The sequence below is a fragment of the Rhizobium sp. BK591 genome (assembly GCF_014195045.1).
GTDB classification, from domain to species: Bacteria; Pseudomonadota; Alphaproteobacteria; order Rhizobiales; family Rhizobiaceae; genus Rhizobium; species Rhizobium anhuiense.
In genome coordinates, this window is record NZ_JACIAZ010000004.1 from 1 (window position 1) to 223,212 (window position 223,212).

The window sequence follows — 223,212 nt, forward strand, 5'->3', positions numbered from 1 at the left end:
GCGGCCCTCGGCCGGCGCCGGATCGAGCCGCAGGAAGGGATTGGAGGTCAGAAGAATGAACAGCGTGAAGGCGACCGAGATCCAGGCCTGCACGGAAAGCACATTGGCCTTCAGCGTCTCCGGCAGATTGCGCCCGAAGACGGCGACCAGCGCGCTGAACAGCGTCAGGATCAGCAGCCAGAGCATCATCGATCCCTCGTGATTGCCCCAGACGCCGGAATATTTATAGATCAGCGGCACCAGCGAATGCGAATTCTCCCAGACGTTCTCGACCGAGAAATCCGAGACGACATGGGCATAGGTCAGCACGCCGAAGGCGAAGGCCACCAGCGAGAACATCGCCAGCGAGCCGATCGTCGCCACATCCATCATCGCCCGGTCGTGACGACGGGCGCCGATCACCGGCACGATGGAGAGGATGAGCGCCGTGGCCAGCGCCAGCACCAGCGCGTAATGGCCGATCTCGATGATCATGGCGTCGCCTTCACTTCCTGGCCCTGAGCTTGCTTGCCCGGAACGTCCTCGCCTTGCCCTTCCTTCCACAGCCCCTGGGATTTGAGCCGGTCGGCCACATCCTTCGGCATATAGGTCTCGTCATGCTTGGCCAGCACGGTATCGGCGACGAAGACATTCGTTCCCGGCGTAAACATGCCTTCGGTGACGACGCCCTGGCCCTCGCGGAAGAGATCGGGAAGGATGCCGGTATATCTCACCTTCACGGCATTGGCGCTGGCGTCGGTGACGGCAAATTCCACCGTCGAGCCGGTGCCGCGCACGACGCTGCCCTCGCCGACCAGGCCGCCGAGCCGGATGCGGGTTTGCGGCGCCACCGGCGTCTTCGCCAGATCGGCCGGCATGTAGAAATAGGCGACCGACTGGCTGAAGGCGAACATCACCAGCAGCACGGCGGCGGCAATGAAGCCCATGCCGCCGGCGATCACCCCCAGGCGCTTCTGCTTGCGCGTCATTGCGCCATTCCTTCTGTTGCTATGCCGAGTTCCCGGGCAAGCGCCAGCAATTGCCGGCCCTGCTCGCCGGCCGGCGGAAAGGCCGCAAGCCCGCGCTTCAGCGCGCCGGCAGCACGATCCCTATCGTTCAATACGGCGTAAGAGCGGACGAGCCTGAGCCAGCCATTCAAGTCGTCCGGGCTTTCGGAAAGCTTTGCGTCCAGGCCCGTCACCATGGCTTCGATCGCCTGACGTCGATCCGCAGTCCCGGTGGCGATCAGCGGAACTCCGCCATTGGCGGCGATGTGCTGATTGACGAGAGGCAGCCACGGCGCGTCCGCTGGCGACAGCCTGGCAAGTGCCGCAAAGGCCATCAGCGCCTCATCGGGACGGCCCGCCTGCTCCATGCCGAGAGCGATGTAGAACAGGGCGCGCGGGTTTTCAGGTTCGAGCTGAACGATCTGTCGCAGGACGTCGACCGTCTCCTTGTCCACCGAACCCTGCGCCTCGGCTATCAGGGCTTCGGCAAGGCCACCCAGGCGATGAATGCCTGGGCCCAGCAGACGCAGGGCATTGCGGTAAGCCGACCGTGCGTCGGCGATCCGGCCGGCCCTGAGGTAGATTGGAGCGATCACATCCCATCCGCGGCCATCATCCGGCTGGCTCGCGAGGTGGCGCTCGGTTCTCGCGACCAGTATTGCAATGTCCTGGCCAGGATCCTCCAATCGCGCTTGCAACGGCAGCGACGGCATGTCGGGCGAACCCGCAAGACCATAGAGGCCAATGCTCGCCAAAGGCAGAAACGCGGCGATCGCCAACCTCAGCCACCTGTGCGGATGCGGCAACCTGCGGCATTCTTCTTGCTTCTGCTCGCTTGCCTTAAAAAGGCGCCGCGCTGTTTCAGCCCGCGCGTATTCATACTCGTTGCAGCCGATTTCGTTCGCCAGCAATTCCCTGTCGAGTTCGAGAAGTTGATCCCGATAGACCCGGCCGGCTGCGGCCGCACCATCGTTGAACCGGACACGGCCTGACGCAAGTGGATGAAGAAGAGAGGCGATGATGGCAGTCGTGATGACCGCGAAAACAATCCAAATAACCATAACGTCCAGACGCCCTTTTGCGCTTGAACATACCGAGGCCGGGGGTCGGCACATTGATTCCGGTCAACGACGACGAGCTCTTCCATCCCAATTTTTCGGGTTCAGCACGCTTCGCGAAGCAGGTCGACGCTATCGACCAGGACGACCTTGCCTCTGACTTCGACGCCCGATGCCGCGAGCGTCGCAAACGCTCGCGACAGGGCTTCCGGCGCCAGACCCAATTTGCCGGCCAGGATTCTCTTCCGGTAAGGGAGGCGGAACGAGACCCGCGAGGTGGACGCCGAGGCGGGGCAGCGGCTCATCAGGTAGTTTGCCACACGTTGCGCCGCCGTGAGCAGCCGGTCACCGGCAATACAATCCATCGCGCCGAGCAGATGCCTGACCATGATGCGCATGACGTTCCGGTGAATGACCGGATGTTGGTCAGCAAATGCCTGCAACTCCGCAAGCTCGAACAGCGCGACCTCGGCCCCGTCGGCCGACCACGCGCTATAGGCATAGGAGCCGCCGCCTGAGAGAAGATATTCGCCAAACGTGTCGCCCGGCTCGCACACGCAGATATCAGCCTCGCGCCCGGCGGATTCCGATTTTGAAAGTCGGACAAACCCGTTCGTGACGCAGTAGACGAATGATGCCTGCTGGCCCTCGCTTATGATCTTCTCGTCAGCAGCGAAGGTGCGAACCTCAGCCGTTGCGGTGAATTGCTCCACGGTCGCCGGATCCAAACCAGCGAACAGGTCGGACTGCAGAAGGACTGAATTTTTCGCAAGCATCCATCTTCCTTTCGTGTTTGGACCCGGTTGCGGTTAGGGTTTTCTTCGATCGGTTTCGTCCTCGGCGAGAATTCGCCAGGCGGCCCCTTGAAGATCGTCATACTGGCCGCTCTTCAGCGACCAAAGAAATGCCAGCAGTCCCATTCCTCCCATCAGCAGTGCGATGGGTATGAGATAGATCAACATGTTCATGCGGCCTTGACCTCCGCACTCCGGCCGACCCGCCCCCGAATCTGCATAGCCGGACGCTTGCCGAACGCGTTGAGGCGCAGTGCGTTCATCACGACGATGATCGAAGATGTCGACATTGCCACCGCCGCTATGAGCGGCGTCGCCAATCCGGCGATGGCAATCGGCACCGCCAGGACGTTGTAACCGATGGCGAGAGCGAAGTTCTGCCGGATGAGGCTGGCGGAGCTTCGCGCAACGGCGATCGCTTCCGGCACAGCGTCGAGGCGATCGTTAAAGAAAACGAGGTCGGCGGCCTGTCTGCCGATATCGGAGGCCGTGGCCGGCGCCATCGAGACATGGGCCGCAGCAAGGGCAGGAGCGTCGTTGATCCCGTCGCCAACCATGAGCACGCGACGCCCTTCGCCGTTCAGCCTCTGGCATTCATCGACCTTCCGTTTCGGCGTCAGAGAGCCCAAAGCCCTGCCGATGCCCAGAGCATGCGCCGTATTGTCGACGACGATCTGACGGTCGCCGGACACGATCAGCGTTTCAAGGCCGGCTGCGTCGAGCTGGCCGATGGCCTCGCGAGCGCCCGGGCGAAGCGTGTCATCGAAGAAGAAGCGGGCAAGATCGACGCCGTTCTGCGACAAGACCACTTCCGAGAACGGACTATCGGCGGTGCGGGGCACGAAGCTTGTTCCGCAGGCAAACGCCGTGTTGCCCAGCCGATAGACATCCGCGCCCTTCCTGGCTTCCAGTCCCCCGCCGGGGATTTCCGTGACGCTGTCGAAGGACATGGGGGCGGTTTCGGCGCCCCGCACCAGAGCCTGAGAAAGAGGATGCCGTGAATGCACGGCCAATCGGCGGGCGATTGCTGTGGTCTCTTCCATGGCGTCCACCTCGACAAGGCGCGGCCTGCCCATCGTCAAGGTGCCCGTTTTGTCAAAGGCCACAGTGTCGGTCTCGGCCAGTCTTTCGAGTGCCGAACCGTCCTTCACCATGATGCCCTTGCGGAAAAGCTCCCCCGCGGCGACGACCTGGACCACGGGCACGGCAAGGCCCAATGCGCATGGGCAGGTAATGATCAGGACCGCAACCGCGACCAGCATTGCCTGTTTCCAGTCTCCGCCGAGGAGGCCCCAGGCAAGAAAGGAGACCAGCGCCAACAGATGCACGGCCGGCGAATAGAGCGCCGCAGCGCGATCGGCGATCCTGCGATAGCGAGCTCTTCCACCCTCGGCGGCTTCCATCAGGCCGATGATCTCCGAAAGAAGCGAATTCTTGGCAATGCGCGTCGCGCGCAGGACGAGCGAGCCGGTCAGGTTCATCGCGCCCGAACTCACCTCGCTGTTACCGGCGACGGCGACGGGGCTGCTCTCGCCGGTGACGATGGAGAGATCCACGTCGCTTTCTCCGCTGACGACTACGCCATCGACGGGAACCCTTTCGCCTGCCGCTATCGAGATTTCATCTCCCACCGCGATCTCTTCTACCGCAATGTAACGTCGGGACCCGTCCGGATTGATCAGCAAGGCTCCGCGCGGCGCCAGCCTTGCAAGTCCGTTGATCGCCGCCCGAGCCTTTTCCCGCATGATATGATCGAGGGTCCTGCCGATCAGCAGGAAGAAGAGCAGCGAAACCGACGCGTCGAACCATGCATGTTCACCGTGATGGATGGTCTCCCACAGTGAAACGGCATAGGAGAGCGTCACGGCGAGAGAGATCGGAACGTCCATGTTGGTGCGCCCGTGGCGGAGCGCATTCCAGGCCGATTTGAAGAAGAAACGCCCGGCATAAACCAGCGCGGGCGCTGCTATCATCGCCGAGATCCAATGAAACATGTCGCGTGTTGCGGCATCTGCGCCAGACCAGACCGATACCGAGAGCAACATGATGTTGGCGGCCGCAAAGCCGGAAACGCCGATCGCCAGGAGAAGCTGATTTCTGGTTCTGTCGTTTTCGGCGGCCGAGGGGGTAAACAGATGCGCGCGATATCCGGCCGAGTTGATCGCTGCGAGGATCTCGGACGGATCGGCGGCATGTGTCTCCATCTCCTCCTGGTAGACGCAGGTTACCCTTCGAGCCGTAAGATTGACGCGCGCCGTCTTGACGAAAGGAAGTGTCAGTAACGCCCTTTCTATGGTCGAAATGCAGCCACCGCAGTGAATGTCGGGAACGCTCAAGTCCAACTGGCGCAGTCCGCCGCCGAGCGGCTGGCTGGCAAGGCGGACCTCTTCGGCACTGGATGACGTCGTGCTGAGAGCAAGCACGCTTTCCGCGTCCATGGTGCAGCAGGTCATCGGTCCAACTCCGTGGTATCGATGCGTTTGGCCTCATGCATGACGACCAAGCCGTCGTTTCGCGAGATGGCCTCGACGATCCAGTCACCCTCGGCCAGGTTGTGATCTGCTTCGAACCGTCCCTCGGCTGTTTTTCTGAGCGTGAGATGGAAGTCTTCGTGATCTCCGACGGGTCGCTTGAAATTCAGCACGACGTCGTCGACGGCCGCAGGCGCGCCGCTCTTGTCGTGAATGTCGTAGCGGATCTGATGCCCTCTTATGGAGAGATCGCCCGCGACGCCGGAAGCGGCCATTGCCTTCATCGCCGCCGCTTTGCGGTTGAACTCCTGACTGGCGACATAGGTATTTTCCACGACCAGACCGCTCCAGCTGGAGGAAGCATAGAAGGCCATGGTGACATTCACCGCGATCACAACAGCGAAGAAAGTCGAGGTCGCAACCAGCATGTGCAGGCCTGTAAAACCTTGGGCAGAGGTCTTCATTTGGTGTCTCCCGGTGCATTGAACGCCGCGCGGTAGGTTGCCCGGTCGGCGCGATCCGTATCTTCGATTACGAACAGAAATTCATTGATCGCGGCTCCGGTGGGCTTGCGTGTAACGAAGACCTTGAGCGTCGTGGCTGCGTCCGGTTCGGCATGGACGGTAAAGCGGCGAGCGTCTTCCTTGCCGAATTCGGGAATGCGCATCGTCGCCCCCTCCAGCCCGACCAGGCCTATGTTCACATCCCGCGGCGTCGGCACCATGTTCAGGATACGAAGCGTGTAGCCATTCCGCAGTGAGCCGTCGCTTTCCAGAACATATTGGGGGTTTCGGTCGTGAACGACGTTGAGTTCAAGGCGCTCGCGAAAGGCGAGGTGGACGAGCATGGCCACACCGACCGATGCCCAGGCGACCGCGTAAAAGACGATTCTCGGACGAAAGACGATGCGCCAGTTGAAGTGCCGGATCGCCGGGACGAAGCTTCCATCCTCGTTTCGAACCCTGGACGGCTGGACGGCCGTTCGCCCTTCGTCGGTCGCCAGTGACATGTTGCTCGCGTATTCGCTCAGCGTGGCATAGGCAATCAGGCCGCGAGGCTTTCCGAGCTTGTCCATGACACCGTCGCAGGCGTCGATGCAGAGCGCGCATGTGATGCACTCCATCTGCTGTCCGTCGCGAATGTCGATACCCATCGGACACACCGCCACGCAGGCATTGCAATCGACGCAATCGCCCACCGGCAAGCCTTTGGCTTGCGCCTTTTTCGCGTGACGCGACCGCTGCTCGCCCCGCCAGTCATGATAGGTGACGACGAGAGAATTCTCGTCGAGCATCGCACCCTGGATGCGTGGCCACGGGCACATATAGGTGCAAACCTGCTCGCGCATGAGGCCGCCGAGCACATAGGTCGTCGCAGTAAGGACGGCGACCGTGGCGTAGGCGGCTGCTGGAGCGCGGCCAGTGAATAGCGAAACAAGCAGGCTCGGCGCGTCGGCAAAATAAAAAATCCACGCTCCGCCCGTGGCGACGCCGATCAGCAGCCAGATCGAATGTTTGACGACACGCTTCCTCAGCTTGGCAAAGCTCATGGGAGCGGCGTCAAGCTTCATTCGCGCGTTTCGATCGCCTTCGATCGCGCGTTCGACGACGAGAAAGAGATCGACCCAGACGGTCTGCGGACAGGCGTAGCCGCACCAGGCGCGGCCGACCGCGGAAGTGACGAGAAACAGGCCGAACCCCGCCATGACGAGGAGACCAGCCACATAATAAAATTCCTGAGGCCAGATTTCGATGAAGAAAAAGAAGAAGCGTCGTGAGGAAAGGTCGATGAGGATTGCCTGGTCAGGCGCGTAAGGACCGCGATCCCAGCGAATCCATGGCGCGAGATAGTAGATGCCGAGCGTGACCAGCATGACGATCCATTTGAATCGACGGAATCGCCCCTCTGCACGCTTGGGAAAAACCTTCTTCCGAGGTGCATAGAGAGGCTGCCGATTGCGACGGGCGTTGACCGGCTCGACGCTGAGCCGTTCGATGCTGTCGGGATCTGGTGCAGTGTAGAGGTTCATGGGACCTATCCGATTTCACCCGACCTTGTCCCATCCGCCGCGCATCCTTTCCTTGATACAGATCAAGACGAAGGTCTTCCCGCCAATGGAAAAGGCCACGCCCTGGAGAGAGGGCGTGGCCTGGAGGAACCGCGGGGAACGAACACCGCTGGGACGTCCTCGACAAGTCTGCAGCTAGCGGCTTGTCTGCTCGTGGTCTTTGAGGCAGGTCAAACTGATGATCGAACTGCCGATCTTTGCCGGATCATCCTGATCGGACGGTGGCGGCAGGGCCTTGGCGCGCGCCGACACACGTGATCGTATCGCTGCGCGCGGCGTGCCGTAGAGATCGAGGATCGGATTGTGGCCGTGAGCCGCCATAGCTCTGCTCCTTACGTTCCGCCGCCAAGCGAATGCACGAAGATCGTCAGTTCCTTGACCGTCGTATCGCCGAGGCGCCCTGCCCAGGCGGGCATGACGCCATGCTTGGGAGAAGCGACCTGGCGGATGATCGCATCCTCGCCGCGGGCCTTCAGCCAGATCGCATCAGCGAGATCCGGCGCGCCCATTTCGGCTTTTCCTTTGGCATCCTCGCCGTGACATGCGGCACAGTTGTCGACGAAGACCTGTTTTCCCGCCTCTGCGAGACCGGGGTCCGACGGTGTATTGGTCAGCCCCCAGACGTAAGCCGCGACCTGCCTTGTCTGGATGGGATCCAGAACATCGACAAAGGGCGGCATCTCGGAAGCATGAGTGTCCGTATCCCCGTCGAAGCGAATCCCATGCGCGATCGTCGTCTGGATGGCATCCAGGTCTCCGCCCCACAGCCAATCGTCGTCGTTGAGGTTCGGAAATCCAGGACCGCCGCTTGCTCCCGAGCCGTGGCATGGCGCACAATTCACCTTGAATGCTGACGCGCCGCCGGCGATTGCGAATTCGCGAAGGGCAGAATCGGAATCGATTTCCTGTACCGTCTTGGCGGCGATCAGATCATGAAATTGCATTTGCGATGCCTTGGCCTGGTCCAGGTTCTGCTGCAGTTCGGCGCGGCTGGAAAAACCGAGCATGCCCTTCGTAGCGTCGGTAATCATCGGGATCGCGGGATATGCGATCGCATAGCCCAACGCCCAGACAATGGTGGCGTAGAAGGTCCACACCCACCAGCGGGGCATCGGATTGTTGAGTTCGCGGATGCCGTCCCATTCATGTCCGGTCGTTTCGACGCCGCTAAATTCATCGATATGTTTTTCCGACATCTCAATCATCCTTCAAGGGAATATCGGCGGCCTCTTTCGCCGTCTGCTTGCTGCCTGGGCGAAGGGTGAACACAACCACGCCGACGAAGAATGCCGCCATTGCCAAAAGGCCCCAGCTGTCGGCGAAGTGTCTCATTGCAGTGTAGGTTTCCATGGATCACCTCACCGGTAGCCGGTCGCATCGTCGTAGGTCGAGAAATCGACCAACGTTCCGAGCATCTGCAGGTAGGCCACTAAGGCATCCATTTCGGTCAGCGCAGCGGGATCGCCGTCGAAATCGCCGGTCTTCGTCTTCGGATAGCGGGCAAGCAGGGCCGTCGTATCTGCGTTCGGATCGGCTTGGGCCTTCATGTCGGCTTCCGCATTCGCCAGCATGTCGTCGTTATAAGGTACGCCCACGTCCTCGTTGGCCTTCAGGTCCATTCCCACGTCCTTGACCGTGACCCGTTGCTCTTTGAGGAAGGCGTAACTCGGCATGATCGACTCCGGCACCACTGCCCGGGGATCGGCGAGATGCTGGACATGCCATTCGTTGGAATAGCGTCCGCCGACGCGGGCCAGATCCGGCCCGGTTCGTTTGGATCCCCATTGGAAAGGATGATCGTACATGGACTCGGCCGCGAGCGAGTAATGGCCGTAGCGTTCCACCTCGTCGCGGAACGGTCTGATCATCTGGCTGTGGCAGAGGTAGCAGCCTTCGCGGATGTAGATGTTTCGTCCGGCCAGCTCGAGCGGCGTATACGGCCGCATGCCTTCCACCTTTTCAATCGTGTTCTGCAGGTAGAACAGCGGTGCGATTTCGACGATGCCGCCGATGCTCACGACGAGCAGCGAGCCGACGAGAAGAAGCGTCGCGTTCTTCTCGAGAATCTTATGTTTATCAAGTATCGATGCCATGTCTCACCTCACTCGGCAGGCTGTGCTTGGGGCACGAAAGTGGTTGGGATCGCAGCTTCGTCACGCACGCGGCCGCGGATCGTCATGAACACGTTCCAGGCCATGACGAGACCACCCGCCAGGTAAAGCGTTCCGCCCACCGCGCGCAGCACGTAGTAGGGGAACATGGCCGCGACCGTCTCCGCGAAGGAATAGACGAGGAAGCCCTGGGAATTGTACTCGCGCCACATCAGCCCCTGCTGGATGCCGGCAACCCAAAGCACGGCGGCGTAGATGACGATTCCGAGGGTTGCGAGCCAGAAGTGCCAGTTGACCATCCGCGGGCTGTAGAGGCGCTCGCGTCCCCATAGCTTCGGCGTCAGATAATAGATCGCGCCGAAGGTGATCATTCCCACCCAGCCGAGCGCGCCGGAATGCACATGACCGATCGTCCATTCTGTATAATGGCTGAGCGAATTGACTGTCTTCACCGACATCATCGGACCTTCGAAGGTCGACATCCCGTAAAAGGCGATGGCGACGATCATCATGCGAATGATCGGATCGGTGCGGATTTTGTCCCAGGCGCCCGAAAGGGTCATGAGACCGTTGATCATGCCGCCCCAGGAGGGCATCCAGAGCATCACCGAGAAAACCATGCCGAGTGTCTGGGCCCAGTCGGGCAGTGCCGTGTAATGCAGATGATGGGGCCCGGCCCAGATGTACATGAAGATCAGTGCCCAGAAGTGGATGATCGAAAGCCGGTATGAATAGACGGGTCGGTTGGCCTGCTTCGGCACGAAGTAGTACATCATGCCCAGGAAGCCGGCGGTGAGGAAGAAGCCGACGGCGTTGTGGCCGTACCACCATTGGGTCAGCGCGTCCTGTACGCCCGAGAAGGCGGAATAGCTTTTGGAGCCGAGAAACGACGCCGGAACCGCCAGGTTGTTGACCACATGCAGCATCGCGATGGTGACGATGAAGCCGAGATAGAACCAGTTTGCCACGTAGATGTGCGGCTCTTTGCGCTTGAGGATCGTCCCAAGATACACGGCGAGATAGGCGACCCAAACGATGGTCAGCCAGAGGTCGACGTACCATTCGGGTTCGGCATATTCGCGGGCTTGGGTGATTCCGAGGACATATCCGGTCGCAGCCATCACGATAAAAAGCTGGTAACCCCAGAATACGAACCAGGCGAGGTTCCCGCCGAAAAGACGTGCGCGGCAGGTGCGCTGCACGACATAAAACGACGTCATGATGAGGGCGTTGCCACCGAAGGCGAAGATAACCGCCGACGTGTGAACCGGCCGCAGCCTTCCGAAATTGAGATAAGGCGCAATGTTGAGGTCGGGAAAGGCCAGTTGCAGCGCGACGATCACGCCCACCAGGAAGCCGACCACGCCCCAGAACACCGTGGCGATCAAGCCATAACGCACCACTTCGTCGAAATAGCCGGATATGTCGACTTTGCGTTGCTGGCCTGCCGGTGAAAAGTCAACGTTCCTGACCAGCAGCAAAGCGCCGATGACGAGGCAGAGGCAAAGTATGCCCATATGGATCGCAAAGAGATGATCATGGGCGAATGCGGCTCCTAGCAACGCTAGAAACGCCGCGACCGTGATCACCATCGTTTCCGTTGTGTAATTCATGATGTCGTCCCCAGTGCACAGACGACCGCGTCGCGGCCGGCTTTCTCGGCAGGACTGTCACGAAGCTGCGAATTACTCCTTGATCTACATCAACGAGCGGACAGTAAGACCGGCGCGGACCGCCGCAGTTACAAACTGTTACAAACTTTCACCCGTTGGCACCGTCCGCTCATTCCGGTGTGACGCAGGGGCGTTCTAGTACATGTCCTGACAATGGGGGACACGACGATGCTGATGCAGAAAAACCAAGCGTTCGAACATGCCGAAATGACGAACGAAACGATCTATGCCGGTCGATCTTTGTCCGCGCTCTTCCTCTCCTCCGCAATGGAGTCCATTTCCGCCGGGAGAGCCATCTGCTGGGAGGGCGACGAGGCGAAACATCTCTTCCAGGTCGTGGAGGGGGTTGTTCGTCTCTATCGCATCGTCGGGGAGGGCCGCCGTGTGATAACCGCGTTTTGCTTCGCCGGCGACCTGATCGGTGCATCGCTGCAACGCGATTTCCTCTTCACCGCGGAAGCCGTGACCGAATGCCGGATTCGCCGCGTATCCCGGAAAAGCTTCCACGACGAAGTCGCCCGGTCGGATGCCCTTCACACCGCATACATTTCCCTGCTCTGCCAGGAGACGGCTGCCGCACACGAACAGATGGTACTGCTCTCGAAGAAGAATGCGGAAGAGCGCCTGTGCAGTTTCATCGCGAAGCTTGTATCCCGCCGCAATCCCCAGGCGCGGCAGAGCCTGCTGCGCGTCCCCATGAACCGGCAGGACATTGCAGACCATCTCGGTTTGACCATTGAAACCGTGTCTCGCACCCTCACCAAACTTGCATCGCGAAACGTCGTCGTTCCAGAGGGCAGGCATGACTTGCGAATCGTCAATCGCGCCCTTCTTAAGCAGTTGTCCGGCGACGCTGATGATTTTTCGGAGAAATCCTGTCATAGGGTCAGCTTGCACTGACGTAACGAAGCCGCAGGATCGACGTTCATGCCTCACCGCCTCATATCACCGCGAACCGTATCGTCCCAGGAACTGGATGCCATGGTGCACGTGCTGGACGGAGCCGACATCCTGATCCATCGTTTTGAGGGAACTGTCACGCATTGGTCCATTGGCTGCGAGAACATGTATGGCTGGGCAAGAGAGGAAGCGGTCGGGGAGGAGGTGCACGAATTGCTGGCGACGCAGTTCCCCGAACCGGTGGAAAACATCCGCAACCAACTGAAGTCGCGCGGCTTCTGGCAGGGTGAAATCATTCATCGTCACAAGAGCGGGCACGAGATTCATGTTGCCTCCCGTTGCGTGCTGGTCAATTTGCCGGATGGCGATCTTGCCGTCATCCAGACAAACAGCGACGTCAGCGCGTTGAAGCGAGCGCAAGAGGTAGTCAAATCCCGCGAAGCGCATCTGAGCTCGATCCTGGACACCGTGCCGGATGCCATGGTGGTGATCGATGACAAGGGAATGGTGCTTTCGTTCAGCAAGGCTGCCGAGAAGCTGTTTGGAATGTCTTCCGATCAAATTTGCGGCCGCAACGTGAGCAACCTGATGCCGAACCCCTATCGCGATGCCCACGACGGCTACATCGACCACTATATCGATACGGGCGAGAAACGTATCATCGGCTACGGCCGTGTCGTCACCGGTCAGCGGGCCGACGGTTCGCAATTTCCGATGGAACTCCACGTCGGCGAAGCGACGGCAAACGGAGAGCGGATATTCACCGGTTTTATCCGCGATCTCACCAGCCGTTACAAAATCGAGGAAGATCTTCGCCAGTCACAGAAGATGGAAGCTGTCGGGCAGTTGACCGGAGGCATCGCGCACGACTTCAACAACCTCCTCACCGTCATCAGCGGCAATCTCGAAATGATCGAGGACAAACTGCCGCCCGGCAACCTTCGTGAAATGCTGGGAGAGGCTCAGGCCGCGGCGGAGGACGGAGCTGTTCTCACGGCTCAACTGCTCGCTTTCGGTCGCCGACAGCCGTTGAATCCGAAGCACGCCGATCTTGGTCAAGTTGTGAGCGGCTTCTCGGATCTGCTCCGTCGAACGCTCGGCGAAAATATCAGGTTGTCGACCGTCATCGATGGATCTGGCCTGAACGTCCTTGTGGACAGCTCGCAGCTCCAGAATGCCATTCTGAACATCGCTTTGAACGCAAGGGACGCCATGCCCAGGGGCGGCAGTCTGACGACGACGATCTCGCGCGTCTATCTCGATGCCGACTATGCGAAAATGTATCCGGAGCTACGCAGCGGCAATTTCGTGCTGGTCACGATGACGGATACCGGTTCCGGCATGACGGAGGAGGTCAGGAAGCATGCGATTGAGCCATTTTTCACGACAAAGGAAGTCGGCTCGGGCACAGGTCTCGGACTGAGCATGGTCTACGGCTTCGTCAAGCAATCGGGTGGGCATCTGCAGATTTACAGTGAGGTGGGGCGCGGCACGACAGTCCGGATATATCTCCCCGCAACCAATGGCGGGAAGCCTCAAGAGGCGGCACCGGACCATGGCGCGGGTGAGAGCCAACTGCCGCAAGGGGACGAAGTCGTGCTCGTCGTCGAAGATGACGCCCGTGTTCGCCGCGTAGCCGTCGCCAGGCTCGCCTCGATGGGCTATACGGTGCGCGAAGCCGAAAACGGTCACCGCGCGCTCGATCTCCTCAAGGAAAACACTGACGTCGCGCTGCTTTTTACCGACATCGTGATGCCGGGCGGGATGACGGGTGACGAGCTCGCAAGAGAGGTGCGTATTTTACGGCCGGACATTGCCGTGCTCTTCACGTCGGGATATTCCGAACCGGGTCTCGCGGGCAATGATACGGTTCCGGGCGCCCGGTGGCTGCGCAAACCCTATACCGCCAAGGAGCTGGCGTTGAGGATCCGCGAACTTCTCGACGCAAGGTGACATCTGTCGGCGGTGCAAGCTCACCCGCTCTTGCGCCTTCGCCCGCGCGGTGCGTGTGGTTTCTCCCGCGTTTGACCCGCATCAAAGAACCGGCGTCCTGCATGTCTTAAAAAACGTCCGCGAGGCCGAACCGGACTCGGAGAACAGGAGATATGCAAATGCGTTTGAAATTCGGTCTGATCGCTGCAACGGCAGCCTTGATCGCTTCGGCTGCACCGTTGATGGCTGCTGACCACCAGGTTCAGATGCTGAACAAGGGCGCGGACGGCGCGATGGTGTTTGAGCCCGGCTTCCTGAAGATCGCTCCGGGCGATACTGTCACGTTCATTCCCACGGACAAGAGCCACAACGTCGAGACGTTCAAGGGTCTCATTCCCGATGGCGTTCCCGAGTTCAAATCCAGGCCGAGCGAGCAGTATCAGGCGAAGTTCGATATTCCGGGCGCATATGTCCTGAAGTGCACGCCGCATGTGGGCATGGGCATGGTTGCATTGATCCAGGTCGGCGACAACCCGGCCAACCTTGACGCGATCAAGATCGCCAAGGTGCCGAACATGGCGCGCAAGAGGCTGGATGCCGACCTCGCGCAGATCACCCCGGCTCAGATCACCCAGTGATTGACCGACAGGTGCGGACGGCACGCTTGCGCGCCGTCCCGCACCGTCGCGTTCAGCGCGTGCTGCTTCGCGATTATCGGCACGGCAGCTCGCGGCCGTGTCGCATTGCTCAGGCCGCCTCCGTTTGCGCAGCTGCATCGGGACGCGACGGCGGTTCGTCCTTCATTGCCCGTTGAAGCAACCTGATGATCTCCCGCTCCGACTTGATATGCCGGCGCATCGAACAGCAGAACGAACGCAGCTGATATCCTACGGCTTCCCAGGAGAGCCGGCAGCGCCCCTCGCTCAGGGTTTCCAGCGTGAAGACGAGGTGTTGAGCCGCATCATGATCGAATAGGCGACCGGCTTGCCGGTGTTCCCTCGCATCGGACAGCTCCTCGACCTCCATGATCAGTCCGAGCGCAGACGAGACCAAGTGCTCTTCGAGCTGGTGAGTCGTCAGCAATAGCGGGATCAGACCGCGTGAAAGACGGCGGCAGAGGCCTTCATCGATATGGCAAGGCAGAAAGTCGGCAATTGCCTGCAGCACGTCGCACCACGACATAAGCTGCTCATAGCAGCTCTCGAGTTCTCCGAAACTGTCCGGGATTGGGTTCTTCATCCTATTACCTCTGCAGCAACAAGCTGGCGGGCCATGGCAGCGCGCCGAGCAAGGGCTGGTTTCTCGCTCAAGCGGCCTTGCTGTGCGTGCGTCCGTGCGAACCGAAATAGGCGTCGAATGCCGCGGCAACGGCGCGGACCATGAACCGTGCGTCTTGAGACACGACAATCCGATCTCCGCAAATCGCCGCGACGCCATCGGCGACAAGCTCACTGAGCCGATCGTTTCGGTCGATGAGGAATTCGATGTCAAAACCCGACTCTTTGCTCAATCCTGCGAGATCGACTTCGAAATCACACATAAGCCGTTCGATTATTTTGGCCCGGAGCTTATCCTCCTCGGTGAGAAGATATCCCTTGGCTGTCGGCAGGATGCCGGAAGCAACCCGCTCCTGATATAGCCCCAATGGCACATGGTTCTGGACATAGCCGATCGGCAGCCGCCCGATCGCCGAAGCACCGAGGCCGATCAGCGTATCGCAGTCATCCGTCGTGTAACCTTGGAAATTCCTTCTCATCGTGCCGTTGCGCGCAGCGATCGCGAGTTGATCGTCCGGCAGCGCAAAATGATCGAGCCCGATGCGCGCATATCCGGCCTTCGCAAGCTCTTCCGCGATGGCTTCGGCCTGCTCGTTTCGCTGTTTTGCATCCGGAAGCGACGCTTCATCTATGAGGCGCTGGTGCTTCTTGAAGGTCGGTATGTGCGCATAACCGAAAACGGCGAAACGCTCCGGACGCAGCTGCGCGGCCAGTCTGACGGTGTCGATGCAGGATTGCACGGTCTGTTTCGGAAGGCCGTAGATCAAATCGAAGTTGATACTGGAGATGCCCACGGAGCGTAGCCCGCTGACCGCAATCTCCGTCTGTTCGAAGGATTGTGTTCGGTTGATCGCGGCTTGCACGATCGGGTCGAAGCTCTGAACGCCGAGGCTTGCGCGATCGACATCGCTTTCACCGAGCGCCTCGATCATTGGAGCAGCCAATGTGCGTGGATCGATTTCTACCGCGATGCTCGTATCTGCCTCAAACCGGAAGGCGCTCCGCAGCTTGGCCATGATTGCGGCAAACTCCTGCGGCTTCATGATCGTGGGGGTGCCGCCACCGAAATGAACGTTCTTAACGGGGACGTCGTTTCCGGCCGCGAAGGATACAAGCTCGATCTCCTGGCTCATGACATCCAGGTATTCGCGAACCGGACCATCCTGCCGGGTGATGCTCGTGTGACAACCGCAGTACCAGCACATCGAGCGGCAGAACGGGACGTGGAGATAGACGGAGACGGGTCCGGCTTTTGCGATGTTGGCGAGTCCCCTCGCATATTCATCCGGCCCCACCGTGGCTGAAAAGGCTGGCGCCGTTGGATAGCTCGTGTAGCGCGGGAACCGCGCGTCGCCATACTTGGCGACCAGACAGTCGGACATTGTCGCATCCTTTGACAAAACAGAATGGTTTATGACGTCGAAGCGCGCGATCTTCCTTGTTCTAGGTCAATGTTGGCGTCCACCGGGGAAATCGTCGTCCATCTCAGCTCGGCGTCAAAGTCGGCCCGCTGATCCATCCGCTCGCGGGCAACGCGTTCCGACACACGCCGTCATGCCCCCAAGTTCCATGAGTTGCCGCACGGCAAATGATGTGGAGTTGACCGAGGTCAAAGTGTCTTTGTGCTGATCTCGTACCTTGAGAGGGAGCAGCACTGGCCGGCAGCAGTTCATGCAACGCAGGCTCCTGCTCAACGGAGATGCCGGCTCAAAGGAGATGAAAGTGCCGCACGATGTCGTCACAGCAAGCCTGAATGCGCGAGATAAGTCTGGGCGCATCGATGTGCGTTTCGGCGCAGACATGAAAACCGTCATTGTCTCCAGGCGCGCGCTGCTCTCCGTAGCCTCGCCACCTCGCGCAACCGAAGTCCGTTTCCTTCAATATGTCGACGCGTTCTGCGAAATCGCGGCGAGCGGCCTCGGTTCAAAGGAGGCCGGCGGTGACGTGGTCATGATCACTGCAAATGATGTCCGCAGATGGCGTCGCGCGTGGCAATCGTCCGAAATGGCGGGGATACGAACCGCACATCGCTCGATGCCGCCGGACGCAGCGTCGTCAAAGCGCGTCGCATAAATTTGCGCCGCGCCGCTCGGCATTCCGGAAGTTTCATTCCGGCACTTTCGTCATTTCAGGATCATTGGCGTTGCCTTCCAGCGTAGGCGAGCAAGCCGCGTTCGTCGCCATCATATTCGTCATCGTCGCCGGAGAGTTGCACCAGCATTCCATATTTCACGATGCGAACGCAATGACGGCCGGCCGATACCAGGATCCCCTTGTTCGCCAGCTTCGTCATCATTCGCGATACGGTTTCGATCGTCAGGCCGAGATAGTCGGCAATGTCGAGCCGGGTCATCGGCAGCTCGACAATGGCATTGGACCGGCTATGGCCCGGGTCACGATGAAGCTGCTTCAGCAGGAAGCTGCAGACCCGCTCCTCGGCGTTCTTGCAGGACAGCAGCACCATCTGGTTCTGGGCGGCGGCCATCTCGTCGCGAAGGCGGGCAAAGACCTCTGGCCGCAGCGCCGGCGAGTTGCCGACTTCGGCCTCGAAAGCCTTGCGCGAGAGGCGGCGGACCCTGGTGTCGGTGATGGCTTCGGCGCTGTAGAGATAGTGGTTCTTCAAAGACACGCCGACGATGTCGCCAGCTTGCAGAAAGCCGGTGATGACCCGGCGGCCATCGGAGATGATCCTGAAGATGCGCAGGTTTCCTTCCACCACTTCGAAGAGGTGTTTGGCGGCGTCGCCCTCGAAGAACAGCGATTCCCCGGCTGCCAGACGTTCGACCGGCTGCTTGTTGAAAAGCGCCTGCAGGCAGCTCTGTTCGGAGCCGAGAAGCACCGCATTGGCGATTTCCAGCGCGTGATGAAAATTGGTTGTCTGCAGCATGACCGTTCCCTCTGTGCTGTCGATGAGGACAACTAACCCGACGCTGGTGACACGCTGATGCCACGCGTGTTAAAGACGGTGCCATTGGGTAACAGTCTGTAACAAGCAGCGGCTTGACGGATGGGCGATGGCAACACTTCAGCATGACGCGCATCTTCTCGTCGTTGACGACGATCCGCGCATTCGTCAGATGCTGACGCGCTATTTCGAGGGCGAGGGTTACACCGTCTCTTCCGCTTCTGACGGCATCGAGATGCGGGTACGCCTGCGTCAGCAGAGTTTCGATGCCATCCTGCTTGACCTTGTCCTTCCCGGCGGCACGGACGGGCTTGATCTTGCCCGCGAAATTCGCGCCCAATCCGATGTTCCGATCATGATGCTGACGGGCCGCGACGACGTCGTCGACCGGATCGTCGGTCTGGAAGTCGGCGCCGACGATTACATCGCCAAACCCTTCCATCTCAGAGAAGTCCACGCACGGTTGAAGTCGATCCTGCGCCGCCGGCAATCTTCGGCACGCAATGCCGAGCCGGTCAGCGAGGAGATCATCGGTTTCGAGGATTGGAAGCTCAATCTCAGCCGCCGGCAGCTTCTCGATCCCGACGGCGCGGAGATCGAGTTGACGACCGGCGAATTCGACATGCTGGCAACCTTCGTGCGGCATGCCGGCCGGGTGCTAACCCGTGACGTGCTGATGGATCTGACCCGGGGCCGAAACCTCGAAGCCTTCGACCGGACGATCGATGCCCAGATCGTCCGGCTGCGCCGCAAGATCGAAACAGATCCGAAGAGACCGCAATTCATCAAGGCCGTACGCGGCGTCGGTTACGTCTTTACTGCCAGGCTGGATTGACGAGTTCAGGACATGGTGACGCTTGCGGCGGCCACTTCCGTCGTCGTCCGCCGATGGTTTCGTGAAGCAGTTGCATCGTCAGATGTTTTTGCGCACGGGATAGGATGACTCCGGCCCGCACTCCTCGACATATCGCAAGAGACGAGATCAGGCCGGCGTGCGTAATGTGCCATGAACGTCGTCAAGAACCGCTTTGCGATGAATCAATGCGCCGCCGGGCGCCGCCTTCATCATCCCCGCCGAACAAACATCGCGAAGGGATGAGATCATGACGAACAAACTGATGAAGGCCGCAGTGGTGCGCGAATTCGGCAAACCGCTCGCAATCGAATGCGTGCCGGTGCCTGTGCCCGGGCCGGGCGAAATTCTGGTGAAGGTCGTCGCATGCGGCGTCTGCCATACCGATCTGCACGCAGCCGAAGGTGACTGGCCTGTCAAGCCGACGCCGTCCTTCGTTCCAGGCCATGAGGCAGCGGGCATCGTGACCGCCCTCGGTCCCGGTGTCACTGATTTCAAGGAAGGCGATGCGGTCGGCGTCGCCTGGTTGCACGATGCCTGCCTTCGCTGCGAATATTGCGAAACCGGCTGGGAAACGCTCTGCGAACACCAACACAATACCGGCTACAGCTGCAACGGCGGCTTTGCCGAATATGTCATCGCCTCCGCCGCCTTCGCCGCCCGCCTTCCCAAAAATGTCGACTTCGCCGAGATTGCGCCGATCCTCTGCGCCGGCGTCACGACGTATAAGGGCTTGAAGGAAACCGAGGCGCGCCCAGGTGAGTGGGTGGCGATATCGGGGATCGGCGGGCTGGGCCACGTCGCGATCCAATATGCCAAGGCGATGGGCCTCAAGGTGGTTGCGCTCGACGTCGCCGCCGCCAAGCTCGACCTTGCCCGCCAGGTAGGCGCCGATCTCGCACTCGATGCGCTTTCCGAAGACACGATCGAAAAAGTGCTGAAGGTGACGAGCGGCGGAGCGCATGGCGTGCTTGTCACCGCCGTCTCGCCGCCCGCCTTCTCGCAGGCCCTCAGTATGGTACGCCGCAAAGGCACCATTAGTCTTGTCGGCCTGCCGCCGGGCAATTTCCCGACACCGATCTTCGACGTGGTGCTGAAGCGCATCACCGTGCGTGGTTCGATCGTCGGGACACGCCGCGACCTCGATGAAGCGCTCGCCTTCGCCGCAGAAGGTCGCGTCCGAGCCGAGATCGCCACCGCGCCGCTCGATGACATCAACGACATCTTTGACGGGCTGAAGGCGGGAACGATCGAGGGGCGCATGGTGCTCGACATCGCCGGACAGGCGAGCGCAGTCGCAACTCCGGGGCAGTCCGCGGCATAGCCGGCCGCTGCGCAGCGTTCCCGCCGGCCGAAGCGGCGGGGACACAGGCGGCGCGTCGCCCAATACCCTGTTCATCTGCCCGCACCGTTTTCCTTGCCTTTTTGATTTTGACGCTGATCAAAGCATTTCGCTTTCATCGCAGTTACCTTCGTTCCACTGGTTTCGTCGGCAAATGCCGACGCGTTCGAAAGCTTCAGAGCGCCACCAGCATGATCCCAAACCTGTCTTTGTCAGGAGTTGAAAATGCTCGTTCAAGCCATCATGACCTCACCGCCGATCACCGTAACGGCATCCTGTTCCGTTGCCGACGCCGCGAAGTTAATGCTCGACAACAGGATCAGCGGCCTGCCGGTCGTTGATGCGAACGGAGCGCTCGTCGGCATCGTCAGCGAAGGCGATTTCCTGCGCCGCAGTGAACTGAACACGGAGCGCAAGCGTTCCTGGCTGCTCGAATGGCTGACCAGCCCCGGCAAGATCGCCGACGAATATGTCCGCGCGCACGGGCGACGGGTCGAGGAAGTGATGACCGCCCCGGTCAGCGCGATCGCGCCAACCGCCTCGATTTCCGACGCCGTCAGGCTGATGGAGCGCCAGGATATCAAGCGTCTGCCCGTCGTCGCCAATGGCAGGCTCGTCGGCATCGTTGCCCGCTCCGACCTGCTGCGCGCACTCTCGCAGGCCCTGCCGGCCGCCGCCGTTTCCGCAAACGATGCGCAGATCCAGGCGGCGATCGACGCCGAGCTTGGCCGGCAGAGCTGGAGCCGCAATGGCTTCATCCATTGCCGGGTGACGAACGGCGTTGCCGAGTTGAACGGCACCATCTTCGACGAACGCGAACGTCTCGCCGCGAAAGTCGCGGTCGAGAATGTTCCGGGCGTGACGTCGATCAAGGACCAACTCGTCTGGATCGATCCCTATTACGGCGTCGCAATCCCGCCGCCGGAGAGCGAAGCCAGACAGGCCTGAATTCGAGGGAAGATCATGGAACACCCGGCTCCCAACGTTCGCATGGCGCAGCTGCTGGCCACCTCGATGCTTGCAACGTCGGCACCGTTCGTACTTCTCGTTCCCGACATGGAAAAACTCGTCGTCGCATCGGAAGGGTGAGGGGTCAGGACGTCAAATGCCGAAAAACCTGTTCGGTTTCGTGCTCCTCATGGGTCGCCATCATCAGATCGCGATCGCCGCCCTTTCGATCCTCCTCTTCCTCGCCGGTACGGCGCCGCTTGAGGTGCAAAGGCGCATCATCAACGCGGCCACTGGGGGCGCTTCCTACCAGGCCATCCTGATTCTTGTTTTCGCTTACCTCGGCCTCGCCCTGCTGGAAGGTCTGACAAAGCTGGCGCTGAACCTCTATCGCGGATGGATCGGCGAGGTCGCGATCCGCTGGCTTCGCATGGGCGTGCTCGCCGCATCCGAGTGCTCTCGCGAATCTCCCGTCGATGCGCTCGCCGAAGGTGTCCAGCTTTCGATCGTCCTGGCCGAGGCGGAACCCGTCGGCGGCTTCGTCGGCACCAGCGTTTCGGAGCCCCTCCTGCAGGCCGGCATCCTGATTGCGGTTGGCGGTTACATGATCTACCTGCAGCCGCTGATGGCGCTTGCCGTCGCCGTCGTCTTCTTGCCGCAGATCGGCTTCGTGCCGCTGATGCAAATGGCGATCAACCGCCGGGTCGAGACCAAGATCACGGTGATGCGACACGTCAGCGAGGGCATGGTTCGGCACGTCGTCACCAGCGATGCTCTCGATGCCCAGAGCGGCCGGGTGCAGCGGCTCTTCTCGACCAATATGAGCATCTACCGGATCAAGTTCACCATGAATTTTCTGATGAATCTGATGACGCAGGTCGGCTATGTCGGCATCTTCGCGCTCGGGGGCTATTATGTCGTCACCGGCAAGACCGAGATAGGAACCGTCGTCGCCTTCATCTCCGGTCTGTCCAAGATCACTGATCCCTGGGGAGAACTGGTTGACTGGTATCGCGATCTCAAAGTCACTCAGGTCAAATACGCCCTGATCCGCGATGCGAGCGATGCCGCCACCACTTTGCGGGGCGAAGGCGTCTCCAGGGACGAAGTGCCGGCGCTGACGCGCTAAAGGCTTGAATCGCGGACAAGGTTGCCTGTTCGGGTGTCCTCCGCCTTCCCGATCTCGTTTCTACGAGTGTCACGGAATTTCTGAGGATGCCTTACGGCCACCTACGACAACATCCGTCCCGTTCGGCGCAGGTTATCGTGCCATCCCAAGGCTTCTTCGATCAGATGCGGCGTATGCCCGCCGCGCAGCAGCGCCCGCCGATGATAATCCGCGAGTAGCTCGCGGTAGCTTGGGTGCACACAATTGGCAATAATGACTTTGGCGCGTTCCCGCGGCGCCAGTCCGCGAAGATCGGCAAGACCGATTTCGGTAACGAGGATGTCGACATCATGCTCGGTATGATCGACATGGCTGACCATCGGCACGACGCGTGAGATCGCCCCGTCCTTGGCAAGCGATTTTGTCACGAAGATCGACATATAGGCGTTACGGGCGAAATCGCCGGAGCCGCCTATACCGTTCATCATGTGTGTGCCGCCGATATGGGTCGAGTTGACGTTGCCGTAGATGTCCAATTCCAATGCCGTGTTGATCGCGATGATACCGAGCCGGCGGATGACTTCGGGATGGTTGCTGATCTCCTGCGGCCGCAGCACCAGCCGCTGCTTGTAATGCCCGATCTCGGAAAGCACGCTGCGATGCCTTTGCGCCGAGAGCGTCATGGAAGATCCGGAAGCAAAGGCGAGCTTGCCGGCATCGATCAGATCGAAGGTCGAATCCTGCAGCACCTCGGAATAGAGGGTGAGATCGTGAAAGGGCGTCGCGGTGAAGCCATAAAGCACCGCATTGGCGATCGTTCCGATGCCTGCCTGCAGCGGCTGCAGCCTTTCCGTCAACCGGCCACGCCGCACCTCGTGCGACAGGAATTCTGTCAGATGGCCAGCGATCGCGTTGGTCTGCGCATCCGGCGGCGCCACCGTAGAGGCACTGTCGCTGCTTTGCGTGACGACGATTGCCGCAATCTTTTCCGCAGGGATAGGAATGAACGGTACGCCGATGCGGCAGTCGGGCGCCACGATCGGGATTGCCTCGCGGCTCGGCCGCTTGGTCGGAATGTAGACGTCGTGGAGTCCCTCGAGAGCTTCCGGCTGAGAGAGGTTGATCTCGACGATCACTTTCGGGGCGAGAATCGCGAAACTCGCCGAATTTCCGACGGAGGTGGTCGGCACGATGCCGCCATCTTCTGTAATCGCGGTTGCTTCGACGACGGCGACGTCGACTGGCGGGACTTGTCCGCTGCGCAGGGACTCGACGGTCTCGGAAAGATGCTGGTCGATGAACATCACCTCGCCGGCATTGATCGCCTCGCGCATGACCGGGTCCGATTGGAAAGGCAGGCGCCGCGCGACGGCATGCGCCTCGACGAGGGTTCGATCGAGATTGTGGCCAAGCGAGGCGCCAGTCATCAGCGTAATCCTCAGCGGATCGCGCCTTGCCCTTTCCGCCAGCGCCAGCGGCACGGCCTTGGCCTCGCCGGCCTGCGTAAAGCCGCTCATGCCGACGGTCATCCCATTGGTAATCAGGAGCGCCGCTTCCTCGGCGCCGACAATACGATCCCAGAGCTTCGCGCTGCGGAGACGGTTTCTGAACATAGCGAGCGATCCTCAATGCGACATTGGAACGGGGAGGTTGATGTCCCTGACGGCGTCTCGGCCGTCATGTCATTCTGGCGGCGTAGCGGCCTTGCACATTGACACGGCTCAAAAACCTGACGGGGATCGTGCGGGGGACATGGCGATACCTTCGCCGGCGTCACAAAACTCTTGGAATTCGCTTTATTGACCCGGATCAACGACGTCCCGGCTATTGCGGCCTATCGCTGTTCATGTCGATGAAACCAAGTGGAGAGAAGGCTATGAACAACATTGCGTTGAGACAGGCCATTCTGGACGAACTCGAATTCGAGCCAAGTGTCGATGCGGCCAATATTGGCGTGGCCGTTGATAATGGCATCGTTTCCCTCACCGGACATGTCCGCACGTATTCGGAGAAGGAGGCGGTCGAGCACGTGGTCAAACGCGTGAAGGGGGTTCGCGGCATCGCCCAGGAAATCGAGGTTCGTATCTTTGGCGCTCGCATCACCGACGACGACGATATCGCGCAGCGGGCGGTAAAGATGATCGACTGGAATGTCTGCATCCCGAAGGAAGCGGTGCAGGTGCGGGTCCTCAAGGGTTGGGTAACCTTAACCGGCGCGGTCGAGTGGCAATATCAGAAGGACGCTGCGTCAGATGCCGTCAAAGACCTGGCCGGCATTGTCGGCCTCTCGAATCTGGTCGAGGTTAGACCCAAGGCCAGCGCGGCCAACGTCAGGAAACGCATCGAGGATGCTTTCGAGCGCGATGCGGAGTTGCAGGCCGAGGCAATCCGAGTCGATGTTTCCGGCGGCAAAGTGACGCTGAAAGGCAAGGTCAGGACCTGGGCAGAACGACGCGCTGCCGAGCGAGCCGCTTGGTCGGCGCCCGGGATCACCACACTCGATGATCAGCTCTCGGTCGGTTGATCGACGTCTGACATCGATGGCGGCCCCCTGGCCGCCATCGGAGCGCTGAAACAGGTTATATTTGTCATGGACACGATACCCACCCGGACGGGAGAAGCACTGCTTGCGGCGGCGGGCAGCCCTCCGCCCTATCATTCCGACCGTGATTTCCGGCTTGAGCGAAGCACGGATGATGAATGGCGAATCGTCATTCTGTCGGCCCGCGCCCGAGCGTGGGTCCACGAACAGTTCTGTGGTCCGCTATGCCAATGTCTGGGTGACAGCATCGCCCTCGACATGCTGAGCGCCGATCGTTTTCTCAAGCAAGCGCACGATCAGGGCCTTCGAACGGAGTTCGTTGGGCGAAGCGGCAAAGATCTGTACTGATCAATGAAGAAGATCACTGTCTGATGCGGAAGAAAAGCTGTCGCTGTCGTCTGAACCGTTGACGGCAAAGCCGAAACCGGCGCCCGCGAAGGTTCTCAACACTTGCTCGCGAGAGAGCGTTTTCGCAAATTTCCTTGCCCAGAGGCACCGTCCTGCGCACCGGCGCCGTGCGATGTTGGCTCGTCCCGATCCACCTGCCTCAAAGCCTCGTGTTGCACCTATGCATGGGCGATTTTGCTCTGCCGTCTCACGGAGATTGCCCGGGCATCGCGGCGAAACACACATTGACGGCGATCAATGCCGCGTTGCCCGTTATCGGCTTTGATCGGTCCGTTGCCGAACGCGAAGTTCGGTTATTGCGGCGATCGTCTGCCGACCCCGCCGCGAAACGGTCCCACACGTTACGACAGAGGAGCAAGAACATGGCCAACACAGCCACCAAACTGCCGATCAAGACCGATGAGAAGAACAAGACTCCGCAGAGGGGCCTTTCCACCTTCGAGAGCCTGCGCTCGGAGATCGATCGGCTCTTCGACGATTTCACGCCGAGCTTCTGGCATCGCCCCTTTTCGAGACTGTCCTTCGACAAGGCGCTCTCGACGATCGTCTCTCCGGCCGTCGATCTCGTCGAGAGAGACAATGGTTATGAAATCACGGCTGAACTGCCGGGTATCGACGCCAGCAATGTCGACGTGAAAGTCACAAACGGCATTCTCGCCATCACGGCCGAAAAGCAGGAGACCAAAGAGGAGAAGGACAAGGAGTATCATCTTTCCGAACGCCGTTACGGCGCCTTCCACCGCGCATTCCAGCTTCCGCCGAGCGTCGACAGCGCCAAGATCGATGCGTCTTTTGCCAACGGTGTGCTGACGGTAAAGCTGCCGAAAAGCAACGACGCCCTGAAGAGCGAACGCAAGATCCCGATCAAGGCGGGCTGACTCTTCCGATGCGGGCGCGCCGTAACGGCGCGCCCTCTCTTGGGACGATTTCCTTGATGAAGATCAAGGCGAGGCTGCCGGACATCCCGTCCTATGAGGGCATGAACCACGCCGCTCAAATCCGCTGCGATGAGACAGGGCTTTCGCAAGCCGAAGCCGAAGCGCTGCTGCGTCGCTTCGGCCGCAACGAGTTGCCGAAATCAATTGCTCCCGGCTTCCTGCTCGTCTTCGCGCACCAGTTCCTGAGCCCGCTGATCTACATCCTGATCTGCGCCGCGGCGGTTTCCGCCATTGTCAGCGACCTAAAGGACGCGGCCTTCATTGCGGTAGTCCTCATTCTCAACGGCGCGATTGGCGCTTTCCAGGAATACTCGGCCGGCAAGGCTGCCGCTGCCCTGCGTAATCTCGAACAGCCCAGCACGCTGGTGATCCGCGATGGAATGCAGCAGACCATTGCCGCAACCGACCTTGTTCCGGGAGATCTTCTCGTGCTGGAATCCGGTAGGCGCGCGCCGGCCGATCTCACGCTCTTCGCCTGCGACGACCTTCAATGCGACGAATCCCTGCTGACGGGAGAATCCGTGCCGGTGCGCAAGTTCGCAAACGGCAGCGGCTCCTCCCAGGTCTTCGCCGGAACCATGATCGTCAGAGGGCGCGGTCGCGGCCGCGTTTCGGCGACAGGGTCGGCCACCGAACTCGGCAGGATTGCAACCAGTATCGGCGAAAGATCACGTTCGCAGCCACCGTTGCTGATCCGGCTTGAGTATTTCTCGCGCAACATTGCCTACTCGGTCGCCGTTGCCACGGCCTTGCTTCTTGCTGCCGGCCTGGCGCGGGGCCTTTCACTTCACGATCTTTTCCTGATGAGCGTCGGTCTTGCCGTCAGCGCGATTCCCGAAGGTTTGCCCGTCGCCATCACCGTTGCGCTGGCGATCAGTATGCGCCGCATGTCGAAGGCCAATGTCATTGTCCGCAACATGACGGCCGTTGAAGCGCTCGGCTCGTGCACGATGATTGCCACCGACAAAACCGGCACCCTGACCATGAACGAGTTGACGGTGACGGAAATGATCCTGCCGGAAGGAACCCGCCTCTTCTTCGACGCCGGCCATGACCTCGATCGCTGCGAGTTGCACGCACCCGGCGTCACCCGCGAAGTTGCTGCCGAAAGAGCCTTTTCGCTGCTGAAGGCTGCCGCCCTGCCGAATGAGGCGACCCTTCAGCAGCAAGCTGATGGCTGGAGCGGCACCGGCGACACCGTCGACATCGCACTGCTGGCGGCGGCCCGAAAGGCCGGCATCGATCACAGGCATCTGCGCGCCGATTTTCCCGCCCTCAGCGCCATTCCCTATGAGCCGGACCTGCGTTATGCCGCCTCCTTCCACGACGCGGAAGACAGCGTCCATGTCTTCGTCAAGGGCTCGCCCGAGACGGTGCTCGCCATGGCCGATCGAATGGACACAGGCAAGGGTTTCGTCGCTCTCGACAAGGCAGCGCTGATCAAACAGAAGGAAGAACTTGCCGGCCGCGGTCTGCGCGTGCTCGCCTTCGCCTATGGCGAGATGGCAGCGGCTTCCGACGACATCTATGGCCGCCATCATCTCGTCAACCTCGTCTTTCTGGGCTTCGTCGGTATGAAGGATCCGATCCGGCCCGAAGTACCCGATGCCATTCGTCGCTGCCGCACCGCGGGCATCGCGGTCGCCATGATAACCGGCGACGATCCCCGCACGGCGACCGCCATCGCCGCCGAAGCCGGCCTGGATTTCGACGACGACCAGATCGCAACCGGCGCCGAAATCGCCAAAGCGGAGCAGGAGGGGGCGGCGATCCTCGATGCTTTGACCGCCCGCACGCGGCTCTATGCGCGCGCGCAGCCGGCACAGAAGCTTTCGATCCTGCTGTCGCTGGCGCGGCAGGGCCATTTCGTCGCCATGACCGGCGACGGCGTCAACGATGCGCCGGCGCTGAAACACGCCCATGTCGGCGTTGCCATGGGTCACAAAGGCACGGATGTCGCCAAGGACAGCGCCGACATCATCATCACCGACGACAATTTCTCCTCCGTCGTCGCCGGTATCGGCGAGGGCCGGGTCGCCTATGCCAATATTCGCAAGGTGATCTTCATGCTCATCTCGACCGGCGCGGCTGAAGTGCTGCTCTTCATGCTGGCAATTCCGCTCGGCCTGCCGATGCCGCTGCTGCCGGTGCAATTGCTGTGGTTGAACCTGGTCACCAACGGCATCCAAGATGTCACGCTCGGTGCCGAAAAGGCCGAAGGCGACGAATTCTGCCGTCCGCCACGCAAGCCCTCGGAACCGATCCTCGACCGGCTGATGTTGCGCCGTGTGCTGCTTTCCACCCTCGTCATGGGTCTTGGTGGTTTTGCCATCTTTTACTGGCTGCTGCAGAACGGCTATTCGGAAGGGGCGGCTCGCAACATGCTGCTCCTGCTCTTCGTCCTCTTCGAGAACGTCCAGACCTGCAACAGCCGCTCGGAATATCAGTCTCTCTTCAGGCAAGGTTTTGGCGGTAACCTGCTGCTGCTTGCCGCTGTGCTCGTCGCCCAGGCGGTCCACATGCTCGCTATGCACCTCCCCTTCCTCAGCGACATACTCTCCCTGCAACCGGTATCTCCTAGCGAATGGGCAACGCTTCTGGCGCTCGCCTGTGCTCTGCTTGCGGTCTCCGAGGTGGACAAATGGTGCCGCAGGCAGCACCGCGACAACTGACGACAAGACGCGGCGGCCCGCCATAGCGATAAATGGCGTGCGTCCGTGAAATCCCATCATGCAGTGGCCAGCGATGACCCATCGGCTCAGGGCTTCAAGACAGCCGCCCCGCTCAATCGGCCGGCACGCAGGTCGTCAAGCGCCGTATTGGCTTCGGCAAGCGGATAGACGGTCGTGTGGGTCCTGACGCCTGCCTGTCGGGCAATGGGGAAGAATTCCTCCGCATCTTCACGCGTCAGATTTGCGACCGAAACAACGCTTCGCTCCCCCCAGATCAGCGCATAAGGCATGGCCGGAAGCTCACTCATGTGGATACCTCCGCAGACGACCCTTCCGCCCTTCCGCACCGCCTTCAGTGCAGCCGGTACGAGTTCGCCGACAGGTGCGAAGATGATTGCGGCGTCGAGCATGACAGGCGGAGCCTCATCCGAACCCCCTGCCCAGGCAGCGCCAAGGCCGAGCGCAAAACCTTGCGCTGCAGCGTCGCCGCTGCGTGAGAAAGCGTAGACCTGACGACCCTGCCAGCGGCATATTTGCGCGATGATATGGGCGGCTGCGCCAAAGCCGTAAAGCCCGATCCGGGCGCCGTCTCCAGCCTTCTTCAGCGAGCGCCAGCCGATCAGTCCCGCGCATAGCAGCGGCGCAAGAGCGACCGGATCGGCCTCGCTGTCGAGCGCAAATGCGTAAGCTGCATCGGCAACGACATGGGTGGTAAAACCTCCGTCGCGCGTATAGCCGGTAAATTGCGGCTGGTCGCAGAGATTTTCCTCTCCGCTGCGGCAGAACGAGCAGCGGCCACATGTGTGGCCGAGCCAGGGTACGCCGACCCTTTGCCCTATGCGTGACGCCGCGACACCTTCTCCGACCGCCTCGACGACGCCGACGATCTCATGGCCGGGAACGAGGGGAAGCTTCGGGTTCGGAAGATCGCCGTCACAGACGTGAAGATCCGTCCTGCAGACGGCGCAGGCTTCGACCTTCAACATCAACTGGCCTTTGCCCGGCGCGGGATCGGCGCGCTCCACCAGACGTAAAGGGGTCCCGATCGCCTCCAAAATCATCGCCTGCATCAGCGTCTCCTCATTTCGCAAACCGTTACGGTCTTGAAAACGCGACGATCGGCATGGACGAGCGTCAAGCCTACGTCCTGCCCATTCTCGTTCGCCGTTTTCGTCATGTGACGGTGGGGTAGATTGATCCTTCTCAATGCAACGGCAGCCCGATGTCACATGGTATATAATTGAAATGAAATATTGGGCGCGGAGGCCACTTATGAATGACCCTGTGAACGAGGCATGGATGCCGAGCATTTCCCCGGAGACCGTCCGCTATCTCATCCTCAAGGCTAAGGAGTTCGACGTCAAGGATGTCATCACCGAGCCGGATCCGGGCTCGAACCCGAGCGACGACAACATGATCGGAGTGCTGGAAGATCATGACGACGATCCCGTCGAGACCGAACTCAGGAGTGCAATCTGGGCTCTCAACGAAGACGAACAGATCGATCTGGTCGCCTTGGCGTGGCTCGGTCGAGGCGATGGGAATGTCAATGATTGGGATGAGCTTCGCAGCCGAGCAGCGGATGCGCACAATAGACGCACAGCGGCCTATCTTCTCGGCACGCCTCTCCTGCCGGATTATCTCGAGGAGGCGCTCGACCAGTTCGGTGAGACGTCCACAGACGATGCGCTGGGCCGGCTCTGACATTGCCGGCGCATGATTCGAAATGAACGGCAACGACATAGACGGCACAGGTACCTTCCGCGATGGATGGACCGGCACGTCTGGACCATCAGATGATGACATCATTGGTAACGACAGAAGCATTCCAGCGCCTCAGCCTCGCGCTTGCGATCGGCATCCTGGTCGGTATCGAGCGCGGCTGGCAGGATCGTGAGGCCGCGCCAGGCAAAAGGGTGGCGGGAATCCGCACCTATGGCCTGTCAAGTTTCCTGGGCGGCTTCTGCGGTTTCCTGCAGCCCGTCACGGGGCCAATTCTGCCGACGGCTATCTTTGTTTCCTTTTGCGTCACAATCCTCGTTTTCAGCCGCATGCAGGCAACACATGACGAAGACTACAGTGCAACCGGCACGATTGCCGCAATAACGGTCTTCGCACTGGGTTTCGGCGCGGTCGTTGCAGATATGACGGCAACGGCAGCAAGCGCGGTTGCAATAACGGCCCTTCTCGCCGCGCGGGAACCCTTGCATGGATTTCTTCGGCGCCTGACCTGGCTCGAGCTGAGGGCCGCCCTGATCCTGCTGACGATGACGGTCGTCATCCTCCCGATCCTGCCCAATGAGCCGGTCGATCCCTGGCAGGCGATCAATGTCTTCGAGCTTTGGATGATGACGATCCTGGTGGGAGCCGTTTCCTTTGTTGGTTATATCCTGATCAAGATTGGCGGCGCCCGTGCCGGAATCCTGTTGACCGGCGCCAGCGGCGGTATCGTCTCGTCGACAGCCCTGACGCTTTCCTTTGCCCGCCAGTCGATACAGATGCCCGCCCTCTCACCGCTCCTTTCAGCCGGAGCGATGCTGGCGGGAGCCGTTTCTCTCGCCCGGGTGCTTTTGATTTGCGGCCTCATTGCACCGGCTGTACTCAAGGAGCTGGCTCCATCGCTCGCTCCCGCTGCCATGATCTTCGCCATCGGAGGCGGCCTTGCCGCATCGTTGCGGCGCCCGGACGAGAGCACTGATTTTTTGCCGCGAAACCCGCTTGAGGTCATGGTCGTGCTGCGTTTCGCGCTTGTTCTCGCCGTCGTGACCGTCCTGACACGCTTGACCCTGATCGCCTTCGGAACCCAGTCATTGGTCGCCCTTGCGTTCATCACGGGACTGGGCGATCTCGATGCGATAACACTTGCCGTGGCGAAACTGTCATCCATCCAGGTGCCTGCAGATGCAGCCGCTCGCGCCATAGCGGTCGCGGCGTTCGCCAATATGCTTGCGAAGGCCGTTCTTGCGGCAAGTGTTGGGAGCATCGCCTATGCAATTCGTTTCGCGATCGCAGGCTGTGTCGCGACTTTTGCCGGGATTGCCGGCTTGGTTCTGGCATGAGTGCTTCTTCGCGTATCAATTACCGCCCCCCAATAACCTTCGCGGTTATTCACCGCATTTGGCCTCTTTCGCTCGCGGCTATCGCAATCACAGGCCTCATCGTCGGCGGTCTGTTGCGGTGGTGGCATGGCGATCTGCTTTTCTGGTCCACCACCGCTCTGGTCAGCGCGACGATCACTGTCATCGTCGCGCTTTCTGTTGATGTCGCACTCAGTTTGAGACGGGGCGACGTCGGCCTGGATCTCATCGCTGCCCTGTCCATGAGTGCTGCGCTCTGGTTTGGCGAATATTTTGCCGGCGCCATCGTTGCTGTCATGTATGCAGGTGGGCAGTTTCTGGAAAGCTTTGCTCAAAGGCGCGCAGAGAGCGGTATGAGCGAACTTCTGTCTCGCGCCCCCCGTAGCGCTGTTCGTGTCACCGCATCCGGCCTGTCCGAGGTTCCCATCGCGGCACTTGTCCCGGGAGACAAGCTGCTCGTCCGAAAGGGCGACGTGGTCCCTGCCGATGGCAAGGTTGTAGCCGGTCACGCGCTCTTGAACGAGGCGGCTCTCACCGGCGAGCCGTTGCCGGCGCGGCGGGAAAGCGGTGAATTGATCATGAGCGGGTCTTCCAATCTCGGCGATGCTTTTGAAATGATCGCCTCCGGCTCAGCAAGCGAAAGTACATATGCCGGAATAATCCGCATGGTGAGCCAGGCCCGAAGCTCGAAAGCGCCAATATCGAGATTGGCCGACCGCTTCTCCCTCGCCTTCCTGGCGATGACCCTGGTGATCGCCGGCCTGGCCGCGTGGTTGTCGGGCGATCCCACACGGATTGTTGCGGTTCTGGTCGTCGCGACACCTTGCCCGCTGATTCTCGCCGTTCCCGTCGCACTCGTGGCGGGAATGTCGAAAGCTGCCCGTGCAGGCGTCCTGGTCAAAGGAGCTCATGTCCTCGAGGTCCTCGCGACCATCTCGGTCGTCGTCTTCGACAAGACAGGCACGCTGACGACTGGAGAGCCTGCTGTTGTCAGAATCGAGACCGATCGGGATGCCGAGGAGATTTTGCGTCTCGCTGCATCCGTGGATCAAGCCTCTGGCCACGTGATTGGTCAAACGATTGTCGAAGAAGCGAAGCGACGTGGCCTGAGGCTTGCCAAACCCGCCCAACTCGCAGAAGTGCCAGGAGAAGGCATCGAGGGATATGTGGGCGGACACAAGGTAGCCGTTGGCGGATGGGATTTCATTGCCGGCAAGACAAGGCCCGCCACTCGCCCTGGCCCGAAGGACAACAGCACGGTCACAGCCTATGTCGCGATCGATGACGCTCTCGCCGGTACGATCGTCATGGCCGACCCGGTTCGCAAGGATGCTGTCCCGGCGATCGCGGATCTTCGACGTTTGGGCGTCAAGCGGCTTAGCCTTGCGACCGGTGACAGGGCCGAAGTCGCGGACGCCGTCGGCCTTGCTCTTCGTCTTGATCAGATCAGTGCCGAGCTTGAGCCGGCCGAGAAAGTTCAGAGGGTGACGGCGGAAAGATCCTACGGGCGCGTCATGATGATCGGTGATGGCGTCAACGATGCACCTGCACTTGCTGCTGCCGACGTCGGTGTTGCCGTTGGCCGGCGCAATCTTGCCGCCGCCGCTGAAGCGGCGGATGTCGTGTTGCTGCGGGATGACCTGGGGCAGATTGGAACTCTGCTGCAAACCGCGCGGCGGTCCCGTGCGATCGCTCTTCAGAGTGTCGCTTGCGGTGTCGGTCTATCGGTGATCGCGATGGTTTGTGCGAGCCTGGGATACCTCACGCCTGTCCAGGGCGCCCTTCTCCAGGAGGTGATCGATGTTGCCGTGATCGGCAACGCACTTCGTGCTCTCTAGTTAGTGGCAAAAGAGAGCGGGCATTTCAAGGCGCGTCAACAGTGACCGTGTGACCCCACCCAGAACGAATTCGCGCAGCCGCGAATGACCGAACGCGCCGGCGACCAGCAAATCAGCTTTGCGTTCCAGCGCCGCAGCTTGGATGACGCCGGCTGACGGTTCTCCGTTCGCCTGGACGGCCGTGACATCGACGGCAAGGCCGGCCTTTCGAAGTGCAGCCGCAAGGTGGTCTCGCCTGCGCTCGTCAATCTGCTTGTCGTCCGTCACGGAAATCAGGACGACACGCGAAGCCTGTTCCAGCAGGAATCTGGCACCTGTCAGTGCCCGCGCGACGGTGGCTCCCCCATCCCAGGCGACGGCGACAGCATCGATCCGCCCGCAGAAATTGTCCGTGGGAAAAAGCAGGAGCGGTCTACCGCTTTCAAACAGCACGCTCTCGATCAGCGGCCTCATTATTTCGGATGCTTCCAGAATCGAAAGATCATATGCGCGCGACAGCTCGGCAAGAGCTTGGGCGACAAACGGTTGCCTCGCGTCGAATGGCTGGATCTCAACCTCGATCTCGGCTTGCTTCGCATAGTCACGCAGCGTCTGCTCGAGAACGGCGCCATTGTCTCTGCTGACGTGCTCGGCATCCGCACGCATTTTTTCCACGTCAAGAAATGACGGAAGTCGCGGTTGCACGGGTTCAATTCTGACCAACGGTATACTTGCCGTTAAATCAGCCTTTTGGTGAAGGGAAACAGCGACAGCATTCTGAAGGAGCGAAAAGGAGCTTGCGTCGGGATAGGTGACGAGGGGTAAATGAAATTGCGCTTTCATGGGTGATGTCCTCCCGATGATTGGAGCTAGCATCGCCTGTTCGTGCGGCCCGCGCTTTGACGAAAATCAAGGTGATAAATCGCAGAAGCGCGAGCATGATTTGAATGTCCTCACGAAGGAGGGAGCCAGCGATGACTTTCAAATCCATCCTTACGCATTTCGATATCGATGCCCAGCCCGATCATCGCTTCACCTTTGCGATAAACCTCGCTGAGCGTTGCAATGCCGAACTCGCCTGCATATCCGCGGCCCAGCCGCTATTCGTGATCGAGCCAAGCATCGGACCGACATCCGGAACCAAAATCATGCGTGAAGAGATGGAGGCGGTCGAGACGCGACAACGCGACCTGCACGAGCGGATCATGCGACATGCGCCGTTCAGGAACCACGTCTCCTGGCAGACAAAGGCTGCCGACCCGGCAACCTTTGTCGTTGAAAATGCACGAGCGGCCGACCTTATTATCCTCTTTGATGTCGAGAAGGGTCAGGCACGCGATTACCGACGCACGGTTAACATACCGGACGTTTTGCTGTCGGCGGGCAGACCGGTGCTGCTACCTTCGGCCTCCCGGGCTCCTCTGGAAGCTCAGACGATTGTGATTGCCTGGAAGGACACGAAGGAATCGCGGCGGGCAATTGTCGACGCGATGCCTCTGTTGATCTTGGCGCAAGACGTGGTCGTCCTTTCGATCGAGGAGAGCCACCCGATCGATGAGCAAGCGCTGAATGATGTTGTTCGGTTTCTCTCCCGCCATTCGGTTCCAGCCCGGAGCATCATCGAGCCGCGACAGACAGGCGATGCAGGGATGACGATCATCGAAGCTGCAGATAGGTTGGCGGCAGATCTGATTGTCGCAGGCGCATATAGCCACAATCGATTTCGCGAACGTGTCTTCGGAGGGATCACCCGCACGCTGCTCCATAACAACGCCATCAACCGGCTTTTGTCGAATTAACCGGTACTCCAAGGCGGGGAGAGTCTCGCCTCTGTGGGAGTTTCAGTCATTGCGCTCCATCAACGACAGGGTGTGATCAGGTGGTAATATATGAACTTGTCGCGGCAAGGAGAGTTACCGATGAGCTACATCCTGAAAGACTTGACGCAAGCAGAATGCTTCGCCGTTCTTGAGCATTCCCGGTTTGGCCACCTGGCCTGTTGCAAGGATGACAAGCCCTACTTGGTGCCGATCTACTTCGCTTATGCAAAGGGTGTGATCTACAGTTTTTCCATGCCCGGCCGGAAGGTCGACTGGATGCGCGCGAACGAAAACGTCTGTTTGCAAATCGACCAGCATGGAACGGGCAAGGGCTGGACGAGCGTCGTCGTCGATGGGCGCTTCGAAGAGTTTCCGGATACAGACCTTTGGCGCAATGAAAGGCTGCAAGCCTGGTCGTTGCTGCAAAAACACTTCGATTGGTGGGAAATCGGTGCCTTGAAGCCGCAGCCGCAGGCAACGGCCTCGGAGTCCGAGCACATATTTTACGGCATATTTGTCCGTGAGGTTACCGGTCGAACGGCGCTTTCCGTTGATTGAAAGCCGGGCCATTGATTGAAAGCCGGGCCGTTGATTGAAAACCGGGGGAGGACGCCCGGGATGAACCCGGGCGTCTTGCTCAATGGGCGAGGAACAGGGGAATTTTTGTTTCCTCCAGCATCGATCGCGTTACACCGCCAAAAAGACGCTGCTGAAGCCGGGGATGATTATATGCGCCCATGACGATCATGTCGGCAGCGACATCGGCGGCATGCTGCCGCAGCACCTCATCGACGCGGCGGCCGCCGCTTGCGACGCAATCCACATCAACTTTCACCCCGTGGCGTGCCAGAAAGGTGGCAACGTCAGCGCCTGGTTCTTCACCATTCGCCGATGATGATGCCAGCGGATCGACGAGCGTGATATGCACCGATTCAGCAGCCTGCAGGAACTCGATCGACTGACGTGCCGCGCGCGAAGCCTCGTCGCTGGAGTCCCAGGCCAGCAGGATCGCTTTTGGAGCAAGCCCGACATTGGACTTTCTCGGGTTGATCAGCATCGGTGTCGGCGACCGGAACAGGGCACCATCGATAACCCTGCGCCGCAGTTCCTGGTCACGGGCGGCCTGAGGGCCGACCAGGACGAGATCGGCATAGAGTGCCCGCTCTGCAATATCTTCGTCCGCCCAGGCGAATTCGGTGTAGATCTCCTGCACCTCGAAAGAGACCTCGCTCCTTGCGAGGACTGCTTTGATCTCGGAACTCTTATCGGCCAGGCGATCGATTTCGCGCTGACGTTCTTCGACCCAGACCGTCGAGACAACCTCGTAGGAACCGATAGGGGGCGCTGCGCCCATCGAAATCGCCATTGCGGTGAGATGGGCGCCGTGGGTTTCGCAAAAGTCGATGGCGCCCTTCAAGTCTTCGTCGAAGTGATTGACGCCGAGGACGCTCAAAACAGTTTTGATGGTCATGACCAGTTGCCTCTCTTGTTGGAATTGACCAACCCTAATCTCCCTTGCTCCCCCATTCATTGATCTGCCGCAAAGCGGTCGGTGTTCCCGCCGGCTAGGATGTGTAAACAATTGGGGGCAGGCCATGTCAGATCCAGTTTTATATTTTCACGGTGCAGCCGGATCGGTGACCGGCTCCTGCTTTCTTTTGGACCATCGTGGTGTTCGGATCGTGATCGATTGCGGCATGTTCCAAGGATCGAAAACGGAGAAGGAGCTGAACTATCGTCCTTTCCCTTTCGAGCCGGCCGCCGTTGACGCTGTCATTTTGACCCACGCACATATCGATCATTCGGGCCTAGTCCCCAAGCTGCTGAAGGCAGGGTTTGCCGGACATATTTACTGTACCGCTGCCACCTTGGACCTGTGCGGGATCATGCTCCAGGACTCCGGCCATATCCAGGAATCGGAGGTCGAGCAGCTCAATCGCCGCAATCGCTGGAGATCACGCGACGCCATAGAACCAATTTACAACGCGGATGACGCACGAGTCGCGATGACGCAATTTCAAGCCGTCGCTCATAAGGAATGGCACGAGCTTTCTGGCCACCTCCGCTTCCGGTTCTGGGACGCCGGCCATCTTCTCGGCTCCGCATCGGTCGAAATCGAGCTTTCGGGAACGGATGAACCGACCCGAATGCTGTTTTCGGGCGATATCGGGCCTCAGCATAAATTGCTGGAGGCTGCACCCGAAGCGCCCCAGGGGTTCGACTATGTCATCTGCGAAAGCACCTATGGCGATCGCGAGCGGGACGAAGTTTCGGATGAAGCACGGCGCGGGCTGCTCCTTGAAATTGTGCTGAAGGCCCATCATCCAAGCGGCGCTTTGCTGATCCCGTCCTTTGCGGTCGAACGAACCCAGGAGCTTCTGGCTGATCTCAACATCCTGATGGACGAAGGCAGTCTGCCGCGCTGTCCGATCGTGATCGACTCGCCGCTCGCGTCGCGCGCCACTGCGATATTCAAGCGTTACGCGCGCGCCATGGCGAACGGAAATTTGCTGGTCAAAGCATTGAATTCGAAGAACGTGCGCTTCACGGAAACCGCCGAGCAATCGAAGGCGCTCGACCTTATCCGTGGCTTCCACATTATCATCGCGGCAAGCGGAATGTGCGAGGCGGGCCGGATTCGCCATCGGCTCAAGAACTGGCTTTGGCGCGATGAGGGCAGTGTTCTCATCGTCGGTTTTCAGGCGGAGGGAACGCTCGGACGTCTACTCCAAGACGGAGCGCGCACGGTCAGGATCCAAGGCGATGAAATCGTCGTGCGTGCAACCATTCACTCTCTGGAGGCGTATAGTGGTCATGCCGATGCGACCGAATTGATGCAGTGGGTGGCAGCGCGCAAACCGGTTCGAACAGGATTGTTCCTGGTTCATGGCGAAGATGCAGCGCGCGACCAGTTGAAATCCCGTTTGGCATTGGAGCAGCCGGATATCACGATCCTTATCCCCTCGCTCGATGCTTGTTACCGCCTGACGCGGCAAGGCGCGGAACTCTTGGGCCCTGCTTCCCCGCGCCCGCGTCTTGCACCACAAGAGGTTGGCCATCCTGATTGGCACAATGAGTACCAGTCGATCGTTATCGACTTGGAAGAGCGCTTGCGCCGTCGACCTGATCGGAAGGGACGAGCGGTGATCCTGCGTCGGGTGAAAAGAGCGCTCGATGATGAAATGGGAGAACAATGATGTTGGTTACAGATCGTGACTGCCAGAGCGGAGGAGCGCGATTTGCCGTGCCGACGCTCGGCGAAATCGAAGGAAAACTTCTGGTTTCGGAAGTGGTCGCTACCAGCTGCCTGCGGCACCTTTTCGCTCACACGAACGATGCCGTTGTGCCTGCCATCAAACGCCGGATCAGACGATCGCTCGAAACCCGCTGCCAGGCGGAAAAGCTCTGCCACGATGATACGGAAGCGGCCGTGGAATATGCTTTTCAACTGGTGGAGGCGGCGGCCGAAGCGGCCGGCAGGAAGCGGACGGTTTCATCGAAACCTGGCGGCTGCGAGACGATTCGTCGGCTGAGGGAGATGCATGGTCCTTCCGGTCGTTAGGTTGGAAGGGAGAATAACCGGCGTGCATATGTTCCATGCCTTCGACTGTTCTGGCGATACGAGTTCGGAGCCGTTTGCTCCGAATTCGATCGTTGAAGATGGCGTGCCAGTGCTCAATGCGACAGCAGGATAGGCAAGCTGATATTGGTCAGCACGGCTTGAGTAGCGCCGCCGAGCACGAATTCGCGCAGACGCGAATGGCCGAACCCGCCCATGACGAGAAGGTCTGCCCGCAATTCGAAGGCTTTGGTCTGCAGCACCTCTCCGACTGGTTCGCCGCGCGCACGCACGCGCGTCGCCTCCGCGACGACACCGCTCTTCAGCAGATTCTCCACCAGATAATCGCCGGTCTCGAATTCCACCGGCTTCTCGTCGATGACGGAAAGCAGGCAGACCTTGGAAGCCCGTTCCAGGAAAAACGAGGCATCATGTGCCGCCCGTGCGGCAGCGCGGCTGCCATCCCAGGCGATGGCGACGTGATCCATCCGGCCGCCGAAAGGTGCGGACGGATATAGGATGAGCGGCCGACCTGACGCAAACAGCACCGCCTCGACGATCGGACGGGAGATCCCGGCCGATTCCAGAAGCACGAGATCGTAGGCGCGCGATGCTTCCGAAAGGACCTCGACGACGAAAGGCTCCGCAGTCTTGATCTCGCGCGTGCGCACATCCACGGAAGCGCCTTTTGCCGCATCGACCGCCATCCGGGTCAGCGCCGAGGCACGCTTGCGGCTGAGCGCCCCGGCATCCCGCGCCATCTTCGCCGCATCGATGATCAGCGACGACAGGGCATTGGACACGTCGGGAACGGTAATCTCCACCGCACAGACGGTCAGCGTCGCCTGCATGTGGTGCGCAAGTGCGACGGCGTTGGCGATCATGAATTCCGAGGTTGCATCCGGATAGGTGAGGAGCGGAAGAAAGAGGTGTTGCTTCATGCTGATCTCCAAACGGAAAGAGGCGAGAGCTGATATTCGCCACACTCTCGCACCGCCCTGGAATTATGAATTGACGTACGTCAAAGAGGGCGCCCTTCTGCGTGACGACGGTGTTGATCGATAGGCTTGCCGGCGCAAGCTATGGACCGATCAAGCTATGCTTGCCGGCTTGCTTTTGACATGCGCACTCTGCCGCCATGCAAGCAGATCGTCCGCGCCAATTCGGATGCGCCCATCCGGTTCGACGTCGCCGCAATCATATTTCGCGGAGGCAATCCGGCTGAACAAATCGATATTTTCCTGAAGCCGGCTTTCGTCGCAGCGTCGTGGTTCTGCGACCTCCTGAAGAGCTCCCCTGTCAATGACGACCATCTAATTTGCGCCGCCCGCATCCATCGCAAGCAACGCTTCCTCGCCGGACGACTTCATCATTCCACTGATCAGTTTTAATGGCATCACCCTATCTCCCGACCGATTGATCTCTTTGGAAAACCTGCCGCAGGAATGTTGTTGGACTGCCTGGGCAAGTTGCCGGACCTTATCCCTGCTCGAAAAGCATGCCTTGATACACATCAAAGGAGACGGCTTGCTGAACGAATGGCAAGGTCCTGCAGGGTGGGAGCTACGCGTGGGCGGCGGAACGCTTCCGGCAGGCCGCTTGCGCAGCCCGCCGGCGCCTCGCGCTCCTCACGCCTCAACGATCACAGCCGTCAGCCGCTTGACCACCGGCAGCACCAGTAGCAGGACAGGAAAGGCGATCGCCTAGGAGAGCAGCCATGCCGAGGGCCACATAGCAAGGGCAGGCGCGGTCAGGCCTTGGGCTCTCACGATACTGATCGCCGAGACGACTGACGTCATCAGCAGCGAGAGGATGAACGGCATGATGATCGTATTGTAACGTTTAGGGAGTTTGCCTTTGAGCATTTCGATCTCCGTAAGGTGCCGATCAGACAATTGCGCAGCGCCGAACGGCGGGTTGCGCGTTGATTGACGTAAACGCTTACGGAGCTTCGATCTGAAGCAACGCCGTCTCTATGGCCGAAAATGTCTTGCCGTTCAAGTCCGCCTCACCTCCTTCCGATCGTCTTTGCCAATTCCTCAACGAAAGGAATTATCCTTGTTGCCGCAATCAGCGATTCGGCTCCAGGACCTTCAGCCAATGACCAGAGCAAGACGCCGCCGCATCATCCGGACCAGACGAACCCTGACCGGGCTCGCCCTCGTCGGCTCGATTTCGTTTCTCGCCGGTATGACTGATGCAACCGGTCTTCTGCTCACCGGCGATTTCGTTTCCTTCATGACCGGCAATACGACGCGGGCCGCACTCGCCTTGAGTGAGGGCAATCTTTATCACGCGGCAGTCCTGGTCTCTGCCATCATCGTCTTCGTGCTCGGCAATGCGGCAGGCATCGTCATCTCTCATCTTTCGCAACGCCGCATCTTCGTGGTGCTTGGCTGCGTCGGCCTCGTCCTGGCGCTCGCCTCGATGATGACGGTGCAAAACATGCTCTTCGCCCGGTTCTACCTGATCGTTTTTTCCATGGGCATGGTGAACGCCGCCGTCGAGCACATCGAAGGCCTGCCGATCGGCCTGACCTATGTAACCGGTGCCCTGTCGCGCTTCGGCCGCGGGATCGGCCGCTGGATCATCGGTGATCGTCGTGTCGAATGGACGATCCAGATCGTACCCTGGGGCGGCATGGTGCTTGGTGCAATCGTCGGCGCCGTCCTGACGCGGCTGACCGGAGCGCATGCGCTGTGGCTGGTCTCCCTCTTTGCCATGGCGCTGGCGCTTGTCGCCATGCTCATCCCGCGGCCGCTCCAGCGCCGCTTCAATCAGAAGATCCCGCCGCACGGATCGGTCGTGCGGCGCGCGAAATAGACCGTCGCATTCCTGTTACCGTCGAATCGGATAGAAGGGACCGCCGCCAATCCTCAAGGAGTGGGTCTTGTTCCTGATTTCGAAGCTTGTCTGGATTTTTGCTCAGCCGCTGTCGCTGGCATTCTTCCTCGTCTTCTTGGCCCTCATTGCCGGCCTTCTGCGCTGGCGTATCTTAAGTATCCTCGGCGCAGCTGGTTCGGCCCTCATCCTTTTCGTTACGCTCTACACCACGGCTGGCAACCTCCTGATGCAGGGTCTCGAGCAGCGCTTCGCAAAGCCGACCGCCGATCCCGACAACCTGCAATGCATGATCGTGCTCGGCGGCGCCTTCGAAAACGAGGTGAACACGGCGCGCCACGGCATAGAATTCAATGGCGGAGCCGACCGCTTCGTCGAAGCTCTGCGGCTCGCGCAAAAATTTCCGCAGTCGCGCATTCTGGTATCGGGCGGCGACGGCTCGATCTCGGGCATCTACGAAGGCGATGCGGCGGCATCCGAGCGGTTCTTCCCGCTCTTCGGCGTCGGCAAGGATCGCCTGATCGAGGAGAGACAATCGCGCACGACCTTCGAGAACGCCGTCAACACCAAGGAATTCCTGGCAAGCCAGGGGCTTTCCCATTGCCTGCTGATCACCTCGGGTTTTCATATGCCGCGATCCGTCGGCATCTTCCGCAAGCTCGGCATCGATATCGTGCCCTGGCCGACCGATTATCGCACCGACGGCCAGGTGAGACTTGGATTGGATTTCACCCAGCCGAACCTCAATGCCCAGAACTTGGCAACCGCCATCCGCGAATGGTACGGCCTGGTCGGCTATTATCTCGCCGGCCGCACGTCGGAACTTTATCCGCAATAGAGCGCCGCGCGTCCAACAGGACGCGCCAAGGACGCTCGATCGCTTTGACTTTGCGCATGACCCGAATATCGATTCCGATTTCGGGTCATATGCTGAGCTATTTCTTCGAGATGGTGACGAATTTCGTGCCGCGGACGCGGGCCGTCACGATGCAGGGATCGCCCTCCGTGCGGTCGCAGAAACGCGGATGCATCTTCATCGCCAGCACCATGTTGCCGAAGCGCTGGACGAAGTCGTAACCATAGATCTGCGCCGTCGCGATCATGAAATAACCGCCTTCGGCAACCTGCAGGTAGAAATTATAGGTGCAGCCGTCGTCATTGCATTGCGGCCCCTTCTGCCCGTCGCAGGTCAGCTGACCCTCATTGACCACCGCGTCGATCAGACCGTCATTGTTGATGTCCTGCCGGGTGACGAAGCCGTCGGCAAATTCGGCCGTCTTGCACTGCTCCTGGAAATGTTTCTTCTCGTAGATCTCAGGATCGGAAATCAGCGATTGCTGGCCGAAGGCGACAGCCGGCATGACAAGCAGCAGGACGATATTCAGAACGGCGAGCACCAGCGTTTTCACGGCTTTCCTCTTTGGATAAAGGCTCTGTGGCCCAATGCATGTCGCCAAAACTGTGCAGCGGTTCTAGGACAACGACATGCATCACGTAAAGACTCTAGCTTTATGGCGCCCCCGCCTTGCGCCGCCCTTGCCGCCGTGGTTCTGTTCTCGAGAACAGAATGATTTTAGGCCTAATTGGCCTAAAATCTGAATCCTGTTGTCAATTCAAGAGTTAGAGCATGATGTCATGAGAAAACCGCTCACACTTTTCGGCATCATGCTCTGAACGTCTGCCGGTTCGGGGTTCGCATGTCCTTGCTCGTCTATCTCGATTATGCCGGCATTGCGCTGTTTGCCGCGACAGGCGCGCTCGCCGCGTCACGCAAGCAATTGGACCTCATCGGTTTTTTGTTTTTCGCCATGGTGACGGGAACGGGCGGGGGTACGGTACGTGATATCGTGCTCGGCCGCGTTCCGGTCTTCTGGGTGCTGAACCCAGGCTATATCCTCGTCTGCTGCATCATGGGCGTCATCGTCTTTTTCACCGCCCACCTGCTGGAATCGCGCTATCGTCTGCTGATCTGGCTGGATGCGATCGGCCTTGCCGCCTATTGCGTGATCGGCGCCGCCAAGGGCCTTGCCGCCACCGGCTCCCCGACCATCGCGATCGTCACCGGCACGCTGACGGCGACCTTCGGCGGCATCCTGCGTGATCTGATGGCAAACGAGCCTTCGGTGCTGTTGAGGCCGGAAATCTACGTGACCGCGGCCCTCATCGGCGCCGGTGTGTTCACGGCGGCCAATGCGCTCGGAATGCAGCTCTATCTGGCGTCTGCCTGCGGCGTCGTGGCGGCCTTTGCGGTGCGCGGCGGAGCCCTGTGGTTCGGCTGGACCTTCCCGACCTACAAGCACAAGCCCGGCCGGCATCCCGACGATGTCATGTGAAGCGGCGGTGTCGTCAGCCCTGCTTTGCCCGCAGCCGGATCACCACGTCGACATGAGCGATCTCCATGCCCTCTGGCGGTTCCGGCAGATTGCCGATCGTCAGGTTGCTGACGGGAATGTCGAGCACCTCGTTCTCGCCTTCGATGAAGAAATGGTGATGGTCGGACACATTGGTGTCGAAATAGGTCTTGGCGCTTTCGACGGCGAGGACGCGGATCAGACCGGCTTCCGTGAACTGGTGCAGCGTGTTGTAGACGGTTGCCAGCGAAACCGGCACACCGGCGGCAACCGCCTCCTCATGCAGTTCCTCGACGGTCAAATGCCGGTCGCCCTTGGCAAACAGGAGGTCGCCGAGCGCCACACGCTGGCGGGTAGGGCGCAGTCCTGCACCGCGCAGCCTTACCTCTATTGCGATCGGGAGCGTACCCGTCATCAAGACCAACTCCGGTTATTCTGGCATAAAGCAATCATGTTTCTTCAAGCGGTATAACTTTTGCACCGGAGCCTTTCAATAGTTCAATGAGGGCAAGAGCCTGATAAACGCGGCAAAAACCGGCTTTTGACGCAAATAGGTCTGGTCGCGGCCCTGGCCTTCCTGTATGCGACCACCAAATAATGGCGCAAGCCTGGTCCGGGGCGATGAATGAAGCTGCCTTGCTCGTGCTTCATTTTCTGAAGAACTTGGACTACACGTTCACATCCATCGGCTTCACGCGGGGGGAAAAAGAAACTTTATGACGACCAGACAGTCCAGCTTCTCGTACGACGAACTCATCGCTTGCGCACATGGCGAGCTGTTCGGCCCCGGCAATGCGCAGCTGCCCCTGCCGCCCATGCTGATGGTTCATCGTATCACCGACATTTCCGAAACCGGCGGAGCCTTCGACAAGGGCTACCTCAGGGCCGAATATGACGTGCGCCCCGACGACTGGTATTTTCCCTGCCATTTCGAAGGCAATCCGATCATGCCGGGCTGCCTTGGTCTCGACGGCATGTGGCAGCTGACCGGTTTCTTCCTGGGCTGGCTCGGCGAGGAAGGCCGCGGCATGGCGCTTTCGACAGGTGAAGTGAAATTCAAGGGCATGGTCCGGCCGCATACGAAGCTGATCGAATATGGCATCGACTTCAAGCGCGTCATGCGCGGCCGTCTGGTCCTCGGCACGGCCGACGGCTGGCTGAAGGCGGACGGCGAAACCATTTATCAGGCGGCCGACCTTCGCGTCGGTCTATCGAAAGACAAGACGGCCTGAAACCGCATTTCGAGCGACGGACGAAAACAACAAAGGTTTGATCAGATGAGACGGGTAGTTGTCACGGGTCTGGGTGTCGTGTCCTCGATCGGAAACGACGCGGCCGAAGTCACCGAATCCTTGCGGCAGGCAAAGTCGGGTATCTCCTTTTCGAGCGATTTCGCCGAACATGGGTTCAAATGCCAGGTATGGGGCAGTCCAAAGCTCGGTTCGGCGGAACTTGCCGAACTGGTCGACCGCCGCGCCATGCGTTTCCTGTCGCAGGGCGGCGCCTGGAACCATGTCGCCATGAAGCAGGCGATCGCCGATTCCGGTCTCGAGGACAAGGACATCGGCAACAACGAGCGCACCGGCATCATCATGGGTTCCGGCGGTCCGTCTACCCGCACCCTGATCGAGGCTGCCGAGATCACCGTGAAGAACAACAGCCCGAAGCGCATCGGCCCCTTCGCCGTGCCGAAGGCGATGTCCTCGACCGCATCGGCGACGCTTGCCACCTGGTTCAAGATCCACGGCGTCAATTATTCGATCTCGTCGGCCTGCTCGACCTCGGCGCATTGCATCGGCAATGCCGCCGAAATGATCCAGTGGGGCAAGCAGGACGTGATGTTTGCCGGCGGCCACGAAGATCTCGACTGGACGATGTCCAACCTCTTCGACGCCATGGGCGCCATGTCCTCCAAATATAACGACACGCCGGACAGCGCCTCGCGCGCCTATGACGTCAACCGCGACGGTTTCGTCATCGCTGGCGGCGCCGGTGTGCTGGTGCTCGAGGAACTGGAGCGCGCCAAGGCCCGCGGTGCAAAGATCTATGCCGAAATCGTCGGTTACGGAGCAACTTCGGACGGCTACGACATGGTTGCCCCCTCGGGCGAGGGGGCTATCCGCTGCATGCGCCAGGCGCTCGCCACCGTCAAAGGCGACGTCGACTACATCAATACCCACGGCACCTCGACGCCGGTCGGCGACAGCAAGGAAATTGGCGCCATCCGCGAGGTATTCGGCTCCAGGATTCCGCATATTCAGTCGACCAAGTCATTGACCGGCCATTCGCTGGGTGCTGCCGGCGTGCAGGAATCGATCTATTCCCTGCTGATGATGCAGCAAGGCTTCATCGGCGAAAGCGCCCATATCGCCGAGCTCGATCCGGAATTCGAAGGCGTGCCGATCGTGCGCAAACGGATCGACGACGCGAAGATCGACATTGCCCTCTCCAACTCCTTCGGCTTCGGCGGCACCAACGCCACGCTGGTCTTCCAGCGTTATAACGGATAACAACATGTCGGGAATCATGCAGGGTAAGCGCGGGCTTATCATGGGCGTCGCAAACAACCACTCGATCGCCTGGGGGATTTCGAAAGCTCTCGCCGCACAGGGTGCGGAACTCGCCTTCACCTATCAGGGCGATGCGCTCGGCAAGCGCGTCAAGCCGCTGGCTGCCGAGGTCAATTCGGATTTCGTGCTGCCCTGCGACGTCGAGGACATCGCCTCGGTCGATGCCGTGGTCGACGCGCTCGGTGAGCGCTGGGGCAAGCTCGATTTCATCGTCCACGCCATCGGTTTCTCCGACAAGAACGAGCTGAAGGGTCTCTACGCCGATACGACGCGGGAGAATTTCAGCCGCACCATGGTCATTTCCTGTTTCTCGTTCACCGAGATCGCCAAGCGCTGCGCTCCGTTGATGGAAGATGGCGGTGCGATGCTGACGCTGACCTATAATGGTTCGACGCGCGTCATCCCGAACTACAACGTCATGGGTGTTGCCAAGGCCGCGCTCGAGGCCTCGGTGCGTTATCTCGCCGCCGATTACGGTCCGCGCGGCATCCGCGTCAACGCCATTTCCGCCGGCCCGATCCGCACGCTTGCCGGCGCCGGCATCTCTGATGCGCGCGCGATCCTCTCCTGGAACCAGCGCAATGCGCCGCTGCGCAAGACCGTGACCATCGATCAGGTCGGTAATTCGGCGCTCTACCTGCTCTCCGACCTGTCCGCCGGCGTCACCGGCGAGATCCACTTTGTCGACGCAGGGTTTAACGTCACCTCCATGCCGACGCTGGAAACGCTGCGCAAGGCGGATGTCGAATAAACAACGACCCGATTGAAACTCAAAGGCCGTGCGCAGATGATGCGCACGGCCTTTTTGTTGTATCGGTTGGGATGATCGGTATCGAAGCCGCTTGAGCCCTATTTCTTCGCCCACAGCACCTTGAAGCGGGCGTTGCGGCAGGTTTCACCGCTTTCCCTGAAATTCGCTGCCAGAACCGGCTCGTAAGGCAGGCCGCGATTGGCGACGAGCATCAGGCGGCCGCCGCCGCGCAGGGCGGATGCGGCGGTCTTGATCATGGCCTGGCCGAGCGAAGGTTCGGCGGCGTGACCTTCGTGGAAGGGCGGGTTCATGATGACGAGATCGTATTTGTCCTTGACCGGTTCGCCCGCCAGATCGTGCCAGAAGAAGCGCGCAGGCGCGTTCGGGCAGTTCTCCGCCAGATTGTCCCTGGCCGCCTCCAGAGCCGCGTGATCGGCCTCGTAGAGGTCGAGGCGGGTCAGTCCACGCGATCTCCGCGCCAGTTCCACGGAGAGATAGCCCCATCCGGCGCCGAAATCCGCAACGTCGCCGGTGAAATCCTCAGGCAGGCGCGAAGCGAGCAGTTCCGATCCGGCATCGATCCGGTCATGCGAGAACATGCCGGCGGTCGCATGGAAACGGCCGTCGACGCGCACCGGCGCCTTTGCCAGCTTCGAGATGATCTCGCCGGCATCGGCAGGGCGGCCGAACCAGAAGGCGACACCGTGATATTTCGGCATATGGTCGACGGCGAGATTGAAACCTTCCAACCGCTTGCGCAGCGGCTGGATGCCGTCTTCCTTCGCACCGGCGACGACGATCAGGGCGCCGACCCTTGTGCGCGCGATCGCCGCGGCGAGGTTGGCTTCGTTCTCGCCCTTGTGCTTCGTGCAGAGCACCAGAGCCGCATCGTAGTCGTCGCCGTCGATCTCCGGCTTCGCTTCGATCCGCTGCGCCAGCAGCTGCCGATAGAGCGGCCGGAAGCCCTGGACGGCGCTGAGCGAGGCGGCAAAGCCGTCCGGCAGCGCAAAGCCTGCCTCGGCGCCGAGGAAGAGCACGCGCTCGCCCTCGCCGGGCGCCTCGACAGTGCCGCTGGCAAAGGGATGGAACAGGGTCTTCAGCGTCTCGCGGCTCATGGATCTCGTCTCGACTTCGGATACAAAAAGGGCGCGGAAGATTCCCGCGCCCGGAATCAAATCTGGGAGATGCGGCTTATTCGGCCGCTTCTTCCTTCTTCTTGTCGTTCGCAATTTCCTGGCCGGTGGCCTGGTCGACGACCTTCATCGACAGGCGAACCTTGCCGCGTTCGTCGAAACCGAGCAGCTTGACCCAGACCTTATCGCCTTCCTTGACAACGTCCTGCGTCTTGGCGACGCGTTCGGAAGCAAGCTGCGAGATGTGGACGAGGCCGTCACGGGCACCGAAGAAGTTGACGAAGGCGCCGAAGTCGGCGGTCTTGACAACAGTGCCTTCGTAGATCTGGCCGATCTCAGGTTCGGCAACGATCGAGTGGATCCACTTGCGGGCCGCTTCGATTTCCTTGCCGGAGGAGGAGGCGATCTTGACGGTGCCGTCGTCCTCGATGTTGATCTTCGCACCGGTCTTTTCGACGATTTCGCGAATGACCTTGCCGCCGGAGCCGATGACTTCACGGATCTTGTCGACCGGGATGTTCATGACTTCGATGCGCGGAGCGAATTCGCCGAGCTGGCCGCGGCTTTCGGTGATGGCCTTGGCCATTTCGCCGAGAATGTGGGCGCGACCGCCCTGGGCCTGGCCGAGGGCAACCTTCATGATCTCTTCGGTGATGCCGGCGATCTTGATGTCCATCTGCAGCGAGGTGATGCCGTCGGCGGTACCGGCGACCTTGAAGTCCATGTCGCCGAGGTGGTCTTCGTCACCGAGAATGTCGGAGAGAACCGCGAAGCGATCGCCTTCCAGGATCAGACCCATGGCGATACCGGCAACCGGCTTGGCCAGCGGAACGCCTGCGTCCATCAGAGCCAGCGAGGTGCCGCAGACGGTCGCCATCGAGGACGAGCCATTCGACTCGGTGATCTCGGAGACGACGCGCAGCGTGTAGGGGAACTGCTCAGCCGTCGGCAGCATCGGACGGATCGCGCGCCATGCGAGCTTGCCGTGGCCGATTTCGCGGCGACCCGGGGAGCCCATGCGGCCGGTCTCGCCAACAGAGTAGGGAGGGAAGTTGTAATGGAGCAGGAAGCGCTCCTTGTACATGCCCGTCAGGCTGTCGACATACTGCTCGTCTTCGCCGGTGCCGAGGGTGGCAACCACGATCGCCTGCGTTTCACCACGGGTAAACAGCGCCGAACCATGCGTACGCGGCAGAAGGCCGACTTCCGAAACGATCGGACGCACGGTTTCGAGGTCGCGGCCGTCGATGCGGCTCTTGGTGTCGAGGATGTTCCAGCGGACGATTTTCGCCTGCAGATGCTTGAAGATTGCGCCGACTTCCTCGGCCGTGTACCTGGCTTCGCCTTCCTCGGGGAGGAAGTGTGCCTTCACCTTCGCCTTGACGGCATCGACGGCGGCGTAGCGGTCGGCCTTCTGGGTGATCTTGTACGCTTCGCGAAGTTCACCTTCGGCAAGGCCGAGCATTTCGGTTTCGAGAGCGGAGTAATCTTCCGGCTGGAAGTCGCGCGGCTCCTTGGCAGCAACTTCGGCGAGCTTGATGATCGCGTCGAGAACCGGCTGGAAGCCCCTGTGGCCGAACATGACGGCGCCGAGCATGACGTCTTCGTTGAGTTCCTTGGCTTCGGATTCCACCATCAGCACGGCGTCATAGGTGCCGGCGACGACGAGATCGAGGCTCGATTCGTCCATCTCGTCGAGATGCGGGTTGAGAACGTATTCGCCGTTGATGTAGCCGACGCGTGCACCACCGACCGGGCCCATGAAGGGAACGCCGGACAGCGTCAGCGCGGCCGAAGTGGCGACCATCGACAGGATGTCCGGATTGTTTTCAAGGTCGTGCTGGATGACGGTGACGACGACCTGCGTGTCGTTCTTGTAGCCTTCCGGGAAGAGCGGGCGGATCGGGCGGTCGATCAGGCGGGAAACGAGGGTCTCGTTCTCGCCCGGACGGCCTTCGCGCTTGAAATAGCCGCCGGGGATCTTGCCGGCCGCATAGGTCTTTTCCTGGTAGTTGACGGTGAGCGGAAAGAAGTCCTGGCCGGGCTTCGGCGCCTTGGCCGAGACGACGGTGGCAAGAACGACGGTTTCGCCGTAGGTGGCGAGAACCGCGCCGTCGGCCTGACGGGCAATCTTGCCGGTTTCAAGCTTCAGCGGGCGGCCGGCCCACTCGATTTCCACGGTGTGTGTATCAAACATGTCTTGTCCTTCAATGCGGGAGCACGCGCCATCGCCGATATCAAGGCGCAGCGCACAGTCGACCGCAATCAATGTGACGTATCACGGGCAAGACAACGGGAGGCTTTTCATTCCTCGGGCTCTCGGGAAATCCGAGGATTTCCAGCAACCCGAAGGTTCCCTGGGGAACCGGGCCAGCACTCACTGATGAGCCTTGGCCGAAAGCATCCGGCAATCCTGCCCCATGACAGGTCAACGGTTGGTTTGGCAGATCCGGCCCATCCGGGTCTGCCGGTCGTTCCACCGCTTAGATAGGGCGCGGCTGGAACATTTCATCGGGAGCCTTGTCCCGAAACAGATCCGGCGGACGCTCGGAAGCGCCCGCCGGACAATCTTAGCGGCGGATACCCAGGCTGGCGATCAGCTTGGAATAGCGGCCTTCATCCTTCTTCTTGAGATAATCAAGAAGCGAGCGGCGGCTCGAAACCATCGTCAACAGGCCACGGCGGGAATGGTTATCCTTCTTGTGGTCCTTGAAGTGTTCGGTCAGGTTGTTGATGCGTTCGGTCAGGATCGCAACCTGGACTTCCGGAGAACCGGTATCGCCTTCAACGGTCGCATATTCCTTGATCAGCGCAGCCTTGCGCTCAGCAGTGATCGACATCGGGTGATCCTTTCTAAGAGAGGAGATAAAGGTCGCCAAAAGCCGGGATGTCGTCCAGCTTTGGCCGCGAATGCAATCGGGCGTACCCGATGCTGGCGCTGCCTATAAACCATTCAGGCAGCAAAGGGAAGAGGCGTAAAACTGTGCCTCTCTAAAGCGCGTCGCGTCAATCCGGATTCATGCGACGCGCTTTAGGCCTTTGATTTATGCATGTCGTTATCCCCAAAACCGCTGCGCACTTTTGGGCGACATGCATTGGGATAGCCGATCAGCCGAAGACGCGCTTCGGGCGAAACTCGCCCTGGCCGATTTCGCCGATTGCGATCAGCTTGCCGCGGGCCGTCGCATAAGCTTCGCTTTCGGCAACCGGCGCATCGCGGCCACGCACCAGGATCGGGTTACCCATCTTCAGCCGGTGTGCCTGGTCGTCATTGATGACGAGATGGGGCAGGGCCGAGAGCGCTTCGCAGGTGTCGATCAGCAGTGCGTCGAGGGCCGCAAGCCGCTCGTCCATATCCTCGATCGCCTCCAGTGCCACGAGATCGGCAAGCGGCACCATGGCCTCTTCCGCAAAGGGCGCGACGAAGGTGCGCCGCAGCCCCGACACATGGCCGAAGCAGCCGAGCTCGCGGCCGAAATCGCGCGCGAGCGCTCTGACATAGGTGCCCTTGCCGCATTCCACTTCGAAATGCGCGTGATCGGCATCCGGGCAGGCGAGCAATGTCAGTCGGAAGATATCGACCTCGCGCGACGGGATTTCGACGGCTTCGCCTTCGCGCGCCAGATCATAGGCGCGTTCGCCCGCTATCTTGATAGCGGAAAACTGCGGCGGCACCTGATTGATGGTGCCGATATATCCAGGCAGGATATCGCGGATCTGCTGTTCGGTCGGGCGCTTGTCCGAGCTTTCGGTCACCTCGCCCTCGAGATCGTCCGTCGCGCGCTCTTCGCCCCAGCTCACTGTGAATTCGTAGATCTTGCGGCCGTCCATCACATAGGGAACGGTCTTCGTCGCATCGCCGAGCGCGATCGGCAGCATGCCGGAGGCGAGCGGATCGAGCGTTCCGGCATGGCCGGCCTTCTGTGCCTTGTAGAGCCACTTGATCTTGGAAACGGCTTCCGTCGAGCCGAAATCCACCGGCTTGTCGAGGATCAGCCAGCCGGAAATCGGCCGGCCCTTGGGTTTGCGTGGTTTGGACATGCGTCTCTTCTGTTTATTGTTCGTCATTATCGCCGTCGAGGTCGCGTTGGACCTCGGGCGAACGCAGCAGCTCGTCGATCTTCTTGTAATTGTCGAAGCTGGTATCGTCGCGGAAGCGCACCTCCGGCATGTATTTCATCTGCCGAAGCTGCGGCCCGAGCCGGCCGCGGATGAACTTCGCATGACGGTTCAACGCCTCGATGACCACGCTATGATCGGAAACGCCGAGCGGCGTCACATAGGCGGTGGCGATCTTGAGATCCGGCGACATGCGCACTTCCGAGATCGAGATCACGGTCGCCTCGATGACGTCGTCGCGCACTTCGCCGCGTTGAAGCACCTGGGTGATAGCGGCGCGAACCTGTTCGCCAACGCGCAGCATGCGCTGCGAAGGCGCGGAGGAAGTTGGTCTGGTCATTGTTATCTCTATTTGCCGATGCGGCTGGGAATCGAACCCGTCAAAGGAGAGCGTCCATGACTCTTTTGTTCCAAAAGGTCAAGTCGGCAGATGCCCGAACGCCATCCGCCGGCTGGCGAATGGCGTTCGGGCTGATATATCGTGCGCAGCGGTTTAGAGCGTGCGCGTGATGTGTTCCACGCGGAAGCACTCGATGACGTCGCCGGCGCGCATGTCTTCGTAATTTTCGAAGGCCATGCCGCATTCCTGACCCATCGGCACTTCGGAGACTTCGTCCTTGAAGCGCTTGAGGGTCTTGAGCTTGCCTTCGTGAACGACGACGTCGTTGCGGATGAGGCGGACGCCCGCACCGCGTTCGACCTTGCCTTCGACGACACGGCAGCCTGCGACCTTGCCGACCTTGGTGATGTTGAACACCTCGAGGATCTCGGCGTTGCCGATGAAGGTTTCGCGGCGTTCCGGAGACAGCAGGCCCGACATCGCTGCCTTCACGTCATCCACGAGGTCGTAGATGATGTTGTAGTAGCGGATTTCGATGCCTTCGCGTTCGGCGAACTGGCGTGCCTGCGTATTTGCACGAACGTTGAAGCCGATGATGGCCGCGTTCGAGGCTTCGGCGAGCGAGATGTCCGACTCGGTGATGCCGCCGGCGCCAGAATGGACGATGCGGGCGCGGACCTCGTCGGTGCCGAGCTTCTCCAGCGCGCCGGCAATCGCTTCGATCGAGCCCTGCACGTCACCCTTGATGACAAGCGGGAACTCCTTGATGCCGGCGCTCTGGCGCTGCATCATCATCTGTTCCAGCGAACCGCGCTGTCCCGACTGGCGGGCAGCCGCCTTGTCGCGGGCCAGACGCTGACGGTATTCCGAGATCTCGCGGGCGCGGCTTTCGCTTTCGACGACGGCGAACTTGTCGCCCGCCTGCGGCGTGCCGGACAGGCCGAGCACTTCGACCGGCATTGCCGGACCGGCTTCCTTCACATGGTCGCCCTTGTCGGTGACGAGCGCGCGCACGCGGCCCCAGACGTCGCCGGCGACGATGATCTGGCCGGGACGCAGCGTACCCTTCTGGACGAGCACGGTCGCGACCGCACCGCGGCCGCGGTCGAGCTGGGCTTCGATGACAGTGCCTTCCGCCGTCCGGTTCGGATTGGCCTTGAGGTCGAGAATTTCCGCCTGCAGCAGGATCGCCTCGAGCAGCTTGTCGAGGTTCTTGCCGGTCTTGGCCGAAACTTCGACGTCGAGCACTTCACCGCCCATGGATTCCACGAAGACTTCGTGCTGCAGCAGCTGGTTGCGGACCTTCTGCGGATCCGCTTCGTGCTTGTCGACCTTGTTGATCGCAACGATGATCGGAACACCGGCCGCCTTGGCGTGGTTGATCGATTCGATCGTCTGCGGCATTACGCTGTCGTCGGCTGCGACGACCAGGATCGCGATGTCGGTCGCCTGGGCGCCGCGGGCACGCATAGCCGTGAAGGCGGCGTGGCCGGGGGTGTCGATGAAGGTGATCTTCTGGCCGTTCTGCTCCACCTGATAGGCGCCGATATGCTGCGTGATGCCACCGGCTTCACCAGCAACCACGTTGGCATGGCGGATGGCGTCGAGCAGCGAGGTCTTGCCGTGGTCGACGTGACCCATGATGGTAACGACGGGTGGGCGCGAAACCAGTTCGCCATCTTCGTCGGACACGTTGAAGATGCCGAGTTCGACGTCGGATTCCGATACGCGCCTGACCGTATGGCCGAATTCGCCGGCGATGAGTTCGGCAAGATCGGCGTCGATGACGTCGCCCGGCTTCATCATCTGGCCTTCCTTCATCAGGTACTTGATGACGTCGACGGCGCGTTCGGACATGCGCTGCGACAGCTCCTGAATGGTGATGGTCTCAGGCAGAACGACTTCGCGGGAGATCTTCTCGCGGGTTTCCTGCATCTGGCTGCGGCGGAACTTCTCCTGCCGGCGGCGCATCGCCGAAAGCGAACGGCCACGAGCATTGTCGTCGCCATCTGCATCAGCGGTGGTGATCGTCAGCTTGCCGCGGCGGCGCTCTTCTTCCGTCTTCGGACGCGTCGTGACCGGCTTTGCCGGTTCCGGGCGAACGACACGGCCACGGGCCGGACCGCCGCGCGCAGCGCCGCGATCGTCATCCTCGGTGTCGTTGCGACGGCCACGGACACCGGCCGGTGCGGCGGCGCCCGGCGCCGGACGGGCGTCAGCGGGTGTTGCGGCATCGGGCCGGCGCGCAGCAGGCGCCGATGATGCCGGCCGCGGAGCGTTGGAGCGAGCTTCGGCCACAGCAGGAGCCGGTGCGGCCGCGGCGGCTGCCGGTTCGGCAGCAGCGGGCGCTTCCGCCTGTCGGACAGCCTCTTCGGCGGCCCTGCGGGCTGCTTCTTCCGCTTCGGCCGCCTTGCGGACAACCTCTTCGGCCGCACGGCGCTTTTCTTCCTCGGCGCGGCGAATGGCGTCCTGGGCGTCGCGCGCCTGGGATTCGGCCAATGCGCGGCGGCGGGCGTCCATCTCTTCCGGAGACAGATGGTTCAGCACCACCGGACGCGGACGATCGTTCGAGCGCGGCTGCTGATAGGGCTGCTGCGGACGCTGATTGGTCTGGCTGTTGTTGCCCTGCTGAACCCGCGGTGCCGGCGTCGGCTGCTGCGGGCGTGCCTGCACGGGTGCAGGCGCCGGTTCGGCTGCGCGGACGGGCGCGGGAGCGACAGGTGTGATCGGCTTTTCGTCTTCCGGGCGCATCGGGCGCCGCTTACGGGTCTCGACGACGACCGCTTTGGTGCGACCTCGACCCATATCCTGGCGAACGGTGCCCTGGCTCATCCCCGATGGTTTCAGGGTAAGCGTCTTTTTGCCCGTCACGCTGATTGTCTTGTCGTCGTTACTATCGGTCATTCGTTCCCGTTCCTTCGGACAGGGAGCGATGACTAGATCAGACCCTGTCGTTCAATACTGTCGATCAATGAGAATGGGACCGGCCGATGCCGGTGACCACGTCATTGTTTTTGCCGGCCAGCGCCGCCCGCTGCCCGGGACTGACCGCCAATACGGTACTGTTCGAGCATCTTTGCGCGCTTCACTACACCCTCACCCGCCTGCCCTGCAAGCACTGCGGCATGGATAAAAGCATTCTGGCCCATCAGGCCTTCCATTTCGCTCTCCGAGAAGAGACGGAAGGAAGGTATCTCCTCCTCGGTCTCCATTCCGAGGTGCCAGGCCTTGCGGGCCTGGTCGATTTTCCGGACGCCGTCGTCCGCTGCTTCAGTCGAGTGGAACACCGCAAGCGCTGCTCCGCTTCTGACCGCGGCATCCACTTTCGCGGACCCGCTGACGAACTGGCCGGCTTTCCGCGCCATGTTCATCATCTGCATCAATTGCGCCGCAAGCAGCCGATCGACGCTCGCGCCGAGATCGTCCGCCGCCTTCACATCCATTTTCAGTGCGCGGGCGAAGAGCTTCTTCGCCACCGCCCGGTCGACCAGCGACCGGTCGATTTTCACCCAGCATCCGCGTCCCGGAAGCTCGCGCTTCAGGTCGGCGACAATAGTTCCATCGGGAGCGGCAACGAAGCGGATCAACTCTTCCGGCGATCCGCTTTCGCGCGTCACGATGCACATGCGTCCGTTCACGTCATAACCTGCAAGATCGTCGTCCTCATCAGGGAGAGCGTCCGGCTCATGCACGGTCATCATGCTTCTTGTTCGGCTTCGGTGACCTCTTCTTCGGTCCCCTTCGCCAGGTCCTCTTCGGTAATCCAGCCGGCCGAGAGGCGGGCCTGGACGATCATCTGTTCCGCCTCGACGCGCGAGACGTCGAATTTCGAGAACAGACCCTCGAACTTCTTCGTTTCGCCGTTCTTGCGCTCCGTCCAGCCGACGAGATCGTCGGCCGCACAACCGGCAAAGTCCTCGATCGTCTTGATGCCGTCTTCGCCGAGCGCCACCATCATCTGGGCGGTCATGCCGTCGATTTCACGCAGTTCGTCCTGGACGCCGAGCGCCTTGCGCTTCTCGTCCATCTCGGCTTCGAGACGCTCGAGGAATTCGCGGGCGCGCTGCTGGATTTCCTGCGCCGTCTCCTCGTCGAAACCGTCGATCGAGGAGATTTCGTCGAGATCGACATAGGCCAGTTCTTCAACCGCGGCAAAACCTTCGGAGGCCAGAACCTGGCCGACCATCTCGTCGACGTCGAGCGAATCCATGAACAGGTTGGTGCGCTCGTTGAATTCCTTCTGGCGGCGTTCCGATTCCTCGGCCTCCGTCATGATGTCGATGTCCCAGCCGGTCAGCTGCGAGGCCAGCCGGACGTTCTGGCCGCGGCGGCCGATCGCAAGCGACAGCTGCTCGTCGGGAACGACGACTTCGATGCGCTCGGCATCCTCGTCGAGAACGACCTTGGCGACTTCGGCCGGCTGCAGGGCGTTGACGACGAAGGTCGCCGGGTCCTGGCTCCACGGAATGATATCGATCTTCTCGCCCTGGAGCTCGCCGACGACGGCCTGGACGCGCGAACCGCGCATACCGACGCAGGCGCCGACCGGATCGATCGAGCTGTCGTTCGAGATCACCGCGATCTTGGCGCGCGAACCCGGATCGCGGGCGACCGACTTCACCTGGATGATACCGTCGTAGATTTCTGGCACTTCCATGGTGAACAGCTTCACCATGAACTGCGGATGCGTGCGCGACAGGAAGATCTGCGGGCCGCGCTGCTCGCGACGGACATCATAGACATAGGCACGGACGCGATCGCCATAGCGCACGTTTTCGCGCGGGATCATTTCGTCGCGGCGGATGATACCTTCGCCGCGGCCGAGATCGACGATGACGTTGCCATATTCGACGCGCTTGACGGTACCGTTTACGATTTCGCCGACGCGATCCTTGAATTCGTCGAACTGGCGGTCGCGCTCGGCTTCACGCACCTTCTGCACGATCACCTGCTTGGCGGACTGGGCGGCAATGCGGCCGAAATCCATCGGCGGCAGCGGGTCGGCGATGAAGTCGCCGAGTGCGGCGTCCGGATTGCGGTCGCGGGCCAGCTCCAGCGGGATCTGCGTCGAATAATCCTCGGCCTTGTCGACGACTTCGAGCAGGCGCTGCAGGCGGATTTCGCCGGTCTTCGGATTGATGTCGGCCCGGATGTTGGACTCGGTGCCGTAACGGGAGCGTGCCGCCTTCTGGATAGCGTCGGCCATTGCGGCCAGCACGATCTCGCGGTCGATGACCTTTTCGCGCGCCACTGCATCTGCGATCTGCAGAAGTTCGAGCCGGTTCGCACTGACTGCCATTGTCTTGTTTCTCCGTCTTTACTCCAGGGTTCCCGTCCCTGGAGCGGTCTGTTGATCGGTTATTCTTGGTCGTCCGCTTCGTTCTGGTTGGCGGCCTGTGCTTTTGCCAGCTTGTCGGCGCGCAACGCATCGCGGATCAGGTCGTCGGTCAGAATGAGCTTCGCATCGCTGAGCGCCGTAAAGGGAATGGTGACCTTCTGCTCTTCCCCATAGGCGACCTGGTCACGCTCGAGCGTGAAACCATCTGCGCCTGCTTCGACGATCTTGCCGCGGAAGCGCTTGCGATTGTCGATCAAGATCGACGTCTCGCATTTCACAAGGTGGCCCTGCCAGCGGACGAAGTCGGATTTCCGCACCATCGGACGATCGATGCCGGGCGAAGACACCTCGAGATGATACTCTTTATCGATCGGATCTTCCACATCGAGGACGGGAGAAATCGCCATCGAGATTTCTTCGCAGTCCTGAACCGTCATCGTGCCGTCGTTGCGTTCGGCCATGACCTGCATCGTCGCGCCGTTCTGGTTCAGCATGCGGACGCGGATAAGCCGGAAGCCCAGGCCGACGAGGACGGGTTCGATGATATCGGCAAGACGCTGGTCGAGCCCGGTTTCGGTAATCAGCCGCGGCTCAAGTTCGTTGTCTGCGTTTGTCATGTCCGACAAGCGGTGCGCTCCTCGCAATTTCAAGCTGTTCGGGCGATCGCGCTAATAAAAAAGAGCGGGTCCTTGCGGCCCACTCTTCATCAAGCGATCAAGAATTTGAGAGGCATATAGTCGGGTTTTTCCGAAATTGCAAGGTCCGCGACCGATTCCGCCAATTCGCTTGCCGCGCGTGAACAGGCCTATGGCCAGCGCCGGTCTTGCGCATATATTGCCGCTGGGGCGCAATAACAAAAGCGGGAGAAATCGTGGCCTACACTTCCTCGACATTGGCGCCTTTGCGGCACGATACCTACCGCACCATCTGGTTCGCGAGCCTTTCCTCGAATTTCGGCGGCCTGATCCAGGCGGTGGGCGCTGCCTGGATGATGACGACCATTACCGCCTCGGAGGACATGGTCGCGCTGGTGCAGACCTCGACGGCGCTGCCGATCATGCTGTTTTCGCTGATATCGGGCGCGCTGGCCGATAATTATGACCGTCGCCGGGTCATGCTGACGGCGCAATGCATGATGCTCACGGTTTCGGCGCTGCTGACGGCCTCGGCCCTTCTCGGCTGGATCACACCCTGGTTGCTGCTCTTCTTCACCTTCCTGATCGGCTGCGGCACGGCGCTCAACAATCCCTCCTGGCAGGCCTCGGTCGGCGACATGGTGCCGCGCGCCGATCTGCCGGGCGCCGTCACCCTGAACAGCATGGGCTTCAACATCACCCGCAGCGTCGGCCCGGCGATCGGCGGCGTCATCGTCGCCGCTGCCGGCGCGGCCGCGGCCTTTGCGGTGAACACGGTGAGTTACTTCGCCTTGATCTATGCCCTGCTGCGCTGGCGGCCGGCCACGCCGGTCTCGACCCTGCCGCGGGAGGCGCTCGGCAGCGCCATCTTTTCCGGCCTGCGCTATATCTCGATGTCGCCCAATCTCGAAAAGGTCCTCGTCAGGGGCCTGCTCTTCGGCATCGGCGCCAGCTCGATCCTGGCGCTGCTGCCGGTCGTTGCCCTCGATCTCGTTGCCGGCGGGCCGCTGACCTATGGTTTCATGCTCGGCGCCTTCGGCATCGGCGCGATCGGCGGCGCGGTGATGAATGCGAGGCTTCGCCAGGTGCTTTCCAGCGAGACGATCATCCGCATGGCCTTTGCCGGCTTCGCGCTGAGCGCCGTCATCGCCGCCGTGAGCCCGAGTGCCGTCCTCACCTCCGCCGGGCTGCTCGTCTCCGGCGCCTGCTGGGTCTCCGCACTTTCGCTGTTCAACACCATCGTCCAGCTTTCGACGCCGCGCTGGGTGGTCGGCCGGGCGCTGTCGCTCTACCAGACCGTCACCTTTGGCGGCATTGCCGGCGGCAGCTGGCTGTGGGGCGTTGCCGCCGATCGTTATGGCGTTGCCGATGCGCTGCTGATGTCATCGGTCGTCATGCTGCTCGGCATCGCGATCGGCCTGCGTTTTTCCATGCCGGCCTTCGCTTCGCTCAACCTCGATCCGCTGAACCGCTTCATCGAGCCGGCCCTGAGCCTCGACATCACGCCGCGCAGTGGCCCGATCGTCATCCTTGTCGACTACGAGATCGCCGATACCGACCTTGCCGAATTCATGACGCTGATGGGTGAGCGCCGCCGCATCCGCATCCGCGACGGCGCCCGCAATTGGGCGCTGATGCGCGATCTCGAAAATCCCGGGCTCTGGACGGAGACCTACCATACGTCGACCTGGGTCGAATATATAAGACACAACCAGCGGCGCACGCAGGCCGATGCCGAAAACATCGACAGGCTTCGCGCGCTTCACCGCGGCGAAGGTTTGCCGCATGTTCACCGCATGATCGAACGCCAGGCTATTCCGCCTGATAACGACGTCTTCCACAAGGCGCCGATCGATCTGCATCATTGAGAACGGCCATGTACAGGTTCAGGCTCGCCCGCCAATCCGATCTTGCCGCCATCGTCCGGCTTCTGGCCGATGACGATCTCGGCGGCGCCAGGGAGATCGTTACCGATCCCGTCGACGCACGGTATCTCTCGGCCTTCGCGGCGATCGAGGCGGACGCCAATCAGCTGCTGGCCGTCGCAACCGACGCGGCCGATCGTGTCGTCGGCTGCCTGCAGCTGAGCTTTCTTCCCGGCCTTTCGAGAACAGGCATGTGGCGCGGTCAGATCGAAAGCGTGCGTGTTGCCAGCGACCTTCGCGGCTCGGGCCTCGGCTCTGAATTCATCGCATGGGCGATCGCCCAATGCGTCGAGCGTGGCTGCGGCCTCGTGCAGCTGACATCGGACAAGACGCGGGCGGATTCAATCCGCTTCTACGAGAAGCTCGGTTTTCTGGCCAGCCATGAAGGGCTGAAGCGCAGTCTCTGAAGCCGGTTACTTCAGCTTGCCCTTCATCGTCGCTTCGGGAAAACATGTCGGCTTCATGCCGTTCTTGGCCTGCCACTGGCCGATCGAACGCCGCGTCTTGTAGCCTGGCAGACCATCGGAACCGCCGACATCATAGCCCTGCCGTTCCAGCGCCTTCTGCATGGCGGCGACATCCGAGCGCAACATCTTGCCGACATCGCCCCATCTGCCCTCAAAGGCGCCGCCATTATAGGCGATCCGATCGGCGAGATTGCCGATATAGAGCGCGTAGAGATCGGAATTATTATATTCCTTGATGATGTAGAAATTCGGCGTGACGATGAATTCCGGCCCGTCGCGGCCGGCCGGCACCAGCATCATGCCTTCAGCCTTCATCTCGCTGGAGGGAAACCCCTTGCCGGAGATGCGGTCGATGCCGAGCGAGGCCCAGTGCGACAGCGGCTTTGCCAGATCGGGCCCCTCCTGCGCGCAGGAAACCGCCTCCGGGATCGACACCTCGAAGCCCCAGTCGCGGTCGCGCTGCCAGCCCTTCTTGACCAGGAAATTGGCGATCGAGGCGAGCGTATCGGGCACCGAGGTCCAGATGTTGCGATGGCCGTCGCCATCGAAATCCACGGCATATTTCAGATAGCTGGTCGGCATGAATTGCGGCTGGCCGAGTGCGCCCGCCCACGACCCCTTGAAATCGGCCGGTGCGACATCACCGCCATCGAGAATATGGAGTGCGGCCACCAGCTCGGTACGGAACATCTCCTTGCGCGTCGACATGAAGGCCTTGGTCGCCAACACCTCGATTGCCGAGTTCGGGATCTTCGCCGCACCGAAGCCTGTCTCCCGGCCCCAGATGGCCAGCACGATCGAGCCGGGCACGCCATAGGTCTTCTCGATGCGTTTCAGCGTTGAACCGTATTGCGCCGCAAAGCCGCGCCCCGTTGCGGCAAGCTTCTTCAGCCGGTCCTCGTTGAAATAGGGACCGGGCGAGGAAAATTCGGCCTGCGTCTGCTTCTGCTCCTTCGGCGGCGGGAAGCCGGGCGGGGCAAGATCGGGCAGGTTCCAGTTCAGCGTGATGCCGGAAAAGGCAGCCTGGAAGGTCTTCTCGGAAATCCCGCCCGCCTTCGCTTCCGGCCAGAGGTCTTTCCGTACCCATGTCTCGAACTGCGCTTCGACATCGGCTTTCGAAGGGGCTGCGAGGGCGGAGAGGGGGAGGAGGGCGGTCGCTAGGGCGAGTGCGAATAGCCGCCGTGGAACATCTTTCGGCATAGGCAAACCCCTCATATCACTGTCCGCGCCCGAAGGGCCGCCGCGAGCGTTCCCTCGTCGAGGTAGTCGAGCTCGCCGCCAACAGGCACACCATGCGCCAGCCGGGTGATCTTCACGTCCAGCCCCTGCAACTGGTCGGTGATATAATGCGCCGTCGTCTGCCCCTCGACGGTGGCGTTGACGGCGATGATCAGCTCGCGGATACCGCCTTCGCCGACCCGGTCGATCAGCCCGCGAATGTTGAGATCGTCGGGCCCGACCCCGTCGAGCGGTGACAGCGTGCCGCCGAGGACGTGATAGGCGGCGTTCATCGCGCCCGCGCGCTCCAGTGCCCAGAGATCCGATACGTCCTCGACGACGATGATGACGGATTGATCGCGCTGCGTGTCGGTGCAGACGGTGCAGGGATCGACCGTATCGACGTTGCCGCAGCGCGAGCAAATCTTCACCTTGTCATAGGCCTCGCCCATCGCATTCGACAGCGGGCCGAGCAACTGGTCCTTCTTCTTGATCAGATGCAGTGCCGCCCGGCGCGCCGAGCGCGGCCCGAGGCCCGGCACCTTCGCCAGAAGCTGGATGAGTTTTTCGATTTCGGGGCCGGTGACTCGTTTTGCCATGCGCCGTTCTTAACTGATATGGAACGGAAACGGAATCGCGGAAGGATTGGCCATCCCATGAAAATCCTGGCGCTGTGCACCGGCAATCCGGAAAGACTGCCGGGCAAGAGCTACAAGACCGGCATCTTCAAACATGCCGTCAACGGTGCGGTGATGATCGATGCCGAAGGTCTGGTCGGCGATGCCATCTGCAACCGCAAACACCATGGCGGTGTCGATCAGGCTGTTTATGTCGAGGGATCGCTGACGCTCGACTGGTGGAGCACCGAGCTCGGTCGGCCATACGAGCCCGGCACTTTCGGCGAAAACATGGTGATCTCGGATCTCGACAATCGCGATGTCGCCGTCGGTGACCGCTTCGTGATCGGCGCTCTCGTCCTCGAAGTCACCGCGTGCCGCATCCCCTGCGCCACGTTTGCCGCCAGGATGGCCGATCCGAAATTCGTCAAACGTTATACCGCCGCCGCCCGTCCCGGCATCTATTGCCGTGTCATCCGGAGCGGCGTGGCCAAGGCCGGAATGTCGGTGGAATGCACGCCCTTTCACGGAGCCAAGATCACCATGCCGGAGCTGATGGAGACTTTCGGTCGACGGCTTCGGGCGGCAGATCGGGCGCGATATCTCGCCGCCCCAATTCACTACAAACTGCGGGCTATGTTGGAATCCGGAGCGACGAAGCGCGCTAGATCGGACTTTGGGCCTTGAATAGGTGCGCCCGTCTCAGAACGGCAGCTTGAAGCCCGGCGGGATCGGAAGGCCGGCGGTCAGAGCCTTGGTCTTTTCGGCGGCGAGCGCCTCGGCCTTGTCCTTGGCGTCCTTGTGAGCGGCGACGATCAGGTCCTCGAGGATCTCGACATCGTCTTCCTTGAACAGCGACGGGTCGATCTTCAGGCTCTTCAGCTCGCCCTTGCCTGACATGACGACGGCGACGAGGCCGCCGCCCGCCTTGCCTTCGGCCGTGAGCTCGGCGATCTCCGCCTGCATCTGCTCCATCTTGGCCTGCATTTCCTTGACTTTGCCCATCATGCCCATGATGTCGCGCATCGTCTCGCTCCTTGTTGAACTTTTAGAATTCTATGTCGTCGCCGGGCAGGATGTCACCTTCAAGGGATTCGGCGGCAGCCGGCGGCGTCGCCTCGCCTTCCTCGTCCGGTTCGGGCGCCCGCACGCGCACGTCGATGATCTTGGCGCCCGGAAAATGCGCCAGGATCGCCGCGACATCGGGATCTTGACGCGCATCGCTGACGCGCTGTTCCTGTGCCTTGGCTTCCGCCTCCACCATCGTCGGCCCGCCCTCTTCGCGGCTGGTGCTGACGATCCAGTGGATTCCGGTCCATTCCTTGAGCTTGACGGCGAGTTCGTTAAGCAGCGTGTTCGGGGCGCCCTCGGTGAGGTTCACGTCCAGCCGGCCCGGCTCGAGCCGCACCGGCCGCACGAAGTTGCGCACCAGTGCTTTCAATTTGACATCGCGCTTCTCGCCCGCGAGGTCGACGATGTCGCCGATCGAATTGACACGCACGAGCGGCTTCGGAGCCTCTGCAGGCTTTGCCTCGGTACGGCCGATATTCTGCGGTTCGGGATTGGGCACGGCGCGCAGCATCGCCGTCGGCCCTGAGGGTAGTGGCCGTGGTGTCGGCTCGGGTGCGCGCGCCGCGACACTGCTCTGATAGGGGACCCGCGTTCCGCTGCCGCCGCCGTTGCCGGAAGGCGAAGGGGAGGGCCGCGGACCGGCATTGTCGCCGGAAAATTCGGCAAGCCGCCGCGCCGCATCCTCGGGCGCTGGCAGGTGTGCGGCATGTGCAAGTCGGATCAGCACCATCTCGGCTGCTCCTGCCGTCCGCGACGAGCCTTCCGTTTCCGGAATGCCCTTCAGCAGCATCTGCCAGATGCGCGACAGCGTCGTCACCGCAACACCCTTGGCGAATTCCGCCGCCTTGGTGCGTTCGATCTCGCTGAGCGACGGGTCGTTTGCCGCATCCGGCACATATTTCAGCCGCGTCACCAGATGGGTGAAATCGGCAAGGTCGGTCAGCACCACCACCGGATTGGCGCCGGCCTCGTACTGGCTCTGGAACTCGCCGAGTGCGGCGGCCACGTCGCCTTTGATGACGTGCTGGAAGAGATCGACGATCCGGGCACGGTCGGCAAGTCCGAGCATGCCGCGCACGGCTTCCGCCTGCACGGCGCCGGCGCCATGGGCGATCGCCTGGTCAAGCAGCGACAGGCCGTCGCGCGCTGAGCCTTCGGCAGCACGCGCAATCATCGCCAGCGCATCCGCTTCCGCCTCGATGCCTTCCTTGGCGGCGATAGTTGAAAACAGCCCGACAAGATCGGAGGCGCTGATGCGGCGCAGGTCGAAGCGCTGGCAGCGCGACAGCACGGTGATCGGCACCTTGCGGATCTCGGTGGTGGCGAAGATGAATTTCACATGCTCCGGCGGCTCTTCGAGCGTCTTCAACAGGCCGTTGAAGGCCTGCGTCGACAGCATGTGCACTTCGTCGATGATATAGACCTTGTAGCGCGCCGAAACCGGTCGGTAGCGCACCTGCTCGATGATCTCTCTTATATCGTCGATACCGGTATGGGAGGCGGCATCCATCTCGATCACGTCGACATGCCGGCCTTCCATGATTGCCTGGCAGTGTTCGCCGGGCACGCGCAGATCGATCGTCGGCTTGTCGATGTCGGCTGTCTTGTAGTTCAGCGCCCGCGCCAGGATGCGCGCCGTCGTCGTCTTGCCGACGCCGCGCACGCCGGTCAGCATGTAAGCCTGGGCGATGCGGCCGGTTTCGAAGGCATTGGTGAGGGTGCGGACCATCGGCTCCTGGCCGACCATCAGGTCCGTGAAATCCTTGGGGCGGTATTTGCGAGCCAGCACCCGGTACCCGGTGCCCGTCGAGGCGGCATCTTTTGATTGTCGCTCGGTGTCGCTCATCGCCCTGCTTGTCGCCCGGATCGTCGGGCACTTCGTGGAGAGAAGGTGGGAGGCTGGCACGATGACCCGTGCCGGGCTCGTTAGGGCTGCTTCCTTCCGGACCTGACCCGGTTGGCGAGTGGCTCGTCCACCACCAACCTCCCGGATGCACATATCGGCAATATCGTCATCAAAAGCAAGCCAACATGCAAAAAAACTGCTAGTCGTTGGAAAACATGAGGAGAATGCCCTTTGAACGGTTTCGTGCTCGACCCCCGGCTGGAAAACGATAGCGTCAGCATCATGGTTACCGGTCTCTGCGATCTGAGATTGTCGAGGGATGCCCGCTGGCCCTGGCTCATTCTTGTGCCGCGCCGGGCCGATATCACCGAAATCTTCGAACTGACGCCGCTCGACCAGGTGCTGCTCGCCTTCGAGACGGAACTGGTCTCCAAAGCCCTGAAGGAGATCACCGGCGCGACAAAAATCAATGTCGGGGCTCTTGGCAATATCGTCCGCCAGCTTCATGTTCATGTCATTGCCCGCTTCGAAGGCGATGCCAACTGGCCGGGTCCCGTCTGGGGCTTCGGGAGCGCGGAACCCTACGAAGACGGAAAGAGAGATGAATTCACAGTGAAGCTGCGGGAAGCCCTTTCATCATGAGTCATTCGCTTTTCGATTCGGATGTGCCGCATCCGGAACCCAGCAATCTCACGGCCTTTGCCGCCAATGACCTCAATCGCGATTCCGAGCATCGCGACGAACAGTCCGTCGAAAAGGCGCTGGCCAAGGACGGCACCCATATCTTCGCCTTCGCCGGGGATAAGCTGGTGCTGAAGCATGACGGCCAGGTGCTTGATCCGCTCTTTGCCCGCTATGAGCTCCAGGAATTGCAGCCGGATTGGGATGAGACGGTGCTTCTCGGTTATCGTAAATCAGGCGAGCCGCGCCTTGCCGTTCCCGTCGGCATCGGCGTCGACGACCTCACCAGCCAATACAAGCCCGCCGATGGTCGCACGCTGTTTCGCGAAATGCTGATCGACGAGGTGTTGCTCGGCGAATTCGCCCAGGCCGCCAGCCTCATCCGCTGGAATGGCGACAACCGCTTCTGCGGCCGCTGCGGCTCGGCGATGGAGATCCACATCGGCGGCTACAAGCGTGTCTGCGCCGCCTGCCAACACATGATCTTTCCCCGCACCGATCCCGTCGTCATCATGCTGACGATCGACGAGAAACGCGACCTCTGCCTGCTCGGCCGCAGCCCGCATTTCGCGCCCGGCATGTATTCCTGCCTTGCCGGCTTCGTCGAACCCGGCGAGACCATCGAGAATGCCGTGCGTCGCGAAACGCTGGAAGAATCCGGCATCCGCACCGGCCGCATCCGCTACCACGCCTCGCAGCCCTGGCCGATGCCGCATTCCCTGATGATCGGCTGTTACGCCGAGGCGAAATCCACCGAAATCAACCGCGACGAGACGGAACTCGAGGATTGCCGCTGGTTCACCCGCGAGGAAACGATCGAGATGCTGGAACGCCCGAGCGCGACAGGCAAGGCCTCGCCGCCGAAAGGGGCGATCGCCCACCGCCTGATGCGCGACTGGGTGGAGTGGAAGCGCTAGCGTCATGCCGGTCGCCCGCTCGGAACGGCTGCTGACGCTGCTGCAGACGCTCCGGCGTTACCGCCGGCCGGTGACCGGCACGGTGCTGGCTGAGGAGACCGGCGTCAGCCTGCGCACGCTGTATCGCGATATTGCCAGCCTGCAGGCGCAGGGCGCGATGATCGAAGGCGAAGCCGGCATCGGTTATGTGCTGAAGCCGGGGTTCATGCTGCCGCCGATGATGTTTTCAGAAGAAGAGCTGGAGGCATTGGTGCTTGGCTCGCGCTGGGTGGCTCGCGCCGCCGAGCCGCGCCTTGCCGGCGCCGGCGCCGACGCGCTGGCCAAGATTGCCGCCGTGCTGCCGGCCGATATGCGGGAGATGATCGATTCGGCAGCCCTTTTCGTCGGCCCCAAACGCCGGGACGAGGACAAGGCCGATGTTTCGGCCATCCGCAAGGCGATCCGTCTGGAGCGCATCCTCGAACTGCATTATGGCGACGAGCAGGGCCGAATCTCGCGCCGTCGCGTCTGGCCTTTTGCGCTCGGTTATTTCGAGCATGTCCGTGTCCTCATGGCCTGGTGCGAACTGCGCCAGGATTTCCGCCATTTCCGCACCGACCGCATTATCGACATGGCGTTGCATGAGGTGCGTTATCCGCGCCGCCGCACGGTACTGCTCAAGGAGTGGCGTGAGACGCAGGACGTTCCGGTCGAGAACTAACGCTGCTGCCAGAAACTGTCAGTAGGCAGGGTTATTATGAGTACCATTCCACCAGGAAGGAGTACTGATCATGGTAACGCCTCCAGCCATTCATTTGACCAACGACCGCTTTACGGGCGACACCTTTGCCGATGTCATTTCGGCCGAAACTTTTGCCGATGTCCGCCAGTCGGCGCGCTCCGGCCTGCTGCATCTGGTCATCAATATTTTCAGGTTTCCCAAGGGGAACCGCACCAGCCTCGACCTTGAAGCAACGCCGGATTACCTAAAGCGCGACCTCGGCTTCATCGACGGACGCGGCCCGCACTGCGAGGACCGTTTCCCGCTTTAGGTCGCCTATCCCTTCCAACAATCTGCCTGACGAGAACGGGGCGTTGCGATCGCTACGCCCCGTCGCACCCTGCTGCCATGAATTGGCAGCAGGCGATCCCTCGCGGATTTATTTCACAACAACGGGAGAACCGAAATGACCAGCCCCAATCTCATAATCCTTTACGTCAAGGACCCGGCCGAAAGCGCCAGTTTCTACCGGAACCTCTTGAACCGCGAACCGGCCGTGGAAGCGCCGAATTTCGTCGCTTTTCCGCTCGAGGGCGGCTTCACGCTCGGCCTCTGGCGGCGCAGCAAGGTCGAGCCGCAGCCCTCCGCCATCGGCAACCGCGGCGAAGTGGCTTTCATGGTCGAGGGAGAAAATGCCGTCGCCAGGCACTATGAGGACTGGCGTCAACGCGGCCTGCCGATCGCCCAGGAACTGACCGAGCTGGATTTTGGCCCGACCTTCGTCGTGCTCGATCCTGACGGTCATCGCCTGCGCGTCTGTGAGCCGGATAAATAATCGCCGAATGACGAGGTCTGTTTAAGAACGGGGCCTGTTTAAAGCAGGCCTCGCATCGCGTGCCCCTTGTAGACGCCGAGAATCCTCACTTTCTCGGAGAAGAAGCGCAGTTCCTCCAATGCCCGGCGCACGTTCGGATCGTTCGGATGGCCTTCGATATCGGCGTAGAACTGCGTCGCCACGAATTTTCCGCCGAGCTGGTAGCTTTCCAACTTGGTCATATTGATATTGTTGGTGGCAAAACCGCCAAGCGCCTTATAGAGCGCGGCCGGAATGTTGCGGACGTTGAAGACGAAGGTGGTGACGACCTTTTCTTCCGCCGAATTCCGTTGTGCCCATTCTTCGTCACGGGACAGGATAACGAAACGGGTGACGTTGTTTTCAGTATCCTCGACATTCTCGGCGATGATCTCCAGACCGTAGAGATCGGCGGCAAGGCGCGGTGCCAAGGCGGCCATCGAGCGGTCGCCGGTTTCCTTCACGAGCTTTGCCGCCCCGGCCGTATCGCCGGCGATCACCGGCTTCCAGCCATTGGCGCGAACGATCTTGCGGCACTGGCCGAGCGCGTGGATATGGCTGTGCACCGTGCGGATCTCGTCCTTGGTCACCCCGGGCAGCACCATCAGCTGGAAACGGATCGGCATGAAATATTCGCCGATGATGTGCAGCCGCGATTCCGGCAGCAGATGGTGGATATCGGCGACGCGCCCGGCAATCGTGTTCTCGATCGGGATCATCCCGATGTCGGCGTCGCCGTTGTCGACCGCCGTGAACGCATCCTCGAAGGTCTGGCAGGGCAGCGGCTCCATGGTCGGAAACATGTCGCGGCTGGCCATGTCGGAATTGGCGCCGAACTCGCCCTGGAAGGCGATCCTGTTGGTCTTGATATTCATGATGGTTCCGTCAATTCGACTTTGCGGAGAGGATGCGCCGCGCTTTTTCGAGGTCGGCGGGAGTATCGACACCAAGCGGAACCGTGTCAACGATCTCGGCATCGATGCGCATGCCGGCCTCCAGTGCCCGCAATTGCTCCAGCGATTCGCGCTTTTCGAGCGTCGACGGACCGAGCGAGACGAATCGTTCAAGCGCTGCCCGCCGATAGGCATAAAGGCCGATATGGTGGTAGAGAGGCCCCTGACCGTAAGGCGCGGTTGCCCGGGTGAAATAGAGCGCATGCAGACGGGCGTCGGAAAGCGGCGAGCCGACGATCTTGACGATGTGCGGCGCGGTCTTGTCCTCCTCATTGTCGATTATGGTCGTCAGCGTCCCGATATCGACCGCCTCGTTTTCGAGAGGGCGCAAGGCTGCGCGCACCGTTTCCGGATCGATCGTCGGCAGATCGCCCTGGACGTTGACGATGATTTTCGCCTTTCCGTCCGGATCGACTTTCGTCAGCGCCTCGAAGATCCGATCGGAACCCGACTGATGATCCGTGCTGGTCATGACGACCTCGAAGCCGGCCGCGGCCACGGCATCGAACACTTGATCATCGTCGACGGCGACGACGACCCGGCCGATGGCCGCTTCCCTGGCGCGCAGCGCCACCTGAACGATCATCGGCAGGCCGCAAATATCGGCAAGCGGCTTGCCCGGAAGCCGAGTGGAGGCCATGCGCGCCGGGATCAATACGAGCACGCCGTCTAAATTTGAATCACTCATTGTTCGGGCCTTCTATTCCGGGCTGAAAAGTGTCAAAAAGTCTCACGCACAAGACCATTTAGACAGTTGCAACGATCCACCAAAAGACATAGGTTCCGCGCGATTTCAAGATGGTCCGGTTTATGGTCTGCCGGCTGCAAGGGGAGCATTGCAGATGAATTCATACGTCAATACGGCCGTGGGGGCGCTGCTCGGGACGATTTTCGTTCTGATGTCTGTCTCCATCGCGTCCGAAGGGATCTTCCATTCCGAAGCGCCGGAAAAGGAAGGTTTCGCGATCGTTGCCGAAGAGGCGCCTGCCGCTGGTGGTGAGGCTGCGCCTGCCGTTGCCGTTCCGATCGCGCAATTGCTCGCTTCTGCAGATGCCAAGGCCGGTGAAACGGTCTTCAAGAAGTGTCAGGCCTGTCATGACGGCACCAAAGGGGGACCGAACAAGGTCGGTCCCAACCTCTTTGGTGTCGTAGATCGCCCGATCGCCTCGCATGAAGGCTTCGCCTATTCCGCTCCCATGAAGGATTTCTCCAAGGGCGGCAGCGAGAAGTGGACTTTCGAATATCTCAACAAGTTCCTGCTGGCGCCGAAGAAGGACGTTCCCGGCACTGCGATGGGCTTCGCCGGTCTGGCGAAGGATCAGGATCGCGCCAACGTCATCCTCTACCTGCACACGCTGGCCGATTCGCCGGTGCCGCTGCCGGATCCGAAAACCGCGACGCAGTGACGCAGCAGGACAATCGCATGGTATGGAAGCCCGGCCCGCAAGCCGGGCTTTCGTTTTGCGGAGATCCGCCAAGCAATTCCAGGCAAAGCGCGAAGTGGTTTTGCCGGGAATCGCGTAAAAAAGCTGAACCGCTCTAGGCGCCGAGGAAATAGGCCCAGAGCGAGACCGTGATGGCGCCGAGCGCCGTCGTCACCGTGATAGTCGAGGCGGCAAGGCTGTGACCGACGCCGAAGCGGTTGGCGATCAGCCAGGCGTTGACGCCCGTCGGTACGGAGGAAGTCAGCACGATCGCTGCCGTCCATTCGGGGCTGAGGCCGAGGAGATGGCTCGCCGCCCACACGCAACCGGGCAGCAGTAGCAGCTTGCATGTCGAGGTGACGCTGGCGATGCCGACATTGCCGGAGACGCCGTATTTCTCCAGCGCCATGCCGAGCGATATCAGCGCCGCCGGACCGGCGATGCCGGCGATCTGCCCGACGACCGATGCCACCGCCGTCGGCATGGTGAGACCGGAAAGATGCACGGCCATGCCGGCCGCAAGCCCGATCACCAGCGGGTTGCGCACGAGATTGATGGCGATCTGGCGTAGCACGAACATCATGCTGCGGTCGCTTTTGCCGTCGATCTTGCGCTCGGCATGCTCCATCAGCACCGTGCCCGCGACCATCATGACAGGCAGATGCACGGCAAGCAGGATCGACAGCGCCACCAGCCCCTCGTCGCCGACGGTACGCTCGACCAGCGGCAGTCCGATAAAGACATTGTTGGCGAAGGCCGAGGAAACGCCGGCCAAGACACCGATGCGTTCGTCGCGGCCGAAGAGCCGCGTGGCGGCGAGATGGCCGGCCGTCCAGGTGATGGCGACGCCGGAAAAATAGACGATCCAGAGCCGGAAGGGCGAGGCGCCATGAAAATCCGCCTCGGCGATGGTGCGAAAGAGCAGCAGCGGCACGGCGATCTTGAAGACGAATTCGCCGAGCGCATCGCCGACATTCGATGCCATCAGGCCGCTGCGGACGATCACCCAGCCGATGAGAATCAGGAGGAAGATGGGAAGGACGTCGAGAATGATGGCTGACATGAGGGAGGTTGCTCTGCGCGGGGAGTATCCGACATCTACAGCGTCGCGCGCTTTTCAGATGCGCAAAGGACACTGCAGCACTTTGAATTCCTGCATAATTCCGTAAAGCGGAATCGATTTACGGAATTATTGAGTACCAGCAAACTGTTTGGATTGAAAAGGCCATCACCGCCCGATCCGGCAGCCGGGGCACCCAAAGGCAAAAAAAGCGGGCTCAGCCCGCTTTTCCGCTCCGGCCCTGCCGGATATCCGGATCACAAAGCTGCCAGTTCATCCGTGGTCAGCATCGCGCCGGTAAGATCGAAGGGTCATCCCTCGTGCGCCCGGCTGCAACTGAAAGCTGCTCATGCCGGTCTTCCTGCGAGTATTTCTAGATTTTGAAAATGACAGCGACATGACGAATAGGCGGCACTTTTGCGAAGAAATAGAAGCGTCGTCCCATTTATCCTTCCAAACCGCGGAAATTTCGCTAAGACCAAACCCCGGCTATCACAAATCCGGGGACTTCCCTTTTCATGACAAGATTCGATGTTCTGACAGTCGGCAACGCAATCGTGGATATCATTGCCCGTTGCGACGACCAGTTCCTCATTGACAACCAGATCACCAAAGCGGCGATGAACCTCATCGATGCCGAACGCGCCGAACTTCTATATTCGCGCATGGGACCGGCGCTCGAAGCCTCCGGCGGCAGCGCCGGCAATACCGCGGCGGGCGTGGCTAACCTCGGCGGCAAGGCTGCCTATTTCGGCAATGTCGCCGCCGATCAGCTCGGTGACATCTTCACCCACGACATCCGCGCCCAGGGCGTCCACTATCAGACCCGGCCCAAGGGCACTTTCCCGCCGACGGCGCGCTCGATGATCTTCGTCACCGAGGACGGCGAGCGTTCGATGAACACCTATCTCGGCGCCTGCGTCGAGCTCGGCCCCGAAGACGTCGAGCCCGACGTCGTCGCCGACGCCAAGGTCACCTATTTCGAAGGTTATCTCTGGGATCCGCCACGCGCCAAGGAAGCGATTCTCGACTGTGCCCGCATCGCCCACGAAAACGGCCGCGAAATGTCGATGACGCTGTCCGACAGTTTCTGCGTCGGCCGCTACCGCGGCGAATTCCTCGATCTGATGCGCTCCGGCAAGGTCGATATCGTCTTCGCCAATCGCCAGGAAGCGCTGTCGCTCTACGAGACCGATGATTTCGAGGAGGCGCTGAACAGGATCGCCGCCGATTGCAAGATCGCTGCCGTGACGATGAGCGAGCATGGCGCCGTCATCCTGAAGGGCAACGAGCGTTTTTACGTCGATGCGATCCGGATCAGGGAAGTTGTCGATACGACGGGCGCCGGCGACCTCTTCGCCTCCGGTTTCCTCTATGGCTACACCCAGGGGCGCTCTCTGGAGGATTGCGGCAAGCTCGGCTGCCTGGCCGCCGGCATTGTCATTCAGCAGATCGGCCCGCGCCCGATGACCTCGCTTGCCGAGGCCGCCAAACAGGCAGGGCTTATTTAAAGGCTTCGCCGGGATAGGCGCCCCAGATCTCCGACTGCGCCACCCAGCCGGAGGCACCTTCGGTTTCGGCCCGGCACCAGTCGCCGTTGCATTCGCCGATCGTGATCATCACGCCGGGTTCCAGCTTGGCGACGATCGAGGCGGAGGGCAGCGCCTCGCGGCGCAGATTGACATAGACGCCCTTGCCTTTCGTCTTCATCCAGGGGGCGGCGATCGCCGCGCGCTGACCCGATAGCAGCGACTGGTTGACCCAGCCTTCGGTCCCGTCGGCATCGCGGATGCGGCGCCAGTTGTCGTATTCCTGGATGATTTCCACCGGCAGGCCGGATTTCAGGTACATCCACGAGACGGCGTAATCCGTTCCCGGGCCGATGCGCAGATTGACGCGCTTGGATTTCAGGGTGACGAAACGCGGCAATGGCAATCCGCTTGGACCTTTGGCCGCCTGCGCATGGGCGAATTCGACGGTTCCCATGGATGTAGCCAGAGCGATGGCAAGGGCGAGGCAGGACTTCAGAACTTTGCTGCGCATGGAGGTTTCCGTTTGCTCGAATTCGCGGGCAGGCCCGGCCTGCTCGCGGTCCGGGCTCTGACATTCCCCGGCTGCACCGCGAGTTTTGTTTGTCTTCGCGTGCGGGTCTGGTAGAAAATGCCCGGAATGGGAAAATTATCACCCCTCTTGGTTAAAGACCTCTGAACAAGGCACCACAGCCAGCCATGACAGCGAAGAAAAAACCGAAGGTCTACATCACCCGCAAGCTGCCCGATGCCGTCGAAACCCGCATGCGCGAGCTCTTCGACGCCGAGCTGAACATCGACGATGCGCCGCGTTCCGTTCCCGAGCTTGTCGCCGCGGTCAAGACCGCCGACGTGCTGGTGCCGACCGTCACCGACCGCATCGACGCGGCGCTGATCGAACAGGCGGGGCCACAGATGAAGCTGATTGCGAGCTTCTCCAACGGCACCGATCACATCGACGTCGAGGCGGCGGCGCGCAAGGGCATCACCGTCACCAACACGCCGAACGTCCTGACCGAGGACACCGCCGACATGACCATGGCGCTGATTCTCGCTGTTCCGAGAAGGCTTGGTGAGGGGGCGCGTGTGCTGACCGACAAGCCGGGCGAATGGGCCGGCTGGTCTCCCACCTGGATGCTCGGCCGGCGCATTCACGGCAAGCGCATCGGCATCGTCGGCATGGGCCGCATCGGTACGGCGGTGGCCCGCCGCGCCAAGGCGTTCGGCCTGTCGATCCACTATCACAACCGCAAACGCGTCAATCCAGCCGTCGAGGACGAGTTGGAGGCGACCTATTGGGAAAGCCTCGACCAGATGCTCGCCCGCGTCGACATCGTTTCGATCAATTGTCCGTCGACGCCGGCGACCTTCCACCTGATTTCGGCGCGCCGTCTGGCGCTGCTGCAGCCGACGGCCTATCTCGTCAACACCGCGCGCGGCGACGTGGTCGATGAGGCTGCGCTGATCAAATGCCTCAGGGAGGGCCGGATTGCCGGCGCCGGCCTCGACGTCTTCGAAAACGAGCCTGCCGTCAACCCGAAGCTCGTCAAACTCGCCAATGAGGGCAAGGTCGTGCTGCTGCCGCATATGAGTTCGGCGACGATCGAAGGCCGCGTCGATATGGGCGACAAGGTCATCATCAATATCCGCACCTTCATCGACGGTCACAGGCCGCCCAATCGGGTGCTGCCGGGGCGTTGAAGCCGTGCATTTGATTTAGACGGGGCGAATCGTCGGCGCAATGGCCTTGCGCATCTCGATGAACGTCGTCCGGGCAAAGCCGGGATGCGCTTTCTCGGCGGTTCTGGAAAATCCCCAGGCGGCAAAGACGGTATGATTTTCCGTGAGCTCGATCCGCGTTTCCAGCCGCAAGGCGGGAAGGTCGAGCGATGCGGCCGTTTCCTCGGCAATCGTCAGCAGCCGCTTGCCAATGCCCTTTCCCTGCGCTTCGGGCAGAACGGCGAGTTTGCCGACATAGAGACAATCGGCCTCCGGCCGCAGGAAGAGGCAGCCGATCAGCTTTTCGCCGTCGATGGCGACATGGCCGATCTCGGCCCTGGCCTTTTCGGCTAGTGACTCGGTCGTGAGCTTGAGCGCCGAGGATGGCGGGTCGATCCTGCCGTTCATGGAAGCGAAGGCGGCGAGGATGAGCGCGAGCAGTTCGTCCCAGCGCGTGAAGCTCTGGTCGAGAGGGACGATTGTCATCCGGTCTGCCTCTCCCGCGTGCGGCGTCTTCTGTAGCGGACCGTGTCGAAGCGGGCCGAGAGCGCGTCGTAGAGCAGCAGCCGTCCGACCAGTGGTTCGCCGGTGCCCGTGATGAGCTTGATCGCTTCCATCGCCATCATCGTGCCGATGACGCCGGTCAGCGCGCCGATGATGCCGGCCTCGGCGCAGGCAGGAATGAGCCCCGCCGGCGGCGCTTCCGGAAAGAGGTCACGATAACAAGGGTAGAGTGTTCCGTCCTCGGTACTCTCATAGGGCTTGAGAACCGTCAGCGAACCGTCGAAACGGCCGACGGCGCCGGTGACGAGCGGAATGCGCGCTTCCTCGGCCGCATCGGCGGCGGCATAACGCGTGTCGAAATTGTCGGAGCCGTCGATCAGCAGATCGAAGCCGGAGAGCTGACGGCGGGCGGCCTCCGGGGAAAAGCGTTCCTCGAAGCGGATCAGCCGGACATGCGGATTGAGCCGGGCGATGGCGAAGGCAGCACTCTCCGTCTTCAACTCGCCGATCGTTCCGGAATCATGGATCACCTGGCGCTGCAGGTTGGAGAGCGACACCCGGTCGTCGTCGACGATACCGAGCGTGCCGACGCCGGCTGCGGCCAGATATTGCAGGATCGGCGCGCCGAGGCCGCCGGCGCCGATCACCAGCACGCGGGCGGCTTTCAGCTTCTGCTGGCCGGCGCCCCCGATCTCGGGGAGCAGGATGTGGCGGTGATAACGGGCGATTTCGTCCGAGCTGAGCGGTTCCATGGCACCGATGTTATCATGACGGCCGACGTCGGGAAAAGCTGCCTCGGTCATTCGAACACCCGTCCCTCCGCCACCGTGAAAAACTGCGCCCTGTCGCCCAGCGCCGAAAACATCGAGCGATCCGTTCCGGTCATGAAGGCCTGGCCGCCGAGCCCGTCGATGAGATCGAACAGCGCGGCGCGTCTATTCTCGTCGAGATGCGCTGCGATTTCGTCCAGCAGCAGGATCGGCGCATGGCCGGTGAGATTGCCGACGAGGCGCGCATGCGCAAGCACCAGGCCGACAAGCAATGCTTTCTGCTCGCCGGTGGAACAACGCTCCGCCTCCATCGCCTTTTCGCGGTGATGCACGATGAGATCGGCCCGGTGCGGCCCCTCGAGCGTGCGCCCTGCGCCGGCATCGCGATAGCGGCTCTCTGCCAGCATCGCCGCGTAATCGTCCTCGAGGTCGACCGAGGGGCGCGAAAATTGTCCGTCCATGAAGCCCGAGAGCTGCAGCGATGCCGAAGGGAAGGGCGAAGTCTCCCGCGTTTCTTCGATCAGCCGGGTCAGCAGGCCGAGCATCTCCTGGCGGGCGAGCGCCATGGCGATGCCGAGGCTTGCCATTTGCTCCTCGATGCCGGCGAGCCAGGAGGGATCGAAGCGGCCCTCGTCCAGCAATTTGTTGCGGCTGCGCATGGCGCGCTCGAAATCGCTGGCGCGGCGGCCATGGGCGGGATCGAGCGACAGCACCAGCCGGTCGAGAAAACGGCGCCGGTCGGAAGAGGCGCCGGTAAAGAGGCCGTCCATCGCCGGCGTCAACCAGAGAAGGCGCAGGTGGTCGGTCAACTCGTCGGCAGTCTTTGCCGGGGTGCCGTTGATGCGCAGCCTGCGGGTGGTGGTCTCCTCGCCTGTTTCGATGCCGGTGCCGATCTCGACGTCGCCCTCCATGCCGTCGAGTGCGGCGAAGATCGAAAAGCCGCCAGCCGCGCCGACCCGGGTTATATCGCCATAGGCGGCGCGGCGCAGACCGCGGCCGGGCGAAAGCAGCGAGACGGCCTCCATGAGATTGGTCTTGCCGGCGCCGTTGTCTCCCGTGAGCACGGCGTGTCGACCGTCAAGGGTAAGGGCCGCCGCCGCATAATTGCGGAAGTCGGTCAGCTTCAGACGGGAAAGAGAAACCTTGTGCGGCATCGAATGTCCGGAATCGTGAAGCGTGACAGCTAAGCCTAAGCGGCGTTGATGGCAAGGCTGACAGCTTGACGGCCGTGGATCGCGTGCCCTGGTGGTGTCGCACCGAGGCTTGGGGGCCACATGGGGATAAGTTCAGGGCGCGAAATACCGCGGGGGCATATTTTCCGGCAGATCCCGTGACCGAGGTCCTGGCGTCCGGCACCCTTCCGATGTAACGGTCAGCATGCCGCCCTCTAATCAGCTAAAAATACAACCTGAGAGAGGATGATCCGATATCGCTGGACCGATACCGTCGACGGTCACGCTCAATGTCGTCAAGCGCCAGATATTCGGGCTTTTGCCGCATTCCCTTGAGGCCACTGACGTAACGTAAGGTCCAAAAAAAGTCGGTTGAAATTTGCAACTGTAGGGTTGAGTTATCCCGTGAAAACGATATGGTAAACGAACCGTTTACGTATCAGAGAGTGATGAAGTGCCAGATCCGGTTGATATTATCGTTGGTCGCAACGTAAGACAGTTTCGCGCTCTTCGCCGTGTTTCCCAGCTCGAGCTTGGCGAAGCACTCGGACTGACTTTCCAGCAGATCCAGAAATACGAAAAGGGGACGAACCGCGTTTCCGCCAGCAAGCTGCATCAGATCGCGGTTTTTCTCGATGTCGATATCTCTGCTCTTTTCGAGGGAGCCGGCATATCGCAATTCGGCAGCCGTATCGAACTCAGCCCCGACGCCTATGCGCTTGCGCTGAGCTACGACAAGCTGAGCTCACCGGCAGGCAAGGAAGCGGTCAAGACCATTGTCACCCTCATGACAGGCGAAGCGGCAGAAACCGCCGTCTGATCCCCGCTGCCGGCTCACCGAAAAGCACGATCTGTTCCGGGCCTGAATTATGTCCGGATAGATATGGCTATGCAGCGGTTGGGGAACGGCGTGCATCAGGACAAAGACTGGACGCAGGTCACCTGAATGAGGTTCGATATCGCGTTTTAGTGAATCTCGCATTCGTGCAGCGCCATCAGCAGGTCGTCCTGCGTCTGGTGGCCGGCATGATAGAGGTCGATCGCGATGCTGGCGATCGAAAGGCCCTGCTGGCTGCGAAGCTTGATATTGCGCTCGGCGCACCATGTGTAGATGGCGCCGGCGAGAACGTCGACGTCTTCGGACTGAGAGGAAAAGGCTGGCGCCATGGTCGATACCCTTGGTTTGGTTGTTCCCACTAGAGCATTTCCGTTTTTCTCCGATTCACGGAAATGCTCTATCTTTTTGTTTATTCCCGGCAAAAGCGTTTCACGCTTTGCCTGGCAAAACCGCTGCGCACTTTTGCTGCAATTGCTCTAAAGCACGTCGCGTCGAGCAAAGGATGCTCTATCGCTTCGAACCTGGGCATCGTCCCTTCCGAATATCGCTTCCGGTTTTCGGTGTTGTGCGCTGACGGCAGAGACTGAATTCATTTGGAAAACTTGCAAGCGGCATCATCTGGCTGCGTTAATGCAAGTCGTCTTCCCTCGCGCCGCCGTGTCGTTCTGGAACAGATTTCCCGGCACGAACGGCGAATGTCGCAAATTGGGACTCGCGCAACAAAAAGCCGGAGACGTTTCCGTCCCCGGCTTTAGAGATAGGCGTGTCGATCGCCGCTCAGCCTTCGAAGAATTCCTTCATCCGGGCAAAGAAGCCCGTCGATTCAGGATTGTTCTCCTTGGAGGAAAGCTGCTCGAATTCCTGAAGCAGTTCGCGCTGGCGCTTGGTGAGCTTCTGCGGTGTCTCGATCTGGATCTGGATGTAGAGGTCGCCCGTCTGTGCCGAACGCAGCACCGGCATGCCCTTGCCCTTGAGGCGGAACTGTTTGCCGGCCTGCGTGCCCTCGGGCACGCTCACGCGCGACTTGGTGCCGTCGAGCGTCGCCACGTCGAAGGTGCCGCCGAGCGCGGCCGTCGTCATCGAGATCGGAACGGCGCAATAGAGATCGGCTCCGTCGCGCTGGTAGAATTCATGCGGTTTGACGGACAGGAAGATATAGAGGTCACCGGCCGGTCCGCCGCGGGCGCCGGCTTCGCCTTCGCCCTGCAGGCGGATGCGCGTACCGTCCTCGATGCCGGCGGGAATGTTGACCGAGAGCGAACGCTCTTCCGTCACCCGGCCCTGGCCATGGCACTTCGGGCAGGGGTCGGGAATGATCTGGCCGCGGCCGTGGCAGGTCGGGCAGGTCCGCTCGATCGAGAAGAAGCCCTGGGCCGCGCGCACGCGTCCCGATCCCTGGCAGGTGCCGCAGTTCTTCGGCTGTGTGCCGGGCTTGGCGCCAGAGCCCGAACAGACGTCGCAGGTGATCGACGTGGGAACGCGGATCTGCGCCGTCTTGCCGGAGAAAGATTCTTCCAGCGTTATTTCCATGTTGTAGCGAAGATCGGCGCCGCGCTCGCGGCCGCCCGACGAGCGCTGGCGCGCGCGCCCTCCACCCATCATCTCGCCGAAGATATCCTCGAAAATGTCGGAGAAGCCGCCGCCGGCAAATCCGCCGCCACCGCCGCCCATGCCGCCCTGCTCGAAGGCCGCATGGCCATAACGGTCATAGGCCGCCCGCTTCTGCGGGTCCTTGAGCATCTCGTAGGCTTCGTTGATTTCCTTGAACTTGCGTTCGGCGTCCTTGTCATCCGGGTTCTTGTCCGGATGGAATTTCATCGCCAGTTTGCGGAAGGCGCTCTTCAGCTCTTTCTCGTCCGCCGTCTTGGCTACACCCAGAGTTTCGTAATAGTCCGCTTTTGCCATTAAGGATTAAACCCCGGAAATGGATTTCCGGCTGCCATGGTGAGCAGCCGGATCAGGTGTTGAAGCATAACCACGCCGTCGCGGATTACGCGGACTTCTTGCGGTCGTCGTCCTTGATTTCCTCGTAGTCGGCATCGACGACATTGTCGCCGCCTTCCGCGGAGGCATCGCCGGCAGCGCCGCCTTCGGCCTGCTGTGCTTCATAGATCGCCTGGCCGAGCTTCATCGACACTTCCATCAGCGTCTGGGTCTTGGCCTTGATGTCGTCGGCATCCGGCTCGGAGGCTTCCGAAGCCGTCTTCAGCGCGGCGATCGCATCCGAGATCGCGGTGCGGTCGGCCTCGGAAACCTTGTCGCCGTAATCCTTCAGCGACTTTTCTGTCGAATGGATCAGGCTTTCGGCCTGGTTCCGGGCTTCGACGGCCTCGCGGCGCTTCTTGTCCTCGGTGGCATGGGCTTCAGCATCCTTGACCATCTTCTCGATGTCGGCGTCGGAAAGGCCGCCGGAAGCCTGGATGCGGATCTGCTGTTCCTTGCCGGTGCCCTTGTCCTTGGCCGAAACCTGCACGATGCCGTTGGCGTCGATGTCGAAGGTGACTTCGATCTGCGGCATGCCGCGCGGCGACGGCGGCAGACCGACGAGGTCGAACTGGCCGAGCAGCTTGTTGTCGGCGGCCATTTCGCGCTCGCCCTGCGAAACGCGGATGGTGACGGCCTGCTGGTTGTCTTCGGCGGTCGAGAAGGTCTGGCTCTTCTTCGTCGGGATCGTCGTGTTGCGTTCGATCAGACGGGTGAAGACACCGCCGAGCGTTTCGATGCCGAGCGACAGCGGCGTCACGTCGAGGAGCAGCACGTCCTTGACGTCGCCCTGCAGAACGCCGGCCTGGATGGCGGCGCCAAGCGCCACGACTTCATCCGGGTTGACGCCCTTGTGCGGCTCCTTGCCGAACAGCTGCTTGACGACTTCCTGGACCTTCGGCATGCGGCTCATACCGCCGACGAGAACCACTTCGTCGATTTCGGCGGCGGTAACGCCGGCATCCTTGAGGGCTGCCTTGCACGGCGCGATGGTGCGCTGGACGAGATCGTCGACCAGGCTTTCGAGCTTGGCGCGGGTCAGCTTCAGCGTCAGATGCTTCGGACCGGAGGCGTCGGCGGTGATGAACGGCAGGTTGATTTCGGTCTGCTGCGAGGACGACAGCTCGATCTTAGCCTTTTCGGCAGCTTCCTTGAGGCGCTGCAGGGCAAGCTTGTCGTTCTTCAGGTCGATGCCGTTGTCCTTCTTGAACTCGGCGACGAGATATTCGACGAGACGCATGTCGAAGTCTTCACCGCCGAGGAAGGTATCGCCGTTGGTGGACTTCACTTCGAAGACGCCGTCGCCGATCTCAAGGATCGAAATATCGAAGGTGCCGCCGCCAAGGTCGTAGACAGCGATGGTCTTGCCGTCCTTCTTGTCGAGGCCGTAGGCGAGGGCTGCAGCGGTCGGCTCGTTGATGATGCGCAGGACTTCAAGACCGGCGATGCGGCCGGCATCCTTGGTTGCCTGGCGCTGCGCGTCGTTGAAGTAGGCGGGAACGGTGATGACGGCCTTTTCGACCTTTTCGCCGAGATAGGATTCGGCGGTTTCCTTCATCTTCTGAAGGATCATCGCGGAAATCTGTGCGGGCGAATAGCCCTTGCCATTGGCTTCGACCCAGGCATCGCCATTGTCGCCCTTGACGATGGTGAAGGGAACGAGGTGCTTGTCCTTCTCGACGGTCGGATCTTCGTAGCGGCGGCCGATCAGGCGCTTGACCGCAAAGAGCGTGTTCGTCGGGTTGGTGACTGCCTGGCGCTTGGCCGGCTGGCCGACGAGGCGTTCGCCATCATCGGAAAATGCCACCATGGAAGGGGTCGTGCGTGCACCTTCCGCATTCTCGATAACCTTGGCGTCCTTGCCGTCCATGACTGCGACGCAGGAATTTGTCGTTCCAAGGTCGATACCAATTACTTTTGCCATGTCATTCTCTCCTTGAAGCAAGCTGTCGGAACCCCGAGAAGGCATTTCCCTGACAGCCCCTTACGGGATGGGTCTACTTAAGATTACGCAATCGTGATTGCGGTGATGCGGCGTATATAAGGAGCGGTTTTCTGGACTGCAAGGCGAGAAATGGCCCGGAATCCGGCAAAACGAATGTGTTGCATTCAATTTTGACAGTCGCCGGGAAAGAGCTTGCCTCATGTCCGCAAAGCGGTCGATATCTAGAGCATCGGCCTTGCGCCGGGCATGCAGCAAAGGATCTCACTGGCCCATGATCAGATCGAGCAGCGTCGTGCGCCGCGGTTGCACGGAAGAGGTCGTCTGCGGCCCGCCGACATCGCCCGGCGGCACCATGCCCTCATAGCCGGAACCGCCGCCTTCGGCAATGTCCGCAGGCGGAACCGGGCCGTTGCCGGAGGGCGCCGCCGGCTGCCGGGCAGGCGCTTGCGGATAGCGGTTTGCATTGTCGTTGCCGCCGAAGACGCCGGAAATGATGCCGCCGATCGTCGACGGCGGCGCCTCCGCCGTCATCGGTTGCCCGCCGCCCGACTGTGCACTACCCCCTTGTCCATCACCGGGGGCCGTCTGTGCCATCGGCTGACCACTGTTCGGATCGGCAGTCAACTGGCCGTTGCCGAAGAGCGGCGCCGGCGAAAGACCTTTGTGGGCGGCGATCATGAATTCCTTCCAGGCCTTTGCGGGCAAGCCGCCGCCGGTCACCTTCTTCATCGGCTTGCCGTCGTCATTGCCGAACCAGACGCCGGTGGTGAGGTTGCTGGTGAAGCCGACGAAGAGCGCGTCGCGCGAATTCTGCGTCGTGCCGGTCTTTCCGGCGGCCTGCCAGCCGGGGATCTTGGCGCTCTTGCCGGTGCCGTTGTCTATGACGCCCATCATCATTGCATCCATCTCGGCGACGATCTGCTCGGAGAGCACGCGCGGCGGGCTGTCATAGGTATTTTCGTACAGAACCTTGCCCTCGGCGGTCGTCACCCGGCGGATGACGTGCGGCGTCGCCTTGTAGCCGCCGTTCATGAAGGCGGCATAGGAGGCAGTGAGTTCCATCAGCGACACTTCGGACGTGCCGAGCGCGATCGAGGCGTTCGGCTGCAGTTCGCTTTCGATGCCGAGCCGGTGGGCAAGCTTGATCACCTGATCCGGCCCGTCATACATCACCAGCTGGGCGGCCACCGTGTTCAGCGACTTGGCAAGCGCGGTCGCCAGCGTCACTTCGCCATTGTATTTCTTCTCGTAATTTTCCGGTGTCCAGTCGCCGATCCGGATCGGCGCGTCATTGAACACCGAGTAGGGCGTCAGCCCTTTCTCGAGTGCGGCGGCATAGACGAAGGGCTTGAACGAGGAACCCGGCTGGCGCTTCGCCTTGACGGCGCGGTTGAACTGGCTCGTCGCATAGTCCCTGCCGCCGACCAGCGCCCGGATCGCGCCGGTGCCGTCGATCGAGACGAGGGCCGCCTGCGAGGCGTCGAGCTTGCCGCCCTCCTTGTCGAGCACGTCGACCAGCGATTGCTCGGCCTTCTTTTCCAGCGATTTGTCGATCGTCGTATCGACGATGACGTCTTCCTTGACGTCGCCTATCAGGCCCGGCAGCTCGTCCATCACCATGTCGGCGACATAGTGCCCGGCGCCCGACCAGTAACTCTTGGCCGAAGCCGGGGTCTGCGACATCGCGGTCTTGACTTCGGAATCGGTGATGAAGCCCTGTTCGCGCATTGCCGCGAGCACAAGCTGTGCGCGTGCATTCGCCGCTTCCGCATCGCGGGCCGGCGAAAGCCGCGACGGCGCCTTGAGCAGGCCGGCCAGCACCGCGGCCTCGCCGAGGTTCACGTCACGCGCCGATTTGTTGAAATAGCGGCGCGAGGCCGCCTCCACGCCATAGGCGTTCGATCCGAAGAACACCCGGTTGAGATACATCGCAAGGATCTGGTCCTTGGTGTATTTCTGCTCCAGCCAGAGCGAGAGCAGCACCTCCTGCACCTTGCGTTCCAGCGTCCTCTCAGGGGAGAGGAAGAGGTTCTTGGCAAGCTGTTGTGTCAGTGTCGAGCCACCCTGCACCATGTGGCCGGCCGTGAAGTTGGTCACTACAGCCCGGCCGAGGCCGAGCGGATCGACGCCGAAATGCGAATAGAAACGCCGATCCTCGATGGCGATGACGGCTTCCGGAATATAGGGCGACATGTTTTCGAGCGACAGCGCCTCGCCGCCGGTGGCGCCGCGATTGGCGATGACGCTGCCGTCGACGGCGGTGATCTTGACGTTCGGCGGCCGTTCCGGGATCGCCCATGTGCTGGCGCTCGGCATGCGCGAGCCATAATAAACCACCAGCCCGGCAACGCCGATGCCGGCCCAGATGAAAAGCACGACGCACCAGTAGATCACGCGGCGCATGAAACCGAAAAGGTCGCCGCCGTCACGCTCCCGCGGCTCGCGCCGCCGCCGGGGGGCGGCACGCTGCGGCGGCGGTTTTGAACCGCCGCGGCGCTGGGATCGGCTGCCGGCGATGCGATCGTCGGCATCGAGCGAAAATTCGTCATCGTCGCGTGCCGGGCGGCCGCTGAAGGACGGTTCTATTCTGTCGCCTGATCTGCCTCTGCCTGCCATCGCGGACCGGTCATACCCCATGTTCGATCGCGAAGCTTGGCTTCGCACAACGGTGCACTTGCGGGCGCCGTGATCATCCGACTGAACTGTAAATGCGGCGATTTAACGGGGTGTTAATAATGGAAATCAAAGCAGATCGCGCAGGTAAAGCGCGTCGCGTCAAACCGCATTGATACGGCGCGCCGTAAGTCCCAAACCGCCACAGATTTCTCTGCGACATGCATTGGCCTTCAAAACTGCCGGGCCTCGTAATCGTCGAGCGTTTCCGGGTCCTGCTTATATTCCCACTCGCCCAGATGAAAGCGGCGCCAGATCTGGCCGGAAGGATTGAGCTTCGCCCCATCGGTAAGGCGGACAGGCAGGAGTGGGTTGTGTTTATGCCAAACGGTAACATCTGTGGCGGCTGCCCGGGGGGCGAAAAGCCCCAGGAAAGCCAGGTAGTCTTGCGTCATCAGGGTCCAGCCTCGAACGGATTACGATCAATCCGCAACGCCACGAAATTGCAATAAACAACCCCGCAACACAAGAGCATCACGATACCCTCACATCAAATTGTCGTCGGCCTCTTGCGCGCATCCATGCCAATTTTCATGACTGTCGCAAATCTGACATAGCGCGCGCCGATTTGCGCTCGCCGGCGAGGCGGGCAGACGCACACAGGCGTCATATCTGCGCAGGCGGTAACGGTCGATTCGACAAAATTGAATGAAGCCGGCCTTGGAGAAATCCGGGGATGGAGGAAAGCCGGCTGAGGATGGCTCGTGGCCGTGACGCGGAAATGCACACGCTGCTTTCGGCGTTGCGTTGAACATCTTCCGTCTGGTCGGTGGAACCAATAGGCTCGGCGATTGTTTAAGGAGAAGCGGGACAACCCCTCACGTCCCGCGCATGATCGGCCGTCTCCCCTCAACACGCGCCGATCGACATCAGGCCCGGTGCATCCCTCATGGGAGCGCCGGGCTTTTTCTTGGATGGTTGCCTTGGCTGGCAAATCTCGAGAGAGGACGGCGCTGCCGCCCCTTCCGTTTCATTGGTCGCAGGAGGGATCGCCGGGGCGGCAATCAAAATCCCTGCGGCCCGGTCTGCGATCATCGCCTCTCCGGTCGGCTCCTTGCCGGTCGTACCTTTGCCGATCGTCTCGTTGCCGATCGTCCCTTTGATTGACGCCGCGCCGATCCCGGTCACCATCACGCCAATCTCGGTCGCGATCCCGCTCGCGCCAGTTCCGGTCGCGATCCCGGTTATCCCGCTCGCGATTTAGGTTATCCCGGTCGCGATCTACGTTATCCCGATCGCGATCCCAATCCCGGTTGTCGCGGTCGCGGTAATAATAGTCCGGACCGCGGCTCCAGCGGTCACGCTCGCGATAGAAATCGCGGTTGCGGTAATACCGGTCCCAATAATTATCGACGCTGAAGCGGATAACCGGAATGCCCAGCGGACGGTAATATTGCGGACCGACATAGATGCGGCGTTGCTGGTAGAGGGCCTGCACGTACTGGCCGGAGACCCAGCCGCGGCCGCCGTAGAACTCGACGTCGCACCAGTTGACGTCGGAAAGGCATCCGCGGATCTCGACCGAGGAACCGGCCGGTATGACTGCGACGGCGGGATATCGGGTGCTCGGACCCGCACGCATGTTGACGTTCGCCGTCGAGTAGCCCTCGGCAGCCTGCGCTATGGCGGGCGCCAGCATGAACAGGCCGGCCGCTGCAATTTTAACAAAGAGATTTTTCACGCTTCTCAGTCCTCGTTGGCACGTTTTTCAGGCAGCAATTGGCCGTGTTTCCGTGGCATGTGCCCTTGAAACAAAAGATAGAGCGATCGCCCGCAGCTGTTAGGGCGCTATCATTCATCTTATCTTTCAATGACTTATATGTCGCCCGCGATGAACGTAGCTTGAACGGCAAATCCGCGGCGCCTGAAGCTGCAACCAACGTTTCCGACTGGAGTTGGTGCCGTTAACGCCCCGTTAACCTTTCGCGGGCAGTCTCATTGCAATACCGCTTTCTCCTTGACCACGGATGAACTGGCACTGAGATGAGCGGACGACGAAAGGCCGGTTCGAACCGGCCTTTTTGTTGTCGCGATTTTCGCATGGCGCATCCTGAAGGCGCGCCTTTCCCTCTCAGGCGGCGAGCGCCTGCAGGATCCGTACCCAGGAGCGGATGCCCTTGTGGTAGGAGACAAGCTCGTATTTCTCGTTCGGCGAATGGATGCGGTCGTCACTGAGGCCGAAGCCGACCAGCAGAGATTCCATGCCGAGCATCTTCTGGAAGTCCCCCACGATCGGGATCGACCCGCCCATGCCGATGACGATGGCGGGTTTCGGCCATTCGTCGGACAGCGCGTTCTTCGCCTTGGTCAGAACCGGCGAATCATAGGAAAGGTGGATCGCCGGCGAGCCCCCATGCGGATGGAACTCGACCGAGCAATCGGCGGGAATCTTCGTGCTGATATAGCTGCGGAAAGCCCTGCGGATGGCGTCTGGATCCTGCGTGCCGACAAGCCGGAACGAAACCTTGGCCGAAGCCTTGGCGGCGATCACCGTCTTGAAGCCTTCGCCGGTATATCCGCCCCAGATGCCGTTGATTTCGGCGGTCGGCCGCGCCCAGGTGAGTTCCAGCACCGAACGGCCCTTTTCGCCGGACGGAATGGAAAGGCCGACTTCGCCGAGGAAGCTCTCCGCGGTCCTGCCGAGCGTCTCCCAGGACGCCTTGATATTGTCGGGCGTTTCCTCGACGCCGTCATAGAAGCCGTCGAGCGTGATGCGGCCCGTCTCGTCATGCAGGCCGGCAAGAGCCTCGACGAGAATATGGATCGGATTGGCCGCAGCGCCTCCGAACAGACCGGAATGCAGGTCGCGGTCGGCGGCCGTCACGACCACTTCCTCGCCGACAAGGCCGCGTAGCGCTGCGGCGATTGCCGGCGTGTCGCGGTCCCACATGCCGGTATCGCAGACGAGTGCATAATCGGCCTTGAGCTCGGCGGCATTGGCTTCGAGGAAGGGCTTCAGGGATGGCGAGCCGGATTCCTCCTCGCCCTCGAAGAGAATGGTGATGCGGCAGGGAAGCTCGCCGTTGATCTCCTTATAGGCGCGGCAGGCCTCGACGAAGGTCATCAACTGGCCTTTGTCGTCCGAGGTGCCGCGGCCGGTCAAAATCTTGCGGCCCTCGCCGAGATCCTTGATCGACGGCTGGAACGGATCGTTTTCCCAGAGCTCGATCGGATCGACCGGCTGGACGTCGTAATGGCCGTAAAAGAGAACATGCGGTGCATCGGAAGCAGCGCCGGCATGGTGGGCGACCACCATCGGATGGCCGGGCGTGTCGCGCACCGAGGCCGTAAAGCCGAGCCCTTCAAGATAAGCGACAAGCCATTCCGCCGCCTTTCGGCATTCGGCCTTATAGGCGGGATCAGTGGAAATCGACTGGATGCGCAGAAGTTCGAATAGCTTGTCGAGGCTCGATGGAAGGTTCTGGTCCGCGCGCGCAAGCACCTGATTGATATCGGTCATTTTCGACTCCTTTTGAAATTCGGCCGGACGATAGACCAAACCAGGAAGGCAGGCGAGGCGGAAAAACGAAAAATCGGCGGCGCGAAAGCCGGCGCGGCATGGATCAATATCAGGAAGATTTACTGAATAATATAGAAGAGAATACTAATTCAATTTACGGTTATTTAGCATAACCTAAATAACCTGACCGAATTCAGCTGTGGGAGGGGCAGATGTTTTCGGTCATCGCATGTATTCGGGACAATCACGATTGGCGGCTGGTGATTGCGGCGGCAGCGGTCTGTCTGGTCGGCGCGATGGCGGCGATGCTGCCGCTTTCCCGCGCCCAGGAATGCGATGCCGGGCGGCGCAAACTCTGGATTGGCGCATCGGCATTTGCTTTCGGCACCGGCGTATGGGCAACGCACTTCATTGCGATGCTGGCTTATGACGGCGGCATGCCGATCGGCTACCAGCTGGGCCTGACGGCGCTTTCCTTCCTCTTGTCGGTTGCCGGTTCGTGGGCGGCGATCCTCGTCGCTTCGGAAAGCCGCGGCAGGTTTTCTCGCGTGCGCGGCGGCGTTCTGATGGCGCTCGGCATCGCCTCCATGCACCTGACCGGCATGCAGGCGATCGAAACGCCGGCGGTAATCGTTTATGATCCCTTCATGACGCTGACTGCGGTTCTCGCAGGAGCGCTGTTGTCGAGCGCCGCCTTCCACGCCTTTTTCGAATTGAAGGGACCGAGGCGGCTCCTCGCCTCGTCCATCACTTTCGTCCTCGCGATCTGCGCTCTCCATTTCATCTCGATGGCCAGCATCACCCTCGTACCGGATCCCGGCAAAGAGGTTCCGGCAACGGTGCTCGACGCCAGCCTGCTCGCCGCGATCGTCGTGGCGGCGGCGACGACGCTCATTCTGATTGCGCTCGCGGTGGTCTTTATCGAAAGCCACCTGACGGATCTGAGGGGGCTCGCGAATGCCTCGCAGGAAGGACTGCTGATCCTGCGGGAAGGCCGGATCATCGATGCCAATGAACGCTTTCAGGGGCTTTCCGGCTGGAAACTTGCCGATCTTGCCGGCAAGGCGCCCTCGGCTGTTTTGACCGCTATTCAGGGGGCTGGGCAGAACAAGCCAGGCGAAACGCTGCTCAACACCAGGAACGGCAGGGAGATCGCCGTCGAAGTGACCGCGAGCAGGATTGTTTATCGCGGGCACAATTGCGAGGTGCTGGCGGTGCGCGATCTCACCGAGCGCAGGCAGGCCGAGGAGATGATCGAGCACCTCGCCCACCACGACGTGCTCACCGATCTGCCGAACAGGTCATTGTTCGATACCCGCATCCGGCAGGCGTTGCAGATGGCCGAACGAAAGAACAGCGAGGTTGCCCTCTTCTATCTCGACCTCGATCGCTTCAAAGCCGTCAACGATATCTTCGGTCATGCCGAAGGCGACCGCATTCTCGGCAAGGTCGCCTCGATCCTGCGCCGCGTGGCCGATGAGAGCGATACGATCGCCCGCCTCGGCGGCGATGAATTCGCCATCCTTCAGCCCGCCGGACAGCAGCCGGCAGCGGCGCAAAAGCTTGCGGCGGCGATACTCGACGAATTCGCCGCCGAGATGGACACGGCGCGTGACCCCACAGCCGTTGGTGTCAGCGTCGGCATCGCACTCTATCCGGCGGACGGCGCTGCTGCTGAAGAACTCTGCAACAATGCCGATATTGCACTTTACCGCGCCAAGCATGACGGTCGCGGCAAGGTCTGTTTCTTCGACGCGGAAATGGATAAGGCGGCACGGAACCGCCGCCAGATCGAAAGCGAACTGCGCCATGCGATCATCCGCAACCAGATCCATGTCAGTTATCAGCCGATCCTCGATGCGCTGAGCGGCGAGATCGGCGGCTATGAGGCCCTGATGCGCTGGAACCGGCCAGGTCACGGCTTGACCGAGCCCGATATCTTCATCCCGATCGCCGAGGAAAGCGGCTCGATCGTCCAACTCGGTGAATGGGTGTTGCAGCAGGCCTGCAGGGAGGCCGTGCGCTGGCCGCTGCCGTTGATGATCGCCGTCAATCTCTCGCCGGTGCAATTCATGCTGCCGAACCTCTGTGAGCGGATCGAGGCGATCCTCGCCGAAACCGGGCTTGCACCCAGCCGGCTGGAGCTCGAGATCACCGAGGCGGCCCTCATGCGCGATCGCGACCGGGTGATGACGATGTTGCTGCGGCTGCACAAGCTCGGCGTGCACATCGTCATGGATGATTTCGGCACCGGTTTTTCCTCGCTTTCCAACCTGCGTTCATTCCCTTTCGACAAGATCAAGGTCGACCGCAGTTTCACCGGCCTGCTGGAACATGATGCGGCGGCGCGCTCGATCGTGCGCGCCATCATTGGTCTTGGCCACAGCCTCGGCATGCCGGTGGTGACGGAGGGCGTGGAAACCGAAATGCAGCGCCGGATCGTCGTCGAGGAAGGCTGCGCGCAAGTACAGGGCCTTTTGCTTGGCAAGCCGGATATCGAACCGAGCGTCAAGCTTGCCGCCCACGAAAACGTCCTGACCGCGCAGATTGAAACCGGCGTGTTCTCGTTGCGACACGCACACAGTGCCGGCGAATGAGCTTCTTCACAGCGCCTTGGCGTTTTCCAGAAGCCGCCGGATATATTCGAGCGTCAGCTCGCGCTCGAAGACCCGAAAACCTTTAAACAGCGCAAGGTCGGCCTCCCGCGCGATCTCGATCGCCTCGGCCTCCATGGCGCGGGCCTTCGGCGTCAGGAAGAGCAGTTGCGCCCGCCTGTCGGAGGGATGTGGACGGCGTTCGATCAACCCGTCGCGGACCATGCGCGAAAGCGTATTGGCCATGGTCGCCTGCTCGATATCGACCCGCTCGAGAAGCTGTTTCTGGGTCAGCCCGTCTTCGGCCCAGAGTTCCAGCAGAATGGGGAATTGGCCCGGAGAAAAACCCAGACCGACCGCGCGCTGGTGCAGCGAGCGGGCAAAACCCTTCGCCAGTTGGCTGGCAAGGTAGGCTCCCGAATCCATGCGGTTAAATCCCATGATTGCAAGTTAGGCTCAAAACCATGCTGGAGACAATGCAGCAAATCGCAGGCGATGCTTCATAAGATGCAAGCCGCGACGATAATTTCGAGTGGCTGGAAAAAACAAAAGTCGCCATGGCCTGGAGGTTGGCCATGGCGACTTTAAAGTGGGGACAAAGGCCCGGAGAGGGGGATAAGGCCTTTGTCCAAGCCTGACGCGGCGGGGGACAAGCCGGTAATCAGACCCGCGGCGCGATCAAGCGCCGGTGACATGGATTTGTGGCTGCGAATGTGGTTTTTCAAGGGAGAGCGATCGTTACAAATCGGTAACAGTTTGGTGAGCAGGAATAGACAGCGCTGCGCACGCTGAATCCTTTTTGCGCGCCGAACTTTATATGGACCTCGTCCAATGCCCGCGCTATCCATGCACGCATGAAAAAAGGCGATCACCTCTTCCTAATCGATGGTTCCGGATTCATCTTCCGGGCGTTTCATGCATTGCCACCGCTGACCCGCAAGACGGACGGCTTGCCGATCGGCGCCGTGTCCGGTTTCTGCAACATGCTGTGGAAGCTCTTGAGGGATGCACGCAATACCGATGTCGGCGTGACGCCGACACATCTTGCCGTCATCTTCGATTATTCTGCCAAGACGTTTCGCAAGGATCTCTACGACGCCTACAAGGCGAACCGCTCCGCCCCGCCGGAAGAGCTCATCCCGCAATTCGGCCTCATAAGAGAGGCGACCCGCGCCTTCAATCTGCCCTGCATCGAGACCCAAGGTTTTGAGGCCGACGACATCATCGCCACCTACGCCCGCCAGGCCGAGGCAGCAGGCGCCGATGTCACCATCGTCTCCTCCGACAAGGATCTGATGCAGCTCGTCAGCCCCAATGTCCATATGTATGACAGCATGAAGGACAAGCAGATCGGCATTCCCGATGTCATCGAAAAATGGGGCGTGCCGCCTGAAAAGATGATCGACCTGCAGGCGATGACCGGTGATTCGGTCGACAATGTCCCCGGCATTCCCGGCATCGGCCCGAAAACCGCCGCCCAGCTCCTCGAGGAATACGGCGATCTCGACACGCTGCTCGAGCGCGCCACCGAGATCAAGCAGGTCAAGCGCCGCGAGACGATCCTCGCCAATATCGACATGGCCAAGCTCTCGCGCGACCTCGTGCGGTTGCGCACCGACGTGCCGCTGGATCTCGATCTCGACGCGCTGGTGCTCGAGCCGCAGAATGGCCCGAAGCTGATCGGCTTCCTCAAGACGATGGAATTCACCACCCTGACGCGCCGGGTCGCCGAAGCCTGCGATTGCGATGCCAGCAGCATCGAACCGGCGGTCGTCCACATCGAATGGGGCGAGGCGGCCCACGGCCCCGATCTCAGTGCGGCGGAACCCGAACCCGTTGCCGGCGGGATCCCCGAAGTCTCGGGCGAATCCGTGCCGGTGCCGCCGCGCGCCAAGGCGAAGGCTGTCGTCGAAGGCGCCTTTTCGCCCGCCGATCTTGCCAAGGCGCGGGCTGAGGCCTTTGCGACGCTGCCCTTCGATCATACGGCCTATGTGACGATCCGCGACCTGGCGACGCTCGACCGGTGGATCGCCGATGCGCGCGCGACCGGCCTCGTTGCTTTCGATACCGAGACGACCTCGCTCGATGCGATGCAGGCCGAGCTCGTCGGCTTCTCGATGGCGATCGCCGACAATACGGCCGATCCCACCGGCACGAAGATCCGCGCCGCCTATGTGCCGCTCGTCCACAAGAACGGCGTCGGCGATCTGCTCGGCGGCGGCCTTGCCGAAAACCAGATCCCCATGCGCGATGCCCTGCCGCGGCTGAAGGCTTTGCTGGAGGACGAATCGGTTCTCAAGGTCGCCCAGAACCTGAAATACGATTACCTGCTGATGAAGCGCTACGGCATCGAGACCCGGAGTTTCGATGATACGATGCTGATCTCCTACGTGCTCGACGCCGGCACCGGCGCGCATGGCATGGATCCGCTCTCGGAAAAATTCCTCGGCCATACTCCGATCCCCTACAAGGACGTGGCCGGCAGCGGCAAGGCGAACGTCACCTTCGATCTGGTCGCCATCGACCGCGCCACCCATTATGCCGCCGAAGATGCCGACGTGACGCTGCGCCTCTGGCTGGTGCTGAAGCCCCGGCTGGCGGCGGCAGGGCTGACCAGCGTCTATGAGCGGCTGGAGCGACCGCTATTGCCGGTGCTGGCGCGCATGGAAGCGCGCGGCATCACCGTCGACCGGCAGATCCTGTCGCGCCTGTCCGGCGAGCTGGCCCAGGGGGCCGCGCGCCTCGAGGACGAGATCTACGTGCTGGCCGGCGAGCGTTTCAATATCGGCTCGCCGAAGCAGCTGGGCGACATCCTGTTCGGCAAGATGGGCCTTGCCGGCGGCAGCAAGACGAAAACCGGCCAATGGTCCACCTCCGCCCAGGTGCTCGAAGATCTGGCTGCCGCCGGTTTCGAGCTGCCGCGCAAGATCGTCGACTGGCGCCAGCTCACCAAGCTGAAATCGACCTACACCGACGCGCTCCCCGGCTATGTCCACCCTGAGACCAAGCGGGTGCATACCTCCTATTCGCTGGCATCGACGACGACGGGGCGCTTGTCGTCCTCTGAGCCGAACCTGCAGAACATTCCCGTGCGCACCGCCGAAGGCCGGAAGATCCGCACCGCCTTCATCTCGACGCCCGGCCACAAGCTGATCTCTGCCGACTACAGCCAGATCGAGCTGCGCGTGCTTGCCCATGTGGCCGAAATCCCGCAGCTGACCAAAGCCTTCGAGGACGGCGTCGACATCCACGCCATGACGGCGTCGGAAATGTTCGGCGTGCCGGTCGAAGGCATGCCGGGCGAGGTCCGTCGTCGCGCCAAGGCGATCAATTTCGGCATCATCTACGGCATCTCGGCCTTCGGCCTTGCCAATCAGCTTTCGATCGAGCGTTCGGAAGCCGGCGACTACATCAAGAAATATTTCGAGCGTTTCCCCGGCATCCGCGACTATATGGAAAGCCGAAAGGCCATGGCGCGCGACAAGGGTTATGTCGAGACGATCTTCGGCCGCCGCATCAACTATCCGGAAATCCGCTCGTCCAATCCGTCCGTGCGCGCCTTCAACGAGCGTGCGGCGATCAACGCGCCGATCCAGGGCTCGGCTGCCGACGTCATCCGCCGGGCGATGATCAGGATGGAGCCGGCGCTTGCCGAAGTCGGCCTTGGCGATCGCGTCCGCATGCTGCTGCAGGTGCATGACGAACTCATCTTCGAGGTCGAGGATGACGATGTCGAAAAGGCGATGCCGGTCATCGTCTCGGTCATGGAAAACGCCACCATGCCGGCGCTCGAAATGCGCGTGCCGCTGAGGGTCGATGCGCGCGCCGCCACCAATTGGGACGAGGCGCACTAATGCATGTCGCCCAAAAGTGCGCGGCGGTTTTGGGACAACGACATGCATCAAACAAAGACCCGAAGCACGTCGCATCAATCAGATTCGACGCGACGCGCTTAGCCACCTCTTCAAAATTGGCAAAGATTTTTCCGCTTAGCGCAAGCCATTGAAAGTGCAGCAATTTGCCACCAGGAGCCGTGTCGGAACGGTACGGAAGGAAGGAACTTATTAACCTTCCTTTTCTATCCCGGTAGGGTCGTAATTTGCCAAGCATGAGTGAGTAGCGGACGCATGCGTTTTCCCAGAACCAATTTGACGGACGCCGGGGACTTTTCCAGCGGGATTGAAACTGAGCTTCCGGAGGAAAATCCAGGAGAAAAGCCGGCAGCGCCCATTTGGCAGAGCAATTTTTCCCTCGCGCCGAATGTTCGTTTCACCCGCACGCCGGAAACGCTGATCAGCAAACGGCGCGCGCCGAATGAGCCCGGTCGCGATGATTCGCAGCTTGCACAGCAGGCGATACGGATAGAGCCGGTTGCCGTCGACGTGCCGTTCGATATCTATCTGCCGGAGCCGGAGGAAATTTCCACGGCACCCGACATGGTCGAACTGCAGCAGGCACCGTTGCCTGATGAGGTCCGCGCGCCTGCCTTCCGCGCCACCGCTGAGCTTTCCTCCATTTCGGATTTCGCCTTCTGGGAAGTCATGGCCTTCGAAGAGGCCGAGCCGGTTCGCGCGCCCCCCGTGATCTCGTTCCCGAAGGCTGAGGCCACGCCCGAATCGATCACTTCGCTGTTCAAGATCATGGAATGGCGCCCCGGCCGGCCGGCTGTCGCTCCCGTGCCCTCCCGCCCGGTCTCGCCGCCCGCTGCGATGTCCGCAAAGGTCGCCGTGCGTCCTCCGGCCGCCCCATCCCTGGAAAAGCCGAGGCGCATTATTGTCGAGGCGCCGGTCGTGCAGGCTCAGATTGCACCCGCACCCCAGGTCACGCCAGCCCCTCAAATTGCATCAGCCCCTCCGGCAGCGCCCGCGCCGCAGCGTACGCCGCCTGTGGCTGCGGTTCTACCGTCGCCGCGTCTGGCCGTGAGGCCCGAAAGGGTCGACGCATCCGGCTACGAATTCCCGCCGCGCGCCCTGCTGCAGGAACCGCCGGAACGCCTCGGCGAGATCATGTCGCAGGAGACGCTGGAGCAGAATGCCGGGCTCTTGGAAAGCGTGCTGGAAGATTTCGGCATCAAGGGCGAGATCATCCATGTCCGTCCCGGCCCCGTCGTCACCCTCTATGAATTCGAGCCGGCGCCAGGCGTGAAGTCGTCGCGCGTCATCGGACTGGCCGACGATATCGCCCGCTCGATGTCGGCGCTCTCGGCCCGTGTCGCCGTCGTCCCCGGACGCAACGTCATCGGCATCGAATTGCCGAATGTGACACGTGAAACCGTTTATTTCCGCGAGATGATCGAAAGCCAGGATTTCGAGAAGAGCGGTTACAAGCTGGCGCTCGGCCTCGGCAAGACGATCGGCGGCGAGCCGGTGATTGCCGAGCTCGCCAAGATGCCGCATCTGCTTGTTGCCGGCACCACCGGCTCGGGCAAGTCGGTCGCCATCAACACGATGATCCTGTCGCTGCTCTATCGCATGACGCCGGAACAGTGCCGCCTGATCATGGTCGACCCGAAGATGCTCGAACTCTCCGTCTATGACGGCATCCCGCATCTGCTGACGCCCGTCGTCACCGATCCGAAGAAGGCGGTGATGGCGCTGAAATGGGCCGTGCGCGAAATGGAGGAGCGCTACCGCAAGATGTCGCGCCTCGGCGTGCGCAATATCGACGGTTACAACGACCGCGTGGCGCAGGCCCGCGAAAAGGGCGAGGCCATCCACGTCATGGTCCAGGTCGGCTTCGACAAGGGCACCGGTGCTCCGATCGAGGAAAGCCAGGCGCTGGACCTGACGCCGATGCCCTATATCGTCGTCATCGTCGACGAAATGGCTGACCTGATGATGGTCGCCGGCAAGGACATCGAAGGCGCGATCCAGCGCCTCGCCCAGATGGCCCGCGCCGCCGGCATCCATCTGATCATGGCCACACAGCGCCCATCGGTCGATGTCATCACCGGCACGATCAAGGCAAACTTCCCGACCCGCATTTCCTTCCAGGTGACCTCGAAGATCGACAGCCGCACCATCCTCGGCGAACAGGGCGCCGAACAACTGCTCGGTCAGGGCGATATGCTGCACATGCAGGGCGGCGGGCGCATTTCCCGCGTCCACGGTCCCTTCGTTTCGGATTTGGAGGTCGAAAAGGTCGTCGCCCATCTGAAAACACAGGGGCGCCCCGAATATCTCGACACCGTCACCGCCGACGAGGAGGACGAGACGGAAGAGGAGGAAGCCGGCGCCGTTTTCGACAAGAGCGCCATGGCCTCCGAGGATGGCAACGAACTCTACGAGCAGGCGGTCAAGGTCGTCATGCGCGACAAGAAATGCTCCACCTCCTACATCCAGCGCCGCCTCGGCATCGGTTATAACCGCGCCGCCTCATTGGTGGAACGCATGGAAAAGGAAGGCCTCGTCGGCCCGGCCAACCACGTCGGCAAGCGCGAGATCGTTTCTGGGCGGGGCGACGGGGATTGATCGGCAGGAGCCGCGCCATCGCGGCTCAGCGTGAGGGCGCGGCATTCCAGTGGCCGAACATCACCCCGCGACTGCGGAACGGGCGGCGCGTTTGTGCACGATGGCAAGCAGGCCTCCGAGAAAGATCGTTCCGAGGATGAAGAGAAATGCCGCGGCAACGATGGCCGGGCTGATGTTTTCGCGAATGGACGAGAACATCTGGCGCGCGAGCGTCAACTGGTTTGGGCCGGCGACAAACAGGGTCAGCACGACTTCATCAAGCGAGGTGGCAAAAGCAAGCACCGCGCCCGACAGTACACCCGGTATGGCGAGCGGCAGCGTTATTTTCCAGAAGACCTTTGCTGGAGAAGCGCCCAGGCTCGTCGCCGCCCGTTCGACTCGATAGTCGATGCCGTCAAGCGACGCGGTGATGCTGATCAGCACGAAAGGTACGGCGACAACCGTATGCGCTATGATGACGGCCGCAAAGGTGTTCGGAAATCCGAGCTTGGCAAACAGAATTTGAAGCCCGACTCCGAGCACGACCGCCGGAACGACCATCGGCAGAAGGAACATTGTCCGCAGTGTAGAGCCGAAGACAATGCGCCTGCGCAATGCAAGTGAGGCCAGCATGCCGAGCACGGTTGAAAGCAGTGTGGTCCCCGTGCCGATCAGCAAGCTGTTGACGATGGACCGCCGCCAGGCGTCCGCGTTTGCGAGTTCCGCAAACCAGCGGGTCGAAAAAGAAGGGATGGGATAGGACAGGAAACTGCTGGAGGTAAATGCGATCGGAAGGATCGCCAAAAGCGGGGCCAGCAGAAAAATCACCGTTGCCGCACCATACAGAAATTTAAGCAAACGAACTGTCATGTCAGGCACCTGCCGTCTTCGTTGAGAGCCGGCCATAGACGCCGTAGAACACGATGGTCGCGGCGAGCAGCACGATGCCGAGCGCGCCGGCCATCCCCCAATTGGCGGAGCCGGTGGCATAGAAGGCAATCACCGAACTGATCATCTGGTCTTTGGGCCCGCCGATGAGCGCCGGCGTGATGTAGTAACCGAGGGCTGCCATGAAGACGAGCAGTCCACCGGAAGCGATACCGCGCAATGTCAGAGGCAACAGGATTTGCAGGAAGGCCCGGATCGGCCGCGCGCCGAGAGAGGCTGCCGCCGGCATGAGATTTCGGGGGATTGCGATGAGGACACTGTAGATCGGCAGGACCATGAAGGGCAGCAGAACATGCGTCATGGCGATAATGACGCCCGTTCGGTTGAAGAGAAGCGGCAACGGGTCGCTGAAGAGGCCGAGCGACATGAGGAAGGAATTGATAAGTCCCTTGTCCTGCAGGAGGATGTACCAAGCCGCGGTGCGCACCAGCAACGACGTCCATAGCGGCAGGAGCACCGCGACAAGGAGGAGCTGTCGCCGCCAGCCGCTGGAGGCTGCGATCAGCATCGCATATGGCAGGCCGATGAGGCATGTTGCCACGGTCACGACAGCAGCCACAGTGAATGTTCTGAGAAGAATCGCCTGATTGGCCGACTCCCCGGCCGGCATCGCCACGATCGCTCCCGATGCGTCATGCTGAAGATCGACTGCGGCTAGGAGATTGCGATCGGTATAAGGATAGGTCGCCTCGGCAATGGCCCGCCAGAACGAGGGATCGTTCCATCGTGAGTCCACCTCTCCAAGTTTTGTCGGTTCGGCGCTGCCTTCCACGGCGGCGACGGTCTTTCGCATCAGCGTGCGGAAGCCCGGCTGGGCGCTGTTAAGTCTTCGAACCACCTCGCCCAGATTCTGATCGTCGTCGATCGATTTCAGGTCTTCGACAAGCGCAATCTGCATCTCGTCGGAGGACTCGGAATTACGGTTCCAGGCGGAGATCGCGGCCGTCGTCCGGGGCAGGTTTTGGCTGACGACCGGATCGGACACCGCCTGCTCAAGCACCGTCAGAAGTGGCCAGATGAAGAAGACACCCAGGAACAGAGTAAGAGGAAGGACAAGAGCGAAGGTGCCGATGCTTTGACGGAACGGACTCATGCCGCAATCACCCAACAATCGTCCGGTGCGAAATGAGCCACCACATCGGCGCCCGCTGCCCACTCCGCCGATCGCCTGTCGGTCCGGACTATGAAGCGGAAGGCATCGTGGTCAAGCTGCACCCGCAGGTGATCGCCCTGGTACACGCTGTCGAGTATTTTCGTCGGCAAGGCATTCGTCGCAGACCCAGTCCCGCGGGCCGCAAGAGAAATCCGCTCAGGACGGACCGAAATATGGACGCGGGTTCCGACGGAGAGGGAGCCGCTGCCCGATACGATCAGATGCCGCCCATCGGCGAGCTCGACCGAGGCCCCGGTTTTTCCCGTCGCCGTCACCGTTCCTTCTATCAGATTGGTTTCGCCGATGAATTCGGCGACGACGCGCGTTTGCGGGCGATCATAAATATCGCGCGGCGAGCCGATCTGCTCGATGTTCCCATGATTGAAGACTGCAATCCGATCGGACATGGTAAGCGCCTCGGCCTGATCGTGGGTCACGAACACCACGGTCAGCTCCAGCCGCTTGTGCAGCGCGCGGATGTCGAGTTGCATCTGTTCCCGCAACTGTTTGTCAAGCGCCCCCAGCGGCTCGTCCATCAGCACAACGGCCGGCTCGAACACCAGAGCGCGGGCAAGTGCCACACGCTGCTGCTGACCACCGGAAAGCTGGGCCGGCTTTCGGTTGCTCATTGCAGACAGTTGCACCATGTCGAGCGCCCGTTTTACTCGACCTTCGATCTCGCTGCGTCCGATACCGCGCATCTTCAGCGGAAAGGCGATGTTGTCGGCAACCGACATATGCGGAAAGAGCGCATAGTTCTGGAAGACGACGCCCATTTCGCGCCGATACGGTGGCAGATGGTCGATACGGCGGCCGTCGAGAAAGATGCTGCCACCGGTGGGGTTTTCGAAACCCGCCGCCATCATCAGCAAGGTTGTCTTGCCGGAACCCGACGGTCCGAGAAGGCTGACGAATTCGCCCCTCTCGATGTCGAGCGACAGGTCTTTGACGACCTGAAGCGTGCCAAAGGATTTGGAGACTCTTTCAAAGCGTATGCGCGGCGTAGCCACGGCGGCCCTCCGTTCGGATTGTCTGTTCTCAAGGAGACGAAGTGACGAGGATAGGCGGAAGCCCCCATGGATCCTCGGCAGGAGCGATCCGTGGGGGCGATATCGTGCCGCTACTGTGCCAGCCAGGCGTCAAATCTTTTGGTCAGCGCTTCCGAATTGTCGATCCAGAAGTCCGTATCAAGGCTGACGGCTCCCTGCATGTTGGCCGGGGTCGTCGGCAGGTCGGCCAGTTGATCGGGCGGCAGGGTCTTGCCGGCTTCGGTGTTCGTGAGGCCGTAGGCGATATATTGCGGCAGCTTTGCCTGATTTTCCGACTTGCTAGCGAAGGCAACAAAGTCAAAGGCCGCATCCTTGTTTTCAGCGCCCTTCAGGACGACCCAACTGTCGACGGCGTAGATGCTGCCCGGCCAGACAACCTTGAACTTCCTGCCTTCCGAGCGGTTGATGCCGGTGATGCGGCCGTTATACGCGCTGGTCATGGCAACCTCGCCGGAGGCAAGCAGTTGCAGTGGCTGGGCGCCCGAGGTCCACCAGACCAGGCTCGGCTTCAATGCGTCGAGCTTGGCAAAAGCACGGTCGATGCCTTCCGGCGTCGCCAGGACCTCGTAAACCTTATCGGCCGGCACGCCATCGGCCATCAGCGCGGATTCGAGTGTGTATTTCGGCCCCTTGCGCAGGGCGCGCTTGCCGGGGAATTTCTTCACGTCCCAGAAGTCGGCCCAGGATTCCGGGCCCTTGGCAATCTTTGCGCCGTCATAGGCGATCGCAGTCGACCAGACGATGGAGCCGACGCCGCAATCGCTTACGGCGGAAGGGAGGAATGCATCCTTGCCGCCGAGCTTGCTCCAGTCCACCTTTTCAAAAAGACCGTCGGCACAGCCGAGCGCAAGCTCATCCGCCTCGACCTCCACCGCATCCCAGGAAGGATTGCCAGCCTTGACCTTCGCCTGAAGGACACCGATGCCGCCATCCCAGGCCTCATCGAGCAGAGGCTTTCCGGTATCCTCGGCGAAGGGTTGGAAAAAAATCTTTCGTTGAGCATCCTGAAAGTTGCCGCCCCAGGAAGCTATGGTGAGGTCCCTGGCCACGCTCGGCCCCGTAGCAACCGCCAGTGACAGCAATCCCAGAGCTGCAATCGTCGACGTGTTCTTGAGTTTCATTCGCTTTCCCCTGTTTGTTGAGCATCTGCCCGATGCTTGGTTGACAACCACGATCTTCGGGATCGGTGGCGATCGCCGGCCGCGTCCGTGGGGTAGGCAAGGCCGGCTTCAACGGGCTTGCCGTGTGTCATCTCCAACAGGCGGACGGTTTTGCTGCGAACAATGCTGGCGTATGTCCCAAGGGGCGGAAAGGCGCTTTTTGTTGCCCCCGGTGGACACGTCGATGCACCACTCCCAACCGGTGTTTCCGGCCAGGCGTTGCACCCGCCGGCAAATTCGACACGACTCGCCTATGAAAAGGTCGGATATGGCAATTGCCAATCGACAGGTTAGTGGTGCACCATATGCACCACCGTGCACCACTCTTCGTTACACCCAAGTTCCGAAGCCTATGGCATATGGATGTGTACACGGCATTCCGATTTTGGTTTTCCTTTGGGGGACGGGATTGCGCAGAGGGAAATCGTTAGCAGATGAACCGGAAGGTGCTCAGAAACGCGGACGTTTACCGCCGTTATCCATGGTGCGCGCCTTCGAGGCGGTCAGCCGGCTGGGCTCAATGCGCAGGGCCGCAGACGATCTCAATCTCAGCCATACCGTCATATCCCGCCACGTCCGTAACCTCGAAGCCTGGCTTGGCACGCGGCTTGTCGATGCCGGACCGCGCGGCATCAGGCTGACGGCGGAAGGCAGGGTTTTTGCCGAGACCGTGGGAACGGCTTTCGACCTCATTGCCAAATCGACGGCGGAATTGCGCCCAGCAGTCAACCGCACTGTCTTGCGCATCTGGTGCGTGCCCGGCCTCGCAACGCGTTGGCTGACACCGCGCTTCAATCAGCTCCAGCTTGCCTTGCCCGGGATCGATTTCGTGATGCGCGCGACCGATCTCGAACCGGATTTCACGCGCTATGAGGCCGATGTCGACATCCGCTACTCGGAGGAGCCAAGAGGGAATGTCCGTTGGATCCTGCTGGAAAGGCCTCGCATGTTTCCGGTCACAAGCCCCGAATGGATCAGCAGGAATGCGCCAATACGCACCCTCGACGATCTGGTGCGCCAACCGTTGATCCACGAGGAAAGCCGCGATCAATGGCGGCAATGGTTTCGCAAGGCTGGCTTCGAGCATGAAGTAATTTTGAATGGTCCACGGCTGTGGTCGGCCAATCTGACGGTCGACGCGGCTGTCGCAGGCCAAGGAATAGCCCTTGCCACGCGTTTGATCGCTGCAGACGACCTGCGTGCCGGGCGGCTCGTCGAATTGCTCGGAACGGATGTCCGGCTTGGAGGCTATTACTTCGTCGGATCGCGAGAGCGCTGGAATGAGGTGACATTGGCGCGTTTCCGCGCATGGATGCAACAGTCAATCGGTGAAACCATGGGCGGTCACGCCTCTGATGAAACCAGCCGGCCGGGGTGAAAGAGCAATCCAGCAAAAGTGTGCAGCGATTTTGCCAGGCAAAGCGTGAAACGCTTTTGCCGGGAATTGCGTGAAAACAAAAGAGATAGAGCAATTCCGTGATTAGAAGAAAAACGGAATCGCTCCAGGAGAGGGCCGGACACGCTTTGAAGATAGGGGCGCAGCTCAATTTCACAGCCTCAAGCTTGCCAGTCGCAGCGTCTCGCGAACAAACGTGGTCTTTCCGCCGGTGTAAAGGCCCCAATCGCCGTCTGCCTCCGCGGCCAGCCTACGTTTCAGATCGGCATAGGCTTTGGCTCGCTCCGGGTGATCCCTGAGATAATCGCGAAACAGAATGCGCTCTCGATGTGCGCGATTATCGGGTCCGCAAAGATAGAGCTTGAAGCCATAACCTTCACAATCGCGCGTGAAGGCCCATCGTTGTTCACCGGTATCGCCGTGGAAGACGAAATTCGCAGCGCGCACGGCCTCGATCGCCACCAGCAGGACGTCGTCGGATATCACGACGGCATCGAGGTCGATCTTCGGCTTGGCCGCCAGGCCGGGCACGGACGTACTGCCGATATGATCGGTGGAAAGCACGAGGTCGCCGAGCAGGATGGACACCTCGGCGCTGATTTCGGCAAAGAGCCGCGGCCAGGAAGGATCGTAGTCGACCACTCTGATGGCGCGCATGCCCTGCCTCTCCCGTCAGTGCGTCTCCGCCAGCAATCCCTCGAGGATCGCGATCATCTTCTGCTTGGCCTCTTCGAGCGAGCCGCTATTGTCGAGTTCCGTCACGTCATATTCGCCGCGCACCGTCAGCGGTCCGCGGGCGAGCCGGGCCATGATATCCTCATGCGTCTCGCGTCCGCGCGCCTCCAGCCGGCCGACGAGCACTTCGGGGCGGGCGGTGACGTTGATGACCTTCAGCCGCGGGAAGGCGGCCTGGAAACGGTGAAGCGCCGAGCGCGAGCCGTTGGCGACGACGACATGGCCTCTGGACAGCGCCACCGAAACCTCGGCGGGAATTCCATATTTCAGGCCGTGCGCCTCCCACCAGACGGCAAAGGAGCCTGATTGCTCCATGGCGGCGAAGCCTTCGAGGGAGATGGACAGATGATCCTCGCCGCCGGCGTCACGGTGACGGGTGATGACGCGGCGGGTGAAATGAACGTCGGTGCGGCCGGTGAAATGCCGGGCGGCAAGGTTCATCAGGGTATCCTTGCCGGCGCCGCTCGGCCCGACGACGACGACCATGATGCCGCGCTCGGCTCCGGCTCCGGGATGGGGTTCGTGCGGCATCATGCGACACGGCGTCCTTGGCGCCAGACGGAGCGTGTCACCGGCACGCCATGCGCGCGGTGGACGCGGACGAGATCGGCGCGCAGTCCCGTCGCGATCCGGCCGCGATCGTCGAGGCTGACGGTGCGGGCGGGCGTCGACGTCACCATGGCGATCGCCCTCGGCAGGCTGATGCTCTCCACCTCGTCGGCGAGGATGAAAGGCGCGTGCAGCAGGCTGAGCGGCACGTAGTCGGAGGAAAGCACGTCGAGCACGCCCATTTCGGCAAGATCGCGGGCGGCAATGTTGCCGGAGTGGGATTTGCCGCGCACGATGTTCGGCGCCCCCATCAGCACGCTCATGCCATGTCCGTGCGATGCCCGGGCGGCATCGAAGCTGGTCGGAAATTCGGCCAGGCGCACGCCGTTGTCGATCGCCTCGTCGACATGGGAGAGTGTGGCGTCGTCATGGCTTGCCACGGTGATGCCGCGCTCGGCGCAGACCTTGGCGATGGCGTTGCGGTGCGGCGTCGAATTGCGGGCCGACTCTGCCTGGCGCTTGGCGACAAAACGGGCGAAGGCCTCGTCGCTCAGGCCGCGCTTCTTCTGGTAGTAGAAGATATATTGGTCCATCGTCTGGAACTGACGCTGGCCGGGCGCATGATCCATCAGCGAAACGAGCCGCACATGCCGGTCGTTTTCGAAATCGGCGAAATGTTCGAGCACATTGTCGGCCGAGACCTCGCAGCGCAGGTGGAGCAGGTGCTCGGCGCGCAGCCTGCCCTCCTTCTCCGCCGACTGGATGGCATCGGCCATCTCACGCATCTCGCCATGTTCGAAGCCGCCGTCCTCATCCGCACCCATGCGCAGGCAGTCGAACACCGTGGTGATGCCCGAGGTGACGATCTGGGCGTCGTGCGCCTGGACTGCGGCGGTCTTGTTCCAGCGTATGCCGGGACGCGGCTGATAATGGCCTTCGAGATGATCGGTGTGCAGCTCGACGAGGCCGGGAATGACATAGTCGCCTTCGAAATCTTCGCCGGCTACCGAGCTGCCCTCGGAGATGTCGGCGATCTTGCCGTCGCGAATGAGGATCGATCCTGAGAGGATGTCATCCTCGAGAACGATGCGGGCATTGGAAAACACGGTCTCTTTGCTCATCTCGTCAGGTCTTTCAGCGTTTGGCGCCGGCAAGCGGCAGCCAGGAATGAACTTTGAACGGGGCACCGCGCGTCTCCTCGGTGAAGACGGCAAGGCCGGAAATCGGAAGCGGACGGCCGGTGAAATCGGCAAAACGCTCGGTCAGAATCGCTTTCATCACCGCGGCGCGCGCTTCGGGCACCTGGCCGGTCAGCGTCATGTGAAAGCCGAAATCCTCCATGACGTAGGGATAACCCCAGCGCTGCAGATGGGCGCGCTGGCTGTCGCTGAGCTTATCCGGGTTGCGCCGCGCCATATCGGCCTCGGAAAGCGCGGCACGGAACGGTTCGAACGACCTTACCACCTTCGCGGCGAAATCCTGAAGAGGTTGATGAAGAGAACCGGGAACGAGGGCAAAAAAACGGCCGAGCTGGCCGAGCACGAGTTCCGGAATCTCGAAGGCTGGCGTGCGCTGGGCAAAATCCTCGGCAACCCCCAGGAGATCCTTCTCGGTGACGGAGGCAGCGAGCGAAAACGGCGCCTTGATCGTGGCGTGAAAGCCGTAGCGGCGCGGGTCGGCGGTCAGCTCGAACTGCTCTGCCGCACCCAGTTGCTCATGGTCCGGTGCCGGATAGGTCTCGCCGGTGAAAGCGTCGCGGCCGAGCCAGAGCGAGGCCGCGCCGGTCAGGGGATGATCCTTCGGCGGCGAGAAATAGAGAGCGTAGCGCAAGGCTTTTATCCTGGGGATCTTCGAAACGGGGGAGCGCAATGTGCAGTGATTTGGCGGCGAACCGCAAGCAGGCTCCGGCTAAAAGATTTCCGTGACAGAATGATGATGGCGGCAGCGCCGCCACCGCCTTTGATGGGTGGATCAGTGGGTTTTCGTGCCCATCAGCTGGTGGCGCAGCGCGTTCGAGGCTGTGTCGAAAAGGAAGACGACGATCAGGATCAGGATGACCATATAGGCGACATTTTCCCAGTTGGCGTTGGTGCGCATGGCCTCCCAGAGTTTGAGGCCGATGCCGCCGGCGCCGACAGCGCCGATGATGGTCGCACCGCGCACGTTCGATTCCCACTGGTAGAGCGTCTGGCTGACGATGACGGGAACGATCTGCGGCATAATGCCGTAACGATGAACGAGCACCGTCTGAGCACCTGTCGATTTGATGCCCTCCCGCGGCTTGTTGTCGATATTCTCCAATCCTTCGGAATAGAGCTTGCCGAGCGTGCCGGTCTCGGTGAGGAAAATCGCGCCGCTGCCGGCAAGCGGGCCGGGGCCGAAAGCGCGCGTCAGGAACAACGCCCAGATCAGCATGTCGACCGAGCGCAGGAAATCGAAGAAGCGTTTCAGGATCTGGTTCAGCAGCCGGTTCGGCGTGATGTTGCGTGCTGCCATGAAGGCGAGCGGAAAGGCGGCGAGAGAGCCGAGCAGCGTTCCGAGGAACGCCATGACGATCGTCTGGAAAAGTTTGGTCCAGACGTCGCCGTGCTGCCATTCGCTGTTGTTCCAGATATCGTCGAAGGCGAGCGACAGGTTGGACTGGTCGGGCTTGATGCGCGGGCCGGAGACGATGAGGCTGACGACCTCGCCGACCGGCTTGTCGAAGAAGGAGGATTGTGTGTCGAAGATGAAATTCGCCCAGCCGATGAAACGCTTGCGGATCTTCACCCGGTCGACGGATATGCTGACATTGCCGGCAAAGCCGAGATCGGCGAGCACGTTGTCGTCATAAACCGTCATCCAGCCGGGCACCGGCCCGACGACTTTCGGCGCACCGCTGGAAAGCTCGACCGGGACGCTGACGCCGTGGGCGGTGACGATCGTCTCGCTCTTCGAGACGGAGATGCTGCGGCTGGTGCCGTTGATCGAAACGCTGATGCTGCCGTCGGGATTGTTGACCAGCCAATCCGGATGCGGATTGTCGCCGAGCGGCGAGAAACGCGGATAACGCACCTCGATCGAGCCGTCGTCCTGGATGCGGAGTTCCGGCTGGACGTCGTAGCTCACCCATTGGCTGAGATAGATGCCGACGCGCTCCCAATGCGCTTCGGCAAAGAGCTTGGGCAGGTCGAAGAACCAGACGGCGTAGAGGCCGTAGAGCAGCGTCGCCATAAGGATCATCAGCCCACCGAAACGCTGGCGGAACGAGCGATGGAAATATTCCGGATAGCGGGTCTCTATCTCGTGCATGCGGTTTGCGTCGATCACCGTCATGGCGGCCTCAATGTTGCAGGAGGAAGGCGTGCTCGCCGACAAGGCGGCGGCGCAGCCAGGCGGAGAACTGGTCGACGGCAACGATCGTCACGAACAGCAGGAGGACGAGCGCCATCGTCTTGGCGCCGAATCCCCGCGAGATCGAAAGCTTCAGCTCCTCGCCGATGCCGCCGCCACCGACGGCGCCGATGATGGTCGAGGCGCGCACGTTGATCTCCAGGCGTAAGAGCGCGTAGGAGGTGAAATTCGGCAGCACCTGCGGCAGGGCGGCGAAGCGCACGCGCTCCCACCAGTTGGCGCCGACGGCTTTCATGCCCTCATCGGGCTTCATGTCGATATTCTCGGCCACTTCGTAGAAAAGTTTGCCGAGCGCCCCGACCGTGTGCAGGCTGATGGCAATGATGGCGGCGACCGGTCCGATCGACAGGATCGCCGAAAACAACCCGGCAATGACGATCTCGGGGAAGGCGCGCAGGAACTCCATCAGCCGCTTGGAGAAGATGCGCAGCACCCATGAATTCGTCAGGTTGCGGGCGGCAAAGAAGCTCAAGGGAACGGCGAAGACGAAACCGATGATCGTCGAGATCAGCGCCACGTTGATGGTGACGATCATCAGCTCGAAATATTCGGGAATGTAGAAAGTGCCCCAGACGTAGACGCGGCCCCTGTCGAAATTGAATTCCTCGCCGCCCTTGTCGTTGACGCTCGCAATGTCGAACAGCGCCCGCCAGACGTCGTTCCAATCCTTGGGGATGAGCCAGCTCAGAAAGTCGAAGAGATGCGGTAGGCGGTCGAAGAAATGGCCGGCATTGCTCTCGTCGGCGAAGCGGACGGAGCTTGCGAAAGCCGCAATCAGAATGACCAGGCCGAGGATGGTGTAGAAGCGACGTTTGGCGACCATCCGATCCCAGGCGGTGCCGATCTCCTTGGTGCTCTGCATGTGCGGCTGTGCATCGGCAATAGTCATCAACGCCTCGTCCGGTTACAGGGCGGCCGTTTCCGGCCGCCCGCATTCAAAGATCCGATCAGCCGCCGATGGCAGCTTTGCGGACTTCAACGACAGCGTTGTAGAAGTCGTGCTTGACGGGCGAGTAGCCCTGGTAGTCGCCGCCTTCGATAGCCGCGAAGCACTTGTGATCCTTTGCCGGCAGAGCCGTGAAGAAGGCTGCAAGCTTCGTCTGCCACTCCTGACCGAGAGCGTTGCGAACGACGAGCGGGCCGTTCGGGATCAGCGGCGAACGCCAGACTTCGACCAGCTTGTTCGGATCGACGGCGCCCTTGTCGACTTCCTTGCGGAAGGTGCCGGAGGTGTAGCCGTCCTTGAAATCGCCAATGCCCGACGAGTCGTCGACGGCGATGTCGACCTTGCCGTCATAGGCGGCGAGCAGGTTGTTCTCATGGCCGCCGTTGAACTGGGTCGAGGCGAAGAACTTGTCGTTCGGCATGCCGGTGTCCTTCGGGATCTGCGTCAGCGGAACGAGGTAGCCCGAGGTGGAATCCGGGTCGGCATAGCCGAGCTTCTTGCCCTTGGCGTCCTTGATGGACTTGATGCCGGAGGACTTCAGCGCGAGGCCGATCGAATAGTAGCCCGTCGAGCCGTCCTTCTGCTGCGTCGTCAGGATCGGCGTGACAGCCTTCGGATCCTTGATGTAGACGGCGGCATAGCCGGAGGCGCCGAGTTCGGCGAAGTCGAGCGTGCCGCCGAGCAGGCCCTGGATCACGCCGTCATAATCGGCGGCCGGGAAGAGCGAAACCTTCTCGAAGCCGAATTCCTGCTTCAGGTGGTCGGCAAGGCAGGCATAGTTGCGCAGGCGGTCGGTTTCGTTTTCGCCGCCGAGGATGCCGATGCGGAATTCCTTGAGGTCGGCAGCATGAGCAGCGCCGGCGAGCGCGAAGAGCGCCGTTGCTGCAAAGAGTGCTTTCTTCAACATATGTCTCTCCTATTGACCGGTGTCCCCGGTCTTCCCGTTACGAAGAAGTGTGCCCTTGACGCGGGCGCTCGATCGCGGCCGCCTCTCTCAGAGACCGGCCAGCGCCAGCGGTTGGGTGCCGGCGGATTGATTGTCTGCCCGCTCGGGGGCGATATTGATGGATGTCGAGGTCACCGTTTCGTCGATGCCGGCGCCGTCCTTGTCCGTCCCGTAGATTTCCTTCACCGCCTCGGCGGTGAGCTCCGAGGGCTTGCCGTCGAAGACGACGCGGCCGCCGGCCATGCCGACGATGCGCTCACAATAGCTGCGGGCGGTATCGAGCGTGTGGAGATTGGTGATGACGGTGATGCCTTCGCGCTCGTTGATATCGCGCAGCGCATCCATGACGATCTTGGCGTTCAGCGGATCGAGCGAGGCGATCGGCTCGTCGGCGAGAACCATCTTCGGGTTCTGCATCAGCGCCCGGGCGATTGCCACGCGCTGCTGCTGGCCGCCGGAAAGCGTGCCGGCTGCCTGCAGCGCCGTCTGCTCGATGCCGAGGCGTTCGAGCGCGGCGATGGCATGCACACGTTCCTCACGGGTGAAGATGTTGAGCAGGCTCATCAGCGTCGAGCGGTGGTTGAGGCGGCCGAGCATGACGTTGGTCAGAACGTCGAGGCGCGGCACCAGGTTGAACTGCTGGAAGATCATCGCGCAGTCGCGCTGCCAGTTGCGCAGCGCCCGGCCGCGAAGCGCGGAGACCGCGACGCCGGCGAAATGAATGGAGCCGGAGCTCGGTTCCTGAAGGCGGTTGATCATGCGCAGCAGCGTCGACTTGCCGGCGCCGGAGCGGCCGATGATGCCGACCATCTGGCCCTGGGGAATGGCGAGCGTGACGGAATCGACGGCGAGCTTTTTTCCGAAACGACGTGTGACATTCTTCAGCTCGAACATCATGCTCTTCCCTTGCGATCCAGGCCTTGGTCAGCATCGCATTAGTCCCGCTTGATGAACCTCGCGTGTCACATTTGTGTAAGTCCTGTCACAATTCTCCGCCCCTATATCGGGGGTTTAGCCGCCGTAGCGGGACAGGAAATCTTCCGCGCTCAGGTTGCGAAAATCGGCTAGCGCCAGGCGCAGCCGATCGTGCTCCCAGTCCCACCATGCAAGCCTGTCCATCCGTTCGCCGATCTCTTTCGGAAAGCGCTCGCGAATGAGCTTGGCCGGCACGCCACCGACGATCGTGTAGGGCGCGACGTCTTTCGACACGACGGCGCCGGCGCCGATGACCGCACCGTTGCCGACGGTCACACCCGGCAGGATGGTCGCACCGTGGCCGATCCAGACGTCGTGGCCGATCGTCACCCGGTTTGCGCGGCGCCAGGCGAAGAAGTCGGTCTCCATGTCGCCGTCCGGCCAATAGTCGACGGCGCGATAGGTGAAATGATGCAGCGTCGCCCGCCAGGTCGGATGGTTGGTGGCGTTGATGCGCACGGCGGCGGCAATATTGACGAACTTGCCGATCGTCGCGCACCAGACGGAGCCGTCCTGCATGATGTAGGAATAATCGCCGAACGTAGCCTCGCTGATGCGGCACCGTTCGGAGACCTCCGTATACCGCCCGAAGGTGGAATCGCTGACGGATGCCGTCTCATGAAAGTAGGGTTCGATACCAAGCTTGCGGCTCATGCGGCGATCTTTCTCGGTGAGAACTGCTGGACGTCGAGGATCCGGTCGGCGACCGCCTCGCGCACTTCCTCGTCGTGGAAGATGCCGAGAAGGGCGACACCCGCCTTCTTCTTTTCCGCGATCATGCCAACGACGACGGCACGGTTCCTGGCATCGAGCGAGGCTGTCGGTTCGTCGAGAAGCAGGATCGTGTGTTCGGTGATGAAGCCGCGGGCGATGTTGACGCGCTGCTGCTCGCCGCCGGAGAAGGTGGCGGGCGGAAGCTGCCAGAGGGCTTCCGGCAGGTTGAGCCTGGCCAGCAGAGCGCCGGCCTTTTCCCGTGCCGTGCCGGCGTCCTCGCCGCGCGCCACCAGCGGCTCGGCAACCACGTCGATCGCCGCGACGCGCGGCACGGTGCGCAGGAACTGGCTGACATAGCCGAGCGTATGGCGCCGCACCTTGAGCACGGTGCGCGGATCGGTGGCGGCGAGATCGACGATGCGGCCGTCGTGGCGGATGAGAATCTGGCCGGTGTCGACGGCATAATTGCCGTAGATCATCTTGAGCAGCGAGCTCTTGCCGATACCCGACGGGCCGCCGAGCACGACGCATTCGCCAGACGCGACCGAGAAGGCGACATCGGAGACGACGGGCAGCCTGATGCCGTCGCGCAGATGCATGGTGAAGCTCTTCGAGACTTCGGAAACGACGAGGGGCGTTGCCATTTTTCTTCTTCCTTGGATTCGGAGCTCAGACCTGCAGGATCGAGGAGACGAGCAACTGCGTATAGGGTTCGCGCGGATCATCGAGCACGCGGTCGGTGAGCCCGTGTTCGATGACGTAGCCGTCCTTCATCACCATCATCCGGTGCGACAACAGGCGGGCGACGGCGAGATCATGGGTGACGATGATGGCCGAGAGACCGAGATCGTTGACGAGGCCGCGCACGAGATCGAGCAGGCGCGCCTGCACCGAGACGTCGAGGCCGCCCGTCGGTTCGTCCATGAAGACGAGGCGGGGGCCGGTGACGAGGTTGCGGGCGATCTGCAGTCGCTGGCGCATGCCGCCGGAAAAAGCGCGTGGCTGGTCGTCGATGCGATCGGCGTCGATCTCGACGCGCTCGAGCCAGTCGATCGCCGAGGCGCGGATCTTGCCATAGTGGCGGTCGCCGATCGCCATCAGCCGCTCGCCGACATTGGCGCCGGCCGAGACCGTCATGCGCAGGCCGTCGGCCGGATTCTGGTGCACGAAGCCCCAGTCGGTCCGCATCAGGAAGCGCCGCTCGGCCTCGTTCATCCGGTAGAGATCACGGTAGCTGCCGTCGCGCATGTGATACTCGACGCTGCCGGTGCTCGGCAGCAGCCGGGTGGAGAGGCAGTTGAGCAGCGTCGTCTTGCCGGAGCCGGACTCGCCGACGATGGCGAGCACTTCGCCGGGCCAGAGCTCGAAGGAGACGTCGCGGCAGCCGATGCGGTTGCCGTAGAATTTCGAAACGTCATGGACTTTGAGAAGCGGAATATCGCTCATTCTGCAGCCTCCCGGGCCAGCATCTCGCCGGCATGTCCCTGCGCCCGGCGGTCTTCGCAATGATCGGTGTCGGAGCAGACGAACATGCGCCCGCCCTTGTCGTCGAGAACCACTTCGTCGAGATAGACATCCTCGGCGCCGCAAAGGGCGCAGGGCTTGTCGAAGCGCTGGATATCGAAGGGATAATCCTCGAAATCCAGGCTGACGACGTCGGTATAGGGCGGAACCGCATAGATGCGCTTCTCGCGCCCGGCGCCGAAGAGCTGCAGCGCATCCGACATGTGCATCTTCGGATTGTCGAATTTCGGCGTCGGCGAGGGATCCATGACATAGCGGCCGTGGACCTTCACCGGATAGGCGTAAGTGCGCGAGATCCGGCCATTATGGGCGATGTCCTCATAGAGTTTCACATGCATGAGCCCGTATTCTTCGAGCGCGTGCATCTTGCGGGTTTCGGTCTCGCGCGGTTCGAGGAAACGCAGCGGCTCGGGGATCGGCACCTGGTAGACCAGCACCTGCCCGGCAGCGAGCTTTTCTTCCGGAATGCGGTGGCGCGTCTGGATGATCGTCGCATCCTTGGTATGGGTCGTCACCGCGACATTGGCGACCTTCTGGAAGAAGGCGCGGATGGACACGGCGTTGGTCGTGTCGTCGGCACCCTGGTCGATGACCTTCAGCACGTCATCCGGTCCGATGATCGAGGCCGTCACCTGCACGCCGCCGGTGCCCCAGCCATAGGGCATCGGCATTTCGCGCGAGGCGAAGGGCACCTGATAGCCGGGAATGGCGATCGCCTTCAGGATGGCGCGGCGGATCATCCGCTTGGTCTGTTCGTCGAGATAGGCGAAGTTGTAGCTGGCCAGATCGCTCATTCGGCGGCTTCCTTCATGTCTTCGCCGCCGTTGCGGGCGGCTTCGAATTCGCGGCGCATGCGGCGGACGAGATCGAGTTCAGCCTGGAAGTCCACATAATGCGGAAGCTTCAGATGCTCGACGAAGCCCGTCGCCTGGACGTTGTCGGAATGCGAAATGACGAATTCCTCGTCTTGGGCCGGCGCGGTGATATCCTCGCCGAGCTCTTCGGCGCGCAGCGCCCGGTCGACCAGCGACATCGCCATCGCCTTGCGTTCGCTCTGGCCGAAGACCAGGCCGTAGCCGCGGGTGAATTGCGGCGGCGCCTTGGCCGAACCCTTGAACTGGTTGACCATCTGGCATTCGGTGACCTGGATTACGCCAAGCGAGACGGCGAAACCGAGTTCCGGCACGTCGAATTCCACCTCGACATCGCCGATGCGGATTTCGCCGGTGAAGGGGTGGTTGCGGCCATAGCCGCGCTGGGTGGAATAACCGAGCGCCAGCAAGAAGCCCTCGTCGCCGCGGGCAAGCGCCTGCAGGCGCAGATCGCGGGTCATCGGGAATTCCATCGGCTCGCGGGTCAGGTCGCCGATTTCGTGATCTTCGGGCATGTCGCCATCGGCTTCGATCAGCCCCTCCTCACCGAGGATTTCGGAGACGCGCATGACGCGGCCGGTCTCGGCTGGGCGCAGCGCGGGCTCTTCGATCGCCTCGTCCGAAAGCAGCGAGGGATCGAGCAGGCGGTGGGTATAGTCGAAGGTCGGCCCGAGAAGCTGGCCGCCCGGCAGATCCTTGTAGGTCGCCGAAATGCGGCGCTCGATCATCATATCAGCCGTCTCGAGCGGCTTGGAATAGCCGAAACGCGGCAGCGTCGTGCGGTAGGCGCGCAGCAGGAAGATCGCTTCGATCATATCGCCGCGCGATTGGCGCACGGCGAGCGCTGCGAGCGTGCGGTCGAAAAGCGAGGCCTCGGCCATGACACGGTCGACGGCGAGCGCCAGCTGCGCCACGATCTGGTCGATGCCGACCGCCGGCAGCGAACGGTCGCCGCGGCGGCGGTCGGCGAGCAGCCGGTGGGCATTGGCGATGGCGGCCTCGCCACCCTTGACGGCAACATACATGAGCTCAGATCTCCGTTGCTGTGATCTTGGTGGTGCGGGGCAGGCAGAGGAAACGTTTGCCCGCCGTCAGCACGATGTCGATGCCGCGCGGAAAGAGCGCGCGGTTCTCGGTCCAGAGCCGCAGGAAGGTCTCCGGCAGACCAACGGGGGCGATCTCCGTCATGCTCTGAATGCCCGGACCCATCAACGCCAGCCTGCGGCCACCCTCGAGTTCGGCGAGCTCGATGACGACGGTCGTCGAGCGGTCGGGATATTCCTGCGTGCCGGATGCAAAGAGGCCGAAGGAGGAAAGGGTGATGCCGGCCTCGGTGAAGGCAAAGCGCGCCTCGGCCTTTTCCGTGGTCAGCGGCGCGCCGGTATGGAAGCCAAGCCATTCCGGCACGGCGGATTTCGCCAGTCCCTGCGAAAGCCAGACCGGCGTGTCGTGGTCGCAAAGCGTCAGCGCGATCGCGCCGGCGGCGATGCCGAGTGGCGTCGGCGGCGCGGCATCGGGCTGAACGGTCTGGATCGTGCCGGGGCGGGCCATGCCGTCCATCAGCATCTTGAAGACGCTCTGGGCGTGGAAGACCGGCTCGGCAAAGCCGCCGGTGAGAGCTTCTGTCTTCAAACCCATCAGTTGTCTCCCCGCACCATGGTGAAGAAATCGACGCGGGTGGCCGCCGTCTCGTCCGCCTTGCGGCGTTCGGCATCGGCGATCCGCTCAGTGATCGGCAAAAGCAGCGCCTGTTCGACGAAATCCTTGGTCGCGTCTTCCTGCCAGAGCGCGTCGAAGATCGCCGCCAACCGGGCCTTTTCACGGTCGGTGCCGAGCGCCTGGGCATGGCCGACCGCGCCGGATTCGAGCCGGACCGTGGCCCGCGTCACCGTCACCTCGCCAAGATTGAAGGGAGCGCCGCCGCCGCCGATGCGTCCGCGCACCATCACCAGCCCGGTCTCAGGTCCGCGCACCTGATGTGCTACGGGCTTTTCCGGCAATGCGTCCCAGACCGCCTGAAGTTCGCTGCGTTCCGCCCGCGCCAGCAGATCGGCGGCGCGTTTGCGCCCGGATGCCGTCTGTGACGCAGCGTCGTTTCTGTCCGCTGAGATCATCGCCGCTTCCCTTCAAATGTCTATTGATATAGACAACCATACAAGATACACTTAGCCTTAAATCGATGTCGTGACAAGCGTGTGACATCGTGGGTGTAAATGGCGGGGCGGAATGGCGGGATTGAAGCAGGTGCAAAGACAGACCGGCGTGGCGCTCTGGCGTCAGATCGCCGATCGGATTCGCGAGGCGATCAGCAGCGGAGCTTATGACGAAACGGATATGGTGCCGCCGGAAACTGTCCTGGCGCTGCAATTCGGCGTCAACCGGCATACGGTGCGCAGCGCGCTTGCGGCACTGGCGCAGGAAGGAATCGTGCGTGCGGTGCAAGGCCGCGGCACGCTGATCGAGCGCAAGGAGCGTCTGAATTTCCCGATCACCAAGCGCACGCGCTTCAGCGCCGGTATCGGCGATCAGGCGCGTGAGATGCGCGGCCTTCTGCTTGATGAGGCGAGGGAAGAAGCGAGTGCCGAGATCGCCCGTTGGCTGCACCTGAAACCGGGAGACCAGGTGATCCGCCTGGAAACCTTGCGTCAGGCGGACAAGCGGCCGGTTTCAAGGGCAACGAGCTGGTTTCCCGCCGAGCGTTTCGCCGGTATCGGTGCGGCCTATCGGAAGGGGGAATCGATCACCAAGGCTTTCGCCGAACTCGGCCTGTCGGATTATGTCCGCGCGACCACCGAAGTGACGGCCGCGCATGCGGGTGCCGCCGACATGGCCGACCTCGAACTCACCCCCGGCGCGATCCTGCTGATCACCAAGGCGATGAATACCGATCTTGAGGGTGTCCCGGTGCAATATTCGATCAGCCGCTTTGCGGCCGACCGGGTGCAGTTCACGATTGAGAACTGAGATCGGAAATTGAGGAAAGGCGTGCCGACCTGTTTCGGCGGCACGCCGTACCGAATTCAGTGTGCGCCGGACATGTCGCCGAGCACTTCCTTGGAGGCGACGGTGGAATCCGCCTTCAGCGTGTAGACTATCGGAACGCCGGTCGCGAGGTTGAGCGCGAGCACGCCTTCCTTGCTCAGCTTGTCGAGCACCATGACAAGCGAACGCAGCGAATTGCCGTGTGCGGCGACCAGCACCTTTTCGCCCCTGAGCACCCGCGGCAGGATTTCTGTGAGGTAATAGGGCCAGACCCGGGCGCCGGTGTCGCGCAGGCTTTCGCCGCCGGGCGGCGGCACGTCATAGGAACGGCGCCAGACATGCACCTGTTCCTCGCCCCATTTGGCGCGGGCATCGTCCTTGTTGAGGCCGGAGAGATCGCCATAGTCGCGCTCGTTCAGCGCCTGGTCGCGGATCGTCTGGAGATCGGGCTGGCCGACCTTGTCGAGGATGAGCTTCAGCGTGTGCTGCGCGCGCACCAGCGCCGAGGTGTAGGCGATGTCGAATTTGATCCCGTATTCGGCGAGCGCTTCACCGCCTGTTTTGGCTTCCTGGATGCCGAGCTCGGTCAGATCGGGATCCTTCCAGCCGGTGAAGAGATTCTTCAGGTTCCAGTCACTCTGGCCATGGCGAACGAGGACGAGGGTACCGCTCATGAATATGCCTCCGTAGTATCGTTATGAGGAAGAAAGCCCGAGCACGTCGAGCATGGAATAGAGACCCGGCTTCTTGTCGCGCGCCCAAAGCGCTGCCTTGATGGCGCCGCGCGCGAAAATCGACCGGTCGGCCGCACTGTGCGACAAGGTGACGATTTCGCCTTCGCCGGCAAAAAGCACGGAATGCTCGCCGATGACGGAGCCGCCGCGCAGCGTCGCAAAGCCGATCGTGCCTACCTCGCGGGAACCGGTATGGCCGTCGCGCACCCGGACCGATTTCGAGGCGAGATCGATGCCGCGCCCCTTGGCCGCCGCCTCACCGAAGAGAAGGGCGGTGCCTGAGGGCGCATCCACCTTGTGCTTGTGGTGCATTTCCAGGATCTCAATATCCCAGTCGGCCGGGTCGAGCGCCCGCGCTGCCTGCTCTGCGAGCACGCTGAGCAGATTGACCCCGAGGCTCATATTCCCCGATTTGACGATGCGGGCATGGCGAGCGGCTGCGGCGATCCTGGTATTGTCGTCGGCTGAACAGCCCGTCGTGCCGATGACATGAACGATGCGCGCCTGTGCGGCGAGGCCCGAGAATTCCACTGTTGCGGCAGGCGAGGTGAAGTCGAGCACGCCTTCGGCATCGAGAAAGGCATTGAGCGCATCGTCGCCGATGATGACGCCTGTCGGGCCGAGACCGGCGATCTCGCCGGCATCCTTGCCGACGAAGGGCGAGCCGACGCGCTCGACTGCGGCGTGCAGCCTCACGCCCTCGATCGAATGGATGAGCCGGATCAGCGTCTGGCCCATGCGCCCTGCCGCGCCAACCACCACCAGTTTCATCGCAGCATCGTTCATCTCAGTCTCACCAGGTCAGTTTGAATCGGAGGCCGAAGGCCTCTGCAGATTGTTGAGGCGAGCGTAAAGACCGTCGCTGACCTTCGCAAGCGTCTCGTGATTGCCTTCCTCGACGACGCGGCCCTGCTGCATGACGACGATCTTGTTGGCGCGCACCACGGTCGAAAGCCGATGGGCGATGACGACGACGGTGCGTCCGGTCATCGCTTCGTCGAGCGCCTTCTGCACGGCCGCCTCGGATTCGGTGTCGAGGGCGGAGGTCGCCTCGTCGAGAAGCAGGATCGGCGCATTGCGCACCAGGGCGCGCGCAATCGACAGCCGCTGGCGCTGGCCGCCCGATAGCGTCACGCCGTTTTCGCCGACCGGCGTCTCGTAACCCTGCGGTTGCGCCGAAATGAAATCATGCGCATAGGCAAGCCGCGCCGCCTCTTCCACCTCGGCATCGGTCGCTTCCGGCCGACCGTAGCGGATATTGTCGCGGATCGTGCCTTCAAACAGGTAGGGCTGCTGCGAGACATAGGCGAGCTGCTTACGCAGCGACTTCTTGGTGATGTGGGCGATGTCCTGGCCGTCGATCAGGATTTCTCCCTCGCGCGGATCGTAGAAGCGCGGAATGAGGCTGATGACGGTGGATTTGCCGGCGCCCGATGGGCCGACCAGTGCTGTGGTCGCGCCACCCTCGGCAATGAAGCTCACCCCGTTGAGCACGCTCTCATTGCCGTAGGCGAAGGACACATTGCGGAATTCGATCCTCGCCTGCGTCACCGTCAGCGGCTGGGCATCCGGCAGGTCGCGCTGGCGCGGTTCCATGTCGAGCAATTCGTAGATCATCCGCGCATTGACGACGGCACGCTCCATCTGCACCTGCAGGCGCGCAAGCCGGCGGGCCGGGTCATAGGCAAGCAGCAGCGCGGTGACGAAGGAGAAGAAGGCGCCGGGCGGCACATTGAAGTAGATCGAACGGTAGGCGGCGTAGGCAAGCACGCTGGCGACGGCAAAGCCCGCGAAGCTTTCCGTCAGCGGAGACGTGCGTTCGGAAAGCCGGGCAATCCGGTTCGCCCGGCTTTCGGCGCCCTCGATGAGTTTGTTGACCTTGCGCTCCAGTTCGTCCTCCATCGTGAAGGCCTTCACGATGGCGATGCCCTGGATCGTCTCCTGCATGGCGCCGAGAACGTGGCTGTTCAAATGCACGGCCTCGCGGGTGGCCGAGCGCAGCCGCTTGGACACATAGCGTAGGGCATACAGCAGCGGCGGCGCCATGATGAATACGGCAAGGCTGAGCAGCGGATCCTGCAGGATCATCACGCCGAGCAGCGAGATGAAGGTCAGCAGGTCGCGCACTGTCGAGGTGATCGTCAGGTTGAGCACGTCGCGGATGCCGCTGACGTTCTGGCTCACCTGCGCGGCGATATGGGCAGAGCGCGCCTCGCTAAAGAAGCCGACCGAAAGCGTCATCAGATGCGAATAGAGCCGGCGCTGGTAACGCGCGACGATATTGTTGCCGACCTTGGAAAGCGCCACCGCCTGGCCGTAGCTCGCAAAACCGCGCAGCACGAAGGCGATGAAGATCGAAAGACAGATGATCCAGACGACGTCGGCGCGGCGGTTGGCGAAGGCCTCGTCGATGATCGCCCGCATGATCCAGGCGGTAAACGCGGTCGAAAGCGCCACCACGATGAGACAGACGATCGCAAAGACATAACCCCAGAGATGGTCGCGGCCGTTTTCAGCAATGATGCGTTTCAGGATGCCGGTTACGGTATCGCTGCTGACGCTCTGCGCTCTGCTTTCCGCCGCTTCCAAAAATGAGGTTTCCTGTCTCGGACCAAGCGCCCCGCGAAGGCGACGCGCACTTTTGCCGGGGTCTATAAAGAGTTGGGACCGGTTTGGCTAGAGCGCCGCGCGTCCCCGCAGAGGACGCGCCAAGGACGCTCTAGCGCCGCCAGCGGCGGCCTTCCGTCGAGACGCCGAAGTTCGCCGGCATCCGTGCGTAGGAGGAAAGCCCGGCAAGTGCTGCCAGCGGATGCGTCACCACATAAGTCGGGATGGTGCGAAGCAGCGCGGTATGCGGCGCCTTGTCCTCGAAGGCAATGCGGAATTCCGGCTTCTTCAGCGCCGGGATGATCTTCTGCGAGATGCCGCCGGAGAGATAGACGCCACCGCGCGCCATGAACACCATCGCCATGTCGCCCGCCACGCGGCCGAGATAGGTGGCAAACAGCGAGACGGTCTCGATAGCCGCCTTGTCGGTGCCGGCAAGCGCGTGCGAGGTGATATCGGCGGGATCCTTCATCGTCGGCTGGATGCCATCGACGATGCAGATGGCATTGTAGAGATTGACGAGGCCGCGGCCGCAGAGGATTTGCTCGGCCGAGACGCGGCCCTCGATCGTCTCGATATGCGGGAAGATCTCATAGTCGCGCTTGCTGCGCGGTCCGAGATCGACATGGCCGCCTTCGCCGGGGACCGGGATCCAGCTGTGCTGGGCATGAACGAGCCCGCCGACGCCGAGGCCGGTGCCAGGTCCGAGTACGACGCGCGAGGCGATCATGTCGCCGGTGGCGTCGCCGATGCGTTCGCGGTTTTCATCCGACAGGGCGGCGATCGCCAGCGCCTGCGCCTCGAAATCGTTGACGACCAGCACGTCCTCCATGCCGAGGCCTTCGATCATCGTCTTTGGCCGCACCACCCAGTCGCAATTGGTCAGCGGGATCTCGTCGTCGTTGATCGGGCCGGCGACGGCGAGGATCGCCGAGCGCGGCTGTACGGCTGTCTTGTCGAGCACGCCTTTCTGGATCGCTTCGTCGATCGTGGCGAAGTCAGCCGTGCGTACGTTCGGAAACTGCTTCGGTTCGGCATAGGCATCGGTCAGGATGGAGAAGCGGGCATTGGTGCCACCGATATCGCCGATCAGGATCGGGAAAGGCAGCGGAGCGGTGCTGTTATTCGGTTTTGGCATGGCCGGTCCCGTGCTGATCAGGCTTCGAGTGTGGGAAGAAGTTTTATAGCGGTCGCGTGGTTGAGCGCCATCGGAATATCATAGACGATCGCAAGCCGCATCAGCGCCTTTACGTCGACATCGTGCGGCATCGGCGTCAACGGGTCGACGAAGAAGATCAGGGCATCCACCTCGCCGGTCGAAATCAGTGCGCCGATCTGCTGGTCTCCGCCGAGCGGCCCGCTTTTCAGCCTGACAACGTCGAGGTCGGGGGCGGCATCGAGCACACGTCCGCCGGTCGTGCCGGTGGCGACGATCTTCCAGCGGGAGAGAATGTCCCGGTTGGTGCGGGCGAATTCCGCCATGTCGTCCTTCTTCTGGTCATGCGCAATCAATGCAAGGCATTTGCCGCCGGCCATCAACCCCTCCGCCCGAACAATTCAATCGATTTGATGGCTTCTATACCAAGAGTTTGCGATTTGAAAGACAACGCACCCCAGGCCTGTTTCATTGGATCGCCGGCTTGTCGTTCGGAACCGGACCGACATCGGGCAAAGCGCCGTCCGTGCCGGCGGCGGGTTCCGCGGCCGGCGCGGCAGTGAGCGCGCTTGCAGCGGACGGTCCGCCATAGGTGGCGGCCTGCATCGAGGCGACGGAAGCACCATCGAGCACGGCGGCGCAGGCCTTCGGCAGGTCGGAGACCATCATCTCGCGCGGCGGCTTCGGCGGCTTGGCACCGGGCTTCGGCGGTTTCGGCGGCGCCCAGGGCGCCGGCGTGAACCACCAGGCGAGCGATTTGTCGCAGCCGTCGCCGGCAGGAACAGGAGCCTGCGGCGTGCATCCGGCAGCACCGGGCGGGCATTTGATGCGGATGTGGAAATGCGAGTCATGGCCATATTCCGGCCGGAGCTTGCCGAGATTGGTGCGGTCGCCCGTCCAGGTGTCGCACATCTTCTTCTTGATCGCCGGGTTGACGAAGATACGCTCCACCTCGGGGTAGCTTGCCGCCAGCATCAACAGACGCGCCCGCGATTGCGTCCAGACCTTCGGGTCGACGGTCAGGAACTTTTCCTTCTGCAGCATGGTGGTGAAGGGCAGATCCTCGCGCTCCTCGGCGGTCATCCGGCGCGCCGGCATCGGCGTAAACCAGACATCGGCATCGAGGCCGATCTGATGGGAGGCATGGCCGTTGAACATCGGCCCGCCGCGCGGCTGCGCAATGTCGCCCACGAGAAGGCCCGGCCAGCCGGCATATTTGACCCCATCCTCAGAAAGACGTTCGAGCAGCGCGATCATCGCCGGATTGCCCCAGCGGCGATTGCGCGAAAGCCGCATCGCTTCCCAGGTCGGCCCGTCGGCCGGCAGCGCCACCGCACCTGTCATGCAGCCCTTTGCGTAAAAGCCGATCGGCTGCGCCGGTCCCTGCGTCGGCAGGCTGACGGCGCCGAACTGCCCCTTGGCGCTGCCCGGACTCGGTGTCTTCTGCTGAGCTCCGACATCGCCGGCGGCAAGGCTTGCGCCGATTGTGCCGGCAAGCGTCAGTTTGCCGAATGTCCTGAAAGCCTGAGCGAAGCCGAAAGCCATGCTATTTCCTTGAACCGCTGCCGAAGTGATTTGCGTCAAATCTATCGTGAAAAGCGATTTTGGTGAATCGATGTTTTGGCTGGTGGTGGGAAGCGGCGGTGACGGATCGCCGCAGAGTTGCGCCGCATATTGCGAAGGCGACGCATCGAGGCGAGACGATGGCTCAAAATTTCGCGAGCCCGGCAAAAACCAAACTCTCTCCTGTTTTTCGCCCCTATTTTTCGTATTGTCGAATCAATGAAAAAACAGGGGAAAGCGTGAATGACGGCTCTATGGTCGAAGATCGGTCTGTTTCTGTCGCTTGCTGCTGTGGCGCCACTGACGGCAACGGCCCAGGACCAGCCGTTTCAGATCGGAAGCTCGGTCGTCAGCCAGATGAAGTACAAACCGGGCTTTGCGCACTTCGACTACGTCAATCCCGATGCGCCGAAAGGTGGAGATCTCCGTCTTTCCGCAAGCGGCGCCTTCGACACTTTCAATCCTCTGCTTGCAAAGGGCCAGACAGCCGTAGGTCTGTCGCTTGTTTACGACACGTTGCTGAAGCCGGCCGATGACGAACTTCTCGTCTCCTACGGCCTGCTTGCCGAAGGCCTCTCCGTTCCCGATGACGTGTCGAGCGCGACCTTTCGGCTGCGGAAGGAAGCGAAATGGGCCGATGGTCAGCCGGTAACGCCCGAAGACGTCATCTTTAGTCTGGACAAGACCAAGGATTTGAACCCGCTTGCCGGCAATTACTACCAGCACGTTGTCAAAGCGGAAAAAACCGGCGAGCGCGACGTCACCTTCATCTTCGATGAGAAGAACAATCGCGAACTGCCGAACATTCTCGGCCAGTTGATGGTCGTCCCGAAACATTGGTGGGAGGCGCCCGGACCGGACGGCAAACCGCGCGACATTACCAGGACGACGTTGGAACCCGTGATGGGGTCCGGACCTTACAAGATCGCTTCCTTCTCGCCCGGCGCCACAATCCGTTATGAACTGCGTGGCGACTATTGGGGCAAGGACCTCAATGTGAATGTCGGCCAGAACAATTTCCGCAACGTCATCTACACCTATTTCGGTGATCGGGACGTCGAGTTCGAAGCTTTTCGCGCCGGCAACAGCGACTATTGGCAGGAAACCACCGCTGCCCGTTGGGCGACGGGATATGATTTTCCCGCAGTGAAGGAAGGACGGGTCAAGAAGGAGGAGGTTGCAAACCCGCTGCGCTCCACCGGCATCCTGCAAGCGCTGGTGCCCAATATGCGGCGTGACCTCTTCAAGGACATCAGAGTCCGCGAAGCCTTGAACTACGGGTTCGACTTCGAGGAACTGAACCGCACTGTCGCCTTCAACAGTTACAAACGCATCGACAGCTATTTCTGGAACACCGAGCTTGCCTCTTCCGGCCTGCCGCAGGGCAGGGAACTGGAAATTCTGCAGGGCATGAAGGACAAGGTGCCGGCAGAAATCTTCACCACGCCCTATACCAATCCGGTCGGCGGCGATCCGCAGAAGAGCCGTGACAACCTCCGCAAGGCAATCGCGCTACTGAAAGACGCTGGCTGGGAGCTGAAGGGCAATCGCATGGTCAACAGCAAGACCGGCCAGCCGATGAGTTTCGAGATCCTGTTGTCGAGCCCGATGTTGGAGCGCTGGGCGGTGCCTTATGCCAGCAATCTCAAGAAAATCGGCATAGATGCGCGGGTTCGGACGGTCGATGCCTCGCAAGCTGTCAACCGCGAACGCAGCTTCGACTATGATATGATCTGGAATGTCTGGGCTGAGACCATGAACCCGGGCAACGAGCAAGCCGACTATTGGGGATCCGGCTCTGTCAACCAGCAGGGCTCTCGCAACTACGCCGGTATTGCTAACCCGGCGGTCGATGAGCTCATTCGCATGATTATCTTCGCGCCGAACCGCGATGAACAGGTTGCTGCGATCAAAGCCATGGACCGCGTATTGCTGGCAAATCACTACGTCATCCCGCTGTTCTACCGTGATACCTATAACATCGCCTATTGGAACACGGTCACGCATCCGGCCGAATTCCCGGCCTACAGCCTTGGCTTCCCCGATGCCTGGTGGTCGACCTCGGCAAAATGAGCGGGCTTGCAATGAAGGGGCCCTCGGCTCCAAATGGCACGAGCGAATCACGACAAGCCGGCAGGGCCGGCAAGGGAAGGCTGGCGGATTGAGCGGCATTAGAGTGGACGGCGGGCAGACAGGAAAAACATTCCCGGAGGCTGAAGGCTGATGGGCGCCTATATCCTTCGCCGCCTGCTTTTGATGGTTCCAACCATTGTCGGCATCATGGCGATATCCTTCATCGTCATTCAGTTCGCCCCAGGCGGTCCCGTCGAGCAGGTGATCGCCCAACTGACCGGTCAGGCCGATAGTGCTGACCAGCGACTGTCCGGCGGCGGCGATCTTCTCGGCGGCACCGGCAGCGATGAAGGCTCAAAATATCGCGGTGCCCAGGGGCTTGATCCGGAACTGATCGCCAAGCTCGAAAAACAGTTCGGCTTCGACAAGCCGCCGCTGACCCGTTTCGGCGAGATGATGTGGAACTACATCCGCTTCGATTTCGGCGAGAGCTTCTTCCGCAACACCTCGGTGCTCGAGCTCATCAAGGAGAAGCTGCCGGTGTCGATCTCGCTCGGCATCTGGATCCTGATCTTCTCCTATGCCATCTCCATTCCGCTCGGCATCCGCAAGGCGGTCAAGGATGGATCGACCTTCGATGTCTGGACATCGGGCGTCATCGTCGTCGGCTACGCCGTGCCGAGCTTCCTCTTCGGCATTCTCCTGATCGTGCTTTTTGCCGGCGGCTCCTTCTACGACTGGTTTCCGCTGCGCGGCCTGGTCTCCGATAATTTCGACCAGCTGGCCTGGTGGCAGAAGCCGCTCGACTATTTCTGGCACCTGACCCTGCCGTTGATCTCGCTTTCCCTGTCCGCCTTTGCCACGACGACGCTGCTGACCAAGAATTCCTTCATCGAGGAGATCAAGAAGCAATATGTCGTCACCGCCCGCGCCAAGGGCCTGAACCAGCGCCAAGTGCTCTACGGCCATGTCTTCCGCAACGCCATGCTGATCATCATTGCCGGTTTTCCCGGCGCCTTCATTTCCGCTTTCTTCACCGGCTCGCTGCTGATCGAAAACATCTTCTCGCTGGATGGCCTCGGCCGTCTCGGCTATCTCTCGGTCATCAACCGGGATTACCCGATCGTCTTCGCCACCCTCTACATCTTCTCGCTGCTCGGCCTCTTCGTCAGCCTGGTTTCCGACCTGATCTACACCTGGATCGATCCGCGCATCGATTTCGAGCGGAGGGATGTCTGATGGACGCCGCCGCAAACCCTGCCGTCACCACGCCTGTCAAGCCGCCGCGCAAGGGCCTGCTGTCGCCGACCAACATCCGCCGCTGGCAGAATTTCCGGGCAAACGGCCGCGGTTATTGGTCGCTGTGGCTGTTCCTGGTGCTGTTCGTCCTCAGCCTGTTTGCCGAGTTCATTGCCAACGACCGGCCGATCATCGCCTCCTACAAGGGCGAGATCCTGTTTCCCGTGCTGGTCGACTATCCCGAGGAGAAGTTCGGCGGCTTCCTCGCCGAAACCGATTACCGTTCCTCGGTGATTGCGGATGAGATCGATGCCAATGGCTGGATGATCTGGCCGCCGATCCGCTATTCCTACCGCTCGGTCAATTCCAACATTCCCCATTCGGCACCCACCGCCCCGTTCTGGCTGATGACCAAGGAGGAGCGCTGCGCCGGTTATCCGCAAGGCGTGAACGATCCCGATTGCACCTTCGGCAATCTCAACTGGCTCGGCACCGACGACCAGGCGCGCGACGTGCTGGCGCGGGTCATCTACGGTTTCCGCATATCGGTGCTCTTTGGCCTGATGCTGACCATCTGCTCGGCGATCATCGGCGTGACGGCGGGTGCGGTGCAGGGCTATTTCGGCGGCTGGACCGATCTGCTGCTGCAGCGCTTCATCGAGATCTGGTCGTCGATGCCGGTGCTTTACATCCTGCTGATCATCGCGGCCCTCCTGCCGCCCGGCTTCTTCGTGCTGCTCGGCATCATGCTGCTCTTCTCCTGGGTCGGCTTCGTCGGCATCGTGCGCGCCGAATTCCTGCGGGCCCGCAATTTCGAATATGTCCGCGCCGCCCGGGCCCTCGGCGTCAACAATCGCACCATCATGTGGCGCCACCTGCTGCCGAACGCCATGGTGGCGACGCTGACCTTCCTGCCCTTCATCCTCTCCGGCTCGATCACCACGCTGACCTCGCTCGATTTCCTCGGCTTCGGCATGCCGCCGGGCTCCCCCTCGCTCGGCGAGATGATCGCCCAGGGCAAGACCAACCTTCAGGCCCCGTGGCTCGGACTGACGGCTTTCTTCGCCATGTCGATCATGCTGTCCCTGCTGATCTTCATCGGCGAAGCCGTGCGCGATGCCTTCGATCCGAGGAAGACGTTCCAATGAGTGACATGAAAGAACCGCTGCTTTCCGTCCGCGATCTCTCGGTTGCCTTTCATCAAGGCGGCGAGACCTCGCTGGCCGTCGATCACATCTCCTTCGATATCGCCAAAGGCGAAGTCGTGGCGCTGGTCGGCGAATCCGGCTCCGGCAAGTCGGTCTCGGCCAACTCGATCCTGCGGCTTTTGCCCTATCCCTCGGCAAGCCATCCTTCCGGCGAAATCCTGTTCAAGGGCAAGGACCTTCTGAAGGCGTCGGAGCGGGCGCTGCGGGAAGTGCGCGGCAACGACATCACCATGATCTTCCAGGAGCCGATGACCTCGCTCAATCCGCTTCATACGATCGAGAAGCAGATCGCCGAGATCCTTGCCCTGCACCAGGGACTCACCGGTGAGCCGGCGCGCCAGCGTGTGCTGGAACTGCTGAATCAGGTCGGAATCCGCGAGCCGGAGAAGCGGTTGAAAGCCTATCCGCACGAACTCTCCGGCGGCCAGCGCCAGCGCGTCATGATTGCCATGGCGCTCGCCAACCGGCCGGAGCTGCTGATCGCCGACGAACCGACCACGGCGCTCGACGTCACCGTACAGGCGCAGATCCTCGAATTGCTCCGGCAGTTGAAGGCCGTACATGGCATGTCGATGCTGTTCATCACCCATGATCTCGGCATTGTCCGCAAATTCGCCGATCGCGTCTGCGTCATGACCAAGGGCAGGATCGTCGAAACCGGAACCGTCGAGGAGGTTTTCGCCAACCCGAAGCACGAATATACCCGGCATCTTCTCGCTTCCGAACCGCGCGGCGAGCCGCCGCTCGCCGATCCGTCGAAGCCGGTGGTGATGGAAGGGTCCGATATCCGTGTCTGGTTCCCGATCAAAGCAGGGCTGATGCGTCGCGTCGTCGATCATGTGAAGGCGGTCGACGGCATCGATCTGTCGCTGCGCGCCGGCCAGACGCTCGGCGTCGTCGGCGAGTCCGGTTCCGGCAAGACCACGCTCGGCCTGGCGCTCACCCGGCTGATTTCCTCGCAAGGACGGATCGCCTTTGTCGGCACGGATATAGCCGGCTATTCATTCAGCGAGATGCGGCCGCTGCGCAACCAGTTGCAGGTGGTCTTTCAGGATCCCTATGGCTCGCTCAGCCCCCGCATGTCGGTTGGCGATATCGTCGCCGAGGGGCTGAAGGTGCACGAGCGCTCCTTGACCGCGGAGGAGCGCGACCAGCGTGTCTGCTGGGCGCTGGAGGAGGTGGGTCTCGATCCCCTGACCCGCTGGCGTTATCCGCACGAATTCTCCGGCGGCCAGCGCCAGCGCATCGCCATCGCCCGGGCCATGGTGCTGAAGCCCCGTTTCGTCATGCTCGACGAGCCGACCTCCGCGCTCGATATGAGTGTCCAGGCCCAGGTGGTCGATCTCCTGCGCGACCTGCAGAAGAAACACGATCTCGCCTATCTCTTCATCAGCCACGACCTCAAGGTGGTGAAGGCGCTCGCCAACGATGTCATCGTCATGCGTTTCGGCAAGGTGGTGGAACAGGGGCCGTCAGCGGAAATCTTCCGCGCGCCGAAGGACGATTATACCCGGGCGCTGATGGCCGCCGCTTTCAACATCGAGGCGGTGCCGACGCCCGCTGTGCAGCAATAAAGAAGATCATGTCCGCAAGTCCTCCTGTTCTCGTCGATATCAAGTTCAATGCCGAAGGCGTCGTCCGCGTGCTGAAGACGGCCTTTGCCGATCGCGGCAGCATCAATCTCGCCGATCCGGCCAATCAGGCACGCGATCTCCGCGCGGTCGAATACGCGCTTCTCTGGAAGCCGGATGCCGACCTTTTTGCGCGGGCGCCGAACCTCAAGGTCATCTTCTCGGGCGGTGCCGGCGTCGACCATATCATCGGCATGGCCGGCCTGCCCGAGATCCCGATCGTCCGCTTCGTCGACCGCAGTCTGACGACCCGCATGAGCGAATGGGTGGTCATGCAGTGCCTGATGCATCTGCGCGGGCAATACGCCCATGACAGCCATCAGCGGCGGCGCGAATGGGCCAAGCTGATCGCGCCTGAGGCAGCGGAGGTGACGGTCGGCGTCATGGGCCTCGGCATTCTCGGGCAGGATGCGGTCGCCAAGCTGAGAGTGATGGGCTTCAACGTCATCGGCTGGTCGCGCAGCCGCAAACAGATCGATGGTGTCGAAACCTTCGATGCCGGCGGATTGGATAGTTTTCTCGCAAGGACGGATATCCTCGTCGGTCTGTTGCCGCTGACGCCCGAAACCTCCGGCTTCTATAACGCAGGGCTGTTTGCCAAGCTGCGCCGCAACGGCGCGCTCGGGCAGCCGGTTTTCATCAATGCCGGCCGCGGCAAGAGTCATGTCGAGGCCGATATCGTTTCCGCCATTCGTGACGGTACCCTCGGCGGCGCTTCGCTGGATGTCTTCGAGGTGGAGCCGCTCACCGCCGACAACCCCTTATGGGAATTGCAGAACGTCTTCATCACGCCGCATGACGCGGCCGTCTCCGAAGAAAATGCGCTGTTTCGCCATGTCGAGACCCAGATCGCCCGTTTCGAGCGCGGCGAGCCGCTGCAATTCGTGGTCGACCGCGCCGTCGGCTATTAGAGCCGCGCGGAACCTTCCAGACGGCAACCCGTTTTCTCCTTCGAGTTCTTGACGGCCGGATCGGTCCGTCAAGACAGCCGAAGGAGACGATCATGGCGCATCAGACGGAAACACGCTGGGAAAAGTCCGATGGCAAGCTTCACAAGGAAGAGCAGATCCCGCCAGCAAAGGCCAGGCAGGGCCGCACGGGCTATCGCATCCTGCTGGTGCTGCTCGCGGCTCTGGTGCTCGCTTTCGTGGTCTGGATACCGGTCGAGATCTGGGGCCAGCGCGAGGCAAACGACGTGGCGCCGCAGCAGCCGGGCCAGCAGTTGCAGTCGCAACAGTCGGGCACCGCGCCAGCGCCGAGCCTTCAGAACGGCACTGCGGTTCCGACCGAGACTCAGAACACGACGCCGGCCGCCCCTGGTGTCGCGCCTGCGGCACCGGCCCAACCCGCCGCACCTGCCCAATAAGCGTGAGGATGCGCGCTCGCATCCCGCCGCCGTGCAGGCTGCGGGGTGCCTATTGTTTTATCTGGACTTTGTCTGCTGATTTTTCGATAAGAAGGCGCACGAGCCGGTTTCGTGCGCCGGCCGGGAACGTGGCACGACCCGGGAATTTGGCAGCGCCTGACCGGAGTGGACAGGGGCGGGAATTTCATGGCCAAGACGGATATCGCAAGACGCGTTTACAATCACGCTTGGAAACTTGATCCGATCATCCGCAGCCTGATCGATACCGATTTCTATAAGCTGCTGATGCTGCAGATGATCTGGAAGCTCTATCCGGACGTGAACGCCTCCTTCACCCTCATCAACCGCACCAAGCGCGTGCATCTTGCCGAGGAGATCGACGAGGGTGAATTGCGCGAACAGCTCGATCACGCCCGCACGTTGCGACTCTCGAAAAAGGAGATGATCTGGCTTGCGGGTAACAGCTTCTACGGCCGCGCCCAGATCTTCGAGCCGGAATTCCTTGCCTGGCTTTCCAATTTCCAACTTCCCGAATACGAGCTGTCGAAGAAGGACGGGCAATATGTTCTGGATTTCCACGGGCCGTGGAGGGAAACGACCATGTGGGAGATCCCGGCGCTCGCCATCGTCAACGAGCTGCGCTCACGCTCGGCGATGAAGGCGCTCGGCCCCTTCACCCTCGATGTGCTCTATGCCCGGGCCAAAGCGAAGATGTGGTCGAAGGTCGAGCGGTTGAAGGAACTGCCGGGCCTACGCATCTCCGATTTCGGCACCCGCCGCCGTCACAGTTTCCTCTGGCAGCGCTGGTGCGTCGAAGCGCTGAAGGAAGGCATCGGCCCGGCCTTTGCCGGCACCAGCAACGTATTGCTGGCTATGGATTCCGATCTCGAGGCCGTCGGCACCAATGCCCACGAGCTGCCGATGGTGGCCGCCGCCCTTGCCCAAACCGATGAGCAACTGCGCAACGCGCCCTACAAGATCCTGCGCGACTGGAACAAACTCTATGGCGGCAATCTTCTGATCGTCCTGCCGGATGCCTTCGGCACTGCCGCCTTCCTGCGCGACGCGCCGGAATGGGTCGCCGATTGGACCGGCTTCCGCCCGGACAGTGCTCCGCCGATCGAAGGCGGCGAGAAGATCATCGACTGGTGGAAGAAGATGGGCCGTGATCCACGCCAGAAGCTGCTGATCTTCTCCGATGGCCTCGATGTCGATGCCATCATCGATACCTACCGGCATTTCGAAGGCCGTGTGCGCATGAGCTTCGGCTGGGGCACGAATCTGACGAACGATTTTTCCGGCTGCGCGCCGATCGAAATCTCCGGCCTCAACCCGATCTCCGTCGTCTGCAAGGTCAGTGACGCCAATGGCCGTCCGGCGGTGAAGCTCTCCGACAACCCGCAGAAGGCGACGGGCGAACCGGCAGAGGTCGAACGCTACCTGAAATTCTTCGGCGCCGAAGACAGGGTCGATCAGACCGTTCTCGTATAGCTCCGGGACGAGGTGCCGCCATCCCGTGGCGCATTGGTATGCCCCGACATCGCATCCTCGATCGACCAACCGAAGCGCCAGGCGTCGAACATCGAGTACCATTCCTGAAAATCGGTGATCGGCAGGATATCCGGCTTCGACATCGGATTGTCGGCCAGGCTGCGGCCACGTGCACGGTCCCGTGCGCCACGCTCCTGCATCTCAAGCAGATTCTCGAACATCATTACCCCCCGGGTCTTCATCCGATGCATTTATGCAATCATGCTAATAAAGCATTGTCGAGTCCTGATGCGATGATTTGGGTTTTTCACAGGATTAGCCCCAATGCGGTAATCCAGGGATGGCGGAGCCCGAACTGGCCGAGCGTGACAACGCTCGGCTTGCGCTCCATGAACGCCTAGTGACGGGGAGGCTCGGCTTCCTGGCTGGGGTCCGCCGCCGAGCCTCCCGGCTTGCCGACCTTGAACCAGCCGGCAGCGCCGACAAACTGCCGCTTTCCGGCAGGCGTGATCCAACCCAGATGACATCAATGGCTAACGACAGGTTAATATCCACCGGCCTCGTCCCGATCCTACGCAATCCTGCAACGTAGGCTCGCGGCATTCCTCGGGGTTTCAGGCCGCCAATCTGCGAAACCGGGTTCTGATCCGGTCGAGATAGTAGTGGCCGGGAGACGGCGCTGCCGTCATCGCATGGGCTTCGGAGGAGGGCACGCCTTCGAACAGACGTTCCTCGCCATTCTTGAAACAAATCCTGAGCCGCCCGTCATCCTGGCTGAAATAGACGGATTTGATGATCTTCGACTTTACCGAAAGTTCTTCCACCTGTTTTACCTCTGTTTTTTTAAATTTGGCAGACGGTAAACCCAAACGTGCAAAGACGCGGTGAACTCGCATGGTAAAAAATCAGGAATCTTTCGACGTTTGAAACCCGCAGCACCATCGCAGCGCCGGGTTCGAAAGCCTCGAACGCACGCTTGTGAGCGGTGTACTTCGTTGCCCTCTCTCGCCCGCGTCCCGCACACGCAAAGGCCTGTGTCAGTCATTTGATCCGTGAAGCCGGAAACAAGATCAAGCCCGATCAGATTTTGCCAATCCGGCGGAGAACGCCGTCAGCAGAGCCCTTCCCGGGCCCCAATCCTCAAGGCCGCTTTGCCCGTTGATATGGCCGAAAGGGCCGATCTCGACAAGGCCGCTGCCCCACAGATCGGCTCGTGCACGGGCATAGCCTGGCGTGCCGAAGGGATCATCGGCGCTTGCGATAATCAGAGTGGGAAAGCGCATTCGTTGCAATGGCGGATCTGCGAATCCGGCGGCCTCCTCAGGGAATGATACGGACTGCGGATCGGGGACCGCTACAAGAAACGCTCCGGCAACGGCAAGTGAGGAAATCTGCTGCCAATGAGCGACCAGCAGACAGGCAAGGCTATGAGCGACGAGCAGGGGAGGGGTTGCCGATGCGCCGACGGCGCGCTCCAGGGCTGAAATCCAGTCCGCTAAGTCGGGCTTTTCCCAATCGGCCGGTCGAAAACGCCGCATTTTGGGGTTCGACCTTTCCCAGTGCGTTTGCCAATGAGCCTCGCCCGAACCGCCAATCCCCGGCAATATAATGATGTCCCTCATGTCTTTTCCTCTGATCATCCGTGCAGGTGAAAATGATGCATTTTCATTTGCTTCGGAATGAATGATCATCGGAAAACCGCGCCGCTCTCCGATGATTTCAAGGTGATCCCATGGCTTTTCAGGAAAACAATCGGGTTTTGCTCGACCCAACCGATATCGCCATTATTGAAGCGATGCAGGAAAACGGCCGCATTGCGATTTCCGAACTCGGCCGACGGGTCGGGCTCTCTCAGCCGGCGGCATCGGAACGGGTCAAACGACTGGAAGACCGCGGCATCATTACCGGTTACTCCGCTCGTATCGACCCTGCCGCTCTGGGAATTGGAATGACGGCTGTGCTTCGCCTGCGCACGACGCATGAGCATATCAAACCCTGTCTGAAACAGTTCGCCGAGATGCCGCAAGTCATGGAAGTATTGCGCCTGACCGGAGAGGACTGCTTTCTCTTGAAGGTGCTGGTTCCGTCGCCAGGAGAGCTGGAAACGATCGTTGACACGATCGCGCGTTTTGGGGCCGTGACGACATCCCTGGTGTTGCGCGGCGAGAATCCGAAGCCGATTGGACGCGCCCTGCTGCAGCGCGTTTGAGAATATGTGGACGACCAGTGAAGCGCGCCGCCAAAAACGCTGCCGCATCCCGCTCGCGATATGGTTTGAAATCTATATTGAGAAACGAGGATATGGCGGACAGGGTGGGATTCGAACCCACGGTACGCTTTCACGTACACACGCGTTCCAGGCGTGCGCCTTAAACCACTCGGCCACCTGTCCTTTTTTGGCGTTCGCGCCCGGATAGGAGCAAATCGTCGGAACGGCGCGATATATACCGATGAATTTTCGCCGATCAACCGAAATCTAACAGTTTTTTGACTTCTTTCGATAAAACTCGCCGCGGCCCGTCCATTGTGCTTCACCTCATCGATGACTATGTAATTCTCCGAGGTGGAGAATGGCGCGGCCGGCCGGAATTGTCCGGCATATCGAGCGTCGGAGGAATTGATGCGTTTCCTGTTGCGTCTGGCGAGTCTTGTCGCGCTTGCGGCGGCCGTTATTGCCGGGACCATCGATTCGATCCAATCGGTTGCGGCCTCCTCCGTGGTGATGACGCCGATCTCCGATGCCTGGGAGGATGTGAGCCCGACCACACTGACGTCGCTGCAAGCGGCCCTTTCCTATTATGTCCACCCGCGTTTCTATACCTTCATCTTCCAGTGGCTGATGCTCCAGCCGGCCTTTGCCGTTTTCCTGGTAATCGCACTGCTTCTGTGGATGATCGGCTACAAGAAGCCGCCTATCGCCGGTCGCTTCACCGCATAGAAAAGGCGGTTTCGCCCGCACCATCCGGCGAGAAATCCGCATGGGCATCGGCCCTCTACAGCCTCGATATTTGCCACCGGATTGGCTAGAAAATCTGCATCCTGACGGAAAGAATGTCCAAAAATCAGCCCCGAAGAGCGGATTTTCGGCAATTGTTGCAAATCTTTACCAGCTGAAAAATTTCTGGTGAATTTTTCCGTGAGCCATGCAAGGATGCGCGCAGCCAGGCCTCCGGGGGGAGGTCGGTGGTTCCGCAGACATGCCCGGAAAGGGCTTGCGGGAGGACCCCTAACGAATAGCAACAACAGGGCTGCACAATGAAAAAATCCCTTCTCACTCTCTTTGCCGTGGCTGCCATGTCGACGACGGCGCTTGCCGCCGATGTCAAGCCGGCGCTGGTTTACGGCACCGGCGGGAAGTTCGATAAGTCCTTCAACGAGGCGGCCTACAACGGTGCCGAGAAGTTCAAGGCCGAGACCGGCATTGCCTATCGCGATTTCGAGCCGACGGGCGACACCCAGGGCGAGCAGGCCATCCGCAACTTCGCAAGCCGCGGCTTCAATCCGGTGGTTGCCGTTTCCTTCGCCTGGACGTCGGCCATCGAGAAGGTTGCAGCCGAATTCCCGGACACCAAGTTCATCATCGTTGACTCCGTCGTCGACAAGCCGAACGTCCGCTCGGTTGTCTACAAGGAAGAAGAAGGCTCCTACCTCGTCGGCGTTCTCGCCGGCATGGCGTCGAAGTCAGGCAAGGTCGGCTTCGTCGGCGGCATGGATATTCCGCTGATCCGCAAGTTCGAATGCGGCTACGAGCAGGGCGCACGCTCCGTCAAGGCCGATATCGAAGTCTTCCAGAACATGACCGGCACGACGGGCGCTGCCTGGAACGACCCGGTCCGCGGCGGCGAACTCACCAAGAACCAGATCGACCAGGGCGCTGACGTCGTCTATGCGGCAGCCGGTGCCACCGGTCTCGGCGTTCTGCAGACTGCGGCCGACAACAAGAAGCTGTCGATCGGCGTCGACTCCAACCAGAACTACCTGCATCCGGGCTCGGTCCTGACCTCGATGGTCAAGCGTGTCGACCTCGCCGTCTACAATGCCTACAACGACACCAAGAACGACAAGTTCACCGGCGGCGTTCAGGCGCTCGGCGTCAAGGAAGACGGTGTCGGCGCTGCGATCGACGAGCATAACAAGTCGCTGATCACGCCGGAAATGCAGGCTGCCGTCGACAAGGCCAAGGCCGACATCATCGCGGGAACCGTCAAGGTTCACGATTACACCTCGGACAACGCTTGCCCGAAGTGATCCGCGCCCGAATGTGATCGACGATTGAGATCGGGCGTATGGCGGAGGGGATTTTCGCCATACGCCCTTTTCTTATTTGGAGCCTGCAGTGACAGATAAGCCCGCTATCGAGCTTGTCGGCATCGACAAGAAGTTCGGTGCCGTCCACGCCAACAAGGACATCAACCTCACCGTTGCCAAGGGGACGATCCACGGCATCATCGGCGAAAACGGCGCCGGCAAATCGACCCTGATGTCGATCATCTACGGTTTCTACCATGCCGACAGCGGCGAGATCCGCGTCAACGGCAATCCCGTCACCATCCGCGACAGCCAGGCGGCGATCGCCACCGGCATCGGCATGGTGCACCAGCATTTCATGCTGGTCGATAATTTTACGGTGCTCGAAAACATCATGCTCGGCGCCGAAGGCGGCATGCTGTTGGCCAGAGGCGTCGCGTCGGCCCGGGCCGAGCTCAAGCGGCTGGAAACGGAATATGGCCTGGAGGTCGATCCCGATGCGCTGATCGAAGAGCTTCCTGTCGGCCTGCAGCAGCGTGTCGAAATCCTGAAAGCCATGTATCGCGGCGCCGAGATCCTGATCCTCGACGAGCCCACCGGCGTGCTGACGCCGGCGGAAGCCGATCATCTTTTCCGCATCCTCAAAGTGCTGCGCGACCAGGGCAAGACGATCATCCTCATCACCCACAAGCTGCGCGAGATCATGGCGATCACCGACACGGTCTCGGTCATGCGCCGCGGCGAAATGGTCGCCACCCGCAAGACGGCGGAGACGACGGTGGAAGAACTCGCCGAGCTGATGGTCGGCCGCCGCGTGCTGCTGCGCGTGCAGAAGGGCGAGGCGAACCCGGGAGCCGCCGTCCTGTCCGTCCGCAACCTGACGGTCAAGGACAATCGCGGCGTCACCATGGTCGACAACGTCTCCTTCGACGTGCGCGCCGGCGAAATCGTCGGCATCGCCGGTGTCGCCGGCAATGGCCAGTCCGAACTGCTGGAGGCGATTGCCGGCATCCGCAAGCCGACCTCCGGCGAAATCCTTCTCGACGGCAAGACGATCGACAAGGCCGATCCCGCCCGCCTGCGCGACCTCGGCCTCGCTCATATCCCCGAGGACCGCCACCATATGGGCCTGGTGCTGAAATTCGAGGAGTACGAAAATTCCGTACTCGGCTACCATCGCCGCCCGGGTTACAGCAAAGGTCCGCTGCTCGATCTTGAAGCGATCCGCAAGGATGCGATGGAGAAGATCGAGAAATACGACATCCGCCCGCCGAACCCGCGTCTGAAGACGGCGAATTTCTCCGGCGGCAACCAGCAGAAGATCGTTGTTGCCCGTGAGATCGAACGCGATCCGAAGATGCTGATCATCGGCCAGCCGACACGCGGCGTCGATATCGGCGCCATCGAATTCATCCACCGCCGGATCATCGAAATGCGCGACGCGGGCAAGGCGATCCTGCTCGTCTCCGTCGAACTTGATGAAATCCGCGCCCTTTCGGACCGTATCCTTGTCATGTTTGCCGGCCATGTCGTCGGCGAGAAGACGCCCGATGCCGGTGAACAGACCCTCGGCCTGATGATGGCCGGCATTGCCGCGTGAGGCCTTTATGAGCACAGCTTCCGTTCCGCTACCAAACTGGATCAACTACGGCCTCATCCCGCTTTTGAACCTTATCGTCGCCTTCCTGATCTCCGGCTTCGTCGTCTGGCTGATCGGTGAGAGCCCGCTCGATGCGCTGTCGCTGCTGATCCAGGGCGCGCTCGGCAATGGCGAAGGCATCGGCTTCACGCTGTATTATGCGACGAGCTTCATCTTCACCGGCCTCTCCGTCGCGGTGGCGATCCACGCCGGCCTTTTCAACATCGGTTCCGAAGGCCAGGCCTATATCGGTGGCCTCGGCTGCGCGCTGGTGGCGCTTTCGCTCGATCGTTACGTGCCATGGTATGTGACGATGCCGATCGCGGTCGTCGGCGCCGGCCTGTTTGGCGCAGCCTGGGCCTTCATTCCGGCCTTCCTGCAGGCAAAACGCGGCAGCCACATCGTCATCACGACGATCATGTTCAACTATATCGGCGCCGCACTGATGGTATACCTCCTGGTGCATGTGCTGATCGTGCCGGGCAAAATGGCGCCGGAAACCCGGACCTTCCTCGACGGCGGCCAGTTGCCGAAGCTCGGCTGGGTCATGCAGCTGTTCGGCGCCAAGCTGGGGGCTGCCCCGTTCAATGTCTCCTTCATCATTGCGCTCGTCGTCAGCTATCTCGTCTGGCTGCTCGTCTGGCGCACCAAGCTCGGTTTCGAGATGCGCACGCTGGGCGTCAGCCCGACGGCTGCGGCCTATGCGGGTATCCCCTATGCCCGCACGGTCATCATCGCCATGCTGCTGTCCGGCGCGCTCGCCGGCATGATGGCGTTGAACCCCGTCATGGGCTCGTCGGCCCGCCTGCAGGTGGAATTCGTCGGCGGTGCCGGCTTCGTCGGCATCGCGGTCTCGCTGATGGGCCGCAACCATCCGCTCGGCATCATCATGGCAGCGATTCTCTTCGGCATCCTCTACCAGGGCGGCGACTGGATCTCCTTCGAAATGCCGAATATCACCCGCGAGATGATCCTCGTCATCCAGGGTCTGGTGATCCTTTTCGCCGGCGCGCTGGAATATATGTTCCGACCGGCGATGGTGCGTCTCTACCAACAGTTCAAGCGCGGTTAAGGAGCGGGCGATGGATTATTACGACATATTCATCAGCGTCCTGAGCTCGACCATCCGCCTGTCGATCCCGCTGATCTTCACCGCTCTTGCCGGTCTGTTTTCGGAGCGCGCCGGTATCTTCGATATCGGCCTCGAGGGCAAGATGTTGGGCTCGGCCTTTGCCGCCGCCTGCGTTGCCTATCTCACCGATTCGGCCTGGCTTGGGCTCGGCGCCGGCGTTATCTGCTCGGTGGCGCTGAGCCTGGTGCATGGCTTTGCCTCGATCACCAACCGCGGCAACCAGATCGTCTCCGGTGTCGCGATCAACTTCTTCATCGCCGGCATCACCATCGTGCTCGGCCAAGCCTGGTTCGGCCAGGGCGGCCGCACGCCGCAGCTGTCGCCGGATTCGCGCTTCGCGCCGATCATCCTGCCGGGCGCCGATGCCGCGCGCGACATACCGATCATCGGCCCGATCTATGCCAATGTCATTTCTGGCAACAATATCCTCACCTACCTCGCCTTTCTTGCCGTGCCCTTCTCCTGGTGGGTGCTTTACCGCACGCGTTTCGGCCTCAGGCTCCGCGCCGTCGGCGAAAACCCGGGTGCGGTCGATACGGCTGGTATCTCGGTCGCCTGGCTGCGGTACCGCGCCGTCATGTGTGCCGGCATTCTCTGCGGCTTTGCCGGCACCTATCTGGCAATCGCCCAGTCCGCCGCCTTCATCAAGGACATGTCGGCCGGCAAGGGCTACATTGCGCTCGCTGCTCTGGTCTTCGCCAAGTGGAAGCCGGTGCCGGTCATGTTTGCCTGCCTGCTTTTCGGCTTCCTCGATGCGCTGGCAAATTTCATGCAGGGAAAGCAGGTGCCGCTGATCGGGGAGGTGCCGGTTCAGGTCTTCCAGGCGCTGCCCTATGTCCTGACCTGCGTCCTGCTTGCCGGCTTTATCGGTGTCGCGACTCCGCCGAAGGCAGGTGGCGTGCCCTATACGAAGGAGCGTTGATATGTCTCACGATCTGTTCGAAGCCGCCCGCGGCGCCATGGCCTTTGCCCATGCGCCCTATTCGAAATTCCCGGTCGGCGCGGCGATCCGCGCCGAGGACGGCAAGGTCTATACCGGCGCCAACATCGAAAACCTCTCCTTTCCGCAAGGATGGTGCGCCGAGCCGACGGCGATCGGCGCCATGATCATGGGCGGCGCGAAGAAGATCGTCGAAATGGCGGTCATAGCCGAAAAACTGCCGCTCTGCCCGCCCTGTGGCGGCTGCCGCCAGAAGATCTCGGAATTCGCCTCGAAGGAGACGAGGATCTACCTCTGCGATGAGGCGGGCGTGAAGAAGACGATGACGATGGAAGAGCTTCTTCCCTTCAGCTTCGAGACCGAACTCGGATGAAGGCGACGGTCAGCCTGCTCGCTGCATTGCTTGGTGGGATCAAGCCGCGCCACGGCATCGTGCTCGGCTCCGGTCTCGGCTCTCTCGTCGGTGAGCTCGACGGCGCCGTGCGTGTTCCCTATCGCGACCTGCCGGGCTTTCCCGTCAGCGCCGTCTCCGGCCACGCAGGCGAAGTCGTCGCCGGCCGCCTCGGCGGTGTGCCTGTCATCATGCTCTCCGGCCGCGTGCATTATTACGAGAAGGGCGATGCCAACGCCATGCGCCTGCCGATCGAGGTGCTGAAGGCGCTCGGCGTCGAAGTGCTGATCCTGACCAATTCGGCCGGATCGTTGCGTGACGACCTGCCGCCCGGTTCGGTGATGCAGATCACCGACCATATCAACTATTCCGGCATGAACCCGCTGATCGGCGAGGAAAGCGATCAGCGCTTCGTCGGCATGACCAATGCCTATGATGCCGGCCTTGCCGCGGCGATGCAAAGGGCGGCGGCAAAGCTTAAAATCGACCTGGCGCAGGGTGTCTACATGTGGTTCTCCGGTCCCAGCTTCGAAACGCCGGCCGAAATCCGCATGGCGCGCATCCTCGGTGCCGATGCCGTCGGCATGTCGACGGTGCCCGAGGTGATCATCGCAAGAATGCTGGGCCTGAGGGTTGCCGCCGCCTCCGTTATCACCAACTATGGGGCAGGCATGACCGGCAATGAGCTCAGCCATGAGGAAACCAAGGACATGGCGCCCGTCGGCGGCGCCCGTCTCGCCGCCATACTGAAAGACATGATTGCCGCTAGAACAGGATGATTTTAGGCCGGGTCGGCCTAAAATCTGAATCCTGTTCTACATCATAGAGTTAGAGCATGATGTCATGAGAAAACCGCTCACACTTTTCGGCATCATGCTCGAGAGGAAGCGAAGATGAATAGCCATTCCAACCGGGAAACGGCGGCGGTCGCCCTTTCTCTCCTCGATCTCACCAATTTGAAGGATGATTGCACCGAGGCGCAGATCGACGCGCTCTGCGCCCGCGCGCAGACGCCCTACGGCAACAGCGCTGCAATCTGTATCTGGCCGCGGTTTGTCGCCCAGGCCCGCAATATCCTCGGCACCGGGCATGCCGTGCGTATCGCGACCGCCGTCAACCTCCCCTTCGGCGATATGGAAGTGGCCGATGTCGCCGCCGAAGCACGCGAGGCGATTGCCGATGGCGCCGATGAGATCGATCTGGTCATTCCCTACCGCAAGCTGCTCGCCGGCAACGAGAAGGCGGTGACCGACATGGTCAAGGCCGTGCGCGCCGAATGCGCCAACCCCGTTCTGCTGAAGGTCATCATCGAGACCGGCGAGCTGAAGGATGCGGCATTGATCCGCCGCGCCTCCGAACTCGCCATCGAAGCCGGCGCCGATTTCATCAAGACATCCACCGGCAAGGTTGCCGTCAACGCGACGCTCGAAGCCGCCGACATCATGATCCGCACTATTCGCGAAAGCGGCCGCAAGGTCGGCTTCAAGCCGGCCGGCGGCATCGGCTCGGTGGCCGATGCCGCACTCTATCTGAGCCTTGCCGAAACCATCATGACACCGGATTGGGCGATGCCGTCGACATTCCGCTTCGGCGCTTCCGATCTGCTCGACGATATCCTGGCGGTTCTGAGCGGAATCCAATCGGCCTCTGTTGCGGCGTCGAGTTATTGAAATGATTCCGCAGGAAATCATCCGGCGTAAGCGCAATGGCGACGAACTCGACGCCGCCGATATCAGCGCCTTCATCGCGGCGCTCGCCGCCGGCCGACTGTCGGAAGGCCAGGTCGGCGCATTCGCCATGGCCGTCTGGTTCAAGGGCATGTCGCGGGCCGAAACCGTGGCTTTGACGCTGGCGATGGCCGACTCCGGCGACAGGCTGCAATGGGCCGATATCGATCGCCCGATCGCCGACAAACATTCGACCGGCGGCGTCGGCGACAATGTTTCGCTGATGCTGGCGCCGATCGCCGCCGCCTGCGGCCTGGCTGTTCCGATGATCTCCGGGCGTGGCCTCGGCCATACCGGCGGCACGCTGGATAAGCTCGAATCCATTCCCGGCTATATGATCACCCCCGATGCGGACCTGTTCCACAAGGTCGTGAAGGAGGCGGGATGCGCCATCATAGGCCAGACCGGCGCCTTGGCGCCGGCCGACGGCAGGCTCTATGCCGTGCGCGACGTGACTGCCACCGTCGATTCCATTCCCCTCATCACCGCCTCGATCCTCTCGAAGAAACTTGCGGCCGGGCTCGAGACGCTGGTGCTCGACGTCAAGGTCGGCAACGGCGCCTTCATGGTCGAGCGCGACCAGGCGGAGATCCTGGCGCATTCGCTGGTGGAGGTGGCCAATGGCGCAGGCGTGAAAACCTCGGCCCTGATCACCGATATGAACCAGCCGCTTGCCGATAGTGCCGGCAATGCGGTCGAAATGCGCAACTGCCTGGATTTCCTGGCGGGCCGAAAAAGCGACACACGACTTGCGACCGTCGTTCTTGCCTTCGCCGGCGAAATGCTGGTGAAATCCGGCATTGCCGCTTCGTCTGATGAAGCCGAGAGGATGGCGCGTCAGTCCCTGTCATCGGGCAAGGCGGCCGAGGTCTTCGCGCGCATGGTGTCCATGCTTGGCGGCCCGGCCGATCTCATCGAAAACCCCGACCGGTACCTGGCCAAAGCGCCTGTGGAAAAACCTGTCCCGGCCGCCCGGTCCGGCTGGCTTGCTGCCTGCGATGCGCGTGGTATCGGCGTCAGTGTCATCGATCTCGGCGGTGGTAGACGCCATCCGGCTGACCGGATCGATCATCGCGTCGGCTTCTCCGACCTCCTGCCGCTCGGAACCCGCGTGACCGCCGGCGAACCGATCGCTCTCGTTCATGCCGCCGACGAAGCCGCGGCGGAGAGGGCAGCTGCAGCACTTGCCGCGCACTACCGCATCACCGAGGACAGACCGGAGTTGACGCCGGTGATTGCCGGCCTGATCTGATGCGATTTACTGCTTGAGGCTGAGCGAACCGTCGGCGACGGAATAGGAGGCGAGCTTCTGCAGGAAGCTCATGCCGACCAGCGTCGTCGTCAGCGCATCGTCCTTGAGGACGAAGGCTTCGACATCGCGCACACGAATACCGCCGATTTCGATCCGGTCGAGCGTCACATGCGCGGCTTTCGTCTGGCCGTTCGCAGTGTTCACCCCATAGCGGAAATCGAGCTGGCTGGCGGTGAAGCCCAATCGGCGGGCGAGCGTCTCGTTGAGCGCCACATAGGTCGCACCGGTATCGATCAGGCCCTGCACCGGTTTGCCGTTCATCTTGAAGCTGCCGGTATAGTGGCCCTGCGCATCGGCCTGCAGGCGGATCGCATTGCTGCCGGAGACCGGCGCGGATGTTGCGGGCTTGTCGCTCTCGGTCGATAGGTAATTGGCAGACAATGCATCAGCAGGCTGCTGGCTGGAGCCTTCGAGGAAGGAAGGCACTTGTGTGGCGAGCACCGCGGCGATGCTGGCGAAAAGGACGGTACGCACGAGCATGAAACAGAAATCCTTCCTGTATAAACCCGGCTTCATGCAGGGCCTCATGCTCCAAGCTTGCTAAGCCTCAAGTGCTGACAAGTTGCTAATATCGATAATGAAAAGGCCCGGAATGAACCAGCCGGGCCGTAAAGTCTTTCGATTTGGTAAAGAAAGGCTGAAACTATTTGGTGCCGTACATGCGGTCGCCGGCATCGCCGAGGCCGGGCACGATGTAGCCCTTCTCGTTGAGATGACTGTCGATCGATGCGGTGAAGACCGGAACATCGGGATGGGCGGCGCGGAAGTTGCGGATGCCTTCCGGGGCGGCAAGCAGGCAGAGGAAGCGGATATTGTGGGCGCCGCGCTCCTTGAGCTTGTCGATTGCCGCGATCGAGGAATTGCCGGTTGCAAGCATCGGGTCGACGACGATGATCAGGCGCTCGGCCACGTCCTCCGGCGCCTTGAAGTAATATTCGACCGGCTGCAGCGTCTCGTGGTCGCGGTAAACGCCGATATGCGAAACGCGGGCGGAAGGCACGAGATCGAGCATGCCTTCGAGCAGTCCGTTGCCGGCGCGCAGGATCGAGGCGAAGACCAGCTTCTTGCCCTCGAGGATCGGCGACTCCATCGTCTGCAGCGGCGTTTCGATCGTTTCCATCGTCAGTTCGAGATCGCGGGTCACCTCGTAACAGAGCAGCGTCGAGATTTCGCGCAACAACCGCCGGAAACTCCCCGTCGATGTCTCCTTGCGTCGCATGATGGTGAGCTTGTGCTGCACCAGCGGGTGATCGATGACCGTGACGCCGTCCATGGGGAAGCCTTTCATTCTTTCTATCGACTGTTTCTTTCACGGAAATCGGCCCGACTGCAAGAGTGGAGGCCAATCTTCCCCAGCCTCTCGTCCTTAAATCCGGGCAAGCAGGGCCTTGCGTGTCTCCTCGTCGACGAAGGCCGCTTCGATCGCCGTTTGCGTCATGCCGTTGATCTCGGCGTCGCTGAAGCCGAAGGCTCCGGCGGCAAGTTCGTATTCCCGCTCCAGCGAGGTATGGAAGAAGGGCGGATCGTCCGAGCTGATCGTCACCCTGACGCCTGCTTCCTTCAGCCGGCGCAGCGGATGGGAGGCGAAATCGGGAAAGACTCCGAGCGCGATATTGGAGCCCGGGCAGACCTCGAGCACGGTGCCGAGATCGGCAAGCCGCTTCACCAGATCGATATCCTCAACGGCGCGCACGCCATGGCCGATGCGCGAAGGACGCACCGCATCGAGCGCGTCGGTAACGCTGAACGCGCCGCAGACCTCACCGGCATGGATGGTCAGCCCCAGGCCGGCATCCCGGGCGATATCGAAGGCACGGGCGTAGTCGGCGACGCGCCCCATGCGCTCCTCGCCGGCAAGGTTGAAGCCTGTTATCAGAGGATTGCCGGCCTTAACAGCATATTCGGCAGCACCTATCACGCTCTCCGGGCCGAAATGCCGCTCGCCGGTGACGATCAGCCGAGCCTCGATGCCGCTCTTTTCCCTGGCCCGCCGGATGCCTTCGCAGATACCTGACATATAGGCGTCGGCCCCCAGTCCGATGCGCTTGCCGTGGTCGGGCGAAACGATGAGTTCGCTGTAGATCGTATTGATGCCGGCGAGTTCGTCGAGATAGGTCTCGGTTAGAAGCGCATAGTCCTCTTCGGTTCTGTAGACCTCGGAAATCTTGTCATAACATACGAGGAAGCTTGCGAAATCATGCCAGACATAGGCCCCGTCGCGAAGCTCCGCGCTGATGTCGACGCCGTATTTCCGTGCCTGCGCCGCGGTCAGAGCTGGCGGCGCCGCACCCTCCAGATGGCAGTGCAGTTCGACCTTCTTCAAATGCGATGTCACAGAAAACTCCTTCCGTGCGGTCCGGTTGGAATGCCCAGATGCCGTGCGATACTCTCGCCAATATCGGCATAGCTGCGGCGCACGCCGATCGAGCGCGACCGGATGCCGGGGCCGTAGGCGATGACAGGCACGCGCTCGCGCGTATGGTCCGTGCCACGCCAGGTCGGATCGCAGCCATGATCGGCGGTGAGCACGACGAGATCGCCAGGCTTCAGTTTCTTATGGACTTCGGGCAAGCGCGCGTCGAAAGCTTCGAGTGCCGCGGCATAGCCCGGCACATCGCGGCGATGGCCGTAGATCATGTCGAAATCGACGAAATTGGTGAAGACGAGATCGCCGTCCTCAGCCTCGTCGATGGCCGCGAGCGACGCATCCATCAGCGCCTCATTGCCGTTTGCCTTGATGACCCTGGAAATGCCCTGATGTGCGAAGATGTCACCGATCTTTCCCACAGCATGCACATGCCGGCCGTGTTCGATCAGCCGGTCGAGCAGTGTCGGCTCGGGCGGCAGCACGGAGAAGTCACGCCGGTTTCCGGTACGCTGGAAGGTAGAGGCGGACTGACCGATAAAGGGTCGGGCGATGACGCGGCCGATATTGTGGGAATCGAGCAGCCCCCGGGCCAAACGGCAAAACGCCAGCAGGCGATCGAGGCCGAAATGCTCCTCGTGCGCCGCGACCTGGAAGACGGAATCCGAGGACGTGTAGCAGATCGGCTTGCCGGTGCGGATATGGTCCTCGCCGAGCCGGGCGATGATCTCCGTTCCCGAGGCATGGCAATTACCGAGAATGCCGGGCACATCGGCCGCCATGCACAGCGCCTCGATGAATTCGGCAGGAAAGGCGTCGCCCTCCATCGGGAAATAACCCCAATCGAAACTGACAGGTGTTCCCGCGATCTCCCAATGGCCTGACGGCGTATCCTTGCCGCGGGAGATTTCGGTGGCGGCGCCATAAATGCCGTAGACCTTCTCCGGGATAGGCATGCCGGCCGGAAAACGGCCTGAGGCGGATCGCGCGATCTGCATGAGCCCGAGTTCCGACATATTGGGCAGGGAAAGCGGTCCTTCGCGCAAACCAGCGCGGTCTCCGGCTCCGGCGGCGCAGAACTCGGCGATATGGCCGAGCGTATCGGCGCCCTCGTCACCATAGGCCGCCGCATCCGGCGCCCCGCCGACGCCGAAGGAATCCAGAACGAAAAGAAAGGCACGCGCCATTTTACACCCGAAAGAGCCGATCGCCGCAATATCGAAGGCGGTTGAGATCCAGCCATATAATGCTGGGGCCGGCTTGGCAAATTGCAGCGCCGCGCATCTGTTTCAGACGCGCAAAGGACGCTTCAACACTTCGCAGAGAAGAAGGGAAGGGCGGTCAGCAGTCGCCGCAGGGGATCGAGTCGCCTTGCCGCTGGCGATAGTAATAGCTGCGGCTGATGGTGATCGTGCGCATGCCGTCCGGCATGAAGTTCGGCGCGAACAGGAACATCGTATAGGGAATGCTGACCTCGGTGCGGACCAGGAAGCTGTTTGCCGTCTTCATGTCAGACGGCACGTTGCTCACTGTGGCGTTCTTGGCATAGGGCACAGTCCCGTCCTGGGCCCAGGACCAGAGCACTTTCGCATTGGCGCCGGCGTCGATGGTAATCCCGGTGATCTTCATCGTCAGCGTCGTCGCGCTGTAGGGCACGAAGATCGTGGTTGCGACCGATGGCATCTGCGCGAGCGCGCTCTTGGTGACAGACTGCTGCTGGGTGATGAGGTCGGCCACCGACCCCGCGGCGCGCGTCACACGCTTGCTGACGCTGAGGCCGATCGTGATTTCGAAAGCACCGATATAGAGCATGACGAGTACGGGAAAGAGGATCGCAAATTCGATCGCTCCGGCACCTTTGCGGTCTCGGATGAGTCGCCGCGCCGTCAGTACGAGTCTGGTGAATGGGTTGCGCAGCGCCATTATGGATACTGCTCGTTCTGGAAGGCCGCGGTCGCGACGATCAGATATTGGCTGGGCATCGAACCGTCGGAGGGACGTATCGTGGTGATATAGGGCCTGACCAGATCCGTGATGATTTCCCAGCGGTAGTAGGCGCGCACCATGTTGATGGTGCCGGCGCCACCTGGCGCGTATTTGAAGGCAGCCGGGTTGATGTCGGCATATCTGTCGGTGGAAAGCTTGGGGATCGTCGTCGGAATGGCCGAGAAAGTGCTGAACGTCTGTACATCCAGATACAGCTTGCTCGGCGTGGCGACCTCGCTCGCCGAGCAGCTGATCAGGATCGAGATTTCATCGCAGAAAGCCTGGCGGAATTGCGCCTGGTTCATATCGGTCGTGCGGCCGAGATTGTAGGTGATCTGCCCGGTCCGCATCCGGCGGCTCATCGTATCGACGGCGTTGGACACGAGTTCCTCGGCGGCGAAGGCGACGAAGGTTTCGAGGATTGCGAAAATCACCAGAAAATAGGGAATGGCGAGCAGGGCGAATTCGATCGCCGCTGCGCCATCGCGCGAACGGGCGAGACCGCGAAACCATGAGAAACGGATTGGCGCGGAGACGCGCGCTTTATCCGTCTTCTGATCAATTACCGTCATTACCTGGATCCGAGCGACATTCTCCGTCCGCCACACTAGGAGCCGTTCGTTGATTTTCCGTTTCAACCTGACACGACGATTTTAACGAATGGTCGAAGAACTGAAGTAAACCGATCAGGGCGAGGCGGCGGCGGTGGTCGCTTGCTGTGCGTGCTGCTCGCAATTCGGCGTGCACGACAGCACGGAGCGCTCGGTCTGCCGATAGACGCGCACCGTATTGCCTTCGTCAATCGACACCAGGATGCGTTCGTCGAGGATCGCATTGCCGTCGGCATCGAGAAGGACCAGATTGGTGGTGCCGAAGCTGCGTCCCGTCAGCACGATGGTCTTGGCGTCGGCGACGGTCGCATCGGCGACCTTGGCGTTGCCGACGATGACCTTGCTGACGGGGCGGTCGAGTTTCAATACGCGCGCGTGATCCATATAAACACGCAGCATGTCATCGTCTGCGGCCGCGGAAACTCCCGAAACACCGAAAACGGCGATCATGCCGGCAAAGAAAATGGTTTTGCCGCTCGATGACATTTGGTCCTCTTTCACGATCACAGCGCAATATCCGCATAGAATGGAAAAAAATGGTGAACGAAGCCTTAAGCCTGGCATCCTGTTCCGAGATGAAGCGCAATGATCCGATTTGGCACGGGTTTAGAGTGGTACACGTCTCGGTTGGAGGTGGAATCTGCGCTATTTCCGGATGAACGCACCTGTTATTCCAGGAATATCATTAAATATTGAGGTAAGTGTGCAAGAAAATACTGACTCTACAAAGGCCTGTTGCCTCATTCGCATCTCGTTAACTCTTTTCCTTAAGCCGATGGAAACGGCCATTCGCTAGGTTGCAGTCATCCGATCAACGGCAACAGTTGGCGGACGTGCTGAACATCAACTGGAGTTAGGAGTTACCATGACCAAGCTTTTTAGCCGTTTTCTGAAGGACGAATCCGGCGCGACCGCAATCGAATACGGCCTGATCGCCGCTCTCATTTCCGTAGCGCTCATCACCGGCGCAACGAGCCTGGGCAACAGCATCAGCACCACGTTCAACAATCTCAGCACCAAGATGAATACCGGCGTTACCGCGTCGAACTAAGACAAAGGCCGTCGGGCGGCGACCAATAATACGGCCGGATTCGCTCTGACCGATCTATCGAGTGGGCTCACAGGCTGAACGGCCGTGAGCCTTTTCGCATCAAGTCACGATCGGGGTATACGCATGATCGCAACTGCAGTCTTCGTGATACTGCCATTCTGCCTCGCTATGGCCGCGTTCTCGGATCTGTTCACCATGACGATCCCGAACCGCGTATCTCTGATCCTCATTGTTTTCTTCTTCCTCCTTGCACCGCTCTCTGGCCTGGCCTTGGGTGCGATCGGCATGCATCTTGCGGCCGCTGCCATCGTCTTTTGCGTCTGCTTCGCTCTTTTTGCATTCAATGTGATGGGCGGCGGCGACGCCAAACTGTTGAGCGCCACCGCTCTCTGGTTCGGCCTGAACCAATCCCTCGCCTTCCTGATGCTTGATGTCGCCGCCATCGGCGGCCTGATCACCTTGCTGATCTTGCTGGTGAGAGCGCAATCGAACACCATCCTGGCCATCGGCCTGCCGGTTCCGAATTCGGTCCTTCTCGCCAAGAAGATCCCCTACGGCATCGCGATCGCGATCGGCGGCTTCATGGCCTTTCCTTCGTCGCCGCTGTTCCTCGCCGCGTTGGAAAGCCTGAAATAACGGCATTTTAAATGCTCGTTAACTTAAAATGTAAGCGTTCCATTAACCATAATTATACCAATTGCTGAGCATTCTGCAGGGCGAACATATCGTGCCCTGAGGAATGATCGATGAAACCGGCCCGCCTTATAATCCTAGCTGTCGCCGTGGTGGCGGCCGGCCTTGCCGGCCTCTTGGCGATGCAGATGGCAGGCCGTGGTGGTGTCGTCACCCAGGTCCAGTCGGTCATCGAGAAGGAACCGACCGTCAACATCCTCGTCTCGAGCGCCAATCTGCCGGTCGGCGCAAGGCTGGATGAAAAGTCGATACACTGGATGGCCTGGCCGCAAGGCGGTGTCGTCCCGGGCCTCATCACCGAAGCCGACAAGCCGGATGCGATCAAGGATCTGCAGGGCGCCGTCGTGCGTCTTCCGATCTTCGAAGGCGAACCGATCCGGCCGGAAAAGGTTGCCGATTCCAACAGCCGCATCCTCTCCTCACTGTTGCCGGCCGGCAAGCGCGCCGTCGCGACCGAGATATCGGTGGCAACAGGCGCCGGCGGTTTCATCCTGCCGAACGACCGTGTCGACGTCATCATGGTCCGCAAGGGCGCTGAGGCCGACAAGCTCATAACCGAAACCGTGCTGAGCAATGTCCGCGTTCTCGCCATCGACCAGCAGATCCAGGAAAAGGACGACGGTTCGAAATCGGTGGTAGGCACGACCGCGACGCTCGAGCTCACGCCCGACCAGACGAAGGTTCTCGCCGTCGCCCAGCAGATGGCGGACCGGCTGTCGCTGGCGCTGCGCTCGGTCGCCGATGCGCAGGAGCAGGATACCAGTGCAGCCGACTATCTCCTGAGCGGCGACAACGGCAGTGCGATCATTCAGGTCATCAAATCAGGCGCCATCGTCACGGATGCCAGCGCAGCACCGAAGGCGGAGTAAAAGGACGTGCAAATGGGCAATTCAACGCGGCGCGGCGGACTTCTCCTGACAGGTTGCCTCTCGCTGGTAATCGGCGTCTCCGGTATAGTGCCGGCCTCGTTCGTTCCAGTTCTCGGGGCAGGCGAGGCGCGTGCCGATTCCGAAAGTCTGATCCGCATCTCGCAGACCGGCCCTGATGCCCATCGTCGGCTGAAGCTCGGGCTGAACAAGGCCGTCGTCGTCGATCTGCCGGAGGATGCGCACGATATCCTCGTATCCGATCCGACCATGGCCGATGCCGTGACCCGCACCTCGCGGCGAATCTACTTGTTCGGCAAGAAGGTCGGCCAAACCAATATCTTTGTCTTCGGCGCCGGCGGGCAGGAGATCGTCAATCTCGACATCGAGATCGAGCGCGACGTCTCCGGTCTCGAAGTCAATCTCCGCCGCTTCATTCCCGACTCCCGCATCAACGTCGAAATCGTCTCCGACAATATCGTGCTGACCGGCACCGTGCGCACGCCGCAGGATGCCACGCAGGCAGCCGATCTGGCGCAGGTCTTCCTGAAAGGCGGCGAGGCGACGACCAGAACCGAGACGGCATCCGGCACCGGCGGCGACAGCTCGGTGGCGCTCTTTGCCGAAGGCCGTCAGACCTCGCAGGTCGTCAATCTCTTGCAGATCGAGGGTGAGGATCAGGTCACCCTCAAGGTGACGATCGCCGAGGTTCGCCGCGAGGTGCTGAAGCAACTCGGCTTCGACAATCTGGTTTCCAGTTCTTCTGGAATGACCGTCGCCCAACTCGGCAGTCCGAGCGCCGACGTCGCGACATCGACGGTTGGAGGCGGCCTGGCGGCGCTCTTCAAGAGCTCGATCGGCAAATACGACATTTCGACCTACCTCAACGCGCTGGAACAGGCCAAAGTCGTCAAGACGCTCGCCGAGCCGACGCTGACGGCGATATCGGGCCAGGCCGCGACCTTCAATTCCGGTGGCCAGCAGCTTTATTCGACGACCGACAGCGACGGCAACGTCACCGTCACGCCGTTCAACTACGGTATCAACCTGGCCTTCAAGCCGGTCGTGCTGTCCTCGGGACGAATCAGCCTGCAGATTAAGACCAATGTCTCCGAGCCGGTGGCCGGCAGCGGCAACGCCACCTACCAGCGCCGTTCGGCGGAGACTTCGGTGGAACTGCCGTCGGGCGGCTCGATCGCGCTGGCCGGCCTGATCCGCGACAATGTTTCTCAGACGATGGGCGGCACGCCCGGCGTCTCGAAGATCCCGCTGCTCGGGACGCTCTTCCGCCAGAAGGGTTTCGAGCGTCAGGAAACCGAGCTCGTCATCATCGCAACGCCCTATCTGGTGCGTCCGGTGGCACGCAATCAGCTCAACCGGCCGGACGACAATTTCAGCCCTGAGAATGACGGTGCGACCTTCTTCCTCAACCGTGTCAACAAGGTCTATGGCCGCCGCGAGGCACCCGTCGCCGACGCGCAGTTCCACGGCTCGATCGGGTTCATCTACAAATGAGCGGGGCACGATCGGCAGCAATGGCACAAAACAGAGATCAGGCGATGGCCCATATGAATTCGACGACACCCCGCCTCGGACTCTCGAAGGCGCTTCTGGCGGCAGCCGGCGTTTCGGTGGCGATCCTTTCCGGATGCGCCGGCCCCCATGACCAGCTGACAACAGGCGGCATCCCCGACGATTACCGCGCCCGTCACCCGATCATCGTGACGGAAGCGGAGCAGACGGTGGATATACCCGTCGCCTCGACCGATCGCCGCCTGACCATCGCGCAGCGCGACCTTATTCGCGGTTTTGCCGCAAACTACCGCATGCGCGCCTCAGGCCCGGTTTACGTGCTGTCGCCGCAAGGTTCGCCCAATTCGGCGGCGGCCTACCAGCTGCGCAACCAGGTCCGCGCCGAACTGGCCTCGAGGGGGATCGCAAGCTCGAAAATCGTCAACACCTCCTATGCCGCTGCCGGTTCAGGCGATGCGGCGCCGATCCGGCTGAGTTTTACCGGCACCACTGCGGTCACCACGCAATGCGGCCAGTGGCCGAAGGACATCTCGAGCGATCTGACCAACCAGAATTACTATAATTTCGGCTGCGCCTCGCAGAACAACCTTGCCGCCCAGATCGCCAATCCGGAGGATCTGGTGGCGCCCCGCGGCATGACCCCGATCGATGCGCAGCGGCGCAACAATGCCATCCAGGAATACCGGACGACGACGTCGACGATCGAAGATATCGCCGACAGCAACAGCGGCTTCTGAGGCGGAACGGGACGATGAGCGCGATCGAATACGAAATCAGGAATCCCAGCGAGCTTCGCATCGCCGATGAGGCGGTGCGCATGGCGGATCTGGAAAATATGCGGCCGCTGCCGCGTATCTCCGTCCACGCCTTCTGTGAGAGCGAGGCCCTGCAGCAGGTCATGGAACGCTGCGCCAATGATCGGCGCGTGGCGAAGGTCAGCATGCGCATCACCAGCGGCGGCATTGCCGCTGCCGCCAATATGTTTTCCGGCGCCCCGACCCCGAACCTCATCATCCTCGAGAGCAAGACCAATGCCGCAAACCTGCTCGGCGAACTCGCGCCGCTCGCTGCCGTCTGCGATCCGACGACCAAAGTCGTCATTATCGGTTATTACAACGATATCGGGCTTTATCGCGAGCTGATCCGCAACGGCATTTCCGAATACATGGTCCAGCCCGTCGCCATGCCTGATATCCTGGCGGCGATGGCCTCGATCTTCGTCGATCCGGAAGCCGAGCCGCTCGGCCGCAGCATCGCCTTCATTGGTTCGAAGGGTGGCACCGGCGCTTCGACCATCGCGCATAATTGCGCTTTCGGCATTTCCAATCTCTTCTCCACCGAGACGATCCTCGCTGATCTCGATCTGCCCTATGGCACGGCCAACATCGACTTCGACCAGGATCCGGCGCAGGGCATCGCGGAAGCGGTCTTCGCGCCTGATCGTCTCGACGAGGTCTTCCTCGATCGCCTGCTGACGAAGTGTTCCCAGCATCTTTCCCTGCTTGCCGCACCCTCGCTGCTCGACCGCGCCTACGATTTTGACGGCCAGGCCTTCCAGCCGGTGCTCGATGTCCTGCAGCGCAGTGCGCCCGTTACCGTGCTCGATGTGCCGCATGCATGGTCGGAATGGACGCGGTCGGTGCTGTCGAGCGTCGACGAGGTGGTCATCACAGCGGTTCCTGATCTCGCCAACCTGCGCAACGCCAAGAACATGCTGGATGCGCTACGCAAGATGCGGCCAAACGACAAGCCGCCGCATCTCATCCTCAATCAGGTCGGCATGCCGAAACGTCCGGAGATTTCGCCGTCGGATTTCTGTGAACCGCTGGAGATCGATCCGATCGCGATCATCCCCTTCGACATCAATCTTTTCGGCAATGCCGCCAATAGCGGCCGGATGATCTCGGAAGTCGACCCGAAATCGCCGACGGCGGAAACCTTTTCGCAGATATCGCACATCGTCACCGGCCGTGTCGCGATCAAGAAGGCGAAGAAGGGCGGCCTGCTGGGCCTCCTGAAGCGCAAGTAGACAAAGAGCAATTCCAGCAACAGCGGTTTTGCGTCCGGAATTGCGTGAAGACAAAAAGATAGAGCAGATTGGATCGAGCGGTATGTTTGGAAAACGCGGAAACGAAGGTTTCGGAAAGGCCGGAGGGGCGATTGCTCCCCCGCCGCCGGCTCCGGCCGCCGTCCCCGCGGCCTCTTCACCCTCCGTTCTGGTCGAACCGTCGCGCGAGCCCGCTCGCCAGCAGGTGACGCCGCCGCCGATGCAGACGCCGCAGCGCAAGCGCCCCGTCCGCACCGATGAATATTACGACACCAAGGCGCAGGTCTTTTCCGCGCTGATCGATACGATCGATCTCTCGCAGCTTTCCAAGCTCGACGGCGAAAGCGCGCGCGAGGAAATCCGCGACATCGTCAACGACATCATCACCATCAAGAATTTCGCGATGTCGATCTCCGAGCAGGAAGAGCTGCTCGAGGATATCTGCAACGACGTGCTCGGCTACGGCCCGCTGGAGCCGTTGCTGGCGCGCGACGATATCGCCGATATCATGGTCAACGGCGCCGGTCAGACCTTCATCGAAGTCGGCGGCAAGACGATCGAATCGGAAATCCGCTTCCGCGACAATGCGCAGCTTCTCTCCATCTGCCAGCGCATCGTCAGCCAGGTCGGCCGCCGCGTCGACGAATCGAGCCCGATCTGCGACGCACGCCTGCCTGACGGTTCGCGCGTCAACGTCATCGCGCCGCCGCTGTCGATCGACGGACCGGCGCTCACCATCCGCAAGTTCAAGAAGGACAAGCTGACGCTCGATCAGCTCGTCCGTTTCGGCGCGATCACGCCGGAAGGCGCGACCGTGCTGCAGATCATCGGGCGCGTGCGCTGCAACGTCGTCATTTCGGGCGGCACCGGCTCGGGCAAGACGACGCTTCTGAACTGCCTCACCAATTATATCGACAGGGACGAGCGCGTCATCACATGCGAGGATACGGCTGAACTGCAGCTGCAGCAGCCGCATGTCGTCCGTCTCGAAACGCGCCCGCCAAATATCGAAGGCGAGGGCGAGATCACCATGCGCGATCTCGTCAAGAACTGCCTGCGCATGCGTCCCGAGCGTATCATCGTCGGCGAAGTGCGTGGACCTGAAGTTTTCGACCTCTTGCAGGCGATGAACACCGGTCACGACGGCTCGATGGGCACCATCCACGCCAATACGCCACGCGAATGCCTGAGCCGTATCGAATCGATGATCGCCATGGGCGGCTTCACCCTGCCGGCAAAGACGGTGCGCGAGATCATCTCCACCTCGGTCGACGTCGTCATCCAGGCGGCGCGCCTCCGCGACGGTTCGCGCCGCATCACCCAGATCACCGAGGTGATCGGCATGGAAGGCGACGTCATCATCACTCAGGACCTTATGCGCTACGAGATCGAAGGCGAGGATGCGGGCGGCCGCCTGATCGGCCGGCACATGTCGACCGGCGTCGGTAAGCCGCATTTCTGGGATCGCGCCCGCTACTTCAACGAGGAAAAGCGCCTTGCCGCCGCCCTCGACGCGATGGAAGCGAAAACGAAGGAATAGGCGAGATATGTTCGGGTTCGATCCGATAGTGCTGGCAATCGTCGTCCTCGCCGCCGTCTCCGCGGCGGCGGTCGCCTATACCCTGATGTTTTCCCGGATCGAGGCCGACAAGAAATCGGCAAGCCGTATCAACCGCGTCAAATCGGCCGAAAGCGACCGGGTCAAGGTCAAGGCTGCCCGCGATCGGGTACAGGAGCTGTCGAAGCGCCGCAAATCGGTGCAGGACAATCTGAAGGATCTGGAAAAGCGCCAGCACGAAAAGACCAAGAAAACCCTGTCGCTGAAATCCCGGCTGGTGCAGGCCGGCCTGTCGATCTCGGTGGCGAAATTCTATCTCTTCAGCGCCATCTTCGCCTGCGTGTTGCTGCTCGTGGCCCTGGTCGTCGGTACTTCCTTGATGGTCATGGTCGGTATCGCCGTTGTCGCCGGTCTCGGCCTGCCGCGCTGGATCCTCGGTTTCCTGATCAAGCGCCGCCAGAACAAGTTTCTCAACGAGCTCCCCAATGCGCTTGACGTCATCACCCGCTCGATCAAATCGGGGCTGCCGCTCAACGATGCGATCCGTCTCATCGCAACCGAAGGCACAGAACCGGTCAAGAGCGAGTTCCTGCGGGTGATCGAGGCGCAGCAGGTGGGACTCAGCATCCCCGACGCCTGCGCCCGTATGACGACCCACATGCCGCTCCAGGAAGTCAACTTCTTCGCCATCGTCATCGCCATCCAGTCGCAGGCTGGCGGCAATCTGTCGGAAGCGATCGGCAACCTCTCCAAGGTGCTGCGTGAGCGCAGGAAGATGAAAGCCAAGGTCTCGGCGCTCTCGATGGAAGCCAAGGCGTCTGCCGTCATCATCGGCGCTCTGCCCTTCATCGTCGCGACTCTCGTCTACCTCACCTCGCCGAACTACATGATGATCCTTTTCACCGATCCGCGTGGCCATTTCATCATGGGCGTCTCTGCGATCTGGATGTCGATCGGTATCTTCGTCATGCGTAACATGGTCAATTTTGACATCTAGCCGGAAGGAAGCACCATGTCGCAGGATCTTGCCGCAACGCTGACCAATCCGAGCATGCTGATTGCGCTCTTCGTCGCGATCGCCGTCTTCGCCACCTTTTACACGATCGCCATTCCATTTTTCGAGCGCGGCGATCTCAACAAGCGCATGAAGGCCGTTTCGACCGAGCGCGAGCAGATCCGCGCCCGCGAACGCGCCCGCATGAACATGGAAACCGGCGCTGGCAAAGCCTCACTCAGGAGCCAGAACAACCGCTCGGTCCGCCAGATCGTCGAGCGTTTCAATCTGCGTAAGGCGCTCGTCGACGAGAATACGGTCAACAAGCTGCGCGCCGCCGGTCTCCGTTCGGAGAATGCGCTGAATACCTTCCTCGTGGCGCGTTTCCTGCTGCCCTTCCTCTTCTCGACGCTTGCCGCCGTCTGGGTCTTCGGCCTCGGCAATCTCGCCGGACGGGGCATGCCCATCCGCCTCTTTGCCGTCATCGGCATCGGTTATCTCGGTTTCTACGCGCCCAACATCTATATCTCGAACCGCATGGGCAAGCGCCAGCACTCGATCAAGCGCGCTTGGCCGGATGCGCTGGACCTGATGCTGATCTGCGTCGAATCCGGCATCTCGATCGAGGCCGCGATGCGGCGCGTGTCGGAAGAACTCGGCGAGCAGTCGCCGGCGCTCGCCGAGGAGATGGTGCTGACCACGGCCGAGCTCTCCTTCCTGCCGGATCGCCGCGTGGCGCTCGAAAATCTTGCCACCCGCACCCAGATCGAGCTGGTACGCTCGGTAACTCAGGCGCTGATCCAGGCCGATCGCTACGGCACGCCGGTCGCGCAGGCGCTGCGCGTTCTCGCCCAGGAAGGACGCGATGAGCGCATGAACGAAGCGGAAAAGAAGGCGGCCGCCCTGCCGCCGAAACTGACGGTGCCAATGATCCTGTTCTTCCTGCCGGTGCTGATCGCCGTCATTCTCGGTCCGGCTGGCATCCAGGTGGCAGACAAGTTCTGACGGTTGAGCTGGAAACAGGCTACCGCTTTCGGCAGAAGGCGATGTGCATCAAGGACTATTGGTCTGATCCGCAGTCAGCCAACGCGCGTGACCGGCGCCGGCATAGCTGGTAAACGGGATGAGAGACTATCGCAGGCGCGGATGCAACCGCAGGCCCCCTGGCGCTCATTCAATCCAAAGGGAGGTTCTCCGATGTCTTCTGCAGGCATTTTCATCAGCATCATGGCAGCCTTGGTGGTCGGTGCGATGAGCCCCGGCCCGAGCTTCGTCGTCGTTTCCAGGATTGCCATCTCGCGCTCACGGCTGGATGGTCTCGCGGCGGCACTCGGCATGGGCGCCGGCGGCGTCGTTTTTGCGGTCCTGGCGCTTGCCGGCCTGACGGCGCTGCTGTCGCAATTCGAATGGCTCTATGTCCTGCTGAAGGTCGCTGGCGGCGCCTATCTCGTCTATATCGCCGTCAATATCTGGAGGAGTGCCGGTCAGCCGCTCGAGATCTCCGATGCCGCCAACGGCAATCGCGCGCCCATGCGCAGCTTCGTGACCGCGCTGCTGACCCAGATCAGCAACCCGAAGACCATTATCGTCTATGCCAGCATCTTTGCCGCACTTCTGCCGAGGACGGTTCCGTTCAGTCTCATTGTGGCGCTGCCACTCGGTGTCTTCGCCGTGGAGGCGGGCTGGTATTCGATCGTCGCCCTTGCCTTTTCGGCACGCCACCCGCGGCGGCTCTATCTTGCCGCCAAGCACTGGATCGACCGCACGGCAGGTGCCGTCATGGCCGGCCTCGGCCTACGGCTCATTCTTGCGGGCGTGAGTGATCGGTAGGATGTCGCGCGATTGACTTCGGGTGCTCTCAAGCTTGGAGGAGATCCGGTCAGTTCGTATTGCTGTCGCCCGGCGTCTTGTCTTTGGCGGCGAGCTTCTGCCAGGAATTCTGCTGCGACAGCATCCCTCTGAGATAGGCGACGTTGGCATCGGCCTGCTGCGGCGAAAGTTCGCGCCGCGCGATCTGCTCGGCTTCCGGGAAGCGTCCCTGCAGGCCGACGACGAGGGCAAGGTTCTGCCGGACGCGGCTGTCGGCCGTGGGTTGGCCGGCGGCGGAGCGCAGGTAGGTTTCGGCCGTGCGCAGATCGCCGGTCAGCACGTAAGACATGCCGAGGTTGGACAGAATGGAAGGCTCGTTCGGCTGGATGTCGAGCGCGTCGCGGTAGCGCTGCCGGGCATCGCTTGCCCGGCCCATCTGATCGAGGATCGCGCCTTCGGCCGAGATCAGTCTCCAGTCCGGACGGTCCGGCGTCTGGGCGCGGCCGATCGTGTCGAGTGCCTGCTGGAACTGACCGGCCGCTGCCTGTGCCTTGCCATAGGCGGCCAGCACGGTACGGTCGCCCGGGTTGGCGATCGCCACCTGCTGCATGACGGCGAGCGCCTGCGTGTCGCGGCCGTTCATCCGCAGCAGATTGGCATAGCTGACGCCGGTGATGGGATCGCGCGGATTTTTTTCATAGGCCTGGCCGAGCCGGTCCGTCGCCGAGCGCAGTTCTGTCGCGTCCATCTCTTCAACCGGCTTGGTGAGCTTCGGCACCGAGCCTGTGGTCATCCGGTCCTTGGTCGTCGAACAGCCGGCAAGGGCAAGGACGAGCAGCGATGCCGCCGCACCCTGCAGGATACGATTCGTGAATGTGGTGGCGAGTGAGGCAGGCATGACGCGTTCCTGATTTCGAAATCGGCGCCTGACCTCGAAGCGGAACAGGGAAAGGTTTGACGCAATCTTCGCTCCAGCAATAGTCTGTTAACCCTAACAGACCGTTAAGGAACGATTCCTTACGACCGCCGAAGGACAATCATGGCCCCCTATCAGTTCATCGAAAGACCGACCCCATTCAACACGAAGGGCGGTTCGACGCTGCCGATCTTTGCCGTCACGCCTGCCCATATCGAAACCGGCACGATCGATCCGATCGCGCTCGATTGGGCGCGCAGGGCGGGCTATAAGGCCGAAAGCGGGTCGCTGCTGTTGATCCCGACGGCCGAAGGCCATCTCGGCGGCGCGCTTTACGGTCTCGGCACCAATCCCTCCGAGCAGCCTTACATCACCGGCAGGCTCGCCCGCACGCTGCCGGCCGGCGACTGGCACATCGAAACCGCGCCGCTGACGGCCAATCGCCTCGCTCTCGGCTTCGGGCTCGGCAGCTACCGTTTCGATCGTTACAAATCCGAAAAATCACCAGCGGCGACGCTGATGATCCCCCGCGATGCCGATGGCGCCGACATCAAGCGCCAGCTTGCCGGCGTCTTTCTCGCCCGCGACCTCATCAATACGCCGACGAACGACATGGGGCCGAACCAGCTCGAGGCCGTTTTCCGTGGCCTGGCCGCACATTACAAGGCGGAGGTATCGGTAATATCGGGCGACGACCTGCTCACGCAGAACTTTCCGCTGGTCCATACCGTCGGCCGCGCCAGTGCCGACGCGCCGCGCCTTCTCGAGCTGCGCTGGGGCAAGAAGGGTCATCGCAAGGTGACGCTGGTCGGCAAAGGCGTCTGCTTCGATACCGGCGGTCTCGACATCAAGCCTGCGGCCTCCATGCTCTTGATGAAGAAGGATATGGGCGGCGCGGCGAATGTGATGGGGCTTGCCCTGATGATCATGGACGCCAAGCTGAAGGTCGACCTGCGCGTCATCGTGCCCGTGGTCGAAAATGCCATCTCGTCCAATGCCTTCCGCCCCGGCGACATCTACCGGAGCCGCAAGGGTCTGACCGTCCAGATCGACAATACCGACGCCGAAGGCCGTCTGATCCTTGCCGATGCGCTGGCCTATGCCGATGAGGAAGAGCCCGAGCTGCTGATCGACATGGCGACGCTGACAGGTGCAGCCCGCGTTGCGTTGGGTCCGGATCTCCCGCCGTTCTTCACCGATGACGCCAATCTGGCGCATGACCTGACCGAAGCGAGCCTGGAAACCGATGATCCGATCTGGCGACTGCCGCTCTATTCCGGCTACGAAAAGGATATCCGCGCCAAGTTCGCCGACCTCACCAATGCCCCGGCCGGTGGCATGGCGGGGGCAATTACCGCGGCCCTTTTCCTCAAGCGTTTCGTCAGCAAGACGAAGAGCTGGGCGCATTTCGACATTTACGGCTGGGCCCAGTCCGAACGGCCGCATTCGCCGGGCGGTGGCGAGGCACAGGCGATCCGCGCACTCTTTCACCATATTCGTCAGAGCCTGCGCTGAGGCCATGCGCAAAAGGCGCTGAGGCGTCGCGTGTTCACGCGCTGCGCCTCGCCGCCGATCATTAAAATTTTATTCACCTTGCCATGCGGCAGTTCCCGGCCGCCCTTGCATGTGTATGGCAACTGCCGGAAAATGGAACGTTAGCGTAACGATCTTCCGGAGGGGCCGTGCCGATCGAACTGACCGCCTCGCAGGCGCTGGGGCTCTGGCATGGCGTGGCGCTCGATCAGGTCCGCCACGACGACCGCGATTTGACGTTGCGCCAAATGGCGATCCTGCTGCATATTTATCTGGTGCCGCCGCCGCACACGGTGCGCGGGCTTGCCGCCACGCTTGAGGTCACCAAGCCGGTCATCACCCGCGCCTTGGATACGATGGGCGAGATGGGTCTGGTCGATCGCGTGCGCGACGATGCCGACCGGCGCAACGTGATCATCAAGCGCACCGTCGGCGGCGCGCTTTATCTGGAAAAGCTCGGCGATCTCGTGCGGGATCAGGGCCGCCGGCTGCCGCTCTGAAAGGAATGCCAATGACGATGCTCGACCGCCGCCTGCATGCCTACAGGCCGGATCTCGCGGAAGCGGGGCTTGAAGGCAAGGTAGAGGCTTTGCGCTTCGTGGAAGGTGCGGCGGCGCGCGTCGCCGTTCCGGTGGCAGCGTTGCGGCCCGCACCGGATCTTGCGCGCGGCATCGATACCGAGCTGCTCCTCGGCGAAGAGGTGACGGTTTTCGATCGCGCCGACGGCTGGTGCTGGGTGAAAGCCGCCTCGGACGGCTATGTCGGTTATATCGAGGCAGACGCGCTCGTGGAAGGCAGGCCGGCGCCGACCCATATCGTCACCGTGCAGCGCAGCTTCCTCTATCCGGAACCGGAACTGCGCAAGCCCCACCAGGCCATCCTGTCGATGGGAAGCCGCGTTCACGTCGCCGGCGAGGCGGAAGCGCGCGGCAATCGCTATGTCGTGCTCGAGGACGGGACGGCGATCTTCGCCAAGCATGTCCAGCCGATCGGCGCGCTCGACGGCGCCGATTATGTCGGCATCGCAGCCCGTTTCCTGGAAACGCCCTATCTCTGGGGCGGACGGTCCGGCCTCGGCATCGATTGCTCCGGTCTCGTCCAGCTGGCGATGCTGATGACAGGCAGAGCCGCACCGCGCGATACCGACATGCAGGCGGCGGGCCTCGGCGAGCCGATCGACCGCTCCGACATCCGCCGCGGCGACCTGGTATTCTGGAAGGGCCATGTCGCCCTCTTCGAGGATCCGGAAACCATCCTCCACGCCAACGGCCATAGCATGACGGTGGCGCGCGAGAATTTCGAGGCTGCCGTCGAACGCATCGGCTGGCTCTACGAACAGCCGACCGGTTATCGCCGGCCGATCAGCTGATCAGATATCCGGCGGCTGCGGCCAGGATCTCACGCCGCCCGTCCAGTCCTCGAAGGCTTTCGATAGTCTCAGCACCAGCATGTCGTCGAAGCGCGGCCCGACGATCTGCAGGCCGATCGGCATGCCCGAGCGAGAGAAACCGCAATTGATCGAGGCGGCCGGCTGCTCCGACATGTTCCACGGCACCGTGAAAGCGATATGCTCGAAGGGCAGGGCCGGATCATTGGTCGGCGATGCCCATTCGGCCGGATAGGAGATGATCGGATTGGTCGGCGAAAGCAGGGCGTCGATCTCGGTGAACAGCCGTCCGCAGCTCTTGCGCATTTCGATCGTCTGGTTGAACCCCTTGACCGCATCGACGCCGCGGATGTCGGCGCCGCCCTTCGCCCAATCCCTGATATAGGGCAGGATGCTGTCGCGGCGTTCTTCGTCGAGATCGGCGATATCGCCCCAAAGCCGGGACCGCCAGAAATTGTCGAGCCCATCCAGCATCGCGCGTGTCAGCACCGGCTGGACTGATACAATGGTCGCGCCGGCCTTCTCGAAGCATCTCGCCGCCGCTTCGACCGAGACCCTGATCTCGTCCTCCACCGCAAGCCCGCAGCCGGCATCGAGCATCAACCCGATCGTCATGCCCGACATGTCGATGTCAAGATCCATCCAGTTGAAATCGTTCGGCGGCAGGCTGGTGCCGTCGCGCCAGTCCGGCCGCGACAGCGTTGCCATCGAAAAGGCCGCATCCTCGACCGTGCGCGCCATCGGCCCGACGCAGCGCCCGACATAATAGGGATCGGCCGGAATGCGCCCATGGCTCGGCTTGAAGCCGAAGATGCCGGTCCAGCCGGCGGGAAGGCGCACTGAGCCGCCGATATCGGTGCCGATATGCAGCGGCCCGTAGCCGGCCGCTGCGGCCGCTGCGGCCCCGGCGCTCGATCCGCCGGGATTCTGTGTAGTGTCCCAGGGATTGCGGCTGAGAGGATGAAAGCTCGAAAGCCCGGAGGACAGCATGCCGTAATCCGGGCAGGTGGTCTTGGCGAAGATCACTGCGCCATCTTCCCGCAGCCGGGCGGCGGCCGGCGCATCGGCGTCAGCCGGTATCAGTTCCATCGCCTTCGTGCCGAGCGGCACCGGTTGGCCCTTGGTGGCGATCAACTCTTTCAGCGTCACCGGGATGCCGTCGAGGGCGCCAAGCATTTCGCCCTTCGACCAGCGCTCGGTCGAAGCTTTCGCCTGCGCGCGCGCCGATTCCGGATCGTAGAGGTAGAGTGCCGAAATCGAAGGCTCCCAAGCGGCGATATGGTCTTCCAGGGCGAGCCAATAATCGAGGGGAGAGAGGCTCTTATCGGCGAAGCGCTGCCTGAGTTCGCGGATGGTAAGGTCGGTTTCGGTCATGGCATGGTCTTTCGGGCTTTTCGTCTTGGGAGGACATCAGCGGCTCGCCTCGCGCGGGTCGAGCAAATCACGCAAACCGTCGCCGAGCATGTTGAAGCCGAAGACGGTGAGCGCGATGGCAAGACCGGGCAGGATCGCCAGCCAGGGGGCGAGCGCCAGATAGGTTTGTGCATCGGCAAGCATACGGCCCCAGGTCGGCGCCGGCGGCGCCATGCCGAGACCGAGGAAGCTGAGACCCGCTTCGGTCAGGATCGCCAGCCCCAGCTGGATGGCGCCATGGACGATGATCTGGCTCATGATATTCGGCAGCACATGGCGCAGCGAAATGGTCAGGCGCGTATTGCCGATCGCGCGCGCCGCCGTCACATAGTCGCGGCTCCAGGCCTGTAGCGAGGTCGCAAGCGTCACCCGGGCAAAGACCGGGATCATGAAGACGGCGATCGCGGTGATTGCGGTGAACCGTCCCGGCCCGAGAAAGGCGCCGAGCACCATGGCCGACAGGATCGGCGGCAGGGCAAAGATGACGTCGCAGATCCGCATCAGCAGCGCTTCGAACGGACCGCGGATCGCCGCCGCCGAAACGCCGGCGATCGAACCCAGCGTCCCGCCGATCATAACCGCGGTAATGGCGATCGACAGTGAATTCCAGCAGCCTGCCATCAGCATCGACAGCACGTCGCGGCCGAACTGGTCGGTGCCGAGCAGGCCGAAGGCAAGCGGCGGCTGCAGTTTGTGGATGATCTGCATTTTCGCCGGCGGCAGCGGCGTCCACACAAGCGACAACAGCGCCACGGCAACCAGCAGGCCGATGATGACAGCCCCTGAAATCAGGTTCATTCGCCGGCTAAGTCTAAAGGTCCGGCCGCCGCTGGTGATGGCGGTGGATACGATCGGTGCCATCGTCAGGCCGCCTTTCTCATCCTGGGATCAATCGCCAGATAGGAGAGATCGACGACGAAGTTCATCACGATGACGAGGCCTGCGAAGAACAGCACGACATCCTGCATGACGATGATGTCGCGCTGGGAAAGCGCCTGCAGGGCGAGCCGACCGAGGCCGGGCAGGTTGAAGACGTTTTCCACCAGCACCGCGCCGGCAACGAGAAAGGTGAATTGCAGCCCGATCATGGTGAGGATCGGGATCAGCGCGTTCGGCACGATATGACGCCACAGCACCGCACGACGAGAGAGCCCTTTCGCCACGGCGGTGCGGGCAAAATCCTCATGCATGGTGTCGAGCACAGCTGAGCGCGCCACCCGCGTCAGCACGCCCGCCTGTGGCATCGCCAGCGCGACGGCGGGCATAACGAGCGCCTGCAATGCCTGTAGGATACCGGCGCTCCAGCCGGGGAAGCCGCCGGCCGGCATCAGCCCGAGCATCGTCGAAAACAGGATGATCAGGAGCAGCGCCACCCAGAAGGCGGGCACGGCGATGCTGATCTGCGAAAACAATGTTGCGATGATATCGAAGAGACCGCCGCGGCGCGAAGCGGCCAGCACGCCGAGCGGCAAGGCAATCGCCACCGAAAGCGCGATCGCCATCAGCGCCAGCGGCAGCGTCACCGTTAGCCGCTCGAGAATCAAACCCGCGACCGGCACGCCATAGGTGAGGGAATTGCCGAGATTGCCGGAGATCACGCCGGTCAGCCACTGCCCGTAACGCAGCAGCAGCGGTTGGTCGAGCCCGAGATCGTGGCGCAGTGCCGCAAGCGTTTCAGGCGTTGCCGAGGTGCCAAGCATAATCGAGGCGGGATCGCCGGGCAGAAGGTCCATGACTGCGAAGATCAGCAGCGAGACGACGACGAGCGTGACGAGGAGACCGGCGAAGCGGCGGGCGAGGAGGGTGATCATATCGGATCGAGCACCGCGGCAATCGAACGCGGCACGCCCCCTCCGCCCTCACGCGGAGCCCCCGACGCGCCGGCGGCGAGTTTGGCGAGAACGCCAACTCCACTCGTCATCCCAGGCCTTGAGCCTGGGATCCATGCCACTGCTGTTGATGGATGTGGTGTGGATGCTCGGGTCAAGCCCGAGCAAGACGGAGTTTGGAGTTGGCGGGAGGAGCCAATCAGGGCGCAGATCCCCGTGTCAGAAATGCCATCCACCAGCGAAACCAGACAATCCCGGCCCAGATTGACCTCACTTGGCGAGGGAGGGAGAGAGCTGCGCGCCATATCGACCAAATGTATGTCGGATCTCTCCAAGGCCTTCACCTCATCACATCCCGCCCCTAACCTACCGCTCTCACTCGTCCCAGGACACGCCCGAGAGTACGTTGGAGGGGATCGGCTCGTTCTCCCACAGCCCTTTCAGCTTTTTGTCCCAGACGCCGAGTTTCGGCATGACGAAGAGATAGAGCGCCGGCACGTCCTCGGCGAGGATCTTCTGCGCCTCGCCGTAGATCGCATTCTGCGCGGCGGGATCGGTCGTCTCCTGCACCTTCTTCATCAGCGCGTTGAAGGCAGGGTTCTTATAATTGAAATAATAGGGATCGCGGGCATAGATGTCGATGTCGAGCGGTTCGGCATGGGCGACGATCGTCATGTCGAAGTTGCGGTCCTTCATGATGTCCTGGACCCATTTCGCCGGAAATTCCGTCGGTTCGATATTCATCGTCACGCCGATCTCGGCAAACATCGCCTGCATCACCTGGGCGCTGCGCGGCGCATAGGCCATCTGCGGGGATTTGATCGTGAAGGTGAAACCGTTGGGATAGCCGGCTTCGGCGAGCAGCGCCTTCGCTTTCGCGACGTCATAGGGCAGCACATTGGTCATGTCCTGATAGCCCGGATCGTTCGGCGTGTAGTGGCTGCCGATCGGCGTGCCGAGGCCGGACCATGCGCCGTCGATCACCGTCTTGCGGTCGATCGCCATCATCAGCGCCTGGCGCACGCGTTTGTCGTCGAACGGCTTCTTGGCATTGTTCATGCCGGCAACGACCTTCAGCTCAGTATTGCCGATCCTGGTAACGAGCCTCGCATCGCCGTCGAAGGAGCTCATCAGCTCGGGCGCGGCAAATTCCGGAAATGCGTCGAGATCGCCGGATTTCAGCGCAGCCGCCTGCGCCTGCGGATCGGCGATGAAGCGGAAGGTCACCTTGTCGAGCTTGGCGGCCGCATCCTTGTTCCAGTAATCGGTATTCCTGGCGAGTTCGACCTTGTCGCCCTTCGCCCAGCTTGCGAATTTGAAGGGACCGGTGCCGATCGGCGTCGTCTTGTCGTCGGCCGCCGTCTTCGGGGCGACCATTACCGAGGCCGGCCAGCCGAGCCAGTAGATCAGGCTGCCGGTCGGCGCCGAGAGATGCAGCACCAGCGTTTCGGCATCGGGCGTATCGATCGAGGCGATCGAAGCGAAGAAGCGCTTTTGCGGATTGACCGAATCCGCGCCGCGGGCGCGGTCGAGCGAAAACTTGGCGCTCGCGGCATCGAAGGCCTCGCCGTCATGGAATTTGACGCCGGTCTGCAGCTTGAACGTATAGGTCAGGCCATCGGCAGAAATCTCCCAGCTTTTCGCCAGCTGCGGCTGGACCTTGCCGGCTTGGTCGATCGTCACCAGCCCCTCGAATACGTTCTGCCAGGTTACCTGACCGATCGCGACGGGTGCGGCGATCGTCGGATCGAGGCCGGTCGGCTCGACGCTCATGCCGAGATTGAGGGCGGTCTTCGCCGCTTCCGCCGGCGCCGTCGCCGTCATCACGAGGCCTGCCGAAAGCGCAGCACCGAGGGAAAGCCGCCTGATGAAACGCGAAGGCGCAAACGAAAGCTTGATCATCATGTCCCCTGTCTGGCCATGCTCGGTGGCGAAGGCCTTTTGCGAATAAAGTGGCATTATGCCAGTGCACACACAATGACGATTTTGTGTGCTCAGTGTAGCCGAAAAAGCTACACCTGAAATTCGCGGGCAATGCAAGCTTGGAGCGTCAGTCTTTCGTCTCGCCTCGGCGGTTCGTGCGCTCCCGCATGAACCTTTCGATGAAGTCGAGCAGTTTCGTCGCGGCAAAGGACAGCTGCCGGTCCGGCGCGACACAGAGATCGACATGGGTGCGGATGCCGGTTTTGCCGGCAAGCGGAATGGCGAGAAGCTGACCCGCTTCGATCTCGCGACGGACGGTGAGCGCCGGCAGCAGCGTCGCCGCAGCCCCGCTGAGCACGAGTTCCTTCAGCATTTCGAGCGAGCTGGTGACGAAGACGGGATCGAGGCTCAACCCCTCCTTCTCGAACAGCGCGTCGAAAGCCTGGCGGAAACCGAAGGATTGGTCGGGCAGCGCCAGCGCATGATCGGCGAGCTCCCGCACCGCGATCTCGGTATGCGCGGCGGCCGGATGCTGCGGCGTGACGATGAGATCATAGGCGATCTCGGAGCGCAGCCGCACCTTGGTGCCGGACATGGGAGGTGCAAACAGCGTCACCGCAATATCCGCCTCGGCGCTGTTGACGGCATCGACGGCCTGCCGCGCACTGGTGATCGTCACGGTAAAACGCAGCTTCGGATATTTCAGGCTGAATTCGGCAAGCGCCGGCGCCAGCAGATTGGCGACGGTGGCGCCATTGGCATAGATGCTGACACGGCCGCGCTGCAGGCCCTTCAGGTCTTCGATCAGCTGCTGCACGTGATCGAGTTCGCGCAGCGTCCGGCCGGCGCGGGCGGCAAGCAGCTCGCCGGCGGCCGTCAGCTTGACACCGCGGGCGCTGCGCTCGACGAGCGGCGCGCCGAAGTGATATTCGAGGTTCTCGATCTGCCGGCTGATCGCCGTCGGCGCGACATTGAGGTTCTCGGCCGCCTGGCGCATGGAATTGGTCCTGACCAGCTCGTCGAAATACATCAGCGCCCGGATCTGCATTCACGTCTCTCCGCCATTCGGCATATTCGGTCTGCCGGTTCGGACCCTATTCGATCAATGACCATTCGGATAGCGGTCGCACCAAGCCTTTTGCGCGCCTTCGACCGGCAGTGCGGTCGCCGCGTAGACGCCACGGGCGATCGCCCGCGCCATGACGATAGTGGCGAGATGGCAAAGCTCCATCAGGCTCGCCATGTCGTCTCTTCGATGCCTGGCCGTCGATGCGGCAAAGACGGTGTCGCCGTCGAGCGGCAGGTGCGCCGGCAGCAGTGCCCGGGCAAAACCGTCATGGCCGGCAAGCGAAAGCCGATGCGCCTCGGCCTTGGTCAGCTGCGCGTCGGTCACGACAACGCCGATCGTCGTCGCGGTCGTGTTCATGCCCTTGAGCCGCATCCGGTGGTCGGCCACCGCAGGCATGCCGAGCCCGCCGAATTCGCCGTCCTTTTCGAAAGGTGCGGCCCAGAAATGTGGACCGTCGCCGATCGTTGCCGAGCCGAGCGCGTTGACCGCGACAACAGCTGCAACGCGGTGTCCGGCGCTGCTGACGGCGCTGGCCGAGCCGAGCCCACCTTTGAAGGTGGCGGTCGTCGCCCCCGTGCCGGCCCCTGTCGTGCCGAGCGCGAAGGCGCCTTTGGCCGCTGCCTTCAATGCCGCATAGCCCATGTCGCGATAGGGCGAGTGGAGCCCCCAATCCTTGTCGCCGCCGTTCAGCAGATCCATCAGGATTGCCTGCGGCACGATCGGTATGCGCACCGACCCGACGGCAAATCCGCGGCCGAGTTCGCGCAGGCCCGCCTGCACGCCGCCGGCCGCATCCAGCCCGAAAGCCGAGCCGCCGGAGAGCACGAAGGCATCTACGGCATTGACGGTCATCGACGGATCGAGCAGGCCGGTGTCGCGCCCGCCAGGCGCCCCGCCGAGCACGGTACCGGAGGCGACGGCCGGTTCGTCGAAGACGATGACGGTGACGCCGGAACCGAGCGCAAGGTCGGTCGCGTGGCCGACGGAAACGCCTTCGATGTCGGTGATGAGGTTGAGAAGATCGGGCAAGGGCGGATCCTTATGCAGAAAGGCCGCCGATAGGACTGCAATTGCCCTCAAAAAACAAGACCGGCCCCATTTGGCGGGACCGGTCGGACATCGGGAAAAGCCGTGAATGTCAATCGTGGCCTCATGCCCTCAGGCATGAAGCGGCTTCGGATGACGGCGGGTCATCAGGTCATGAATGGCCAGCCGCACCTCGTCGGGCGAGCCGAAACGCTGCTCGTCGAGGTCGTGGACATGAAATTTCACGGCGATGAACTTCAGCCGGTCTTCATCGGGAATGACGATCCCGACGGGAACGCCTGCATATTCGATAACTTGCTTCTTCATAGATAGAACTCCTGCCGCGCGACATGCGCAGCCATGGCGAATTGACTTGTCTGGTACCGTTGAAAGGAGGACGAACGTCACATTCGACAGCTCGGGCGGGAGAGGGCGCCCGGACGGTCATTGCCAAGCACAAATCGCCCAGGCAGATCGGCGAGAATATCGATGTCTATCATGTCTCGTTCCTTGCGTTGGCGTTGCACTTGAGTGGTCCCGGAAGAGCCCGGGGCCGGTGATGGCTGTCTTCAATAATCCACTAACTTGGTAGAGATTACCCGATAGCCTGTCAGAAACATATTCCGAAACGTGTCAAAATATCGACGATCCGAATAAATTCATTCCGTCGTAACCCGAACTTACAGAAAGAAACATATCAGCTCTTCGTAAAATTCGCATGACAGAATCAGAGTTTGATCGATCACCGCGGCAGACATAGGAAGCCTTGCCGTATCAGGCAATGGCCCATTTCATTAAAAATCGAAACGCCTCGAAATGACCGATTTGGTTAACGCCGGAAGCGCTGTGTCACCAGCCTTCGGCGAGCACCTTCTCCAGCATGTCGGCGAAGAAATCCGCGCTTTCGATGGCGAGGCAGAGCGGCGGTTTGATCTTCAGCACATTCTGGTGATCGCCGGTCGGCTGCATGATGACGCCGAGTTCGAGAAGCCGGTCGCAGATGGCAGCGGTCTCTTCCATCGCCGGCTCCAGCGTCGTTCTGTCGCGGACGAATTCGAGGCCGAGATAGAGCCCCATGCCGTGCACGGCGCCCGCGATCGGATGGCGGTCGATCAGCGCGGCGAGCCGCGCCTTCAGATGATCGCCGACCGTCCTGGCGTTTTCCTGCAGTTTTTCCTCGGCCATGATGTCGAGCACCGTCATGCCGGCGACGCAGCTGACGGGGCTGCCGCCGGTGGAGGAAAAGAACGCGCCTTCTTTCTCCAGCGATTGGGCGATCTCCCGCGTGGTAATGACGGCGCCGAGCGGATGGCCGTTGCCCATGCCCTTGGCGATGGTGATGATGTCGGGCACGACCCCTTGCTGCTCGAAGCCCCAGAAATAATGCCCCAGCCTGGAATAACCGACCTGCACCTCGTCGGCGATGCAGACGCCGCCGCGGGCGCGTACCTGCGCATAGATGTCCCTGAGATAACCGTCCGGCAGCGGAATACCGCCGGCATTGCCGTAGACCGATTCGCAGATGAAGCCCGCAAGCCCGTCGCCGCTGGCGTCGATCGCCTCCAGCACCGGGGTTACGGCGCTGAGATAGTGCGCTGCCGTATCGGCACCGCGGAATGCGCCGCGATAGATATTCGGCGACACCACGGCATGCACCCAGTCCGGCCGAGTGGTGAGAGCCTGCGGGTTGTCGGCGATCGAGGTGGAGACGGCATCGCTCGCTGCCGACCAGCCATGATAGGCTTCGAGCAGGCACAGCATATTGCGCGCGCCGCTATGGGCTTGCGCCAGCCGAAGCGCCAGATCGTTTGCCTCCGAACCGCTGTTGACCAGGAAGACCGCGTCGAGTCCATCCGGCGAAAGGGCGGCGAGGCGTTCGGAAAATTCCGTGATCGCGGCATAGTGAAAGCGGGAATTGGTGTTGAGCCGCAGCCATTGCGCGCTGATCGCCGCCGCGAACTTGGGATGGCCATGGCCGAGAATGGTGACGTTGTTGACCATGTCGAGATAGGCGCGGCCCTCGACATCGAACAGGTGTTCCCGCCAGCCGCGCTCGATCTGCGGCGGTGCCGCGTAATAATTCTTCTGCGGCCTTGCGAGATGCGCCTGCCGCCTGGCGCGCAGTCCTGCAGTATCAGGTTTCGGCGCATCCGCTCCGGGGCTGAGAAGGAGTGACGGCGAAGGGCAGAGCACCGACCAAGCCGCCGCCTCGCGCGGTGTGGCAAAGAGCGGCGGTTCGAGACCGGCGACACTGCAAAACTGGACACGCAGCCCGCCGAGCGACGAAGCCTCTCCGAAAACCGTGCCGAGCGGATCACCGCCGGCAACCTCGGCGCCATCCTCGACCGAGAGGTCAAGCCCATCGAGATGCAAGGTGATGCTGTCGCCGGCGAGCGTCAGATGCTGGTCCTTCCAGCCGATCCGGCCGGCAAAGGGGGCCGCAACCGCGCTGCCTGCAGCAAGGCAGATATCGATATGCAGCGCGCAGGTCGCTTGTTCCTTCGCATTTCCCAGGCTCGCGCGGGAAAGCCGATATTCGCCGTAGCGCGTTGCCGCCGTGCCGTTTTCGGTCGCGGCGCGGGCAAGCAGCCGCCAGTCCATGTCGGCATTCAACCAGTTGCCGGCGGAAAAATGCGGGCTGCGCACTCCAAGATCGACATAGGCGATCTCGGCGGGATCGATGTCGGGCAGCAACGGCAGCCATCCCGATGCTTCCGGGGCGGCGACGTCGAGGCCGGCCGCTTTGAGGATTGCCGCTTCCATGAGTTCGAAGGGAACGGACATCGCCGCATCGAAGATCGCCCACTCGTGCGCGAGATTGCCGCGGACATAGTCATTATCGGGATCGACCGAAATCTGCTGCTCGCCGCTGGCGACGAGAATGACGGCGCGTGCGACGACTAATGGCCAGAGCGCCTTCAGCTCCTCCTCGGTCAGCGGATAGATCGCCTGATAGGCGGTGACGGCGGGCAGGACATGAAAAGGGTCGCCATCCGTCTGATGCAGCAGCGAAGCGCAGGTGACGGCGAGGTCGCCGACCAGCCAGCCGCGGATGATGTCGCCGAAATCGATCACCCCGTCAGGGACTATGTGACCACGGGTATTGCGGTGACCGACGACATTGTCGCCGGTGACGTCGTGATGCACGGCCTGCAGCCGGAGCGATGGCGCCAACGGCTGGATGCGACGAATGGCCATCACCATGGTCTTGGCGATCCGGTCGCGCGCCGCACTGTCGGTGATCGCAGACAGCAGCTGCACCGCGACCGGTCCGGCGCGCCGGAGATCCCATTGCAGGCTGCGGTCGAGACCGGGATGGTTGAAATCGGCAAGCGCCTGGGCCAGCCTCGCGCAGAGCGCACCAAGTGCTGCGACCGAAGCCGGCGCCAGATAGGTCAGCTCCGTCAGCCCCTGGCCTTCCAGGTATTCGAGCAGCCGCACCTGGTAGCCCTGCCCGCGCACGGTCAGGACGACGATCTCCCGCCCGTCATTCGTGGAGATCACGTTCGGAACGCGCGGCGCATCTTGCCTGCTTTTGAGATGATGGATCGCCGCGTTCTGCGCTTCGAGCTCGCGGGTCTCGTAGGCAGCATGGCAGATCTTCAGGACGTAGCGACCGCGATCGCTATCGACGCGGTAATTCCGATCCTGCTGGCTGCCGAGTTCGGTCAGCGTGCCGGACAGGCTGTAATGGGCAAGAAGGATCTCTTCCGCATCCGCAACGGTAACGTCGGGACGCGGCAGCGCCATGCGGTCAACCAGCACCTCGTCGGTCATGACACCCCCTCCCGCAGCATGATTCGATTACCTCACGCGATAATCAAATACTTGCTGCTGGCAGGCAACGGGAGATTGTCGTTTGCCAGCAGAAGAGATGTAGCTCTTTGCCCGCGCTCAACCCATGCGTTCGGAGGCGTAGCTTCCGGGGCTTGCCGGGAAGACCACGGTGCGGTTGCCGTTGATGAAGGTGCGGTGATGGATATGGGCGTGGATGGCGCGCGCCAGCACCTGACTTTCGACGTCGCGGCCGATCGAGACATAATCGTCGGGCGACTGCGCATGGGTGATGCGCGCCGTGTCCTGCTCGATGATCGGGCCTTCGTCGAGATCGGCGGTGACGTAATGCGCCGTCGCCCCGATCAGCTTGACGCCGCGGCCATAGGCCTGCTTGTAGGGATTGGCGCCCTTGAAGCTCGGCAGGAAGGAATGATGGATGTTGATGATCCGGCCGGACATCTTCTGGCACATCTCGTCCGACAGGATCTGCATGTAGCGGGCGAGCACGATCAGTTCGGTGCCGGTCTGCTCGGCCACCTCCATGATCCGGGCCTCGGCCTGCACCTTGTTGGCCTTGGTGACCGGGATATGGTGGAAGGGGATGTCGTGGTTGACCACGACCTTCTGGTAGTCGAAATGGTTGGAGACGACGCCGACGATGTCGATCGGCAGCGCGCCGATCTTCCAGCGGTAGAGCAGGTCGTTGAGACAATGGCCGAAGCGCGACACCATCAGCAGCACCTTCATGCGCTTCTCGCTGTCGTGAAACTCGTAATCCATCTCGAAGGGCGCGGCGACGGCTGTAAAACCGGCGTCGATATCGGCCCCCGAAAGCCCTTCTTCCGAAATGAAGCTGACGCGCATGAAGAACTTGCCGGTATCGAGATCGTCGAACTGCGAGCTGTCGATGATGTTGCAGCCCCTCTCCGCCAGATAGCTCGAAATCGCCGCAACGATGCCGCGCGTCGATTTGCAGGATACCGTCAATACATAGTTTCTCATGTCTCTCCCTCTTCCTTCTTCAAGGCCGCAGCCGTGCTTAGATCAAAGCCTGTGCCGCGAATAGGCCGGCGCGCTTTCATTCCTGCGACAAATTGCAAGAGAAACCATCACGCTTCTGCAAGTTCTCTCATTGCCAAGTCTGAAGCTTAGGAGAAGTTGCGCAAAAAACTGTACCGTCAGCGCCGCTTGGATGCGTATTCTCGCCTTCGGTACGGAAACAGCGCTAAAGCGCGGCAAACGAATCTGACAGAATCGATGCGCGTTAGGCCGGCGGGCGGCTCGCCACGGCCGCTTTCCGGCGCGGCGTGGTGATTTCATGGATGATCGCGCCGCCGATCGACGAGAGCACCAATGAGAGGATCACGAAGAGCACCGGCTGCTGCAGGATGCCGATCGGCAGGCGATCTGCTGCCACCCTCAAGAAGGCGAGCGTGAAGGCGTGGGTGATATAGATGCTGTAGGAGCAGTCGCCGAGATAGTTCAGCCATCCCAGGACCGGCAGCCTGGAAAAATCGATGGAGACGGCGCCGTAAATGATGAAGATCGCCGGGATTCCCCAGGCATAGAACCGGCTTTCCGGCTGCATCAGCGCCTCGTTGATGAAGAGAAACGCAAAGCCCATGGCGAGTGCCGCCCAAGCCCAGCGGTTCGGCAGAAGCATCTTCTGCCCATAGAGCCAGGCGAGCACGACACCGGCGAGAAATTCCAGGATGATCGGCTCGCCGTAGAACCGGGTCACCGTCGATTCCGGCAGCAGCCGGCAGGCCACCAGAATGACGGTAAAGACGGCAAACATCGCCGGGATGCGGCGGACTTCCGAAAGCGGCAGCAGCAGCGCGAACACGAAATAGAAGAACATCTCGTAATTCAGCGTCCAGCCCGGAACGACGACTGGAGTGATCGTGCTGGGATCGGCGGGATTGCTCCATGGCAGGAAGAACAGTGAGGCGACGAGGTGCGGCAGGTCGAACACCGTCGATTTCAGCAATGACGGGGCCACCAGCGCCACCGCGGCCGAAAACAATGTCGCCAGCCAGTAGAGCGGCACGATCCTTCTGATGCGCCGGCGGGCGAAATCGATCGGGCTCATTGCGCGACCGCTCGTCGTCAGCCACATCACGAAACCACTTAAAACGAAGAAGATATCGACGCCGGTTTCGCCATAGATGAAGGCGGTGGCGTCGACGGCCGGATTGACCTTGGCGAGCTGCAATATCGCATGGAAATAGACCACCATCAGCGCCGCGATGGCGCGCAGATATTGAAGCTGGACAAGCATCGAGCGTCTTGCTCCCTAGCATGATGCCGAAAAGTGTGGGCGGTTTTCGGACGACATCATGCTCTATTTCTTTGATTTAGAACAGGATTCAGATTTTAGGCCAATCCGGCCTAAAATCATCCTGTTCTAGGGCTCGCGCGGGCGCCGGTCTCAGCCGCGCCGCTGCGGTCAACTCAATACATTTGTCGGACGACCCTGCCGGATGCGCGGGTTGTCGTGGAAACGCATATATCCGACGACGAACCACAGGAGACCGGCGATCTTCATCGAAAAGACTGCGGTTCCCCCGATCATCATATTCAGAAAAATGAAAAGAGAAAGTGAATGGGCGCAGCGCCGCTGCGCCGCCGTGCGTCCGGCGGGAAAGAGGCAGACGAACAGCCACAGGGCGATGACGCCGAAGATCGTCGCGGCATAGATCAGGTAGACATAACCGCTATCGGCGAACTCGGCGACCCGGTCGACCGAAAGTCCGAGGATGGCGAGCGGATCGAGTTCCATGATCTTCTTCATCGTCAGGTTGATGCGGCCGGTGAAATTGTCGCCGGTCGCGTTGGGTTTCAGCACGTAGACGAGGAAGCCCGCGGCGACGATCAGCGGCATCAGCGCCAGATTGAAATTCTTCGGGATCTTCGGAAAGACGAAATAGCCGACGATGCAGGCAAAGCAGAAGATCAGCATCGTGCGCGTGTCGTTCGTCACCAGGATCAGGACTGCCGTGCTGATCATCAGCAACCGGTCCCAGCGGCCAAGCCTCTCCCACATCGAAATCAGGTAGACCGCGATCACCCCGCAGAAATTGGCCAGCGACACCTGTTCGAGGAAGATCGAGGAGGAACGATGGTCAATGATGCCGAAGGAGAAGCGTTCGGGAAAGCCGAGCGCATTCTGGAAAAGGCCTGTCGTGTTGTAGCTCAGCGGCAGCAGCCCGCGCGTATTGGCGAAATAGTCGGACGGATGGACGATGCTGACATAGAACGGCACGCTGACGATCTCGAAAATCAGGAAAATCATGACGACGAGGCTTGCCCAGCGAAAGACGAGCTTCATCGTCCTTTCGTTGCTCCAGCCGCCGAGCCCGGTGAAGCAGAAGATGATCAGCACGTTGCGGAAATGATCGATGAACAGCATGCGGTTGAGGACGCTGACATAGATGGTCACCACGAGCGTGAACAGCAGGAACAGGAAGGCTGGCAGGTCGGTTTCGTAGATCCCCTTGTGCAGGATGTAGATGATGGCGCTCGCCATGATCAGGCCTTCGCTGGCAGCGACATGCGTCAACGACAGCGGCATGATGTTGTGGTTGATGAAGGCGAGAATGCCGTTGTAGAGCACCGAGAGCAGGCCGAGCCAGAGCACCAGGTAATCGGTGCGCGACGCCGCCCCGGCAGCATCGAGCCGGTTGCCGGCGGCAGTAAAAGGCGCTGCCTTCTGGTCGACGACCGCCATGGTCAATTCCCCACAGGCTTGACGGCGGAACAAGTGCCGGCATCGGCTTTTGCCGATTGGGCGAGAAGCCGCATCTGCGGCCGCGCGGGGCCCTTTCGCGGCTGGACGTTGAACGGCTCGTTCGCGGGCCACCAATCGCCCGCCGCCCAATAGGACCAGCCGAGCCAGACGTCGCCATTACCTGTCATGGTGGCATAGATTTCGGTCAGCCCGCTCATGCAGTCCTTGTCGGCGGAGGCGCCGAATTCGCCGAGAAAGCCGCGTTTGTGGTTCCGCTTCAGCCAGGCGGTGACCCCGGCGATCGCCTCGACTGCGGCATCGGCACCTTCGCAGGTCGGATGGGTTCCGGAGGAATCGGCGTCGAGATACTGGTGGACCTCATAGGCGTAGAAATCCAGCGGATCGCGCACGCCGAGCATCACAGTGCCGTTGGCGCCGCCGATCACGTCCTTCTCCCAGCTTGCCGCGCCGCTCCATGCAGTGCCGGGCACCAGGATGAGGTTGCGCGCGCCGACCGCGCGGATACTGCGGATCGCGGCATTGGCCGCATCCAGCCAGTCCGTCGCCTTGATGTCGTGCGGTTCGTTCATCAGGCCGAAGACAATGCCCTCCTGATTGGCGAATTCGACGGCGAGCCTTGCCCAGAAGTCACCGAAGGCGGCATCCGTTGCCGGCGCCGTGCCGACCTGGGTCTTGTCGTAATAACCGAAATTATGCGGGTCGAGCAGAACGGCCATGCCGCGCTTGCGGATCAGGCCGATCGTGCCTTTGATCCGCTGGAGCTCGTCCTCGTCGAGCCGCCCGCCGAGTGCGGGCTGCAGCCGTTCCCAGCGGAAGGGCAGCCGGATGATCGTCATGCCCTTTTCGGCGAAATAGCCGATCGTCTCTTCACTGGGATAGGTGTAGTTGGTGCCGTAGGTACCGCCGCGCTCGCCATATTCACCGCCGGAAAGATTGACGCCGCGGTAGCAGGGCGCCCCGGCCGCAAGGGCCGGCGACGGGACGAGAGCCGCCGCAAGCAGCAGCGCTGTCAGATGTCGTGTCGTCCTCATGGCATCCTCGCAATCGCGGAAAATCGCAACATCGGCGTCGCTCCAGATTATTTTAACGGTCCGTTAGCTAAGAATTTCTAAAGTCTCGGCACCTCGGCTTCAGTCTTTCACGCTGGGCGGGACACGAGTGCGCGTATGAACCAGTATGACAGGAACAGGGTAAGCCGGCTCCCTGGCTGGCGCAGTTATGAGCCGCCTCAGACTGCGCCGGAAGGCGTACGCATGCGCAGTCCTGTCGTCCGCCCGGATGATTACGCCCGTCCGGCGCCTGAACCGACCCCACCCCCTTTCGTGCCACCGGCAAGCATGGCGGAAAGCCGTCAATATGAGCGTCCGGCGCCTCCGCCTCCGCCGGCAAGAGAGCCCGTCGTCGACGCGCCGTCGAACGCAGCCTCCGCACCTGCCGCACCGCTTCTCGACCTCCGCTCCAGCATCGCCGCGATCTGGAGCCGGCGGCTGGTCGTGCTGGGTCTGGCGCTGCTCGGCGCGGCTGCCGGCGCTGTGGTGGCACCACGGATCGCTCAGAAATTCACCGCCGTCAGCAGCCTCTATTTCGATCCGCGCCAGATCGGCCTTGCCGATGCCGGCGCGCAATCCTCCGGACCCTCGCCGGAAATGATCTCGACTCTGATCGACAGCCAGGTGCAGATCCTGACCTCGGGCAATGTGCTGCGCCGCGTCGTCGAGACGATGAAGCTCGACCAGGATCCGGAATTCACCGGCGGCCGCACCGATGGCGCCGCCGTGATCGGCGCCCTGCAGAAAGCACTTGTGATCACCCGCCAGGCCAGCACCTATGTCGTCACGCTTGCCGCCACGACGAATGATCCGGAAAAATCCGCAAGGCTTGCCAACCAGGTCGTCACCGCCTTCACCGAGGAGGAGAACAACGCCTCGAACGGCATTTACGAAAACACCTCCTCGACGCTCGACGGACGCCTCGACGATCTGCGCCAGAAGGTGCTGGAAGCCGAGCAGGCCGTCGAAACCTTCCGCGCCGACAACGACATGGCTGCGACCGAGGGCAATCTGATTTCCGATCAGCGGCTCGTCTCGTTGAACACGATGCTGGTGACGGCACAGGAAAAGACCATCCAGGCGAAAGCGCGCGCCGATGCCGTCGCCAATCTCCGCGTCGAGGACATCGTCGCCGGCAACCAGACGGAAGGCGGCGTCACCTCGCCGCTCGTCAGCCTGCGTCAGCAATATGCCACCCAGGCGGCCGCCGTCGGCAGCCTCGAAAGCCAGATGGGCACGCGTCATCCGCGCCTGCAGGCGGCCCGCTCCTCGCTCCAGAGCATATCAGGCGAAATCAAGGGCGAATTGCAGCGGCTCGCCACCTCGGCACGGGGTGAATACGAGCAGGCAAAGGCCGCCGAAGACAGCATCGCCAAGGAACTTGCGGTGCAGAAGGCGCTGCAGGCGAGTACCTCGGACAAGCAGGTGGAATTGAACGAATTGCAGCGCAAGGCGACTGCGGCGCGCGATATCTACGAGACGGTTCTGAAACGCTCCAGCCAGACGAGCGAGGAGCAGAACCTCAGCCAGAGTAACATTCGCGTCATCTCGCCGGCCGAGCCGCCTGTTAAGGCCGATGGTCCGGGGAAGATGATCCTGCTGGTTGCCGGCATCATCGGCGGTTTTCTCGCCGGTTTCGTCGTCGGTGCCGGGTTTGCCATCCTTGCCGGCCTCTTCGGCCATCCCGTCATCAGAAGTTATTTCAGGAAGTCGCCGGCTTCGGCCGCTTGATGACGGTCTTCGGTTTTCCTACATCTGGAGAGCGCCCATAGTCGGCAGGAGAGCTCCGTGCGGCTTTTGATGATTCTGATATCGCTCGTTGCCGTGTCGAGCCTCGCCCCGGCATCCGCCTCTGCCGTCGACTGGACGAAATCCGTCGATTCCGGCGTTCAACCCCTCTATCCCTACAAGGGTCTTCCCGGCGTCAAGGCGCAGCCGGAGAAGAAGGAGGAAGAATCGTATAATTGCCGCACCGAAACCGTTCAGGTCCGCCGCCGTTATGATGAGATCTTCCGTTCGGGCGGCATGCCAACGCTGATGTATGTCTGCGAACGCGACGGCTTCATCTCGATGGACGACAAGGTGCCGCTGCGCGGCCATTATCAGCCAGTGCGCTGAGGGGATCTCCTCGGGCGGCAATGTCGTGCCGTTGTGTCAGATCCGCGTCGACGCAAGATCGATCAGCATCGCCGCCATTCGCTCGATATCGGCCTCGCTCATGTCGTGATAGCTCGACGGGTTGATCGCCCGCTTCGGAATACTCCAGGCGTTGACGTTCTCGGCCAACTCGCGGGTGCTGCCGGGCAGGGCCGAAAGCTCCTTATTAGATGTCCTGGTTGTGAAGCCAAAGGCCGCGAATGCGCGGCCTCTGCCGATGATCCCGGCGACTGGCGCGCAAAACCTCTAAAAACCGCCTCCGCCTCCACTGGCATTCTTCTTGCATTGTTACTAATATTCTAACTCTCAGGGAGAAAATGCCATGCAATGGAACACATCGGCGGATTTTGCGCCTCTTGTTCTCTTTCTCGGCGGCCGGCAAAAGTACAAGATCGTCAGGACGATCCGGGACGCAGCCGAAGTTCTGATGATGGACTGGCCGTTTGAAGATGGAGAGGAATACGTCGTGGCCGTAAAGGCCTGCGCCGATGCCATCACCGGGCAGATCGAGACGGGCGAGCTGAGGGAATTGCTCCTCAGCGCCGCCAGAGAAGCCGGCCTGGGCGTTTTGACCGTTATTCCCGACAGCGGGAAGACGACGCCCCACATGGCCGCCTGAAAAGCCGGAACCACGCCGCCATGCGTTGGTCGAAGCCGCGCTGATGCCTATCCGGATGCCGCTACAGCGAATCGCCCGATAAGGGAAACGGCCCTCGCATCCCTGGTTCGTAGACTGCGCTCTCCGCCGTTCGAGCGTCTCCCGAGTGCCGAAGGTGCATCCTTCCGCTTTACGAAGGGCGCCAAGCAGGCGCAGTTGATCCGAACAGAAGCGACTGATCCCGATAGGACGGTGCTGGATACCGATGGCCGATGGTTGCCGACAGAGGCTGGCGCCTCGCACCAAGAAAAAATCCCACTTCGGATTCCCGAAATTCCCCCGCTTCGGGATTCCGAAATTCGTGGCATTTTCAGCGGTCTCGCCGTGAGAAAATATTCAATAATTTCAATCCGGCAACCAATTTCGGGATTCCGAAGTGCTCTATAGATTATGGTGGGAGTTCCCATGATCGCGGTGCGAATGTCCTGTCGGGCTTGATGATTTCCGACAGATCAAAAGAGGGCGGTTCGCCCTCGGGTCGCGGCTTGAGTTCGCAACCGCGAGGTTTCCAGCGCCGGCGCTTCCGGCATCGGCAACATGGGACTAGGCATCTAAACTAAGCTGGAGCGAAGTGCCGTCCGCTTCGACCTTAGGCTTGCGTTTTGTTGCCGCACGGCGCGGCGGCTTGGGGGTTTTCGGTCGAGTGTCGGAGCCGATCTCGTCTGACTCGGGGCTGGGCGGTAGCAGACCGGCCGCAGGTGCGGTAACCGCTGCATCAATGATCGGCGTGAGGGATCGCATTTCAAGGGCCGGCTTGGCGGCTGACACCACGCGGGCCTGTGGAGGCTCAGGGCGGCTGTCAGCGGATGCGGCGTATCGGATCATCGGCAAGACTCCATTTTGTTCGCTTTATGTTCGCATTTGGGGATGAGGGAGTCAATGGAGGGCAGCTCTCCAGAGCGGCAGGATATGCATTCTGGAATTGAGGATTTCGGCGCGTTCTTGGGAGCTATCTAGCGGCCAAGCCCTAAGCGCATCGTGATTCGCCTTTGTTACAAGGCATCAAATGCGCAACCTATCTGAAAAGGCTTAACTCCTTGATCTTGGTAGCGATCAAGAATGGAATGGTGCCCAGAAGAGGACTCGAACCTCCACACCCTTTCGGGTACCAGCACCTGAAGCTGGCGCGTCTACCAATTCCGCCATCTGGGCGACGGAGAGCGATGTAAGGGGGCGGCTCCTGACTGTCAACTGGGTTTTTGAAGTTTTCCTGACAGTTGGCGAAAAAGCAGCCGATCACATGCGGGAGAGAGCCGCAGGATAGGCATAGCGCTCCGGTTGGTGCGCCCTATATAAAGGAAATACCGAAAGGATTGCATCATGGCCGTTTCTCGCACGCTTCTGCTCGCCGGTCTTTTGGCTGTTCTCGCACCCGCCATCGCCGGGGCCGATTCGCTGAAGCTGGGCAAGCCAGGGGTCGGTCCGCTCAACACCGGCTCCACGCTTTGCGATTTTCGCGGCTGCTTCGGTTTCGGGCCGCAGCAATGGCATCGTCCGGCCTATGTCCAGCCGAATTACCGGCCGAGGGGCGCGGGGCCGACCTATTACCTGCCGGGCGCTGCCGGACGGCCGCAACTGACCTATGATCCGCCGCCGGTGCGCCGCGTGCAGCCGAAGGATCCGAACAAGCATATCGCCTGGTGCACCAACGAATACCGCTCCTACAATCCGAGGACGGATCACTTCCTCACCTATGAGGGTGTCTACAGGGTCTGCCGCTCGCCTTTTCGCTGAGGCCGCTCGCGCTGGCGCCGAGCTCTGCTCAGCTTTCGAGCGAGGCTCGGTCGACGTGGCCGAGATCGCGGCCGGGCTCGACGATGTCGCGGACCCGCTGCTTCAGCTCCTTCGGCCCGGGAAAGCCGCCGTCGCGCTTGCGCTCCCAGATGAGATCGCCGTTGACGCGGATCTCGAAATTGCCGCCGGTGCCGGGGATCAGCGCCACTTCGCCGAGGCTGTCGGAAAAAGTATACAGCAGCTCTTGCGCCATCCAGCTGGCGCGCAGCAGCCAGTTGCACTGGGTACAGTAGAGGATCGAGACACGGGCTTTTTCGGTCATGGCGATTTCCTTTCGTTTGACGAGATTTAAGCTCTGTGGTGCGCATGCGCAATCGCCCCTTACACAAGCGTCTTGCGTGCTGCCCGCCGGCATGATCTCTTCCCGTCGTCGGCCATATCAGGGAAAGTCCATGCGCGTCGCAGTCATCGAAAACATGAGGAATACCGGCCTCGGCGCGCTTGCCCAGGCCCTCGACGAGGCGGGCGCTGACATCGAGTGGTTCCGGGTGTGGCAGGATGGCATCCTGCCGCGGGATGTAGTGGGCCATGACGCGCTGGTCGTTCTCGGCGGCGAGCAGAGCGCGCTGGATGATGAGACACACGCCTATCTGCCGGAGCTCGCGCGGCTCACGCGCCGCTTCGGCGATGCCGGCAAGGCGGTGCTCGGCATCTGCCTGGGCAGCCAGATCCTCGCCCGCGCCTATGGCGCCGACAATCATCTGGGAACCGCCCGCGAATTCGGCTGGCATAAGATCGGCGTTACCGCCGAGGGCCGGGCCGATCCGGTGCTGTCTTCGCTGGGCGGCGAGTTCACCATCTTCGAATGGCATGCCGACACGTTTTCCCTGCCCGAGGCGGCGGTCCGTCTTGCCTCGAGCCCCGTCGCCGAAAACCAGGCGTTCCGCATCGGCCGCGCCGTCTATGGCACGCAGTTCCATTTCGAGGCCAATTCAGCGGTCGTCGAACAATGGAAGGCTGAATTCCCCGAGACGATCGCGCGCATCGCCCCCGGCTGGCTGGAGAGCCACGCCGAACTGGCAGCAAGACATGGGCGTGCAGCCGATGCCGCCGGCCTTGCCATTGCGCGGGCCTGGGTCAGCCTGATCGAACGGCAAGAGGTCGAAATTCTGTCGCAGGCTTCGGCGTGAGGGAGTGATGTCATGCCGGCGAGCGAACGCGAGAAAATGGCGGCAGGTGAATGGTATTGCTGCCTCGATGACGAGCTCGATCACTTGCGCCGGCAGGCGCGCTTGGCCGTCCACGCACACAATACAATGCCGCCGGATGAGCGCGGCGCGATGGCGCCGGCCCTGAGGGCGCTGTTTGCGCAGGCAGCATCGGATGTCTTCATCGAAGCGCCGTTTCACTGCTCCTACGGCATCAACATCACCCTCGGCGAGCGCGTCTATTTCAATGCCGGCTGCACTATCCTCGATTCCGGCCGGGTGACGATCGGCGATCGCAGCATGTTCGGCCCCGGCGTGCAGATCTATTGCGCCGAGCACCACAAGGATGCTGCACTTCGCAGCACCGGCATCGAGATCGCCCGGCCGGTCACGATCGGCAACGACGTCTGGATCGGGGGAAGCGCTGTCATCCTCGGCGGCATCACGATCGGCGAGGGCGCGATCGTCGGTGCTGGCGCGGTGGTGACCAGGGATGTGCCGGCCGGCGCCACCGTGGTCGGCAACCCGGCCCGCATCCGGTAGTTCGGACGATGCAACATTAACTATCCCTAACGGTCGACAGAATTCGTTCGCCGGCTACAGACCATCGCTGGCCCGTTCGTCGTAGCGTTGCCGCGCGGCGATAATGCCGGCCTGGTTCTGCTCGGTCCACAGCACCAGCGAACGGATCGTCTCGTGCAGGGTGCAGCCGAGCGGCGTCAACGCATAGTCGACCTTCGGCGGCACGACGGGATAGACGGTGCGCTCGATGATGCCGTCTCGCTCCAGGTGCCTGAGCGTCGTCGTCAGCATGCGCTGGCTGATGCCGTCGATATTCCTCTTCAATTCCGTGAAGCGAAGCGTGCGTTTTTCGAGCAGCGCAATGACGAGCAGCGACCACTTGTCGGCGATCCGGTCGAGGATCTGCCGGACCTCGCACTCCTCGCGCGCATCCCATTGCAGGACGTCGTAGTCCTTGCCGGGCAGGACGCTATCGTCCTTGCCGGGCAGGACGTTGTCGTCCTTGCCGGTGCTGCAAATGTCACTCGGTGAGTTTGAAGTGCCTTCTTCCATGGGGCCGGATCATGTCTTAACTAAGCTTTGGTTACAAGAGGGAACTAAGGCATGAAAAGTAACTTCATGCCTCGCCCCGTTGTTTCAGCGTGTCAACCGAAGGAACGGATTTCATGTCCAACCCATCTTCCCAGACCAAGACAAGTGAAGGCCGCATGAACGCCCGCGTAGCCGGTGCGCTGATCGTGCTCTGCGGCGCGATCTTCCTCGAAGGCATCGATGTCGCCATGCTCAATATCGCGCTGCCGGCGATCCGCGCCGATCTCGGCCTGTCGACAACGACGCTCAGCGCCGTCGTCAGCGCTTATGTGCTGGGTTATGCCGGCTTCATGCTGCTGGGCGGCCGGGCCGCCGATATCTTCGGCAAGAAGCGGGTCTTCCTGACGGCGCTGACGATCTTCCTCGCCTTCTCCGGCCTCGGTGGTTTCGCGAGCGAGGGCTGGATGCTGCTTGTCGCGCGTTTCGTCACCGGCGCCGCCTCCGCCTTCATGACGCCAGCAGGCCTTGCGCTCATTACCGCCAATTTCCCGGAGGGGCCGCAGCGCAACAGGGCGGTGATGATCTATGCATCGACGGCCTCGGCCGGCTTCTCGCTCGGCCTCGTCGCCGGTGGCCTGCTTGCTGCCATCGACTGGCGCTGGGTATTCTTCGCGCCGGTGGTGCTGGCGGCGATCCTGCTTGCCGTCGGCCCTCGGCTGATCACAGACAGGGATGCGGGAACCGCCCGGGGAAAATTCGATATATCAGGCGCGATCGCGCTGACCGGCGCCATGCTGCTGGCCGCCTATGGCGTCATCCGGCTCGAGCATCCGGGCGAGGGTACGGAATGGACGATCGCCGCCTTTGCAGTGAGCGCGCTGCTCTGGCTTGCCTTCATCCTGATCGAGCGCGGCTCGTCCGCTCCGCTGGTGCGCCTTGGGATCCTGCGTTCGGCCGCGCTGATCCGCGCCAATCTCGGCGCCCTGCTGTTTGCCGGCTCTTTTTTCGGCTTCCAGTTCATCGCCTCGCTTTATCTGCAGGAACTGCTCGGCTGGACGCCGATGCAGACGAGCTTGGCGCTGATGGCGATCGGCATCGATGCGGTGGTCGCGCCGATCCTGACGCCGCGGCTTGTCGACCGCTTCGGCAATGTCCGCGTCATCCTCGCCGGTTTCCTGCTGGCGCTTGCCTGCTATGGGCTGTTCTTGCGCATGGGCTTCGATTGGACCTATGCCGCCATGTTCCCGTCGATGCTGCTGCTCGGCCTTGCCTTCGCGCTCGGCTATGGCCCGCTGACCATCGTCGCGACCGACGGCATTGCCGAGGACGAGCACGGGCTTGCCAGCGGGTTGGTCAATACAGCAATCCAGTTCGGAGCCGCACTCGGGCTTTCCGGCGTCAGCGCGATCGGCGCCTATATGCTGGGTGACGAAGTCTCTCCAGAAGCGCGGCTGGAATCCCTGCGTGTCGCCCTTCTGGTGCCGCTCGCCGCCGCCGCGCTTGGCGCGCTGGTGATGGCGACGGGCTTGCGCGGCCGTGACGGCTCCCGCCGCGAAGCCGTCGCTTAAGGCGCTCGACAAGGCCACCCATTTCGCGGCGGCCTTGCCGTCCGCAGTGGCCTTGTCATCTCGACAGCGGCGAAAGCTCCGCTAGATCAAAGGGCAAAACGGGAGGAAAATCATGAGCGAACTGAATCTACCCATGCAAGGCGGCTGCCGTTGCGGCCAGGTGCGGCTGAAGATCAGCGCCCCGCCGCTGCTGACCATGGCCTGCCATTGCACGGGCTGCCAGAGGATGACCGCGAGCGCCTATTCGCTGAGCGCCGCCATTCCCAGCGAAGGCTTCGAGGTCACGAAAGGCGAGCCGGTGATCGGCGGCCTGCACGGCGTTACGAAACATTATTTCTGCCCGCATTGCATGAGCTGGATGTTCACCCGGCCGGAAGGCATGGACTGGTTCGTCAATCTGCGCGCGACCATGCTCGACGACCCCAGCTGGTTCACGCCCTTCATCGAGACATGGACGAGCGAGAAGCTGTCCTTCGCCGAGACCGGCGCGGTGCACAGCTACGCGGCGCTGCCGGAGATGAACGCCTATGAGGGGCTGGTGAAGGAATATATGGGCAGGGGGTGAACGCTCAGAAGCCCTGGAAGAGAAAATCTACGGCGCTGGTGATGGCATCGCTTTTGCCCGATAGATCTGCGACTATTTTTCCTATTTCCGCCGTCGGGATCGATGCCATGCGCTGGGTGGCCATGACATAGGCTTCACCCTCGATGGCAAAGCGTGGGTTCAGTCGCGAGATCGACCAGCTCAGCTCTTGCACCGGATGCAGCGGGACCATGACTCGCGAAGGCAGATCGTCAAGCAGATTGGCTTGAAGATCGATGGCCAGGACATTCCCGCTTTTAAGGCGATAGACGTGAAAGCGTGCCATTAAAACTGACGGTATTTGGCGAATGGCAAGCCGTGCTTTTCAACATATTCGTTTTCCAGCCGGATAGCCTCGGCGTTCTCGATACGCCATAGCCGCTCGCGCTCGGCCTTTATTGCCTGTGCGATGCCATCTTCCGCCGCCCGAGATATGTTAATCTGGAGTTCGCGCGCCTCGGAGAGGAGACCTTCATCGAGGGACAGGTTTGCTGCTTTTCTTGGCCGCTGAGCCACAGCGATCTCCTCAATTTTATGCGCAGATCATATGCGCATAAAATGTCGTTGAGAAGCGTTATTCGTCGCCCATCTTCAGCGCCGCAATAAACGCTTCCTGCGGAATCTCCACCTTGCCGAACTGGCGCATACGCTTTTTGCCGGCCTTCTGCTTGTCGAGCAGCTTGCGCTTGCGGGTGGCGTCGCCGCCGTAGCATTTCGCGGTCACGTCTTTGCGCAGCGCCGAGATTGTCTCACGGGCAATGACGTTGCCGCCGATCGCCGCCTGGATCGGGATCTTGAACATGTGCTTCGGGATCAGCTCCTTGAGCTTCTCGCACATGTCGCGGCCGCGCTTTTCGGCGGCCGTCCGGTGCACCATCATCGACAGCGCGTCGACCGGCTCGCCGTTGACGAGGATCGACATCTTCACGAGGTTGCCCTCGCGGTGGTCGGTCAGCGCGTAATCGAAGGAGGCATAGCCCTTGGAGATCGACTTCAGCCGGTCGTAGAAATCGAAGACGACTTCGTTGAGCGGCAGGTCGTAGGTCAGCATCGCGCGCGTGCCGACATAAGTGAGCTCGATCTGGATGCCGCGCCGGTCCTGGCAAAGCTTCAGGATGCCGCCGAGATAATCGTCCGGCGTCAGGATCGTCGCGCGGATCCACGGCTCATGGATTTCGGAGATCTTGACGACATCGGGCATGTCGGCCGGATTGTGCAGTTCGCGCTCTGTGCCGTCGGTCATGTACATCTTGTAGACGACGGAGGGTGCGGTGGCGATGAGGTCGAGGTCGAACTCGCGCTCGAGCCGTTCCTGGATGATTTCGAGATGCAGCAGGCCGAGGAAGCCGCAGCGGAAACCGAAGCCGAGGGCGGCCGACGATTCCATTTCGAAGGAGAAAGAGGCGTCGTTGAGGCGAAGCTTGCCCATGGCGGCGCGCAGATCCTCGAAATCGGCGGCATCGACCGGGAACAGGCCGCAGAACACCACCGGCTGCGCCGGCTTGAAGCCCGGCAGCGCTGCGGCCGTCGGCCGCTTGTCCTCGGTGATCGTATCGCCGACGCGGGTATCGGCCACTTCCTTGATCGAGGCGGTGATGAAGCCGATCTCGCCGGGGCCGAGGCTGTCGACAGTGACCATCTTCGGTGTCAGCACGCCGACGCGCTCCACCTGGTATTTTGCATCGGTGCCCATCATCCGCACCGTCTGGCCCTTGGTCAGCACGCCGTCGATGATGCGCACGAGAACCATGACGCCGAGATAGGTGTCGTACCAGCTGTCGACGAGCAGCGCCTTCAGCGGCGCCTTGTCGCCGCCTGGGCTCTTCGGCGCCGGCAGCTTGTGGACGATCGCTTCCAGCACATCGGGAATGCCGAGGCCGGTCTTGGCCGAAATCAGCACCGCCTCCGAGGCGTCGATGCCGATCACTTCCTCGATCTGTTCCTTGATGCGGTCGGGTTCGGCGGCCGGCAGGTCGATCTTGTTGAGAACGGTGACGATCTCGTGGTTGTTGTCGATCGCCTGATAGACATTGGCGAGCGTCTGCGCTTCGACGCCCTGGCTGGCGTCGACGACGAGCAGCGAACCCTCGCAGGCCGACAGCGACCGCGAGACTTCATAGGCGAAGTCGACGTGGCCGGGCGTGTCGATCAGGTTGAGAATGTATTTCTCGCCATTGTTTGCCTGGTAGTGCAGGCGCACGGTCTGGGCCTTGATGGTGATGCCGCGCTCGCGCTCGATATCCATATTGTCGAGCACCTGCTCGGACATTTCGCGCTCGGCAAGCCCGCCCGTCGTCTGGATCAGGCGGTCGGCCAGCGTCGATTTGCCGTGGTCGATATGGGCCACGATCGAAAAATTGCGGATATGGGAAAGCGGAGTGGTCGAATTGGTGCTCATGCGCGCCATATAGCAGCGCCGCCCCTTGCCGCAAAGCGGTAATTAGCCCGCTGTTTACGCTATTTTGCAGCTTGTCGGACGCGTGTCAGACCGGCCACGTCTCCAGCCGCCAGGCCGAATCCCAGAACATCCATTCATATTGCGAGGCCCGCACGAAGACATCGGTCATCTGGGCACGCTCCACCGGCGATGCGGCGCGGGCGGCGATGTCGGTCAGCGCGATCACTTCACGGGCGCCGGCGGCAAATTGCGGATCGCCATAGGTGTTGATCCAGGTCTGGAAGGCATTGCCCTCGATAGCAGGCCGGTTCTTGATCGCTTCGCCAACGTGCCAGTAGATCCAGAAGCAGGGGAGGATGGAGGAAAGCGCAACCGCGTAGGAACTGTGATAGGCGGTGGCAAGCAGGAAGTTGGTATAGGCAAAGCCCGCAGGCGAGGGTTCTGCGGCTGAAACATCCGCCGACGTGATGCCGAACTGGGTGAGGAAGCCGGCATGCAGGCCCTGCTCGACGGTGATGGCCTTCTGCGCCGAACCGAGGAAGCGCAGCACCTGCGCATTGTCGGGCGCCTTGGCCGCAACGATGGCGAGGCATCGCGCATAATGCTTCAGGTAGAGCGCATCCTGAAGGATATAGTGCCGGAAGACCTCCGGCGGCAGCGTGCCGTCCGAAAGGCGCAGCAGCAGCGGCAAGGCCTCGATTTCAGCCATAACAGGGGCGATCCTGTCCCAGGCGGCAGCTGTGAAGCTTCCCGTCAGGTCCGTGCTCTGCGTGCTGGCGTCCATCATTGCCTCCTACCTCGATTGCGCCGTCATATATCGACGCTGCCGTGGTGAAAGCAAGGCGGGTTTCGCCGCGCGAGGAGACTTGATTCCATCATCGGATAATGTATTTCTCTTATAGTAGAATCATGGATTGAGAGATGGAACCGGAACTCGAACAGGCGATCGGCATCCGCATCCGCACGCTGCGGGTCAAAAAAGGTCTGACGCTGGATGATCTTGCCGCGGCCTCCGGCGTCAGCCGCGCGATGATCTCGCGCATCGAGCGGGCGGAGGCGAGCCCGACCGCCTCGCTGCTGGCAAGGATCTGTGCGGCGCTCGGCCTGTCGCTGTCGGCCTTCTTCGCGGAGGAGGGACAGCAGGCCTCGCCGCTTGTTCGCCGGCAGGAGCAGCAGGTCTGGCGCGACCCGGAGACCGGTTATATTAGGCGCTCGATCTCCGCACCCGGCACTGCCTCCGATGTCGATATCGTCGAGGTCGAATTCCCCGCTGGCGCGCGTGTCAGCTTCCCCCCGCATGCCGCCTCCCACGGCATGACGCAGCATATCTGGCTGTTCGATGGCGAGCTGGAAATGACGGCGGGTGAAACGGTCTACCGGCTGCGGCCGGGCGATTGCCTCTTCATGCCGGTCGGCGAGGGTCACATCTTCCACAATCCCGGCAACGCGCCGGCGCGTTATTGCGTCGTGCTCGATCGCGGCGGCCGATAACAGCATCTATTCAGGAGAGCAGCATGCCCGACATTCGTACCCTTTCCGCCGACGAGGCCCGAGCCGCCGTGCCGGCGCTGTCGCAGGTGCTGGCCGATTGCGTCGCAGGCGGCGCCTCCGTCGGCTTCATGCAGCCCTATGGGCCTGAAGATGCCGAGCCCTATTGGCGCGATGTCGCCGATGCCGTCGCCTCCGGCGGCAACCTGTTGCTGGTCGCCGAACTCGACGGCAGGATCGTCGGGACCGTGCAGGTGGGGGCCGCGCAGATGCCGAACCAGCCGCATCGCGGTGATCTGAAGAAGCTGCTGGTGCATCGTTCCGCCCGCGGCAAGGGCCTCGCCCGGCTGCTGATGGATGCCGCCGAGCGCGAGGCGGCCAAGCGTGGCAAGACCCTGCTCGTGCTCGATACGGCAACCGGCAGCGATGCCGAGGCGATCTATCCGCGCCTGGGCTGGCAGCGTGTCGGCGTCATTCCCGATTATGCGCTGTGGCCGGAAGGCGGATTCTGCGCCACCACCCTGTTCTACAAGCGGCTTGCCTGATTGCCCCGGCCTCGCTCAGGCCGGCCTGGCGAAGACGGGAAGCGCGCCGCCAAGCGTCGCGCCCGCCGTCCATTGCGCAGCATTCCAGCCGAACTGCCGCGCCGCTTCGATATTTTCGGCCATATCGTCGATGAAGGCGATTTGGCCGGGCGCCACGCCGGCGCGTTCGGTCGCCAGCCGGAAGAAATCGGGCGAAGGCTTGCTGTGCCCGAGTGCTGCGGAATAGATGATGTCGTCGAAATGCGCGTCCAGGCCGGCCTGCTCCATCAGGTAGCGCGCCCGCCTATGCTCCTGGTTGGTCGCCAGGAAAAGGGTGATGCCGCTTTGCCGGAGGATAGCGAGCTCTTCCAGCAGATTGCGGTCGAGGCGGGAATCGTTTTCGAACCAATAGTCGATCAGCGTTTCGGCGCTGAGATGCGGCGCGATCTTTGCGAGCACGCCGGTGAGCCTGGGTTCCAGCGCCGCGCGGCCGACAATGATCTCACGCCAGTGGGTCTGAAAGAATTCCTGCTGCAGCAGGTCGACACGCAGGCCGAGATCGCGTTCCAGATAGGTGAAGTGCGGCAGCCCGTCGGTCGGTCGACCATGAATGAGCACGCCGTCGACATCGACCATCAGCACTTTCATGCGGAAAATTTCCTCGTTCTCAAAACACCGGCGAAGGTGGCGTCATATAGCTTGACGATCAAGAGCGCCGTTCCGCTTTTTTGTCGCGGCCGAGCCGTGTAAGTCTCGATTGTCAATCAAGGGGCAGGATCTGAAATGCGCGTCATCTATTCCGAAGACCACAAGCTGCGCGATGCCAAAACGGAACTGCATGCCGGCCAACTGGTGACGCCCTTCGAGGCGCCGTTCCGTGCCGAATGGATCCTGGCGGCGGTCAAGGAGGCGGGCTTTACCGACGTGGTGGCGCCCGATGCGCACGGGCTGGAAACGGCGCTGAAGGTGCATGATCCCGCCTATCTGGATTTTCTCGCCAGCGTCTGGGATCGCTGGGTGGCCGCCGGCTTCACCGGCGAGGCGATCGCCAATTCCTTTCCCGTTCGCCGCACCAGCCAGCGCGTGCCCGACAATATCGTTGGCGCGATCGGCCATTATGCCAATGCCGCCGACACCTCGATCACCAAGGGGTCCTACGAGGCGGCGATCGCCTCCATGCGCTGTGCCGTCACCGGCGCCGACTGGCTGGCCGAGGGCAATCGTTTCGCCTTTTCGCTCTGCCGCCCACCCGGCCACCATGCCGGCATCGATCTCTTCGGCGGCTACTGCTTCATCAACAATGCGGGCGTCGCCGCACAGCGGCTGCGCGATCATGGTGCGGCGAAGGTTGCGGTGCTGGATGTCGATTTCCATCATGGCAACGGCACCCAGGATCTCTTCTATCACAGAGGCGATGTCTTCACCGCCTCTCTGCATGGCGATCCCATGCACGCCTTTCCCTATTTCCTCGGCCATGCCGACGAGGAAGGCGAGGGGGAGGGCGTTGGTGCCAACCGCAACTATCCAATGCCACCGGGCACGCCCTTTGATGTCTGGTCTTCGGCGCTAAACGATGCGCTGGCGCGGATCAAAGACTTCGGCGCCGAGGCGATCGTCGTGGCGCTTGGGGTCGATACCTTCGAGCGCGATCCGATCTCCTTTTTCAGCCTGACTTCCGATGATTTCACCCGCATGGGCGCGATGATATCAGCCGCCGGCCTGCCGGTGCTGGCCTGCATGGAGGGCGGTTACGGCGTGCCGGAAATCGGCATCAACGTCGCCAACGTCCTCAAGGGTCTGGAAGCCTGATCACTGCCGATGACCGATGAGACAGTTCCCTCCGACATCCCGACACCCCGCATGCTGAGCTGGGCGCGCAATTCCGCCATCTATCGCCTGGAGCGGCGGATGATGACGGAAAAGCAGCTGTTTGACGCCATCACCCGCAAGGCGAAGGAGAAATTCGAAGATATCAGCGCGGCGCAAGTGAAAGCCGTTGCCGATTTCGCCGTCAAATTTGCCTATGACAACAAGGTGCTCGACGATAGCGCCTATGCGGAGATCAGCACCCGCTCTGCCGTGCGCGGCGGCAAATCAAAACGCGCGATCGCCCAGAAACTTGCCGTCAAGGGCGTCTCCAGCGACAAGGTCGAGGCAGCACTTGAGCAGGCCGACGATCTCTATGCGGCCGCGATATTTGCCCGCAAACGCGCCTTCGGCCCTTTCCGCCGGGTCGAGCTCGACGACAAGCGAAAGGCTAAAGAGCTTTCAGCCTTCGCCCGCAACGGCTTCAGCTTCGACATCGGCAGGAGGGTCTTCGACATGAGCTTCGAAGACGCCGAAGAAGTCATCCTTGCTGGCCGCCGGTGATATTGCATCACCATCGGCGATCGCCTGGTTAAAGCGTGAACTCGATCTCCCGCATCACCTGTCGTTTCCTGGCATTCCCCAGCATCAGCGCTCTTGATCCCGGCATGAAAAGTTTGAATTTGGTTCTCCCCCGTCTTCGGCTTAGAACCGCGCCAGGATCGGGGGCCACATGGACATCAAGACTATCGAGACCGGGACGGATGGCGCAGCTTTGATGCCGCAGCCGGGTATGGCGTCGTCTTCGGGCGGCCTGGCGGCCGGTGTCGCGATGTGCCTGATGTCGATGTCTTCGATCCAGTTCGGCGCGGCGCTGTCGTCCCCGGCCATTGCGATCTATGGCGTTGCCGGCGCCACCTGGCTGCGGCTTGCTTTCGCGGCGATCATCCTGGCCGTTGTCGTCAGGCCTTCACTCCTGCGTTATAGCGGCGCCCAGTGGCGGGCGACCCTGCTGCTCGGCACGACGACCGCCGCCATGACGCTGTGTTTCTTCGCGGCGATCCAGCGGCTGCCGCTCGGCCTGGCGATCGCCATCGATTTCCTCGGGCCGCTCTCGGTCGCCGTCTTCGGCTACGGCCTGACCTGGCGCCTGCTCTGGCCGTTGATTGCTGCGGCCGGCATCCTCTTCCTCGCCCATGACGGCGAAGGCTGGGTCGGCAATCTCCCCGGCGTCCTCTTCGCTCTCGGCTCGGCTGTGGGATGGGCGGTCTATATCCTGCTGACGAAGAAGGTCGGGGCTGCCTTCAAGGGGCTGGAAGGCCTGTCGATGTCGCTGATCGTTGCCGGCCTCGTCGCAACCCCCTTCGGCCTTGCCGAGACAGGCGGCGCCTTCACGTTGAAGGGGCTGGCGGAGGTTCTCGGCCTCGCCATCCTCGTACCGCTCTTGCCCTATGCGCTGGAGATGGTGGCGCTGCGGCGCATGCCGTCGGCCTCCTTCGGCATCCTGATGAGCCTCGAACCGGCGCTCGGCGCGCTCGCCGGCTTTCTGATCCTGGCCCAGCCGATGACCGCGCTGCAGATGCTGGGTACCGCGCTCGTGGTGGCGGCCAGCGCCGGCGCCACCGCCTCGGCGGCGAAAACTTAGCATAAAGATTTAGAATATAGATCAGGCGGGTGTGCGCTTGGGATCGTCGAGCGCCGGATTGTAGAACAGCGAAAGCGTCAGGCTCTTGGCGATCCGCTCCGCCGTCGCCATGAACCAAGCCTTGGCCTCCGGCGATGGAGCGATGTCGTCCAGCGTTGCGGCAAACAGCGACAGCCATTTCGGAAAGAGCTCAGGCGTCAGGTTTGCAACACCTGTATGCGCCTGCACCGGCTTGCCGCCATAGGCGCCGCTGCGGAAGGCGACGGCCGACCAGAAGCTCTTCATCTTCGCCATATGCTGCGGCCAGCGGCCGGATAGCCTGGCGTCGAACACCGGGCCGAGATCGGGATGCGCCAGCACGCGGGCGTAGAAAGTCTCGACCAGCCTATCGATGAAGGCTTCGTCGACGCCCATTTCCCGCATTTCGGCCTCCGCCCTTTCGCGGATCGCCGCGATATGGGCGGGGCGGCCCTGAATGTCATTGTCCATTCGAAAACCCCGGCGCCGCGTGATGCGGCAGCCCTCATATAGGTGTTTATCGCAACGAGCCAAAGTCGTCCGTGCCCGCTTGCGGCAATCTGTCAGCATTCTTCCCCGCGCCCTTGACCGTCATCGCCTGCTTCTTTAGATTTAGAATAATTCTAAATTTTGGAGAAAGTCATGCTGGCGCGGTTTTTCAGATCCTCGAAACGATCTTTCGAATCACTGTCCGAGCAGGAGATCCTTGCCCTCGGGATTGCCTCCGAGGAAGACGATGCCCGCATCTATCTCGCCTATGCCGACAGGTTGCGTCGCGAATTTCCGGCTTCGGCCAAAGTCTTCGAGGATATGGCCGAGGTCGAGGATACGCATCGCAAGTCGCTCATCGAAATCCATCGCCAGCGCTTCGGCGAGCGCATTCCGCTGATCCGGCGCGAACATGTGCAGGGCTTCTACGAGCGCAAGCCCGACTGGCTGAGGGCAAATCTTTCGCTGGACGCGATGCGGCAGGAATCCGAGGCGATGGAGGAGCAGGCCTATCGTTTCTATGTCGAGGCGGCAAAGCGGACCTCGGACGCCTCGACGCGTGAGCTTCTCGGCGATCTCGCCCTTGCCGAACAGGGGCATGAAGATATCGCCCGCATGCTGGGCGACAAACATACGCCTGAAGACGTCAAGCGCGGCGAGGACGAGACGGTGCATCGGCAATTCGTGCTGACCTATGTGCAGCCGGGTCTTGCCGGGTTGATGGATGGTTCGGTCTCGACGCTGGCGCCGATCTTCGCCGCCGCCTTTGCCACGCAGGATACCTGGCAGACCTTTCTCGTCGGCCTGTCGGCCTCCGTCGGCGCCGGTATCTCGATGGGCTTCACCGAAGCCGCCCATGACGACGGCAAGATTTCCGGCAGAGGCTCGCCGGTCAAACGCGGCCTTGCCTGTGGCATCATGACCGCGCTCGGCGGCCTCGGCCACGCGCTGCCCTATCTGATCCCGCACTTCTGGACGGCAACGATCACCGCCGCCATCATCGTCTTCTTCGAACTCTGGGCCATCGCCTTCATCCAGAACCGCTACATGGAAACCCCCTTCCTGCGCGCCGCCTTCCAGGTGGTGCTCGGCGGCGGTTTAGTGCTCGGCGCGGGGATATTGATTGGCAACGGGTGAGTTGCGATCGGCGAAGCCGAGCAATCGATTCAGTGAATCGATTGCAGCGACGAACGCCCTGAGCCCAAAGCGAAGGGCCGGGAGACGGTGTGGCATCCCAAACCAACAAAACGAAAAAGGCCGGCAAACCGCCGGCCTTTCCATATTCTCTGTTGACCCTTAGCGCAGCGCGCCGACCAGAACGTCGCGGCCGTTCTCGATGGTGACCCAGCGGCCGGAATTGTAGCTCGACTGGCGCTTGACGAAGGAATAGGGCGTGCCGAACCACGGCTTGACGTCGGAGGCGAGGTTGTCGAGCACGAAATCGCCCTCGGCGGTGCGCAGCGTCAGCACGGCATGGCCCTCACCATCCGGCTTGCGCACGACGGTCATCAGCAGGTCGGCGGCCGAAAAGCCGCGCTGGATCAGCATGCGACGCTTCAGCAGCGCGAAATCCTCGCAGTCGCCGGCGGTGGTCGGATAGGCCCAGACTTCGTCCTTGCCGTAGATTTCCTTGTCGGTCATCGGCGTGATCGTGCGGTTGACCGTGGCGTTGACCGAGCGCACCAGCGACCACTTTGCCGGGGTCATTTCAACCGGGCCGGCGTTGCGGTTTGCGCCGCATTCATTGCGGTGGATCTGACAGAAATCATAGTGCCCGATGGGCTGTGAAGTGGCATTGCCCGTTACCATTGAAGCATTTCTGCTTGGGGCCGGTATGGCGGCCGTTGCCATCGCAAATACGGCCATCATGGCCACAAAGACACCCTTGATCCGCACGCCCGCTCTTTCCTTGCATCGCCCCTTATTTATTAACAAAGTGTTAATGGAGAGGGCCGGAAAGAGTCAATCGTTACTTATTGGGAGGACCTTGCGACCCGCCGACATGGTTAAAATGCAACGGGTTGGGAACCTGCATCAGGCGAATTTATACGCCGATGCCATTCAGGCGGGCATCTGCCTATTTGTTGATGAACGGATGATGCCTTTGACGGCGCTCAAGAGAAGCGCGATATCGCCGGGGCGCGACAGGCGGTGGTCGCCGTCGCGGATGAAGGTCAGCACCACGTCGTCGGCGGGAAGGTGTTCGACCAGTTTCATCGCATGTGCATGCGGCACGTCGGGGTCCTTCATGCCCTGGAGGATGTGCACCGGGCAGCCTGTCTCGATGATGCCGTCGAGCACCCGGTTTGCGCGGCCGTCCTCGATCAGCGCCCTGGTATAGATGTTCGGTTCCGGGCTGTATGGCGAACGCTCTTCGAAATAGCCGCGCTCGGCCAGCGACTTGCGCTCCTTGGCCTTGAGGTTCGGCTCGATCAGCTCGGAGGTGAAGTCGGGTGCGGGTGCGATCAGCACCATGCCTGCAAGCTTTGGGCCCTCGAGCTTCGGGCCGCCTTGCCGCGCAAGCTCCTGCGCCAGCCTGAGCGCGATCCAGCCGCCCATCGAGGAGCCGACGAGGATCATCCGATCGGGGGCGATATGGCGGATGACGGCAAGCGCCTCCTCCAGCCAGCGCGAGATCGTGCCGTCGCCGAAGCTGCCGCCGGAAAGTCCGTGGCCGGAATAGTCGAGGCGGATGCAGGCGACGCCCAGTTCCGCCGCCAGCCCGTCGAGTTCCACCGCCTTGGTGCCGCTCATATCGGAGCGGTAGCCGGACAGCCAGACGAGCGTCGGCGCGCCATTGCCGGCCTGCGCCGGGCGGACGATCATGGCGATCTCACGCGCTGCTTCGCCTTCGCCGACCGTCAAGAACTGCGGCTGGGCATCGGGCATCTGATCGGACATCGGCGAAACTCCTATTGTTTTGGCCTATAAAACAGATTCTTGGCAGGCTGACAGCGGGTGATTTTTCCGCTAAAGGATGATATTGACTCCGTTGCAGCGATGACGCGACACGTTTGTGCACCCTGATTGGGAGCGCGATGCTGCAACGTTCCGAAACAACGCGAGGAGAATACGACCATTCGCAGACCTTTTAAAACCGACGCGCCCGTGAAGGACGGACCGCGCTCGAACCGTGAAATCCGCATTCCCAAAGTTCAGCTGATCGCGGCTGACGGACAGAATATGGGCGTCGTGCCTACCGACCAGGCCTTGAAGATGGCGGAAGAAGCCGGCCTCGATCTCGTCGAAATTTCCCCCAATGCCGAACCGCCGGTGTGCAAGATCCTCGATCTGGGCAAGCTGAAATATGCCAACCAGAAGAAGGCTGCCGAGGCGCGCAAGAAGCAGAAGATCGTCGAAGTCAAAGAAATCAAGATGCGCCCGAACATCGACACCCATGATTATGAGGTGAAGATGAAGGCGATGGGTCGCTTCTTCGATGAAGGCGACAAGGTCAAGGTGACGCTGAAGTTCCGCGGCCGTGAAATGGCCCACCAGGAACTCGGCATGAAGCTTCTGCAGCAGGTCAAGGCCGATACGATCGAGTTCGCCAAGGTCGAAGCCGAGCCCAAGCTCGAAGGCCGTCAGATGATGATGGTGCTGGCGCCGAAGTAAGCGCCAGGCACTTTTTCGCCCAAGGCCGTCCGCAAGGGCGGCTTTTGTGCTTTCTGCCCTTATTGCTTCAAGAAGGGTGTTTTCGGAGGTTGCGAAGATTCCTCCGCGGCCCCGTTGCACTTTCAGGACGCTGCGGTTATAAGCGCGCGTCCGAACTGACCGGCAGGGCATGCCGTGGCAGTTTCGAATGCTTGCGGAACGGTTCGTCGCCGATGCCGCGGATCAACAACAAACGCTCCCGCACCTTGTTGCGACGGCCGGAGAACCGGACTTCGCGAGAAGGGCTTTTTTGATAAAGCGCGCAGGGAGGACAGAAGGAGTAGCAAAATGCCCAAGATGAAGACGAAGTCCTCTGCCAAAAAGCGGTTCAAGATCACCGCGACCGGCAAGGTCAAGGCTGCCGCTGCCGGCAAGCGCCATGGCATGATCAAGCGTACCAACAAGTTCATTCGCGATGCACGTGGCACCATGGTTCTCGCAGAACCGGATGGCCGCAAGGTTATCAAGAATTACCTGCCGAACGGTCTCTGAGACTCGTCCGCGAACGCTAGATTTAAGGAGATCATGATATGGCACGTGTAAAAAGAGGCGTCACCTCTCACGCCAAGCACAAGAAGGTTCTGAAGGCCGCAAAGGGCTTTTACGGCCGCCGCAAGAACACCATCCGTACCGCCAAGGCCGCTGTCGACCGTTCGAAGCAGTACGCCTACCGCGACCGCAAGGTCAACAAGCGCAACTTCCGTGCGCTTTGGATCCAGCGCATCAACGCCGCTGTGCGCGAATTCGGCCTGACCTACGGCCGCTTCATCGACGGCCTGAACAAGGCTGGCATCGAAGTCGACCGCAAGGTTCTCTCCGACATGGCGATCCACGAGCCGGAAGCATTCGGCGCGTTGGTCAACGCTGCCAAGAAGGCTCTTGAGTATCTCAAGGAAGCCGGCACGGCGAACGAGTTTGAAGGCGCGGTCAAGTAACCAGCGCTTCCCAAGCTTTGAATTTTTGATTTTGGGAAACCCGCGCTGGTTTGGGCTAGCGCGGGTTTTTCTTTCTTTATATTCCTGGCGCCGGCCGGCGCCGCCTGCCTCCCGATCGCCCGCCTGATACTGGACGGAAAGAAGTGACAATGTCAGATATCGACCAGCTCAACGCATCGCTGCTCGCCGAAATCGCCGCCGCCAATGACGAGATGGCGCTCGAAGCCGTGCGCGTTTCCGCCCTCGGCAAGAAGGGCTCGATCTCCGAACTCCTGAAGACGCTCGGCGCCATGACGCCGGAAGAGCGCCAGACCAAGGGCGCGGCGATCAACGTTCTGAAGAATGCGGTGACCGAGGCGCTCGCCGCCCGCAAGACAACGCTCAAGCAAGCGGCGATCAATGCCCGGCTGAAGGCCGAGACGGTCGACGTCAGCCTGCCGGTGCGCTCTTCGCCGGCCGAACGCGGCCGCATCCATCCGATCAGCCAGATCGTCGACGAGATCACCGCGATTTTCGCCGACATGGGCTTCTCGATCGCCGAAGGTCCCGACATCGAGACCGATTATTACAATTTCACCGCGCTGAATTTTCCCGAAGGCCATCCGGCCCGCGAGATGCACGACACCTTCTTCTTCAACCCGGATGAGAATGGCGAGCGCAAGGTGCTGCGCACCCATACCTCGCCGGTGCAGGTGCGCACCATGGAGACGCAGAAACCGCCGATCCGCATCATCATTCCCGGCAAGACCTATCGCCAGGACAGCGATGCCACGCATTCGCCGATGTTCCATCAGGTCGAAGGCCTGGTCATCGACAAAAAGGCCAATGTCGCCAATATCCGCTGGGTGCTCGAGGAATTCTGCAAGACCTTCTTCGAGGTCGACAGCGTGACGATGCGGTTCCGCCCGTCTTTCTTCCCGTTCACCGAGCCTTCCTTCGAGGTCGATATCCAGTGCGACCGTTCCGGCCCGATCGTCAAGTTCGGCGAAGGCACCGACTGGATGGAGATCCTCGGCTGCGGCATGGTTCACCCGAACGTGCTGCGTTACGGCGGCCTCGATCCGGACGAATATCAGGGTTTTGCCTGGGGCATGGGCCTCGATCGCATCGCCATGCTGAAATACGGCATGCCCGACCTGCGCGACTTCTTCAACGCCGACGTCCGCTGGATGACGCATTACGGCTTCCGCCCGCTCGACATGCCGACGCTGTTCGGCGGCCTCAGCGCTTGAACGGAGAATTGGGACGATGAAATTCACGCTCTCCTGGCTGAAAGAGCATCTGGAAACGGATGCCGGCCTCGATGAAATCTGCACGCGCCTCACCGAAATCGGGCTGGAGGTCGAGGATGTCGACGACAAGGCGGCATTCAAGCCCTTCGTCATCGCCAGAGTTGTCTCGGCGGAAAAACATCCGCAGGCCGATCGTCTGAAGGTGCTTATGGTCGATACCGGTTCCGGCGCGCCGGTGCAGGTCGTCTGCGGCGCGCCGAATGCGCGCGCCGGCCTCCTCGGCGCCTTCGCAGCACCCGGAACCTATGTTCCCGGCATCGATGTGACGCTCGCCGTCGGCAATATCCGCGGCGTCGAAAGCCGTGGCATGATGTGCTCCGAAAAGGAGCTTGAGATTTCCGACAGCCACGATGGCATCATCGATCTGCCCGAGGATGCGCCGGTCGGTCAGAGCTATGCGGCTTATGCCCATCTCGACGATCCGGTCATCGAGATCAACCTGACGCCCAACCGGCCGGATTGCACCTCGATCCACGGCATCGCCCGCGATCTCGCCGCTTCCGGCCTTGGCACGTTGAAGACGCGGCCCGCACCGTCCTTCGCCGTCGAAGGCGAGACGCCGGTGAAGCTGACGCTCGATCTCGACGATCTCAAGCTTTGCCCGGGCTTTGCGCTGCGCCTGGTGCGTGGCGTCAGGAATGGCCCAAGCCCGCGCTGGATGCAGCAGCGGTTGATCGCCATCGGGCTGCGGCCGATCAACGCGCTTGTTGATGTCACCAATTACATGACCTTCGATCAGGGCCGGCCGATCCACGTCTTCGATGCCGCCAAGATCAACGGCAACCTGACCGTCCGCCGCGCCGTCGATGGCGAGACGGTGCTGGCGCTCGACCAGCGCGAATACAAGCTCTCGCCGAACAACGTCGTCATCTCCGATGACGATGGCATCGAATCGATCGGCGGCATCATGGGTGGTGAACATTCCGGCTGCGACGAAAACACCGTCGACGTGCTGATCGAATCCGCTCTCTGGGACCCGATGAACATCGCCAAATCAGGCCGCAGCCTCGGCATCATCACCGATGCCCGCTACCGCTTCGAACGCGGCGTCGATCCGGAATATATGGTCCCCGGTCTCGAACGCACGACGGAATTGGTCCTGGAGCTGTGCGGCGGCACGGCTGCCAAGGCCGAGGTCGTCGGCTACGAGGGTTACCAGCCGAAGATCGTCGATTTCCCCTATTCCGAGGTCAAGCGCCTGACGGGCCTCGACGTTTCGAATGACGAAAGCGACACGATCCTCACCCGTCTTGGTTTCAAGGTTCTTGGGAATAGCGATATCGGCTCTTCGTCTGTCCGAGTCGCCGTTCCGTCCTGGCGTCCCGATGTCGACGGCAAGGCCGATCTCGTCGAGGAGGTCATGCGCATTCACGGCGTCGACAATATCAAGCCGGCGCCGCTCGAAAGCCATGCGGCCGTCAACGGCAAGATCCTGACGACGCTGCAGATCCGCACCCGCCTCGCCAAGCGGGCGCTGGCGGCGCGCGGCATGCTCGAAGCCGTCACCTGGTCCTTCATTCCGGAAGACCAGGCCAAGCTGTTCGGCGGCGGTTCGCCTGCCCTCAAGCTTGCCAACCCGATCGCTGCCGAAATGTCGGATATGCGTCCCTCGCTGCTGCCGGGCCTCTTGACCGCTGCCCAGCGCAATGCCGACAAGGGTTATGCCGACGTCGCCCTGTTCGAGGTCTCCGGCACCTATGAGAACGACAGGCCGGACGGCCAGCGCCGGGTGGCCGGCGGCATCCGCCGCGGCACGGCCTCGCTTGCCGGCGCAGGCCGCGCCTGGTCGAACGCCGCCAAGGGCGGCGGCAAGCCGGTCGATGTCTTCGACGCCAAGGCCGACGCGCTCGCCGTCATCGAAGCCTGCGGCCTGCCGATGGGCAATATCCAGATCGAGCAGGGCGGGCCGGAATGGTATCATCCGGGCCGCTCCGGCACGATCAAGATGGGGCCGAAGGTCGTGCTCGGCTATTTCGGCGAATTCCATCCGCTGACGCTGGAAGCGCTCGATGTCTCCGGCGCGCTCTGCGGCTTCGAAGTCTATGTCGACGCCATGCCGGACGCCAAGCGCAAGGCGACGCGCACCAAGCCGGCGCTCGAACTGTCGCCCTTCCAGGTGGTGCGGCGCGACTTCGCCTTCGTCGTCGACAAGACTGTTGAAGCCGGCGCCATCGTCAAGGCGGCGACCGGCGCCGACCGCAAGCTGGTGACCGGCGTCAATGTCTTCGACATTTTCGAGGGCGCATCGGTCGGCGACGGCAAGAAGTCGGTGGCGATCGAGGTTCAGATCCAGCCGGTCGAGCGCACGCTGACGGATGAGGATTTCGAGGCGCTGACGCAGAAGATCGTCGCCAGCGTCACGAAATTCACCGGCGGCGTCCTCAGAAGCTGAGCTTTACAGCCTTCGACAAAAGACAATGGACCGGTCGCGATAGCGGCCGGTCTTTTCACAGATGCAGATGGAAGAGTTTGCTGACGATCATCCAGCGGCCGTCGATCTTCAGCAGCGAGAGATAGTCGGTAAAGCGCATTCCGGCGAAATCGTCGGTCACCTTGACGCTTGCCGCATCGCCTTCGACATCGACGCTCTGGATATCCATGTAGGGCTGCGTGCCGGGCGGCGCCGGCTCCTCCGCCAGGATCGCAGCGATGAACTCGTCCCGCGTCAGCCATTCGACGGCATTCTCATAATGACCGATGATCGCGCTTTGCGGATGAAAGGCCTTTTTCAAGGCTGCCTCATTGGCGAAGGCCATGCCTTCGACATAGAGATGAACCGTCTGTTCGACTGCCTGCCTGTCCGACATGTTTTCATCCCGTTCTCCGAGATGGCGTTAGATAGTTTCGCCAATCCCGAAGACAAGCCCGGCCGGTTGCATCAGGCCGGGCTTGCCCGCTCACAGGTTTGTCATCGCAAGCGAGGCGTCCGAATAACGTTTGCCGGCAACCTGCCCGGCCGGGATGATCTCTTCAAGCCGCGCAAGTTCCGCCGGGCTGAGCACGATATCGGCGGCCGCGGCGTTCTGTTCGAGATGGTGAAGCTTGCGGGCGCCGGGGATCGGCACGATGTCGTCGCCCCGGCTTAACACCCAGGCCAGCGCCAGTTGCGCCGCCGTCACGCCCTTTTCGCCGGCAAGCCGCTCGAGTGTTGCGACGAGGGCGGCATTGGCGTCGAAATTTTCCGCCTGGAAGCGCGGCACCTGGCGGCGGAAATCGTCCGCGTCGAGATCCTCCGCCTTGCGGATTGCCCCGGTCAGGAAGCCGCGGCCAAGCGGACTGTAGGGCACGAAGCCGATGCCGAGTTCGCGGCATGTCGCAAGCACCTCCTCTTCGGGATCGCGCGTCCAGAGCGAATATTCGCTCTGCAGGGCGGCAATCGGATGGACCGCATGGGCGCGGCGGATCGTGGCGCTGCCGGCTTCCGAAAGCCCGAGGGCGCGGACCTTGCCTTCCCTGACCAGTTCCGCCATGGCGCCGACGGTCTCCTCGATCGGCACGTTGGGGTCGACCCGGTGCTGGTAGAGGAGGTCGATGGTCTCGATGCCGAGGCGTTTCAGCGAGGCCTCGGCGACATCACGCACATGCTCGGGGCGGCTGTCGACGCCGGTGATGGCAGCGGTGCCCGGCTTGCTGGCATCGATCTTGAAGCCGAATTTGGTGGCGATCACCACGCGGTCGCGGAACGGCTTCAGCGCTTTGCCGAGAAGAACCTCGTTGGTAAAGGGGCCGTAGACCTCGGCGGTGTCGAAGAAGGTGACGCCGAGATCGATGGCGCGATGCAACGTCCTGATCGATTCCGCATCGTCGCTGGCGCCATAGGCAAAGCTCATGCCCATGCAGCCAAGGCCGACGGCAGAGACCGTCAGTTCGTTTCCGAGTTTCCGGGTTTTCATGATGCGCTCCTTTTGAGCTGATTGTGAACCGCTTGATCGCTTGCGGTACGGGCAGACCATATTCCTGGCGCATCAATCAGAAAATACATGCAGTTTCTAACAGGCTGTTCTATCATTTCGATCAATGAACAGAACACAGCTCTCGCAACTCGCCGTTCTTGCCGCCGTCTCGGAACATCGCAGCTTCCGAGCTGCGGCGAAGGAACTCCTCGTCGCGCCCTCGGCCGTCAGCCATGCGATCTCCAGCCTCGAGGAAAGTCTGGGTGTCAGGCTTCTGGCGCGCACCACCCGCAGCGTCGCGCCGACCGAGGAGGGTCGCCTGCTGCTCGAAAGACTGCGGCCGGCGCTCGAAGAGATCGGCATTGCCTTGGAGGCCGTCCGCGACACGCGCGGCAAGCCCGCCGGAAATCTGCGCATCACTGCGCCGCGTTTCGCCTCCGATATCCTGCTTGCCCCTCGCCTCGGCGACTTCCTCAACCTCTATCCCGATATCACTTTGGAGATCGCCAACGAGGACGGCTTCACCGATATCGTCAAGGAGGGTTTCGATGCCGGCATCCGGCTGGAGGAGAGCCTGGAGGCCGATATGATCGCGGTCAGGATCTCTCCCCATCTGACGACGGTGATTGCCGCTTCGCCCGATTATTTCGAGCGCTATCCGAAACCGGAGCACCCGCGCGATCTCGTCCGTCACCGCTGCATCAAGCGGCGCTTCACCAATGGCTCGATCTATCGCTGGGAATTCGAGAAGGATGGGCAGGAACTGGTCGTTTCGGTCGACGGGCCGCTGATCGTCAGCGAGGATCGCCTCGCCTTGCTGGCAGCGCTGAACGGCGCCGGTCTTGCCTATCTCTTCGACATGCGGGTGCACGCCGAGCTGGCGGCCGGCAGTCTGGTGCGGGTGCTGGAGGATTGGTGCGCGCCCTATCCCGGCCCGTTTATCTACTATCCCACCCGGCGGCAGATGCGCCCGGCACTGCGCGCCTTCATCGATTTCTTCAAGCTTGCCGAGAAGGATTCGGGCGGCCGATAAATATTGGGACAGCCGCCCGTTGGCATCATGTCATCAGGCAGCTTTCGCCTTCTGGTTTGCTGCTGTCGTGGCGAGCTGGGAGAGGGTCTTGTCGGTGGCCGTTTCTTCCTGCAGCGTCTGGTCGAGCAGGCGGACGGCATCCTTGAGGCCGAGCGTTGCGGCCCAGGTCTTCAGCGTGCCGTAGCGGGCGATTTCATAATGTTCGACGGCCTGGGCAGCCGAGATCAGACCGGCATCGAGGGCCGATGTGCCCTTGAATTCCTCCATGATTTCTTCGCCCTCGGCCAGAATGCCCTGGATCGCCTCGCAGGTTTTGCCCTGTGCGCGTTTGCCGATCAGTTCGAAAACCTGCTGCAGCCGCTCGACCTGAGCTTCGGTTTCCTCACGGTGTTTTTCGAAGCCCGCCTTCAGTTCGGTGGATTGTGCGGCGCGCGCCATCTTTGGCAGGGCGCGCAAAATCTGCCGTTCGGCAAAGTAGATGTCCTTGAGTGTGTCGTGGAATAGATCTTCCAACGTCTTTTCCTTGGCCATTTTCTCGATCCTTGTTTTGGGAAAAACCGCGAATGCGGCGACACATTAAGAAGCGAGGATCGCGCTAATTGTTCCCGATCGATTTCGGGTGGACTGGAAAAGGGCTCCAGGCGATGATTCCGGCCATCGGTATGGGAGGAAGATAACGTCATGCGAAAGCCGGGTTCGATGAAGGGGCTGGAAGATCTTGGCCGCGTAAGGCTGTCGCAAAACTTCTTCCTTCGCGATTTCCTGCACTCCGAAATCGCCGATTTCTACCGCATCCCCAACATCCCCGAGGATCCCGATCTGGCGATCGAGGCAGGCAAGAGGCTCTGCGAGGAATTGCTGGAGCCGCTGCAGGCGACGTTCGGGCGCCTGCATATCCGCTCCGGCTATCGCTCGCCGGGGGTGAACAGGTTTGGCAACGAGAACAATCTGAACTGCTCGACCAATGCCGCCACATCAGCGCATCACATCTGGGATATGAGGGATTTTGACGGCTGCATGGGTGCTGCGGTCTGCATTGTCGTGCCATGGATGCTCGACCGCTACCGCGATGAAAGCGACTGGCAGCGGCTCGCCTGGTGGATTCACGACCACCTGCCTTATGCCTCGCTCTGCTTCTTCCCGAAGCTCTGGGCCTTCAATATCCAGTGGCACGAACGCCCGAAGCGGGTGATCCAGAGTTATGTCAGGCCACGCGGCATCCTCACCAAACCGGGCATGGCCAATTGGGAAGGCGATCACGCCGCTGTCTACGAAGGTTTTCCCCCGCTCAGAAACTGATGCCCCGCTCAGAAACTGATGCGGTAGCGGATGTGGCCGTCGCTTTCGACATAGCTGTCGTAGAGTGCCCGCGCCGTCTTGTTCTGCTCGCTCGTATGCCAGTAGAGCCGCGACCAGCCCTTGGCTTTCGAGGTGGCGATGAGATCGTCGATCAGCGCCCGCCCAAGGCCCTTGCCGCGCGCATCGGCATCGACGAACAGGTCTTCGAGATAGCAGTCTCTGCCGCGGATCCACGTGCCCTCATGCGTGAGATAGAGTGCAAAGCCCATCATCCTGCCATCGACCTCGGCGACGCGCATCGAAATTGCCGACGCCGGATCGAAGACCCGGCGCCATGTCTGATCGGTGATATCGGCATCGACCGTGACGTCGTAAAAGGCGAGATAGGCCGCCCAGAGCTCGCGCCAACGGGCTTCGTCCTCGGGGCGGGCATCGCGTATGGTCGCGGTCATGGGCTCTCCCTTTCTTCAGCCGCCGGCTTCGTCGAGCAGCGCCATCGCATCATCGGAAAGCGCCAGTGTCGCCGATTTCACCAGGCTTTCAAGCTGCGAAAGGCTGGTGGCGCTGGCGATCGGTGCCGTCACGCCCTTCTTGCGCAGCAGCCAGGCGAGCGAAATTTCCGCCGGGCTGGCGGCGGTCTCGGTCGAAACCTTGTCGAGCGCGGCCAGGATGCGCAGGCCCTTGTCGTCGAGATATTTCGAAACCCGGCCCTCGCGTGCGCGGCCTTCCGTATCGGCCTTGCTGCGGTATTTACCGGTGAGAAAGCCGGCGGCGAGGCTGAAATAGGTGATGACGCCGATATCCTGGGCGATGCAGAGCTCGGCGAGTGGCCCTTCGAAGCTTGCGCGCTCATAGAGATTATATTCCGGCTGCAGGACGTCGTAACGCGGCAGGCCGGCCTTTTCGGCCGCGTCGAAGGACGCCTGGAACAACTTTGCATCATAATTCGAGCAGCCGATGGCGCGGATCTTGCCCTGCTGCTTCAGCTTGGCATAGGCGCCGAGCGTTTCCTCATGCGGCGTATCGGCATCCGGCCAATGCGAGAGATAGAGGTCGATATAGTCCGTCTGCAGCCGGCGCAGCGAATCCTCGACCGCCTTCAGGATATAGGTCTCCTTCAGCGTCTTTCCCTGTCCCATGTCGGAGCCGACCTTGGTGACGATGACGGCCTTGTCGCGGGAAACCCTTGCCTGCCTCAGCCAGCGCCCGATGATTTCCTCGGAATCGCCGCCCTTGTTGCCCGGAACCCATGCGGAATAGACATCGGCCGTATCGATCGTGTTCAGGCCCGCATCGAAGAAGGCGTCGAGAATGGCAAAGGATGTTTTCTCGTCGGCCGTCCAGCCGAACACATTGCCGCCGATGACGATCGGCGCGACCGAAAGACCTGTTTTTCCAAGCCGGCGCATTTCCATGACGCTCTCCAGTAAGGTGATGTGATTGAAATCGCGGATACGGCAGAACGCCGCCCTCGCCCAAACTTAGCGCGATCGGCGCGTGAGGAAAGGCAAACTTCCGTGATTTGAGGTCTCGCCATTGCGCCGCAGCGAAGGCCTGCATATGGTTCGCCGAAATCAGTTCTGGGAGGCTTGGATCATGCTGCGTTTCGGTATCATTTCAACGGCGAGGATCGGCCGCGACAATGTCATTCCCGCGATCCAGGATGCGGAGAATTGCGTCGTTACGGCGATTGCGAGCCGTGATCTCACGCGCGCAAGGGAGGTGGCCGACCGCTTCTCCGTGCCGCATGCCTTCGGCTCCTACGAGGAGATGCTGGCCTCCGACGTCATCGACGCCGTCTACATCCCGCTGCCGACCTCGCAGCACATCGAATGGTCGATCAAAGCCGCCGATGCCGGCAAGCACGTGCTCTGCGAAAAGCCCATAGCGCTGAAAGCCGACGATATCGACGAAGTGATCGCCGCGCGCGACCGTAATCGGGTGGTGGTCACCGAAGCCTATATGATCACCTATTCCCCGGTCTGGCAGAAGGTCCGCGCGCTGATCGCCGAGGGCGCGATCGGTTCGCTCCGCCATGTGCAGGGCGCCTTCACCTATTTCAACCGCGACCCCGCCAATATGCGCAACGTTCCCGAGCTCGGCGGCGGCGGCCTGCCCGATATCGGCGTCTATCCCGTCATGGGCACGCGTTTTTCCACCGGCAAGGAGCCGCTCAGGATCCAGGCGGTCACCGAGCGCGATGCGGATTTCGGCACGGATATCTATTCGAGCGTCAAGGCCGATTTCGGCGATTTCGATCTGAGCTTCTATATCTCGACGCAGATGGCCAACCGCCAGGTCATGGTCTTCCACGGCACCGACGGCTACATCGAGGTCAAGTCGCCGTTCAACGCCAATCGCTGGGGGCCCGAGGAGATCGAGCTTGCCAACCGCAGCCACACCGAATCGCGCATCTTCCGCTTCCAGGACAGCCGCCAGTACAGGCGGGAGGTCGAGGCCTTCGCCCGGGCGGTGACGAACGGCAAGGAAGAGATCGTCACGCTCGAAAATTCGAAGCTGAACCAGAAGGTGATCGACGCGATCTACCGGGCCAGCGAGAAGGATGGCTGGGAAGCAGTTTAGCGCATAACCCCGAAAATCGAGATCGATTTTCGGAAAGGATTATGCGCCAATTTAAAGTGTTAGAGCGTCCTTTGCGCGTCCTCTTGGACGCGCGGCGCTCTAATCACTCAGCGCGGAAGACGAAGCGCGAATAGCCGAAGAAGCTGAAGACCATCGAGGCGGCGGTGGCGATCACCATCGCCGCAAGCGGCTGCAGGGATGGCAGCGACAGCAGAAGCGCTGAATAGAGCCCGTAATTGACGAGCGCTGCCGTCACCCCGACCGAGCCGTAGCGGAAGCCTTCGGCGGCAAGCGAATGGCCGGAGCGATCGAAGGTGAAGGTCCGGTTGAAAGCCCAGGTCGCCGCCATGGCGAAGGCGATCGCAATGAGCCGCGCCAGAAAAGGCCCGAGCGGCGTCAGATGGAGCAGCGCCGACAGGGTGCCGGCATCGACGACGAAGCCCATGCCGCCGGCAATCGCGAAGCGGATGAGCTTTCTCATGCAGCATCCGCCTTGCCGCGGCCGGCGCGCGATACCGGCGCGGCGTGGCTCAGCGGCGTCTTCATCGCACTCGGCGTCTCCAGGCCGATATAATGGATACGAAGCTGTTCGGCGCGGGCGCGCGCAACGGAATCCAGGATGACGCCGGCGGTGAACAGCATGAAGGAAATCATCATCAGCGCCGTCGACAGCACCCAGGTCGGCATGCGGCTGACGAGACCCGTCTGGAAATATTCCGCCAGCACCGGCGCCATGAAGCCGAGGCTCGCCAGCATGAAGGTGGCGCTGATCGCGCTGAAGAAGGCGAAGGGCCGGGTTTCCTTCATCAGCATCGCGAACATCCAGAGGATCTTGGCGCCGTCGCGGAAGGTCGACAGTTTGGAATGCGAACCTTCCGGCCGGCGGCCATAGTCGAGTTCCAGTTCGCTGACCGGCAGCTTCAGCCGGGAGGCATGCACGGACATTTCGGTTTCGATCTCGAAGCCGCCGGATACCGCCGGGAAGCTCTTGACGAAGCGGCGCGAAAAGGCGCGGTAGCCGGAAAAGATATCGGTGAAGTCGGGTCCGAAGATCGTCCTGTAGAGCAGGTTGAAAAGCCGGTTGCCGAGCGCATGGCCCTGACGGCCGGCATCGTCGTGCACGCCGCGCCGGGTGCCGACCACCATGTCGGCGCGCTCGGTCAGCAGCGTGCGCACCAGTTCTTCGGCATCATCAGGCGTATAGGTCCCGTCGCCGTCGGCGATGATGTAGATGTCGGCCTCGATATCGGCGAACATGCGGCGCACGACATGGCCCTTGCCCTGGCGCCGCTCGCGCACGACATGCGCCCCGGCAAGCATTGCCTGCAGCGCGGTGCCGTCGGTGGAATTGTTGTCGTAGACGTGGATCGCGGCATCCGGCAGCGTTGCCCGGAAGCCCCGGACGACAGGGCCGATCGTCGCGGCTTCATTATAGCAGGGAAGCAGGACGGCAATATTCAGATTGTCGGTACGCGATCGGGCCATGACTCTACTCGTTACACTTAAAAGCCGCGCTCAGCCTAAATCATCCGGCGTTAATAAGACCCTATGACGCAGGCAAAATCGGCGGTCGTCGCAACGGCTTTACACTTTCTTGATCGGCGGCGGCTAAGCTTGCCTCATCCGGAAACGAACCGCTAACCACAATGAACGCTGTGCAGCCGATCACCCATGCATCATCCGCGATCGATACCCCTCGGGGCAGGATACGCGACCTGCTGACGCGTCTCTGGCCAACTGTCATCGCTTATAGCGTCATTTTCGCCGCCGTCATTCTCGTCACCAGGCTTTCCGGCGCCACCGATTATGTCGGCCCGGACAATGACGACGGAATGCGTCTCGTCGAGGTTCGCGATTTTCTCGCCGGGCAGGGCTGGTTCGATCTGATGCAATACCGGCTCGGTCTCACCGGCGGCACGCTGATGCACTGGTCGCGGCTGATCGATCTGCCGATCGCCTCGCTGATCTGGTTCTTCGGTCTGTTTGCACCCCGCGAGACGGCCGAGGCGCTGGCGCTCGCTGTCTGGCCGGTATCGCTCATCCTGCCCGCCATGCTCGCCATGGCCGTGGCCGGTCGGCGCATTGGCGGTGTCGCCGGCATGCACATCAGCCTCGGCTTGACCGGCCTTGTCATCTACGCCGGCAACCGTTTCGCGCCGGGCGCCATCGATCATCACAATGCGCAGCTGGCGCTGGTCGCCACGATGATAGCGATGCTGCTGGATCCCGAGCGTCGCGCCTGGAGCTACGCGGTCGCCGGCGTCGCGGCAGCCATCGCCATTGCCATCGGCGCCGAGACGACCCCCTTTGTCGCCGCCGTCTGCCTGACCGTCGCTCTGCTCTGGGCCTGGGAGGGCGAAGATTTTGCCGCTGCTGCGAAGGCCTTCGGGCTGGCTTTGGCGCTGGCGATCAGCATCCTGTTCTTCGCAACGGTACCGCCCCGGCTTTATTCGATGGTCACCTGCGACAATCTCTCGCTCGGCTATTACAGCCTGGCGGCGATCGGCGGCGGTTTGCTGTTGTTTTCGGCGGTTTTTGCCAGCCGCCTCACCCGTCCCTTGCGTTTTGCAGCGCTCGCCGTCGTCGGCGCCGGTGTTTTCGGTTCGGCGATCGTGATCGCACCGCAATGCCTGAGCGATCCGCTGGCCAGTCTCGATCCGATGCTGGTCGAGCTCTGGCTGAAGAATGTTTCGGAAGCGCAGTCGGTTTTCGTCCTCGGGCGCACCGATCCTTTCTCTCTCGGCGCCTTCTATGCGGCCGGCCTCTTCGGCATCGCCGTCTGCATCTTCCGCATCGTTCAGCGTGACCGCGTGCAAATCCATCTGGTCCTGCTCCTGCTGCTGACGACGAGCTGGGCAATCGCGTTGGTCCAGGTGCGCGGCGCGACCTTCTCGAACCTCATCTCCATCCTGCCGCTTGCGCTGCTGATCATCGATATCAGGCGCATTTCGAACGGCGACAGCGAGAATGTCGCCGCCGCCTTCGTCTACATCGTGACCGTGCTCGCAAGTGTTCCGGCCGCCTGGGCCGTCGGCGGCGGGCTTATCTCGATGCAGACGGAGAATGCCGCGCAGAAGAAGACGGCCGAGCCGGCAAAGAAGATTTCCTGCACATCGCAGGAGGCGCTGGCCCCGCTTGCCGGGCTTCCGGCCGGGCTGGTCTCCGCACCATCGGAAATGGGCGTCCCCATTCTCCGCTTCACCCAGAACCGGGTTCTCTCGGCGCCCTATCATCGCAATCAGGGCGGCATGCTGACGGAGTTGCATATCGGCCTGGCGGAGCCGCAGGAGGCGGAAGCTTTCTTGAAGGGGGCTGGGGTGACCGTGCTAGCCTTCTGCCCCAAAGACCCGCAGACGCGCGAGATCGCCAAGCTGAAGCCGGATGGGCTCTATGCTGCGCTCGGCAAAGGCAATATCCCGCGCTATCTGGAACCGCTGCCGAAACCGGCCGACGCAGGCGTGCAGTTCTTTCGCTATCGGCCGACGACGAATTGACGCGGGCCGTCCTCAGCATGGATGATTGTTAGTTCGAGACGCGCATGGCGCGACGAAGACGCTGGTTGGCATAGAGGCCAAGCACGAAGAGCATGAGGCCGCCATTATAGCCGAGCACGGCATAGACGAATGCCAGAATGGACACCGGACCGGGCGAGGTTATCGCCGCCAGCGCGAATGTCATTCCGATCAGCGCCGCGACCAACGCGATTGCGCTGGCCGAGCGCGTTTGCCCGGCGCTGATGCCCAATGCTGCTGCTGTGAGAATAATCATTTCAGCACCTTCCCAGAGATAACGAGGGGAAGAATAGGAAGCGCCAACTAACAAAGATTTACCGGCGATCTTGCCCGAAAAGCCTTTGTATTGCGGTGGTTAGCAATCCCTTTCGGGTAAAACGCGAATTGTACCTATCCGTTCCGCAACAAAACGGATTTATCGCGTTCGGTGTCGGCCGCCATCGCGGCCGAACTCAGCGGAGCGGCGATGACGTCGGCCCGTTGCCGAGTTCAAAGCCGGGAAAACGGCCTCTGCATCGATGCCGAGCTTCCCGTTTGCTGCTGATCGACATAAAAAGGTGAGATGAGCAACGTCTTCGACGGCGATTCGCCGACCAACCTTGCCGAGTATTCGGTTTCGGAGCTTTCCGGCTCGATCAAGCGCACCGTCGAAACCGCCTTCGACCAGGTTCGTGTGCGCGGCGAAATCTCCGGCTATCGCGGGCCGCATTCTTCGGGTCATGCCTATTTCGCGTTGAAGGACGACCGCGCCCGCATCGACGCCGTCATCTGGAAGGGCACCTTCTCGCGGCTGAAGTTCCGTCCGGAAGAGGGCATGGAGGTCATCGCCACGGGCAAGGTCACCACCTTTCCGGGTTCTTCGAAATATCAGATCGTTATTGAGACGCTGGAGCCGGCCGGTGCCGGCGCGCTGATGGCGCTGATCGAGGAGCGCAAGCGCAAGCTGGGCGCCGAGGGCCTGTTCGATGCCGCCCGCAAGAAGCGGCTGCCCTTCATGCCGAGGGTTATCGGCGTCGTCACGTCGCCGACCGGGGCGGTCATCCGCGATATCCTTCACCGCATCTCCGATCGTTTTCCCGTACATGTCCTCGTCTGGCCGGTGAAGGTACAGGGCGAGGGGTCCGGCGAGGAGGTGGCGAACGCCATCCGCGGGTTCAATGCGCTGGAGCCGGCAGGTACCATTGCGCGCCCCGATGTGCTGATCGTCGCGCGCGGCGGCGGCAGCCTGGAAGATCTTTGGAGTTTCAACGACGAAATCGTCGTGCGTGCTGCGGCCGAAAGCCGGATACCGCTGATCTCGGCCGTCGGCCATGAGACCGACTGGACGCTGATCGACTATGCCGCCGATGTCCGCGCCCCGACGCCGACCGGTGCCGCGGAAATGGCGGTGCCGGTCAAGGCGGAGCTCGAGGCGCAGGCCGCCGCTCTCGCCGCACGCCTGCAAGGCTGCATGAACCGGCAGATGGATCAACGCCGTCAGTCCGTCCGTGCCCTGATGCGGGCATTGCCGTCGCTCGATCAGCTTCTCGCCTTGCCACGCCGGCGTTTCGACGAAGCGGCTGCCGGCCTTGGCCGCGGGCTGGAACTCAACACCATCAACAAGCGCCGCGGCTTCGAGCGCGTCGCCGCGCATCTGCGCCCCGATGTGCTCTCCAATCGCATCGCCGAACGCCGCCAGACGCTGAACGAGCGGATCGTGCGGGCCGAGCGTATGGTCGAACGGCTGATCGACCGTTCGAAATCGCGCGTTGAGCGCGCCGAAGCAATCCTCGCCTCGCTGCCTGCCCGGCTGAAGACCCAGACCGACCGCGGCCGCGAACGGCTCGGCAATCTTTCGCGCCATGCCGATACGGCGATCCGTCACCAGCTGACCCGTGCGCGCGCCGAGCTTTCTTCGCAGGACCGCGTGCTGCAGTCGCTCTCCTATAAGAATGTGCTGAAGCGCGGTTACGCCGTCATTCGCGATGAGGATAACAGGCCGGTCTCGCAGGCTGCTCAAATTTCCGCCGGCATGGGCATCGCCATCGAATTCGCCGACGGTCGTGTCGGCGCGATGACCACGGAAGGCGGCACACCGCCGGCCGGTGCCAAGAAGCGCAGCGCAAAACCCGCAGAACCGCAGAAACAGGGAAGCCTGTTCTGACGATGCGGATCCTGCTGGTGCTTGCCCACCCATTGCCGGACAGTTTTGCCGCCTCCGTGGCGCGCACCGCCCGCCAAGCATTGGAAGCCGCCGGGCATGCCGTCGATTTGCTCGATCTCTACGCCGAGAATTTCGATCCGCGTTTGTCCGAGACCGAGCGCCGCGGCTATTTCGACGTGCCCTACGATAGTTCAGCCGTGGCCGGCATCGTGGACCGACTGAAGGCCGCCGACGGCCTCGTTCTCGTTTTTCCGCAATGGTGGTTCAATTTCCCTGCTGTCCTGAAGGGCTTCTTCGATCGCATCTTTGCGCCGGGGGTCGCCTTCACCCATGATGCCGCCGGAGGCCGTATTGTGCCGCAGCTCACCAATATCAGGCTGCTCTACGCGCTGACGACGACAGGTTCGCCCTGGTGGCTGGTGCGTCTCTATATGGGCGATCCGGTGCGCCGGCTGTTGAAGCGCGGCATCGCCGCCTTCTGCTCGAAGCGGTTGAATTTCCGGATGCTCAGCCTGCACGACATGGACCGTGCCACCAATGCAAAGCGGACGGCGCATCTCGATCGCGTGCGCAAGCTGCTATCGGCGATCCGATGACTCGGCGTCCGAAAGGAACTTGCGCGGCAGGCACCGTCGCGAGCCCTTTCAGTCAGCGTGATGAGCACGGTCCTGCGGTCAGCGCTTCATACTGTCAGCGTAGGATGACGCCGCTCAGGCCCATTCGCCCTGCCGCATCACCGGAACCCGCGAACCATCCGGCTTGATCCCGTCGATATCGACCTTGCCGGAGCCGATCATCCAGTCGATATGGATCAGGCTGGAATTGCCGCCCTGCGCCTTGATCTGCTCCTGGCTGAGCGTCGCACCGTTCAGGAAGCATTTGGAATAGCACTGGCCGAGCGCGATGTGGCACGAGGCGTTTTCGTCGAACAGGGTGTTGTAGAACAGGATGCCGCTGGCCGAGATCGGCGAGGAATGCGGCACCAGCGCCACTTCGCCGAGCCGGCGCGCCCCCTCGTCGGTATCGAGCACCTTGTTCAACACCTCCTCGCCGCGCGATGCCTTGGCCTCGACGATCCGTCCGCCCTCGAAACGCACCTGAATATTGTCGATCAGCGTGCCCTGATGCGAAAGCGGCTTGGTGCTGGAAACATGGCCTTCGACGCGCAACGCATGCGGCGTGGTGAAGACTTCCTCGGTGGGGATGTTCGGATTGCAGGTAATGCCGTTCTTGGCGGTGGAAGCGCCGCCATGCCATTCATGCCCGTCGGCAAGGCCGACCGTCAGGTCCGTCCCCGGTCCTTGGAAATGCAGCGAGGCGAAACGTTCGCCGTTCAGCCAGGCGGAGCGCTTGGCGAGATTGGCATTGTGTTCGGCCCAGGCGGCGACCGGATCGCTGACATCGACGCGCGAGGCGGCAAAGATCGCCTTGGCAAGCTTGGCGATCGCGATCGGTTCCGGATCGTCGGGGAAGACCACCTTGGCCCAGGACGGGTTGGGATAGGAGACGATGTTCCAGTTGATGTCGAAATTCGAGATCTTTTCCAGCGCCGGCTTGTAGGCGGTGGAGTTGGCGCGATTGGCGCGGCCGACCTTGCCGGCATCCTGCTCGGAAAGCAGCATCGGATTGTCGCCGGCGACGGCAAGACGGGCCGCCCCGTTGGCATAGGCCTTGGCCATGCCCTCGTAGAGCCAGCCGGAAGCGCGGTCGAAGCTCTCGTCGCCGCCATATTGATAGCGCGCCAGCGTCGTTTCCTCGTCGGAATAGAAGGCGGTGACCAACCCGGCGCCGGCCTGATAGGCGTGTTTGGTGATCAGGCGCACCAGCGGCAGCGCCACGACAGGCGCGGTGACCACCAGATCCTGACCCTTCTGCAGCTGCAGCCCGACCTTGACGGCGACTTCCGCAAGCTTTTCCAGCTTGTCGGGATCAACGGTGTTCTGGCTCTGGGGCATGAAAGTCATGGTTCAACCTGCCTTCTGTCATTAACGGTGAGAGGCTGGAAGACTTAGACCCGTTTGCGGCGAAAATGAAGCGTATCGCCGCCAAATTGCAAGCGGTCGGATGGACGTCCGGCCGCAGCGCGGGCTTCAGGCGGCCGCCTCCAGCCTGAGCAGGATCGAGTTATGCTTTTCGAGGAATTCGACCAGCCGCTGCGGGTAGTCCGCACTGACGGCGGCCTTGACGCTTGCCCGTTCGGACAGCGCCTTGCGCCAGTGCCTCACCCGCTCCAGCCCTTCGAAGATGCCGCTGTCGCCGAGCGTGTCGAAGAGATCGAAATAACGAAAGACCGGCGCGAACACGGCGTCGACCAGGCTGAAGCCGTTGCCGGCGAAATAAGGCCCGTCCGTCAGCACCGTCTCGATTGTCGCGAATTTGGCGATGAGCGCCTTGCGTTTGATTTCCAGCTGCGAGGCATCCTCGGCCGTTTCATAGCCCCAGAGATCGGAAAGCACGGACGAGCCGAATTCCATCCAGCCGCGATGGCGGGCACGCGTCAGCGCGTCTTTGGGATGCAAGGCGACGCCAATCTGCGTTTCCTCGAGATATTCGCAGATGACGCTGCTTTCGAACAGCACGGCCTCGCTGCCGTCCTCCTCTTCGATCCTGAGCAGCGGTACCTTTCCGAGCGGAGAGATCTTCAGGAACCAGTCCGGCTTGTCGGCAAGATCGATGTTGATGCGTTCGAAGGGCACGCCCTTTTCGAGAAGCGCGATCGCGGAACGCTGCACATAGGGGCAGAGGTGATGGCTGACGAGAGTAAGCTTGCTCATGGCGGTCTCCACGGGATGATAATAGATGTAATTGCATGTAATATCACTTGCGGCTGAATTCAAGGTAGATGTAATTACATTTATGTCCGAAAAAACGCCGAATCCGAGCGAAGCTGTCACCTCTGCCTGGACGAGCATCATGCGCGCCCGCGAGCGCTTGCTTGGCGCGATTGAAGCCGACCTGAAAGCGGCAGGCCTCCCGCCGCTTGCCTGGTACGACGTGCTGTGGGAATTGGCGCGCTCGGAAGACGGCAGGCTGCGCCCCTACGAGATCGAGGAGCGGACCTTGCTGGCGCAGTATAATCTTTCCCGGCTGATCGACCGGCTGGAAAGCGAGGGCCTGGTCCGGCGCGAAACCTTCGCCAGCGATGGCCGCGGCCGCTGGGTGGTGATGACGGATGCCGGCCGAAAGCTTCGCGAGCGCATGTGGGCCGTCTATGCCAGATCGATCGAGACCCATATCGGCTGCAGGCTTGCCGAAAGCGAGGCGAAGACGATCGCCGGCCTGCTCGACCGCTTCTTATAGTTTCAATCGCCAGAGCATCGGCATCCTGTTCTGATCAGGCAATCAGCGGCGCGGCGACGGCCTTGAGCACCGTCAACGCATCCTTCGGATCGATCCGCACCTGCAGCCCGCGCTGCCCGCCATTGATGAAGACCAGCGGCTCGGCAAGGGCGGCTTCCTCGATCGCCGTCGGCACCGTCTTCTTCTGGCCGAACGGGCTGATGCCGCCGACATGATAACCTGTCAACCGCTCGGCATCGGCGGGCTTCATCATGTTGGCCGATTTGCCGTGAAAGGCGTTGGCGAGCTTCTTCATGCTGACCTCGCGGTCCGACGGTACGACGACGCAGACCGGTTTGCCGTCCACCTCCGCCATCAGCGTCTTCAGCACCCGGTGCGGCGCCTCGCCGAGCGCTTCGGCCGCCTGCAGCCCGACGCGCTCGGCATTGGGATCGTAATCATAGGCATGGACCGTGAAGGCGATACCTGCCTGCGAAAGAAGCTGTGTCGCGCGCGTGGTCTTGGACATCTCTCCCCCTGAGCTCAGCGAGCCGTCTGTCAGCCGCCGAACGTACCGGCGTAAATCTCCGGCTTGAAGCCGACCAGCAGCTTGCCTCTAGCCTCCAGCACCGGCCGCTTGATCATCGACGGCTGGTCGAGCATCAGGGCGATCGCCTTTTCCCGGGTCAGGTTCTCACGCTCGGCATCGGGCAGTTTGCGGAAGGTGGTGCCGGCGCGGTTGAGCACGGTATCGAGGCCGGCCTTGTCGATCCAGGCTTCGAGATGGGCACGGTCGATACCGAGCGCCTTATAATCGTGAAACTCATAGGCGACGCTATGTTCTTCCAGCCAGCTGCGGGCCTTCTTCATCGTGTCGCAATTCTTGATGCCATAGATGGTGACGGCCATGCCCGATCGATCTCCCTGTGATGACAGCGAGATAACATGCAGGCCGGCCGGCGCAAACGCCGTGCGACGTTTTATCCCCTGCGCGCCGATGGTCACCGCAGGCAAAACCCCGCTCAATTTTCCAGCGTCCCGGCCTTGCGCGACGCCTGGCTTGGGTTCTCGCAGGCGATCTTCATCAGGTCGCCGCGCCGCCGCACCAGCCGGTCGGAGGTTCGGGTCAGGATCAGCCCGTCCTGCGGCGCGGTGAGCTCGATGCTGCCGCCCGGCTGCCCCGGCCGGGTGAGGATCGTCGCAAGACGATCGCCTTCCGCAACCCTCTCGCCGATATTGCGATGGAAGAGCACGGCGCCACCTTCTCCAGCGCGAATGATCTCGACATTGTCGAGCGGCACGGCCGGCCCGTAAAACGTCGTTGACGCTTGCTTCCTGTCGCCGACGATCCCCCGTGCCTCCAGGAAGCGCCAGAGCCCGTCCGCATCCTTTTTCGCCAGCACCGGATCGACGTCGCGCTTGCCGCGCAGTTCGACGGTGACGGAGAGTTTGCCGGGCAATCGGGAGCGGCGCTCGCCGGGGACTTCATATTTCCATGCAAAGCCGACGGCCTCCTCGAAGGCCGAGCTTTCGCCATCCGAAAGCAGCACGGCCTCCATGTCGAGCGCGCTGGCGAGATCGGCCGCCTCAGGCCAGAAGGCCTCGTCGATGTAGGCATATTGCAGGGATTCGTCGTCGCAATGCAGGTCGAGCACGAGGTCGGCCCCGAGCGCCATATGCAGCAGTTGCCGCTTCAATCTGTCGGTAGCCGGGGTGTCATCGAGGTCCTCGATCAGTGAGGCCCGATCGACAAGGGAGATCAGCGGGAAATCCCGGTTGAAATTGGTGCGCGAGCCCAGGTCGAAACGGCCCTGCAATTCGCCGAAATGCGACTGCGCCGCACCGATCGGATTGGCCTGCGGCACGATGGTGACATCGCCGGCGATCCCGCCCTGGCTTTCCGCCTGCCGCAGCCGCTCGCAGAGGAAATGCAGCAACACCGTTCCAGGCAGCTCGCCGGCATGCAGGGCCGCCTGGATATAGGTCTTGGGCGCCTCCGGATCGTGGCCCGTAAAGCGCAGCACCGGGAGCCGCCACTCCGTTCCCGGCGTATCGCCCGGGATGATGATCTCTGAAATGTCCATGCCGCTTTCGCTCCCGTTTGCGTCAATGCCGGAACAGGCCTTCAGAGCTTTATGCGCGGAAATCAGGCAAGCGCAAGCCGCGATCCATCATTGCCCGCAGCCGAGCAGCGGCCAGCGATCGATGACCCGATGTTCGGTCTTTCCGAGAACACTGTGGACGAGCAGGAATTCGGCGGCCGTCCATGAAACCGGTCTGTCGAGGCTTGTCGGCGGCACGGCCTTGCGGTCGTAGAGCAGCGTCATATGTGGCGTGAAATGCCGGCTTATATTGTGCCGCAATCCGGCATTGTGCATGCCGACACCGAGTTGGACATGCAGCCGTGTGAGCGGCTTTCGTCCGCCTTCACCGCAAAGCACGAGTGGCCGCGCCTTGCCCTCCCGCTTGAAACTCATGATCCTGTCGAAGGTGATCGTGATCGGTGCGCTCTCCACCGTCGCGCCGGCCTGGCGCGCCGCAAAGACCGCGTCCTCCGGTAATTCTTCATA

General features: G+C 61.6%; 222 protein-coding genes, 2 tRNA genes, 1 other RNA gene and 2 pseudogenes (1 of these 227 only partly in view). 99 read left to right on the plus strand and 128 right to left on the minus strand.

All coding sequences use genetic code 11. From position 1 onward, the window contains the following. From FHX10_RS18100 to ccoN, 13 genes and pseudogenes are all read right to left on the minus strand, one after another. A pseudogene (locus FHX10_RS18100) lies at positions 1-474 on the minus strand (heme lyase NrfEFG subunit NrfE); the annotation flags it as partial. Further along, complete coding sequence (ccmE, locus tag FHX10_RS18105; RefSeq protein ID WP_132573988.1) at positions 471-968, minus strand: cytochrome c maturation protein CcmE; 498 nt, start codon at positions 966-968, stop codon at positions 471-473. The gene ccmE and the pseudogene FHX10_RS18100, both read right to left, overlap by 4 nt. Beyond that, entirely contained in the window at positions 965-2,047 is a 1,083-nt protein-coding gene (gene ccmI, locus FHX10_RS18110) for a c-type cytochrome biogenesis protein CcmI (protein WP_184390028.1), read from the minus strand. Before ccmI ends, ccmE begins: the two co-directional genes overlap by 4 nt. A 101-nt stretch (positions 2,048-2,148) precedes the next feature. Next, positions 2,149-2,820, minus strand: coding sequence for a Crp/Fnr family transcriptional regulator (locus tag FHX10_RS18115; RefSeq protein ID WP_047617299.1), 672 nt, complete (start codon positions 2,818-2,820; stop codon positions 2,149-2,151). Between the two features lie 33 nt (positions 2,821-2,853). Further along, positions 2,854-3,012: a cbb3-type cytochrome oxidase assembly protein CcoS gene (gene ccoS, locus FHX10_RS18120; protein ID WP_028757950.1), complete on the minus strand. Its 159-nt coding sequence runs from the start codon at positions 3,010-3,012 to the stop codon at positions 2,854-2,856. Beyond that, on the minus strand, positions 3,009-5,291 hold the full coding sequence (locus FHX10_RS18125; protein WP_183844863.1) for a cation-translocating P-type ATPase: 2,283 nt from the start codon (positions 5,289-5,291) through the stop codon (positions 3,009-3,011). The genes ccoS and FHX10_RS18125 overlap by 4 nt, the downstream gene beginning before the upstream one ends. Then, positions 5,288-5,773, minus strand: coding sequence for a FixH family protein (locus tag FHX10_RS18130; protein ID WP_183844864.1), 486 nt, complete (start codon positions 5,771-5,773; stop codon positions 5,288-5,290). The genes FHX10_RS18125 and FHX10_RS18130 overlap by 4 nt, the downstream gene beginning before the upstream one ends. Then, positions 5,770-7,338, minus strand: coding sequence for a cytochrome c oxidase accessory protein CcoG (gene ccoG, locus FHX10_RS18135; RefSeq protein WP_183844865.1), 1,569 nt, complete (start codon positions 7,336-7,338; stop codon positions 5,770-5,772). Before ccoG ends, FHX10_RS18130 begins: the two co-directional genes overlap by 4 nt. Positions 7,339-7,512: 174 nt before the next feature. After that, complete coding sequence (locus FHX10_RS18140) at positions 7,513-7,698, minus strand: hypothetical protein (protein ID WP_028757954.1); 186 nt, start codon at positions 7,696-7,698, stop codon at positions 7,513-7,515. An 11-nt stretch (positions 7,699-7,709) separates the two neighbouring features. Continuing rightward, a complete protein-coding gene (ccoP, locus tag FHX10_RS18145; protein ID WP_028757955.1) occupies positions 7,710-8,573 on the minus strand; it encodes a cytochrome-c oxidase, cbb3-type subunit III in 864 nt (287 codons plus the stop codon). Between the two features lies 1 nt (position 8,574). Beyond that, entirely contained in the window at positions 8,575-8,727 is a 153-nt protein-coding gene (locus tag FHX10_RS18150) for a CcoQ/FixQ family Cbb3-type cytochrome c oxidase assembly chaperone (protein ID WP_017969139.1), read from the minus strand. Positions 8,728-8,735: 8 nt separating this feature from the next. Beyond that, positions 8,736-9,470, minus strand: a complete 735-nt coding sequence (ccoO, locus tag FHX10_RS18155; RefSeq protein ID WP_097631138.1) for a cytochrome-c oxidase, cbb3-type subunit II — start codon at positions 9,468-9,470, stop codon at positions 8,736-8,738. 8 nt (positions 9,471-9,478) lie between these two features. Continuing rightward, entirely contained in the window at positions 9,479-11,101 is a 1,623-nt protein-coding gene (gene ccoN, locus FHX10_RS18160) for a cytochrome-c oxidase, cbb3-type subunit I (RefSeq protein WP_097544496.1), read from the minus strand. Positions 11,102-11,329: 228 nt separating this feature from the next. Between ccoN and FHX10_RS18165 the strand changes: the two genes are divergently transcribed. The 3 genes from FHX10_RS18165 to FHX10_RS18175 all read left to right on the plus strand — a co-directional run bounded on the left by FHX10_RS18165 (position 11,330) and on the right by FHX10_RS18175 (position 14,631). Then, complete coding sequence (locus FHX10_RS18165; RefSeq protein WP_183844866.1) at positions 11,330-12,061, plus strand: Crp/Fnr family transcriptional regulator; 732 nt, start codon at positions 11,330-11,332, stop codon at positions 12,059-12,061. 27 nt (positions 12,062-12,088) lie between these two features. Then, entirely contained in the window at positions 12,089-14,014 is a 1,926-nt protein-coding gene (locus FHX10_RS18170; protein WP_028757959.1) for a PAS domain S-box protein, read from the plus strand. 158 nt (positions 14,015-14,172) lie between these two features. Further along, a complete protein-coding gene (locus FHX10_RS18175) occupies positions 14,173-14,631 on the plus strand; it encodes a pseudoazurin (RefSeq protein WP_063473412.1) in 459 nt (152 codons plus the stop codon). A gap of 109 nt (positions 14,632-14,740) precedes the next feature. Here FHX10_RS18175 and FHX10_RS18180 read toward each other — a convergent pair whose 3' ends face one another. Continuing rightward, positions 14,741-15,232 (minus strand): hypothetical protein, encoded by a 492-nt coding sequence (locus FHX10_RS18180; protein WP_063473411.1) that lies wholly within the window; start codon positions 15,230-15,232, stop codon positions 14,741-14,743. A gap of 67 nt (positions 15,233-15,299) precedes the next feature. Further along, a complete protein-coding gene (gene hemN / locus FHX10_RS18185) occupies positions 15,300-16,652 on the minus strand; it encodes an oxygen-independent coproporphyrinogen III oxidase (protein WP_183844867.1) in 1,353 nt (450 codons plus the stop codon). 289 nt (positions 16,653-16,941) lie between these two features. Between hemN and FHX10_RS18190 the strand changes: the two genes are divergently transcribed. Beyond that, the gene (locus tag FHX10_RS18190; RefSeq protein WP_244604851.1) at positions 16,942-17,343 is read left to right on the plus strand and encodes a hypothetical protein; all 402 of its coding nucleotides are present in this window, start codon (positions 16,942-16,944) and stop codon (positions 17,341-17,343) included. 61 nt (positions 17,344-17,404) lie between these two features. On the opposite strand, the gene FHX10_RS18195 is transcribed toward FHX10_RS18190, so the two are convergent. Then, positions 17,405-18,157: a Crp/Fnr family transcriptional regulator gene (locus FHX10_RS18195; RefSeq protein ID WP_028757963.1), complete on the minus strand. Its 753-nt coding sequence runs from the start codon at positions 18,155-18,157 to the stop codon at positions 17,405-17,407. A 127-nt stretch (positions 18,158-18,284) separates the two neighbouring features. On the opposite strand from FHX10_RS18195, the gene FHX10_RS18200 reads away from it, so the two are divergent. From FHX10_RS18200 to FHX10_RS18215, 5 genes are all read left to right on the plus strand, one after another. Then, on the plus strand, positions 18,285-19,010 hold the full coding sequence (locus tag FHX10_RS18200; protein WP_028757964.1) for a response regulator: 726 nt from the start codon (positions 18,285-18,287) through the stop codon (positions 19,008-19,010). Positions 19,011-19,278: 268 nt separating this feature from the next. Further along, a complete protein-coding gene (gene adhP / locus FHX10_RS18205; protein ID WP_184390032.1) occupies positions 19,279-20,352 on the plus strand; it encodes an alcohol dehydrogenase AdhP in 1,074 nt (357 codons plus the stop codon). A gap of 243 nt (positions 20,353-20,595) precedes the next feature. After that, entirely contained in the window at positions 20,596-21,318 is a 723-nt protein-coding gene (locus FHX10_RS18210) for a CBS domain-containing protein (RefSeq protein ID WP_168333945.1), read from the plus strand. Between the two features lie 15 nt (positions 21,319-21,333). After that, positions 21,334-21,459 carry a hypothetical protein gene (locus FHX10_RS35480; RefSeq protein ID WP_280949747.1) on the plus strand — a complete coding sequence of 42 codons (126 nt, stop codon included), beginning with the start codon at positions 21,334-21,336 and terminating at the stop codon, positions 21,457-21,459. A gap of 16 nt (positions 21,460-21,475) precedes the next feature. After that, positions 21,476-22,447: an ABC transporter ATP-binding protein gene (locus tag FHX10_RS18215; protein WP_097595812.1), complete on the plus strand. Its 972-nt coding sequence runs from the start codon at positions 21,476-21,478 to the stop codon at positions 22,445-22,447. 101 nt (positions 22,448-22,548) lie between these two features. Here FHX10_RS18215 and FHX10_RS18220 read toward each other — a convergent pair whose 3' ends face one another. Next, positions 22,549-24,039, minus strand: a complete 1,491-nt coding sequence (locus FHX10_RS18220) for an acetyl-CoA hydrolase/transferase family protein (RefSeq protein WP_168333944.1) — start codon at positions 24,037-24,039, stop codon at positions 22,549-22,551. Positions 24,040-24,302: 263 nt separating this feature from the next. Here FHX10_RS18220 and FHX10_RS18225 point away from each other — a divergent pair, with 263 nt between their 5' ends. The 4 genes from FHX10_RS18225 to FHX10_RS18240 all read left to right on the plus strand — a co-directional run bounded on the left by FHX10_RS18225 (position 24,303) and on the right by FHX10_RS18240 (position 28,986). Then, positions 24,303-24,950 (plus strand): BON domain-containing protein, encoded by a 648-nt coding sequence (locus FHX10_RS18225; protein WP_063473405.1) that lies wholly within the window; start codon positions 24,303-24,305, stop codon positions 24,948-24,950. 66 nt (positions 24,951-25,016) lie between these two features. Next, the gene (locus tag FHX10_RS18230; RefSeq protein ID WP_063473404.1) at positions 25,017-25,316 is read left to right on the plus strand and encodes a hypothetical protein; all 300 of its coding nucleotides are present in this window, start codon (positions 25,017-25,019) and stop codon (positions 25,314-25,316) included. Positions 25,317-25,738: 422 nt separating this feature from the next. Further along, complete coding sequence (locus tag FHX10_RS18235; protein WP_047617325.1) at positions 25,739-26,254, plus strand: Hsp20/alpha crystallin family protein; 516 nt, start codon at positions 25,739-25,741, stop codon at positions 26,252-26,254. Between the two features lie 56 nt (positions 26,255-26,310). Continuing rightward, positions 26,311-28,986, plus strand: coding sequence for an HAD-IC family P-type ATPase (locus FHX10_RS18240; protein ID WP_183844868.1), 2,676 nt, complete (start codon positions 26,311-26,313; stop codon positions 28,984-28,986). A gap of 86 nt (positions 28,987-29,072) precedes the next feature. Here FHX10_RS18240 and FHX10_RS18245 read toward each other — a convergent pair whose 3' ends face one another. Beyond that, positions 29,073-30,056 carry a zinc-dependent alcohol dehydrogenase family protein gene (locus FHX10_RS18245; protein ID WP_168333943.1) on the minus strand — a complete coding sequence of 328 codons (984 nt, stop codon included), beginning with the start codon at positions 30,054-30,056 and terminating at the stop codon, positions 29,073-29,075. Between the two features lie 202 nt (positions 30,057-30,258). Here FHX10_RS18245 and FHX10_RS18250 point away from each other — a divergent pair, with 202 nt between their 5' ends. The 3 genes from FHX10_RS18250 (at position 30,259) to FHX10_RS18260 (ending at position 33,901) form a co-directional block, all read left to right on the plus strand. Then, the gene (locus tag FHX10_RS18250; protein ID WP_168333942.1) at positions 30,259-30,690 is read left to right on the plus strand and encodes a DUF3775 domain-containing protein; all 432 of its coding nucleotides are present in this window, start codon (positions 30,259-30,261) and stop codon (positions 30,688-30,690) included. 92 nt (positions 30,691-30,782) lie between these two features. Then, the gene (locus FHX10_RS18255; protein ID WP_168333941.1) at positions 30,783-32,045 is read left to right on the plus strand and encodes an MgtC/SapB family protein; all 1,263 of its coding nucleotides are present in this window, start codon (positions 30,783-30,785) and stop codon (positions 32,043-32,045) included. Positions 32,046-32,305: 260 nt separating this feature from the next. Next, positions 32,306-33,901 (plus strand): heavy metal translocating P-type ATPase, encoded by a 1,596-nt coding sequence (locus FHX10_RS18260; protein WP_246740186.1) that lies wholly within the window; start codon positions 32,306-32,308, stop codon positions 33,899-33,901. Here the strand turns inward: FHX10_RS18260 and FHX10_RS18265 are convergent, their stop codons facing one another. After that, complete coding sequence (locus tag FHX10_RS18265) at positions 33,902-34,723, minus strand: universal stress protein (RefSeq protein ID WP_168333939.1); 822 nt, start codon at positions 34,721-34,723, stop codon at positions 33,902-33,904. Between the two features lie 131 nt (positions 34,724-34,854). Here FHX10_RS18265 and FHX10_RS18270 point away from each other — a divergent pair, with 131 nt between their 5' ends. Beyond that, entirely contained in the window at positions 34,855-35,679 is an 825-nt protein-coding gene (locus tag FHX10_RS18270; protein WP_168333938.1) for a universal stress protein, read from the plus strand. Positions 35,680-35,799: 120 nt separating this feature from the next. Continuing rightward, a complete protein-coding gene (locus FHX10_RS18275) occupies positions 35,800-36,258 on the plus strand; it encodes a pyridoxamine 5'-phosphate oxidase family protein (protein ID WP_097544488.1) in 459 nt (152 codons plus the stop codon). A gap of 79 nt (positions 36,259-36,337) precedes the next feature. On the opposite strand, the gene FHX10_RS18280 is transcribed toward FHX10_RS18275, so the two are convergent. Next, positions 36,338-37,171, minus strand: coding sequence for a universal stress protein (locus FHX10_RS18280; protein WP_097544487.1), 834 nt, complete (start codon positions 37,169-37,171; stop codon positions 36,338-36,340). 124 nt (positions 37,172-37,295) lie between these two features. Between FHX10_RS18280 and FHX10_RS18285 the strand changes: the two genes are divergently transcribed. Continuing rightward, positions 37,296-38,897 carry an MBL fold metallo-hydrolase gene (locus FHX10_RS18285; protein ID WP_184390035.1) on the plus strand — a complete coding sequence of 534 codons (1,602 nt, stop codon included), beginning with the start codon at positions 37,296-37,298 and terminating at the stop codon, positions 38,895-38,897. Next, positions 38,897-39,262, plus strand: coding sequence for a hypothetical protein (locus FHX10_RS18290; RefSeq protein WP_168333936.1), 366 nt, complete (start codon positions 38,897-38,899; stop codon positions 39,260-39,262). Before FHX10_RS18285 ends, FHX10_RS18290 begins: the two co-directional genes overlap by 1 nt. Before the next feature lie 113 nt (positions 39,263-39,375). On the opposite strand, the gene FHX10_RS18295 is transcribed toward FHX10_RS18290, so the two are convergent. Further along, complete coding sequence (locus FHX10_RS18295; protein WP_029868358.1) at positions 39,376-40,200, minus strand: universal stress protein; 825 nt, start codon at positions 40,198-40,200, stop codon at positions 39,376-39,378. Positions 40,201-40,887: 687 nt separating this feature from the next. Continuing rightward, positions 40,888-41,124: pseudogene (locus FHX10_RS18300) on the minus strand (DUF2798 domain-containing protein). Between the two features lie 235 nt (positions 41,125-41,359). On the opposite strand from FHX10_RS18300, the gene FHX10_RS18305 reads away from it, so the two are divergent. After that, a complete protein-coding gene (locus FHX10_RS18305; protein ID WP_029868356.1) occupies positions 41,360-42,082 on the plus strand; it encodes a YoaK family protein in 723 nt (240 codons plus the stop codon). A gap of 67 nt (positions 42,083-42,149) precedes the next feature. Then, positions 42,150-42,938, plus strand: coding sequence for a YdcF family protein (locus FHX10_RS18310; protein WP_029868355.1), 789 nt, complete (start codon positions 42,150-42,152; stop codon positions 42,936-42,938). 97 nt (positions 42,939-43,035) lie between these two features. Here the strand turns inward: FHX10_RS18310 and FHX10_RS18315 are convergent, their stop codons facing one another. Then, positions 43,036-43,509, minus strand: coding sequence for a hypothetical protein (locus tag FHX10_RS18315; protein ID WP_029868354.1), 474 nt, complete (start codon positions 43,507-43,509; stop codon positions 43,036-43,038). Positions 43,510-43,797: 288 nt separating this feature from the next. On the opposite strand from FHX10_RS18315, the gene FHX10_RS18320 reads away from it, so the two are divergent. Further along, a complete protein-coding gene (locus tag FHX10_RS18320; protein ID WP_063473397.1) occupies positions 43,798-44,433 on the plus strand; it encodes a trimeric intracellular cation channel family protein in 636 nt (211 codons plus the stop codon). Between the two features lie 13 nt (positions 44,434-44,446). Here FHX10_RS18320 and irrA read toward each other — a convergent pair whose 3' ends face one another. After that, positions 44,447-44,866: an iron response transcriptional regulator IrrA gene (gene irrA, locus FHX10_RS18325; RefSeq protein ID WP_047617346.1), complete on the minus strand. Its 420-nt coding sequence runs from the start codon at positions 44,864-44,866 to the stop codon at positions 44,447-44,449. A 301-nt stretch (positions 44,867-45,167) separates the two neighbouring features. On the opposite strand from irrA, the gene fabA reads away from it, so the two are divergent. Genes fabA through fabI form a run of 3 tightly spaced genes read left to right on the plus strand, consistent with a single transcriptional unit; the run spans position 45,168 to position 47,772 of the window. Continuing rightward, on the plus strand, positions 45,168-45,683 hold the full coding sequence (fabA, locus tag FHX10_RS18330) for a 3-hydroxyacyl-[acyl-carrier-protein] dehydratase FabA (protein ID WP_047617348.1): 516 nt from the start codon (positions 45,168-45,170) through the stop codon (positions 45,681-45,683). A gap of 45 nt (positions 45,684-45,728) precedes the next feature. Further along, positions 45,729-46,961 (plus strand): beta-ketoacyl-ACP synthase I, encoded by a 1,233-nt coding sequence (gene fabB, locus FHX10_RS18335; RefSeq protein ID WP_047617350.1) that lies wholly within the window; start codon positions 45,729-45,731, stop codon positions 46,959-46,961. Between the two features lie 4 nt (positions 46,962-46,965). Further along, positions 46,966-47,772, plus strand: coding sequence for an enoyl-ACP reductase FabI (fabI, locus tag FHX10_RS18340; protein ID WP_063473396.1), 807 nt, complete (start codon positions 46,966-46,968; stop codon positions 47,770-47,772). A gap of 98 nt (positions 47,773-47,870) precedes the next feature. Here fabI and FHX10_RS18345 read toward each other — a convergent pair whose 3' ends face one another. From FHX10_RS18345 to rimP, 9 genes are all read right to left on the minus strand, one after another. Further along, positions 47,871-48,887 (minus strand): class I SAM-dependent methyltransferase, encoded by a 1,017-nt coding sequence (locus tag FHX10_RS18345; protein WP_063473414.1) that lies wholly within the window; start codon positions 48,885-48,887, stop codon positions 47,871-47,873. Between the two features lie 76 nt (positions 48,888-48,963). Then, positions 48,964-51,102, minus strand: coding sequence for a polyribonucleotide nucleotidyltransferase (pnp, locus tag FHX10_RS18350; RefSeq protein ID WP_184390038.1), 2,139 nt, complete (start codon positions 51,100-51,102; stop codon positions 48,964-48,966). A 373-nt stretch (positions 51,103-51,475) separates the two neighbouring features. Further along, a complete protein-coding gene (rpsO, locus tag FHX10_RS18355; RefSeq protein ID WP_047617353.1) occupies positions 51,476-51,745 on the minus strand; it encodes a 30S ribosomal protein S15 in 270 nt (89 codons plus the stop codon). A 268-nt stretch (positions 51,746-52,013) separates the two neighbouring features. After that, positions 52,014-52,946 carry a tRNA pseudouridine(55) synthase TruB gene (gene truB / locus FHX10_RS18360; protein ID WP_168333931.1) on the minus strand — a complete coding sequence of 311 codons (933 nt, stop codon included), beginning with the start codon at positions 52,944-52,946 and terminating at the stop codon, positions 52,014-52,016. A gap of 13 nt (positions 52,947-52,959) precedes the next feature. Then, positions 52,960-53,364, minus strand: coding sequence for a 30S ribosome-binding factor RbfA (gene rbfA / locus FHX10_RS18365; RefSeq protein ID WP_047617355.1), 405 nt, complete (start codon positions 53,362-53,364; stop codon positions 52,960-52,962). Positions 53,365-53,517: 153 nt separating this feature from the next. Continuing rightward, positions 53,518-56,268: a translation initiation factor IF-2 gene (gene infB, locus FHX10_RS18370; RefSeq protein WP_097544483.1), complete on the minus strand. Its 2,751-nt coding sequence runs from the start codon at positions 56,266-56,268 to the stop codon at positions 53,518-53,520. Between the two features lie 101 nt (positions 56,269-56,369). Beyond that, the gene (locus FHX10_RS18375) at positions 56,370-57,065 is read right to left on the minus strand and encodes an RNA-binding protein (protein ID WP_088930316.1); all 696 of its coding nucleotides are present in this window, start codon (positions 57,063-57,065) and stop codon (positions 56,370-56,372) included. Then, a complete protein-coding gene (gene nusA / locus FHX10_RS18380; protein WP_047617359.1) occupies positions 57,062-58,663 on the minus strand; it encodes a transcription termination factor NusA in 1,602 nt (533 codons plus the stop codon). Before nusA ends, FHX10_RS18375 begins: the two co-directional genes overlap by 4 nt. A gap of 59 nt (positions 58,664-58,722) precedes the next feature. After that, positions 58,723-59,328 carry a ribosome maturation factor RimP gene (gene rimP / locus FHX10_RS18385; RefSeq protein WP_047617361.1) on the minus strand — a complete coding sequence of 202 codons (606 nt, stop codon included), beginning with the start codon at positions 59,326-59,328 and terminating at the stop codon, positions 58,723-58,725. A gap of 197 nt (positions 59,329-59,525) precedes the next feature. Between rimP and FHX10_RS18390 the strand changes: the two genes are divergently transcribed. After that, positions 59,526-61,205, plus strand: coding sequence for an MFS transporter (locus tag FHX10_RS18390; protein ID WP_176707318.1), 1,680 nt, complete (start codon positions 59,526-59,528; stop codon positions 61,203-61,205). 8 nt (positions 61,206-61,213) lie between these two features. Further along, complete coding sequence (locus FHX10_RS18395; protein ID WP_063473530.1) at positions 61,214-61,669, plus strand: GNAT family N-acetyltransferase; 456 nt, start codon at positions 61,214-61,216, stop codon at positions 61,667-61,669. Positions 61,670-61,675: 6 nt separating this feature from the next. Here the strand turns inward: FHX10_RS18395 and FHX10_RS18400 are convergent, their stop codons facing one another. Next, positions 61,676-62,929, minus strand: a complete 1,254-nt coding sequence (locus FHX10_RS18400; RefSeq protein ID WP_088930315.1) for a lytic murein transglycosylase — start codon at positions 62,927-62,929, stop codon at positions 61,676-61,678. Between the two features lie 11 nt (positions 62,930-62,940). Beyond that, entirely contained in the window at positions 62,941-63,546 is a 606-nt protein-coding gene (gene recR, locus FHX10_RS18405; protein WP_047617368.1) for a recombination mediator RecR, read from the minus strand. A 57-nt stretch (positions 63,547-63,603) separates the two neighbouring features. Between recR and FHX10_RS18410 the strand changes: the two genes are divergently transcribed. Next, a complete protein-coding gene (locus tag FHX10_RS18410) occupies positions 63,604-64,251 on the plus strand; it encodes an MOSC domain-containing protein (protein WP_184390041.1) in 648 nt (215 codons plus the stop codon). A 15-nt stretch (positions 64,252-64,266) separates the two neighbouring features. Here FHX10_RS18410 and FHX10_RS18415 read toward each other — a convergent pair whose 3' ends face one another. The 3 genes from FHX10_RS18415 to ffs form a co-directional block, all read right to left on the minus strand. Continuing rightward, positions 64,267-64,590, minus strand: a complete 324-nt coding sequence (locus tag FHX10_RS18415; RefSeq protein WP_063473528.1) for a YbaB/EbfC family nucleoid-associated protein — start codon at positions 64,588-64,590, stop codon at positions 64,267-64,269. A gap of 22 nt (positions 64,591-64,612) precedes the next feature. Beyond that, the gene (locus tag FHX10_RS18420) at positions 64,613-66,481 is read right to left on the minus strand and encodes a DNA polymerase III subunit gamma/tau (RefSeq protein ID WP_063473527.1); all 1,869 of its coding nucleotides are present in this window, start codon (positions 66,479-66,481) and stop codon (positions 64,613-64,615) included. Positions 66,482-66,526: 45 nt separating this feature from the next. Next, positions 66,527-66,623: signal recognition particle sRNA small type (gene ffs, locus FHX10_RS18425), an RNA gene on the minus strand. 89 nt (positions 66,624-66,712) lie between these two features. Between ffs and FHX10_RS18430 the strand changes: the two genes are divergently transcribed. The 5 genes from FHX10_RS18430 (at position 66,713) to FHX10_RS18450 (ending at position 69,614) form a co-directional block, all read left to right on the plus strand. Continuing rightward, a complete protein-coding gene (locus FHX10_RS18430) occupies positions 66,713-67,123 on the plus strand; it encodes an HIT domain-containing protein (RefSeq protein ID WP_028755666.1) in 411 nt (136 codons plus the stop codon). Beyond that, entirely contained in the window at positions 67,120-68,079 is a 960-nt protein-coding gene (gene nudC / locus FHX10_RS18435; protein WP_028755667.1) for an NAD(+) diphosphatase, read from the plus strand. The genes FHX10_RS18430 and nudC overlap by 4 nt, the downstream gene beginning before the upstream one ends. A gap of 4 nt (positions 68,080-68,083) precedes the next feature. Further along, positions 68,084-68,779 (plus strand): helix-turn-helix transcriptional regulator, encoded by a 696-nt coding sequence (locus tag FHX10_RS18440; protein WP_028755668.1) that lies wholly within the window; start codon positions 68,084-68,086, stop codon positions 68,777-68,779. A 70-nt stretch (positions 68,780-68,849) separates the two neighbouring features. Further along, on the plus strand, positions 68,850-69,110 hold the full coding sequence (locus FHX10_RS18445; protein ID WP_028755669.1) for a hypothetical protein: 261 nt from the start codon (positions 68,850-68,852) through the stop codon (positions 69,108-69,110). A gap of 135 nt (positions 69,111-69,245) precedes the next feature. Further along, entirely contained in the window at positions 69,246-69,614 is a 369-nt protein-coding gene (locus FHX10_RS18450; RefSeq protein ID WP_017962745.1) for a VOC family protein, read from the plus strand. 38 nt (positions 69,615-69,652) lie between these two features. Here FHX10_RS18450 and FHX10_RS18455 read toward each other — a convergent pair whose 3' ends face one another. Together FHX10_RS18455 and FHX10_RS18460 are read right to left on the minus strand one after the other, a co-directional pair. Continuing rightward, positions 69,653-70,507: a prephenate dehydratase gene (locus FHX10_RS18455; protein ID WP_028755670.1), complete on the minus strand. Its 855-nt coding sequence runs from the start codon at positions 70,505-70,507 to the stop codon at positions 69,653-69,655. A 10-nt stretch (positions 70,508-70,517) separates the two neighbouring features. Further along, positions 70,518-71,273, minus strand: a complete 756-nt coding sequence (locus FHX10_RS18460) for a 3-deoxy-manno-octulosonate cytidylyltransferase (RefSeq protein WP_028755671.1) — start codon at positions 71,271-71,273, stop codon at positions 70,518-70,520. 154 nt (positions 71,274-71,427) lie between these two features. Between FHX10_RS18460 and FHX10_RS18465 the strand changes: the two genes are divergently transcribed. Continuing rightward, positions 71,428-71,991: a c-type cytochrome gene (locus tag FHX10_RS18465; RefSeq protein ID WP_028755672.1), complete on the plus strand. Its 564-nt coding sequence runs from the start codon at positions 71,428-71,430 to the stop codon at positions 71,989-71,991. Positions 71,992-72,124: 133 nt separating this feature from the next. Here FHX10_RS18465 and FHX10_RS18470 read toward each other — a convergent pair whose 3' ends face one another. Next, entirely contained in the window at positions 72,125-73,072 is a 948-nt protein-coding gene (locus FHX10_RS18470; RefSeq protein ID WP_028755673.1) for an AEC family transporter, read from the minus strand. Between the two features lie 515 nt (positions 73,073-73,587). On the opposite strand from FHX10_RS18470, the gene FHX10_RS18475 reads away from it, so the two are divergent. Further along, entirely contained in the window at positions 73,588-74,580 is a 993-nt protein-coding gene (locus FHX10_RS18475) for an adenosine kinase (protein WP_028755674.1), read from the plus strand. On the opposite strand, the gene FHX10_RS18480 is transcribed toward FHX10_RS18475, so the two are convergent. Continuing rightward, positions 74,573-75,112: an SH3 domain-containing protein gene (locus FHX10_RS18480; RefSeq protein WP_028755675.1), complete on the minus strand. Its 540-nt coding sequence runs from the start codon at positions 75,110-75,112 to the stop codon at positions 74,573-74,575. The two genes, FHX10_RS18475 and FHX10_RS18480, sit on opposite strands and share 8 nt — an antisense overlap. A 185-nt stretch (positions 75,113-75,297) precedes the next feature. On the opposite strand from FHX10_RS18480, the gene FHX10_RS18485 reads away from it, so the two are divergent. Continuing rightward, positions 75,298-76,299 (plus strand): 2-hydroxyacid dehydrogenase, encoded by a 1,002-nt coding sequence (locus FHX10_RS18485; protein WP_028755676.1) that lies wholly within the window; start codon positions 75,298-75,300, stop codon positions 76,297-76,299. Positions 76,300-76,314: 15 nt separating this feature from the next. On the opposite strand, the gene FHX10_RS18490 is transcribed toward FHX10_RS18485, so the two are convergent. From FHX10_RS18490 to recF, 3 genes are read right to left on the minus strand one after another with little or no spacing between them, the layout of a single operon-like run. Next, the gene (locus tag FHX10_RS18490) at positions 76,315-76,803 is read right to left on the minus strand and encodes a GNAT family N-acetyltransferase (protein ID WP_028755677.1); all 489 of its coding nucleotides are present in this window, start codon (positions 76,801-76,803) and stop codon (positions 76,315-76,317) included. Further along, on the minus strand, positions 76,800-77,624 hold the full coding sequence (locus tag FHX10_RS18495; protein ID WP_028755678.1) for a molybdopterin-synthase adenylyltransferase MoeB: 825 nt from the start codon (positions 77,622-77,624) through the stop codon (positions 76,800-76,802). The genes FHX10_RS18490 and FHX10_RS18495 overlap by 4 nt, the downstream gene beginning before the upstream one ends. Beyond that, complete coding sequence (gene recF / locus FHX10_RS18500) at positions 77,621-78,745, minus strand: DNA replication/repair protein RecF (RefSeq protein WP_028755679.1); 1,125 nt, start codon at positions 78,743-78,745, stop codon at positions 77,621-77,623. Before recF ends, FHX10_RS18495 begins: the two co-directional genes overlap by 4 nt. A gap of 472 nt (positions 78,746-79,217) precedes the next feature. On the opposite strand from recF, the gene FHX10_RS18505 reads away from it, so the two are divergent. After that, the gene (locus FHX10_RS18505; protein ID WP_028755680.1) at positions 79,218-79,583 is read left to right on the plus strand and encodes a helix-turn-helix domain-containing protein; all 366 of its coding nucleotides are present in this window, start codon (positions 79,218-79,220) and stop codon (positions 79,581-79,583) included. A gap of 146 nt (positions 79,584-79,729) precedes the next feature. Here FHX10_RS18505 and FHX10_RS18510 read toward each other — a convergent pair whose 3' ends face one another. The 7 genes from FHX10_RS18510 to FHX10_RS18540 form a co-directional block, all read right to left on the minus strand. Beyond that, positions 79,730-79,930: a hypothetical protein gene (locus tag FHX10_RS18510; protein WP_003544370.1), complete on the minus strand. Its 201-nt coding sequence runs from the start codon at positions 79,928-79,930 to the stop codon at positions 79,730-79,732. A gap of 448 nt (positions 79,931-80,378) precedes the next feature. Beyond that, positions 80,379-81,506, minus strand: a complete 1,128-nt coding sequence (gene dnaJ / locus FHX10_RS18515; protein ID WP_028755681.1) for a molecular chaperone DnaJ — start codon at positions 81,504-81,506, stop codon at positions 80,379-80,381. A gap of 85 nt (positions 81,507-81,591) precedes the next feature. Next, positions 81,592-83,508, minus strand: coding sequence for a molecular chaperone DnaK (gene dnaK / locus FHX10_RS18520; RefSeq protein ID WP_028755682.1), 1,917 nt, complete (start codon positions 83,506-83,508; stop codon positions 81,592-81,594). 282 nt (positions 83,509-83,790) lie between these two features. Beyond that, entirely contained in the window at positions 83,791-86,145 is a 2,355-nt protein-coding gene (locus FHX10_RS18525) for a transglycosylase domain-containing protein (protein ID WP_028755683.1), read from the minus strand. 230 nt (positions 86,146-86,375) lie between these two features. Continuing rightward, positions 86,376-86,597 (minus strand): hypothetical protein, encoded by a 222-nt coding sequence (locus FHX10_RS18530; RefSeq protein WP_028755684.1) that lies wholly within the window; start codon positions 86,595-86,597, stop codon positions 86,376-86,378. 575 nt (positions 86,598-87,172) lie between these two features. Then, positions 87,173-87,883 (minus strand): SH3 domain-containing protein, encoded by a 711-nt coding sequence (locus FHX10_RS18535; protein WP_183844871.1) that lies wholly within the window; start codon positions 87,881-87,883, stop codon positions 87,173-87,175. Positions 87,884-88,273: 390 nt separating this feature from the next. Continuing rightward, a complete protein-coding gene (locus tag FHX10_RS18540) occupies positions 88,274-89,662 on the minus strand; it encodes a dipeptidase (protein WP_183844872.1) in 1,389 nt (462 codons plus the stop codon). A 212-nt stretch (positions 89,663-89,874) separates the two neighbouring features. On the opposite strand from FHX10_RS18540, the gene FHX10_RS18545 reads away from it, so the two are divergent. Next, a complete protein-coding gene (locus FHX10_RS18545; RefSeq protein WP_183844873.1) occupies positions 89,875-92,259 on the plus strand; it encodes an EAL domain-containing protein in 2,385 nt (794 codons plus the stop codon). 6 nt (positions 92,260-92,265) lie between these two features. On the opposite strand, the gene FHX10_RS18550 is transcribed toward FHX10_RS18545, so the two are convergent. Beyond that, a complete protein-coding gene (locus FHX10_RS18550; protein ID WP_028755688.1) occupies positions 92,266-92,682 on the minus strand; it encodes a MarR family winged helix-turn-helix transcriptional regulator in 417 nt (138 codons plus the stop codon). Positions 92,683-93,110: 428 nt separating this feature from the next. Between FHX10_RS18550 and polA the strand changes: the two genes are divergently transcribed. Together polA and FHX10_RS18560 are read left to right on the plus strand one after the other, a co-directional pair. Further along, positions 93,111-96,110, plus strand: a complete 3,000-nt coding sequence (gene polA / locus FHX10_RS18555) for a DNA polymerase I (RefSeq protein WP_028755689.1) — start codon at positions 93,111-93,113, stop codon at positions 96,108-96,110. A gap of 273 nt (positions 96,111-96,383) precedes the next feature. Continuing rightward, positions 96,384-98,726, plus strand: coding sequence for a DNA translocase FtsK (locus FHX10_RS18560; protein WP_183844874.1), 2,343 nt, complete (start codon positions 96,384-96,386; stop codon positions 98,724-98,726). A 60-nt stretch (positions 98,727-98,786) separates the two neighbouring features. Here FHX10_RS18560 and FHX10_RS18565 read toward each other — a convergent pair whose 3' ends face one another. From FHX10_RS18565 to FHX10_RS18580, 4 genes are all read right to left on the minus strand, one after another. Then, positions 98,787-99,575 (minus strand): ABC transporter permease, encoded by a 789-nt coding sequence (locus FHX10_RS18565; RefSeq protein ID WP_028755691.1) that lies wholly within the window; start codon positions 99,573-99,575, stop codon positions 98,787-98,789. Between the two features lies 1 nt (position 99,576). Beyond that, the gene (locus tag FHX10_RS18570; protein WP_028755692.1) at positions 99,577-100,746 is read right to left on the minus strand and encodes an ABC transporter permease; all 1,170 of its coding nucleotides are present in this window, start codon (positions 100,744-100,746) and stop codon (positions 99,577-99,579) included. Continuing rightward, positions 100,743-101,816, minus strand: coding sequence for an ABC transporter ATP-binding protein (locus tag FHX10_RS18575; protein ID WP_028755693.1), 1,074 nt, complete (start codon positions 101,814-101,816; stop codon positions 100,743-100,745). Before FHX10_RS18575 ends, FHX10_RS18570 begins: the two co-directional genes overlap by 4 nt. Positions 101,817-101,926: 110 nt before the next feature. Next, positions 101,927-102,976 (minus strand): ABC transporter substrate-binding protein, encoded by a 1,050-nt coding sequence (locus tag FHX10_RS18580; RefSeq protein ID WP_028755694.1) that lies wholly within the window; start codon positions 102,974-102,976, stop codon positions 101,927-101,929. 307 nt (positions 102,977-103,283) lie between these two features. On the opposite strand from FHX10_RS18580, the gene FHX10_RS18585 reads away from it, so the two are divergent. Beyond that, positions 103,284-104,393 carry a LysR substrate-binding domain-containing protein gene (locus tag FHX10_RS18585; protein ID WP_244604852.1) on the plus strand — a complete coding sequence of 370 codons (1,110 nt, stop codon included), beginning with the start codon at positions 103,284-103,286 and terminating at the stop codon, positions 104,391-104,393. Positions 104,394-104,564: 171 nt separating this feature from the next. Here the strand turns inward: FHX10_RS18585 and FHX10_RS18590 are convergent, their stop codons facing one another. The 15 genes from FHX10_RS18590 to phnG all read right to left on the minus strand — a co-directional run bounded on the left by FHX10_RS18590 (position 104,565) and on the right by phnG (position 117,179). Then, the gene (locus FHX10_RS18590; protein ID WP_063473525.1) at positions 104,565-105,068 is read right to left on the minus strand and encodes a GrpB family protein; all 504 of its coding nucleotides are present in this window, start codon (positions 105,066-105,068) and stop codon (positions 104,565-104,567) included. Between the two features lie 15 nt (positions 105,069-105,083). Further along, entirely contained in the window at positions 105,084-105,677 is a 594-nt protein-coding gene (gene phnN / locus FHX10_RS18595) for a phosphonate metabolism protein/1,5-bisphosphokinase (PRPP-forming) PhnN (RefSeq protein ID WP_174824512.1), read from the minus strand. Continuing rightward, positions 105,677-106,816 carry an alpha-D-ribose 1-methylphosphonate 5-triphosphate diphosphatase gene (locus FHX10_RS18600; protein WP_047617404.1) on the minus strand — a complete coding sequence of 380 codons (1,140 nt, stop codon included), beginning with the start codon at positions 106,814-106,816 and terminating at the stop codon, positions 105,677-105,679. The genes phnN and FHX10_RS18600 overlap by 1 nt, the downstream gene beginning before the upstream one ends. 13 nt (positions 106,817-106,829) lie before the next feature. Further along, positions 106,830-107,525, minus strand: a complete 696-nt coding sequence (locus FHX10_RS18605; protein WP_028756292.1) for a DUF1045 domain-containing protein — start codon at positions 107,523-107,525, stop codon at positions 106,830-106,832. Positions 107,526-107,666: 141 nt separating this feature from the next. Continuing rightward, positions 107,667-109,010 (minus strand): phosphonate ABC transporter, permease protein PhnE, encoded by a 1,344-nt coding sequence (gene phnE / locus FHX10_RS18610; RefSeq protein WP_063473524.1) that lies wholly within the window; start codon positions 109,008-109,010, stop codon positions 107,667-107,669. A gap of 7 nt (positions 109,011-109,017) precedes the next feature. Beyond that, complete coding sequence (phnE, locus tag FHX10_RS18615) at positions 109,018-109,977, minus strand: phosphonate ABC transporter, permease protein PhnE (protein ID WP_063473523.1); 960 nt, start codon at positions 109,975-109,977, stop codon at positions 109,018-109,020. A 58-nt stretch (positions 109,978-110,035) separates the two neighbouring features. Beyond that, positions 110,036-110,941 carry a phosphonate ABC transporter substrate-binding protein gene (gene phnD, locus FHX10_RS18620; RefSeq protein ID WP_097595811.1) on the minus strand — a complete coding sequence of 302 codons (906 nt, stop codon included), beginning with the start codon at positions 110,939-110,941 and terminating at the stop codon, positions 110,036-110,038. Between the two features lie 87 nt (positions 110,942-111,028). Further along, the gene (gene phnC / locus FHX10_RS18625; RefSeq protein ID WP_063473521.1) at positions 111,029-111,874 is read right to left on the minus strand and encodes a phosphonate ABC transporter ATP-binding protein; all 846 of its coding nucleotides are present in this window, start codon (positions 111,872-111,874) and stop codon (positions 111,029-111,031) included. A gap of 117 nt (positions 111,875-111,991) precedes the next feature. Next, positions 111,992-112,609, minus strand: a complete 618-nt coding sequence (locus tag FHX10_RS18630; RefSeq protein WP_183844875.1) for a DapH/DapD/GlmU-related protein — start codon at positions 112,607-112,609, stop codon at positions 111,992-111,994. Further along, entirely contained in the window at positions 112,606-113,313 is a 708-nt protein-coding gene (gene phnL / locus FHX10_RS18635) for a phosphonate C-P lyase system protein PhnL (RefSeq protein WP_028756930.1), read from the minus strand. Before phnL ends, FHX10_RS18630 begins: the two co-directional genes overlap by 4 nt. Positions 113,314-113,338: 25 nt before the next feature. Continuing rightward, the gene (phnK, locus tag FHX10_RS18640) at positions 113,339-114,115 is read right to left on the minus strand and encodes a phosphonate C-P lyase system protein PhnK (RefSeq protein ID WP_028756929.1); all 777 of its coding nucleotides are present in this window, start codon (positions 114,113-114,115) and stop codon (positions 113,339-113,341) included. Beyond that, complete coding sequence (locus tag FHX10_RS18645) at positions 114,112-114,987, minus strand: alpha-D-ribose 1-methylphosphonate 5-phosphate C-P-lyase PhnJ (protein ID WP_028758164.1); 876 nt, start codon at positions 114,985-114,987, stop codon at positions 114,112-114,114. Before FHX10_RS18645 ends, phnK begins: the two co-directional genes overlap by 4 nt. Next, positions 114,984-116,090 (minus strand): carbon-phosphorus lyase complex subunit PhnI, encoded by a 1,107-nt coding sequence (locus FHX10_RS18650; protein ID WP_183844876.1) that lies wholly within the window; start codon positions 116,088-116,090, stop codon positions 114,984-114,986. Before FHX10_RS18650 ends, FHX10_RS18645 begins: the two co-directional genes overlap by 4 nt. Before the next feature lie 4 nt (positions 116,091-116,094). Beyond that, positions 116,095-116,703: a phosphonate C-P lyase system protein PhnH gene (gene phnH / locus FHX10_RS18655; protein WP_028756089.1), complete on the minus strand. Its 609-nt coding sequence runs from the start codon at positions 116,701-116,703 to the stop codon at positions 116,095-116,097. After that, positions 116,703-117,179 (minus strand): phosphonate C-P lyase system protein PhnG, encoded by a 477-nt coding sequence (phnG, locus tag FHX10_RS18660; RefSeq protein WP_028756088.1) that lies wholly within the window; start codon positions 117,177-117,179, stop codon positions 116,703-116,705. The genes phnH and phnG overlap by 1 nt, the downstream gene beginning before the upstream one ends. Before the next feature lie 112 nt (positions 117,180-117,291). Here phnG and phnF point away from each other — a divergent pair, with 112 nt between their 5' ends. Then, the gene (gene phnF / locus FHX10_RS18665) at positions 117,292-118,029 is read left to right on the plus strand and encodes a phosphonate metabolism transcriptional regulator PhnF (RefSeq protein WP_028756087.1); all 738 of its coding nucleotides are present in this window, start codon (positions 117,292-117,294) and stop codon (positions 118,027-118,029) included. 56 nt (positions 118,030-118,085) lie between these two features. Here the strand turns inward: phnF and FHX10_RS18670 are convergent, their stop codons facing one another. The 6 genes from FHX10_RS18670 to mepA form a co-directional block, all read right to left on the minus strand. After that, entirely contained in the window at positions 118,086-118,721 is a 636-nt protein-coding gene (locus FHX10_RS18670; RefSeq protein WP_028756086.1) for a 2,3-bisphosphoglycerate-dependent phosphoglycerate mutase, read from the minus strand. 21 nt (positions 118,722-118,742) lie between these two features. Next, positions 118,743-119,567, minus strand: a complete 825-nt coding sequence (dapB, locus tag FHX10_RS18675) for a 4-hydroxy-tetrahydrodipicolinate reductase (protein WP_028756085.1) — start codon at positions 119,565-119,567, stop codon at positions 118,743-118,745. Positions 119,568-119,582: 15 nt separating this feature from the next. Continuing rightward, the gene (locus FHX10_RS18680) at positions 119,583-121,370 is read right to left on the minus strand and encodes an ABC transporter ATP-binding protein (RefSeq protein WP_028756084.1); all 1,788 of its coding nucleotides are present in this window, start codon (positions 121,368-121,370) and stop codon (positions 119,583-119,585) included. A 130-nt stretch (positions 121,371-121,500) separates the two neighbouring features. After that, positions 121,501-122,526, minus strand: a complete 1,026-nt coding sequence (locus FHX10_RS18685) for a glucokinase (protein ID WP_028756083.1) — start codon at positions 122,524-122,526, stop codon at positions 121,501-121,503. A gap of 17 nt (positions 122,527-122,543) precedes the next feature. Further along, entirely contained in the window at positions 122,544-122,924 is a 381-nt protein-coding gene (locus FHX10_RS18690) for a methylglyoxal synthase (RefSeq protein ID WP_028756082.1), read from the minus strand. Between the two features lie 88 nt (positions 122,925-123,012). Next, the gene (mepA, locus tag FHX10_RS18695) at positions 123,013-124,089 is read right to left on the minus strand and encodes a penicillin-insensitive murein endopeptidase (RefSeq protein WP_063473514.1); all 1,077 of its coding nucleotides are present in this window, start codon (positions 124,087-124,089) and stop codon (positions 123,013-123,015) included. Between the two features lie 261 nt (positions 124,090-124,350). Between mepA and FHX10_RS18700 the strand changes: the two genes are divergently transcribed. The 7 genes from FHX10_RS18700 to pncB all read left to right on the plus strand — a co-directional run bounded on the left by FHX10_RS18700 (position 124,351) and on the right by pncB (position 133,115). Continuing rightward, the gene (locus FHX10_RS18700; protein WP_028756920.1) at positions 124,351-126,180 is read left to right on the plus strand and encodes an extracellular solute-binding protein; all 1,830 of its coding nucleotides are present in this window, start codon (positions 124,351-124,353) and stop codon (positions 126,178-126,180) included. A gap of 150 nt (positions 126,181-126,330) precedes the next feature. Continuing rightward, positions 126,331-127,419 (plus strand): microcin C ABC transporter permease YejB, encoded by a 1,089-nt coding sequence (locus FHX10_RS18705; RefSeq protein WP_047617429.1) that lies wholly within the window; start codon positions 126,331-126,333, stop codon positions 127,417-127,419. Continuing rightward, positions 127,419-128,567 carry an ABC transporter permease gene (locus tag FHX10_RS18710; protein ID WP_048338287.1) on the plus strand — a complete coding sequence of 383 codons (1,149 nt, stop codon included), beginning with the start codon at positions 127,419-127,421 and terminating at the stop codon, positions 128,565-128,567. The genes FHX10_RS18705 and FHX10_RS18710 overlap by 1 nt, the downstream gene beginning before the upstream one ends. Next, a complete protein-coding gene (locus tag FHX10_RS18715; RefSeq protein ID WP_028758176.1) occupies positions 128,564-130,201 on the plus strand; it encodes an ABC transporter ATP-binding protein in 1,638 nt (545 codons plus the stop codon). The genes FHX10_RS18710 and FHX10_RS18715 overlap by 4 nt, the downstream gene beginning before the upstream one ends. Before the next feature lie 8 nt (positions 130,202-130,209). Further along, a complete protein-coding gene (locus FHX10_RS18720; RefSeq protein ID WP_063473513.1) occupies positions 130,210-131,169 on the plus strand; it encodes a 2-hydroxyacid dehydrogenase in 960 nt (319 codons plus the stop codon). A gap of 92 nt (positions 131,170-131,261) precedes the next feature. Then, the gene (locus tag FHX10_RS18725) at positions 131,262-131,624 is read left to right on the plus strand and encodes a hypothetical protein (protein WP_047617436.1); all 363 of its coding nucleotides are present in this window, start codon (positions 131,262-131,264) and stop codon (positions 131,622-131,624) included. A gap of 186 nt (positions 131,625-131,810) precedes the next feature. Further along, a complete protein-coding gene (gene pncB / locus FHX10_RS18730; protein ID WP_063473512.1) occupies positions 131,811-133,115 on the plus strand; it encodes a nicotinate phosphoribosyltransferase in 1,305 nt (434 codons plus the stop codon). On the opposite strand, the gene FHX10_RS18735 is transcribed toward pncB, so the two are convergent. From FHX10_RS18735 to FHX10_RS18745, 3 genes are all read right to left on the minus strand, one after another. After that, complete coding sequence (locus FHX10_RS18735) at positions 133,097-133,336, minus strand: CrpP-related protein (protein WP_028758180.1); 240 nt, start codon at positions 133,334-133,336, stop codon at positions 133,097-133,099. The genes pncB and FHX10_RS18735 overlap by 19 nt on opposite strands. Positions 133,337-133,729: 393 nt before the next feature. Beyond that, positions 133,730-133,939, minus strand: a complete 210-nt coding sequence (locus tag FHX10_RS18740; RefSeq protein ID WP_028758181.1) for a KTSC domain-containing protein — start codon at positions 133,937-133,939, stop codon at positions 133,730-133,732. A 246-nt stretch (positions 133,940-134,185) separates the two neighbouring features. Beyond that, on the minus strand, positions 134,186-134,806 hold the full coding sequence (locus FHX10_RS18745; protein WP_063473511.1) for an RBBP9/YdeN family alpha/beta hydrolase: 621 nt from the start codon (positions 134,804-134,806) through the stop codon (positions 134,186-134,188). A 41-nt stretch (positions 134,807-134,847) separates the two neighbouring features. Between FHX10_RS18745 and FHX10_RS18750 the strand changes: the two genes are divergently transcribed. Continuing rightward, on the plus strand, positions 134,848-135,324 hold the full coding sequence (locus FHX10_RS18750; RefSeq protein ID WP_028758183.1) for an Lrp/AsnC family transcriptional regulator: 477 nt from the start codon (positions 134,848-134,850) through the stop codon (positions 135,322-135,324). Positions 135,325-135,417: 93 nt separating this feature from the next. Here FHX10_RS18750 and FHX10_RS18755 read toward each other — a convergent pair. Further along, positions 135,418-135,507, minus strand: a tRNA-Ser gene (locus FHX10_RS18755). 228 nt (positions 135,508-135,735) lie between these two features. Between FHX10_RS18755 and FHX10_RS18760 the strand changes: the two genes are divergently transcribed. The 9 genes from FHX10_RS18760 (at position 135,736) to deoA (ending at position 144,444) form a co-directional block, all read left to right on the plus strand. Continuing rightward, positions 135,736-136,053, plus strand: coding sequence for a hypothetical protein (locus tag FHX10_RS18760; protein ID WP_028759164.1), 318 nt, complete (start codon positions 135,736-135,738; stop codon positions 136,051-136,053). Positions 136,054-136,370: 317 nt separating this feature from the next. After that, entirely contained in the window at positions 136,371-137,363 is a 993-nt protein-coding gene (locus tag FHX10_RS18765) for a BMP family protein (protein ID WP_003544460.1), read from the plus strand. Positions 137,364-137,451: 88 nt separating this feature from the next. Further along, entirely contained in the window at positions 137,452-138,963 is a 1,512-nt protein-coding gene (locus tag FHX10_RS18770; RefSeq protein ID WP_048338302.1) for an ABC transporter ATP-binding protein, read from the plus strand. Between the two features lie 7 nt (positions 138,964-138,970). Beyond that, positions 138,971-140,074 (plus strand): ABC transporter permease, encoded by a 1,104-nt coding sequence (locus FHX10_RS18775; protein ID WP_047617449.1) that lies wholly within the window; start codon positions 138,971-138,973, stop codon positions 140,072-140,074. A gap of 10 nt (positions 140,075-140,084) precedes the next feature. Further along, complete coding sequence (locus FHX10_RS18780; RefSeq protein ID WP_048338271.1) at positions 140,085-141,056, plus strand: ABC transporter permease; 972 nt, start codon at positions 140,085-140,087, stop codon at positions 141,054-141,056. Position 141,057: 1 nt separating this feature from the next. Then, positions 141,058-141,447 (plus strand): cytidine deaminase, encoded by a 390-nt coding sequence (locus FHX10_RS18785; RefSeq protein WP_028757711.1) that lies wholly within the window; start codon positions 141,058-141,060, stop codon positions 141,445-141,447. Further along, positions 141,444-142,244: a purine-nucleoside phosphorylase gene (locus tag FHX10_RS18790; RefSeq protein ID WP_028757712.1), complete on the plus strand. Its 801-nt coding sequence runs from the start codon at positions 141,444-141,446 to the stop codon at positions 142,242-142,244. The genes FHX10_RS18785 and FHX10_RS18790 overlap by 4 nt, the downstream gene beginning before the upstream one ends. 114 nt (positions 142,245-142,358) lie before the next feature. Next, positions 142,359-143,135 (plus strand): deoxyribose-phosphate aldolase, encoded by a 777-nt coding sequence (gene deoC, locus FHX10_RS18795; RefSeq protein WP_047617458.1) that lies wholly within the window; start codon positions 142,359-142,361, stop codon positions 143,133-143,135. Between the two features lies 1 nt (position 143,136). Then, the gene (deoA, locus tag FHX10_RS18800; protein ID WP_028757043.1) at positions 143,137-144,444 is read left to right on the plus strand and encodes a thymidine phosphorylase; all 1,308 of its coding nucleotides are present in this window, start codon (positions 143,137-143,139) and stop codon (positions 144,442-144,444) included. A gap of 6 nt (positions 144,445-144,450) precedes the next feature. Here deoA and FHX10_RS18805 read toward each other — a convergent pair whose 3' ends face one another. The 7 genes from FHX10_RS18805 to FHX10_RS18835 form a co-directional block, all read right to left on the minus strand. Then, positions 144,451-145,020: a TIGR02281 family clan AA aspartic protease gene (locus tag FHX10_RS18805; protein WP_028756112.1), complete on the minus strand. Its 570-nt coding sequence runs from the start codon at positions 145,018-145,020 to the stop codon at positions 144,451-144,453. Positions 145,021-145,147: 127 nt separating this feature from the next. After that, a complete protein-coding gene (gene upp / locus FHX10_RS18810; RefSeq protein WP_012759721.1) occupies positions 145,148-145,777 on the minus strand; it encodes a uracil phosphoribosyltransferase in 630 nt (209 codons plus the stop codon). Positions 145,778-145,870: 93 nt separating this feature from the next. After that, entirely contained in the window at positions 145,871-146,839 is a 969-nt protein-coding gene (locus FHX10_RS18815; RefSeq protein WP_028757044.1) for an adenosine deaminase, read from the minus strand. After that, positions 146,836-148,056: a phosphopentomutase gene (locus FHX10_RS18820; protein WP_028757045.1), complete on the minus strand. Its 1,221-nt coding sequence runs from the start codon at positions 148,054-148,056 to the stop codon at positions 146,836-146,838. The genes FHX10_RS18815 and FHX10_RS18820 overlap by 4 nt, the downstream gene beginning before the upstream one ends. A 154-nt stretch (positions 148,057-148,210) precedes the next feature. Beyond that, positions 148,211-148,792, minus strand: a complete 582-nt coding sequence (locus tag FHX10_RS18825) for a TadE/TadG family type IV pilus assembly protein (RefSeq protein ID WP_028757046.1) — start codon at positions 148,790-148,792, stop codon at positions 148,211-148,213. Further along, positions 148,792-149,427 (minus strand): TadE/TadG family type IV pilus assembly protein, encoded by a 636-nt coding sequence (locus FHX10_RS18830; RefSeq protein WP_028757047.1) that lies wholly within the window; start codon positions 149,425-149,427, stop codon positions 148,792-148,794. The genes FHX10_RS18825 and FHX10_RS18830 overlap by 1 nt, the downstream gene beginning before the upstream one ends. A 114-nt stretch (positions 149,428-149,541) precedes the next feature. Then, positions 149,542-149,952, minus strand: coding sequence for a pilus assembly protein N-terminal domain-containing protein (locus tag FHX10_RS18835; RefSeq protein WP_028756117.1), 411 nt, complete (start codon positions 149,950-149,952; stop codon positions 149,542-149,544). Between the two features lie 379 nt (positions 149,953-150,331). Here FHX10_RS18835 and FHX10_RS18840 point away from each other — a divergent pair, with 379 nt between their 5' ends. The 10 genes from FHX10_RS18840 to FHX10_RS18885 all read left to right on the plus strand — a co-directional run bounded on the left by FHX10_RS18840 (position 150,332) and on the right by FHX10_RS18885 (position 160,038). Then, positions 150,332-150,517, plus strand: coding sequence for a Flp family type IVb pilin (locus FHX10_RS18840; protein ID WP_047617466.1), 186 nt, complete (start codon positions 150,332-150,334; stop codon positions 150,515-150,517). Between the two features lie 123 nt (positions 150,518-150,640). Then, positions 150,641-151,153: a prepilin peptidase gene (locus FHX10_RS18845; protein ID WP_028757049.1), complete on the plus strand. Its 513-nt coding sequence runs from the start codon at positions 150,641-150,643 to the stop codon at positions 151,151-151,153. 110 nt (positions 151,154-151,263) lie between these two features. Beyond that, positions 151,264-152,079 carry a Flp pilus assembly protein CpaB gene (gene cpaB / locus FHX10_RS18850; RefSeq protein ID WP_047617469.1) on the plus strand — a complete coding sequence of 272 codons (816 nt, stop codon included), beginning with the start codon at positions 151,264-151,266 and terminating at the stop codon, positions 152,077-152,079. A gap of 12 nt (positions 152,080-152,091) precedes the next feature. After that, positions 152,092-153,591 (plus strand): type II and III secretion system protein family protein, encoded by a 1,500-nt coding sequence (locus FHX10_RS18855; protein ID WP_028757051.1) that lies wholly within the window; start codon positions 152,092-152,094, stop codon positions 153,589-153,591. Then, complete coding sequence (locus FHX10_RS18860; protein WP_028757052.1) at positions 153,588-154,346, plus strand: CpaD family pilus assembly protein; 759 nt, start codon at positions 153,588-153,590, stop codon at positions 154,344-154,346. Before FHX10_RS18855 ends, FHX10_RS18860 begins: the two co-directional genes overlap by 4 nt. Before the next feature lie 14 nt (positions 154,347-154,360). Continuing rightward, positions 154,361-155,638, plus strand: coding sequence for a CpaE family protein (locus FHX10_RS18865; RefSeq protein ID WP_028756123.1), 1,278 nt, complete (start codon positions 154,361-154,363; stop codon positions 155,636-155,638). Between the two features lie 82 nt (positions 155,639-155,720). Further along, the gene (locus FHX10_RS18870) at positions 155,721-157,196 is read left to right on the plus strand and encodes a CpaF family protein (RefSeq protein ID WP_028756124.1); all 1,476 of its coding nucleotides are present in this window, start codon (positions 155,721-155,723) and stop codon (positions 157,194-157,196) included. A 7-nt stretch (positions 157,197-157,203) separates the two neighbouring features. Next, positions 157,204-158,211, plus strand: a complete 1,008-nt coding sequence (locus tag FHX10_RS18875) for a type II secretion system F family protein (RefSeq protein WP_063473510.1) — start codon at positions 157,204-157,206, stop codon at positions 158,209-158,211. 15 nt (positions 158,212-158,226) lie between these two features. After that, positions 158,227-159,213 carry a type II secretion system F family protein gene (locus FHX10_RS18880; RefSeq protein WP_047617477.1) on the plus strand — a complete coding sequence of 329 codons (987 nt, stop codon included), beginning with the start codon at positions 158,227-158,229 and terminating at the stop codon, positions 159,211-159,213. A gap of 192 nt (positions 159,214-159,405) precedes the next feature. Then, entirely contained in the window at positions 159,406-160,038 is a 633-nt protein-coding gene (locus FHX10_RS18885; RefSeq protein WP_047617479.1) for a LysE family translocator, read from the plus strand. 49 nt (positions 160,039-160,087) lie between these two features. Here the strand turns inward: FHX10_RS18885 and FHX10_RS18890 are convergent, their stop codons facing one another. Continuing rightward, positions 160,088-160,915 (minus strand): tetratricopeptide repeat protein, encoded by an 828-nt coding sequence (locus tag FHX10_RS18890; protein WP_047617481.1) that lies wholly within the window; start codon positions 160,913-160,915, stop codon positions 160,088-160,090. A gap of 141 nt (positions 160,916-161,056) precedes the next feature. On the opposite strand from FHX10_RS18890, the gene FHX10_RS18895 reads away from it, so the two are divergent. From FHX10_RS18895 to FHX10_RS18905, 3 genes are all read left to right on the plus strand, one after another. Then, on the plus strand, positions 161,057-162,448 hold the full coding sequence (locus FHX10_RS18895) for a leucyl aminopeptidase family protein (RefSeq protein WP_063473509.1): 1,392 nt from the start codon (positions 161,057-161,059) through the stop codon (positions 162,446-162,448). A 167-nt stretch (positions 162,449-162,615) separates the two neighbouring features. Next, the gene (locus tag FHX10_RS18900) at positions 162,616-162,966 is read left to right on the plus strand and encodes a MarR family transcriptional regulator (protein ID WP_047617485.1); all 351 of its coding nucleotides are present in this window, start codon (positions 162,616-162,618) and stop codon (positions 162,964-162,966) included. Between the two features lie 11 nt (positions 162,967-162,977). After that, a complete protein-coding gene (locus FHX10_RS18905) occupies positions 162,978-163,835 on the plus strand; it encodes an NlpC/P60 family protein (RefSeq protein WP_063473508.1) in 858 nt (285 codons plus the stop codon). Here the strand turns inward: FHX10_RS18905 and FHX10_RS18910 are convergent, their stop codons facing one another. The 12 genes from FHX10_RS18910 to FHX10_RS18965 form a co-directional block, all read right to left on the minus strand. Next, complete coding sequence (locus FHX10_RS18910) at positions 163,836-165,227, minus strand: amidase (RefSeq protein WP_183844878.1); 1,392 nt, start codon at positions 165,225-165,227, stop codon at positions 163,836-163,838. 36 nt (positions 165,228-165,263) lie between these two features. Beyond that, positions 165,264-166,127 carry an ABC transporter permease gene (locus tag FHX10_RS18915; protein ID WP_063473506.1) on the minus strand — a complete coding sequence of 288 codons (864 nt, stop codon included), beginning with the start codon at positions 166,125-166,127 and terminating at the stop codon, positions 165,264-165,266. A 2-nt stretch (positions 166,128-166,129) separates the two neighbouring features. Continuing rightward, the gene (locus FHX10_RS18920; protein ID WP_047617492.1) at positions 166,130-167,077 is read right to left on the minus strand and encodes an ABC transporter permease; all 948 of its coding nucleotides are present in this window, start codon (positions 167,075-167,077) and stop codon (positions 166,130-166,132) included. Positions 167,078-167,470: 393 nt separating this feature from the next. Next, on the minus strand, positions 167,471-168,997 hold the full coding sequence (locus FHX10_RS18925; protein WP_176707317.1) for an ABC transporter substrate-binding protein: 1,527 nt from the start codon (positions 168,995-168,997) through the stop codon (positions 167,471-167,473). A 148-nt stretch (positions 168,998-169,145) separates the two neighbouring features. Continuing rightward, the gene (locus FHX10_RS18930; protein ID WP_063473505.1) at positions 169,146-170,066 is read right to left on the minus strand and encodes a LysR substrate-binding domain-containing protein; all 921 of its coding nucleotides are present in this window, start codon (positions 170,064-170,066) and stop codon (positions 169,146-169,148) included. 54 nt (positions 170,067-170,120) lie between these two features. After that, positions 170,121-171,116: a P1 family peptidase gene (locus FHX10_RS18935; RefSeq protein WP_063473504.1), complete on the minus strand. Its 996-nt coding sequence runs from the start codon at positions 171,114-171,116 to the stop codon at positions 170,121-170,123. A 129-nt stretch (positions 171,117-171,245) separates the two neighbouring features. Then, positions 171,246-171,440, minus strand: coding sequence for a hypothetical protein (locus tag FHX10_RS18940; RefSeq protein WP_003544544.1), 195 nt, complete (start codon positions 171,438-171,440; stop codon positions 171,246-171,248). Positions 171,441-171,962: 522 nt separating this feature from the next. Then, positions 171,963-174,890, minus strand: coding sequence for an aminotransferase (locus FHX10_RS18945; RefSeq protein ID WP_063473503.1), 2,928 nt, complete (start codon positions 174,888-174,890; stop codon positions 171,963-171,965). Positions 174,891-175,007: 117 nt separating this feature from the next. Then, a complete protein-coding gene (purU, locus tag FHX10_RS18950; protein ID WP_183844879.1) occupies positions 175,008-175,892 on the minus strand; it encodes a formyltetrahydrofolate deformylase in 885 nt (294 codons plus the stop codon). A 262-nt stretch (positions 175,893-176,154) separates the two neighbouring features. Beyond that, positions 176,155-177,171: an acyltransferase family protein gene (locus FHX10_RS18955; RefSeq protein ID WP_028757900.1), complete on the minus strand. Its 1,017-nt coding sequence runs from the start codon at positions 177,169-177,171 to the stop codon at positions 176,155-176,157. A 168-nt stretch (positions 177,172-177,339) separates the two neighbouring features. Next, positions 177,340-178,620, minus strand: a complete 1,281-nt coding sequence (locus FHX10_RS18960; RefSeq protein ID WP_063474854.1) for a hypothetical protein — start codon at positions 178,618-178,620, stop codon at positions 177,340-177,342. A gap of 2 nt (positions 178,621-178,622) precedes the next feature. After that, on the minus strand, positions 178,623-179,672 hold the full coding sequence (locus FHX10_RS18965; protein WP_063474853.1) for a glycoside hydrolase family 5 protein: 1,050 nt from the start codon (positions 179,670-179,672) through the stop codon (positions 178,623-178,625). A gap of 135 nt (positions 179,673-179,807) precedes the next feature. Between FHX10_RS18965 and FHX10_RS18970 the strand changes: the two genes are divergently transcribed. Next, on the plus strand, positions 179,808-181,421 hold the full coding sequence (locus FHX10_RS18970; protein ID WP_028757898.1) for a GumC family protein: 1,614 nt from the start codon (positions 179,808-179,810) through the stop codon (positions 181,419-181,421). 57 nt (positions 181,422-181,478) lie between these two features. Beyond that, positions 181,479-181,808, plus strand: coding sequence for a hypothetical protein (locus tag FHX10_RS18975; protein ID WP_028757897.1), 330 nt, complete (start codon positions 181,479-181,481; stop codon positions 181,806-181,808). 36 nt (positions 181,809-181,844) lie between these two features. Here the strand turns inward: FHX10_RS18975 and FHX10_RS35485 are convergent, their stop codons facing one another. Further along, the gene (locus tag FHX10_RS35485) at positions 181,845-181,976 is read right to left on the minus strand and encodes a hypothetical protein (RefSeq protein WP_254960412.1); all 132 of its coding nucleotides are present in this window, start codon (positions 181,974-181,976) and stop codon (positions 181,845-181,847) included. A 193-nt stretch (positions 181,977-182,169) separates the two neighbouring features. On the opposite strand from FHX10_RS35485, the gene FHX10_RS18985 reads away from it, so the two are divergent. After that, the gene (locus FHX10_RS18985; protein ID WP_028756405.1) at positions 182,170-182,466 is read left to right on the plus strand and encodes a DUF982 domain-containing protein; all 297 of its coding nucleotides are present in this window, start codon (positions 182,170-182,172) and stop codon (positions 182,464-182,466) included. 1,104 nt (positions 182,467-183,570) lie between these two features. Here FHX10_RS18985 and FHX10_RS18990 read toward each other — a convergent pair. Beyond that, positions 183,571-183,657, minus strand: a tRNA-Leu gene (locus FHX10_RS18990). Between the two features lie 168 nt (positions 183,658-183,825). Here FHX10_RS18990 and FHX10_RS18995 point away from each other — a divergent pair. Then, positions 183,826-184,239: a BA14K family protein gene (locus FHX10_RS18995; RefSeq protein WP_063474852.1), complete on the plus strand. Its 414-nt coding sequence runs from the start codon at positions 183,826-183,828 to the stop codon at positions 184,237-184,239. A 28-nt stretch (positions 184,240-184,267) separates the two neighbouring features. On the opposite strand, the gene FHX10_RS19000 is transcribed toward FHX10_RS18995, so the two are convergent. After that, entirely contained in the window at positions 184,268-184,561 is a 294-nt protein-coding gene (locus FHX10_RS19000) for a SelT/SelW/SelH family protein (protein ID WP_028756410.1), read from the minus strand. 130 nt (positions 184,562-184,691) lie between these two features. Here FHX10_RS19000 and FHX10_RS19005 point away from each other — a divergent pair, with 130 nt between their 5' ends. Then, complete coding sequence (locus tag FHX10_RS19005) at positions 184,692-185,429, plus strand: type 1 glutamine amidotransferase (protein ID WP_063474851.1); 738 nt, start codon at positions 184,692-184,694, stop codon at positions 185,427-185,429. Positions 185,430-185,441: 12 nt separating this feature from the next. Next, positions 185,442-185,990 carry a sugar O-acetyltransferase gene (locus FHX10_RS19010; protein ID WP_047617510.1) on the plus strand — a complete coding sequence of 183 codons (549 nt, stop codon included), beginning with the start codon at positions 185,442-185,444 and terminating at the stop codon, positions 185,988-185,990. A gap of 54 nt (positions 185,991-186,044) precedes the next feature. On the opposite strand, the gene FHX10_RS19015 is transcribed toward FHX10_RS19010, so the two are convergent. Continuing rightward, entirely contained in the window at positions 186,045-186,521 is a 477-nt protein-coding gene (locus tag FHX10_RS19015; protein ID WP_080759944.1) for a winged helix-turn-helix transcriptional regulator, read from the minus strand. A gap of 113 nt (positions 186,522-186,634) precedes the next feature. On the opposite strand from FHX10_RS19015, the gene FHX10_RS19020 reads away from it, so the two are divergent. Both FHX10_RS19020 and FHX10_RS19025 read left to right on the plus strand, forming a co-directional pair. Then, on the plus strand, positions 186,635-188,068 hold the full coding sequence (locus FHX10_RS19020) for an MFS transporter (RefSeq protein ID WP_048338495.1): 1,434 nt from the start codon (positions 186,635-186,637) through the stop codon (positions 188,066-188,068). A gap of 112 nt (positions 188,069-188,180) precedes the next feature. Further along, the gene (locus FHX10_RS19025; RefSeq protein WP_028757882.1) at positions 188,181-188,633 is read left to right on the plus strand and encodes a GFA family protein; all 453 of its coding nucleotides are present in this window, start codon (positions 188,181-188,183) and stop codon (positions 188,631-188,633) included. A gap of 4 nt (positions 188,634-188,637) precedes the next feature. Here the strand turns inward: FHX10_RS19025 and FHX10_RS19030 are convergent, their stop codons facing one another. The 4 genes from FHX10_RS19030 to tenA form a co-directional block, all read right to left on the minus strand. Further along, a complete protein-coding gene (locus tag FHX10_RS19030; RefSeq protein WP_063474850.1) occupies positions 188,638-188,937 on the minus strand; it encodes a CcdB family protein in 300 nt (99 codons plus the stop codon). Next, a complete protein-coding gene (locus FHX10_RS19035) occupies positions 188,937-189,167 on the minus strand; it encodes a type II toxin-antitoxin system CcdA family antitoxin (RefSeq protein WP_063474849.1) in 231 nt (76 codons plus the stop codon). Before FHX10_RS19035 ends, FHX10_RS19030 begins: the two co-directional genes overlap by 1 nt. Positions 189,168-189,225: 58 nt before the next feature. Then, positions 189,226-191,058 carry a translation elongation factor 4 gene (gene lepA, locus FHX10_RS19040; protein WP_028757881.1) on the minus strand — a complete coding sequence of 611 codons (1,833 nt, stop codon included), beginning with the start codon at positions 191,056-191,058 and terminating at the stop codon, positions 189,226-189,228. A gap of 76 nt (positions 191,059-191,134) precedes the next feature. Then, the gene (gene tenA, locus FHX10_RS19045; protein ID WP_063474848.1) at positions 191,135-191,833 is read right to left on the minus strand and encodes a thiaminase II; all 699 of its coding nucleotides are present in this window, start codon (positions 191,831-191,833) and stop codon (positions 191,135-191,137) included. A 137-nt stretch (positions 191,834-191,970) separates the two neighbouring features. Here tenA and FHX10_RS19050 point away from each other — a divergent pair, with 137 nt between their 5' ends. Both FHX10_RS19050 and FHX10_RS19055 read left to right on the plus strand, forming a co-directional pair. Next, the gene (locus FHX10_RS19050) at positions 191,971-192,540 is read left to right on the plus strand and encodes a helix-turn-helix domain-containing protein (protein WP_047617517.1); all 570 of its coding nucleotides are present in this window, start codon (positions 191,971-191,973) and stop codon (positions 192,538-192,540) included. A gap of 23 nt (positions 192,541-192,563) precedes the next feature. Beyond that, on the plus strand, positions 192,564-193,082 hold the full coding sequence (locus FHX10_RS19055; protein ID WP_028757878.1) for a GNAT family N-acetyltransferase: 519 nt from the start codon (positions 192,564-192,566) through the stop codon (positions 193,080-193,082). Between the two features lie 15 nt (positions 193,083-193,097). Here the strand turns inward: FHX10_RS19055 and FHX10_RS19060 are convergent, their stop codons facing one another. Further along, complete coding sequence (locus FHX10_RS19060; RefSeq protein ID WP_047617519.1) at positions 193,098-193,709, minus strand: HAD family hydrolase; 612 nt, start codon at positions 193,707-193,709, stop codon at positions 193,098-193,100. A gap of 135 nt (positions 193,710-193,844) precedes the next feature. Here FHX10_RS19060 and FHX10_RS19065 point away from each other — a divergent pair, with 135 nt between their 5' ends. The 3 genes from FHX10_RS19065 to FHX10_RS19075 all read left to right on the plus strand — a co-directional run bounded on the left by FHX10_RS19065 (position 193,845) and on the right by FHX10_RS19075 (position 196,512). Continuing rightward, on the plus strand, positions 193,845-194,870 hold the full coding sequence (locus FHX10_RS19065; RefSeq protein ID WP_097594986.1) for a histone deacetylase family protein: 1,026 nt from the start codon (positions 193,845-193,847) through the stop codon (positions 194,868-194,870). A 9-nt stretch (positions 194,871-194,879) separates the two neighbouring features. Beyond that, the gene (gene recX, locus FHX10_RS19070) at positions 194,880-195,431 is read left to right on the plus strand and encodes a recombination regulator RecX (protein WP_047617521.1); all 552 of its coding nucleotides are present in this window, start codon (positions 194,880-194,882) and stop codon (positions 195,429-195,431) included. A 169-nt stretch (positions 195,432-195,600) separates the two neighbouring features. After that, positions 195,601-196,512 (plus strand): EamA family transporter, encoded by a 912-nt coding sequence (locus FHX10_RS19075; RefSeq protein WP_097543158.1) that lies wholly within the window; start codon positions 195,601-195,603, stop codon positions 196,510-196,512. 21 nt (positions 196,513-196,533) lie between these two features. Here the strand turns inward: FHX10_RS19075 and FHX10_RS19080 are convergent, their stop codons facing one another. Further along, positions 196,534-197,001, minus strand: a complete 468-nt coding sequence (locus FHX10_RS19080; protein WP_028757873.1) for a group III truncated hemoglobin — start codon at positions 196,999-197,001, stop codon at positions 196,534-196,536. A gap of 171 nt (positions 197,002-197,172) precedes the next feature. Between FHX10_RS19080 and mbfA the strand changes: the two genes are divergently transcribed. Next, on the plus strand, positions 197,173-198,156 hold the full coding sequence (gene mbfA / locus FHX10_RS19085; protein WP_028757872.1) for an iron exporter MbfA: 984 nt from the start codon (positions 197,173-197,175) through the stop codon (positions 198,154-198,156). A 159-nt stretch (positions 198,157-198,315) separates the two neighbouring features. On the opposite strand, the gene FHX10_RS19090 is transcribed toward mbfA, so the two are convergent. Then, positions 198,316-198,915, minus strand: a complete 600-nt coding sequence (locus tag FHX10_RS19090) for a transglutaminase-like cysteine peptidase (protein ID WP_097543159.1) — start codon at positions 198,913-198,915, stop codon at positions 198,316-198,318. Positions 198,916-199,080: 165 nt separating this feature from the next. After that, a complete protein-coding gene (locus tag FHX10_RS19095; protein WP_097543160.1) occupies positions 199,081-199,920 on the minus strand; it encodes an alpha/beta hydrolase in 840 nt (279 codons plus the stop codon). Positions 199,921-200,097: 177 nt separating this feature from the next. Here FHX10_RS19095 and infC point away from each other — a divergent pair, with 177 nt between their 5' ends. The 5 genes from infC (at position 200,098) to pheT (ending at position 205,292) form a co-directional block, all read left to right on the plus strand. After that, positions 200,098-200,634 (plus strand): translation initiation factor IF-3, encoded by a 537-nt coding sequence (gene infC / locus FHX10_RS19100; protein ID WP_080759946.1) that lies wholly within the window; start codon positions 200,098-200,100, stop codon positions 200,632-200,634. A gap of 327 nt (positions 200,635-200,961) precedes the next feature. Next, positions 200,962-201,165 (plus strand): 50S ribosomal protein L35, encoded by a 204-nt coding sequence (gene rpmI, locus FHX10_RS19105; protein WP_003570998.1) that lies wholly within the window; start codon positions 200,962-200,964, stop codon positions 201,163-201,165. A 38-nt stretch (positions 201,166-201,203) separates the two neighbouring features. After that, positions 201,204-201,608, plus strand: coding sequence for a 50S ribosomal protein L20 (gene rplT / locus FHX10_RS19110; RefSeq protein ID WP_027682113.1), 405 nt, complete (start codon positions 201,204-201,206; stop codon positions 201,606-201,608). 149 nt (positions 201,609-201,757) lie between these two features. After that, positions 201,758-202,840 (plus strand): phenylalanine--tRNA ligase subunit alpha, encoded by a 1,083-nt coding sequence (gene pheS / locus FHX10_RS19115; RefSeq protein ID WP_063474843.1) that lies wholly within the window; start codon positions 201,758-201,760, stop codon positions 202,838-202,840. A 16-nt stretch (positions 202,841-202,856) separates the two neighbouring features. Then, a complete protein-coding gene (gene pheT, locus FHX10_RS19120; RefSeq protein ID WP_097594985.1) occupies positions 202,857-205,292 on the plus strand; it encodes a phenylalanine--tRNA ligase subunit beta in 2,436 nt (811 codons plus the stop codon). Positions 205,293-205,347: 55 nt separating this feature from the next. On the opposite strand, the gene FHX10_RS19125 is transcribed toward pheT, so the two are convergent. Beyond that, a complete protein-coding gene (locus FHX10_RS19125; RefSeq protein ID WP_028757866.1) occupies positions 205,348-205,707 on the minus strand; it encodes a nuclear transport factor 2 family protein in 360 nt (119 codons plus the stop codon). A 90-nt stretch (positions 205,708-205,797) separates the two neighbouring features. Continuing rightward, positions 205,798-206,793, minus strand: a complete 996-nt coding sequence (locus FHX10_RS19130) for an aldo/keto reductase (protein ID WP_063474841.1) — start codon at positions 206,791-206,793, stop codon at positions 205,798-205,800. A gap of 124 nt (positions 206,794-206,917) precedes the next feature. On the opposite strand from FHX10_RS19130, the gene FHX10_RS19135 reads away from it, so the two are divergent. Continuing rightward, entirely contained in the window at positions 206,918-207,826 is a 909-nt protein-coding gene (locus FHX10_RS19135) for a LysR family transcriptional regulator (RefSeq protein ID WP_047617531.1), read from the plus strand. A 33-nt stretch (positions 207,827-207,859) separates the two neighbouring features. On the opposite strand, the gene FHX10_RS19140 is transcribed toward FHX10_RS19135, so the two are convergent. Then, on the minus strand, positions 207,860-208,357 hold the full coding sequence (locus FHX10_RS19140) for a ferritin-like domain-containing protein (protein WP_028757863.1): 498 nt from the start codon (positions 208,355-208,357) through the stop codon (positions 207,860-207,862). Positions 208,358-208,507: 150 nt separating this feature from the next. Between FHX10_RS19140 and FHX10_RS19145 the strand changes: the two genes are divergently transcribed. Beyond that, positions 208,508-209,125: a hypothetical protein gene (locus FHX10_RS19145; protein ID WP_048338480.1), complete on the plus strand. Its 618-nt coding sequence runs from the start codon at positions 208,508-208,510 to the stop codon at positions 209,123-209,125. 8 nt (positions 209,126-209,133) lie between these two features. On the opposite strand, the gene FHX10_RS19150 is transcribed toward FHX10_RS19145, so the two are convergent. Both FHX10_RS19150 and FHX10_RS19155 read right to left on the minus strand, forming a co-directional pair. After that, a complete protein-coding gene (locus FHX10_RS19150) occupies positions 209,134-209,577 on the minus strand; it encodes a GNAT family N-acetyltransferase (protein WP_048338481.1) in 444 nt (147 codons plus the stop codon). Between the two features lie 15 nt (positions 209,578-209,592). After that, on the minus strand, positions 209,593-210,540 hold the full coding sequence (locus FHX10_RS19155) for an aldo/keto reductase (RefSeq protein WP_048338482.1): 948 nt from the start codon (positions 210,538-210,540) through the stop codon (positions 209,593-209,595). A gap of 181 nt (positions 210,541-210,721) precedes the next feature. On the opposite strand from FHX10_RS19155, the gene FHX10_RS19160 reads away from it, so the two are divergent. After that, positions 210,722-211,708: a Gfo/Idh/MocA family protein gene (locus tag FHX10_RS19160; RefSeq protein ID WP_097543258.1), complete on the plus strand. Its 987-nt coding sequence runs from the start codon at positions 210,722-210,724 to the stop codon at positions 211,706-211,708. 103 nt (positions 211,709-211,811) lie between these two features. On the opposite strand, the gene FHX10_RS19165 is transcribed toward FHX10_RS19160, so the two are convergent. Then, a complete protein-coding gene (locus FHX10_RS19165; protein ID WP_097594984.1) occupies positions 211,812-212,189 on the minus strand; it encodes a GtrA family protein in 378 nt (125 codons plus the stop codon). Next, on the minus strand, positions 212,186-213,193 hold the full coding sequence (locus FHX10_RS19170; RefSeq protein ID WP_097594983.1) for a glycosyltransferase: 1,008 nt from the start codon (positions 213,191-213,193) through the stop codon (positions 212,186-212,188). Before FHX10_RS19170 ends, FHX10_RS19165 begins: the two co-directional genes overlap by 4 nt. Positions 213,194-213,354: 161 nt before the next feature. Here FHX10_RS19170 and FHX10_RS19175 point away from each other — a divergent pair, with 161 nt between their 5' ends. Continuing rightward, complete coding sequence (locus FHX10_RS19175; RefSeq protein ID WP_097594982.1) at positions 213,355-215,202, plus strand: hypothetical protein; 1,848 nt, start codon at positions 213,355-213,357, stop codon at positions 215,200-215,202. Positions 215,203-215,230: 28 nt separating this feature from the next. Here the strand turns inward: FHX10_RS19175 and FHX10_RS19180 are convergent, their stop codons facing one another. Beyond that, entirely contained in the window at positions 215,231-215,476 is a 246-nt protein-coding gene (locus FHX10_RS19180) for a hypothetical protein (RefSeq protein ID WP_063474837.1), read from the minus strand. Positions 215,477-215,782: 306 nt separating this feature from the next. Here FHX10_RS19180 and xseA point away from each other — a divergent pair, with 306 nt between their 5' ends. Both xseA and FHX10_RS19190 read left to right on the plus strand, forming a co-directional pair. Then, positions 215,783-217,363, plus strand: a complete 1,581-nt coding sequence (xseA, locus tag FHX10_RS19185; protein ID WP_063474836.1) for an exodeoxyribonuclease VII large subunit — start codon at positions 215,783-215,785, stop codon at positions 217,361-217,363. Positions 217,364-217,365: 2 nt separating this feature from the next. Next, entirely contained in the window at positions 217,366-217,959 is a 594-nt protein-coding gene (locus tag FHX10_RS19190; RefSeq protein WP_063474835.1) for an NAD(P)H-dependent oxidoreductase, read from the plus strand. 114 nt (positions 217,960-218,073) lie between these two features. On the opposite strand, the gene FHX10_RS19195 is transcribed toward FHX10_RS19190, so the two are convergent. Both FHX10_RS19195 and FHX10_RS19200 read right to left on the minus strand, forming a co-directional pair. Beyond that, complete coding sequence (locus FHX10_RS19195) at positions 218,074-219,327, minus strand: aminopeptidase (protein ID WP_063474834.1); 1,254 nt, start codon at positions 219,325-219,327, stop codon at positions 218,074-218,076. A gap of 126 nt (positions 219,328-219,453) precedes the next feature. Continuing rightward, on the minus strand, positions 219,454-220,137 hold the full coding sequence (locus tag FHX10_RS19200; protein ID WP_063474833.1) for a glutathione S-transferase family protein: 684 nt from the start codon (positions 220,135-220,137) through the stop codon (positions 219,454-219,456). Positions 220,138-220,219: 82 nt separating this feature from the next. Between FHX10_RS19200 and FHX10_RS19205 the strand changes: the two genes are divergently transcribed. Next, positions 220,220-220,663 (plus strand): MarR family winged helix-turn-helix transcriptional regulator, encoded by a 444-nt coding sequence (locus FHX10_RS19205; RefSeq protein WP_063474832.1) that lies wholly within the window; start codon positions 220,220-220,222, stop codon positions 220,661-220,663. Between the two features lie 34 nt (positions 220,664-220,697). Here FHX10_RS19205 and ybaK read toward each other — a convergent pair whose 3' ends face one another. The 4 genes from ybaK to FHX10_RS19225 form a co-directional block, all read right to left on the minus strand. After that, positions 220,698-221,171, minus strand: a complete 474-nt coding sequence (gene ybaK, locus FHX10_RS19210) for a Cys-tRNA(Pro) deacylase (RefSeq protein ID WP_063474831.1) — start codon at positions 221,169-221,171, stop codon at positions 220,698-220,700. A gap of 29 nt (positions 221,172-221,200) precedes the next feature. Then, complete coding sequence (locus tag FHX10_RS19215) at positions 221,201-221,551, minus strand: ArsC family reductase (protein ID WP_063474830.1); 351 nt, start codon at positions 221,549-221,551, stop codon at positions 221,201-221,203. A 113-nt stretch (positions 221,552-221,664) separates the two neighbouring features. Further along, on the minus strand, positions 221,665-222,726 hold the full coding sequence (locus FHX10_RS19220) for a succinylglutamate desuccinylase/aspartoacylase family protein (RefSeq protein WP_063474829.1): 1,062 nt from the start codon (positions 222,724-222,726) through the stop codon (positions 221,665-221,667). 87 nt (positions 222,727-222,813) lie between these two features. Next, a protein-coding gene (locus tag FHX10_RS19225; protein ID WP_063474828.1) for a 2'-5' RNA ligase family protein crosses the window boundary here: on the minus strand, positions 222,814-223,212 show its 3' portion. The gene runs 219 nt beyond the window's last position; only the last 399 of its 618 coding nucleotides appear in the window; its start codon lies beyond the right edge, outside the window — the gene reads right to left on this strand; its stop codon occupies positions 222,814-222,816.

Excerpts from the sequence above, each read along its gene's own strand:
- ccmE (WP_132573988.1), bottom strand. The coding sequence starts at position 968 with ATGACGCGCAAGCAGAAGCGCCTGGGGGTGATCGCCGGCGGCATGGGC.
- ccmI (WP_184390028.1), bottom strand. The coding sequence starts at position 2,047 with ATGGTTATTTGGATTGTTTTCGCGGTCATCACGACTGCCATCATCGCC.
- FHX10_RS18115 (WP_047617299.1), bottom strand. The coding sequence starts at position 2,820 with ATGCTTGCGAAAAATTCAGTCCTTCTGCAGTCCGACCTGTTCGCTGGT.
- ccoS (WP_028757950.1), bottom strand. The coding sequence starts at position 3,012 with ATGAACATGTTGATCTATCTCATACCCATCGCACTGCTGATGGGAGGA.
- FHX10_RS18125 (WP_183844863.1), bottom strand. The coding sequence starts at position 5,291 with ATGACCTGCTGCACCATGGACGCGGAAAGCGTGCTTGCTCTCAGCACG.
- FHX10_RS18130 (WP_183844864.1), bottom strand. The coding sequence starts at position 5,773 with ATGAAGACCTCTGCCCAAGGTTTTACAGGCCTGCACATGCTGGTTGCG.
- ccoG (WP_183844865.1), bottom strand. The coding sequence starts at position 7,338 with ATGAACCTCTACACTGCACCAGATCCCGACAGCATCGAACGGCTCAGC.
- FHX10_RS18140 (WP_028757954.1), bottom strand. The coding sequence starts at position 7,698 with ATGGCGGCTCACGGCCACAATCCGATCCTCGATCTCTACGGCACGCCG.
- ccoP (WP_028757955.1), bottom strand. The coding sequence starts at position 8,573 with ATGTCGGAAAAACATATCGATGAATTTAGCGGCGTCGAAACGACCGGA.
- FHX10_RS18150 (WP_017969139.1), bottom strand. The coding sequence starts at position 8,727 with ATGGAAACCTACACTGCAATGAGACACTTCGCCGACAGCTGGGGCCTT.
- ccoO (WP_097631138.1), bottom strand. The coding sequence starts at position 9,470 with ATGGCATCGATACTTGATAAACATAAGATTCTCGAGAAGAACGCGACG.
- ccoN (WP_097544496.1), bottom strand. The coding sequence starts at position 11,101 with ATGAATTACACAACGGAAACGATGGTGATCACGGTCGCGGCGTTTCTA.
- FHX10_RS18165 (WP_183844866.1), top strand. The coding sequence starts at position 11,330 with ATGCTGATGCAGAAAAACCAAGCGTTCGAACATGCCGAAATGACGAAC.
- FHX10_RS18170 (WP_028757959.1), top strand. The coding sequence starts at position 12,089 with ATGCCTCACCGCCTCATATCACCGCGAACCGTATCGTCCCAGGAACTG.
- FHX10_RS18175 (WP_063473412.1), top strand. The coding sequence starts at position 14,173 with ATGCGTTTGAAATTCGGTCTGATCGCTGCAACGGCAGCCTTGATCGCT.
- FHX10_RS18180 (WP_063473411.1), bottom strand. The coding sequence starts at position 15,232 with ATGAAGAACCCAATCCCGGACAGTTTCGGAGAACTCGAGAGCTGCTAT.
- hemN (WP_183844867.1), bottom strand. The coding sequence starts at position 16,652 with ATGTCCGACTGTCTGGTCGCCAAGTATGGCGACGCGCGGTTCCCGCGC.
- FHX10_RS18190 (WP_244604851.1), top strand. The coding sequence starts at position 16,942 with ATGCAACGCAGGCTCCTGCTCAACGGAGATGCCGGCTCAAAGGAGATG.
- FHX10_RS18195 (WP_028757963.1), bottom strand. The coding sequence starts at position 18,157 with ATGCTGCAGACAACCAATTTTCATCACGCGCTGGAAATCGCCAATGCG.
- FHX10_RS18200 (WP_028757964.1), top strand. The coding sequence starts at position 18,285 with ATGGCAACACTTCAGCATGACGCGCATCTTCTCGTCGTTGACGACGAT.
- adhP (WP_184390032.1), top strand. The coding sequence starts at position 19,279 with ATGACGAACAAACTGATGAAGGCCGCAGTGGTGCGCGAATTCGGCAAA.
- FHX10_RS18210 (WP_168333945.1), top strand. The coding sequence starts at position 20,596 with ATGCTCGTTCAAGCCATCATGACCTCACCGCCGATCACCGTAACGGCA.
- FHX10_RS35480 (WP_280949747.1), top strand. The coding sequence starts at position 21,334 with ATGGAACACCCGGCTCCCAACGTTCGCATGGCGCAGCTGCTGGCCACC.
- FHX10_RS18215 (WP_097595812.1), top strand. The coding sequence starts at position 21,476 with ATGCCGAAAAACCTGTTCGGTTTCGTGCTCCTCATGGGTCGCCATCAT.
- FHX10_RS18220 (WP_168333944.1), bottom strand. The coding sequence starts at position 24,039 with ATGTTCAGAAACCGTCTCCGCAGCGCGAAGCTCTGGGATCGTATTGTC.
- FHX10_RS18225 (WP_063473405.1), top strand. The coding sequence starts at position 24,303 with ATGAACAACATTGCGTTGAGACAGGCCATTCTGGACGAACTCGAATTC.
- FHX10_RS18230 (WP_063473404.1), top strand. The coding sequence starts at position 25,017 with ATGGACACGATACCCACCCGGACGGGAGAAGCACTGCTTGCGGCGGCG.
- FHX10_RS18235 (WP_047617325.1), top strand. The coding sequence starts at position 25,739 with ATGGCCAACACAGCCACCAAACTGCCGATCAAGACCGATGAGAAGAAC.
- FHX10_RS18240 (WP_183844868.1), top strand. The coding sequence starts at position 26,311 with ATGAAGATCAAGGCGAGGCTGCCGGACATCCCGTCCTATGAGGGCATG.
- FHX10_RS18245 (WP_168333943.1), bottom strand. The coding sequence starts at position 30,056 with ATGCAGGCGATGATTTTGGAGGCGATCGGGACCCCTTTACGTCTGGTG.
- FHX10_RS18250 (WP_168333942.1), top strand. The coding sequence starts at position 30,259 with ATGAATGACCCTGTGAACGAGGCATGGATGCCGAGCATTTCCCCGGAG.
- FHX10_RS18255 (WP_168333941.1), top strand. The coding sequence starts at position 30,783 with ATGATGACATCATTGGTAACGACAGAAGCATTCCAGCGCCTCAGCCTC.
- FHX10_RS18260 (WP_246740186.1), top strand. The coding sequence starts at position 32,306 with ATGAGTGCTGCGCTCTGGTTTGGCGAATATTTTGCCGGCGCCATCGTT.
- FHX10_RS18265 (WP_168333939.1), bottom strand. The coding sequence starts at position 34,723 with ATGAAAGCGCAATTTCATTTACCCCTCGTCACCTATCCCGACGCAAGC.
- FHX10_RS18270 (WP_168333938.1), top strand. The coding sequence starts at position 34,855 with ATGACTTTCAAATCCATCCTTACGCATTTCGATATCGATGCCCAGCCC.
- FHX10_RS18275 (WP_097544488.1), top strand. The coding sequence starts at position 35,800 with ATGAGCTACATCCTGAAAGACTTGACGCAAGCAGAATGCTTCGCCGTT.
- FHX10_RS18280 (WP_097544487.1), bottom strand. The coding sequence starts at position 37,171 with ATGACCATCAAAACTGTTTTGAGCGTCCTCGGCGTCAATCACTTCGAC.
- FHX10_RS18285 (WP_184390035.1), top strand. The coding sequence starts at position 37,296 with ATGTCAGATCCAGTTTTATATTTTCACGGTGCAGCCGGATCGGTGACC.
- FHX10_RS18290 (WP_168333936.1), top strand. The coding sequence starts at position 38,897 with ATGTTGGTTACAGATCGTGACTGCCAGAGCGGAGGAGCGCGATTTGCC.
- FHX10_RS18295 (WP_029868358.1), bottom strand. The coding sequence starts at position 40,200 with ATGAAGCAACACCTCTTTCTTCCGCTCCTCACCTATCCGGATGCAACC.
- FHX10_RS18305 (WP_029868356.1), top strand. The coding sequence starts at position 41,360 with ATGACCAGAGCAAGACGCCGCCGCATCATCCGGACCAGACGAACCCTG.
- FHX10_RS18320 (WP_063473397.1), top strand. The coding sequence starts at position 43,798 with ATGTCCTTGCTCGTCTATCTCGATTATGCCGGCATTGCGCTGTTTGCC.
- irrA (WP_047617346.1), bottom strand. The coding sequence starts at position 44,866 with ATGACGGGTACGCTCCCGATCGCAATAGAGGTAAGGCTGCGCGGTGCA.
- fabA (WP_047617348.1), top strand. The coding sequence starts at position 45,168 with ATGACGACCAGACAGTCCAGCTTCTCGTACGACGAACTCATCGCTTGC.
- fabB (WP_047617350.1), top strand. The coding sequence starts at position 45,729 with ATGAGACGGGTAGTTGTCACGGGTCTGGGTGTCGTGTCCTCGATCGGA.
- fabI (WP_063473396.1), top strand. The coding sequence starts at position 46,966 with ATGTCGGGAATCATGCAGGGTAAGCGCGGGCTTATCATGGGCGTCGCA.
- FHX10_RS18345 (WP_063473414.1), bottom strand. The coding sequence starts at position 48,887 with ATGAGCCGCGAGACGCTGAAGACCCTGTTCCATCCCTTTGCCAGCGGC.
- pnp (WP_184390038.1), bottom strand. The coding sequence starts at position 51,102 with ATGTTTGATACACACACCGTGGAAATCGAGTGGGCCGGCCGCCCGCTG.
- rpsO (WP_047617353.1), bottom strand. The coding sequence starts at position 51,745 with ATGTCGATCACTGCTGAGCGCAAGGCTGCGCTGATCAAGGAATATGCG.
- truB (WP_168333931.1), bottom strand. The coding sequence starts at position 52,946 with ATGTCCAAACCACGCAAACCCAAGGGCCGGCCGATTTCCGGCTGGCTG.
- rbfA (WP_047617355.1), bottom strand. The coding sequence starts at position 53,364 with ATGACCAGACCAACTTCCTCCGCGCCTTCGCAGCGCATGCTGCGCGTT.
- infB (WP_097544483.1), bottom strand. The coding sequence starts at position 56,268 with ATGACCGATAGTAACGACGACAAGACAATCAGCGTGACGGGCAAAAAG.
- FHX10_RS18375 (WP_088930316.1), bottom strand. The coding sequence starts at position 57,065 with ATGATGACCGTGCATGAGCCGGACGCTCTCCCTGATGAGGACGACGAT.
- nusA (WP_047617359.1), bottom strand. The coding sequence starts at position 58,663 with ATGGCAGTCAGTGCGAACCGGCTCGAACTTCTGCAGATCGCAGATGCA.
- FHX10_RS18395 (WP_063473530.1), top strand. The coding sequence starts at position 61,214 with ATGTACAGGTTCAGGCTCGCCCGCCAATCCGATCTTGCCGCCATCGTC.
- FHX10_RS18400 (WP_088930315.1), bottom strand. The coding sequence starts at position 62,929 with ATGCCGAAAGATGTTCCACGGCGGCTATTCGCACTCGCCCTAGCGACC.
- recR (WP_047617368.1), bottom strand. The coding sequence starts at position 63,546 with ATGGCAAAACGAGTCACCGGCCCCGAAATCGAAAAACTCATCCAGCTT.
- FHX10_RS18410 (WP_184390041.1), top strand. The coding sequence starts at position 63,604 with ATGAAAATCCTGGCGCTGTGCACCGGCAATCCGGAAAGACTGCCGGGC.
- FHX10_RS18415 (WP_063473528.1), bottom strand. The coding sequence starts at position 64,590 with ATGCGCGACATCATGGGCATGATGGGCAAAGTCAAGGAAATGCAGGCC.
- FHX10_RS18420 (WP_063473527.1), bottom strand. The coding sequence starts at position 66,481 with ATGAGCGACACCGAGCGACAATCAAAAGATGCCGCCTCGACGGGCACC.
- nudC (WP_028755667.1), top strand. The coding sequence starts at position 67,120 with ATGAGTCATTCGCTTTTCGATTCGGATGTGCCGCATCCGGAACCCAGC.
- FHX10_RS18440 (WP_028755668.1), top strand. The coding sequence starts at position 68,084 with ATGCCGGTCGCCCGCTCGGAACGGCTGCTGACGCTGCTGCAGACGCTC.
- FHX10_RS18445 (WP_028755669.1), top strand. The coding sequence starts at position 68,850 with ATGGTAACGCCTCCAGCCATTCATTTGACCAACGACCGCTTTACGGGC.
- FHX10_RS18450 (WP_017962745.1), top strand. The coding sequence starts at position 69,246 with ATGACCAGCCCCAATCTCATAATCCTTTACGTCAAGGACCCGGCCGAA.
- FHX10_RS18455 (WP_028755670.1), bottom strand. The coding sequence starts at position 70,507 with ATGAATATCAAGACCAACAGGATCGCCTTCCAGGGCGAGTTCGGCGCC.
- FHX10_RS18460 (WP_028755671.1), bottom strand. The coding sequence starts at position 71,273 with ATGAGTGATTCAAATTTAGACGGCGTGCTCGTATTGATCCCGGCGCGC.
- FHX10_RS18465 (WP_028755672.1), top strand. The coding sequence starts at position 71,428 with ATGAATTCATACGTCAATACGGCCGTGGGGGCGCTGCTCGGGACGATT.
- FHX10_RS18470 (WP_028755673.1), bottom strand. The coding sequence starts at position 73,072 with ATGTCAGCCATCATTCTCGACGTCCTTCCCATCTTCCTCCTGATTCTC.
- FHX10_RS18475 (WP_028755674.1), top strand. The coding sequence starts at position 73,588 with ATGACAAGATTCGATGTTCTGACAGTCGGCAACGCAATCGTGGATATC.
- FHX10_RS18480 (WP_028755675.1), bottom strand. The coding sequence starts at position 75,112 with ATGCGCAGCAAAGTTCTGAAGTCCTGCCTCGCCCTTGCCATCGCTCTG.
- FHX10_RS18485 (WP_028755676.1), top strand. The coding sequence starts at position 75,298 with ATGACAGCGAAGAAAAAACCGAAGGTCTACATCACCCGCAAGCTGCCC.
- FHX10_RS18490 (WP_028755677.1), bottom strand. The coding sequence starts at position 76,803 with ATGACAATCGTCCCTCTCGACCAGAGCTTCACGCGCTGGGACGAACTG.
- FHX10_RS18495 (WP_028755678.1), bottom strand. The coding sequence starts at position 77,624 with ATGACCGAGGCAGCTTTTCCCGACGTCGGCCGTCATGATAACATCGGT.
- recF (WP_028755679.1), bottom strand. The coding sequence starts at position 78,745 with ATGCCGCACAAGGTTTCTCTTTCCCGTCTGAAGCTGACCGACTTCCGC.
- FHX10_RS18510 (WP_003544370.1), bottom strand. The coding sequence starts at position 79,930 with ATGGCGCCAGCCTTTTCCTCTCAGTCCGAAGACGTCGACGTTCTCGCC.
- dnaJ (WP_028755681.1), bottom strand. The coding sequence starts at position 81,506 with ATGGCAAAAGCGGACTATTACGAAACTCTGGGTGTAGCCAAGACGGCG.
- dnaK (WP_028755682.1), bottom strand. The coding sequence starts at position 83,508 with ATGGCAAAAGTAATTGGTATCGACCTTGGAACGACAAATTCCTGCGTC.
- FHX10_RS18525 (WP_028755683.1), bottom strand. The coding sequence starts at position 86,145 with ATGGCAGGCAGAGGCAGATCAGGCGACAGAATAGAACCGTCCTTCAGC.
- FHX10_RS18530 (WP_028755684.1), bottom strand. The coding sequence starts at position 86,597 with ATGACGCAAGACTACCTGGCTTTCCTGGGGCTTTTCGCCCCCCGGGCA.
- FHX10_RS18540 (WP_183844872.1), bottom strand. The coding sequence starts at position 89,662 with ATGACCGATATCAATCAGGTGCTTGCGCGCGCGGACCAGAACCTTCCA.
- FHX10_RS18545 (WP_183844873.1), top strand. The coding sequence starts at position 89,875 with ATGTTTTCGGTCATCGCATGTATTCGGGACAATCACGATTGGCGGCTG.
- FHX10_RS18550 (WP_028755688.1), bottom strand. The coding sequence starts at position 92,682 with ATGGATTCGGGAGCCTACCTTGCCAGCCAACTGGCGAAGGGTTTTGCC.
- polA (WP_028755689.1), top strand. The coding sequence starts at position 93,111 with ATGAAAAAAGGCGATCACCTCTTCCTAATCGATGGTTCCGGATTCATC.
- FHX10_RS18560 (WP_183844874.1), top strand. The coding sequence starts at position 96,384 with ATGCGTTTTCCCAGAACCAATTTGACGGACGCCGGGGACTTTTCCAGC.
- FHX10_RS18565 (WP_028755691.1), bottom strand. The coding sequence starts at position 99,575 with ATGACAGTTCGTTTGCTTAAATTTCTGTATGGTGCGGCAACGGTGATT.
- FHX10_RS18570 (WP_028755692.1), bottom strand. The coding sequence starts at position 100,746 with ATGAGTCCGTTCCGTCAAAGCATCGGCACCTTCGCTCTTGTCCTTCCT.
- FHX10_RS18580 (WP_028755694.1), bottom strand. The coding sequence starts at position 102,976 with ATGAAACTCAAGAACACGTCGACGATTGCAGCTCTGGGATTGCTGTCA.
- FHX10_RS18585 (WP_244604852.1), top strand. The coding sequence starts at position 103,284 with ATGGCAATTGCCAATCGACAGGTTAGTGGTGCACCATATGCACCACCG.
- FHX10_RS18590 (WP_063473525.1), bottom strand. The coding sequence starts at position 105,068 with ATGCGCGCCATCAGAGTGGTCGACTACGATCCTTCCTGGCCGCGGCTC.
- phnN (WP_174824512.1), bottom strand. The coding sequence starts at position 105,677 with ATGCCGCACGAACCCCATCCCGGAGCCGGAGCCGAGCGCGGCATCATG.
- FHX10_RS18600 (WP_047617404.1), bottom strand. The coding sequence starts at position 106,816 with ATGAGCAAAGAGACCGTGTTTTCCAATGCCCGCATCGTTCTCGAGGAT.
- phnE (WP_063473524.1), bottom strand. The coding sequence starts at position 109,010 with ATGACGGTGATCGACGCAAACCGCATGCACGAGATAGAGACCCGCTAT.
- phnE (WP_063473523.1), bottom strand. The coding sequence starts at position 109,977 with ATGACTATTGCCGATGCACAGCCGCACATGCAGAGCACCAAGGAGATC.
- phnD (WP_097595811.1), bottom strand. The coding sequence starts at position 110,941 with ATGTTGAAGAAAGCACTCTTTGCAGCAACGGCGCTCTTCGCGCTCGCC.
- phnC (WP_063473521.1), bottom strand. The coding sequence starts at position 111,874 with ATGTTCGAGCTGAAGAATGTCACACGTCGTTTCGGAAAAAAGCTCGCC.
- FHX10_RS18630 (WP_183844875.1), bottom strand. The coding sequence starts at position 112,609 with ATGAGCCGCAAGCTTGGTATCGAACCCTACTTTCATGAGACGGCATCC.
- phnL (WP_028756930.1), bottom strand. The coding sequence starts at position 113,313 with ATGGCAACGCCCCTCGTCGTTTCCGAAGTCTCGAAGAGCTTCACCATG.
- phnK (WP_028756929.1), bottom strand. The coding sequence starts at position 114,115 with ATGAGCGATATTCCGCTTCTCAAAGTCCATGACGTTTCGAAATTCTAC.
- FHX10_RS18645 (WP_028758164.1), bottom strand. The coding sequence starts at position 114,987 with ATGAGCGATCTGGCCAGCTACAACTTCGCCTATCTCGACGAACAGACC.
- FHX10_RS18650 (WP_183844876.1), bottom strand. The coding sequence starts at position 116,090 with ATGTATGTTGCCGTCAAGGGTGGCGAGGCCGCCATCGCCAATGCCCAC.
- phnH (WP_028756089.1), bottom strand. The coding sequence starts at position 116,703 with ATGGGTTTGAAGACAGAAGCTCTCACCGGCGGCTTTGCCGAGCCGGTC.
- phnG (WP_028756088.1), bottom strand. The coding sequence starts at position 117,179 with ATGATCTCAGCGGACAGAAACGACGCTGCGTCACAGACGGCATCCGGG.
- phnF (WP_028756087.1), top strand. The coding sequence starts at position 117,292 with ATGGCGGGATTGAAGCAGGTGCAAAGACAGACCGGCGTGGCGCTCTGG.
- FHX10_RS18670 (WP_028756086.1), bottom strand. The coding sequence starts at position 118,721 with ATGAGCGGTACCCTCGTCCTCGTTCGCCATGGCCAGAGTGACTGGAAC.
- dapB (WP_028756085.1), bottom strand. The coding sequence starts at position 119,567 with ATGAACGATGCTGCGATGAAACTGGTGGTGGTTGGCGCGGCAGGGCGC.
- FHX10_RS18685 (WP_028756083.1), bottom strand. The coding sequence starts at position 122,526 with ATGCCAAAACCGAATAACAGCACCGCTCCGCTGCCTTTCCCGATCCTG.
- FHX10_RS18690 (WP_028756082.1), bottom strand. The coding sequence starts at position 122,924 with ATGGCCGGCGGCAAATGCCTTGCATTGATTGCGCATGACCAGAAGAAG.
- mepA (WP_063473514.1), bottom strand. The coding sequence starts at position 124,089 with ATGGCTTTCGGCTTCGCTCAGGCTTTCAGGACATTCGGCAAACTGACG.
- FHX10_RS18700 (WP_028756920.1), top strand. The coding sequence starts at position 124,351 with ATGACGGCTCTATGGTCGAAGATCGGTCTGTTTCTGTCGCTTGCTGCT.
- FHX10_RS18705 (WP_047617429.1), top strand. The coding sequence starts at position 126,331 with ATGGGCGCCTATATCCTTCGCCGCCTGCTTTTGATGGTTCCAACCATT.
- FHX10_RS18710 (WP_048338287.1), top strand. The coding sequence starts at position 127,419 with ATGGACGCCGCCGCAAACCCTGCCGTCACCACGCCTGTCAAGCCGCCG.
- FHX10_RS18715 (WP_028758176.1), top strand. The coding sequence starts at position 128,564 with ATGAGTGACATGAAAGAACCGCTGCTTTCCGTCCGCGATCTCTCGGTT.
- FHX10_RS18720 (WP_063473513.1), top strand. The coding sequence starts at position 130,210 with ATGTCCGCAAGTCCTCCTGTTCTCGTCGATATCAAGTTCAATGCCGAA.
- FHX10_RS18725 (WP_047617436.1), top strand. The coding sequence starts at position 131,262 with ATGGCGCATCAGACGGAAACACGCTGGGAAAAGTCCGATGGCAAGCTT.
- pncB (WP_063473512.1), top strand. The coding sequence starts at position 131,811 with ATGGCCAAGACGGATATCGCAAGACGCGTTTACAATCACGCTTGGAAA.
- FHX10_RS18735 (WP_028758180.1), bottom strand. The coding sequence starts at position 133,336 with ATGTTCGAGAATCTGCTTGAGATGCAGGAGCGTGGCGCACGGGACCGT.
- FHX10_RS18745 (WP_063473511.1), bottom strand. The coding sequence starts at position 134,806 with ATGATCATTCATTCCGAAGCAAATGAAAATGCATCATTTTCACCTGCA.
- FHX10_RS18750 (WP_028758183.1), top strand. The coding sequence starts at position 134,848 with ATGGCTTTTCAGGAAAACAATCGGGTTTTGCTCGACCCAACCGATATC.
- FHX10_RS18760 (WP_028759164.1), top strand. The coding sequence starts at position 135,736 with ATGCGTTTCCTGTTGCGTCTGGCGAGTCTTGTCGCGCTTGCGGCGGCC.
- FHX10_RS18765 (WP_003544460.1), top strand. The coding sequence starts at position 136,371 with ATGAAAAAATCCCTTCTCACTCTCTTTGCCGTGGCTGCCATGTCGACG.
- FHX10_RS18775 (WP_047617449.1), top strand. The coding sequence starts at position 138,971 with ATGAGCACAGCTTCCGTTCCGCTACCAAACTGGATCAACTACGGCCTC.
- FHX10_RS18780 (WP_048338271.1), top strand. The coding sequence starts at position 140,085 with ATGGATTATTACGACATATTCATCAGCGTCCTGAGCTCGACCATCCGC.
- FHX10_RS18785 (WP_028757711.1), top strand. The coding sequence starts at position 141,058 with ATGTCTCACGATCTGTTCGAAGCCGCCCGCGGCGCCATGGCCTTTGCC.
- FHX10_RS18790 (WP_028757712.1), top strand. The coding sequence starts at position 141,444 with ATGAAGGCGACGGTCAGCCTGCTCGCTGCATTGCTTGGTGGGATCAAG.
- deoC (WP_047617458.1), top strand. The coding sequence starts at position 142,359 with ATGAATAGCCATTCCAACCGGGAAACGGCGGCGGTCGCCCTTTCTCTC.
- deoA (WP_028757043.1), top strand. The coding sequence starts at position 143,137 with ATGATTCCGCAGGAAATCATCCGGCGTAAGCGCAATGGCGACGAACTC.
- FHX10_RS18805 (WP_028756112.1), bottom strand. The coding sequence starts at position 145,020 with ATGAAGCCGGGTTTATACAGGAAGGATTTCTGTTTCATGCTCGTGCGT.
- upp (WP_012759721.1), bottom strand. The coding sequence starts at position 145,777 with ATGGACGGCGTCACGGTCATCGATCACCCGCTGGTGCAGCACAAGCTC.
- FHX10_RS18820 (WP_028757045.1), bottom strand. The coding sequence starts at position 148,056 with ATGGCGCGTGCCTTTCTTTTCGTTCTGGATTCCTTCGGCGTCGGCGGG.
- FHX10_RS18825 (WP_028757046.1), bottom strand. The coding sequence starts at position 148,792 with ATGGCGCTGCGCAACCCATTCACCAGACTCGTACTGACGGCGCGGCGA.
- FHX10_RS18830 (WP_028757047.1), bottom strand. The coding sequence starts at position 149,427 with ATGACGGTAATTGATCAGAAGACGGATAAAGCGCGCGTCTCCGCGCCA.
- FHX10_RS18835 (WP_028756117.1), bottom strand. The coding sequence starts at position 149,952 with ATGTCATCGAGCGGCAAAACCATTTTCTTTGCCGGCATGATCGCCGTT.
- FHX10_RS18840 (WP_047617466.1), top strand. The coding sequence starts at position 150,332 with ATGACCAAGCTTTTTAGCCGTTTTCTGAAGGACGAATCCGGCGCGACC.
- FHX10_RS18845 (WP_028757049.1), top strand. The coding sequence starts at position 150,641 with ATGATCGCAACTGCAGTCTTCGTGATACTGCCATTCTGCCTCGCTATG.
- cpaB (WP_047617469.1), top strand. The coding sequence starts at position 151,264 with ATGAAACCGGCCCGCCTTATAATCCTAGCTGTCGCCGTGGTGGCGGCC.
- FHX10_RS18855 (WP_028757051.1), top strand. The coding sequence starts at position 152,092 with ATGGGCAATTCAACGCGGCGCGGCGGACTTCTCCTGACAGGTTGCCTC.
- FHX10_RS18860 (WP_028757052.1), top strand. The coding sequence starts at position 153,588 with ATGAGCGGGGCACGATCGGCAGCAATGGCACAAAACAGAGATCAGGCG.
- FHX10_RS18865 (WP_028756123.1), top strand. The coding sequence starts at position 154,361 with ATGAGCGCGATCGAATACGAAATCAGGAATCCCAGCGAGCTTCGCATC.
- FHX10_RS18870 (WP_028756124.1), top strand. The coding sequence starts at position 155,721 with ATGTTTGGAAAACGCGGAAACGAAGGTTTCGGAAAGGCCGGAGGGGCG.
- FHX10_RS18875 (WP_063473510.1), top strand. The coding sequence starts at position 157,204 with ATGTTCGGGTTCGATCCGATAGTGCTGGCAATCGTCGTCCTCGCCGCC.
- FHX10_RS18880 (WP_047617477.1), top strand. The coding sequence starts at position 158,227 with ATGTCGCAGGATCTTGCCGCAACGCTGACCAATCCGAGCATGCTGATT.
- FHX10_RS18885 (WP_047617479.1), top strand. The coding sequence starts at position 159,406 with ATGTCTTCTGCAGGCATTTTCATCAGCATCATGGCAGCCTTGGTGGTC.
- FHX10_RS18890 (WP_047617481.1), bottom strand. The coding sequence starts at position 160,915 with ATGCCTGCCTCACTCGCCACCACATTCACGAATCGTATCCTGCAGGGT.
- FHX10_RS18895 (WP_063473509.1), top strand. The coding sequence starts at position 161,057 with ATGGCCCCCTATCAGTTCATCGAAAGACCGACCCCATTCAACACGAAG.
- FHX10_RS18905 (WP_063473508.1), top strand. The coding sequence starts at position 162,978 with ATGACGATGCTCGACCGCCGCCTGCATGCCTACAGGCCGGATCTCGCG.
- FHX10_RS18910 (WP_183844878.1), bottom strand. The coding sequence starts at position 165,227 with ATGACCGAAACCGACCTTACCATCCGCGAACTCAGGCAGCGCTTCGCC.
- FHX10_RS18915 (WP_063473506.1), bottom strand. The coding sequence starts at position 166,127 with ATGGCACCGATCGTATCCACCGCCATCACCAGCGGCGGCCGGACCTTT.
- FHX10_RS18920 (WP_047617492.1), bottom strand. The coding sequence starts at position 167,077 with ATGATCACCCTCCTCGCCCGCCGCTTCGCCGGTCTCCTCGTCACGCTC.
- FHX10_RS18925 (WP_176707317.1), bottom strand. The coding sequence starts at position 168,997 with ATGATCAAGCTTTCGTTTGCGCCTTCGCGTTTCATCAGGCGGCTTTCC.
- FHX10_RS18930 (WP_063473505.1), bottom strand. The coding sequence starts at position 170,066 with ATGCAGATCCGGGCGCTGATGTATTTCGACGAGCTGGTCAGGACCAAT.
- FHX10_RS18940 (WP_003544544.1), bottom strand. The coding sequence starts at position 171,440 with ATGAAGAAGCAAGTTATCGAATATGCAGGCGTTCCCGTCGGGATCGTC.
- FHX10_RS18945 (WP_063473503.1), bottom strand. The coding sequence starts at position 174,890 with ATGACCGACGAGGTGCTGGTTGACCGCATGGCGCTGCCGCGTCCCGAC.
- purU (WP_183844879.1), bottom strand. The coding sequence starts at position 175,892 with ATGAGAAACTATGTATTGACGGTATCCTGCAAATCGACGCGCGGCATC.
- FHX10_RS18955 (WP_028757900.1), bottom strand. The coding sequence starts at position 177,171 with ATGCTTGTCCAGCTTCAATATCTGCGCGCCATCGCGGCGCTGATGGTG.
- FHX10_RS18960 (WP_063474854.1), bottom strand. The coding sequence starts at position 178,620 with ATGGCGGTCGTCGACCAGAAGGCAGCGCCTTTTACTGCCGCCGGCAAC.
- FHX10_RS18965 (WP_063474853.1), bottom strand. The coding sequence starts at position 179,672 with ATGAGGACGACACGACATCTGACAGCGCTGCTGCTTGCGGCGGCTCTC.
- FHX10_RS18970 (WP_028757898.1), top strand. The coding sequence starts at position 179,808 with ATGAACCAGTATGACAGGAACAGGGTAAGCCGGCTCCCTGGCTGGCGC.
- FHX10_RS18985 (WP_028756405.1), top strand. The coding sequence starts at position 182,170 with ATGCAATGGAACACATCGGCGGATTTTGCGCCTCTTGTTCTCTTTCTC.
- FHX10_RS18995 (WP_063474852.1), top strand. The coding sequence starts at position 183,826 with ATGGCCGTTTCTCGCACGCTTCTGCTCGCCGGTCTTTTGGCTGTTCTC.
- FHX10_RS19000 (WP_028756410.1), bottom strand. The coding sequence starts at position 184,561 with ATGACCGAAAAAGCCCGTGTCTCGATCCTCTACTGTACCCAGTGCAAC.
- FHX10_RS19005 (WP_063474851.1), top strand. The coding sequence starts at position 184,692 with ATGCGCGTCGCAGTCATCGAAAACATGAGGAATACCGGCCTCGGCGCG.
- FHX10_RS19010 (WP_047617510.1), top strand. The coding sequence starts at position 185,442 with ATGCCGGCGAGCGAACGCGAGAAAATGGCGGCAGGTGAATGGTATTGC.
- FHX10_RS19015 (WP_080759944.1), bottom strand. The coding sequence starts at position 186,521 with ATGGAAGAAGGCACTTCAAACTCACCGAGTGACATTTGCAGCACCGGC.
- FHX10_RS19020 (WP_048338495.1), top strand. The coding sequence starts at position 186,635 with ATGTCCAACCCATCTTCCCAGACCAAGACAAGTGAAGGCCGCATGAAC.
- FHX10_RS19025 (WP_028757882.1), top strand. The coding sequence starts at position 188,181 with ATGAGCGAACTGAATCTACCCATGCAAGGCGGCTGCCGTTGCGGCCAG.
- FHX10_RS19030 (WP_063474850.1), bottom strand. The coding sequence starts at position 188,937 with ATGGCACGCTTTCACGTCTATCGCCTTAAAAGCGGGAATGTCCTGGCC.
- lepA (WP_028757881.1), bottom strand. The coding sequence starts at position 191,058 with ATGGCGCGCATGAGCACCAATTCGACCACTCCGCTTTCCCATATCCGC.
- tenA (WP_063474848.1), bottom strand. The coding sequence starts at position 191,833 with ATGGACGCCAGCACGCAGAGCACGGACCTGACGGGAAGCTTCACAGCT.
- FHX10_RS19050 (WP_047617517.1), top strand. The coding sequence starts at position 191,971 with ATGGAACCGGAACTCGAACAGGCGATCGGCATCCGCATCCGCACGCTG.
- FHX10_RS19055 (WP_028757878.1), top strand. The coding sequence starts at position 192,564 with ATGCCCGACATTCGTACCCTTTCCGCCGACGAGGCCCGAGCCGCCGTG.
- FHX10_RS19060 (WP_047617519.1), bottom strand. The coding sequence starts at position 193,709 with ATGAAAGTGCTGATGGTCGATGTCGACGGCGTGCTCATTCATGGTCGA.
- FHX10_RS19065 (WP_097594986.1), top strand. The coding sequence starts at position 193,845 with ATGCGCGTCATCTATTCCGAAGACCACAAGCTGCGCGATGCCAAAACG.
- recX (WP_047617521.1), top strand. The coding sequence starts at position 194,880 with ATGACCGATGAGACAGTTCCCTCCGACATCCCGACACCCCGCATGCTG.
- FHX10_RS19075 (WP_097543158.1), top strand. The coding sequence starts at position 195,601 with ATGGACATCAAGACTATCGAGACCGGGACGGATGGCGCAGCTTTGATG.
- FHX10_RS19080 (WP_028757873.1), bottom strand. The coding sequence starts at position 197,001 with ATGGACAATGACATTCAGGGCCGCCCCGCCCATATCGCGGCGATCCGC.
- mbfA (WP_028757872.1), top strand. The coding sequence starts at position 197,173 with ATGCTGGCGCGGTTTTTCAGATCCTCGAAACGATCTTTCGAATCACTG.
- FHX10_RS19095 (WP_097543160.1), bottom strand. The coding sequence starts at position 199,920 with ATGTCCGATCAGATGCCCGATGCCCAGCCGCAGTTCTTGACGGTCGGC.
- rpmI (WP_003570998.1), top strand. The coding sequence starts at position 200,962 with ATGCCCAAGATGAAGACGAAGTCCTCTGCCAAAAAGCGGTTCAAGATC.
- rplT (WP_027682113.1), top strand. The coding sequence starts at position 201,204 with ATGGCACGTGTAAAAAGAGGCGTCACCTCTCACGCCAAGCACAAGAAG.
- pheS (WP_063474843.1), top strand. The coding sequence starts at position 201,758 with ATGTCAGATATCGACCAGCTCAACGCATCGCTGCTCGCCGAAATCGCC.
- pheT (WP_097594985.1), top strand. The coding sequence starts at position 202,857 with ATGAAATTCACGCTCTCCTGGCTGAAAGAGCATCTGGAAACGGATGCC.
- FHX10_RS19125 (WP_028757866.1), bottom strand. The coding sequence starts at position 205,707 with ATGTCGGACAGGCAGGCAGTCGAACAGACGGTTCATCTCTATGTCGAA.
- FHX10_RS19130 (WP_063474841.1), bottom strand. The coding sequence starts at position 206,793 with ATGAAAACCCGGAAACTCGGAAACGAACTGACGGTCTCTGCCGTCGGC.
- FHX10_RS19135 (WP_047617531.1), top strand. The coding sequence starts at position 206,918 with ATGAACAGAACACAGCTCTCGCAACTCGCCGTTCTTGCCGCCGTCTCG.
- FHX10_RS19140 (WP_028757863.1), bottom strand. The coding sequence starts at position 208,357 with ATGGCCAAGGAAAAGACGTTGGAAGATCTATTCCACGACACACTCAAG.
- FHX10_RS19145 (WP_048338480.1), top strand. The coding sequence starts at position 208,508 with ATGCGAAAGCCGGGTTCGATGAAGGGGCTGGAAGATCTTGGCCGCGTA.
- FHX10_RS19150 (WP_048338481.1), bottom strand. The coding sequence starts at position 209,577 with ATGACCGCGACCATACGCGATGCCCGCCCCGAGGACGAAGCCCGTTGG.
- FHX10_RS19155 (WP_048338482.1), bottom strand. The coding sequence starts at position 210,540 with ATGGAAATGCGCCGGCTTGGAAAAACAGGTCTTTCGGTCGCGCCGATC.
- FHX10_RS19160 (WP_097543258.1), top strand. The coding sequence starts at position 210,722 with ATGCTGCGTTTCGGTATCATTTCAACGGCGAGGATCGGCCGCGACAAT.
- FHX10_RS19165 (WP_097594984.1), bottom strand. The coding sequence starts at position 212,189 with ATGAGAAAGCTCATCCGCTTCGCGATTGCCGGCGGCATGGGCTTCGTC.
- FHX10_RS19170 (WP_097594983.1), bottom strand. The coding sequence starts at position 213,193 with ATGGCCCGATCGCGTACCGACAATCTGAATATTGCCGTCCTGCTTCCC.
- FHX10_RS19175 (WP_097594982.1), top strand. The coding sequence starts at position 213,355 with ATGAACGCTGTGCAGCCGATCACCCATGCATCATCCGCGATCGATACC.
- FHX10_RS19180 (WP_063474837.1), bottom strand. The coding sequence starts at position 215,476 with ATGATTATTCTCACAGCAGCAGCATTGGGCATCAGCGCCGGGCAAACG.
- xseA (WP_063474836.1), top strand. The coding sequence starts at position 215,783 with ATGAGCAACGTCTTCGACGGCGATTCGCCGACCAACCTTGCCGAGTAT.
- FHX10_RS19190 (WP_063474835.1), top strand. The coding sequence starts at position 217,366 with ATGCGGATCCTGCTGGTGCTTGCCCACCCATTGCCGGACAGTTTTGCC.
- FHX10_RS19195 (WP_063474834.1), bottom strand. The coding sequence starts at position 219,327 with ATGACTTTCATGCCCCAGAGCCAGAACACCGTTGATCCCGACAAGCTG.
- FHX10_RS19200 (WP_063474833.1), bottom strand. The coding sequence starts at position 220,137 with ATGAGCAAGCTTACTCTCGTCAGCCATCACCTCTGCCCCTATGTGCAG.
- FHX10_RS19205 (WP_063474832.1), top strand. The coding sequence starts at position 220,220 with ATGTCCGAAAAAACGCCGAATCCGAGCGAAGCTGTCACCTCTGCCTGG.
- ybaK (WP_063474831.1), bottom strand. The coding sequence starts at position 221,171 with ATGTCCAAGACCACGCGCGCGACACAGCTTCTTTCGCAGGCAGGTATC.
- FHX10_RS19215 (WP_063474830.1), bottom strand. The coding sequence starts at position 221,551 with ATGGCCGTCACCATCTATGGCATCAAGAATTGCGACACGATGAAGAAG.
- FHX10_RS19220 (WP_063474829.1), bottom strand. The coding sequence starts at position 222,726 with ATGGACATTTCAGAGATCATCATCCCGGGCGATACGCCGGGAACGGAG.